This is a genomic window from Bradyrhizobium diazoefficiens, from assembly GCF_016612535.1.
GTDB classification, from domain to species: domain Bacteria; phylum Pseudomonadota; class Alphaproteobacteria; order Rhizobiales; family Xanthobacteraceae; genus Bradyrhizobium; species Bradyrhizobium diazoefficiens_C.
Genome location: NZ_JAENXS010000002.1, coordinates 2,429,869 through 2,657,730, shown reverse-complemented (window position 1 = coordinate 2,657,730; position 227,862 = coordinate 2,429,869). Strand labels below are relative to the sequence as shown.

Below are 227,862 nucleotides of genomic sequence, written 5' to 3'. Positions count from 1 at the left end.
CCAACATGTCCTCCGACATCTTCCGGCCGATCGACCCTGTGACGACCAATCCGGACGAGTGGCGTTGCCTTTGATCAACCAAGACGCCAGAGCTTCAGTAGGAGCAGGGCCCGGAACCAATCGTAGAGGCAGAACGACCCAATAGAGTCGCTGAGGAGACGTTCTGAAAACGATCTAGGTCGCAAGATCGTATTGCATCCGCATTCGGTGTGCAATTTCCTCTACGCGCCGTTGATAGCCAATCGAATTTCCTGGCGCAGACAAAACGATCGGCTGCCAGCCGTAGGCGTGGTCCCTTCGCACGGTGACCTCGAGCCCAGGCACGGAGACAACCTCCTGGATGAGAACAGACAGCTCTCGCGCCGATTTGCTTTCCTTGGGCATTGCAGTAATCCCACGTGATAGATGCTTTAGTGAATCACGGAAGAGTAAAGCCAAGTCAAATCTGGTCGTGAAAATTCGGTGATTGTCCTCACATAACCAAGCCCCAATTGAGGTGAAGCTGATTGGAAGCGACCCGTGTGGTCCTGCATACCAACTTCAGGATTCTGCTCTGGATTGTTTGCCAGGAGAAGGACAGGAGTAGTTACAATATGAATGAATCTTTCTACCGTTTTTCAGAGAGTTTTCTCTAAAGTGAGCTGAGAGAGGCAGGGAGGCTAAGATGCAGTATCCGCTTGATCATGGTTTACCGCTTGTTCAGCTCAAGGAGCGTCGGCGTGAGATGGTGGTCGCGCTTCAAGCTCGTGTTGGGCCCATTGCAGATGACGAGCTGAGGCAAATCGCAGCCATCCAGCAAACTATTTCGGCGTTTGAGGACGTCATCTCTGATCTCGATTGCGAGCAGAGCGACGCGAGAGATGACGTAGTGGATCGGCGAGGATTGCCCTGGTTCGGGCGGCGGAGCGTTGTTCACTCTCCGGTGTGAGTCATTCGCTCGAATAACGTATCCCGCGAGCTCGGGGCCGCTCTTGGTCAACTGGGTTTGGAGGTCTGACTTTCAGGTTTCGTCTGCTTCGATCAAGCCTGGGTGCTTTCGCCCGAACAGTCTCCTTCGAATGGCGCAGGTTGCGCTATCTACCAACCGGCGCGAGCGAACCGAACCGGCTCCTGCCCTTGGTGTCCAGTTCGGGTGCGTGACGGCTGTAAGCTAGAACAGCCGCGGCTTGTTAGGTGCGGCATTCCGGGCGAGAAAACTGCAACCAGGCCGTGGCGCGGGTATCATCTCAGAAGAAGCATGGCATCCGCCCAGTCGAAGAAGTCGGATCGTAGCTGGAAGAATCTGACACAATGAGGCATGGTGAAGCGGCGAGAGCGCTCGTTCGTCTTCTGCCTCAAATAGGCGGAGGTGATCGGCCGTGATTTCGCAAGCGGGGGCTGGAGCAGGGGAAATGTCAACGTCCATCGAGTTGATCGTCGCAGGCTATGTGAAGGTGAAGAACCGAAAAGCACTCGAGCAATTGCGCGTGCATCGTCGCAAGCTGCTAAATGAGCTGAAGGAGGTTACAGGGATCAACCCCATCAACGCGGTCCAGACAGTTCAGGACGAGCTCCTAGTTATCGAAGCGGGGTTGGAAGAGTTGAAGCCGCCACCTGGTAGTCTGCCGGACAACAATTGGGATTAACCCTCCCGGGTCCGGCTTAGTGTAATCTCTGCAGTAAAGAATTCGTCTTCGTCATCCAGTACTACGACCCGACGATGAACAGACCCTCGATTGACCCGGCCAACGCCAGCCTAGCCTAGCCAATCGCATCGAAACACTGATGCTGACGCAGGTGTAGCGATAGCTCGACCCGTTTACACATTAGCCCCTGGCCCTGGAGCCTTTTCTTTTGATCGTGGCGTTGAGCCTTGTGGCCGCCGAGCAGAGAGACGACGCTGGCGTTCGGCATTGATTGCTAGCTTCTCAAGCAACTGAGCCTCGGCGAGCCAAAATAGTTCATTCTCATCGACCATCTTTGACTGCTGACGGCAAAATGCAGCCATTGAGGTGAAGTACTGTTTCGGTTCCATACAGCTTCTCCTGCTGCGCCTTTCCTAGCAAAGGATATGCCGTTCGTTTGTCAGCTACTTAACACTTTGACAGTCCAGAAGTGACCACAGGAACCGCGGGGCAGGAATTGTGAGCGGAGTTCATCAGCCTGGAGGCGGCCGTCACATCGCAACCAGGGACGCCCCGCGCACACCCGGCTGCCCAAAACCACTTGCGCGCAACGCTCGAACGTTGAAATGTGTGCTGAAATCAGTGCGCACTTTTGACGCCATCGCAGCCGGCACTGGTCCCGGACCGCTTAAAGCGCGCGTACACGGCGTATCTGTGGAATAGTTAGAATACAGCATATTGCCAAGTTTCTGGAAACGCTCGCGGTTTTTAGCGCAGACCGGGCGCGCTCGTAGATCGGAATCTTGCCGCGATGAAGAGGGCCGGCATCTGCCACCGGCTTGGACGGTTGGCGGCGAGGCGATCCGCGACTTCAAGCTCCCCGAGTGGACGAGCCAGTTCCGCGCGCTCGGTCTCGACCGGCTGAAGGCCCCCGGGATCGAAGGCCTCGACCTTCGCGGACGTTATGGGTCGGAAATCTCGAAGCTCGACCAGTTCTTGGATGATCGCCCGAGCAATACGACTGCGTCGCGGAGACGTCCCAAGTCATAGATGGTTTGATCGAGCTCCATCGACACTTGGGGGTTCGACGGCATTTCGGGTGCGTTCGGCCCAACGCAATTCAGTGGAAGATCAGCGTCGGGTTGTAGCGATCATGGTCGCCATCGAAGATGCGATCGCAGCCGCCGAGCGCGAGCGCACTGGCTTAAGTCGGCGAGTCGAGGAGGTCCTGGCGCGGGCGGCCGTGACTCTGGGAAATGACGACGACGAGTATCTGTGCCGCGAACCGTTGGATAGTCATCACCAGGATCTGTTCGATGCCGAAATCGTAAACGGCCAAAGGCGGCTGAAGGAACTGGGCTCCCGCAATCGCTCATTTCAGGTTCGTCAGGGCCGCGATGCAAAGCCGGTTCCCTGACTACAAGCCGCGCGCTGACGACGCGGGCTCATCGCATCCAGCTGCGGGTCAGCCGGCGTTGTGACCGGGAAATACACCCGCCTGCTGGCCAGCAATTCCTGTGGGAAAAGCCCTGAGTAGTGCGCCTCCCAAATAGCTAAGTTGCAGCAGGACGACGAATACCAATACGGACGACAGGAGGTGTGACGTCGTCACACTGATGGCGATCCCGCCTACGGGGATGACCGGGATGAGAATGAAAACCGGGTACCGAAGGCCCAAGGCAAGGCCTATCAGCACAGTACCGGCTACGAGTATCGTCACGGGAGCACTCCAAAATGGCTCCGTGAGGGTAGCTTCGTCGGGCTAATTTTACCTTACGTCAAATGGCTAAATTTTCTTTGTAAGTGGAGCCCGGCGGCATGGTCCCCGTGCTTCCGAGCTCCTTGTACGTGGCTTCATATCTCCTTGCGCCTGGCTGGCATATGACGAGAGATGGAGTTCAGTGCCGACACCTCATCCAGCAGCCTGGGACCGCGTTCTGCATACGAGACCTCGCGGCGGGATCACGCCGGTCTGCGCCAAGCAGGAGGGTCATTTCGAGTTCACGATGGCGTTGATGTTCGCCGCGTTGGTCGTGGCCGCATCCAGCGGCGCCATGATTTTGATGAACTCGGTTGAGGGCGACTCGGCGACCGAAATCACATCGTGATCGCGCATCCTGAACGAATCCGCCTGGAACCAGCCATCAGGCTTACTCATGTCGAACTTGTAGACGGCAGGCACCTGCACGGTTGGAAAGCCTTTCACGTCGAGACCGACGCCTTCCAACAATTGCTTCGGCTCGAACCGGTAGACAAGCACGGATTTCGAATTGGCACGGCTTCCGTCGAGCCCCCCCGCCTTCGCCAATGCTTCGGCGAGTGACATATCGAAGTTCTCAAACGTGAAGCGGCGGTTGTTCGTTCCGCCAATCGACCCGGGGCTAGGTGTCGATCCGAACGCCATGAACACACGCGGAATTCGCGTTAGGAAAATTACGTCGCCCGGCGCCAGCAAGATGTCTTCGGCTGGTCGTCGGACGATCGCGGCGAGGTATTGGCTGTATGTCTTCCCCGCTCGCTTGAGAGTGACGGTGACTTCATAGTCGGGATATTTCGGCCCTCCCGCTCGGGCGATCGCCGCCAGCAGCCGAAGTCCACCCGGGTCGATCGGGAAGCGCGATGGCGAATTGGCTTCACCGAGCACACTGACCTGGTTTCCGCGTTGCTCTGCGACGGACACGACGACCTGCGGCTCGATCGCACGCTCCTTGAGTCGATCGCGGATGATCGCGGAAACGGCGCGCGGCGTTAATCCGGCGACTTTGATCGAATCTGCGAAAGGAATGTTGATGCTGCCGGTTTGATCGACCTGCTGTCGCGGTATGTCGACGAAATTTCCTGACCTGACGCCTGCTTCGCCAGGAATGAACAACCCACCTGCTTGCGCCTCGAACACCGTAACAGTCAGAATATCACCGATACTGATCGGCGCGTCGCGACGGCCACCGGGCACCGATGCGAACGACATGCCGGTCGCATTGGTGATTGCGTTGGTCGCCTGCAGAATTGTGGCGTTGATCGGCATCAGGATATATGGAAGCGGCGCTGAGGGCTCCGTGACAATCGCGGCATGCTCGTGGACTGAAGCGGAATCCGGCGCGTCCATCGGGATGAAGCCGGCGCACCCGGTCATCGTCATTGAGACCAAGATCAGCACTGCATGGTGACGAACGACAGTCGGAATTGATCTTCCTAACTCGGTGGCCACAATAACCTCACGCCGTTTACGGGGACTGCGACAAACGTAGCAATCATCCTGTCGTCGAGTCACTCTCGTCCGGTTTCGCTCGTGCGAAACTGCTGCGCTTGTGGCCTCCATGCAACGCTCTGGCAAGGGTATCCGCCGCAGTGGTGACGAGCGATTGAGCAGTGTGGTCTCTTTTTGGCCTCGACGAACGATAACGACAGAGCGCGACACACAATCGACATGCTTAGGACATTGTTTGTAGGCGGAAAATTCGCGGCGTTTGATGCCGCGGTTCACACCGCCCGCATGCTGGTGCCCTGAATGCTCATCAGGGTAAGATTGCCTGTTGCATAGGCGCCCGTATCGATATTGGCTCGGTTCGCCAGCAACTCCGGGTTGCGAACCCGGATATGACCGTGCACGATATATTTGCTGAACCGTTCTTCACTCCGAAGGAATTCCTCGCGAATCCAAAGCAGATCGCGCACCGTCTGCTCGGCCAACGAAACGCCTGGGCGAACGCCGGCATGAACGAAGAAAAAATCTCCGGAACTGAAGCTCAGCCGCAGATTGTCCGGAATTCCAGATGTTCGGTGGGCATTGCCCGTATCAAATCGCGCAATATCGATACCGACTCGTCGCGCTTCAGGTCCGGCGGGGCGAGCCCGTAGGACATCAATCTCTGGTTCCCACCGACGGCAATCCAATCCTCGAACAGTAAAGGATTTTCGAATACTCTCACGAGAAATGCCTCGTGATTGCCCTTGAGAAAAACCGCGTTTCCTCGACGGCTCCGTTCGTCCAGGATGTCGAGAGTGGAGCGGGTATCCGGGCCGCGATCGATATAATCGCCCATGAAGACCTCGACCGCATAGCGCGGCCGGCTGCGGGCGGTCTTGAGAATCCGCTTTCGTCCGGCACATTCCTCGAGATGTTCGCCCCTGTTGGGGCTGCGCAAAACGCCTGCAGATGACCAATCTTTCGGCGTCGGGAATCATGATGTTGTCACATCTCTCGCGTGAAATCTGAAGCGGACTGACTTGGGACGGCCTTATGACTCCTGCTCTGATCTCCGCATCGCTCTTCCTCGCAGGCTTGCTTACCGGTTACGCATTGCGCGTCTGGCATTCGCAAAGGCGTGCTGCGAGCTCGGTACGCTGCAACTCCCACCATTCGGTGCGGCAGACTCCGACCACGACGTTCGGCCATGCTCGCCGGGCTTTCTGATTTCGGAATCCAGTTCCGTGCGGGACACGGCTCGGCGTTGGCCGTCGCGCGATATCGCTCTCCAACGATTGGGCCTTCTCAGTATGAGTGATCTCAACAAGGACGCTCCACGGCGGTACATGGTGGATGGCGTCGGGCAGCGTGTCCTCGTCGGGCTCACGGTCGAGGAAACGATCGAGTTCGAGCGGCTGGACAGTCCGGCGGCCTGCCGTCTGACCAATGGGCAGGTGCTTTGGGACGGACGGGACGTCATTCCAACTTGGGCCGATCAACGCTGGCTGGAGCTCTATGCCAAGCACGAACGGGCCTGGCGCGACTGGATGGACGGGAGCCGCCTCCGTCCAGATCGGAAGCCTCATATCCTCAACTAGGATGAAGTGGTTTCACTCTTTGCTCTGCCTGCTTAGCCGCCTGAGCTGCGAGTGTCATGGGTGCGACGGCGCCTTGCCCATGCCGTGCTACGCTCCGCCGCTCACACCGCAAGCATGCGGCTCCCCTGAATGCTCATCAGGGTGAGATTGCCTGTCGCATAGGCACCCGTATCGATGTTGACCCGGTTCTCCAGAAATTCGGCGTTCCGGACCGGCGTGTGACCATGGACGATATACTTTCCGAACCGCTCGTCGCTCCGCAGGAACTCGTCGCGAATCCAGAGCAAATCGCGTTCCCTCTGCTCGGCCAAAGGAACGCCTGGGCGGACGCCGGCGTGAACGAAAAAAAAGTCTCCGCAGGTGAAGCTCAACCGCAAATTGTCCAGGAATTGCAGATGCTCCATGGGCATCACGCGCATTAAGTTGCGCAATATCGTTTCTGGCTCGTCTCGGGTTAGATCCGGAGGCGCAAGCCCATAGGACATCAATGTCTGCGCGCCGCCGACGCGAAGCCAGTCCTCAAATAACGAAGGATCTTCGAAGACCTTTACTAGAAATGCTTCGTGGTTTCCCTTGAGGAAGACCGCGTTTCCCCTGCGGCTTCGCTCGATCAGGATGTCGAGGGTCGCGCGAGTGTCCGGGCCGCGATCGATGTAATCGCCCATGAAAATCTCGATTGCATAAGGCGGCCGACTGCGAGCGACGTCGGCGTCAATCACCCGCAACATGGGCTGAAGCAGATGAGCGCAGCCGTGAATATCCGAGATCGCGTAGATCCGAACACCTTCCGGCAATTGCGGCTTGTGCACTGGCAAACGCGGTCTGGTACGCGACATTATGGCGCGTTGTCGATCGCGAGGTCGAGAGACGCCGGCACCAGAGAATTCCAATTGAACGGGAGCATTGTCGGTGCCGTGCTTCTCAAGCTTGATCGTGCCAAAATGAAGGCGTGCATGTCTTGCCCACCAAGCCATGCGACGATGTCTGCATAAACGAGGCCAGCCCGCCTGAACGCATTGCTACTCCGCTTGGTCCGGCAAAGATGCATGTCTCGATGCAAATAGGCTATACGTCCACAGGTGGTATTTCGAAAAAATACCCGCATTTGATCCGGCCTGCATTCTCCGTGCGAAGTATTGTGCCTCAATGCTGAGCTGTTTCAGCTTGTGCAACTTTCGCGCATCCGTTTCGATGCGGAACTTGATTCAAAATGGGGCAGCGCGCCCGCAGAGATGTCAGCACTGTGACGACCCTCTCAGTGCACAAGATTTAGAGAGTGCTCTTCAATGAAACTGCGATTGCCTTGCATCGCAAAAGTTTTGCGTGCAGCGCCACAATGTCGCTGCGATCACTGAACACGTTCGGCGGGGGGAAGTGACGAATCTTCAGCATCACGATGAGCGTCAGACACTCTCTGGATACGTAGAGGTTCGAATGGCTGTTGCAACTTATGGTTCTGAGAAGGCTTACTCGCCGTCATCGTCGCGCGGCACTGCCCTTCAGCGACCATTTCAGATCGTCGTCATCGCTACTGATTTCCTGCTGATCTTGCTGAGTTACGTCGCCGGCTCCGCCCTTTACGGGTTTGCGACGGCGTCTACTTCCGATGGCGCTTCGGTTGGCGCCGGACTGATCGTTGGCCTTGTGTTCGTCGCGCTTGCCTATCTTCAGGATGTCTACGCAACGCATCGCCTGTTAAATCTCGTCTGGCAGATGCGCAAGGCCGTCTTTATCTGGTTGGTGTCGTTGACGGTCCTTGCGGTCGCGGCATTCCTCTTGAAGTCGACGGACAATCTGTCCCGCGGCACAGTGATTGTCTTCGCGGCGATGGGCGGCCTCGGGCTCATTAGTCTCCGCTTTGGTTGGCAGGTCGTACTCGGTACGAGTTTTGCCCGAAGCCGCCTGGTTGATCGCAAGGTGGTGCTTCTGAGCCTCAAGCCGCTTGACTTCACGTCGGGCCGGTTCAAGGATCTGCGCCGGAACGGCTTCGATGTCGTGCGTCATTTCGTGCTCGGAACCGACGAGAGCGACGATGGCCATTGGGAGCGGGAAGTTCGGGACGTCATCCGCCAATCGCGCCTTGCCGATGTCGATGAGTATCTTCTGGCGATCGACTGGGACGAATTGCCGATGCTTCGAAAGCTTGGCCATTGCCTGCGTGCTGTACCGCAGCCTGTGCGCCTTTTGCCGGACGATTCGATCGCCGATATCGTCTCGCGCCCGTTCCTGCCCGTCAGTGGGACCGTGGCGGTGGAGATTCAGCGGCCTCCGCTGAGCATCTTCGAGCGTTTGCAGAAGCGCTGTCTCGACGTCGGCGTCGCGATATTCGCGCTCGTCGTGTTGACGCCCCTGCTGTTGACCGTCGCCATGCTGATCAAGCTGGATTCACCTGGAACCGTCATCTTCCGGCAGTCGCGGCGCGGGTTCAACGGCAAGCCTTTCGATATCTGGAAATTCCGGTCGATGACCGTTTCCGAAAATGGTCAGACGATCGCTCAGGCGACCAGGCAAGATGCGCGCGTAACCAAGATCGGGCGTTTCCTTCGCATGACGAGCATCGACGAATTGCCGCAGCTCTGGAACGTCTTGCGAGGCGATATGTCTCTGGTCGGGCCGCGGCCGCACGCCCTGGCTCACGACAATTACTATGACGAGCTCATCAGCAAATATGTCTACCGCCACCACATGAAGCCTGGCCTGACCGGCTGGGCTCAGGTGAACGGCCTTCGCGGCGAGACACCGACGATCGACCTGATGGAAAAGCGGGTCGAATACGACGTCTGGTACGTCAGCAATTGGAGCATCTGGCTTGATCTGAAGATCATGGCGCGGACGGCGTCAGCCGTGATGTTCCAGGAGGCGTACTAGGGTCTGTTGAGATTCATCTGGAATGGATTACAGCGGTGGCGAGGTAAATCATCGCCTCGAAGCTGCTGTCTGTCTTGTCGCAACGCATTGCTATGCGTTTGAATTCCTTGAGCTTGCCGAAGAAATTTTCGATCAAGTGACGCCATTTGTAAATGTCTTTGTCGATGTCGAGAGGCTGAGCGCGCCTTTGATGTTGCGAGATGACGATCTTGGCCTTGCGTTCGTTCAAGTCTTCGATGATCCAGTTGGAATCAAAAGCCTTGTCGGCGATCAAGCCACCGAACTCGATATCCTTGATCAGGGGCACGACGCCGACGGTGTCAAAGCGATGGCCGGGGAGCAGGATGAACCGCACCAGATTCCCGAGCGCGTCAGTCAGCGCGAGGATTTTGGTGGTCCAGCCGCCTTTTGACTTGCCGATGGCCTGATTTTTGGTCCCCCTTTTGCTCCCTGCCCGTGGCGGTGAACCTTGACGATGGTCGCGTCGACCATGGCGAACTCCATGTCCGGATCATCCGATACGGCATCGAAGATCCGCTTGAAAACACCGGCTTTCACCCAGTCGCGATAGCGTTTGAACACGGTATTCCAGTTGCCGAACGTCGGCGGCAGATCCCGCCATGGGCTGCCCGTGCGGGCGATCCACAGTACAGCTTCCAGAAACAGACGGTTATCGCTTCCACTGCGGCCGGGGTCCCTCGGCTTGCCCAAACAAACCGGCTCCATCTTCGCCCATTGAGCATCTGTCAGAACGAATCGGGGCATGCCAAACTCCTTTCGGAGCTTGAATCACGGACATTCCGTTCTGTGAATCCTGAATCTCAACAGACCCTAGGCCGCTGATACGACAAGCCAGGAGGTCGTCAGGATAGCCGTGGGGTGAGCTCCGGCTATCTGCCGTCTTGCGACTTCCCGAACAGCCGCATGATGGCGTCGCGCAGCGCGAGCAGGGGCGGCACCAGCACGAAGAACGCTCCCATCGCGACCGACGCGACGACGTGGCGGAGGGAGAACGGCTCGTCTTGCTCAAGTTCCCGCTGGCTCGGGTCGATGGGGGCCGGAGAAAGAGTGGTCGCGAGCGGCCTCGGCTGCTGCCGCGGCTTGCGGGGGGGAACCACGATCAACACGAAGAGGATGTTGAGCAGGATCCAAATTGACAAAACAGTGAGGACGATCAGCATCCGAACCGACCAAAAACGAGCAACGAGAATGAGTTCAACTTAGCCTCAGGGAACCCGAAAGAAAAGGTACCTAAGCCTGCGGCAGCCGATCATCACTAAAGCCAGGAAAGCTTGACGGCGACCAAATAGCGTCTCGGACAATGTCGCGACCGTCGGTTGCCAGTCAATCCCGGCTTTCAGCTAGGGCAACGGTGGTGGAATGTGGATTCCGGATGAATACGGAGCTCAGTTCGCGCTGGCCCCGGGCGTCACCCTGCGCTCGTCCTAATCGCAGCAGCTGGCAAATTCGCTGCGTGAAAGCGGGCGGATCCAATCCTTCCCGAAGGAGGCGAACGAAACAGTCGGCTCACGACGGAGCCGACCGGCGGACTGCGGCCTACCGAAGACGGCAAGCCCAATTGCTCGCGAGCTTCCACTGCGCCTGTCGGGTCGAGCGAGGCGAGGGGGCCGCTCAGGCGTGCTCCACATAGTAGCTGTTATGGTGCTTGCCCTTATATGCCTCGATGCGCTTGAGCATCTTCGGGTTAGCGCGATTGAGAACGGCACCCAGCAGCTTCTTCTGAAGGACTTCGGAGCCTGAAATGGACTCCTGAAGGGCGGATCGCGTCGTCTGTCCCCATTCGATCACGTAGACCATTGTATCGATGAGGGGGCTGAAGGCCTTGGAGTCAGCCACTGGCATCATTGGCGCAAGATCGATCACGATGTACTCGTAATGCTCTCTCAGCGCTTTGAGCAGCTCGGCCATGGCCTTTGAGCCAATCACGTCCGCCGAGTTGACCATGCGCGAAGCAACGACTGATGGCAGGAAATCCAGACCCGTCTCCTTGCTCCGCTGGACATGGTAGCCGAGGCTGGCTGGGTCGTTCAACGTCTCGACAAGGCCCGTCTTGGCATTGGGCGCGAGTTCGCGGGTCAATGAACGGGTATGAAGATCGCCGTCGATCAGGAGGGTGGGGTGCCCGGTGAGGGCGATCAACTGGGCGAAATTTGCCGCGACCGTCGTTTTTCCCTCCTTTGGGAGCGATGACACAATGCCAATGACCTTGATTTCCCGGGTCAGTCGCGCGACGTCGATCGACACCTTGATGTTGCGCAGCGTTTCGGCAAACCGTGAGAACGGATGGTCGACGACGTAGCGAGAGAGATCCGGGGCACTGCTAGTGACGGACTTGGACAATAATGTCCTTGCTTTGCTCGCGGGACGCACATCGGGAAGCACGCCGAGACACTTCACGCCGAGCTCCTCCTCGACCTCGCCAGGGGTCCGCAGCACGTCACTCAGGAATTCGCGGGCGAACGCGACGCCGAGTCCCAGACAGAGGCCACCGACCAGGCCGCCGATCAACGCCAGAACTGTGCGCGGCGAGCTCTTTCGATCGGGTTTGGTCGCGGTGCTGATCAGACGCGCCTCGCTCAGGGGAAAGCTCTGATTTTGGGTGGCGCTCTGCAGCTTTTCCAGGAAGTTGTTGTAGAGATTGCGATACGTATCGGCTGCACTTTCGAGGTCGCGCAGCCTGACTTCCGCCTGGCCGGTGGGCCCTGCTTGGGCGACGAGATCCTTCACGTTCTTGTCAAGAGATGCCTCGCGGCTCTTTGCGATCTCATAATCGCTGCGATAGGCATCTGCGATCCGGTGCATCTCGTCCGCGATATTCTTGCGCAGCTCCTCCATCTTGTTGGCGAGGTTAATCGTCGCAAGATGAGTTGTGCCGTAGCGTCGTGACAAATCAGCATATTGAGCCTGGAGGTCGAGATACTGGGCGCGTAGGCGCGTGATCACCGAGTTGTTGAGGGCGTCCGTCACCGTCGGCTGGACGAGGTCTTGTTCGGAAACAGCCTGGATTCGGTCGAGGCGGGCCTTCGCTTCCGCCGTTGCGGCCCGAGCTTGAACCAGCTGCGTATTCAGGTCGGACAGCTGTTGTTCGGACATCAATCCGCGGCTGGTCCCGACAATATTGTGCTCCGCCTTGAAGCTCTGCACCGCCCGGTCACTCGCCGTGGCCTGCTCGCTCAGCTCGACGCTTCGCTGCTGCAGCCATTCAGTCGCTCGCTTGGTGGACTGATATTTGGCCTCGAGCGCGCCCACGATGTAGGCATCAGCGATCGCATTGGCAATCTTGACGGCCTTGTCCGGTGATGGAGCCTTGTAGCTGAGAGAGAGCACGTAGGTCTGCAGGACGCGCTCGACCCTGAGATTCTTCTGGATCAGCTCGACCACGGCATGCTCGATGCGCTCCTGCGACGGTGGTTCACCGGATTCGAACAGCGACATGATCTTGCCAAGAACGACAGCGAGGGCGCCCGGATTGGAACCGTTGAACTCGGGGTCTTCGGTCAGATGCAGACGGCGAACGACCGATAGGACGAGATCGTCCGAATTGATGACCTCGACCTGGCTGTCGACAAAGCCAGTATCGATGAGAGCGCTGTTGGTTCCGCTATCCTTGTCCAGAACCTGGGTCTGGCGCGTGTCCATCATGATACGGGCATTTGCCGTATACATTGGCTGTGCCGTGACCAGATAAACGAGCACGAGGGCAAGCGCGGCTCCGACGGAGATCGCGATGATCGGCCATTGGCGGCGGAGCACGTCGGTCACTCGCTCGAAGCTCAGGACCGCTCCGCCAAACTCGATAGCAAACCTGTGACCCGACTGGAACTGTTCTCTGGGCTGATACATTTGCGGACAGCTGCCTTATGATCAATGAGGAATGGGAACGGGCTTGAACGGATCGGACAATTGCGTCTTCCATTCCCCTTCGAGGAGCGCCGTACCCCCTGAGGGTTGCGCCGAAGTCTTGTCACGCGGTTGCAGCGGGGCGCCGGAATCGTCGTCCCCCACCGCGGAATAGCCCGCCTGCACGGAAAGATCGCCGATCCGCTTGGTAAAATCCCTGATCTTACGCGCAGCATCCGGCTTGGTCGTGGTGCATCTGGCTTCGGCGAGCCGCAGCGCAGCGCCGATCGCCGTACGATCGTTGGGGGTCGATTCGGTAATGAGTGTCTGCACCGACGGCAATACGGAAGGATTGGTGGCGAGATAAGTGGAGAGCCGGTACTTCAGCTTCTCCTTGTCGTTGCGCAACCGCTCCAAGAGCGAGGACGGCGATTTGACGAATGCGTCGAGATCAATCTGCGAGGCGCGGTCCGAGAACTCGACGCACTGAGCCTGGCAGGGACCAAGACTCGTCGCGACCATTGCAGAGGACGCTAAGATGATTGGCAGCCACAGTGGCTTCGATCGGCAACGTTTAGATCCGCAGCCCATGCGAGTCCCTTCATTCTGCTAACGAGTGTGAGCGAAATCTGACAGGTAACTGTGTCAAATTTTGTGCGGCGCAAAAGTTGGTTTCAATCAATCGTATTGGACGCAAACGTGTCGCTCCATTGCTTGCGGTTGCAAAACGAGGAGTTGCGATGCCCGAGAGATTGGCAGTCTGCTGCTCACGAATGTTGCAGATCGGAAGATCCGTGAGGCGAACTCGTCATATCCACGACGTGCGATTGTGTTCCACGCTACAAAAGATGAATTCGCGCGGCGCGTTTCGCGGCGATCGCAACAACGCCGGATTCCGCGCAAACTTTGCTCGCAAATGTCCCGCAAGCATGAATGCGACGCGTCATGGTCATCGCGCGATCGAGAAAGTGGCGCAAGCTTGTCCTCCGCATGTCGGAATGAGTCGCGAGCGATGAATTTTTAATTGACCGTCATGCATCAGAAGCAAGTCGTCGATCGTGAGGATTGAAAGTGCGCGCGATGTCCTACAGACTGCTGCGGCGCAATAGCTACGGAATGTGGATGTGACGGGCTCGGTTCATCGTGAGAAAGCGCATATCCTGCCGCTCGACAGCATCAGGGGTATCGCGGCGACATCCGTGGTGATCCACCATCTCCTGCTGATGCCGACATTCCTCGCGGTGTTCCCCCACAATGCGTGGATCGACTGCTCGTTCTTCCGAAGTTCGTGGCTGCTTGTCGATCTGTTCTTCGTTCTCAGCGGAATGGTGATGTCGCTCAGCTCTGTCGAGGGTGAGTTCGGTTGCTTCTCGCTGCGTGACTTCATGGTGCGACGTCTGGCGCGCGTTTATCCGCTGCATCTTGTGATGCTGGTCGCGAATCTGCTGTTTCGCCTCCTGCGCATCAGTTTGGTCATGGCCGGAATCGTAGTTGCTGCGCCGGCCGCCTTCGAGGTGAACAACTCGTATTCGTTCCTGCTCAACGTTTTTCTTCTGCACTCGATGGGATTTGTCGACTATCTCAGCTGGAATGCGCCGAGCTGGAGCATCAGTGTCGAATTCTATACGTATCTGGTCTTTGGCCTGGTCGTCCTGCTGGCCCAGCGCATGCGCTCGCTGTCGCTGTTCTATGCGCTCTCGGGACTGATCGCGGCCGGAAGCCTGGCCTTCATCGTGTTCGTGTTGGACAAGAAAAGTCTGGGGCTGCAGACCGATTTCGGCATCCTGCGCTGCTTCGTGAGCTTCTTCCTGGGTGTGCTGACGGTGAGAGTGGTTCGCGGGTTGCCCGGCAAGCCAGGGCCACTCACGCAAGGCATTGTGCAACTGGTTGGCATGATCGCCAGCGTCGTTCTCGTGAGCGTTGTCGAGGCCTATCCGGCCGCCAGCTTCCTTGCGCCGTTGATTTTTTCGGTATTTCTCGGCAGCCTGCTGGCATTTCCTGATGCGCTGTTGGTCCCCAGGATGCTGGTGACCAAGCCGCTGGTGTGGCTCGGGCGCCGATCCTACTCAATCTATATGGTGCACGCGCTGGTGGTGCTGCTTGCCGAGTACTTCGTGCGAGCGCTCGGGGCATCGCGGATTGCGGCATTCGATGCGATCCGACCGGGATTGCCTGCGACGCTGAATCTCATCGTGTCACTCGCCGCCGTGTTCGCGGTGTCGCACTACACCTACCGCTATATCGAGATTCCCGGCGGCGAATTCCTTCGCAACCTTCTTGGACGCCGGCCCGATTTCTCGGCGACGCCCGCGCCGTCGGCGCGGCTGACGAACTGAGCTGCATATGACTGCGCTTGGCCTGCATCGCCCGCGGATAACGTTGATCAGCCTCAATATTGAGGCGATCGCGCTCGGCACCTATCTGATCCGGGACGCCTTCGGCGGCGTGATCCGTTACGCCACCAGTATTCTTCACCTGGATCCGCTCTGGTACCTACCGGACGGCATTGCGCTTCTGTGCCTCGTCCAGTTCATCGTCCATTGCACGCTGCGCAACCGCAGCACATTGGCGACGCTGACGTTCGTTCAGATCATGCTCTCGCTTGTGCTCGGCTATTTCATGCTTGGAACCGGCAACGCGGCGGTGTCATCATTCAAGATGATGCTGCCGGTGTTCGTTGGGTTTTTGTTCTGCGATTCGAGCCTGGGCTCCTACCGAAAGCTGCTCTCGGTCATTGCCGTGACTTTCTATCTTTCGGTGGTCGGCGTGATCCTGACTAAATACTACGTGATGCCCTGGGTCGGATACAAATATGAATCGTTCGGTGCCGTCCGTGAGGCGGGCCGATTGTGGTGGGCCTATGGTGGAGACGATCAGCGTCTGATGGGCTTTGCCGCCGACAACACCATGGCGGCCTTCTTCATCCTTGTTTCGTTCGCGATCACCTCGATTCGCAAAAGCACGGCATGGTGCCTTCTGTTTGGTTCCATTGCCGTGTACACGATCCGCCTGACCACCAGCAAGACGACCATGATCGTCCTCGTGCTGTACCTGGCGCTGCTGGTGCTCGTCCGCATGCTGCCGGAGAAGTCACGTTTCCCCGCCATCAGGAATATCGCGTTGTGGTCATTCGCTGCGATCTTTGTTCCGTTCTTTCTGATCGTGGCTGCGTCGGGAACTGCAGCCATACCGCACTCGAGCCTATTCAGCATTATCGACCGCATCAATAACAGCTGGCAGCTGCCGTTTGTCTACATGAGCCAGCTCATGCCGATTGGTCTGGTGACCGGCTGCGGCGCCGGCTGCTTCAATTATCCGCAGAAGCTGTTCTCGCCGCTCGCGTCGTTTTGGGTGCCGGTCGATAATTTCTACATCGGGACCTATTTGATGTTCGGGCTGCCGTTCGTCGCATTCATGGTTATGGTATTCCGGGCGACTTTTGGTGCGACCGACGTGTACAAGCTGACGCTGATCTTCGTCATCAACCTGTTTACGATCACGGTCCTGAACTATGGCCCGGCGTCCGGCCTACTGATCATCGCATTGAGCTTCAGCGAGGTGTTTTCCAAGCGGGCGACGTCCGCGCGGGCCGGTGACGTAACTCCGGTTCAGCTGCCGCGGCCGATCCGTTCACTGGATGGATTCGACGCTGATGTGCCTGGAACGGCGCTGGGTGCGGGCAGGTGAGATCAGATCATGCATAGAAGGCTCGCGTTCATTGATACGCTGCGCGGCATCGCGGTGCTGGCGGTGCTGCTCCAGCACGTGCTCGAAGTGATCGTGCAGAAGCACCCGACCGGCGCGTATTATTGGATGTTTCACGACACGATCGGCTACTACATGAACTTCGGACGATTTGGGGTCGTCCTGTTCTTCTTCGTCAGCGGCTTCGTGATTCCGTTCAGTTTTCCTGATAGCGCAACCCCCGTCCGGGATTTTGCAATCAGCCGCTTCTTCCGGCTCTATCCGGCCTATTGGACCTCGATGGTGATCGGGCTCGCCACGATGCTGGTGCTGGATTCCACAGTCTATCCCCTGTCGCAGGTCATCGCCAACGTGACGATGCTGCAAACCTTCGCAAACATCCCGAATCTCTGGGTCTTCTACTGGACGCTGGCCATCGAGCTGCTGTTTTATGTCAGCTGCACCATTCTCTTCGCCATGGGGCTGTTGAACCACCGCTTTACGGCTGTTGGTGTCGTCGTCGCGGCCGCGCTGGTTGGGACCGCTGCAGCGATCCTGATCGAGAGCAGAACGGTCTCCTCGCTCATGGAGGTCGGCCTGAATCTTTCAGCGATGTTCCTGGGCAAGATCGTGCGTGACACGGTCATTGGCGGAAGGCTGCGTTGGCCTCACGTGGCTGCCTGTACACTGCTCTACGCTGTCTTCGCCATCGCGCTGTCCGAGAGACGATTCGGAGGCGTCTATCAGGAAAACTTCTTCTACAGCTATTCGATTGGATCGGCCTATGTTTGCGCGGCTCTGGTCTTCATTGCCTTTGCCGCATTCGGCGAGAGAATGGCTTGGCGCCCGATGGCGTTCGTCGGTGTGATCAGTTACTCGGTGTATCTGATGTCGCCATTCGTGATCGTCTGGGTTCATCGCTTGGTGTGGTTTGGTGATGGTCCGCTGGGGTGGTCCATCTTCGCGGTCGTCATCGTGGCGTTATCGGTCCTGGTTAGCTGGGTCACATATTCTCTGGTCGAAAAGCCGTCGATTTCATTCGGGCACCGATTCCGTTCCGAACGCAGGCGGCGGGCTGCCCTTGAGCCGACCTTCAGCACGCAAGGAGCCGCGGAGTGACCAAAGCGGCGAGGCAACCGCACGTGGCGTATGACGGATCGTTCGTTCCGTCCGTCCAGGGCCTTCGCGCCATCGCGGCCTTGAGCGTGTTGATGGATCATTTCTACGACATGCCGAAGGGCGGCATGTATGACATCGCGAATCCCGGCTTTCTGCCGCCGCTCTGGCCCTGGTTCCAATCAGTGATTAACGTGGGCGGTCACGGCGTCGAGCTGTTCTTCATGATCAGCGGCTTCTTGATTCCGTCGAGCCTTGTGCGGCATGGGTCGCTGGCCCGTTTCTTCTTCGATCGGGTCCTTCGCATCATGCCGGTATTTCTCGTGCTGCATGTCGCACTGTTCGTGATTGGGCCAATCGTTGGCTACAAATTCTTCCGCGGAATCGATGTCGGCAGCTATCTCGGGATATTCCTTGCGAACCTGTTCTTTCTGCAGGATGCACTGGGTCTTCCCATCGCACAGCAGAACGCCTGGACGCTGACTTACGAGTGGGCTTTCTATATCTGGTTTGCCGTTACATTCGCCGCGCTGCGCCTCGGTGGCCGGATGATGGCGGCACCGTTGATCTTGCTTGGCGTCGCCTGTGTCCTGCATTGGCCGATCACGGCATTCTTCTGCATTGGCATGTTCTTCAGTGCCACCGGAGTTCGGTTCCCGGTCTCGGGCCGGATTGGATTTGCGGCCGGTGTAGTTTGTGGCGTCGCCATGTATGCGAGCCTGGTCTTGTTTCACCCCTTCGTTGCGCTGATCCCCGCGTTCCTGCTGTTCGGCATGGTTCTGGCCCCAGGCTCGGGCATCGGGAGCGCTCTGAGCGCGCCGGCGCTGCAATTTGTAGGCAAAATCAGCTACAGCCTTTATCTGGTGCATCCCTTCGTGCTGTTTCCGTTGCAAGTGACGGGGCTGAAGCTCGTCGCGATGGGTGCTGACCGCTGGCTGCTCTGGTTCGGATTCATCCTCCTGGGAATCATCGCATCGCTGATCGCGAGCGCAATCAGCTACCAGCTGATTGAAGTCAGGCTGAGGCGCGTCATGGGCGGCGCGCTACGGGGGCTGTTGTTCGGGCCGCTCGACAAGTTCGAGCAGCCGCTGCCACCAGCAAGCGGTGCCGTCAGACGGTGACGCCGGCGATACGACGATAGGTCGTAAACAGACGTTCGGCGATGTGATCCCAATTCAGCGATCCGGCCGCCGTTTGCCGTGCTCCCGCCGTCAGGCTTGCAGCCAGCGGCCTGGACGTAAGGACACGCTCCAGGGCATCGGCCAGCGCTACAGCGTCGGCAGGTGGCACAAGCAGGCCATTGACACCGTCTGTGACCACATCGGGAATGCCCCCGGTCGCACTTGCGACGACGGGGCGGTGATTGCCAAAGGCGGATGCCAGCACGCCGCTCTGCGTTGCATCTTTGTAAGGCAATGCGACGATTTCAGCCGATTGGAAGAGCGCGCTGGTGTCTTCGGCCGAGACATACGTGTCGATGGCGTTGACCGAAGCCATACTGGCCATCCGCGCACCAAATCGCGTCACCTCGGGGCCACGGCCGGCAATGACGGCCTGATGACGCACGCCGCGCTTCGAAAGCACATCGATTGCGTCAAGGAAGATATCGAGGCCCTTGTAGGCCCACATGCGCCCGAAAAAAAGGATGCGGCCCTCGACCGGTTGAATAGGCGTGCTGTTTGCGGATGGCACCATCAACACGCCATGCATGGAGGACGTTACTTCGCCGCGGTAGTCGGGCGATGCACGGGCGAAGTCCGCCACGCAGCTCTGTCCATGCACCGTCACATGTGTGGCACCGGCACGCATGCGGTCCCGCAACCGCTCTTCGCTTGTATTCGTTCCCGAGCCACCCTCAGAGTGCGGAATGGCGTCATGGACGGTGAGGACGCGCGGAAGGCTGGTGAGACGGAGGAGCTCCATCAGCCCGGCGGTGAAATATTCCGGGCATTCGTGACAATGAACCACATCCGGACGGAATGCGAGGATGTCAAGAAACGACCGCGGAAGTCCGATGGCGCCGGATCGGCGCAAGCTCAGATCCCGGATTCGCGTGTCGAATGATGCGGGAGCCGGAATCCATTCCAGATTCCATTGTTGATTGGCATCCTTCCGATTGAGCACCAGGCGGACGTCGCAGAGCTTGGCTAATGCGGCGGCCAGTCGATAGGAATATTCAGCGAAATGCGGGGCATAGATCGCCACCCTGAAACGCCTAGTCATGTCAGCGTGTCTCGCGCCAGAGATCGATCGGGAAGGCATCCATCAAGGATTGGTGGTTGAAGCTGAGAGGCGCGGCGCCTCCCATCTCCCGGCCTTCCTCGAGGCTGGAGGCGAATTCGACATCGAACCGGCCGGTGCCTTCATAATAGTCACGATACTTGAATTCGGCTTCGCCATCGCTGAGCCGCACATAGCGCGTGGGAACTCCGTAGGCTTCCGCGACGATCAAGCCATGCAGGGAGCTTGCTAGCACCAAGTCTGCCTCGAGAATGGCCTCAATGCGTCGATTCCATGATCCCAGCGGGCTGACCACATTGGCCGACTCGTGGTCGATCATGCTGAGATCGTGTAGGTTGGGCACGAATATCCAGTCGCGGACGCGACGGCGTTGAAAGCGATCAGGAAAGAGGCGCGGCAGAAGCAACGCAGGATCGCCAAATACGTCAGGCACGGAGAGACCGCGTCGCCGGAGAATCTCCTGGGTGCGAGGACCGCGTACCGCGCGAATATCCAGCGTCTGAACGCGACGATTGAGATCGTTCTGGCCTGGGCGCCCGTTGATGCCGCTGCCCCAGATCACGTCACCGTCGCGTGCGTAGTGCAGAACCGAACCGATCGCGAACATCCGCACGTGGCGTGAGATCTCGTCTGCAAGCGTATAGCCGCTGCGTCGAAGCTGCTGTTCCACGACGACGAGGGACAAATAGTCGCCAAAATTGATCGTTCCATCATCAGGTCGCCAGAAGAACAGCTCTACATGCGGATAAGGCAGTTGTTGAACAAAGTCGCAGCCGACCTCGTTGATCAATCTACGCAGATTGCCTCGAAAATTCATGCGCCCTCGGATGGCAGATGCTATCTTGCTGACAATGGCTTGCGAAAGAGGCGACTCTTGGACCGTTCTCGCAGCCTCAGCTTGGATGTATCGCTCGCGCACATGGCTAGCCCGAAACCATGACAAGTCTCCAATTGAGTGGCGGGCCGTCCGATACCCAGCGCTCGATCGTGTCGGGCGTCATATGGTCCGCGATCGATTCCGCGGTCGGACAAGCTCTCACGCTCGCCATCTACGTCATCATGGCGCGTCTGTTGTCGCCGCAGATTCTGGGCCTCGTGGCGACGGGCGCACTGGCGCTGGATTTCTGCCGCGCGGTGCTGATCGAGAGCATCGCGGTCGCCGTCCAGGCGCGCGCGCAGCCGAGAGACGAGGACTATAACGCATCGTTCTGGCTGATTGCCGGATTTTCGCTGCTTGCATCCGGACTGCTCTTTGGCGCCAGCAACGCAATCGAGCGTCTGTCCGGCTTGCAGGACCTGGCCATCGTCCTGAAGGGCTTTTCTGTCGTTGTTGCCGTGCAAGGTCTTTCTCGCACGCACGAGGCGTGGCTAACGCGGAACCAGTTGTTTCGCTCGCTGGCCATGCGTTCGTTGTTTTCGATCTCGCTCGGCGGTACGGTTGGCATTGCGCTCGCCAGCAGTGGTTACGGCGTGCTGGCCCTTGTGGGACAACTCGTGACCACTTCGATTGTGTCTCTGGTCAGTCTGTGGACGTTGACGCCGTGGCGTCCCGGCTTCCGATTCAGCCGTGGCGACGCCGCCGCGCTTGTCAGCTATGGCCGCTATGTCGCGCTCACGGGCATCACGAATTTCGCCAATGCCAATTCAGACCTGATCTTCGTGACCTGGTATACGGGTGCCGCGGGAGCAGGCTTCTACAGCCTGGCCAAGCGGCTCGTGAATGCGGTCAGTACGGTGATCGGAAATGCCTTGAACCGCGTGTTCTTCTCGACGATCGCGGGCCTTCAGCACGATCGCAAGGCATCCAGCGAGGCGCTTCTCGATTTCGTCATGTACACGTCACTCCTGACGGCGCCGATCTTCGCGGGGATAGCTGCCTTGTCGCCCGATCTCATCCTTGCCTTCTTCGGCGCGAAGTGGCTCGAGTCCGCGCCGCTCCTGTCGATCATCTCGGTGACAGGATTTTTAACGACCATCGGGCTCTACAATCATTCTGTCATCCTGGCATTCGGCAAGCCGCATTGGCAGACCTGGCTCACGCTGATCTATGCAGCTTCGAACATCGCGATCTTCATCGCGGCCGCTCCCTTCGGCTTGGTCGCCATTGCGGTCGGCTATGTGGTGCGGGCCGTGTTGCTGTATCCCTTATCGGCGGGCGCGTCGTTGCGCATCTTGTCGATCGCCGTGCGGCGCTACGCACGCACGCTGGTGCCAGCGTTCGGCGGTTCGGCACTCATGGCGGCGGCGGTTGTCGGAGCATCCCACACATTGCCTCCATTATCACCCTGGCTCCGCCTTGCGTCCCTGACAATGCTCGGCGCTGCAGTCTATCTGGCCGCGGTGCTGCTGACCGCGCGACCTGCGGCACTTCGGGTCTGGCACGAGGTCTCGATCCGGCTTCGACGGTCTTAGATGCGACCTTGCGGGCAGGAGAGGTAAGGAAGGTCAACCTGCGTTCGCAGCTTGTCCCGTTGGCCGCAGCTCCAGTGTTTCGGTCAGCGCGGGATCGGGAGTGGCGGGACGCCTGGTTTCGGCCGATGGTGCGAGGCGATTGATCAATTTTCGCGCTGGATTCTCGATAAGGACGTAGGTCACATCAGCTGCGATGGTGAGAATGAGGCAGCAGGCCAGCGCGAATATTGGAAAGGCGCTCGGTTGTAGTCCGAGTTGATGCCAGACGGGCTTGAACACCAGAATCAGCAAGAGTTCATGCAGCATGTAGATGGCGTAGGACGTGTTGCCGAGCCGTCCAAGCCAGCTCGCGCCGGGGAACCGGACAAAGGCGCTTTCGCCGACGGCGGTAAGCACGATGGCCAGCGAAAATAGAACGATCGCGAGATCCGGCTTGGCAAAAACGTTCAGGATCAGAATCGAGGCGAGGAATACGCCGATCCCCGCGAAGGCAACCGCCTTGCTGCGATGATTGCGGAATTGCTTGAACAGAAGCGCGAGCAGAATGCCGTTGAGGAAGCTCGGAAGCGCCCGCAGCATGCCGTAGTCGAAATTAGCGCCATACATTTCCGATCGTTCTTGCCAGATCGGCAGGTGTCCATGGGCCAGCACGGCGTAGAGGCTCGCCACGATGACCGCAAGCGTCAGGGCCGAGACACGCCCTGCCAGCAGCATCAGGAGCGGGAACAGCAGGTAGCAGAACAGCTCCGCGCTGATCGACCATGACGGTGAGTTGAAGCTGAGATGATCGGTGACCCCCCAAGCCTGGACGAGAAGAGCGTTGTGGACGAAGTCAAGTGCGCTCGCATGCGGTGTCGGGCCCCGGACACCGATCCAGGCGAGCACGACGAAGGCTAGCAAAGTCAGGAAGTGCAGGGGATAGATTCGCGCAATCCGCCGAACCAGAAAGCGGGCATAGCCGCGGACTCCGATGGAACCGACGGGATAGGAATACGAGATCACAAACCCCGAAAGGATAAAGAACATGTCGACGAACAGCCCATATGAGCCGTTCCACGCCGGCGAGATGCCCTTGTCGATGTTCTTCAGATGAAAAATAAAGACGCCGAGGGCTGCGACGAAGCGATAGAAATCGAGAACGACAAAGCGTGTTTGTTCACGGACTTCCATCTCGATGTCATATTCCCCTGCGAACCGTGATGTCTTCTAGAGCTGAATTGTGACGCAAGTTCGCAGCCAACGCGGGTTCTCGCAGCTAAGGCGGCGTCAATGATCATGGCGGAGATGCCGTTGGTGCATGGCACGACAGCCAGCCATGTGGCCTTCTGATGACGCCTTTCCAGAAGGCAGGATGCCTATCCCTTGGTCGCACGACTCCGGGCCGGCAGCGGACCGGGCCCGGAGTTTCCGCGCGATGTCTCAGACGAACTGGAAGTCATGACTCGTCAAGCTCGCGGCACTGATGTTCTTCAGCAGAATCGAATCGTTGGCTGACAGCGTCACGACGGTATCGGTGCCCGATTGTGCGATCTGGAGGTGGTTGTAGTCCGCCGCCAGCAGCTTCGAGATCTCGACGATGTCGTGATTGGTGGCGTCACCGGCATGGAAGTTGACGATCTGGTCGTGCCCGTGGGCGTAGTCGACGGTCGTCGAGCCGGGCGCCGTTGAAAACTGATCGTTGCCGTTTCCGCCTGCGACCGTAATCCCGGCGGCAACCGCGGTGACATTGTGGGTGCCATCGGCCGCCGTATCGTCGAAATATTGCAGCGCGTTGGCGGCATTGTAGTGCTCGTGCTGGGTCGTGCCGGCCTGCCCATTGAAGTTGAACAGGAAGACGTCCTTCGAACCGTCGGTGTTGTTGTCGACCTCCTGAGTCTTGTTGCCGGAGGCGTCATAGATATCCGTCAGCTTGCTGCCGTCATTGTTGACGACCTGGGTGTAGTCCAGCGTGCCGTCGGCGTGGGTCCGGGTGATCGCAACGATGTTCCCGGCGGCGTCGAGTTGCTGGTGCTGTGTGGTGTAGCTCCGCCCTGCGATATTGTAGCTCCAGTTGTCCGACGTCCCGTCGGCATTGTGGATATACGCCGCCGTCTTCACTCCGTTCGTGTAGACTGTCGTCGAGTTGTAGCCGTCGCTCTTGCTCGTCACCTCGCTGGTGACGGTCCCGGTCGAGTCGTACCAGTCCGACGTTTTGGTGCCGTCGCTGCTTTGCGCGAGAGTGAAGGCCAGGCTGTTGTCGGCGTGGGTCCGCACGATGTTGGTGAGGAAGCCCGTCGCATCATACGTATCGTGCTCGGTGGTGTAGGTCTGGCCGGCGACGTTGTAGAGGAAGGCGTCCTTTGAGCCGTCGGCGTGGGTGTCGGTCTCGGTCATTTTGACGCCGCTTGCATTGTAGGTGCTGACAATACTGCTGCCGTCGGCGTTGACGACCTGGCTGTAGTCCAGCGTGCCGTCGGAATGGGTTCGGTCCATCTCGGTGAGCTTGCCGGACGCGTCGAGATGCTGGTGCTGGGTGGTGTAGCTCTGGCCGGTGATGTTGTAGCTGTAGTTGTCGTGGCTCTGGTCGCCGTTGGTAATATAGGCGGCGGTCTTCACGCCATTGGTGTAGATGGTCGTTGAATCGAAGCCGTTGGCGTCTTGGATCGTCTCGTTGGTGAGAATGCCCGCAGAGTCAAACCAATCGGTCGTCTTGGTGCCGTCGCTGCTCTGCAGCAGCTTGAATGCGTAGCTACCGTCGGCGTGACGTCGCACCAGCGTGGTGAGGAATCCGGTCGCGTCATAGATATCGTGCTCGGTCGTGTAGGCCTGCCCGGTGATATTGTAGATCCAGATGTCCTGGCTGTTGTCGGCGTGCGCGTCGATCTCCTTGGTCCTGGTGCCCGTGGCGTCATACGTCGTGACGACGCTGCTGCCATCGGAATTGATGACCTTGGTATAGTCCAAGGTGCCATCCGCGTGCTTGCGGGTGATGGCCGTGACCTTGCCCGTGGGGTCAACGTGCTGGATCAGGGTTGTGTAGCTTTGCCCGGTGATGCCGTAGCTGTAATTGTCCTGGCTGCCATCCGGGTTCTTCACATAAGCCTGGGTCTTCACGCCGTTGCTGTAGAGCGTCGTCGAGTAGAAGCCGTCGGCCCTCTGAACCACCTCGCTGGTCAGATTTCCGGTCGCATCATAGAAGTCGGTGGTCTTGGTGCCGTCGCTGCTCTGGACCAGCTTCAATGCGTAGCTGCCGTCGGCGTGACGACGTACCAGAGTCGTGAGGAAACCGGTGGTGTCATAGATATCGTGTTCGGTGGTGTAGGCCTGCCCGGCGATGTTGTAGGTCCAGACGTCCTTGCTATGGTCGGCGTGATAGTCGGTCTCGACCAGCTTGACGCCGGTCGCGTTGTAGGTGGTGATCGCGCTGCTGCCGTCGCTGTTATAGACCTGCGTCGAATCCAGCGAACCGTCAGCATGCGTGCGGGTCACCGAGGTGACCTTGCCCGTCGTGTCCACATGCTGCACCTGGCTGGTGTAGCTCTGTCCCTTGATGTTGTAGGTGTAGTTGTCCTGGGTGTGGTCAGCGTTGAGGACATAGGTCGCGGTCTTGACGCCGTTGGTGTAAATAGTGGTCGAATAGTACCCGGTCGATTTCTGGACAACTTCGTTGAGAAGGGTCCCGGCCGTGTTGTAGGTATCGGTGGTCCTGGTGCCGTCGGTCGCGAGGTGAATGAAAGTCGTCTTCACGCCGCCAGTATAGCCGATCGCGTCCTTCGAGCCGTCGACATAGTTGATGGTGGTCGAGATCGGCTGGCTGCTGCTGTTCAGGCCGGTATTCGACGTCGAAACCAGGCTGCCGCTCGCGTTGTAGGTGAGAGTACTGGTCCAGGTCGGAGCCGAGTTCGTCACCGAGAACGAATATCCACCCTGGATCTTTGACAGCGCATTGCCGTAGTGCGCGATGATGTAGTCCAGCGTCGCTTTCGAGGCGACCGGCAGGACATGCGTATCCGTCAGAGTGATCGTCTTGAGGGAGGTCGATGCGCTGAAGTCGGAGAGTTGAGGAACGATCTCGGCCGCGGTGCCGGTTACGTCGGGCGGAACGCTCGGCGGAACTGAGGTGCCCGCAGGCGCATCGATCTCGATGACAAGGGGGTGATCGCTCACCGTGATCGTGATCGTCGAGACATCGGCATAGGTGGCTATTGCCGTGGTGCCGGTCAGTGTGTCGTACACCTTGACGGAATGATGCACCCCGCCGAGGTTCACGGTGACGGTTTGTATCGGGTTCGATATCTCGGTATCGGTCGCATCGTTCCAGAGCTTGGGCTCGGCCCAGACGACGAGCTCGTAGGCGCCATTACTCTTGCCCAGCACCATGCTGCTGCCGGAGCTCGGCATGTTGCTCAGCGTGTAGTTCAATGGATCAGTCGGCTGATGGCCGCCCGAGCCGTCATCGGCCAGGATATTCGTGAGATTGTGGATCGCAGTGGCAGCCAGTTTCGGGGTTCCGTCGGAATGGAACAGGCCGAATTTGTCTTCGGGATTCGTGTCGCTGCCCGCCGAATTGCGGTCGAACAGTTCGTAAAGATAAGTCGAGCTCACGCCATCCTTGTAGGCATCAACCAGCGTGTTCAGAATCGATTTTGCCTGCACCGTTTCGTCAACGCCGAGATATTGGGTGTTGGCTTGGGTCGTGTAGCCGGTCTCGGTGATGACCACCGGCTTGCCGGGGGCGGCGGTCTCCACGGCGCTCAGAGTCGCAGCAAGCGAACTGGCAGGGGTCGAGCCGGTGCTGACATAGGCGTGGGCGTTGGCGTAGTCGACCGAACCCGACATGTTGCCGAGCTGGTTGTAGCCTTGCGGGTCGTTGTATGCGAGCGACAGGTTGTAGACCGGAATGCTCGAAAGAGCGCCATCCGCCTTCACAGCTTGGTAGAGCGCGCTCTGAAACTGGGCCGCCGCGCTGAGGCTCGAGCTGCCATGATAGCTGAAGGGTTGGGCATTCGCCTCGTTCAGGCCCTCGACCGCGCTGATGCTGCCTGGATGACCTGCCAGGAATTTCTCGAGCGAGGTTACGTAATTCTGAAGTCCGGTCGAGCCCTGGCCGGGCAGGGCGGACGAAACGATGAAGTCGAACTTGTAGCCGGCCGCCGCCAGACCGTCGACGACGGGTTGCGCAGCCGGATTGGTCGCCATCGCATCGCGAAGATGGGTGACGCCCAGATATTTCAGGTCGTCAACCATCATTGCGAGATCGTTGTAGTCGGTCCATCCGAAGCCGGCGTGGGTGTTGACGCCGATGGAGTTGACGAAGCCGCTTGCGGAGAGAACGGTCTGATTGGTCGACATTGCACACTCGAGTTGGAGGCGAACGAAATTGCTCGCAGGATTAGCGCCGAACTGTCTACTTGGAGTGTGAATTTCCGATAAAAATGAAAGCAGACAAAATCAACGCGAGGAGTTCCTCGATGGAACATGTTCGCTGTCGCCGCTGCTGAATGTTATGCGTGATGATGCCAATTCAGAAAGGCGTGAGGAAGGCGCTTTCAAGATTCCACAGCGACATGCTGCTGAAACTTCGCGCTCTATGCTCAATCTTGCGTCGAGTTGCAGTCACTGCCATTGCGGAAGGCGGACCAGCGCGCGAAACATTTGAGTTTCGGCATCAAACAGCAAAATTCATCCCCGCAATTCTACTGGGTATCTCGATCGCATGGCGTTTGTGACAAATAGATATTTAAAGAATGCAACCAGAAGACGAATGATTTTGAATCGGTGCTTGGGATGTCATCGTTGAGAATTCATTGATGTCCGTCACTTCGGTTCCTTGTCGGGAATTCGTGCTGTCGGTGCAGCAGCGGAGTGTCCGCGTCGTTCGATCCCCGGGTGTCGATTCGCTAGTCAAAGGGTCTGATCGCCCGGGCGATTCGACGCCAGAAAGTTTCCCCGCCAGGCGATGACGCCGGTGAGCCCTGCTGCGAGCAGGAGCTTCCCGGCCAGCCAGATGACCGGCTGCATCGGCAGGTCGGCGAGTGATCCGATCAGAAGTGCGGCCAGCACAGCTTCAGTTGCCAATGATATGCGTGGAGTGGCGCTGAAGCGGATGGTCGGGCCAAGTGCAAGGAGAATCGCCGCGGCGGTCGCCAACGCGGCCCAAGCGATCGCGGCACGGGGCGACAGTCCTGCGGCCACCGCGATAGCACTCGATGCTGCAACCGCCGCCAGTTGCAGGGTTGCGACGAGGACGAGACGGCTCGCACGCTTTTCGAGATGTGGAACGACTGCGACCGTGGCCTGCAGATGCGTGTGCAGGAAGTAAAAGACAGCCACGAAAGGCGCAACCGCCATAAACCCACCCAGACTTTCGCGGGGGACCATGAGCTGCGCGGCTTCCGGGAGAAAGGCGATCAATCCACCGAGCAGAACGGTCGTCGCGCAGATCATGAATTCGAACATTCTGCGGGTCGACTGGACTGCTTTCGCGGCGCTTCCGGTCTCGAAATCGCTCACAACCTCGGGATAGCTGACGGTATGGATTGCGGCGTTGAGGACCCAGAACGGGCGTTGCAGGAGATCCAGTGCGATCGAGAAGCCGGCGCCGGCCCCGGTGGGGCCGAGACGTCCGATGACGATGAAGCGCAGGAGTACGGGAACGGACAGATGGATCACGGATGCGCCCGCGGCGAGCATCCCGTAACGGCAAAACGCGAACCAGTCCGCCCGCATCAAATGGAGCGACACCGGGCGCAGAGGCGTGCGGTGAACGATGATTGCCACGGTCAGGCCGGTCGCATGGCCGGCGGCGAGACCTACCAAAGTTGCCTCGGCGGTTCCTGCCCAAGTGGCCGCTGCGACCGCTCCCACGAGCAGCGCGGTTGCCCGAAATGCCAGCAAGGCGGATGCTGTGCCGAGCCGATCGGACAGACGGATAGTGAGAAAGTACAGATCCGTCACCCCCTGCAGAACCGCGACGGTCAATCCCAGTGAGATGACTCCAGGCGAGAGATTGCTCAGCAGAGAAGCGCATCCGCCGATGATGATGAGCGCGGCGGCACTCAAGATGGCTGCACCGAATAGCGACCATCGTAGTTGGGCTGCCTCGTTTGCTTTGGCTGCGGCAAGAAAGCGCAGGCCAGCAAGCTGCAACCACTCGAACATTAGGACACAAAGCAGCTGGCTCGACGCCAATGCCAGCGAGAAAGTCGTGTAGTCACTTGCGATCAGGATGTGGCTGATTGCAAAGATCAGGACGATGGCAGCGCCGCTCTGATAGACGTAGCCCCCGATCGCGAACAGGCGCGTCATCTTGGGATAAGGCCGCTCTTCGCGACGGCGGGGTGCTCGGGCGCCTCCTCCGCCGGCGTGCGCAAGCGCGACATGCGGCTCTGGCGTAGCTGCTCATAGAGGCTCTTGTACGAGGTTAGCACGTCGGAAAATAACCACTTGTTCGTGTCGGCGATGAGCCGACGGCTGATCTCCTCGATCTTGTGCGGATCAGCGGCGATCTCGCGCATGCTCTCGGCCAGTGACGCCGGGTCGGATTCGGTCAACCAGCCCGTCACCCCGTGCACGATGACCTCCGGCATGCCTCCAAAATGCGTGCCGAGAAGCGGCCTTCCGGCCGCCTTGGCATCCGCGACCACGAGCGGACCGGGATCGTGCCAAATGGAGGGAGCGACGACCACGTCGACCCGTTTGTAGAATTCATCGGGAGGCACAAATCCCATGAATTCGATCCGCGCATCTGGTGCGAGTTGCCTCAGTCGCTGTTGTTCTTGGTCGCTCACGCGACCTGCGATCATCATGCGGATGCGATCCGACGGCAGGGCGGCGAGAGCCTGCATCAAATTGTCGATGCCCTTCTCCTCAGTCAGCCGCCCGATGAACCCGAAGGTCACCTCGTCGGTACAGAGGGGGCGGGGGTAGGGCGCGCGCGGCGGCTCAGTCGACGCATTGCGGATGACGGTACGGATCGGCGTATCGGCAAAAATGCCCATGTCGGTATGAATGGACAGGACGCGCTCGCTGACACCGACGACGGCACTGAGCCAATGCGTGGCGCGTATGCGATGATAGGTCAGAATGCCGCAGCTCGTGCATGTCCCCTCGCATGATCGCCCCTTATCGAAGCGAGAGCACCGCGGGCACGTCAGATAATAGTCGTGAATCGTGTGAAGGACGGGAACGCCGAGCTGAGCGGCGACCCGCCAGATCGCGGTTGTCAGTCCGGACAGATTGTTGGAATGCAGCACGTCGGGCTTGAAGGCGCGAATACGCTCCGCGATCATCGGCGCCTGCATCTGCCAATCGTCGATCGCATGCCAGATGCTACGTAGCGCAACGTTCTTCTGTTCCGTGAACGGCAGGTAGATGTTCTGGACCGGAGCGGAATAGACATTGATCCCATTGCAGGTTTCGCGCGTCTGCTCGGGCGTTGACTGGGCCCGTATCACTTCCACCTCATCGCCGCGCTGTACCAGGCCTTCGGCGAACCGTCGCGCAAAAATCTCGGCGCCACCGACGATCTTGGTTGCTCCGGGTGTCGGATACAGTGTGGACGTCAAGAGGACTTTCATCGGGTCAACCTCATTTCGGCGATCAGAGCAGCGGCTGGGCGTCGGTCGATGCTCGGAAGGCGGTCAGTATTTTTGCCGGCTATCGTGCCGGGCGTATGTCAACTTCTGGAACGGCATTGCTGTTGGCAGTGATTAAGATCGGCGTGCTCGAAACAGGTATCCAGGCGCCAAAGGCGGGCTTCGCAGATGTGTCGCAGGGAGCCTCAAACGTCGCGCGTGGGAAATCGCTCTTTAACCGGACCTCAAAGTGCCGATTGGGATCTTCGGACCAGACCGCCAGCTTGCCGCCAGTGGGAGACGTCGAGCCAATTGAGCTGACGCCGCCCGCGAGGTTTTTTCGTTCCGCGCTCAGATTTGTGCGAATGAACGCCCAAGCGCCCCGCACTGCGCAGGCCACCGGCTTCGGGGAATTGTCAAATCGATAGAGCCCGAAATTGTCCTCCAGCTCCGACGGATTTTTTCCGCTGTCCTTGAGCTCGTAGATCCACATTCCCTTGAGCCATCGCGTGGCGGTCGATGCCCATAGGATGAGCTGCGCCGTATTGTCGGCTTGGGCTTGCTCACTGACGCCACACTTGTTCGTGGCCGTAGTCCAGCCCGTCTCCGTCACATAGATGGGGAAGTTCGGATTTCCGCTCGCCTGACCGACCAGCCGGTGAAAGGCCGTGAGCCGATCGATGATCTCCGTCGAGGTCCGTTTTGCCGGAGCCAGACAGAAATTGTAGAGATGGATCGAGGCACCGTCCGCATATTGAAGAATGCCGGTTTGCAGCATCTTCTCGGTCCACATCCAGCCTAGGTCGTCGCCGATTGCGCCGATGAGGAATGGCGCATTTGGCAAGGCCTGTTTGACAGCCGGCTTTGTCACCTGAGCGAGAGCCAGGTAATTCTCGGCTGAGAACGCGGCGTCCTTCTTCCCCGCCATGTTCCATTCGTTCCAGAGCTCGAGCACCGGACGTTGCGGCGCTACCGAACGCGTGGCAGCCGCCGCGTAGTCCGCAAAGCGCCGGCGGGCTTCATCAGTGGTTGGTGGCGACGAGTTCGGGACGAGGTGATGTCCAAACGCGAGGATGAGGAGGGGGCGGGCGATGCCTGATTTGATCTGGGTTTCGAGCCTGCCGAGCTGTGGCGTAAAGCCCATCCGCCGGCTGGGCTGCTCGAAATCCGACCAGGGGAAATCGTCGCGAAACGCGTTGAGTCCCAATTCCCTGATCTGAGCAATATTGGCCGACGGCACGTAGCCGCGTGAACTCACGGGGCCGCCGAGCCCTTGGTGGGTACCGACGCCCAGCAGGAATCGGCTTTCGAGCGGTTGTACTTGCTGGCCAAGCGCGGGACCTGTCAACAGAACCGCTGCGACGAGGCTCGCGAGAAAGGAAAACCTGCCGCTGATTGGGATGTACTGGTCTGCCATCGTTAGATCTAGCTCGCGATCAGTCCGCGCGCGTCGGTCACAACCGGCATTCTGGCGCGGGCACAAAACATTGAGATCTCCCCCATCCCGGCAGTCGATGTGGGGAGCGGTGTCGCATCAAAAATTCTTGGAGAGATCCAGTTCCGCCTTTTCCTTGAGGGGCGCACGATCGTGTTGCAAGAGTTCGGAATAGACCTCACGCAACTGTTGATGTGTCTTCTGGATGTCATACAGCTGCTTGAACCGATCGTAGCCACGCTGCCCCAAGACCTTGAGGTCCAGATCCAGCATTCGTCGAAAACCGTCGACAAGCGGTTGAACGGCAACCGGCTCGCAGAGCACGCCAGTTACGCCGTCGAGGACGATTTCGGGCAAGGCTCCGCTGCGGAAGGCCAGAATTGGCTTGGCTGCGCGCATCGCTTCCAGGGCGACGAGGCCGAATGCCTCCCATCGCGACGGAATCACAACGAGATCGGCAGCCTCAAGATAAGTCTCAATCTGTTGGCGGTCGAGCCAGCCAAGCAGAGAGACGTTCGCCGGGACCGCGGGACCTTCGGACTTACTGATCACGGACGCGCCGACAATGCGGACATCCAGAACGTCTTCGAGCGAACGTGCCGCTTCGATCAGAAGGTCGAAGCCCTTCTGCCGGTCCAGGCGGCCGATGAACAGAACCTTGACCTTCTTGGAATCCCAATTTGCCGCGACGACTTGCGGCAACGGGCGACTTTTCGAGATACCATTGTTGACGAGGGTCAGCCGATCAGCCGGAATGCCTGCACGGATGGCATCGTTGAATTCGTCGCCGGAGATGCAAATGATGCGGTCCGAGGTTCGCGCGAGGAAACCCTCCGCGGCCTTCGTCATCAAATGACTGAGGCGGCCGGTCTCGCGCGAGAACGCCCAGCCATGCGGGCAATAGACGACGCAGGGCCCGTCGGAACGTGCTGCCAGCGCCGGTCGGAGAACGAGGCCGGCGAACGAGGAGTGGAGATGGACGATATCGGGTTTGAAGGCGTCGAGCGCCTGCATGCTCGCGCGCAACATTTGGAAAAGTCCAGAAAGACTGCGGCCGGATCGCTCGAATGTCGTGATCTGGCTGTCCTCGATTCCGACGAGGTCGCGGCGATGATCCGACGGTATGACGTAGTGGACGTTCTCCGCCCCGAAGCTCGCTTGTTGCTGCGGATGCAGTTCATTCAGGTAGCTCGCAATCCCGCCTCGAATTGTTTCGGCGATGTGCAACACCTTGACCGATTGTACTGGGTTGCCTGACATCGTGAATCCTTGTCCCAAGCGTCATGCGAAGCAGATGTGTTCCAGTAGGGAATACGATTTTGGCAACGATGTGGTGTCGCTGCTGCTTCCCTATGAGTTCACTCGTGGGAGTAGAGTGGCCAAATGGGACGGCGCTGTGACGAGAGAGTTGCGAAAACGCGGCGCTTGCCGGCCTCGAACGCAGACGAGAATATGTATGGGTATTCAAGTAATACGGGTATGTCGTTCGTTGCGCGGCTGTGCAAGAAACCGGAGCAGCGCCTCCGCTGACGTCCGCCACGAGAATTGAGCAAGGCGCTGCTGTTGGATGCTGCGCTCTTCATCAGAGATGGGGCCCTTTGCCAATCTTTCGCGCATGCGTTCACTCAATGCTTTGGCATCGGTGGCGTCGAAATATGCAGCGGCGTCGCCGCAGGTCTCCTTGACGGCTTCGGCCGTCGACGCAATGACCGGGCAGGCGAAGAGCATGGCCTCGAGCGGTGGAACGCCGAACCCTTCGTAGAGTGATGGAAATATGAAGGCCGTGGCCCGCGCATAAAGGGCAGCGATCTCGCTGTCGGTCAGGCGACCGGCCAGAATCAATCCTGGCTGAGTTTCGCCGGAATTGTCGTGGAATACCTTGCTGTTATCGCCGCCGACGATGACCAAGGGAATGTCCGGTCGGTTGAGCAACCGGATCGCTTCGATTGCGACGGAGAGATTCTTGTTCTTGGTTCTGGAGCCGACGAAGAGAAAATAGCTTCTCGGAAGGACGCCAAGTCGATTGAGGATACCAGGATCGGGCTGGGTTGCCGCGAAGTGCTCGGCACTGTTGGGAAAAATCGGGATGTCAGAGGCGGCAAGGCCCAACACTGCAGCGAGTTCCCGGCGGGAGAAAGCCGACACGGTCGCGATCGTTGCACGTCGCGCAAGCAGTCGGTCCATCGTTCGGTGGACTGCCAAATAGCGCCAGCCAAAGAAATCCGGCCTGCGGAAGACCTGTGCGTCGTGGATGACGACAATTTGGTCACGATGGAATATCGGGCCGGCGTTCGCCAGACTGATCAGCCGGCCTCCCGTGGCTGCGTGTGCAAGATCGATCTGGTCCCAAGCGTGGCCCTTCAGCCGACCAATTCTGCGAATCTTGATTCGGTCGAGGCCAATGGTTTCGCTCGCGTCAGCAGGCACCAGAAGTTGCCATTCGGCTTCCCGCAGCAAGGCTGGAGATCGATCTGACACGAGCAATGAATCGACCGCTTTGACCATTTCGGCGGCATAACGCTGAACGCCGGTGAGCTTTTGCGACAGAAAGCGGCCGTTGATGAAGAGTTTCACGTCGTTACCGTAGCGATGGAGGCCGCCGAACGTCGCGTTGCGTGAATTACGCCAGCGGGTGGATCATACAGAAGCAATGGTTAGGTACGGAAATGTGACGGCAGCCGCTCGGGTTTGCGAGACGGTGCAAGCTTTTGCCTGCAAGCGATCGGGCAATGGTCTGATTTGATTCGTTGTGCGATCGCGGATGCTCGCATCCTCTCCCCTTCACGGCCAGGGGAATCGCATATGGGTTTTTGGGTGCTATTGCATTGAAGAGGAAGATGGATTCTGAGAACGACTTCTGGAAGATGGAGGGGGTCGGATGCAGAAATTCAAGAAGGCGTTCCGGCGATTGCTGGACCCGCGCGCGGCAAATGCAAAGCACCCGCTTTTGGAAGTTGTGCTCATCTCGCTGGCGGCCGTTGTTTGCGGAGCAGCCAGTTGCTCGGAGATTGCTGATTCGGGCGGTCGAAGAAGGAGCTGTTGCGGCTTTTTCTGCGTCTGGAGCACGGCATCCAGAGCTACGATACGTTCAGCCGGGTGTTCCGTCTGCTCGATCCTGCAGCCTTCGAACGCTCCTTCCGACAGTTCATGGCGGCTTTCGCCAAGGCCAACGGGCTCAAACTCAGCGGCGTGGTGGCGGTCGACGGAAAGGCGTTGCGCGGCGCCTATGAGCGCGGCGCCAAGGCAACGCCGCTGCATCTGGTCAACGTCTTTGCCGTGGAAGCGCGGATGGCCTTCGCAGCAGAAAGCGCCCGGCCGCAACGAGACGGCGGGTGCCCTGGAGGTGCTGGAGCTTCTGTGCCTGGAAGGCTGCATCGTCACCGCCGATGCGCTGCATTGCAACCGCCGCTTTGCTCAAGCGGTGCTCGAGCGCGGCGGCGATTATGCCTCGGTCATCAAGGGAAATCGCGGGCCCTTGTTCGAGACGGTTACGCAGCAGTTTGCGAGATCGGGCAAGCGCAGCACGACCCGACAGATCGACCGCGCCACGCACGACCGGAGCGAAACGCGCATGGCAACCGTCATGCGCAACAAGACCTCGGCCAAACGCTTCCCTGGTGTCGTCGCCGTTGGTCGAATTACATCGCACAGACGCCTGCGCGACCAACGCGCCGACCCGCCGGTCATTCGCTACTATCCTCTATCGAAATATCTTCGGCAGCTGATGCTTGGAGGTGAGTTTTGAACGATCCGTTCCGATGAAGCCGCTTCGCCATCGCGCGTGGCTTCAGCAGGCGATGCTGGATCTCAGCTGAAATCCTGAGCGTCCGGTGTTCGCTCCCGGAGTGCGCTGCCGAAAGCCAGGAATCAATGCCGGCAATTTGCGCGACACGCTAGATTCAGGTCTGAAGCTCGCGATGTTCGAGATACCTGACTTTTGGCTCGTTGCCGTTTCCTCGACGCCCTCGGTTAGAACCAGACGCAAGCACCACGCAGCCAAATATCCAGTCAGCATGCATCTCCTCCAGCAACAATGACGATCGGAGAAGCTACGCCCTCGCGGCCAAACGATTCAATCATGGCTTCCTCTTAGCCCCAACTCTCAGCCTTACTCGCGTCCGTTGTGAGCCCGCTGCCAAAGCGAAGTTCTGGTGCCGAAACAAAAAGACCGAGGGCGGCCTTTAAGTCGGAATTTGAGGCAGCAATTATACGGCGGTCAGAGCCAAATTCCTGCCGCGATATGCAAAGAAAGCCTACACCGGCGAAGCCCAGGACCATCATCGCGCAGGTGAAGGGTTCAGGCACCGCGGCGACCGTGAAGACAAATTGTTCACCAGTGTAATTGTTGTCGGTCCAGCCCGTCTGATGCAGGCTGAGATCTTCGAAGCCGACATAGGTTCCGGCCGAAGTTTTGCCGTCGCCTGCGAAGGCCGTCGAACAGACGTGGTTTACGCCGTCTTTGTTCATTCCGAAGTCGGAGTAGTAGGTATGGCCGGTCGTCTTGACGTGGATGTAGAAGATCAGGGAATCGCCGACGCTGACGTTGTCAAAGTTATACATCTCTCCGAAGGCGGTGTTGTGGTTGTCGACAGCGGTGCCTCTGTCCTTGCCATTGACGAGCAAACCTAGCGTCTCGCTGAACGAGGCTCCCGAGCTGTAAAAATGCGCAACCAGCGAACCATTCGTAGTTGCTGTGAATGTGTATGTGGTCGGATTTTCGGTACCCGCGTTCGGGTAGACGACATCTGCTTTCGCAGCTGTGGCTGCAACGAGCACGAGCAGGGCTGTGGCAAAGCAGGTCTTCATCATCGCAGGCTCACCGCGATGTTGGGCAAGGGCAGACGCGCCGCCCGCAAACTCAAGCGCGCCCAGATATTGCTGGCGGCCGGTGCTGGCTGCAGCGATGAAGAAATCGCCCGCACGGTAGCGGTGAGCGGTTCCACCGTGTACCGGACCAAGTGGCGCTTCGCGGAAGGCAATCTGGAGCGGGCGCTGAGCGAGGAGCCGCGTCCTGAGGCGGAGCAGCAAGGAGGAAACCCTGTTGGCAGTAACGGCTTGCGCCCATCCTCCCGAGGGATGCGCTCGCTTGACGCTGAAGCTTTTGGCCGGGGCGATGGTCAAGCTCACCGACCGCGAGAGCCTGTCGGGCGAAGACGGTGCGCCGGCGGCTGGCCGAAACGGCCTCAAGCCGTGGCGCAAGGACATGTGGTGCATTGCAAAGATCGACGGCGAATACTTCGCCCGCATGGAAGACGTACTTGACCTCTATGCCGAGACACCCGATCCCGACCGGCCGGTGGTCTGCTTCGACGAGAGCCCGGTCGAGCTCATGGCGAGGTTTGCCAGCCGATCCCACCCGAACCGGGCCAGCTCGAACGCTACGATTGCGAGTACCGCTGCAACAGCACCGTCAATCTCTTCGTCTGCATCGACGTGTATCGGCCCTGGCGCAAGGTCAAGGTCACCGAGCGGCGGACGGCAGTAGACTACGCCCACTGCATGCGCGAACTCGTCGATGTGCATTATCTCGACGCCACGTGCATTCGGGTAGTGCAGGATAATCTGTCGATCCACTCCGTAGACGCCCTCTGGCATTCGCACCCGCCGAAGCCCGGCGGATTCTGCGCCGCCTGGAGTTCCACCACACCCCCAAGCATGCCAGCTGGCTCAACATGGTCGCATCAATTGGATGTTCACAACCGACAAGGCTCGCGCCAAAAATGGGCCGCGCCTGTCCCGTCGCGGCCAAAGAGTCATAATCACTGTGACAAGGTACTAGACGAGCTTGCTCAAACACAAGGACGGCACCGAATTCGTCTGGCAGGGCGAGCCCGGCGTGGTTCTAATCGTGCCAATTTGTCCGTGGCTCCTCCACGTTGCTTATCCGCCAAACGCAGCAGTTCGAGTAATACTGTCATCACTGATCGGCGCCACTTCGCGGGGCTCTTGGTGTATGCAGTCCGAAAAGGAATTGCACTGCAGGCAGCACCGGGAGCGAAGGTACAGAATCACTCAAGTTGGAGGCTTCGCTGTGCAGCGTCGTCCGGTCTCCCGTGATCTGCTCGACATAATCGTCGATCGAATCAAGCAGCCAGCGCGTATAACCGGCGGTCCTGCTGTTGATTAGAAAGCGGCGAAGCCGATTTAGTTCCGCTAAATCAGCTTTGACGCGTTGGGTGTCGATCGCCTCGCTCAACTTCCGTGTCTTCACTTCGCGGCCGCTCTGTTTCCTGTTTTGGTCATGGTGAGAGGATAGTAGCAACTCGGTCAAGAACCCCGCGTTTGAGTTTGTGGGCGCAGTTCGCGTAAGGGGGCAATAGGACGATAGGGTTAAATCAGAAGTCGGTTAGGAGTGGATGGTGAGCTGCCGCTGCCCAAATGAAGCAACGGGGGCCCGGCCGGAAACCAAGGCGTGTCGCAAAGGTTTGGTCAGCCGAGTTTGACCACCTCTCAAACCGGGCGCGTCTTGCCTTTGGCGAGCACGAAATCGGCCGGCTTGTCTGCCTGGAGGATCATGTGCACGCCCTCTCCTGTATGGTCATGATGCTCGCGCCCCGCATGGATCAGGCCATAACAGATCACCCATGCAGAGATATTATCAGGCAGCGAAATATGACCAGGCGCCGTAGCGACTGTCGCGTAGATCTTTTGCGATCAAAATCGTGGGCGGCTGCCAGCCGCGCCTATTGACGAAGCCGCGCGCTAGTCGGGCGGAGCAACTGCGGCACCGAAGACTCCATCCTCAGGCAACTCGAGAACGGCTCCGGTTTTCAGAAGCTCGCGCTGCAACTGCGCAATCGGAATGTCCTGCACTGCTACACGGCCCTGCGCCGCGAGCGCCGCGGCAACGCCTGCGGCTTGTCCGAGGATCATGTATTGCGGCTCCATCCGAAGCGAGGAATAGGCGACGTGGGAAGCGGACAGGCAGACCGGGACCAGCAGGTTGTGCATCTCGTCCTTACGAGGCGTCATGACCCGATAGGGGATCTGGTATGGCTGAACGGGCACTTGCATATCTCCCTCGTTGCGGACCGATCCATCCGGCATCGCTACACGCTGTACGTTATGGGAGTCGCTGTTGTACGAGCCCATGCCGATCGAATCTGGCTTGGCGCGATTCGTCTGCAAGTCTGCCTGTTTCACGACATAGGCACCAATCATGCGTCGTCCCTCGCGGATGTACAATTCCCTCGGCCGGTGGTCGCTGTCCGAGAACTCATCCCTTGGCAGGCCCCATACATTGAGCTGGCTTTTGAGCGTCGCAGGCACGACGGGATCGTGGGTGAGAAAGTAAAGCAGTCCTTGTGTGTAGCGGAGATGTTCGGCGCGGATCCGTTGCTTGTCCTGGTAGGAGGCATCCGGATAGGCGCCGCTGTGGCCGATATAGTCGGTTGAGAACGGCCCGTTGTTGTTGAAGTCGGCCTTGTGGTTCGGGAGCCGGACCGGGTACAAAAAATCCTTGAGCAAGGGTTCGCGTCCCATGTGCGATTGAAAATCTTGCAGGTATCGCGCGAGCAACGCAAATTGTGCTGGATCGTAGCCGTCCGGTTTGGGAAGCGGCAAACGGTTTGCGGGATCATCAGTCAGGATAAGACGATAATTGTATGCCTGGACGTTCTTGTCGCCGCCTCCGGCTGCCGGCAGCGGGCTGGGCGAGATTTCCGGATAGAGCTGGTGGTCGTTGCGATGGGCCAGTATCGGCCAGCCAAACTGGTGCTGCGGCGTGATCGTGCGTACGCCGGCGAGCGTCTCGCCGTAGGTCTGCGCGCTTTCCCGGCCCCAGGTGTATGTTGCGCCTGATTGTGCCAGAAGATCTCCTTCGTAACTGCAGTCCACAAAGACTTTGGCGCGCCATTCGCGACCGTCCTCGCTCGTCATTGAAACGATTTTGCGATTTTCAACGGTCACGCCTTGATGTTCGTGCAACCGAGCGCCGAAAACGACCTCAACTCCGGCTTCACCGAGCATCGCGCCGAAGGTGTCCTCGGATACATGTGGCTCCGATAGCCAATCCGATGTGCGGTCGAGCCGAGATCGGCCGTAATGCTCGGCAACGCGGCGATAAAACAGCTTCGCATATCCGCCGATCACCTGCGGATTGCCGAGGTCGGTGGCAGAAAGCCCTCCCGTGACCATGCCTCCGAGATGATGGCTCGGCTCCAAAAGCACGACATGCAATCCCTGGCGCGCGGCCGAATAGGCGGTCATGACGCCGGCAGCTGTGCCGCCGTAAACGAGTATGTCCTTGTTGACAGGAGCTTGAGCCCTCGCCGGGCTAACAATAAGCGATAGTATCAAGGAGAGCAGGAGGCCAGATGTTCTGTAATAGGTCGACATCGATATCATGTTTCCGCAGGCTCGAGATGACCTTTCTTTTTATCTGCAACGTCCGCTGAAGGACGTAGCAAAAGAGTTTGATCGATTGGCGTCCGAATGGCGTCGAGAGAATGGCGTTTCGTACCTGCGAAGGTTCTTTCAGAATTGTCTAGTCTTGCTAATTGAGTGGATCGGGCTCGTATCCCACAGGTCCTTTGCGATCGGCAGAGGTGAGATCTGCATGTCGGCCCACCACGCTTTTTCGTTGCCATATCGATGCTTGCTGGTCCACATTGGCATCGATCTGTTACCAGGACAATTTGCACAACTTCGGTCGTAAAGTTGTTTTGCGGAGCTGGTCAGTGCCTGGCGAAAAAGAAAGAATCCGTATGATCATCGCGGTGAGATCAAATCCGCAAGAGCGTCGGGCATGAGAGAGGACGACACGCACACGATCCGCAGCGCCGGCCTCACAGCGACCATCAAGCCGCAAGGCGCCGAGATGTGCTCGCTCAAGCACAAGGACGGCACCGAATTCGTCTGGCAGGCCGGCCCGGCCTGGCCACGCCATGCGCCGCTGTTGTTTCCGATCGTCGGCCGTCTCGTCAACGACGAGATGCGACACCGGGGCAAGACCTACCGGATGACCCAGCACGGCTTTGCGCGCGACAGCCATTTTAAATGGTTGGAGCGCGGCGACAGCAGCTGCGCGCTGGTGCTCGAAGACAGCGAGGCGACGCGCGCGCTCTACCCGTTCGCGTTCCGGCTGGCTGTGACCTACGCGCTCGAAGTGGCCGGCATCGAGGTGACGTTGAAGGTCGTCAACACCGGCGAGGAGAAATTGCCGGTGTCGCTCGGTGGCCATCCCGCTTTCAACTGGCCGCTTCAGGCTGGCTTGCCGAAGGAGAGCTACGCGCTCACGTTCACGAACGAAGAGCCATCTCCAATTCGTCGTGTCGAGGACGGACTGCTGCTCGCGGCAACGGATCCCAGCCCCGTCCGGGGCACGGTACTTCCTTTGTCGGAATCCCTTTTCACCAATGACGCCGTCATCTTGGATCCCGTCAACAGCCACGCGGTCCGCTATGCGGCCGGGCAAAGCGCCGGGCCCTGGCTCAAGATGTCGTGGCGCGGCTTTCACGAGCTCGGCATCTGGTCAAAGCCGACGGGCGCGCCGTTCCTCTGCATCGAACCCTGGCGCGGCTATGCCAGTCCCAAAGACTTCGACGGCGAGTTCAGCGACAAGCCGGGCCTGATGCACATCGCACCTGGCGCCGAGGAAGAGCTGTCGTACCGGATCGAAGTCGGATCGTCCTGAGGCCGATCACGCGCCCGCGCTGCGGCTGGTCAGCGCCACGCCTGGTGGGGTGACGGGCACCGCGCGCATGCCCTTGGCGGTCGAATCCGTCAGGCGACGTGCCAGATCCTGCGCGTGCCGCTCGACCAGATGCCAGGTCGCGCGGGCGACGAGATAGCTCAGCGCGGCGGTGACGGCGTAAGCGAGCAGCAGCGACAGCGGTCCGTCCGCCAGCGGCCAGATCTGGCGCAGGCCGAAGATCACTGCGAAATGCGACAGGTACATCGAATAGGAGTTGCGGCCGAGCGCTTCGAGTGGTTGCAGGCGGGTCGCAAGGCGGATGCACCAGAACACCAGCGCGCCGAGCACGAGGTTGATTACGAGATAGTTGAACTCGTGCGATCCGGTCGCACGGTCGGCGGCAAAGGACAGCGCGATGAAGCCTGCGAGGATCGCGGCGTCCGACTTCGCGAAGCCGTCGCGCAGCGCGAAGAACAATGCGCAACCGACCAGGAAGACCGGCAATTGGTTCAGGAAACTGATGTGCAGTGCGTTCCAGACGAACGCCTCGTGGCCGGGCCCGTAATAGGCCGAGAACAGCGCGAAAGCCCACGGCTTGAACAGGCAGACATTGACGAGGTGCAGCACGATCGCCAGCGCAAGATAGAGATGGCGGCGCGATCCGAACGCCGTAATCACGAACGGGAAGACGAGATAGAACATCATCTCGGCCGCGATCGACCAGTCGCCTGGTACGACGCTGTTGATGCTGTCCGGCCAAAAGCCGTGCAGGAACGTCGCCGTCAGGATCACCTGGAGCGGGCCGATGCCGTTGGGGGCGTTGGTGCTCGGTCCCGTGCCGTTGATGACGAGGTAGAGCGGGATCGCGAGCCAGAACAGCGGCGCGATGCGCAGGAAGCGGCGGATGTAGAATTTACGCGTCGGGTTCGTTTCGGTGCGCTGCGTCCACATCAGGCACATCGTCATGGCGCTGACGAAGTAGAAAACGTTGACGCCGGTCCAGCCCCACATGAAGGCATAATCGACGGCGTGGATATTTGACGGAAATGATTGTGAAACGTGGATCGCCATCACGCCGACGATGGCGAGCCCGCGCAGGACGTCGAGGCTGTGCGAACGACCGAAGGGAGCCGCGCCTCCGTCGGTCCGACCGGCAGCCAACCGGGCCTGCCCCTGCATCACGCCTGCTCCGTGGTCTCGCGTTTCGCTCGCGCTTGCGATGTGGAAGCATAGAGGAGGTGCCGGCGAAACCGAAGCGGAAGCCTTTCTTTACGTTAACCAGCGGTTGAATCCGGATTCGGATGAGCGGGATTGGTGGTGTGCCAGACGATCGGTGCGCTCCGAGAGAAGTGTGGGGTAATTCATAGTTAATACTTCAATACCATGACCTATATTGTTCGGGCGCCACAAGAGGCCTAGGATTCCGACAGGCAATTTCGGGGGCTCGAATAGGCCGTGAATGTACGTTCACAGGACAGCGCATCGCGCGGCGATCTGAGTTTGCAGAGCGGGTCGCAGGCACACAGGACATCCAACATCGTGGCTGATTCCGCACTTCGGGAATTGCGTCCCATTGGGCGCGAGCGGCTGATCGTGGTCGAAGACGATCCGGTGACGCGGACGATGCTGGTCGGTTACTTCAGCGAGAACGGTTTCGACGTGGTCGGCGCCGGCACCTGCACGGAATGCCGCCAGGCGTTGCGCGCGCACCGACCTCGTCTTCCTCGACCTGCAGCTGCCCGACGGCGACGGCTTCGAGCTTGCCAAGGAGATCCAGGCGACCAGCAATGCGGGCATCATCTTCGTGACCCGCCGTGACACCGACGTCGACCGCATCCTCGGCCTCGAGATCGCCGGCGATCATTACGTCACCAAGCCGATCAACCTGCGCGATCTGCTGGCGCGTGCGCGCAGCGTGCTGCGGCGGCGCTCGCTCGACCGCAAGGCGGCGCGGAACCACAATTCGATCGTCTTCGGCGACTGGATCATCGACCTGACGCGGCGCGAGCTGCTCGGCAGCGACGGCAAGCCGGTGGCTCTGACGCGCGCCGAGTTCGACCTGCTCGCCGCCCTCGTCGGCGCGGATGGCAGGCCGCTCAGCCGCGACTATCTGATCGAGGTCGTCAGCAACCGCCAGGCCGAGGTCGACATCCGCACCGTCGATGCGCTGGTGGCGCGGCTGCGCCGCAAGCTCGTCGGCAGCGGCACGCCCGTCGTCGCCACCGTCACCGGCGTCGGCTACAAGCTCGCGCTCGGCGAACGGCTCTAGCTAGGCCAATCTGTCATCGGGTTTGTCTTGCGCCTAACGCGCCGTCGACGTCCTCCGGGCGCCGCCGGCAAGCCTGTCGTCGACGGCATAGAGCGTACATGTCGGCGACCATTTCATGCAGGCCGCGAGCGAATCGCGCTGGGCGTCGTCCACGGTGTTACGCCCCGAACGCCAGCCGTACCCGCCATTGGACGACACCGTAAAGGCCTTGTGCGGCATGGTGCTGGCGAGATAGCGCGCGAACTCGGCCTTCGCCGCGTCGTTGAACTGGCTCGGCGGCGGCAGGGAATCGGGCGGGCTCAGCATGTCGTGGCTCAGTCCGCGCTCGCGCAGGAAGGCGTCGACGTAAGGCGTCCATTGCGGGCGGGCCACCACGGAATAGAGATAGTGGCCGTCGTCGCCGTAAGGCGGCGCCGCGACGAACTTGGCGTTGCCGCCACCGGCGCGAAACCCCTCGTAGAACCGCCGTGCGAGATCGGGGCCGAAATAGGAATCGTTGGTCGCGTAGATCCACAGCATCGGCACCCGCGCGGTCTTGCCGAAGGTGGCGAAGGCTTGCACCAGCCCATCCGGATTGCAGACGTCGTCATCATCCCGCGAGCCGCGGCCGCCGGCAAAGCTGATCGCGGCGATGAGGCCGGGTGGCGCTTGCGCTGCCAGCGCGACCGTGGCGAGCCCACCGGCGGAATGGCCGGCCGCGATCATGCCTGATGTCGTCACATCGGCCCTGCGCCCCATCGCATCGATCGCCGCGCGCAGATCCGCGACCGCGACCGCCGCTGCGGGCAAATAGGCGGCATTGGCGCAGCCGCCGACGCTGTCGACGCGCCCGCCGGGCGAACTGCCATAGCCGCGCCGCATCACGATCAGCGCCGCAAAACCGCGCCGGGCGTATTCCAGCGCGATGCCGTAATATTTGTGCGCCGACATCGTCGCGCGGTCGTCGAAGCTGCGTGGGCTACCGTGGCTGAGCAGCGCGAGCGGATAGCGCTTCGTTCCCGCTGGGCGGACCAGGAAGGCCTCCAGCCCCTGCGGACCCGCCTCCAGCATCGGGATCCGCAGATCCTCGGTATAGAACTCAGCGGCGCGCGACGGTGCGCTGGCCAAGACCAGCCAGGCGGTGGCCAGCCAGGCGGTCAGCAGAGGCAGCAGCTTGCGCGAAAGGACCATGGGGCGCGATTCGAGGGGCCGGGACGCCTCAAAACCATAGCATAATCCAGCGCGTGCATGGGGCGGCCGGCCCGTCAGCGGTCACCGCGATGGGGCCGGTGCGGCACGTCAACGCGAAATGCCCGCAGGCACAGGCGCTCCGGGAGCATCGGCTGCACCTTCGTGCAGGGCCCGTTCGATCCGCCGTTTCACCCTCGCGAGGTCGTGGTCGACGGCCGCGTTGCGCAGCATCGGATTGGGTTCGAGGTCCGCGGCCCCGAAATGTCCCGGGGACGAGAACGCCAAGGAACTGGCCAAGGAACCGGCGAGCAGCAGCGCCGTTGCGAGAATGGTCATGCCCCTATTCATCAGCCCAAATGCGGCCGTTTGTTGCTGACCGCGACCGAAGGGCTTTTGGGTTGGCGGGTGTCAGCCCGGTGCTATGGTGTTGGCCGGACGATTTGATAATGACGAGGACATTTCAGTGGCTGATGTTCATCCCGCGGCGGGCAAACTGGTTTCGCCGGACGCGCTCGCCAACATTCCGCGGCTGGTGACGGCCTATTTCGCTGGCAAGCCGGATGCGGCGGACCCGGCGCAGCGGGTGGCGTTCGGCACCTCCGGGCACCGCGGCACCTCGTTCAAGAACAGTTTCAACGAGGGTCACATCCTCGCGACCACGCAGGCCATTTGTGACTACAGACAAGAGAAGGGGCTGACCGGTCCGCTCTTCATCGGCATCGACACCCATGCGCTGGCGGAGCCTGCGCTCGCCAGCGCGGTCGAGGTATTCGCGGCCAACGGCGTCGACATCATGATCGACAAGGACGGCGGCTACACCCCGACGCCGGTGATCTCGCATGCGATCCTGACCTACAACAAGGGTCGCACCTCGGGTCTCGCCGATGGCGTTGTCGTCACGCCCTCGCACAATCCCCCCGAGGACGGCGGCTACAAATACAATCCGCCGCATGGCGGGCCGGCCGACACGGATGCGACCTCTGTCGTCGAGAAGCGCGCCAACGCCTATCTCGCCGATGGCCTCAAGGGCGTGAAGCGCATCGACTATGCCAAGGCGCTGAAGTCAGCGAACGTCCACGCCTACGACTTCATCACGCCCTATGTTGCCGACCTCGGCAACGTCGTCGATCTCGATCTGGTCAAATCCGCCGGCATCAATATCGGCATCGATCCGCTCGGCGGCGCGGCTGTGCATTACTGGCATCCAATCATCGAGCGCTACGGCCTGAAGGCCACGGTCGTGAACGAGGCGATCGACCCGACCTTCCGCTTCATGACGGTGGACTGGGACGGCAAGATCCGCATGGACTGCTCCTCGCCTTACGCGATGGCGAGCCTGATCGCGATGCGCGACCGCTTCGACGTCGCTTTCGCCAACGACACCGACGCCGACCGCCACGGCATCGTCACCCGCACCGGCGGCCTGATGAACCCGAACCATTATCTGGCGACCGCGATTTTCTATCTGTTCGCGCACCGCCCGAACTGGGGCGGGAGTGCTGCGATCGGCAAGACCGTGGTGTCGAGTTCGATCATCGACCGTGTCGCGAAAAAGCTCGGCCGCAAGCTGGTCGAGACGCCGGTCGGCTTCAAATGGTTCGTCGATGGTCTCCTCACGGGCGGTTTCGGTTTTGGGGGCGAGGAGAGTGCAGGGGCCTCGTTCCTGCGCCGCGACGGCACGGTGTGGACGACCGACAAGGACGGCATCATCCTCGGCCTGCTCGCCGCCGAGATCATGGCGAAGACCGGCCGCGATCCGAGCCAGCTCTTTGGCGATCTCACCGCCGAGCTCGGCGTGCCCCACTATGCGCGCATCGACGTCGCCGCCACGACGCCGCAGAAGAACATCTTGAAGTCCATCACGCCCGAGCAACTCGGCCTCAGGGATCTCGCCGGCGATCCCGTCCGCGCCACCCTGAGCAAGGCGCCCGGCAACGGCCAGCCGTTCGGCGGCATCAAGGTCGAGACCGATTTCGGCTGGTTCGCCGCACGGCCCTCCGGCACCGAGGATGTCTACAAGATCTACGCGGAAAGTTTCCGCAGCACCGCGCACCTGAAGCGAATCCAGGAAGAAGCCCAGGCGGGACTGAAGAAGGTGTTTGGGGCGTAGGGCTCCCAACCGCAGAACAATCACGGCTGTGCATTCGCGAGAGGGTCGTCGTGCCCGGGCTTGTCCCGGGCATCCACGTTATTCGTGCCGCGTATCAACGCGTGGATGGCCGGGACAAGCCCGGGCATGACGGCGGGGTGCGCTGCTAATATCAACTATGTATACACTAATATCCATGTAGGTATTATAGTACGTAAATATTCGGCTTGAACCATTCCGTCCCTGCGCTATTGTATACATAACGCATACAACAGCTCTGGGAGATCGCCGGTGACAAAACTCTTCCCGATGAACGCCTGGTACGCCGCCGCCTGGGATGCTGACGTCAAGCCGGCGCTGTTGCCGCGGACGATCTGCGGCAAGCACGTCGTGATGTACCGCAAGGCCGACGGCTCCGTGACCGCACTCGAGGACGCCTGCTGGCATCGCCTGGTGCCGCTGTCCAAGGGCCGGCTCGAAGGCGACACCGTCGTCTGCGGCTATCATGGTCTGAAATATAATGCGCAGGGCCGCTGCACCTTCATGCCCTCGCAGGAGACCATCAACCCGTCGGCCTGCGTCCGCGCCTATCCCGTGGTCGAGCGTCACCGCTACATCTGGCTCTGGATGGGCGATCCCGCGCTCGCCGATCCCGCGCTGGTGCCGGACATGCACTGGAATCACGATCCCGCCTGGGCCGGCGACGGCAAGACCATCCGCGTTGCCTGCGACTACCGCCTCGTGCTCGACAACCTCATGGACCTCACCCACGAGACCTTCGTGCACGGCTCCTCCATCGGCAACGAGGCGGTGGCGGAAGCGCCGTTCGACGTCACCCATGGCGAGAAGACGGTGACCGTGACGCGCTGGATGCGCGGCATCGAGGCGCCGCCGTTCTGGGCCAAGCAACTCGGCAAGTCCGGCCTCGTCGACCGCTGGCAGATCATCCGCTTCGAAGCCCCGTGCACCATCGCGATCGATGTCGGCGTGGCTCCATCAGGCACCGGCGCGCCGGAAGGCGACCGCTCGCAGGGCGTCAACGGCTTCGTGCTCAACACCGTCACGCCGGAGACCGAGAAGACCTGCCATTACTTCTGGGCCTTTGTCCGCAATTACCAGATCGGTGAGCAGCGCATCACCACCGAGATCCGCGAGGGCGTCTCCGGCATCTTCCACGAGGACGAGCTGATCCTGGAAGCGCAGCAGCGCGCGATCGACGAGAACCCCGATCGCATCTTCTACAATCTCAACATCGATGCCGGCGCGATGTGGACGCGCAAGCTGATCGACAAGATGGTGGCGAAGGAGAACGCCCCGCAGCATCTCAAGGCCGCGGAGTAGAGCATGGCCGAGGTCGACCGCTCCGTCTCGCAGACGGTGAAGGCACAGCTCGCGCTGCGCGACCAGATCCTCGCGGGCTCGTTGCGCCCCGGCGAGCGCATCTCCGAGCTTCAGGCGGTGGAGACCACCGGCGCCTCGCGCACGCCGGTGCGCATGGCGCTGGTGCGGCTGGAGGAGGAGGGGCTGTTGGAAGCGATCCCTTCCGGCGGCTTCATGGTGAAGGCGTTTTCGGAGCGCGACATCTCCGATTCCATCGAGCTGCGCGGCACGCTGGAAGGCCTCGCTGCGCGCTTCGCCGCCGAGCGTGGCGTCTCCGCACGCGAGCTCGAGCCGCTGAAGGAATGTCTCGCCGCGATCGACGAATTGCTGCGCCAGGTGCCGATCTCGATCGAAGCCTTCTCCTCCTATGTCGCGCTGAACGCGCGCTTCCATGCGCTGCTCACCGAATTGTCGCGCAGCCCGCCCGTGATCCGGCAGATCGACCGCGCCTCGGCGCTGCCGTTCGCCTCGCCCAGCGGCTTCGTGATGGCGCAGTCGGCGCTGCCGGAGGCGCAGCAGATCCTGATCATCGGGCAGGAGCACCACCGCGTCGTGATCGACGCCATCGAGAACCGCGAAGGTGCGCGCGCCGAGGCCGTGATGCGCGAGCATGCGCGGCTTGCCGTCCGAAACTTGAGGCTCGCACTGCGCAACCGCACCCATCTCGACCTCTTGCCGGCGCTCGCGCTGATCAAGACCGCAACCGATTGAGGGACGCGTCATGCGCTTCATCGAAACCTGGATTCCGGCCACGCTCGTCTCGACTCGCGATCTCGCCCCCGGCATCCGCGAATTCCTGATCCGCCCCGATCAGTTCGACGGTGCCGCCTATCCCGTCGGCAGCCACATCAATGTCAGCGTGACCATCGACGGCTTGCCGGAGACGCGGTCCTATTCGCTGGTCGGCGAGGCCTCGCCAGTCGGATTCAAGATCGCGGTGCGCCGCACTGATGATTCCCGCGGCGGCTCGCGCTACATGTGGCAGCTCGTGCCCGGCGCGCGGCTCGATATCACGAAGCCCGCATCGCTGCTCGCAGTCGATTGGGCGCGCCAAAACTATTGCCTGATCGCCGGTGGCATCGGCATCACGCCGATCCTCGGTGCCGCGCAGGCACTGGTGCGGCGCGGCGCGGATGTCACCCTGCATTATGCCGTGCGCGGGCGTGCGGATGCCGCGTATCTCGATGATCTCTCGAGCCTGCTTGGTGACCGGCTGGTCGTCCATGCCAGCGACGAGGATCAGCGGCTCGATCTCGATGCCTTGTTCGCGTCATTGCCGAAGGGCGCTCTGACGCTGTTCTGCGGCCCGATGCGGATGCTCGATGCCGCGCGCCACGCCTGGATCGGCGCCGGCCATCCGCTTCCCGATCTCCGCTACGAGACCTTCGGCTCCAGCGGCACGCTGCCGACCGAGACCTTTCGGGTGCGCCTGAAGGGCTCCGATGTCGAGCTCGAAATCCCGCGCGAGCGCTCGATGCTTGATGTCCTCAACGCCAGCGGTTTTGAGGTGATATCCGATTGCAAGCGCGGCGAATGCGGCCTCTGCGCTATCGATGTCGTTGCCGTCGACGGCGAGATCGACCATCGCGACGTCTTCTTCAGCGACCATCAGAAGCAAAGTAACGAAAAGATCTGCGCCTGCGTATCGCGCGCGCGCGGCACCATCACCGTGGACACGCTGCTGCGGGCGGACGCGGTCTGAGGCGATATGCCTGCTGGCCGTTATCGTGGAGACGGGAGACTGCGATTGACTGTCCCGCCGCGAACAGGTTCGAGCGCGCCCGCTCGCAATACCGCCCGCCTCTCGACGACTGCGTGATCGAACAGCTCGAGCACCAGACCAAAGGCGGCAAGTTCCTCTTCTTCGATGGCGCCGTCATCGTAGCATTCGAGCGTTTGACCGATGATGACGTCGATCTCCCGTTGCATCTCGAAAAGCTTCTGGTCGGATTCCGCGCTGCGCACCTCGGAAACCATGGCCATGATTCTGTTGCGGTGGCCGGTGTTTTCGTCCCTTTCGTCCCGATTCAAATAGTGGCGCAACCAGGCGCCGGCCGAACCGATCCCGGAGAGCAGCAGGAGCACGAACCAGAAGTAATCGCCGTATTTGTCGAGGAAGGTGCGTTCCGTGCCGTCGATGACGGCTGCCGCTCCGCGATGCACCTGCAATTCGGCGTCCCGCTCGGTGTCCGGCTTGGCGATGTGGGCAACGCCCGGCGCGTCGCGGGCAATCACCTGACGAACGGCGAACAACTGCCGGAAAAATGCAGCGACAGTGGTTTCGGACAAGGACTTTTGCGCCATGATGAGGTGGTTGACGCTGATCGTCTCGACCTTGTCATCCGGCCAGGCCGGCTCCGCATTGAATACGCTGGGTGGAATTTCTTCGGACTCATAACGCGGGTGCTTCAGGGCGATCGCCTCTGACGTATCGATCGCGAGAAACTTCGGCTTGCCTCGTGCCCGGGCTGTCGCGGCGATGGCGCTGGAGGTGATCTTGCTGTCGAGCGGACCGACCGTCATGAATGCATCGAGCGTCGGGTCGCGCGCCAGCTCATCGATCTGATCCGTGCCAAACTGTGTCACCGCGATCTTGTCCGCCTCCACCCCGGAGGCGCTCAGGATTACCCGCAGCAACGCGGCGTTCGCCGGCGTCCGACCGATCACGCCGACCCTGTGCCCGGCGAGATCGGAAATTTCCTTGATTGCCGCCGGCCTTTTCCTGGAGGTCCTGCCCGCGCGTCCGGAAGGCGACCAGAGCACGACGAAGTTCTTGCGTAAGACCGCGACCACCTGAGCATCGGCAGGCATCTCCAGATCGCCACGACCGACCGCGAGCTGTGCCTTGCCGGCACCGAGCAGTGCGAGAGCTTCGGCCGCACCGCCGGTGGTGATCACAGACAGCCGCACTGTCCTGCTTTCGGCAGCGAAAGCCGCGGCGGCGGCCTGAATCACCTTATGATCGTCGCTTCCGTCCGGCCCGACGGCAATCTGGAGCGTCGCGGGCCGCAACAGATAAAACAGGGCGCCCGCTGCGGCGCAAAAAACAACAAAACCAACCGCCAGGATCAGCAGCAGGGTGCTGCCCTTCCTTCGCCGCCGGCGGGCTGCGTCAGGGGTTGTATTTGTATCATCGGGCGAGGACATTTCCGCTCCAGTCGGAGATCAAGAGCTTGCCGGGTTCCGCGTTCCACGACAAGCTTCAGAGCGGGACGTTGTACAGGACCGGAAAGCGCGAATGGGCTCGCCGGCTATTCTCTGTTGTGACTCAGCGGATTGTGAGGCAGCTAAATTACCGCCCCAGCTGCTTCGGATCGTAATAGAACCGCTCCTCGATCAGCTGGTCGTCCCGCCAGGTCTGCCACGCGATCTCGTCCAACGTTCGAATGACCCCCTCGGCATTGGTGAAGCTGAAGCTCCAGCGGGTGGCGACATGGTCGCCCTCGATCAGGCTCGGCCCGACGCGAACGGCCTTGACCTCTTTGAAGGCCGCCAGCACGCCGCGCTCCTTGGCAACGAGCTTGTTGCGGCCGACTATCGGCGCGGCGTTGTTCTCGTAGGTCGCGGCATCGGGCGTATAGTACTGCTCGATCGCTTCGACAAACTCCCCGTCCTCCAGGCGCTTCGCAAATGCTTCGACGATGTCACGGCTCGGCATGGCGTACCTCATGATGAATACCGACTGTTAGTCGGTAAATACCGACCAGCAGTCGAAAAGTCAACTGGCTGCGTCCGCCGAATTGGATTAGACGATGATGAGATAGGTAAGGTCGCGACCACAAAGGAAGTCGGCTCCCTCTCCCGCTTGCGGGGGAGGGCTGGGGTGGGGGTGTCTCCGCAATCGAGAACCCCAGTGTGGAGACAGCCCCCACCCGGCGCTCCGCGCCGACCTCCCCCGCAAGCGGGAGAGGTTGAGCGAGCCCGCGACCAGATCTGCGCTAGACAGGGACGCCATGGCAAAGCAGGCGGAGCGGCGGGCGGCGACGACAGAGGCGATCCTGACGGCGGCGCGCCGGCTGTTCGGGACGCAAGGCTTTGCCGCGACGACGATGGACGAGATCGCGGAAGGCGCCGGCATCGCCAAGGGGGCGGTCTATCATCACTTTAGGAACAAGGAGGCGGTGTTCGAGGCCGTGTTCGACCTGGTCTCGCGCGACCTCGTCGCCGAGATCGACAGCACCGCGCGGGCCGAGAAGGACGTGCTGGCCGCGACGGTCGCCGGCACCCAGCATTATTTTGCCGCAACCGCCAAAGGACCGACCGGTCAGATCATCCTGCGCGACGGCCCGGCCGTGCTCGGGTGGGAGCGCTGGCGCGAGATCGATGCCAAGCACTTTGGCGGCAAGCTGCCACGCGCGATTGCGGCTGCCATGGAGGCCGGCCTGATCGCAAAGCAGCCGGTCGAGCCGCTGGCACGGCTGCTGCTCGGCGCCGTGACGGAGGCCGCTGTCGCCTGCGCCGGGCGCGCGGATATCGCAAGGGCGGGCGCGGAATACGCCCGTGCGTTCAAGTCGCTGGTCGAGGCGCTGCGCGTGCGGGAATGATGGGTTAGGATGAGTTGTGCGGGCGGTGCTGACGCCAAACTCGACCACCTCTCCCGTAGGGAGAAGTCGGATCGCATCGGAGACGCGATCCGGGTGAGGGGTTATGGTCTCGCTCGCCGTTGCAGCCCCTCACCCGGATTGCTACTGGACGATGCTTCGCATCGCCAGGGGCAATCCGACCTCTCCCCGTCGGGGAGAGGTGAACCTCGCGCTGCGGATCGAATTTAGCACGCTCGAAGTGACTGGAAACGCCCACACCAACGAGAAGAACAGTAGCGCATGAACGCAAATTCCGCCCTCGCACCGACAGATCCCGCGTTCGACTACATCATCGTCGGCGCCGGCTCCGCCGGCTGCGTGCTCGCCAACCGGCTGTCGGCGAACGGCAGGCACAGCGTGCTGCTGTTAGAGGCGGGCCCCAAGGATTCCAACATCTGGATCCACGTGCCGCTCGGCTACGGAAAACTGTTCAAGGAAAAGACCGTCAACTGGATGTACCAGACCGAGCCGGAGCCCGAATTGAAGGGACGGCAAGTGTTCCAGCCGCGTGGAAAAACGCTGGGCGGATCGAGCTCGATCAACGGTCTGCTCTATGTTCGCGGCCAGCACGAGGATTACGACCGCTGGCGCCAGCACGGCAATGCCGGCTGGGGTTATGACGACGTGCTGCCCTATTTCAAGAAAGCCGAGAACCAGACCCGTGGTGCCGATCAATATCACGGCAGCGGCGGGCCGCTGCCGGTCTCCAACATGGTCGTGACCGATCCGTTGTCGAAAGCCTTTATCGACGCGGCGGTCGAGACCGGTCTGCCCTACAATCCCGATTTCAACGGTGCCACGCAGGAAGGCGTCGGCCTGTTCCAGACCACGACACGCAACGGCCGCCGCGCCTCCACGGCGGTGGCCTATCTCGGCCCCGCGAAGACGCGCAGCAATCTCAAGGTCGAAACCTCGGCGCTCGGCCAGCGCGTGCTGTTCGAGGGCCGGCGTGCGGTCGGCGTCGAATACCGGCAAGGCGCGAACGTGCGCCGCGCCCGCGCGCGCAGGGAGATCGTGCTGTCGAGCGGCGCCTACAACTCGCCGCAGCTGCTTCAGCTCTCCGGCGTCGGGCCTGCCGACCTCCTGCGCAAGCATGGCATCGAAATCGTGCTCGACGCGCAAGGGGTTGGCCACGATCTGCAGGACCACATGCAGGTCCGCATCGTGATGCGCTGCTCGCAGAAGATCACGCTGAACGACACCGTCAACCATCCCCTCCGCCGCACGATGGCCGGCGCGCGCTATGCGCTGTTCCGGAAAGGCTGGCTGACGATCGCGGCCGGGACCGCCGGCGCGTTCTTCAAGACCAATCCGCGGCTGGCCTCGCCGGACATCCAGGTGCATTTCCTGCCGTTCTCGACGGACAAGATGGGCGAGAAGCTGCATGATTTTTCCGGCTTCACCGCCTCGGTGTGCCAGCTCCGGCCCGAGAGCCGCGGCTCCCTGCGCATCAGGAGCGCGGACCCGACCGTGCCGCCGGAGATCCGTATCAATTACATGTCGACCGAGACCGACCGCACCACCAACGTCGAAGGCCTGAAGATTCTGCGCAAGATCCTGAACGCGCCGGCGATGAAGCCGTTCGTGGTCGACGAATACGATCCCGGGGCGAAGGTATCCACGGACGCCGAGCTGCTCGATTATTGCCGCGAGCGCGGCAGCACCATCTACCATCCGACCTCGACCTGTCGTATGGGCAATGACGCGCTTTCGGTGGTCGACCAGCGGCTGAAGGTGCGGGGGCTCGAAGGCCTTCGCGTCGTCGACGGTTCGATCATGCCGGATCTGGTCTCGGGCAACACCAACGCGCCGATCATCATGATCGCCGAGAAGGCCTCCGACATGATATTGGAGGATGCGCGCTAAATTCGCGTGTTTGAGAGGATTTGGACTTGGCTACACGGTTCAAGATCGGTACCCGCAAGAGCGCGATGGCGCTGGCCCAGACGGAAGAGATTGCACGCCGCCTGACCGCCGCCATGCCCGGTCTCGACGTCGAAATCGTCAAGTTCGACACCACGGGCGATCTCGACCAGACCAGCAAGCTCTTGCCGCATGGCGGCAAGGGCGGCGCCTTCGTCGCGCAGATCCGAGCCGCCGTGCTGGCGGGCGAGCTGCAGGCGGCGATGCATTCGCTCAAGGACATGCCGGGCAACGAGGACACGCCGGGTCTCGTCATCGGCGCCACGCTCTCGCGCGATCCGCCTGGTGATGCGCTGGTGTTGCGCGACGGCGTCACGCTGGAAGCACTGCGCCAGTCGCGCGGCAAGGGTTTCAAAATCGGCACCAACGCCGTGCGCCGCGCGGCCTATGCGCGGCGGCTGTTTCCGGACGTGGAGGTGATTCACTTCCGCGGTGCCGCCGACACGCGCGTGCGAAAACTCGACAATGGCGAGATGCAGCGTCTTCCGGACGGCGGCGCGGTCGGGCCCGCCGACGCGTTGATCATGGCGCGCTCGGGCCTCGATCGCGTTGGTCTGTCCAGCCGCATCGGCTATGAGTTCACCGCAGCCGAAATGCTGCCGGCAGCGGGGCAGGGCATCGTCGCGGTGGAATGCGCGGCGCAGGACTGGCAAACGCGAAAAATCCTGTCGTCGATCGACGATCCCTCAGCGCACGCCTGCGCCGATGCCGAGCGCGAAGTGCTCTGGGTGCTGAACGGCCATTGCAATTCGCCTGTGGCGGGTTTTTCGACCATCGCCGGCGATCAGATGTCGCTGACGGCGTCCGTCCTCGACCTCTCCGGCTACACCATCATCGAAGCCTCGCGCGAAGGCCCGGCCGATCACCCACGTGAGCTCGGTCGCAGCGTAGGGCTGGACCTGCTGGACAAAGGCGCCGCCGCAATCATCGAGCGCAGCCGGCCGCGCTAGGCGAGCTGCGAAGTTACGATCTTCGGGATGATGCCATCCTGCGCCTGTTTTGCCCGACGTGTCAAACGTCGCCGCAGCAGGGGCTAAACCCACATAGTACGAAATCCTTCAATGATTCCTACTGTGCATGGGGTTGTTTTCGCGGTTTCGTTTCCGCCCCCTGAGGGGACGGGATTTTTTCACCCGCGCACGCGCTTGAGCATCTGCTCGACATGGGCGATCGGCGTTTCCGGCTGAATGCCGTGGCCAAGATTGAAGATGAAGCGGCCTTGCGCAAAATTCGCCAGCACGTCGTCCACGGCGCGGTCGAGCGCAGCCCCGCCCGTGATCAGCACCAGCGGATCGAGATTGCCCTGCACGGCGACGCGAGTCTGCACGTGTTCGCGGATGAAGGCCGGCTCCGCGGTCCAGTCGATGCTGACGGCGTTGATGCGGGTCGCTTCGACATAGCCGGGCAGTTGCGCACCGGCGCCCCGTGGAAAGCCGATGATCTTCGCATTCGGCACTTTTGCACGCACGCCTTCGACGATGCGCCGGGTCGGCTCGACCGACCAGCGCGCGAATTCGGCCGGCGGCAGCACGCCGGCCCAGGTGTCGAAGATCTGCAACACGTCGGCGCCGGCCGCGAGCTGCGCCAGCAGGTAGCGAATCGAGTTCTCGACCAGCACGTCGATGATTTTCGCGAACGCCTCCGGATGCCGGTAGGCCATCATCCGCGCCGGCGCCTGATCGGGCGTGCTCTGGCCCGCGACCATGTAGGTCGCAACCGTCCACGGCGCGCCGCAGAAGCCGATCAGCGCGGTCTTGGGATCGAGTGCGCCGCGCACGATGCGCAGCGCCTCGAACACCGGCTCGAGCTTGCCGAAATCGGCATGCGCGGCGAGCGTCGCGACCTTGGCCGGATCATCCAGCGGCTCGAGCCGCGGGCCCTCGCCGACCTCGAAGCGCACCGAGCGGCCGAGCGCATAGGGGATCACCAGGATGTCAGAGAAGATGATCGCCGCATCGAAGCCGAACCTGCGGATCGGTTGTAGCGAGACTTCGGCGGCGAGCTCCGGATTGAAGCAGAGGTCGAGGAAGCCGCCGGCCTTGACGCGGATCTCGCGATATTCCGGCAGATAGCGGCCGGCCTGCCGCATCATCCACGTGGGCGGGACGGGCTGGCGCTGGCCGGAGAGAACGTCGATGAAGGGCTTTGTCGCAGACTGGGGCACGAGCGTTCCTGATGCAGATGGAGGTCCCTGATACACCGGGGCGGGGCGAAGCGGAACAGGGGAACCAGCGCAAATGCGCCGCGTTGACCAGCCAACGGAGGAGGAATTCCATGGCTCAGACATTCAACCCCGCGCCGCACGACAAGCATGCCGACAATCTGCACGAAGCGCTCACCGCCGATCGTCACGCCAAACTCGACACCGGGTTGGAAGATACCTTTCCAGCCTCCGATCCCGTGAGCGCCACGCAGCCGACGCCCTCGAAGGCCGACGCTGATGCGGACAACCCGTCGCTCTGGGCCAAGGTTAAGTCGATCTTCAGCTAGGGCGATCTTCGACTGAGATCCGGCTGCCGGTTTCCGATAGGCTCAATAAGACCTTGTTAGTGATCTGCGGAAACCCCGGTCCGTAGGAGTACGGGAAAACCCGTAGATGAATGCGAATCCCGGCACGCGTTTCAGGGTTCAATAAGAGAAGCGGCAGAGTTTCCAATCATTGGAGATTTCTGTCGGATGAACATCGCCTCACAGAGAGCCGGATGGAGTCGCTTGCCGTTGCGTGCGGCGGCTTTCGTCGTGCTCACCTGCATGGCGATCCTCGGCGTCAGCGGCTGGCGTGAATGGGCCGCGCGGGATGCGGTGCTCAAGGGCACCGAAACCGAAATGGCGAACGTCGCCCGCTCGCTGACGCAGCATGCCGAGGACAGCCTCGACCTGCTCGACTCCGGCGTCGTCGGCGTCGTCAGCCGGCTGGAGATGGACGGCGCCGGTCCGGCCACGATCGCAAAGCTGCGCAACCTGCTGGAGGCGCGCAAGAAGGCGATGGAGCGGGTCCACAGCCTCGCCATCATCGACGACCAGGGCAACTGGCTGACCTCGCCCGGAACGATCGCTTCGACGCTCAGCGATGACACTTTCTTCCGTCACCACCAGCTTTCGCCAGAGCGCAAGGCCTATGTCGGCCGCCCCGTGAAGAGCCTCGTCGACGGCGAATGGGTCATCACCCTGTCGCGCCGCTTCAACAAGCCGGACGGCAGCTTTGGCGGCGTCGTGCTCGCGGCCATCGGCTCCAGATATCTGTCGCATTTCTACGAGCAGTTCGAGATCGGCCGGAACAGCTCGGTGACGCTGATGTACGGCGACGGCATGATCATCGCGCGCAACCCGAACAATGAGAAGTTCGTCGGCCGCAGCGTCGCCGACACGCCTCTGTTTCGCGATGCCAGCCTGCAGCTGCCGAGCGGCGCCCATCATTTCAAGTCGCCGCTGGACGGCGCCGAGCGCGTCAGCTTCTTCAAGCGCAGCGGCCGCTATCCGCTCGTCCTGCTCGCGACGGTCGACAAGGAGGAACTGCTGGCGCCGTGGCGGGCTGCTGCGATCTCCCGCATGCTCTACGTGCTCGCGCTGGTGATGCTGATCGCGGTCATCGGCGCGGTGCTGGTGCGGCAGTTGCAGCGCGGCCAGCGCATGGCGGCAGCGCTGATCGAGAAGGAGGCGCATTTCCGGCTGCTCGCGGAAGGCTCCAGCGACATGGTCACCCGCATCGGGCTCGACGAGCGGCTGCGCTACGTCTCGCCGTCGTCCAACCGCGTCGTCGGCTGGCGCGCCAACCAGCTGATCGGCACGGACGCGCTCGCCGGAATTCATCCGGAGGACCGGCCGCAGGTGCAGGCCATCGTCGACGCGATGAAGCGCGGCGACATGGACGAAGCGCGCGTCACCTACCGCAACGGGCACCGGCAGAAATCCGAGGTCTGGCTTGAATCGACCATGCGCGTGACGCGCAAGGACAACGGCAATGTCGACGGGGTGGTCGCGATCTCGCGCGACATCACCGAGCAGAAGAAGCTCGAGAGCAGGCTGGAGACGCTCGCGATCGAGGACAGCCTCACCGGGCTTGCCAACCGACGCCGCTTCGACGAGCGGCTGGACGAGGAATGGGCGCGCGCCTATCGCGACCGCTCGAGCCTTGGCCTCCTGATGATCGACGTCGATCACTTCAAGGCTTACAACGACGAATACGGCCATCCCGCGGGGGACGCCTGCCTGCGTGTGGTCGGCAAGATCATCGCCGCCGAGATGCAGCGGGTCGGCGATCTCGCGGCCCGCTACGGCGGCGAGGAGTTCGCCATGCTGCTGCCGAACACCGATGCCGCCGGCTGCGCCCGGATCGGCGAGCGGATTCGCAGCGCCGTCCACGATGCAGGCCTCGTTCACGTCTCCAGTCCGGCGGGGAAATGCGTCACCGTCTCGGTTGGCGGCGCGGCCTGCCGGCCGTCCTTCGAGCGCACCGCGGGTGCGGGGTCGCTGGTGGAGGCCGCCGACCGAGCGCTCTATGCCGCCAAGGACGCCGGCCGCGACCGCCTGATGATGTCAGGCGAGGTCATGAACCTGCTGCTCAAGGCGTCCGGCCAGTAATCGCATTCAATAATGCGGCGGCCGCTCGTTGACGGGCCCCGGCGCGCTCGCTTCCGCCTCCTGAAGCCGTTCATTCAGCTGCGCGAACTGTCGCGTCAGCGCGTCGATCTGCTTCCATTGCGCGGTGATGGTCTGGTTCAGCGTCTCGATGGTGTCGTCCTGATAGGCGAGCCGCGTCTCCAGGACGTCGATGCGCTCGGCTAGCGTCTTGATCTCATTCGTCACGTGCCGCGTCCTTGTCCCGCTCGCGCAAACCAAGTTCTTGTAAGCCATGGCCGAGCGCTACGCGCTCGTCGAACACAAAACATTCGCCGCGCCAGCGGCTCTGCGCCTCCGGCACCTGTTCCAGATACTTCAAAATGCCGCCCTTGAGGTGGTAGACCTCGTCGAAGCCGCGCGCCAGCAGATGCGCGCTCGCCTTCTCGCAGCGGATGCCGCCGGTGCAGAACATGGCGATGCGCCGGTGTTTCGCGGGATCGAGCTGCCCGGCGGCAAAATCCTTGAACTGGCCGAAGCTCCTGAGGCCTGGATCGACCGCGCCCTCGAACGTGCCCATCGCCACCTCGAAGGCGTTGCGGGTATCGAGCACCAGCGTATCGGGGGACGAAATCAGCGCGTTCCAGTCGGCGGCATCGACATAGGTGCCGACCAGCCGGGTCGGATCGACGGCGGTATCGCCAAGCGTGACGATCTCCTTCTTCAGCCGCACCTTGAGTCGGCCGAACGGCATCGCCTCTGCGGTCGAGCACTTCAGTTCGAGATTGTTGAGCCGGCCGCCGAACAGGACGCCGTGCGCGAGCTCGTGGGCGAAGGCGTCGATCGCCTCAGGAGCGCCCGCGATCGTCCCGTTGATGCCCTCCTGAGCCAGCAGCACGCTGCCCTTCAGGGACAGGTCGGCACAGAACGCGCGCAACGGCTCGCGCAGCTCGCGGTAGTCGGGCAGGGCGGCGAATTGGTAGAAGGCGCAGACCTTGGCGTTCATGCTGGCTCGTTTAGCAGGCGGCCGGCGCCCAGAAAACCCGCATCGTGGCCGGGCGCAAAAGGCCTATACGCCCAGCGGATGGCAGCCATTTCCCTGGTATGCCAGCATTGCCCGGACCGGCCGGAATGTGTCATGAAGGCCCGGTTTTTCCGGGATGGCGTGCCATCCGCGCCGACGGTCCAAGAGAGCAAAACTTCGATGAGAAACTTCCACTTCCCCGGCAGGTCCACGGTCCACGCCACCAACGCGATGGTCGCGACCTCGCATCCGCAGGCGTCGCTCGCCGCGATCGAGGTGCTGCGCGAGGGCGGTACGGCGGTGGATGCGGCCGTGGCGGGGTCGGCGGTGCTCGGCGTGATCGAGCCGCAATCGACCGGCATCGGCGGTGATTGCTTTGCGCTGATCCAGCCGCGCGGCGAGGGCAAGATCGTCGCCTATAACGGCTCCGGCCGGGCGCCGAAGGCTGCCAATGCCGACTGGTATCTCGAGCGCAAGATGACGTCGGTGCCGCTGACCTCGGCGCATGCGGTCTCGATCCCCGGCGTGATCGACGCCTTCGCGACCGTGCTGCGCGATCACGGCAAGTTCGGTTTCGACCGGCTGCTGCAGCCCGCGATCAAGGCGGCCGAGGAAGGCTACGTCGTTGCGCCCCGCATCGCCTTCGACTGGAAGAACCAGTTCGAGAAGCTGAAGGGTGGCACCAACACGGTGCGTTACCTGCTGCCCGGCGGCAAGCCGCCGGTCGCCGGCGACGTCATCCGCCAGGCCGAGCTCGGCAAGACGCTGCGCGAGATCGCCAAGGACGGCCGCGACGCCTTCTACAAGGGCGCGATCGCCGACGACATCGTCGAGACCCTGCGTGGCATCGGTGGCCTGCACACGCTCGACGATTTCGCCGCGCACACCACCGAGACGACGACGCCGATCGGCACCATGTACAAGGGCTACGACGTCTGGCAATGCCCGCCGAACGGTCCGGGCGTCACCGCGCTGCTGATGCTGAACATCCTGTCGCGGTTCGACCTGACCAAGTACGCGCCGCTCAGCGTCGAACGCTTCCATCTCGAAGCCGAAGCCGCGCGCATCGCCTACATGAACCGCGAGATGCACGTCGCCTCTCCCGAGCATATGAAGATCAATGTTGCCGAGATGCTCGAGAAGGGCTTCGCCGACGCGTATATCAGCAAGATCCGCATGGACGGCATGCTCGATTTGCCGAACGTCGCGCCGCCCATGAATCCCTCGACCATCTACATCACGGTCGTGGACAAGGATCGCAACGTCTGCTCGTTCATCAACTCGGTCGCGCATTCCTTCGGCTCGGCGATCGTATCGAACAAGACCGGCGTGCTGCTCCAGAATCGCGCCGGCGGCTTCCGCATCCAGCCGGGCCATCCCAACTGCATCGAAGGCGGCAAGCGCCCGCTACACACGATCATGCCGGGCCTGCTCACGAAGGGCGGCCGTTCCACGATGTCGTTCGCGGTGATGGGCGGCCAGTACCAGCCGACCGGCCAGACCCATCTCTTGACCAACGTCATCGACTATGGCTGCGACGTGCAGGAGGCGATCGACATGCCGCGCGGCCTGCACTACGAGGGCCAGTATCAGCTCGAGGACAGCGTGCCGGCCGAGATCGTCGAGGGCCTCAAGAAGCTCGGCCACAAAGCCACCAGCGTGGTCGGCCCGCTCGGCGGCGCCCAGACGATCTGGATCGACTGGGACAAGGGCACACTCACCGGCGGTTCCGATCCGCGCAAGGACGGCTGCGCGTTGGGTTATTGATCGGGGCCCGCGAGGCAAAGTTCCTCGCGCACATCAGGAAAAGTTGACGGATGGCGGTGCGGCATTCGCTGCGTCGCTCATTCCCGCTCGGAACAGAGTCCATTGCCCCAAGTTGAGGGGCCGTGAGCGGTGCAGGCGTGCGCTGCTTTGTTTTGAAGCGGCGGAGGCCATCCATGTCCAGTAATTCAAGTTCCCGATCGTCGGGATTCGATCGGCGCGCTTTCATGGCGGGCGCCGCAGGCAGCGCGCTTGTTCCGATGACGGCGCGCGCGGCCGGGCAGGATGCGCGAGCGCCAGTTGCGCAGGATCCGACTCTTCCCGTGGACGTCACGTTGCGGGTGAATGGCCAGGACAAGCGCCTGAGCATCGACGCGCGCACCACGCTGCTGGATGCGCTGCGTGAACATCTCAAGCTCACCGGCAGCAAGAAGGGCTGCGACCACGGCCAGTGCGGCGCCTGTACGGTGTTGATTGGCGACCGCCGCGTCGTCTCCTGCCTGACGTTGACGCTCGCGGCCGAAGGTCAGGAGATCACGACCATCGAAGGACTCGCCACCAACGACCGCCTGCATCCGATGCAACAAGCCTTCGTCGATAACGATGCTTTCCAGTGCGGCTATTGTACGCCCGGCCAGATCATGTCGGCGATTGCCTGCGTCAAGGAGGGACATGCTGGCTCCGATGCCGACATTCGCGAATATATGAGCGGCAACATCTGCCGCTGCGCCGCCTATCCCAACATCGTCGCCGCCGTGAAGCAGGCCGCGCCCGAGATCATGAAAGGCTAGGCCCATGCGACCATTTTCGTATCAGAGGGCGACAGACCCCGGGATGGCCGTGCAGGCGCTTGGCGCCGCCGCGGCCGCCAACAATCCGCTGACCAGGGCCGCGGCACAGCCGCTCGCCGGTGGCACCACGCTGATCGATCTGATGAAGCTGGACGTGATGCGGCCTTCTGCGATCGTCGACATCAATCCGCTCGCGCGCAGCTGGTCGACGATCGATTCGGAAGGCGATAGTTTGCGGCTCGGCGCGCTCGCGAAGATGTCGAACGTCGCCGCTAATGACGAAGTCCAGCGCAATTATCCGGTCGTCGCCAGTTCCCTGAAGCTCGCCGCCAGCGCCCAGCTGCGCAACATGGCGACGCTCGGCGGCAACGTGCTGCAGCGGACGCGCTGCAGCTATTTCCGCGATGTTTCCTACGAGAATTGCAACAAGCGCAATCCAGGCTCCGGCTGCGCCGCAATGGGCGGCGTCAACCGCATGCACGCGGTGCTCGGCACCTCGGATCAGTGCATCGCGACCTATCCCGGCGATTTCGCCCAGGCATTGATCGCGTTGGATGCCGCCGTCGAGGTTACCGGCAAATCCGGAACGCGCAGCATGCCGTTCACAGAGCTGCACAAGGCTCCCGGCAATACGCCTGATATCGAGACCACGCTTCAACCGGGCGAGTTGATTTCGGCCTTCGTCATTCCCGGCCGCTGGCCGCGCTCCGCCTACTTGAAGGCGCGCGATCGACAGTCCTATGAATTCGCGCTCTCGTCGGCCGCCGTGGCGCTCGACGTGCAGGACGGCGCTATCAAGGATGCGCGTGTCGCACTCGGCGGTGTCGCAACAGTGCCCTGGCGTGCGCGCGAGGTGGAGGCGCTGCTCAAGGGCCAGAAGTTCGATGACGATCTGGCGCGGCGTGCCGCTGATGCCGCCTTCGCGGACGCCCGGGGTCGTCAGCACAACAGCTTCAAGATCGCGCTCGGCAAGCGCGTGGTGGCACGCGCACTCCAGCAAGCCGTAATGATGGAGATCTGACCATGACCGCTGCCGCTCTCGAGCCGAAGGCGAATATGGGCCAGCCCGTGCCGCGCTATGATGCGACTGCAAAGGTCACGGGGCGGGCGACTTACGCGTCCGACATGCCGTTGGACGACCCGGCCTATGCGTTCCTGGTCACCAGTGCGATCGCCAGGGGCCGCATCAACAGTTTTGATCTCGACGACGCCAAAGGCGTCCGCGGCGTGATCGACATCGTTACGCACGAGAACGCGCCGAAGCTGAAGGAGTCAAAACTCTTCAGCAATGGCGGCTATGCCGGCACCACGATCCAGCCGTTGAAGTCGGCGGACATCGCCCATGACGGCGAGATCATCGCGGTGGTCGTTGCAGAGAGCTACGAGGCCGCGCGCGAAGCCGCCAACCGCGTCAAGGTCAGCTATTCAGCTGTAACTCCGAGCGCAAGCTTCGACTCGCCGGGAACGACGAAAGCCGCGGCGAAAGGTCAGAATGCGCAATTCAAGGAAGATCCGCAGGTTGGCGATTTCGCGAGGGCGTTCGACGAGGCTGAGGTGAAGGTCGAGGCTTCCTACGACACGCCGACGCAACACCACAATCCGATGGAGCTGTTTTCGACGAGTTGCGTCTGGATGGGCGGCAATCTCGTCATCTATGAGCCCAGCCAATATGTCTACGGCCTGAAGAACGGCGTCGCCGAACAGCTCGGCATCGACGCCGACAAGGTAAGGGTGGTCAATCCCTATGTCGGTGGCGGTTTTGGTTCGCGCGGCTCGATGACGCCGCGCACCGCCATCATTGCCGGCATCGCGAGGCGCCTGAACCGGCCGATCAAGCTGGTCCCGACCCGCGACCAGGGCTTTACGATCGCAACATATCGCGCCGAGACCCGCCATGAGATCAAGCTGGGCGCCAGCCGAGATGGCAAGCTGGTTGCGCTCAGGCACGAGGGCGCCGAGGTGTCCTCGCGCGCCGACCCCTATTGCGTCGGTGGCACCAAGACCACGACGCGCCTCTATGCCTGCCCGAACGTCGATAGTCTTGTGTCGATCGTGCGTGCCGATCGCAACACGCCGGGCTTCATGCGTTCGCCGCCGGAGGTGCCATATCTGTTCGCGCTCGAGAGTGCGATGGATGAGCTGGCCGTGAAGCTGAGCATGGACCCGGTCGAGCTCCGCCGCATCAACGACACCACCAACGAGCCGATCGGCGGCAAGCCCTACACGTCGCGCTCGCTGATGGCCTGCTTCGACGAAGCCGCCAAAGCGTTCGGCTGGTCGCAGCGTTCGCCGGCGCCGAAATCGATGTCCGACGGGGACTGGCTGGTCGGCTATGGCTGCGCCGCCACCTGCTACCCGACGCAGATGGCGCCGTCGGCCGCACGCGTGCGCCTTCAGCGCGACGGTCGTACCCGCGTTGAGATCGCCGGCCACGAGATCGGCACGGGCGCCTACACCATCATCGCCCAGACCGCGGCGGAGCGGCTCGGCGTTCCCCTGGAGAAGGTCTCCGTCTTTATGGGCGACAGCGACCTGCCGCCGGCACCTGTTGCGGGCGGCTCCAATTCAACGGCCAGCACTTGCTCGGCGGTCATGATGGTGTGTGACCAGGTCCGCCAGCGTCTGTTCAAGGCGGTGATGCCGAACGAAAGTCTCACTAATAAGGCCAAGGAAACAGTGGGCCTCGGCCAGACGCCGGCGACGCAGGCAGCGAAGAGCGATCGTCCGCTCGATCTGGAGAAGGCGTTCGACGCACTCGGTGCCGCCGTCGTTGAGGAATATGGCGAGTGGAAGCCGGACGGGGCGCCGCTGGATGCCTTCAAGGCGATGCACAGCGGGCACGCGCGCCTCGTCGGTGGCGCCGCCATGAAGGACAACATCGCCTACGCCTTCGGTGCGGAGTTCGTGGAGGTCAGGGTTAATCGTTTCACCCACGAAATTCGGGCGCCGCGTCTGGTCGGTGCCTTCGCCGCCGGCCGCATCATGAATCCGCGCACGGCGCGCAGCCAGCTCATGGGCGGTCTGATCTGGGGCATGTCTTCGGCGCTACTGGAGGCAACCGAGATCGACGAACGCACTGCGCGCTACGTCAACGACAACTTCGCCGACTATCTCGTGCCCGTGAATGCCGATGTGCCGGGGGTCGAGGTGATCCTGCTCTCCGAACAGGATGATCACATCAACCCGGCGGGTGCAAAAGGACTTGGCGAGCTCGCTAATGTCGGTACCAACGCCGCGATCTGCAACGCGATCTATCACGCCACCGGCCAGCGCATCCGCAAGCTCCCCGTGCGGCTGGAAAATATCGAGGTCTGAAGGGGTGGAAACCATACCCTCGTTGCGCTAGACACCTCCCGCCTCGAACGGAAGGTGTCTAATGCAGCGTTTCCAGCGCGCGCTCCTCGCCATCATGTCGGCACTCGCGATCACATTGATCGGCGGCGCGTCCGGCTTTGTTTCCACCACGGCCTCGGCCCAGACCGCAGGAAAGACCATGACCACAGCTTCAGGCTTGCAGATCACCGATAGCGTCGTCGGCACCGGCGCGTCGCCGAAGCCCGGCCAGATCTGCGTGATGCACTACACCGGCTGGCTCTATGAGAACGGCCAAAAGGGCAAGAAATTTGACTCCTCGCTCGATCGTAACGAGCCGTTCGAGTTTCCGATCGGCAAGGGCCGTGTCATCGGCGGCTGGGACGAGGGCGTTGCCTCGATGAAGGTTGGCGGCAAGCGCACGCTGATCATCCCGCCGCAGCTCGGCTATGGCGCGCGCGGCGCCGGCGGCGTGATACCGCCGAACGCGACGCTGATGTTCGACGTGGAGTTGCTCGCGGTGAAATGAGCGGACAAACAAAAAGACCGGCCTCGCGGCCGGTCTTTTCACATTCATTTTGACCCGCGTCAGTCAGCAGCGCGACGTCCCGCCGCAGCGGCGCGATCAATCGCTTCCTTTGTGGCGTCCTTGGCATCGCCCATCGCCTTTTGGCCTTTGCCCTTGACTTCCTGGACCGCGCCTTCGCCCTGCAGGCGTTCGGAACCGGTGGCTTCGCCGATACCCTGCTTGGCCTTGCCCATTGCCTCGTTGGCGGTGCCCTTGATCTTGTCGCTTGTGCTACCCATGAAACTCTCCTTGCTGCTTGCTCGCGACGACAACGTCCGACGGTTATGAGGGTTCCGATTTTGGTGTGGCTTGAAGCGCCCGCTTTGGCTAGTTTCGCGCGCACGGAACCAACAGAAAGCAAGTCCCATGACCGGCCATGACCATTCGCATTCCCACCATGACCACGATCATCACGACGATCGCTGGAAACATGACGGCGTGCGTGTCATTCCCGGCAATCAGCTCGATACCAACGTTCCATCAACGGCAGGCATGGACCGCGCGGCCGCGATCAATTTCGCGCGCGTCGGCGCGCAGAAATTGTGGGCGGGCACCGTCAGCATCAAGCCCGACGCCAAGACCGGCGCCCATCACCACGGTCATCTCGAAAGCATCATCTATGTGGTGAAGGGCAAGGCGCGGATGCGCTGGGGCGAGAGCCTGCAATTTACTGCGGAAGCAGGTCCCGGCGACTTCATTTTCGTCCCGCCCTACGTGCCGCATCAGGAGATCAACGCTAGCCGCGACGAGGTGCTGGAGTGCGTGCTGGTGCGCAGCGACGGCGAGGCGGTCGCGATCAATCTCGACATCGAGCCGGTCGAGAAGCCCGAGACCGTGCTGTGGATTGACCCTGTACACCGGGACCCCAACGAGAAGAAGTAAGGCGGAAGATCATGCGGGGTTCGGTGAGGCAGAATCCCGCAGGTTAAGGGGACGAAAAAATATCCGGAAGCGGTGTCGGATGGCCGTCAGGCCACCCGTCCTTGGGCAGAACCCCGCCAAGGAGCTTCCGATGCCCAAGATGATCTTCGTCAACCTGCCGGTGACCGACCTCAAGCGCGCCACCGCCTTCTATGAAGCGGTCGGCGCGGTCAGGAACCCGCAATTCAGCGACGATACGGCGAGCTGCATGGTCTTCTCAGAGACCATTTTCGCCATGCTCCTGACACACGACAAGTTCCGCCAGTTCACGCCGAAGCCGATCGCGGATGCCAAGACCTCGAACCAGGTATTGCTCTGTCTGTCGGCCGACAGCCGCGGCGACGTCGACGACATCGTCGGCAGAGCCGAGGCCGCGGGCGGGGAGGCCGATCCCAGCCCAAAGGATGAGTACAGCTTCATGTACGGCCGCAGCTTTGAAGATCCGGATGGTCACATGTGGGGTGTGAACTGGATGGACCTCGCCGCGGCCCCTGCCCAGCCCGCCATGGCGAACGCCTGATCGAAGCCCCAGAAGTCAAAACTCGCAAATCGCTAAGAAGGAGCATTCGCAATGTCCAAGGTCGTGCCCTGCATGTGGTTCAATGGCGATGCCGAGGAAGCCGCAAAGTTCTACGTCTCGCTCGTTCCAAATTCAGAGATCACGCACGTTCAGCGCAACGTCTCGGATAACCCCTCCGGCAAGGAAGGATCGGTGCTCGTCGTCGAGTTCACGGTGGCCCGACAGCCCCTGGTCGCGCTCAACGGAGGCATGAAGGTGGACTATACCCACGCGCTGTCGCTGATGATCCATTGCGACGACCAGGCCCAGGTCGACAGCGTCTGGAACGCATTCCTGGCCCAGGGCGGCAAGGAGCAGCAGTGCGGCTGGATCTATGACCGTTATGGCGTATCCTGGCAGGTGGTGCCGAAGGTGATGTTCGAGTTCCTGTCGAGCCCCGACAAGGCTGCTGCCGCCCGCGCGATGCAGGCCATGATGAAGATGGTGAAGCTCGATGAGGAGGTGCTGCGCCGCGCGTTCGAAGGCAAGTCGGCGGCGTGACGTCAACACAGATGCAGTAGCAACCATTAAGTATGGCGTCCCGATAGCCTTGAGGCTGACGCCGCGCGCCGCGGCCGTCAAGGCGTGGCCTGGCGGCAGTTGATGTGAGGTGAGACGCGCGCGACGGCCATCCTTGACGGCCGCGGTGCGCGGCGTCGTCTTGACGGCAGGTCGGGACGAAGAAACGGTCGCCTGGTCGAACCAAGAAACGCGATCAGGTGACGGACACACTCACGGTTTTGGGCGGTTCAGCGACCCACGGTGTTCCGCGGGCGACGACGGCGTTGATGATGACGATCAGCTTTCTGGCACAGGCGACGAGCGCGCGCTTGTGGCCCTTGCCGGCGGCGATCAGCCGGCTGTACAGGGCCATGAGCTGCGGGTTCCAGCGGAAGGAGGCCGGAAGAGCTGCGGTGTAGAGTGCCTGACGCAAGCGCTGGCGTCCGCCGTCAATTCGACGGGCGCCGATATGCTTGCCGCTGTCGTCATCGTAAGGCGCAAGTCCGGTGAGGGCTGCGGCTTGCTCGCGGGTGATCCGACCGATCTCGGGCATCCTGATCAAGATGGCAACCGCGGTCGGCAAGCCGCTGCCGCCAACGCTGTAGATCAGATCGAGACGTGCGGCGAGATCGCGATGCTTGCGGATCGCTGCCACCAAGGCCTTGAACTCGGCTCGTCTGTGCTTGGCCAACAGAGCAATCTGCTCCTTCCAGAACTTCTGGATACGCTCGTCACGGCAGCTCTCCAGCCGATTTTTGAGCTTTGCGATGTCCTCCTTGATCTGGTCGATCATCGTCAGATGCACGGCAAAGGGCTGCAGCCGGGGGTCTGGAGCGGGATGGATGTTCTTGACCGCGGCGGTGCAGGCCGCAATCAACGCAGCATCGATCTTGTCGTTCTTGGCCCGTTGCAAATGGAACGTGGCATAGGCACGGACCTGGATCGGCTGAAATACGATGACGACAAACCGCTTGCGTCGCAGTTCGGCAACCGCCGCCTGCTCATAACCACCGCTCGCCTCGATCCCAACCCTCTTGACCTTGTGGCGCTTCAGCCACTCCACCAACTCCTGGTGACCTTCCGCCGTGTTCTTGACCTGCAGCTCCTCCGAACTGCCATCGAGCGCCACGTCGAGCTTGTCTTTGCTAGTATCGATTCCGGCACAGATCGTGTTACGTTTGGCCATCTTCCTCGACCCTCCCTTGTGATGCGAACCTGAAGTTCGTTCAACCATGCGGGTCCCGATGAAGTGCCGACCGCGATCTTGCTACGAAACGCAGCTCTCAGGGGCTTCGGTGGGCATCGATCCGATCGATCGGCGGCCCAGCCCGGGTGGCCACCCGGGCTGGGCCATTCCTCACGGAACCAGCCCATCATAGCCCGGCCCGCCAATACAAGGGTGGGCAAAGGCGCGATAGCGCAGTGCCCACCTACCTTGCGCCGTTTAGAGAAGTGGTGGGCACGCTTTCGCTTTGCCCACCCTAAGAGACGGTTTGTAAGCGTCTCAGTAATTGATCCTCAGCCCGACGCCGCCGTGGATCGTGTTGCCGACCGGCTGCGGGCCAAGCGTGCCGTTCGCGAAGAGGTCCACCACCCAGCCCTTCTGCACGCGGAAGCCGAGGCGACCGCCATATTCGAACCAGCCCTGGTTGCCCATTGTCGGCACCACCATGCCATCGCCGGTCACGGTGGCGACCACGCCGCTGTGCGCGGCGAACGACTGCACCCAGCCGCCATTGATGTTGGTCTCGATATTGCCGGCGAAGAGATGGGTCCACTGGCCGCCGATCTTGACCAGGCTGGTGCGGTCGGTGCCGGTCGCGATGCCGGCGTCGAACGGATTGAACGCGACCGTATTATCGGCGTAGCCCGATACGCGCTGCCAGAGTTGCCAGACCTCGATCGACGCTGCGACCTCATCGCGCGGCGACAGGCGACTCATCCAGCCGGCGCGGCCATAGACCGCATAGTTTGCGGCGTTGGTCGAACTCGTTACGCTCACCGGACCGAGGCTGGTGTCGTAGCTGCGGGTATAGCGCGCTTTCTCCCATGGCGTCAGGATGGTGCCGACGTCGAAGAACGGTCGTGACGAGCCCCAATCGGTGAAATCATAGCGCAGCGCGAAGGCGCCGATCGGTGCGCTGGTGATGTTGTAGCCGCCCTCGCCGTATTGCGTGTAGGCGAGGCCGGCAAGCAGCGACAGATTGTTGGTGAGCTCCTTGCGGCCATGGACGCCGGCTGAGAACGAGCCGGCTGAGCCGAACGCGCTGACGCAGTCGCTGCAATTGACCTGCTCGTTGACGCCAAGCAGAACCGTACCGAGCACCCGGTTGGTGATCATCTGGTTGAAGCGCTGATGGGCGAGCCCGCCGATCGAGTTACCGCTGGAGTCGGAGCCGGTCGGCGTCGGGCTTGGCGACGGGTACGGGCTTGGCGACGGGGACGGCGTAGGCGTGGGTGTTTGAGCTGCCGCAATCTGCAACTGAGCTGCCAGCAGCATCAGCGTCGCGGCGGCCGTGACCGCCGGGAGGACGAAGCTGCGCATCGCGAACTTCACCATCATCAGCGCCCGCACAGCATGCCGTCGTCATGGACGGAGGGCGTGATGGTCGGTGAGGCGTCGGCATATTGATTGACGGCGCACAGCCCGGCATTTGCCGCGCAGTTGGCGGCAAAGGTCCAGGGCGGCGTGTTGGTCTTGGTGATGGAGGCCTTGCCACCTGTCGAGGTAATGACCGCGGTATCGCCCGGCTGGGTGAGCTGGATGCACTGAAAGCTCAGCGTACAGACGCTGGCCGCGCCTTCCTGGAGCACGATGACGGAGCGGCCGCGCTGCGACAGGATGTCGAGTGTGGTGCCACGCACGCCGATGGTCGCGAGCGGCGTCGTGATCTTGTAGGCGGTCTTCGCCGAATGTCCGGTGACGAAGCGGAATGCGCCGGTCGTCATGCGGATCGCGACGTCGCGATAGCTGTGCTCGTCATTGAAGACGGTGCGGTCGAGCTTCAGCGTCGCGCTCGGCCCGAGCGACAGATTGGTGCTGTCGGCCATGACAAAGCGCGCTGCGCTGTCGGCGCCGGTGCGCACGGTCTCGTCGCGTAGCATGCCGTCGCCGACATTGATCGGCGTCGTGCTTGCGGCGACGCGCACCACTTCGTTCTGGACGAGGACGGCTTCGCCAACGCGCGTCTGGGCTTGCGCGCATGGCGCCGCACAGAAGGTGGCCGACAGCAGTGTGGGGAAAAACAGAAACCGTAGTTTCATTTCGTAACCGATCGAGGTCCCTGATCGTACCGGATTGCACACTTTTGTGTTATGGCAGAATGACGACTAGCGGCGCGGGATGAGCGTTAGCTTAGTGACGTTTGCGGCAGGATGCGTTCAATGGATCGGCTGAGTTGTTTTTTATTCGCGGTGACGCAGATTTGCCACGCAAAATAGCCCCACAGCAGTCGCTCGAAGCACATGCGGTTCCGAAGTTGTCGCGAAGCGCAGTGATTGCTGTCGCGATCTTCCTAGCGGCGCATCTCGCGCTGCTGATCGGGCTGGTGACGCCGGAAAAATTCGTCTTCGACGAGGTGCACTACGTGCCGGCCGCGCGACAGATGCTGGGCTCCACGCCATCGCAGCCGATGCTCAATCCGATGCATCCGCCGCTGGCGAAAGAGCTGATCGCCGTATCGATCGCGGCATTCGGCGATAATGCGTTCGGCTGGCGCTACCCGGCGACGCTGTTCGGCGCGCTTGCAATCGTCGCGATCTATCTTTGCGGTCTCGCGCTGTTCGCAGCCCAAGGGCCTGCGATCGCGGCTGCGCTGATCGCGGCGTTCAACCAGATGCTCTACGTGCAGGCGCGCATCGCGATGCTCGACATCTTTGCGCTCGGCCTCGATCTGCTCGCAATCGCCGCTTTCATGCACGGCTTTCGAAGGGATCGGCCACAAGCGCTGTTCGCGCTCGCGGGCTCACTGTTCGGTGTCGCCGCCGCCTGCAAATGGAGCGGCCTGTTTCCACTGGGCGTGTGCATCGTCATCGTTGCGGTGATCCGCCTGATGCAGGGCTGGCACACGCTGTTCGCCGATGCGAAGCCGGACGATTGGTATCGACCCGATCGCTGGCCCGGGTTCAGGGCGCATCATGCCGCGCTCTGCTTCGCGCTGCTGCCGGCCGTGACCTATTTCGCCACCTTCGTTCCGCTCTATGGCCTGTCGTTGCCGGATCTGATAGAGGCGCAACGCCGGATATTTGCCGACAACACCACCACCGCGATCGCCGGCCACACCTATATGAGCTCGTGGCCGTCGTGGCCGTTGCTTGCGCGTCCCGTGTGGTTCCTGTTCGACAAGACCACGGACGACAACGTCGCGGCGATCGTCTTCCTCGGCAATCCGCTGGTCGCGTGGCCGGCGCTGCTCGCACTCGTCGCGGTGTTGCGCGACTTCATCGTCGTGCGTCGCTGGGATGCGTTCCTGATCGCGGCGTTCTATTTCGGCCTCTGGCTCGCCTGGGCGCTGCTGCCGCGCACGCTGGGCTTCATCTACTATTATCTGCCGGCCGCAACGGCGGCCTCGCTCGCGCTCGTCTACGTGCTGCGAAGAGACGGTCTGCCGCGCTGGGTGTTGTGGGCCTATGTCGGCGTCGCCGCGATCGGCTTTGCGGTGATGCTGCCGATTTCAGCCGCCTTCATCGGTACCTCAATGCAGATGTTCAACCGGCTGATGCTGTTCCAGAGCTGGATCTGACAACAGAAAACCGCCTGCCACTCTCGCGGCAGGCGGTTGGTCCGATCGCTACAATTACGTCTCAGATCATTTGGACGCTGTCTTGGTGTCCATGTTGACGACCTGAACGCGGCGATTGATCGGGTCGGCGCCATTGGCGGTGTCCTTCAGCTTGGTCTTGCCATAGCCGACAGTGACGAGGTCGGTGCCGTTGAGGCCGTAATTCTGCACCAGGTACTTCTTGATGGTGTCGGCGCGCCGTTCGGAGAGCCCCTGATTGTACTCTTCGGTTCCGATCGCATCGGTATGACCGGCGACCACGAAGGTCGAGCCTTTCAGCGACGGATCGGACAGCGCCTTGCCGAGCGCCTGCACCGACGGCACCGAGGTCTTGGCGATGTCGGCCGAGTTGTAGTCGAACTGGATCTCCAGATCGATGTTCGGCTTGGTCGACGCGAGCTCGGCGATCTGGTCGCGCTCGCCCATCGACAGCGAACGGGTCTGCCGGTTGCGCACGGTGTTCAGGAAGGTCGCTTCCTTGGCCTGCGCCGTCGGGTCGGCCTGCGGACCGACTGACAGGCCGCGGGTGATCGGCTTCGGCTTCAGCGCATCCAGGATCTGGCCGGACGAGACGTTGTTGTCGCCGGCGAAAGCCAGGCCCGCCGTCAGCGACAGCGCGGCCGTCAGAGTGATCGCCTTCAGTCCAAAAAATTTGTTGAAATGGGTCATTGTCGTATCCTCGCTGTGACGCCTGATGGCAATTTGATGCTGCGAGCATAGGGGAGGTTCAAAGGCTCAGATGTGATCTTTGTCACGTTGCTGGTCGAGGCTTCCAGGGCCATTCTAGCGTATTTTCACAGGGTTTCGGGTGGGGCCTTGCTTTCACGGCTGAGCGCCCACGACCGGCTATCTCAACAGCTCCAGGATAGGGCGATGCGAGAGCGGCCCAATCCGGGCCACGCTTGCTTTGGAAACCCGCGGACACCGATCGTCGCAAAGCGGTCGCCGCTTGGCCTGCTCGCGAACAAGAAATCGGCCAGATGCGCGCCTAGCAAAATCGTCATCCGATAACCGCAGACGAGGGGAGCCGAGTTCCATCCAGTGCCGAGGCCAAGTGACTACCAATTCTATCGCAGCGGCCCGCCGGATCGGACTGTGTCTCTGAACTCCATGCCCATTTATATCGGGGCGGCGATGATCGCGGTCGCGATCCTGCTCTCGACGCTGATCACGGGGTTGACCTCCCGCTATGTCGGCCTCGAAGGCCCGACCGAAGACAATATGTGGCTGGTCGACCGTCTCACCGGGAGCGTCTATCGCTGCCAGGCGGAGGGGCTCGGCAGGGCCTCCTGCGAGCCCGACATCGCCACCGGCAGCCTCAGTGACCGGCCCAGGGTGCCGAAGGACGGCCGCTGATCCCTTTCGTTTCGCATTGCAGCAAGAAAATTTTCTTCTCCGCGAAACATTGTCGCGGGAGAATACGTAGTTGCGAAGGCCGGCATGACGCCGGTTTCATTTTACTTTAGGAGACTTTTCGATGAAGACCTTGCTCACCGCCGCAGCCTTTGTCGCGTTCGCTCTTTCAGTTTCCCCCGCATCCGCCGCGATGATGGCGTGCACCGGCGATAACATGATGAAATCGACCGCCATGATGACCGGGCCGGCCGATACGCCTGCCAAGACGGCCGCGAACAAGGAAATGGCCATGGCCAACACGGACATGAGCATGGGCAAGATGAAGAGCGCCTGCATGCACTACATGAAGTCGCAGAAGGCCATGATGACGAAGTAGGCCTCGGCCGTACCATGCAGTCGCGCTGTCAGCAGATGGCAGCGCGGCTTTTCTTTGGCTCTTCGTAGCCCACTTCTTTCTCCCGACGCGAATCCCGCTACATTGCCCTTGCAATGTCCCGCGCACCAAACCCCCTTCCGCTCTCGACGACACAAGCCCGGCAGATCTGGCTGCGCGCCCAGCGGCTCGACACGCGCGCGCCGTTCGGGGAGGGCGCGCGGGCGGTCGCGGAGGCGATCGCCCATCTCGGCTATGTGCAGATCGATACCATCAACGTGATCGAGCGCTGCCACCACCACATCCTGTTCAGCCGCATCCCGTCCTACCGCCGCGCCGATCTACGTCAGGCCCAGAGCGTCGACAGAAGCGTGTTCGAATACTGGACCCATGCGCTGTCCTACGTTCCGTCGAACGATTTTCGCTTCTTCCTGCCGGCCATGCGCGAGCACCGTCGCGAGGGCCACAGATGGTACGCCTCGGTGACTCCTGCCGACACGCGCAAGGTGATGCGGCTCCTGCGCGCAGGTCCGTTGACGATTCGCGACATCGAGGACGACGTGCTCACCGAGAAGGAGCATCTGTGGCAGAGCCGCAAGCCGTCGAAGCGGGCCTTGCAGCTCGCCTTCTACACCGGCGTCGCGACGGTCAGCGAGCGCCAGGGCATGCTCAAGACCTATGATCTGATGACGCGGCATTTCGGCTGGGACAAGCTGCCGAAGCCGGCGTCGGCAAAGGAGATCACGGCCTATCTGCTCGACCGCGCGCTGCGCTCGCAGGGCGCGGTGAGCCTGGATTCGATTTGCCATCTCGATGCGCCGAGCAAGAAGGCGGTGGCACACCTGATCGCCTCGCGCGTCCGCCGCGGCGAACTCGTGCCTGTCGGAATCGACGGCGCCGGCAAGCAGGAGCATTGGGCGCAGCCTGCGGCGCTCGAGCCTGCCGAGGTGTCGCCGGATCTCGTCCACATCCTGTCGCCGTTCGATCCGCTGATCATCCAGCGCAAGCGCACCAATCTCATCTTCGGCTACAACCATCTGTTCGAGGCCTATGTGCCGAAGGCCAAGCGCAAGCTCGGCTATTTCGCGCTCCCCGTGCTGGTCGGCGACGAGATCGTCGCCGCGCTCGATCTCAAGACCGACCGGCAGGCGAAGAAGCTGTTGATGCAGAAATGGACCTGGCTCGGCGTCGGCAAGAAGACAGCGGGACGCAAGGAGCTGAAGCAGAAGATCGAGGACGAGCTCGATCGCTTCGAGCGGTTTCAATTGGCTGAGTGAGATGCATCTTCGTAGGGTGGTTTAGCGCAGCGTAACCCACCACTTCTGTTCCTGCAGAGGCGAACGGTGGTGGGTTACGCCAGCGGACTGCGCTTCGCGCCGCCGCTGCGCTAACCCACCCTACGCAGCCGAACGAGACGATCGATCCAAACGCCGAACGCAATCCCGACGGCATAGGCCACCAGATTCCATAGCGAAAAGATCCGCCCCAGCAGCAGCGCGCCCGCCGTCGTGAGCCGGAACGCGTCGAGCCACGGCGCATGCACCAGCCGCGAGGAATCGACCGCAAGCGCGATCAGCGCCGCGACGGCCGCGATCTGCGTCCGCGTCAGGCGCGGCAGCAAAACCCCGACGAGTAAAAACACCATCGTCGCCCATAACAGCGAGCCGCCATACTTCACGACGAAGGCTGGAAGCCCGAGCGGAAAGCCGTACCAGCGCAACGACAGCCCGCAGACGATCACGACCAGCACCAGGGCGGCGCGAATCAGCGATGTCCACAGCAGTGCAACAGGTTTATCCGGCTGCGTCCCGTGCATTGCTCGCTCCATTGACTCTTTGCCTGCGATGCTCAACGCGGCGCTTCAACAGAGGCGGCGAGGCTAGGGTGGGCAAAGGTGCGCTCTTCGCGCGCCGTGCCCACCATCTGTTCGAGGTGATGGATCTGGTGGGCACACCACGCTTTGCGCACTCTACAATAACACCTTCTTGGTCTCGATCATCGCAACCGTTACCATCCCTTAACGATCACGCTTTCCTGATGATTGACGATTATTGACTTTCATCAGTGATTAGTCGACATTCCTCTCATTGCAGACGCAGGAGTGTCCTCCGATGTTCGTTCGGTCCGTTTTGTCCAGCTATTCCAGGCTCTTGGCGGGTGTGTCGCTGGCCTTGATGGCTGTCGCTCTGGCGGGGTGCAATGATACCGTGGCGCAGAAGGCCGAGCCGCCGCGACCGGTTCTGGTCGCGACCGCCCATTATGATGCCGAGACGCCGGAGCGTAGCTTCGTCGGCACCATCAAGCCCCGGATCGAGAGTGATCTCGGTTTCCGCGTTGCCGGTAAGGTCGACAAGCGCCTGGTCGAGGTCGGCCAGACCGTCGAAATCGGCCAGCCGCTCGCCACCCTCGATGAGATCGACCTGAAGCTGCAGGCTGAGCAGGCCGTCGCCGAGCAGAGCGCTGCCACCGGCGTGCTGGCGCAGGCCGCCGCTGCCGAACAGCGCGCCAAGGAACTGAAGGCCAAGGGCTGGACCACGGATGCGGCGATGGATTCGAGTCGCGCTGCCGCCGACGAGGCCCGCGCGCGCCTCGACCGCGCCGTCCGCTCGGTCGAACTGACCAGGAATTCCCTGTCTTACGCGACGCTCAACGCCGACGCCCGTGGCGTCGTCACCGCAACGCTGATCGAGCCCGGCCAGGTGGTTGCCGCAGGCCAGACCTCGATCCGCGTCGCCCGCTTTGCTGAAAAGGAAGCGGTCGTCGCGATCCCCGAGACGCTGGTCGGACGTGCCAAGTCGGGCGCCGCCAGCGTCACTCTTTGGTCGGAGCCGGGCAAGAAATACGCGGCCAAGCTGCGCGAGATCGCGCCCACCGCGGATTCCGCCACGCGCACCTATCTCGCGAAATTCTCGCTACCCGAGGCCGACGACAAGGTCTCGCTCGGCATGACCGCTACGCTGACGCTGTCGGACGCCGCCACCGAGCGTGTGGCGCGGCTGCCGCTGTCGGCGCTGTTCAATGAAGGCGGCAAACCGTCCTTCTACGTCGTCGACGACAATGGCGCGGTCACGCTGAAGCCGGTCGTGGTGAAGTCCTACAACAGCAACGACGTCGTCATCACCAGCGGCGTGGAAGAGGGCGCCAAGATCGTCGCCCTCGGCGTGCAGAAGCTCGATCCCGGCCAGAAGGTGCGGGTCGTGTCGTCGCTGTCTTTCTAGAGCCTACGAGTTACGTCGTGTGAGGTGAGTTTCGGCCCTCGCGCAAATGCGAAGGCTGAAGCGGCGAAGCGATCCAGAACCTGCCCAGCCCCCTGGATTGCTTCGCTGCCTCGCGACGACGCCTTGAACAGAGCGGCTGTCGTTTCGGACAACTGGATCGTCTTTTCGGAGAGAGCGATGAAGCGCTTCAACCTTTCGGCCTGGGCCGTCAGCCACCCGACGCTGGTCCTGTTCCTGATGCTCGTGCTCGGCGTCGCCGGCTTCTTCTCCTATCAGAAGCTCGGCCGCGCCGAGGATCCGTTCTTCACGGTGAAGGTGGTCAACGTCTCCGTGATCTGGCCGGGCGCGACTGCACAGGAGATGCAGACCCAGGTCGCAGATCCCATCGAGAAGAAGATCCAGGAGCTGCCGTACTTCGAGAAGGTGCAGACCTACTCCAAGCCCGCCTTCACCGCGCTCCAGGTGACCTTCCGCGACTCCACACCGCCGAAGGACGTTCCGTATCTCTTTTATCTGCTGCGCAAGAAGCTCGCCGATGTGCAGGGCCAGTTGCCCTCGGGCATTCTGGGTCCCGTCGTCAACGACGAGTTCTCCGACGTCGATTCCATCCTCTACATGATGACCGGCGACGGCGCCGACTATGCCCAGCTCAAGAAGGTCTCGGAAGGATTCCGTCAGCGCCTTCTGAAAGTGCCCGGCGTGACCAAGGTCGACGTCTACGGCAACCAGGATGAGCGCATCTTCGTCGAGTTCAGCCACGCCAAGCTCGCCACCCTCGGCATCACGCCGCAGGCGCTGTTCGATTCGCTCGCCAAGCAGAACAATGTGACCCCTGCCGGCACGGTCGAGACCTCGTCGCAGCGCGTGCCGCTGCGCGTCACCGGCGCACTCGACGGCGTCAAGGCTGTCGCCGAGACCCCGGTCGAGAGCAACGGCCGCGTCTTCAGGCTCGGTGATATTGCCACCGTCATTCACGGCTATGTCGACCCGCCGAGCTTCGTCGTCCGCCAGGAAGGCAAACCCGCCATCGGCATCGGCGTCGTCACCGCCAAGGGCGCCAACATCCTCGACCTCGGCAAGGAAGTCGAGAAGGCCACGGCTGAATTCATGAAGGCGGTACCGCAAGGCGTCGATGTCAAAATGATCGCCGACCAGCCCAAGGTGGTGGAGCACGCCATCGGCGAGTTCGTGCATTCCTTCATGGAAGCGCTCGTCATCGTGCTGTTCGTGTCGTTCCTAGCGCTCGGCTGGCGCACCGGCATCGTGGTCGCGCTGTCGGTGCCCCTGGTGCTCGGCATCGTCTTCATCGTCATGAACACGATGTCGCTCGACCTGCATCGTATTACGCTCGGCGCGCTGATCATTGCGCTCGGCCTGCTCGTCGATGACGCCATCATCGCCGTCGAGATGATGGTGGTGAAGATGGAGCAGGGCTGGGACCGGTTTCGCGCGGCGTCCTTTGCCTGGGAATCCACCGCGTTTCCGATGCTCACGGGAACGCTGGTCACGGCCGCTGGCTTCCTCCCCATCGGCTTTGCCAATTCCGCGGTCGGCGAATATGCCGGCAGCATCTTCTGGATCGTGGCGATCTCGCTGGTCGCGTCCTGGTTCGTGGCGGTGATCTTCACGCCCTATATCGGCGTCATGCTGCTGCCCAACATCAAGGTGCACCACAATCACGATCCGCACGCGGTCTACGAGACCCGCATGTACCGCGGCCTGCGCGCCATCGTGCAATGGTGCGTCAATCACCGCATCACCGTGGTGGCCGCGACCGTCGGCGTCTTCATCGCCTCGATTGTCGGCTTCGGCCATGTGCAGCAGCAGTTCTTCCCGCTGTCGGAGCGGCCCGAGCTGTTCCTCCAGCTTCGCCTGCCGGAAGGCACCGCCTTCAACGTCACCGAGAAGGCGGTGAAGGAGGCCGAGACGCTGCTCAAGGACGACAAGGACATCGAGACCTATACCGCCTATGTCGGCCAGGGTTCACCGCGTTTCTGGCTCGGCCTCAACCCGCAGTTGCCGAACGAGGCGTTCGCCGAAATCGTCATCGTTGCCAAGGGCGTCGAGGCGCGCGAGCGCGTCAAGGCCAAGATCGAGGGTGCGGTTGCCGACGGGATGCTGACGGAGGCGCGCGTCCGCGTCGATCGCTTCAATTTCGGTCCGCCGGTCGGTTTCCCCGTGCAGTTCCGTGTGATCGGTCCCGACGCCAACAAGGTGCGCGAGATCGCCTACCAGGTTCGCGACGTCATGCGCGAGAACAAGAACGTCAAGGACGTCCAGCTCGACTGGAACGAGCAGTCGCCCTTCCTCAAGCTCGTCGTCGACCAGGACCGCGCCCGCGCCATGGGTCTGACCCCGCAAGACGTCTCGCAGGCGCTCGCCATGCTGATCTCGGGCGTGCCGGTCACGACGATCCGTGATGGCATCGAGAAGGTCGGCGTGGTCGCCCGTGCGATCCCGTCCGAACGTCTCGACCTCGGCGGAGTCGGCGATCTGACCATCATCTCGCGCAACGGCGTTGCCGTGCCGCTGCAGCAGATCGCCAAGATCGAGTATTCCCACGAGGAGCCGATCTTGTGGCGGCGCAACCGCGACATGGCGATCACCGTGCGCTCCGACGTCGTCGACGGCGTGCAGGCGCCCGACGTCACCGGCCAGATCGCGCCGAAGCTGAAGCAGATTCAGGACAACCTCGAGCCGGCCTACCGCATCGAGCCGGGTGGGGCGTTCGAGGAATCCGCCAAGGGCAATGCCTCGATCTTCGTCCTCTTCCCGCTGATGGTCATGGTGATGCTGACGCTGCTGATGATCCAGCTTCAGAGCTTCTCGCGCCTGATCCTGGTGTTCCTGACCGCCCCGCTCGGCATCGTCGGCGCCTCCTTCGGCCTCAACGTCGCCAACGCGCCGTTCGGCTTCGTGGCGCTGCTCGGCCTGATCGCGCTCGCCGGTATGATCATGCGCAACGCGGTCATCCTAGTCGATCAGATCGAGACTGACGTCTCGCACGGCCTGACCCGGCGCGAGGCGATCGTGGAGGCGACCGTCCGCCGCGCCCGCCCGGTGGTGCTGACGGCGCTCGCCGCGATCCTCGCCATGATCCCGCTGTCGCGCTCAGCCTTCTGGGGCCCGATGGCAATCACCATCATGGGCGGCTTGTTCGTCGCAACCTTCCTGACGCTGCTGTACCTGCCGGGGCTCTATGCCCTCTGGTTCCGCAAGAGCCTTGACGAGGCCGGTACACCCGAGCAACCCGCTGCGTCGCAGCATGGCAGCGATGACCATCCAGCAATTCCGCTTGCTGAAGCGGCTGAATAAATGAGAAGACTGCTGACGAACGAGTCCTGACTGATGGCCCTTATTTCGGAACATATCGAAGGCGACACCCGGGATCGTATTCTCGAGGTGGCCGAGCGGCTGTTCCGCGTGATCGGCTACCAGAAGACCACGGTCGGCGACATCGCCAAGGAGCTCAGGATGAGCCCCGCCAACGTCTATCGCTTCTTCGAATCGAAGAAGGCGATCCACCAGTCGGTGGCGCGGGCGTTGATGGGCGAGGTCGAGCTCGAGGCGCAGCGCATCGTGGCGCGGCCTGGTCCGGTGCGTGAGCGCTTCCGCGAGCTGCTCACCACCATCCATCGCATGAACACGGAGCGCTATGTCGGCGATTCCAAGCTGCACGAGATGGTCGAGATCGCGATGCAGGAGGACTGGGACGTCTGCGTCACCCATATGGAATGCATTGCCGGGGTGGTCGGCCAGGTGATCGCGCAAGGCGCCGCTTCCGGTGAGTTCGAGGCGCCGGACCTGCAACTGGCCTCGCTCTGCGCCTGCACCGCGATGATGCGGTTTTTCCACCCCCAGATGATCGCCCAGTGCGCCACCAAGCCGGGCCCGAGCATCGACCAGATGATTGATTTCGTCATTGCGGGCTTGTCGCCGCGCCACTGACGGGCGCTGGAGTTTCCTCCTATAAGCGAGCTGACGTGGCCCGGATGGAGCGAAGCGCAATCCGGGACGATGCGGCGTTGCGCTGGCGGACCCGGATTACGCTTCGCTCCATCCGGGCTACCAGGACCAGGAAAGATCTCGCGCGTGACCGACAAAGACCTCTACTTCTACGAGCCCTCGAAGGGCCACGGCCTCAAGCACGATCCGTTCAACGCCATCATCGCGCCGCGGCCGATCGGCTGGATCTCCTCACGCGACACCAAGGGCCATGTCAACCTCGCGCCCTACAGCTTCTTCAACGCGTTCGCTTACGTGCCGCCGATCATCGGCTTTTCCTCCACGAACTGGAAGGATTCGGTCGAGAACATCCAGCAGACCGGCGAGTTCGTCTGGAATCTCGCCACCATGGATCTCGCGAGGCACATGAACGCGACCGCCGCGCATGTTGCGCCCGAGGTCGACGAGTTCGAGATCGCAGGCCTCACCGCCGTGCCGGGCAAGCTCGTCAACGTGCCGCGCGTCGGTGAGAGCCCCGTCGCCTTCGAGTGCAAGGTCTCTGACATCGTCCGCCTCAAGGGCGCGAACGGCAAGGAGGCCGACGCCTGGCTGACGCTGGGCGAGGTCGTCGCTGTCCACATTGATAACGCCATGATCAAGGACGGCGTCTACCAGACCGCCGCCGCCCGCCCGATTGTCCGCGCGGGCCGCCGTGGCGACTATTTCGAGATCAAGCCGGAGAACATGTTCGAGATGGTCCGGCCGGATTAGGCCGGCCGAATTCGAAGTCCCGCAGCCCGGATGGAGCGCAGCGAAATCCGAGATTCTTACCTCGCCGATAGACTTCCCGGGATTGCGCTGCGCTCCATCCGGGCTACCCACATCCCGCGACAACCCACCTCGGAACTGCCAGCACGCCCCGGCCGTTATCGTCCCCGGGGCGGCCGCCCGGCCGCGTCAATTCGCTTCTTTTTGTGCGCGAAGTGTTCACTTCCGCCGGCCACTTTCCGCTAAAATGCCTGATATCCGCGCCGATGCATGAGGTCCGCCATGAGCTTCCGCCGCGACACCCTGACAAAACCGATCTTTTCCTGGGCGCGCGGCGTGCTGCCGGCGATGTCCGACACCGAGCGCGAGGCGCTGGAGGCCGGTGACGTCTGGTGGGACGCCGACCTGTTCACTGGCAACCCCGACTGGTCGAAGCTGCTGAAGGTCCCGCAGGCGAAATTGACCGACGAGGAGCAGGCCTTCCTCGACGGCCCCGTCGATGAGCTTTGCGCCATGCTCGACGAGTGGAAGATCTTTTGGGAGTGGCGCGACCTGCCGCCGGACGCGTGGTCCTTCATCAAGCGCGAAAGATTCTTCGGCATGATCATCCCGAAGGAATTCGGTGGCTTGGGCTTCTCGCCCTACGCGCATTCGGAAGTCGTGCGCAAGATCTCGACCCGCTCGATCGCGGCCGCCGTCACGGTGATGGTGCCGAACTCGCTCGGCCCCGGCGAGCTTCTGATGCGCTTCGGCACCAAAGAGCAGCAGGAGCGCTGGCTGCCGCGGCTGGCCGACGGCCGCGACATTCCCTGCTTCGGCCTCACCAGCCCGGAGGCCGGCTCCGACGCCGCCTCGATGGTGGACACCGGCATCATCTGCAAGGGCGTATTCGAGGGTCGCGAGGTTGTCGGCCTCCGCCTCAATTGGCACAAGCGCTACATCACACTTGGCCCGGTCGCGACGCTCTTGGGCCTTGCCTTCAAGGCCTACGATCCCGATCACCTCGTGGGCCAACAGGAGGATCTCGGCATTACGGTCGCGCTGATCCCGACCAATTTGCCCGGAGTCGAGATCGGCCAGCGCCATCTGCCGTCGATGCAAGTCTTCCAGAACGGCCCGAACTGGGGCCGCGACGTCTTCATCCCGCTCGACTATGTTATCGGCGGCCAAGAGCGGCTCGGGCAGGGCTGGAAAATGCTGATGACGGCGCTCGCGGCTGGGCGCGGCATCTCGCTGCCGTCGCTGTCGGCGGCGGGAGCCGCCTACGCCGCCCGCACCACGGGCGCCTATGCCCGCATCCGCGAGCAGTTCGGCATCTCCATTTCCAAGTTCGAAGGCGTCGAAGAGCCGCTCGCGCGCATCGTCGCCACGGCCTATCAGCTCGACGCGGCGCGGCGTCTGACCTGCGCTGCGCTCAACGCCGGCGTCCATCCCGCCGTCATCTCCGGCATCATGAAGCTGCACGCGACCGAACGGATGCGGGTCGCGGTCGACGACGCCATGGACGTTCATGGCGGCAAGGCCGTGATCGACGGTCCGCAAAACTATCTCGGCAATCTGCACCGCGCCGTGCCGGTCGGTATCACCGTCGAGGGCGCCAATATCCTCACCCGCAATCTCATCGTGTTCGGGCAGGGCGCGATCCGCGCGCATCCCTATCTGCTCGACGAGATGAACGCGCTTGCCGACGCCGACCGTGAGCGCGGGCTCGCCGCGTTCGACAAGGCGTTCTGGAAACATGTCGGCCACAGCTTCCAGACGCTGTTCCGTGCCTTCGGTCGGAGCTGGACCTTCGGCGCGTTTGCCCTGGCGCCAGATGCGGGCGATGCCACGCCATTCTATCGCCAGCTCTCGCGTTACTCCGCAGCGTTCGCGCTCTGCGCCGACATGGCGCTGCTGACGCTCGGCGGCGCGCTGAAGCGCAAGGAGATGCTGTCGGCGCGCTTCGGTGACATCCTCTCCGAACTCTACCTCCTGTCCGCCGCGCTAAAGCGCTGGCAGGACGAGGGCCGCCAGAAAGAAGACTTTGCGGCGCTGGAATGGTGCATGGCGACGGGCTTCAAAACGATCGAGAACCGGCTCGCCGAAATCCTTGCCAATCTGCCGAATCGTTTTGTCGCTGTGATCCTCAAGCTCGTGGTTCAGCCCTTCGGCGCCCGCGTGCTCGGCCCGTCCGACCGCGTCGTGCACCAATGCGCAAGCCTCGTGCTGGAACCGTCGGTGGCGCGCGATCGGCTCACGCCGGATCTCGCTTATGTCGATGACGACGGCGGCTTCGCCCGGCTGGAGCGCGCGTTCAAGCTGGTGGCGGGGACCGACGCTATTGCCAAGGGCATGCGCGCCGCGCATGTCCGCGATTGGAAGGAGGCGGTGGCCAAGGGCGTGATCACGCAGGCCGAAGGCGAGCAGTTGGCGGCCGCCCATGACGCCGTCACAAAAGTCATTGAAGTCGACGATTTTGCGCCGGAGGCGCTGTCGCCGATTTACAAGAAAACCGGCGACGTGCATCAGTTCTTCCAGGAACTCGGTGAACAGAGGGCGGCGAGCTGATGGCACGACCGGTTTTCATCGTCGACGGCAGCCGGACGCCGTTTTTGAAAGCGCACTCCGGGCCGGGGCCGTTCACGCCGGTCGACCTCGCCGTGCAATGTGGACGGCCGCTCTTGGCCCGTCAGCCGTTTTCGCCTGAGACTTTCGACCAGGTCATCCTCGGCTGTGTCAACGTCATCGCCGACGAGATGAACCCGGCGCGCGTCGCCGCGCTCCGGCTCGGCATGGGCGAGGACATGGTCGCTTTCACCGTGCAGATCAATTGCGGCTCCGGCATGCAGTCGATTGATACCGCCTATCGCTACATCCGCGAGGGCCACGCCGAGATGATTTTGGCCGGCGGCACCGAGGCTTTGAGCCATGCCCCGCTGGTCTGGCCGAACTCCGGCGTGCGCTGGTTCGCCGGTCTCGCCACCGCCAAGGGCGTGGCTGCGAAGCTCGCCGCAGCGTTTAAACTCCGGCCGCGCTATCTCAAGCCGATCATTGGGCTTGAGCGCGGGCTCACCGATCCCATCACCGAGCTGAACATGGGCCAGACGGCCGAAGTGGTCGGCCATCTCTTCGGCATTACGCGCGCACAGTCCGATGCTTATGCCGCAGAAAGCCATCGCCGGCTTGCGCACGCGCAAGGCGCGGGTTTTCTCAAGGGCGAGGTCGAGACCGCCTTCTCCCGTGACGGAAAATTCTTCGACCATGATGATGGTGTGCGACCGGACTCGACGGCTGAGACGCTCGCAAAGCTAAGGCCGGTGTTCGAGCGCCCCTGGGGCCAGGTCACCGCCGGCAATTCCTCGCAGATCACCGACGGAGCGTCCTGGGTGATCCTGGCCTCCGACGCGGCGGTCGCAAAACACAAGCTGACGCCTAAGGCGGCCATCGTCGACAGCAATTGGGCCGCGCTCGATCCGAGCATCATGGGACTCGGTCCCGTGATGTCGGCGACGCCGCTGCTCCAGCGCAACAATCTCACCATCAAGGACGTCGAGACCTGGGAGCTGAACGAGGCCTTCGCGACGCAAGTGCTCGGCTGTCTTGCCGCCTGGAATGACGACAAGTTTTGCCGCGAGATTTTGGGACTCGACGGCGCGGCCGGCGAGATCGACCGTGAAAAGCTCAATATCGATGGCGGCGCGATCTCGCTCGGCCATCCCGTCGGCACCTCCGGCAACCGCATCGTGCTGCATCTCGTCAATGCGATGAAGCGGCTCGGTACAAGGCGTGGCGTTGCCACCGAATGCATCGGCGGTGGGCTCGGCGGCGCCATGCTGATTGAGGCGGTGTGACCATGGATTCGAAGATCATGACCGCGCTTGGCGACCGCATGCTGGCGCTCGGACCTCAGCCCGCGACCGATGGTCCGTATAAGCACTTCAAGCTGACGCGCGACGCCGACGGCGTCGCCTGGCTGTTATTCGATCGCGCCGATGCCAGCGCCAACACGCTCTCCTCCGACGTGATGGAGGAGTTCGACGCCGTGCTCGCGGTGATCGAGACCGAGCGGCCCGCCGGGCTCGTGATCCGCTCCGCAAAGCCGTCCGGCTTCATCGCCGGCGCCGACGTCAACGAATTCCGCGGCGTTAGCGATCCCGGGATGGTGGAGACGCGCATCCGCGCCGCGCATGCCGTGGTGGATCATCTGGAAGTGCTGAAGCTGCCGACGGTCGCGGTCATCCACGGCTTCTGCCTCGGCGGCGGCCTCGAGGTCGCGTTGGCCTGCCAGTCGCGCATCGCCATCGAGGGCGCGCGCTTCGGCTTTCCGGAGGTGATGCTGGGCCTGCATCCCGGCCTCGGCGGCACGGCGCGCTTTACCGCGCTGGTCAATCCGACCCAGTCGATGGCGTTGATGCTGACTGGCCGCACCATCGATGCGCGCCGCGCCAAGGCGCTCGGCCTCGTCGATACCGTCACGCAGGAGCGCCACGTCCGCAACGCCGTGAAGGACGCGTTGTTCGGCCGCCTGAAGCGGGCCAAGCCCGGCCTTCTCACCCGTGCGGCCAATCTCGGCCCCGTGCGCGGGCTGCTCGCCAAGCGCATGCGCTCGGAAGCTGCCAAAGCCGCGCCTCGTGAGCATTATCCGGCGCCTTACGCGTTGATCGATCTCTGGGAGACGCATGGCGGCAGCAAGGCCGCGATGCTGCAGGCGGAGCAGATCTCCTTCGCCAAACTGATGGTGATACCGACCGCGCAGAATCTGATCCGCGTGTTCTTCCTGCGCGAGCAGATGAAGAAGGCCGCCGGCTCCGGCAACAGCATCAAGCACGTCCACGTCATCGGCGCTGGCGCCATGGGCGGTGATATCGCGGCCTGGTGTGCGGGGCAGGGGGTGCGCGTCTCGCTCGCCGACATGACGGCTGAGCCGATCGCCGGCGCAGTGAAGCGCGCGGCCGAGCTCTACGGCAAGATCATCCGCAAGCCGACCGAGGTGCGAGATGCGCTCGATCGGCTGATCCCCGACATGGACGGCGAGGGCGCCCGCAACGCGGATCTGGTCATCGAGGCGGTGCCGGAAAAGCTCGAGCTCAAGCAGAAAGTCTATGCCGGCCTCGAGCCGCAGATGAAGCCGGGCGCGATCCTTGCGACCAACACCTCGAGCATTCCGCTGCAGGATCTGCGCAACGGCCTGGCGCGGCCGGAGCGTCTCGTCGGCCTGCACTTCTTCAATCCGGTGTCGCGGCTGCAGCTGGTCGAGGTCGTCAGCCACGATGGCAACGATGCGCAGGTGCTGAAGGAGGCACTCGCTTTCGTCGGCGCCATCGACCGCCTGCCGCTGTCCGTGAAGAGCTCGCCCGGCTTCCTCGTCAATCGCGCGCTGACGCCCTACATGCTGGAAGCGATGGTGATGCTGGACGAGAAGACCGACCAGCGCCTGATCGACGCGGCCGCCGAGCAGTTCGGCATGCCGATGGGACCGATCGAACTGGCCGATCAGGTCGGGCTCGACATCTGTCTCGACGTCGGCGACATGCTGCGCACCAGGTTCGGCGATCTCCTGCCGCCGACGCCGGCCTGGCTGCGCGAGAAAGTTGCCAAGGGTGAGCTCGGCCGCAAGACCGGCAAGGGCTTTTACACCTGGAGGGACGGTAAGGCGGAGAAGGCGCCATTGCCCGAGACCGGTCCGCGCGGCACCGACCAGATGATCGACAGGCTGGTACTGCCGATGTCCAATGTCTGCGTCGCCGCCTTGCGCGAAGGCATCGTCGACGATCCCGATGCAGTCGACGGCGCCATGATCTTCGGCACCGGCTACGCGCCGTTCCGAGGTGGTCCGCTCAATTACGCGCGGACGCGCGGCGTGGAAAATATCGTATCCACCTTGCGCGCGCTGGCCGAGCGATTCGGTGGGCGCTTCGCACCCGATCCGGGCTGGGACAATTTCAAGTGAGAGGCGCATGAGCGAGCAAGCGAGTACCGAGCCCAGCGGCGATCTCTGCATCCGCACGCTGGCGATGCCCGCCGACACCAACGCCAATGGCGACATCTTCGGCGGCTGGCTGCTCAGCCAGATGGACGTCGGCGGCGGCGTGTTTGCTTCGAAAGCCGCGAAGTCGCGCACGGTGACGGTCGCGATCGAGGCGATGAATTTTCGCAAAGCCGTCTATGTCGGCGATCTCGTCTCGGTCTATGCCAATCTCGTGCGCGTCGGCCGCACCTCGCTCACCGTGCATCTCGAGGCCTGGGCGCTGCGACGACGAGAGCTGCGGCCGATCCTCGTGACCGACGGAAATTTCACCTACGTCTCGATCGACGACAACGGCCATCCGCAGCCGATCCAGCGCGACGATCCGCCGATGGCGACGTAAACGCGCGCGGCGTTCCGTCCCATCTCACGAAATCTTGCAGCGCCGCAAAACGCGGCGCTGATAAGTCAACGCGCCGCGGCTTTGCCAACAACCAGTCATAAAACGGATGAGGTCCCGGCGTACTCAATAGCGCGTCGATTCGGGGTGGAAACGGCCGATTTGCCCGCAGGAACCTTTGGGCAGAGTCGTCGTTATTTGCCCGCACTGAGGAATCTACGGGCCATGCCGGACAGCTACATCATCGAAGTGAATTCAGAGACCGCGGGCATCGTGGTTCGCGGTCAGGGAGGCTACTGCTTCTTCGCCTCATCCCACCAGTTCAATCGTCTCGAAGGCCAGGTCTTCCGCAACGCGCGCGAAGCCGAACGCGCTGCGCGCAAGCTGGTTAACGGCGATGTGAAGGAAGCGGCGTAGTCTCTGTCATTCCGGGGCGCGCGCAGCGCGAGCCTGGAATCCATTTTGCCGCAGAAAAATGTCGATGAATGGATTCCGGGCCCGCGCCTTTCGGCGCGTCCCGGAATGACGTTTCAATCACAACTTCGTCGCCGAACGCGACAACAGCTTCCACTCATCGCCTTGCTTCTGCCAGTTCATCAGGATGTGAAGGTTGGTCGGCACTTTTTTCCCATCGGCCGCCATTTCCTGTTCCGCGATCCAATGGAAGCGCACGATCGCGGCGGGGCCGACGACCTTGATGGTCGGGTCCTTGTATTCGATCGACAGGAATTTTGATTTGCCGTCGGTGGCGTTGGTGATGAAGGTCGCCTTGTCCTCGACCTTGCCGCTGGAATGGCTGTAGCTCAGGTCGTCCCAGCACAGCGCGCCGAGCGCCTTGGGATCGGCCGCGATCTGGGCGAGGCGGAAGGCCTCGACCTTCTTCGCCACGGCTTCTTCGTCTGCCGAGGCCGCCAGCGCTGGTGTCGAGAGAGCGAGCGCAGAGACGGCAAGACTCGAGAGAGCCAGATCGCGTCGGTTGATCGTCATCGTTTCCTCCTTTTTGATCTTGCATGGAGTGTTGCAGCCATGGGCGGCTTTGTCGAGTGTCGCGTGGTCGTCATGCGCGTGCGTCATTGCGTGCGCGATGCCGTATTGATACGTCTTCGGCATTGATGCGTCGTGCATTCGGGAAAGTACGGACATGATCGAGACTCTCGGCAGGGCATTGCTGTTCGACATCGACGGCACGCTTGCCAACACCGACCCGCTTCACCTGAAGGCGTTCAACCAGGTCCTCGGTCCCCGCGGGCATGTCTTCGACCACGCGCGCTTCTCAAGGGAGTTGCAGGGCTTCGCCAATTTGTCGATTGGTGAGCGCTTTCTGCCTGACGAGACATTGGCGCGGCGCGCTGCGATCCTCAGCGAGAAGGAAGAAGTGTTCCGGACACTGGTCGCAGGGCAGATCGAACCGCTCCCGGGCCTGATGGCGCTGCTCGACCGTGCGGATGACGCCGGCATTCCCATGGTTGCCGTCACCAACGCGCCGCGTCTCAATGCCGAGCTGCTGTTGTCCGGTCTCGGCATCACGCGCCGCTTCAAGGCGCTGGTGATCGGTGACGAGCTGCCGCACGGCAAGCCGCATCCGCTGCCCTATCAGGAGGGGTTGCGTTTCGTCGGCGCCAGCGCGGCCGCCTCGATCGCGTTCGAGGATTCCCGTACCGGCGTGCAGTCGGCCACCGCTGCGGGTATTCCAACCATCGGCATCCGAACCAGCCTCAGCGAGGCTGACCTTGTTGGCGCCGGTGCGGTCGCCTCGGCGAGCGCGTTCGATGATCCAGAGCTTCTCGCGCGGCTCGCGACCGTCATGGCGTGGTGAGGGTTTCATCCGTTAAGCGTGATCGACGCGCGCATTGACCGCGCGTGCGAACCGCCGCACCATGCATCATTCTGATTTGAGGCCATTGCCGTGACCGGATTGACCCATCGCCAAGCTGAAATCCTCAACATCGCCCGCGCCTCCGGCCGCGTCATGGTCGAGGAGTTGGCGCGCCGGTTCGAAGTCTCGGCGCAGACGATCCGCAAGGACCTCAACGATCTCTGCGAGCGCCGCTCGCTGACCCGCGTCCATGGCGGCGCCATCATCGCCTCCGGCGTCGAGAATCTCGCCTACGAGGCCCGCCGCTTCGTCGCCGCCGACGAGAAGAAGGCAATCGGCGCTGCCGCCGCCTCGCTGATCCCGAACGGCTGCTCGCTGTTCATCAACATCGGCACCACGACCGAGGAGGTCGCGAGCGCGCTGACCTCGCACGAAGACCTGCTCGTCATCACCAACAACCTCAACGTCGCCATGCTGCTCTACCGCCATCCCCGCATCGAGGTGGTGGTCGCCGGCGGCACGGTGCGGCGCGCCGACGGCGCCGTGGTCGGCTCGACCGCGACGCAGCTGATCGGCCAGTTCAAGGTCGACTACGCCATCATCGGCGCGTCCGCGATCGACGAGGAGGGCGCGCTGCTCGACTTCGACTATCGTGAGGTGCAGGTCGCCCAGGCCATCATCGCCAATGCCCGCAGCGTCATGCTGGTGGCTGATTCCACCAAGCTTCGCCGCAGTGCGCCGGTGCGCATCGCCCATATCAGCCAGATCCAGACCTTCGTCACCGATCAGGATCTGCCCGAGCGCCTCGCCACCATCTGCCATGGCAAGGGCATCGAGGTGGTGGCGGCGATGCCGAAGGGGGCGGATCTCGACGATGCCCAGGCCGAGGCGCAGGACGCCGCGCCAGAGGCGGCGCCGGTGGTCAGGCTGCGCCAGTCACCTTAGACGTCGCTCCACGGGTTGAGCAACGGCACGCCGAATGCCGCAAAGTCCTTCACATTGCGCGTGACGAGCGTGAGAGTGTTGACCAGCGCGGTTGCCGCGAAGAACCCATCCATCACAGACAACGCAACGCCGCTGCGACGGCTCTGTGCCATCAGATCGCCCCAGCGCTCTGCGACCGTATGGTCGATCGGCAGGATGCGCTCTGCAAACCGAGTCGGCAAATCGTGGGCGAGCCAGGCGGTCAGCGCTACGCGCCGACGGCCGTCATCCAGCAGTGCGATGCCACGGCGAAGCTCGGCGATCGAGGCAACGCTGATGAACGCTCGATCCTCGTCGACCCTATCAAGCCACGCCAGAACCTTCGGAGATGGCGCTGGCCGCTGAACCTCCGACAGCACGTTGGTGTCGAGGAGTAGGTTCACGGCATTTCGTCGCGTGGTTGGTCCCGCACACGCTCAAGTTCAAGATCGGCGCCGCGCAGCGGCGAAGCCAGCAGGAATTCGGCGAGTGTGCCTTTGCGCGCAGTCTTTCGCGCCCATTCTTCGGCTGAAACGATCACGGCATTCGGCTTGCCGTGACGGGTGATGATCTGCGGACCAGTTTGGGCGCGGTCGACCACCTCGGAGAGGCGTGCCTTGGCATTGGCAAGCGTCCAGGTGTCAGCTGGTCGTGAATCGGGAGCGGTGCTGTTGTCTGTCATGCCAAATAACCAATTGGACTATTATGACTATATAGGCGCGGAATGACTATTCAAGCGGAGCCCTGCGCATTGGTCCGCCATCCAAGGTGCCTAATTCGACCGAACTGCCCACCAGAAAGTTCCACTTTCGCTTCCTTTCGCTTCTCTTTCATCTTGCTTTCGGTTTCCGGTATGATCTAATCAAAAGCGAAAGTAGCCGCTCGACGGAACGAGCGGTCGCCGGGGGAAGCGTCTGTTGGAGCGTATTTTCGACCTCGCCATCATTGGAGGCGGTGTTAACGGCTGCGGCATCGCGCGCGATGCCGTGGGCCGGGGAAACACGGTTTTCCTGTGCGAAATGAACGATCTGGCAAGCGGGACGTCGTCCTGGTCGACCAAGCTGGTCCATGGCGGCCTGCGCTATCTCGAATATTACGAGTTTCGGCTGGTCCGCGAGGCGCTGATCGAGCGCGAGATTCTCTGGGGCATCGCGCCCCACATCATCCGGCCCCTTCGTTTCGTTTTGCCGCATCACGCCGGCCTGCGCCCGGCCTGGCTGCTGCGTCTCGGCCTCTTCCTCTATGACCACATCGGCGGTCGTCATCTGTTGCCCGCCACCCGCTCGATCGATCTCAGGCGCGACGAGGTCGGCCGCCCGCTGATTCCGAATCGCTACACCCGTGCGTTCGAATATTCCGACTGCTTCGTCGATGACGCCCGCCTGGTCGTGCTCAACGCCCGCGACGCCGCCGACAAGGGCGCCGAGATTCGCACCCGTACCCGCGCCACCGACATCCGCCAGTCCGATGGGATCTGGACCGTCAGCCTGGTCGACACGCTGACCGGCGCGCGTTCGCAGGTCCAGGCCCGCGCGCTGGTCAATGCCGGCGGCCCGTGGGTCGAGGACGTGCTCGGGCGCGGGGCCGGGGTCAACGCCAAAGCAAAAGTGCGCCTGGTGCAGGGCTCGCACGTCGTGGTGAAGAAGCTCTACGACCACGACCGCGCCTACATGTTCCAGAACGCCGACGGCCGCATCATCTTCGTCATCCCCTACCAGGACGATTTTACGCTGATCGGCACCACCGATCGCGACTATGAAGGCGATCCGTCCAAGGTGAAGGCGACGGCCGAGGAGATCCAATATCTCTGCGCGGCGGCCAGCGAATATCTCGCCAGGCCGGTGACGCCGGAGGACGTGGTCTGGACCTATTCCGGCGTGCGGCCGCTTTATGACGACGGCGCCAGCGAAGCCAAGGCCGCGACCCGCGACTACGTGTTCGAGCTCGACACGCCCGGCGGCTCGCCGCTGCTGTCGATCTATGGCGGCAAGATCACGACCTATCGCCGCCTCGCCGAAGAGGCACTTGAGCGGCTCGCGCCCTATCTTCGCAGTGCGAAAGCGCGCGAAGGCTGGACCGGCAAATGGCCGCTGCCCGGCGGCGACATGGACGTCTCCGCCGTCGACGGGCTGATTGGCGAGCTCCAGCGCGGCTATCCCTTCCTCAGCCATGAGCATGCGCGCCGCCTTGCGCGCGCCTATGGCACCCGCACCATCAAGCTCTTGGGCGACGCAAGATCAGCCGCCGATCTCGGCCAGGCCTTTGGCGCGACACTGACCGAACGCGAGGTGCGCTACCTCATGGCCAATGAATGGGCGGTGACCGCCGAGGACATCATCTGGCGCCGCTCCAAGCTTGGTCTTCGACTATCTGCCGACGAAATTGCCGCTTTGGACGACTGGATCAGAACCCACGCTGTGCCGCAAAGTCCGCTGCTGGAAGCAGGAGGACGCTCATGAGTGTGACACTCGATCACGTGACCCGGACCGTCGACGGGGTTCCGCACATCCGCGACGTCTCGCTGACGCTGGAAAGCGGCACGCTGAACGTGCTGCTCGGGCCGACGCTGTCGGGCAAGACCTCGATCATGCGGCTGCTCGCCGGCCTCGACAAGCCGACCAATGGCAAGGTGCTGGTCAACGGCAAGGACGTTACCGGTGTGGACGTGCGCCAGCGTTCGGTTGCGATGGTCTATCAGCAGTTCATCAACTACCCCTCGCTCACGGTCTACGAGAACATAGCCTCGCCCTTGCGTGTGCAGGGCAAGCCGCGCGCGGAGATCGAGGCGCGCGTGGCGGAAGCCGCGCGCCTGCTGCGGCTCGAGCCGTTCCTGAAGCGCACGCCGCTCCAGCTCTCCGGCGGCCAGCAGCAGCGCACCGCGATGGCGCGCGCGCTGGTAAAGGGGGCCGATCTCGTGCTGCTCGACGAGCCGCTCGCCAATCTCGACTACAAGCTGCGCGAGGAGCTGCGCGCCGAATTGCCGCGCATCTTCGAGGCCTCCGGCGCGATCTTCGTCTATGCCACGACTGAGCCGACCGAGGCGCTGCTGCTCGGCGGCAACACGGTCTGCATGTGGGAAGGGCAGGCGCTCCAGATCGGCGGGACACCCAAGGTCTATCGCCAGCCGCAGACGCTGCGGGTCGCGCAGGTGTTTTCCGATCCGCCGCTCAATCTCGTCGGCATCGAGAAGAAGAACGGCTCGGTGCAATATGCGGGAGGCATCGCCGCGCCGGCTTCCGGCCTCTATTCCACACTCGCCGATGGCGCCTATCGCGTCGGTTTTCGCGCGCATCAGCTCGCACTCGCCAATGGCCAGACAGACCGCCATGCCTTCCATGCCACGGTCACGGTGACCGAGATCACCGGATCGGAGAGTTTCGTGCATTTGACTCGCGACGGATCGAACTGGGTTGCGGTGCTGCATGGCGTGCACGAATTCGAGCCCGGCCAGACCATCGATGCCGTGCTCGATCCCAACGACATCTTCGTGTTCGATGCGGCTGACCGTCTGGTCGCCGCACCGGCATCTTGAGGGAGATGCGATATGGCCCGCATTGACCTCGTCGATCTCGCGCACTCCTACGGCGGCAATGATGCGCCGGAGGAAACCTTTGCGCTGAAGCCGGTCACCATGACCTGGCGGCAGGGCGGCGCCTATGCGCTGCTCGGCCCAAGCGGCTGCGGCAAGACCACGCTGCTCAACGTCATCTCCGGCATCATCACGCCCTCGCGCGGAGAGATTCTGTTCGACGGCCAGGACATCACACCGCTGTCAACCCAGAAGCGCAACATCGCCCAGGTGTTCCAGTTTCCGGTGATCTACGACACCATGACGGTGGGGCAGAACCTGGCGTTTCCGTTGAAGAACCGCGGCGTGCCGAAGGCCGAGATCGACAAGCGCGTCGCCGAGATCGGCCGCCTGCTCGACCTCGAGCCCTATCTGAACCGAAAGGCGACGCGGCTCACCGCCGACGCCAAACAGAAGATATCGCTCGGCCGCGGCCTCGTCCGCTCCGACGTCGCCGCCGTGCTGTTCGACGAGCCGCTGACGGTGATCGATCCCGAGCTGAAATGGCAGCTCCGCTCCAAGCTGAAGGCGCTGCATCGCGAGCTCGACCTCACGATGATCTACGTCACCCACGACCAGACCGAGGCGCTGACCTTCGCCGACACCGTCGTCGTCATGCATGACGGCCGGGTGGTGCAGAGCGGCACGCCGGCCGAACTGTTCGACAAGCCGGCGCACACCTTCGTCGGCTATTTCATCGGCTCACCTGGCATGAACATCATTCCGGCCGAGGTGAAGGGGCGCGAGGCACGGATCGACGGCCACGTCATTGGGCTCAACCGCAGCTACGACAATCTGCCTGCTGGCGCCAAGATCGAGATCGGCGTGCGTCCGGAATTCGTCGAGGTCGTCGCGTCCGCGCCCGGCCTGCTCACGGCAAAGATAGAGCGCATCGACGATCTCGGCCGCATCCGCTTCGCGCGTGCCCGTCTCGGCGATGCCAAGCTCGCGGCGCGCGCGCCGGCGGGCTTCACCAGTCCGGACGGCAACGCCGGGCTGAAAATCGATCCGGCACATATCCACGTCTATGCCGACAGCCTTCTGGTGGAGGGGGCCACCTGATGGACAAGACCGTCAACCAAAAAGCCTGGTTCCTGGTGCTGCCGGTGTTCCTGGTCGTCGCTTTCTCTGCGGTGCTGCCGCTGATGACGGTGGTGAATTATTCGATGCAGGACACCTTCGGCAACAACCAGTTCTTCTGGAATGGTGTCGGCTGGTTCAAGGAATTGCTCGATCCCTCGACCGATCTCGGCGGCCGCTTCCTGGCCTCGCTCGGCCGCAATCTGTTCTTCTCGATGGTGATCCTCGCGATCGAGGTGCCGCTCGGCATCGTCGTCGCGCTGTCGATGCCGCGCCAGGGCTGGACCGTCGCGGCTTGTCTCGTCACCCTCGCGCTGCCGCTGCTGATTCCCTGGAACGTGGTCGGCACGATCTGGCAGATTTTTGGTCGGCCCGACATCGGGCTGCTCGGCTACGTGCTGAATGCCGTCGGCATCGACTACAATTACGTCTCGAACGAGATCGACGCCTGGGTCACGGTCATCGTGATGGACGTCTGGCATTGGACCAGCCTGGTTGCACTGCTCTGCTATGCGGGCCTGAAGTCGATTCCCGAGGCCTATTACCAGGCTGCTCAAATCGACGGCGCCTCGCGCTGGGCCGTATTCAAGGCGATCCAGTTGCCGAAGATGAACCGCGTGCTGCTCATCGCCGTGCTGCTGCGCTTCATGGACAGCTTCATGATCTACACCGAGCCGTTCGTCGTGACTGGCGGCGGGCCCGGCAACTCGACGACCTTCGTGTCGATCGAGTTGGTCAAGATCGCGCTTGGCCAGTTCGACCTCGGCAAGGCCGCCGCGCTCTCGCTGGTCTACAATCTGATCATCCTGATCGTCTGCTGGATCTTCTACACCGTCATGACCAATGCCGGTGCCGAACGCAAAGTTCGAGCGGAGAGCGAGCCGGCGGCGGAGCCCAAGCCTTTGGCTGGGCTCAAGCCCGTGACCGTGCTCAAGCCAAAGGAAGGAGTGGCCTGATGCATTCGATCCCCGGCCGCCGCCTCATCATGGGGTTGTTCCTGATCTTCCTGCTGTTGCCGATCTACTGGCTCGTCAACATGAGCTTCAAGACCAACGCCGAGATCGTCTCGACGATGACGCTCTGGCCGCACGCGCCGACGCTCCAGCACTACAGGCGCATCTTCACCGACGAGAGCTGGTATTCCGGCTACATCAATTCGCTGGAATACGTGGTTATCAATACCATCATCTCGATTTCCGTGGCTTTGCCCGCGGCCTATGCGTTTTCGCGCTATCGCTTCCTCGGCGACAAGCATCTGTTCTTCTGGCTGCTGTCGAACCGGATGGCGCCGGCGGCCGTCTACGCGCTGCCGTTCTTCAACCTCTATTCGGCGATCGGGCTGTTCGATACGCCGTGGGCGGTCGCGCTCGCGCATTGCATTTTCAACGTGCCGCTGGCGGTGTGGATCCTCGAGGGCTTCGTCTCCGGCGTGCCGCGCGAGATCGACGAGACGGCTTTCCTCGACGGCTATTCCTTCCCTCGCTTCTTCATCAGGATCCTGGTGCCTCTGATCGCGAGCGGCATCGGCGTCGCGGCCTTCTTTTGCTTCATGTTCTCCTGGGTCGAGCTGCTGCTGGCGCGCACGCTGACCTCGGTCAACGCCAAGCCGATCGCGGCCGTCATGACGCGAACGGTGTCGGCGGCCGGCATGGATTGGGGCCTGTTGGCTGCCGCCGGCGTGCTCACCATCATTCCGGGCGCGCTCGTGATCTGGTTTGTCCGCAACTACATCGCGCGCGGCTTCGCGCTCGGCCGGGTCTAGGGAGGCAACAATGGAATCCATCGCGTGGATGGCCTGGACGCTGCCGACCGCGATCTTCTTCGTCGCGCTCGCCTGCACGCTTGCCGTGATGACCTGGCTTGGGGCTGTCTATCCCGAGGCCGAGCGCGTCGGCGTGCTGCGCATTCCGACGACGCGCGGCGATCGCCTGTTCATCTCGCTGATCGTGGCCGCCGTCATTCACCTGTTGTGGATCGGGCTTGTTGGCACTGACCCGATCGCGACTCTGCCCATCGGGGAAGAGGGAGTTGAGATTACGAGCCTGTGGCTCGCAACCGTGATTTCGTTTGTCTCAGGCGCGGTGATCTTTCGCACCGTCTGAGGCAAGCGAGAAAGAGCAGATCCGGGGTCTACCCGGGCCTGGATTTAGTTTTGTCGCTTCAACCGGAGGAAACACTATATGCGACACTTGAGGACGACCAAGGACAGTCTTCTGACCATGACCAGCGCGCTCGCGCTGATCGCGGCTTCGATGACGATTGCCGCGCCGGCGCGCGCGGACGAAGCCGCCGCCAAGAAGTGGATCGACAGCGAATTCCAGCCATCGACCCTGTCGAAAGACGATGCGATGAAGGAAATGCAGTGGTTCATGAAGGCCGCTGAACCCTTCAAGGGCATGGAGATCAACGTCGTCTCCGAAACGCTGACGACCCACGAATATGAATCCCGCACGCTTGCCAAGGCGTTCGAGGAAATCACCGGCATCAAGGTCAAGCACGACATCATCCAGGAAGGTGACGTCGTCGAAAAGATCCAGACCCAGATGCAATCCGGCAAGAACGTCTATGACGGCTGGATCAACGATTCCGACTTCATCGGAACGCACTTCCGCTACGGCCAGGCCGTCGACCTGACGGACTGGATGGCGAAGGACGGCAAGGACGTCACCGACCCGATGCTCGACGTCAACGACTTCATCGGCAAGTCGTTCACGACCGCGCCGAACGGTCATCTCTATCAATTGCCCGACCAGCAGTTCGCCAACCTCTATTGGTTCCGGTACGACTGGTTCACCAACCCCGACTACAAGGCCAAGTTCAAGGCCAAGTATGGCTACGACCTTGGCGTTCCCGTGAACTGGTCGGCTTACGAGGATATCGCTGATTTCTTCACTAACGACATCAAGGAAATCAACGGGACCCGGATCTATGGCCACATGGATTACGGCAAGAAGGATCCTTCGCTCGGATGGCGTTTCACCGACGCCTGGCTGTCGATGGCCGGCAATGGTGACAAGGGCATTCCGAACGGCCTTCCGGTCGACGAGTGGGGCATCCGCATGGAAGGCTGCCGCCCGGTCGGCTCGAGCGTCGAGCGCGGCGGTGACGTCAACGGCCCGGCGGCGGTCTACTCGATCGTGAAGTATCTCGACTGGATGAAGAAATATGCCCCGCCCCAGGCGCAAGGCATGACCTTCTCCGAATCGGGACCGGTGCCGTCGCAGGGCAATATTGCCCAGCAGGTGTTCTGGTACACCGCCTTCACTGCCGACATGGTGAAGCCCGGCCTGCCGGTGATGAACGCGGACGGTACGCCGAAGTGGCGTATGGCTCCTTCGCCTCATGGCGCCTACTGGAAGGAAGGCATGAAGCTCGGCTACCAGGACGTGGGATCGGCGACCCTGCTCAAGTCGACCCCGGTCGATCGCCGCAAGGCGGCCTGGCTCTATCTGCAGTTCATCGTCTCCAAGACCGTGAGCCTGAAGAAGAGCCATGTCGGTCTCACCTTCATTCGTGAATCCGACATCTGGGACAAGTCGTTCACGGAGCGTGCGCCGAAGCTCGGCGGCCTGATCGAGTTCTACCGCTCGCCGGCGCGCGTGCAGTGGACCCCGACCGGCAACAACGTGCCTGACTATCCGAAGCTTGCGCAATTGTGGTGGCAGAACATCGGCGACGCGTCGTCCGGTGCGAAGACGCCGCAGGCCGCGATGGATGCGCTCGCAGCCGCCCAGGATTCGGTGATGGAGCGTCTGGAGAAGTCCGGTGTGCAGGGTGCCTGCGGACCGAAGCTCAATCCAAAGAAGACGGCCGAGTACTGGTATGACAAGTCGGCGAAGGACGGCAACATCGCTCCGCAGCGCAAGCTCGCGAACGAGAAGCCGAAGGGCGAGACCATCGACTACGACACGCTGATCAAGTCGTGGCCGGCCTCGCCGCCGAAGCGCGCTGACGCGAAGTAATTCGCTGATATCGTGATGGCAGGGCTTCGTCCCGGCCATCCGACAACAGGAGGCCGGGAGCGATCCCGGCCTTTTGTCGTATTGCCCTATTGCCTTGTCGACCTCTGTCATCTGAATTAGCGACTTCAGATCCGGAAACGAGACTTCGCCATGCGCATGATTTTCCGTTGCGATCCCAGGCTGGCCGATCATCTGGTCCGGCCCTACCCGGCGCGCACCGCCTTGCCCGACTGGCTGCGCGCGATGCCCGCGAAGGCGCACTCGGACATCCACGGCCGGGACATCCGCACGGTCAAGCAATGTCCGCCCTTTGTCGACGCGATGGCCTATGGGGTCATGATTCCGCTGCCGTGTGACGTCACGGTTGAGTCGGGAAGGTTCACCTGGAACTGGGACATTCCCGAGCCGGCGACATCTGGGCATCCACGTGCGCCTTTGAGTTTCCATCCGGCTGCACAATTGGCTGCTGCGCCTTTCGCGAACGGACAATCTGCGATCAAGTTCAACAGTTTCTGGACCATCGAGCTCGAGCCCGGCTGGTCGCTGTTCGCGACGCATCCCGTCAACCGCGATGATCTGCCGTTCCGCCTGGTTTCGGGTCTGGTCGACGCCGACCGATTTCACGACGGCGGTATCAACTTTCCGGCCGTATGGACCGAGCCCGATTTTTCCGGCGTCATCGAGAAGGGCACGCCGGTCGCGCAGTGTTTTGCCGTACCGCGCGACGCGCCTGAGCTGGTGTTCGAGGCCTTCGATGAGGCCCACCAGCAAGCCTACGCGAAGGTCGTCGCCGACGTGCTGGCTGCGCCCAACGTCTACCGCAAGCATTTTCGTGCGAAACGCGGACGCCTAACGCCCTAAAGCACGGCGCAATTCGTCTTCGTCGAGCCACAGGCGGCCATGCGAGGCCGAGGTCAGCGCCATCGCGATCGAGCCGAAGAGTTGCGGGCGTAGGCGGTAGGCCTGGGCGAAGGCGCGCATGGCGTTGTCGAGGTCGCCACCCTCCTGCAATGAGATGCCGAGGTTGAGAGCAGCTTCGGCATGGTCGGGCTTGAGCTCGAACGCCTTGCGATAGGCGTCTGCTGCGCCATCGTGGTCACGCAGGTCTTGTCGCGCGAGGCCAAGGTTGAACCACACGGACGCCGGCGCGTCCGTCGCGGTCGCTTGCGCGAGCATTTTTGCGGCGGTGTCAAGGTCGCCGTCCTCCCACGAGAGCCGGCCAAGTCGCGCCGTTGCTTCCTGATGACCAGGGATGACCCTGAGGATCGCCTGCCAGGCTCCGCGTGCCTGATCTCGCAGCCCAGCCATATCGAGCGTTCGTGCCTTCTCGATAAACATCTCGCGCTGCGGGCTGGTGGCGATCGCGGCATCGAGATGTACGAGCGCGGCGTCGAATTGGCCTTCGCTGCGCGCGATGCGGGCGGCCAGCAGCCGGGCCGGCGTGTTGTTCGGCTGCTTGGCAAGACTCACGTCGATATGCGCGTGAGCCGGGGCGATGACACCCCTGGAGAACAATACGGCGGCCAGCAAATGATGCAGCACGGGATCGCCGGGATCACGTGCAAGGCCCTGTTCGCACAGACGTTGCGCCTCGTCCGGCTTGCCCGAATTGACCGCTGTCGTCGCGCGGCGAACGAGTGTCTGGGTGTCGTCCATGGCCGTATTAGAGCAAGGATGCTGGGACACGGCAATATGGCGGGCTTGTAGACGCCCAACGAGAAAAGGCCGGGAGCGATCCCGGCCTTTTCTTTGTTGCGTTGTCATTGCGAGCGAAGCAATCCAGAATCTTTCCAGGGAGGTAGTCTGGATTGCTTCGTCGCAACAGCTCCTCGCAATGACGGAGGATGGAGCGACAGTGTCGCCTTACTCTGCCGGCTCCGCTGCGAGCAGCGGATAATCCGTATACCCCTTCGCCCCGCCGCCGTAGAACGTGTTCTTGTCCCAATCGTTCAGCGCCGCGCCCGCCTTCAACCGCTCGACCAGATCGGGGTTGGAGATGAACGGCTTGCCGAAGGCGATCAGGTCGGCGGCGTTCGCGTCCAGCACCTTGGTCGCGAGATCGAAATCGTAGCCGTTGTTGGCGATGTAGGCGCCCGAGAAGCGCTTGCGCAGGCTCGCATAGTCGAACGGCGCGAAGTCGCGCGGGCCGCCGGTGGCGCCCTCGACGACGTGGAGATAGACGAGCTTCAGTGCGCTGAGGCCGTCGGTGATGTGATCGAACAGGGCTTGCGGATTGGAATCCACGATGTCGTTGGCAGGCGTCACCGGCGAGATGCGGATGCCGGTGCGGTCGGCCCCGGCCTCAGCCGCGACCGCCTGGGAGACTTCCAGCATCAGTCGCGCGCGGTTCTCAATGGAGCCGCCATAGGCGTCGGTGCGCTTGTTGGCGCCGTCCTTGGCGAATTGATCGAGGAGATAGCCGTTGGCGCCGTGGATCTCGACGCCGTCAAATCCGGCTTCCAGCGCATTCTTCGAGGCGCGCTTGAAGTCGTCGATGATGCCTGGAATTTCGGAGAGCTCGAGCGCGCGGGGCTCGGAGACGTCGGCGAAGCCGCCGTTGACGAAGGTTTTGCCCTTGGCGCGGATTGCGCTCGGCGCCACCGGAGCGGCGCCACCCGCCTGGAGGTCCACATGCGAAATGCGGCCGACATGCCAGAGTTGGATGAAGATCTTGCCGCCGCGCTCATGCACCTTGTCGGTGACTTTGCGCCAGCCCGCGACCTGGTCCTTCGAATAGATGCCGGGGGTGTCCTGATAGCCCTGGCCCTGCTGCGAAACCTGGCTCGCTTCGGTGATCAGGAGGCCCGCAGAAGCGCGCTGGCCGTAATAGTCGGCGGCGAGCGCACCCGGTACGAACGTGCCGGCAACGGCGCGGTTGCGCGTCAGCGGCGCCATCACGAAACGGTTGGCCAGCGTGATCGGGCCAAGCTTGTAGGTCTCAAACAATTTGGTCGGACGGCTCATTGGGGGCTTCCAGAGGTTAAGAGGTCCGGAACATTTGTGCATCGCGGCAATCAGCGCAAGGGATGAGCCATACGGAAAGTGCAAGCGAGTTGCGCGGCAACGCCCGCGCAGCATAATTCATGTGCAATTTGAGCCGCGGCAGCGGATTTCAGCTGCCGCGGCCCCGCAAGCTCAGTTCACCCCGAGGAAATCGCGCTTGCCGATCTCGACGCCGTTGTGACGCAAAATGCCGTGGGCGGTCGTGGCATGGAAATAGAAGTTCGGCAGCGAGACGGCGCTGAAGAACTGCTGGCCTTTGAGCGTCATGGACCGGTCCGGGCCCGCCGGGAAGGTCACATCCTTGGCATCGGCGCCGTCGAACTGCTCCGGCTTGAACGATTTGACGTAGTCGATCGTCTTGGCGAGCCGCTGCTTCAGCTCCTCAAACGTCTTTTCTGTGTCGGGCGTCGAAGGCACCTCGCTATGCGTCAGCCGTGCGCAGCCCTTGGCGGCGAAATCGCTGACGAGCTGGATCTGCTTCGACAGCGGCAGCATGTCCGGAAAGAGGCGCGAGCCGAGCAGGACGCCGGGGTCGATCTTTTTGGCCGCGCAATGCGCCTCGGCTTTGGTGAGCAGGCCGGTCAGGCTGTTCAGCATCTGCAGATAGGCGGGGACGACGGCGTCATGGAAGGACATGTGATGCTCGCTCGAATGAGGGGAAACTCAGGAGAAAACCTGAGCCACTCACATGGGAGCCTCATGGAAAAATACAATCGCAGAAGCGGCTTGTGCGGTGCGAAAATCCTACCGCACCATCGCCGGAGGCTGCGCCTGCGCCGTGCCGCCGCGCATGCGGGCCAATAGCTCCGCGGTCGGCCAGGAATCGGCCGGCAGGCCGTATTTGATCTGCATCGCCTTCACGGCGGCGCGGCTCTGCTGGCCCAGCACGCCGTCGACCTTGCCGACATTGAAGCCGGCTTGGACCAGAAGCTGCTGCAATTGCTTGAGTTCGTTGAACGGCAGTTGCGCCACGTGCCCGGCAGGCTTGCGCATTGGGGCGGCGCCCGCAATGCGCGAAGCGAGATAGCCCGCTGTGGTCGAATAGATCAGCGAATTATTCCATTCGGTATAGGCTGCGAAATTCGCGTACGCCATGAAGGCCGGCCCGTTGTGCCCCATCGGCAGCAGCACGGACGCCGCGAGGTTGTCGTTCGGCAGTGGACGGCCGTCGGGATAGGTGACCCCGAACTGCGCCCATTTCGCGCGCGGCAGCTGCACACTGAGATCGGTCTGATCCCATGGCAGGTTTTGCGGCACCTTGATCTCTTCCAGCCATGGCTCGCCGCGGCGCCACTTCAATCCGTTGGCGATGTAATTCGCGGTCGAGCCGATCACGTCGTCCTCGCTGCGCAAGAGGTCGCGCCGCCCGTCGCCATCATAATCGACGGCGTAGTTGACGTAATGCGTCGGCAGAAATTGCGTCTGGCCGAGCTCGCCGGCCCAGGAGCCGATCATCTCGTCGGGCGTGAGATCGCCGCGGTCGATGACCTTCAGCGCGGCGATGGTCTCGTTCACGAACATCTCCGAACGCCGGCAGTCATAAGCGAGCGACACCAGCGATTTCAACGTCGGCAGATTGCCCATGTTGACGCCGAAATCGCTCTCCAGCCCCCAGAATGCGGCGATCACCGCCGGCGGCACGCCGTATTCCTTCTCGGCGCGCGCGAACGCCGCTGCGTGTTGCTTGATGTGCTGCTGGCCGTTCTGCATGCGATAGGGCGCGGCCATACGGCCAGCAAATTCGGTGAAGAGCTGGCCGAACACGCGCTGGCCGCGGTCGCGGTTGACGATGCCCTGGTCGTAGACGAGATAGGGCGAGGCCTCCGCGATCGTGTGCTGCGCCACGCCGGCAGCAACCGCCTGGCTCTTCACGTCTGCGAGGAAGCGATCGAAGCTCGCCCCGTTGTGGCACGATGCCGCGCGCGGCGAGGGCGAGGTGGCCCTTGGGGCGGCCGGCTTTGCCGGGGGCGGCGCGAATTGGGCGGAGGCGGGAAGTGCGAGGGCGAACGAGACCGCAATCGTTGCGACCGCAAGGCGAGAACCAAGGCAGTTCATCGGCATCGATATCTCTGGTGCTGTCGGGGAGCTGCTAGGCCGCCAATACGGCGCGTTTCACTGCGAGGGGAAGGGCGATCTCGCGAAAGAAGGACTTCGGATAGAGGTAGTCCTCGCCGGACTCATCGACGATCCGCAGCATGTCGAGTTTCTCGGCCGCCGGATCGCGTAGCGTCACATAGATCTTGCGCTTCTCAAGCGACGCCGCGTAGCCCTCATTGTCCACGCAGATCACCAGTTGCTTGCCTCGCGATTTCGTCATGTTGGTCAGAGCAGGCTCTTGATCTTGAATTCCTTGCGGCCGATGCCGGCAGCCTCATACCAGTGTATCTCAGCGAGATGGGTAGAGCCATTGGATAATCGCACCTCCGCGATGCCCTTGCGTTTGCGCCATCGTCCACGTCCATAGATCCGTCGCAGGCGGGCGATCTCGCGGATGCCCGAGCCGCTGGCGAAGGTTTCGACCGCGGTGATCTCTCCGACAACCTCGAATAGCATGATGCCGATCGTGCCCGGGTGTCCCGGGCTGGGTCAAGTGCCGCGTCTCCCAGCCGCACCCTGAAAACCTTGCGGGCCAGCGGGGGGCATTCCTACCTGATGTTTGCCGGCCACTGCGCCTCTAGCGGCCACGGCCGGCTTCGGGAGACGGCCATGAACTATTTTCGTACCGCAATGCTTCTCGCAGGCCTCACCGCCCTGTTCATGGGGGTGGGCTATCTGATTGGCGGCGCCGCCGGCGCCATGATCGCGCTCGTCATTGCGGCGGCGACCAATCTCTTCACCTACTGGAACTCGGACCGCATGGTGCTTTCGATGTACGGCGCCCATGAGGTCGACCGTTCGACGGCGCCGGAGCTGGTCGGCCTCGTCGCAGAGCTTGCGGGCCGCGCAGGCTTACCGATGCCACGCGTGTTCCTGATGGACGAGCCGCAGCCCAATGCGTTTGCGACCGGCCGTAATCCCGAGAACGCCGCAGTTGCCGTCACCACCGGGCTGATGCGACAGCTCAGCCGCGAGGAGCTTGCCGGCGTCATCGCGCACGAGCTCGCGCACATCAAGAACCACGACACGCTGCTGATGACTGTTACCGCGACCATTGCGGGCGCGATCTCCATGCTGGCGCAGTTCGGCATGTTCTTCGGCGGCAATCGCAACAACAACGGCCTCGGCATCGTCGGCTCGATCCTGATGATGATCCTGGCGCCGCTGGGCGCCATGCTGGTGCAGATGGCGATCAGCCGTACCCGCGAATATGCCGCCGACAATCTCGGTGCGCGCATCGCCGGCCAGCCGATGTGGCTGGCGTCCGCGCTGGTCAAGATCGAGAACGCGGCGCATCAGGTGCCGAATGTCGAGGCCGAGCGAAACCCCGCGACCGCGCACATGTTCATCGTCAATCCGCTGTCGGGCCACGGCGTCGACAATCTCTTCGCCACACATCCGTCGACGCAGAATCGCATTGCGGCGCTCCGGCAGCTCGCGACCGAGCTCGGCACGCAGGCCGCGCCGTCGGTCGGTGCCAACGAAAACTATCCGCCGCAGGGCCCGTGGGGCCGCTCGTCCTCGCGCGGTCCGTCAAATGGTCCGGCACGCGGCCCTTGGGGCTGACATGGAACCGGCCGGATTTTGCCGGCTTGTGATCTGGCGCACAGAGGGCCGGTTCGGCCGGTGCTAACACCTCTGCGAGAGTGTTCCTTCGAAAGGGGATGCGTGGCCGGCCTCCCGCCGGTCACCGCCGAAGATGACCAGAACTGCCGTGCCATTGTTGATCGTCCTGGGCGTGGCCATCGGCCTGTCCACGCATACGGCCGTGAATTGCGGCGACGAGGACGAGCCCGACATCTGCTCGGCCGTGATCAGCTTCTCGCCGTTTCGCGGCTCTCTGATCGCCTTCGCCTATGAGGGACGCGGGCGGATCGCGCTGCGCCACGGCGACCACGGCCGGGCGATCGCCGATTTCAATGAGGCCATCCGCCTCAATCCCAACCGCGCCTCGCTCTATCGCGACCGCGCGCAGGCGTACCGGCAGAACGGCGAGCCGGGCCTTGCGATTGCCGATTACGACGAGGCGATCGCGCTCGATCCCAAGCCCGCGGTGCCCTATTACGAGCGGGGTCTCGCGCTCGCTGCCAAGGGCGATCTCGACCGCGCGATTTTGAGCTTCAGCACAGCGGTCCGCCTTGATCCGACGGACCCGCAGTCTCGCCTCGACCGCGGCCTTGCGCTTCTGGCCCGCGGCCAGGCCGATGATGCCCGTGCAGATCTCGAAGCCGCCGCTACGTTGCCGCCCATCAAGGACGGCCGCACGCGCGACGCCGCGCGCGCCAAACTCGCTGAGCTTGCCCGCGCCGAGCCGACTCAGGTCTCCACACCGCGGCGGTGAGATCTTGCCGCCAGCGGATAGAGCGGCGGGCTTACTTCGCCTTCTTCGCTTTTGCCTTCTTGGCCTTCGCAGCCTTCTTCGCCGGCTTGGCCTTGGCCGGCTTCTCCGCCTTCACCTCGACGGGCGTGCTGGCGGCCAGCCGCATCGCGCGGGCGTAGCTGTCGGCGACGTTGTCTGCGGACATCTGGAGGCGCCTGGCGGCGGCGGTGGCCTGCTCCATGGTGGCCTTGGCCATCATCTTGAAGCGGACGCTGGTCTCCTTGCCCTTGGCCTTGGCCGCAAGGCCGGTGAAACGATCCCGCCGCTCCTTGGCGCGGGACATCAGGCCCGTATGCAGCTGTCTGGCCAGTTGCCGGATCACGACATCCAGGTCGGCGTCCGCCATATCTTCTATCCTCTTCGAAACAATCCCAATCGATGCGGCGGGACTATGCAGATCGGCTACCTGCTTGGCAATTGCCGCCCGCGCGTCATCCGCAGCTTCCGGTTACCAAAACAGAAAAGCCGCGCATGTCGCGCGGCTTGTGGCTTTGGTTCGGCGCGAGCTGCACCAAGTCTAGCTCACTTCAAGGTCTGCCTTACTTCAACGAGGCGACCGGTCCGCTCGAGCTTGCTGCCGGATCGGGATCGAAGCCGAACACGCCGACCAGATATTTGTAATAGTCGGGCATCTTCTCCTTGAGCGCTTCACGGGTCTTGGGATCCTGGACATCGCTCTTGCCGGCCAGGAAGATGCTGGCGGTCACGGCAAAGAATTCCATGTGATTCTTCATCGCATAGGCTTCCTTGGGCAGCAGGTCCTTGGACTTGGCGTAGGCATAATAGGCGATCACGCCCTTGTTGGCGTAGCCGTCGGGCAGCAGCCGAGCGTGATAGGCATGCAGCATCTCGTGGAGCAGCACGGCCTCTTTCTCGTAACGCATCATGTCCGGACGGATCATGATCACGCCGAGCCCGGAATCGACCGCGAGGTCGACGGCATTCGGATTGGTCCAGCGCTGCTTGTCGTGGTCCCAAACCGTCAGCGTGCGCGGCGCGGTGCGCTGGATGTCCGGCGTGACCCGGCCGTAGCACGCGGTTGCGGCGCCTTCGTCGAGGCAGGCCAGCTCGCTTGCGATGATCGGGACGGTATGGAAGAAGCGCAGCACGCGCGGGGAGAGCCCGGCGTTCTCGACGACGTCGATCTGCTGCTTCAGATTGTTGGTGAGCTTGTCGACGTCCTTGCGGTCGGAGGCCTCCGACAGGTCGAACATGTAGCCGCGGTAGCTCTGGAAACCGGGCGGCAGCGCCTGCGCGGTGTCGGCGGACGCAGCGTCGAGCGAGCCGGCCTTGGATGGATTGGCGAAGAGCGCGCCGACAATGGTCGCGGTCAGCAGCAACGCAATGCGCATGATGAACCCCCTGATGTCACTTCACGCGGCAGGATAGGCTGCCGTTGTTTGCGAAAAATGAGTGGGGCGAGACTAAGGCAGCGATGTTGAGGCGTGCTTAATCGTTGGTTACAGATCGCACGGGCGGATTAGGGCGGGGTTAACCAAGCGTGGATTGGCCGCGCGCTTCGGCGTAAGATCGGAGCCGGGCACCATGCCCCCACATCGATAGCCGGAAGGAGGATGCCATGTATGCCGCCATCCGTCAGGCCAAGGCGAAGAGCGGGAGCGCCGAAGAGTTGGCGCGCCGCATCAAGGACGGCGCCGTTCCGATCATCAGCGACGTCGAGGGCTTTAGGGCCTATTACGTGGTCTATGCCGGTGACGACACGGTGACCGCGATCTCGATCTTCGACAAGTTCGAGCAGGCCGAGGAGGCGAACAAGCGCGCCATCGCCTGGATCGAGAAGGATCTAGGGTCTCTGCTGGCAGGGCACGCGAGTGCCGCGGCGGGGCCGGTGATCGTGCATACGCTGGCGTAGTTGCTGCCTTCGCCTCTCCCCGCTTGCGGGGAGAGGCCGAAATGCGCGCGTAGCGCGGATTTCGGGTGAGGGGGACTCTCCGCGAGTCTAACTCTTACCGTACCCTCGGAGACTCCCCCTCACCCCGACCCTCTCCCCGCAAGCGGGGCTAGCTTGGGCACAGATCTCTTGCACAGAATGAATCGCCTGTGATTCTGTGTAGGCCGTCGTGATTCTGGCAGCGGAGCGATGGCGGAGATGGATATCGGCTATTTCGGCGACGAGCGTCTTAAAAAAATGGCGCTCTGTTGCTTGCGCGTGTCTGCGAGCGACAGACGGTTTGTCTGCGCAAACTTGGCGAGGATCGCGCCGAGAAGGTCAAATTTCGGCGCTTTTTGATGAATGAGCGGGTCACGGTCGACAAGATGGTGATCCGCGCGCGAGCGCGTCTGCGTGAGATTGCGGCCGGCCGGCACGTCCTGGCGATCCAGGATACCAGCGAGATCAACTATGAGGCCAAGCGAGGGCGCAAGCGCGATCTCGGCCGGGTGGGCAATGGCCGTGACGTCGGCCTGTTCGTGCATCCCGTTCTGACGGTTGATGCAGAAACAGGTCACTGTCTGGGCCTGGCCGACGTGCAGGTCTGGCGCCGCTTTAAAACCAAGGCCGCCGACTATCGCAAGCAGCCGATTGAGGAAAAGGAATCCTATCGATGGGTGAAGGGCCCGCGGCGGGCCAAATGGGGCCTGACCAAGGCGAGCATGATCACAGTGATCGACGATCGCGAAGGAGACATTTATGAGAAGTGGGCTCGCCTGCCGGATCGTCGCACGCATCTGTTGAGCCGCGCGTGCCGGGATCGTGCAACAACAGGCGACCGCGCTCTGTTTGCGACCATGGCGGCACTGCCCGAGCAACATCGCTTGGCGATCGATCTGCCGGCGCGGGCAGGCAAGCGCCAGGCTCGTCAAGCGCAGTTGGCGGTGCGGTTCGGAACGGTCGTCGTCTGTCGGCCAGCATCCTGCTCCGATCCCCACGCGCCGCGCCAACGGTGATCGGCTGGTACCGCCAGCGCTGGCATGTCGAACAATTGTTCAGGACCGTGAAGCGCCAAGGCCTTGATCTCGAGGCGAGCGTTCTTGCCGAAGGCGCGGCGCTGGAAAAGCTCGCCGTTATCGCTCTCATCGCCGCGTGCCAAACCATGCAACTCGTGCTCGCGCGCGCCTCGCTCGACGATAGCCAACCTGCCTCGCACGTCTTTGACGATCGCGAAATGCAGGTTCTATCGGCCTTGCAGGAACGTTTGCGGGGCCGCACCGCCAAACAGCAAAATCCCCATATACCAAGCAGCCTTGCTTGGGCCGGCTGGACCATCGCCCGCCTCGGTGGCTGGACCGGTTACGAGAGCGACAAATCCAACGGCCCAATCACAATGCGCGACGGGCTCGAACGCTTCCGAGCCATCGCCCAAGGCTTCTTCCTCGCCAAAAATGTGTGCCCAAGCTAGCCCCGCAAGCGGGGAGAGGGAGAGTGCCCCCTCACAACTCCCTTGCATTCGAGAACGCGAAACTCGACACCCGCCGCGTCGTCTCGTCCAAAATCAGCGTGCGCGTGATCGGCGGCTCGGCGCGCTGGGCGCAATTTTCGCGCTCGCAGAGCCGGCAGTTGACGCCGATCGGCGTGCCTTCCGTTTTCTCCAGGTCCATGCCGGCGGCGTAGGTCAGGCGTGCGGCGTGGCGGATCTCGCAGCCGAGGCCGATGGCGAAGCGCGGCTGCGGCAGCGGGTGCGGCGCGACGGGGCGGCGCACCATCTGCGCGATCGAGAAATAGCGGTTGCCGTCGGGCAGCTCGATCACCTGCTTGAGCAGGCGATCCGGCGTGTCGAAGGTCGAGTGCACGTTCCACAGCGGACATGTGCCGCCGAATTTCGAGAACGGAAACGTGCCGGACGAGAAGCGCTTCGACACGTTGCCGGCATTGTCGACACGCAGCAGGAAGAACGGAATGCCGCGGGCGTTCGGCCGCTGCAACGTGGTGAGGCGATGGCAGACCTGCTCGAAGCCGGAATTGAAACGCTGCGCCAGCAAATGTATGTCGTAATTGAGCGCTTCGGCAGCCGCGAGGAAGGCCGGGTAGGGCATCATCACGGCCGCCGCAAAATAATTGCCGAGCGTGATGCGGAACAGCCGGCGCGGCGTGTCGTCGAGCGGGCCGGCGCGGCCGATGATGGTCTCCAGATGCGGCGTGCATTCGCCAAGCCCGAGCTGAAAGGCGAGCTGGAAGGCGCGGCCGGCCGGATCGACCAACTCGGAGATCAGGAGCTGGCGGCGATGGCGGTCGAAACGCCGCAAGGTTTCACGCATCACGTCCACCGGCATGATGCGGGTCTGGATCGAGTGTTTTTCGCGCAGGCGCGCGGCGAGCGCGGCATAAAGCCCTTCGGGCGGGACGTTCAGCTCATCGCGAACGGTCTCCGCGGCCTGCTCGAGCTCCGGAAAATAGTTGCGGTTGGCCTCGATCAGCTCGCGGACGCGCTCGACCGGATTGGCCTCGTAGCGCGTGCCGACGTCGCGGTCGGCCATTTGCGCTGCCGCCAGCGTCTCGCCCTGGCGCGCCTCGGTATAGGCGGCATAGAGCCGTTGCAGCGCATGGGTGACGCCGGGGCAGAGCTCGGCGAGGTCGCGCAGTTCCTGCTTGGGCACGTCGATCTGGCGGAACAGCGGATCGGAGAAGATCTCGTTGAGCTCGGCGAAGAAGCGGTCCTCGTCGGCGGTGGCGAGATCGCGCAAATCGAGGTCGTAGGTTTCGGCCAGCCGCAGCAGGATCTGCGCCGTCACCGGGCGCTGGTTCCGCTCGATCAGATTGACATAGCTCGGCGAGATTCCGAGCCCCTCGGCGATCTGGGTCTGCGACAGCCCCAATTGCTGGCGGATGCGCCGAAAGCGCGGACCGACGAACAGCTTTTTCCCGGACTCGGCGGCCATTAGCGGGTCTCCAGACATGTTAAGGGCAGGCGCGCTGCCCCATCTTTTTACAAAAATTACAAAATTACAACTATTACAAGTATTCATGTTACATGACATCACCATTCAAATACAAGGCCTCTATACGAACTTCTCTTTCTCGCGTTTAGCTCATGTCACGCCTTTCGCAATGCACTGTCAAAAATGTCGAGAAGAGAGAGCAGGCACATGAACTATCAGCCCCGCGGCATCAACACCCTCCAGGGCCCGGCCTCGTATCAGAGCGAAGTCGATGCGGCTCAGGCACTCCTCGAGACCCAGCCGACCTGGAACGGCGTGTCGGCCGAGGCCGTCGCGCGCATGCGCCTGCAGAACCGCTTCAAGACCGGTCTGGACATCGCCCGCTACACCGCAGCGCTGATGCGGGCCGACATGGCGGCCTATGATGCCGATCCGACCAAGTACACCCAGTCGCTGGGCTGCTGGCACGGCTTCATCGCCCAGCAGAAGCTGATCTCGATCAAGAAGCACTTTGGCGGCAAGACCGAGCGCCGCTACCTCTACCTCTCCGGCTGGATGATCGCGGCGCTGCGCTCCGAGTTCGGACCGCTGCCCGACCAGTCGATGCACGAGAAGACCTCGGTGCCGGCGCTGATCGAAGAGCTCTACACCTTCCTGCGTCAGGCCGACTCGCGTGAGATGAACGACATCTTCCGCAGCCTCGATATGGCGCGCAAGGAAGGCGACAAGACCCGCGAGAAGGAGCTGATCGCGAAGATCGACAACTTCCAGACCCATGTCGTGCCCGTCATTGCGGACATCGACGCCGGCTTCGGCAACGCCGAGGCGACCTATCTGCTCGCCAAGAAGATGATCGAGGCGGGTGCCTGCGCGCTCCAGATCGAGAACCAGGTCTCCGACGAGAAGCAGTGCGGCCACCAGGACGGCAAGGTCACGGTGCCGCACGAGGTCTTCCTGGCCAAGATCCGCGCCTGCCGCCACGCCTTCCTCGAACTCGGCATCGAAGACGGCATCGTCGTCACCCGCACGGACTCGCTCGGCGCCGGCCTGACGCAGCAGATCGCCGTCAGCCACAAGCCGGGCGACCTCGGTGACCTCTACAACAGCTTCCTGGATTGCGAGGAGATCACGGCGGAGAATGCCCGCAACGGCGACGTCATCATCAACCGCAACGGCAAGATGATGCGTCCGAAGCGGCTGCCCTCGAACCTCTATCAGTTCCGTCCCGGCACGGGCGAAGACCGCTGCGTGCTCGACAGCATCACCTCGCTGCAAAACGGTGCCGACCTGCTCTGGATCGAGACCGAGAAGCCGCATATCGAGCAGATCGCCAAGATGGTCGACCGCATCCGCAAGGTCGTTCCGAACGCGAAGCTCGCCTACAACAACTCGCCCTCGTTCAACTGGACGCTCAACTTCCGTTGGCAGGTCTACGACGCGATGAAGGAAGCGGGCAAGGATGTCAGCAGGTACAACCGCGCCGAGCTGATGAAGCCGGAATACGACGAGACGCCGCTGGCGATCGAAGCCGACGAGCGCATCCGCACCTTCCAGGCGGATTCGGCCAAGCGTGCCGGCATCTTCCACCACCTGATCACGTTGCCGACCTATCATACGGCAGCGCTGTCGACCGACAACCTCGCACGCGAGTATTTCGGCGAGCAGGGCATGCTCGGCTACGTGAAGAATGTTCAGCGACAGGAGATCCGTCAGGGCATCGCCTGCGCCAAGCACCAGAACATGGCCGGCTCCGACATTGGCGACGACCACAAGGAATACTTCGCCGGCGAAGCCGCTCTGAAGGCGGGCGGTGCCCACAACACAATGAACCAGTTCGGCTAACGCCACGCGACAGGAGACTGACAATGACCAAAGGCAGCAATTTCTGGGTGATCGGCGGCGAGTTCGGCTCGATGAACTTCCATAAGCTCGTGGAAGGCTCGGCCCAGGTGCAGGGTCCGTTCAAGACCCGCAAGGAAGCCGAGGATGCCTGGCGCTCAGTTTCGGAAGAGAACCGCCACAAGGCCGGCGTCCGCTTCTCGATCGTGGAAGAGCCGTCGCGGGTCTCGGCCTGACGGCTGCCTGACTTACTTATAAGAAGACGTCCAAGGACGGAGGGTCCCATCCGGCGCAAGCCGGGTGGGATCGTCTGTTTTTGGCACACATTTACGGCCTGTGGGTACCGTAAGTATCTGGAATGATGGGCCCTTTGCGGACGCAATGGTTGCTGGTAGGTTAATGGAGGAAAGTCGAGGACGAGGCCGACAATGTCAGAGCCCGAGACCAGCGGGACCCATCCCGGCCAGCCGCGCCCGGTGCGGCTGCGCGACGCGCTGTTGCGCGCGCGGATCGAGGCCGCTGACCGGACTGGCGTGGTGGTCGATTTGCGCGACGCCGAGGTGGCGCGGCTCGAGATCCTCAACGACGCGCTCGATCCGCTGTTCGCGCAAGTGCCTGATCAGATCGATCTGTTCGACCGCGGCATCAGCCAGGGCGATACGCCGAGGCTCTGGATCGACGTTGTCGCCCATATCATGATGGGGCGCGACAAGAGGATGTACCGCTTCGTCCAGGACACCCGCTTCGGTCGCATCGTGCTCGCCGAATCGCACGACACCGCTGTCATCGTGGAGGCCGTGACCGACTACGTCGCCCGCCGCATGATCGAGCGCGAGCATGCGATGGTGATCCCGCCAGAGCCGAAGCCGGAGGTCGCCGAGCCGCCCCGCCGCTCGCGGGTGTGGCCGTTCGTGTTCGGCTTCATCCTGGGTGCGGTCGCGCTGTTCGGTGTTGCCGTGGTTGCGGCGTTGCGGAGCTGGTGAAAAACCCTCCGTCCGTTCGCAATGATGAGGAATTACATCAGCCGCGTGCGCTTGATCTCCCGGATCTGCAAACCATGATCGATGCTCCGCACGATCTGCTCGCAGCGCCAGCCGGCATTGTCCTTCTCGATCGCGAACAGATTATACGCCGCCGCAGGATAGCGCCCGTGTGCAAGCGCCGAGGCCGACGGCACGCCGATCGCGGGGATGTTGCCATTGGGGCCTTCGACCCACATCGTCGAGTGAATGTGGTCGTGCCCGTGCAGGATCAATTCGACGCCATGGCGCTTCAACAACGCCTGCAGGGCTATGGAATCCGTCAGCCGCTTCTGGCGCGCCTCGGATTTCAGGGGATGATGCACCAGCAGCACGCGGAAGACATTCTCGGCTGCGAGCTGGTCGAGCACTTGTTCGAGCGCATCGAGTTGATCGCGCCCAAGCGTGCCCGTCGCCATCAGAGGCGGCGTCGGTACTGCGCTGGAGAGACTGATCAGTGCGGCCGGCCCGCGGCGGCGCACGGAAGGAAAGCCGATGCTGCCATCGTCGCTCGCGATATAGGGCGCAAAGGTCTCGCCGAAGCGATGAAAGGTGGCGCGGACATAGGCGTCGTGATTGCCGGGAATCGTGGTTACGCGGTCGGGCGGGCCGACGCCGTCGAGCCAGGCGCGCGCCGGCGCGAACTCCGCCTCCATCGCCAGATTGACGAGATCGCCTGTCACCGCGATCTGGTCGGGCGCCTGCGCCTGCATGTCCGTGACCAGCGCGTCGAGCACATCGCGGCGCTGGTATCTGTGGCGGTTGCGCGTCCAGTTGACGTAGCCGAGCGCGCGCTTGCCCGCGAGCTCGATCAGCCGCGGCTTCGGCAGCGGCGGCAGATGCGGGTCGGACAGATGGGCGAGTGTGAAAGGTGCCATGAAAGATGTCATCGCGCGCGCGATTGCCTCGCTATTCCCATGCTGTAATGGCAAGGTCGCGCGCATCACGCAAGGGAAGCCTGAGAGACTGATGGGAGAGCGTCTGAACCGGATCCGTCGGAAGTTCGAGCCGCTGCTCCGGCGATTCTTCCACGTCTATTTCCTGCTGGTTCGCGGCATGACGCTCGGCGTCCGTGCGGTGGTGCTCGATGCCGACAACAGAGTGTTCCTGGTCAAGCACAGCTACGTCAGCGGATGGTATCTGCCCGGCGGCGGCGTCGACCATGGCGAGACCATGGAACAGGCGATGCGCCGCGAGCTCAAGGAGGAGGGCGACATCGACCTGACCGGGGAGGCCGTGCTGCACGGCATCTTTCTCAACAGCCACGTCTCCCGCCGCGACCATGTCGCGGTCTACGTGGTCAGGCATTTCCGGCAGGACGGGCTGCCGGCACCCAACCGCGAGATCATCGACTGCGGCTTCTTCAACAGGGCCGCGCTCCCCGAGGGGACCACGCCCGGCACGCGGCTGCGGCTCGCGGAGGTGCTCGACGGCAAGCCCGTAACGGCGACGTGGCGCTGAGGGCGGGCTATGCTAGTAACCCGTCCGTATGAGCGCCACGGAAACCGGATGAAAATCGTAAAACTTGCCTTCGGCCTGATCTGCCTCGCGATCCTCGCCAGCAACATTGCGACAATGTCGCGCTGGAGCGAGGCGCGCGGGGTCTATGACGACATCTGCTACCTCCGGCAGGCGCATCTGTTCCAGCGCTTCGGCGTCGGCGGGCTCGACACCAACGCGGTCAGGGACGACGATCGCTATTTCGAAGGCAAGATGAAGGAGATCGGATTCGCCGAGTGGAAGGATCCGGTCCGCTGGCCCTGTCACAACCCGATGCCGAGCGGCAAGGTCGTGATGCAATATCCGCCCGGCACTGGCTTTCTGCTGGCGCTGTTTCCGGAAGGGCACCAGGTCGTGCCGCTCTACATTGCGGCGAGCCTGATCGTGTGCGGCCTGGCGCTCTCAGGCATTGCCATGGCGCGGACGTTACCCTCGATATCAGGTGCAGGCGTGTTCGGCGCGCTGGCCGTGTATCTCATGATCAATCCGGCCAAGGCGAGCTATTCGGTCGCGCCGACCATGGCGCTGTGCGCCGTCTCGGGCTTCCTGACCGCGCTGTGGCTGGTCAGGGACAAACGCAGCGTGCTGTTGATCGCGCTGATCGGTCTCCTGCTCGGCGCATCCGTCAATTTCAGATTGCCGAACGCGCTGCTCGCGGCCGGCTATTTCCTGTTCCTCGGCATTCCCTTCCTGTGGACGCGCTCGCTCGCGACGTTCGTGCAGGGCCTCGCCTTCGGGGCCGGTGTGCTCGTCGGCATGGCGCCGACATTGGCCGCACAAGCCATCAACGCCGGCAGTGCGCTGGCGACGACCTACGGCAGCGCCGACGTGGTCGCACCGGGCTTGGACTTCGCCGTGCTCGGCCAGTATCTGCGCGACATGCAGTTCGTGCTGATCGTGCTTGCGATCGGCGCGACGCTCTCACTGCTGCGGACTGGCGAAGAGCATGTGCGGCAGGCAGCGCTCGTCGTCGCCGGCAACCTCGTCGTTAATCTCGGCTTCTTCCTGAGCCACCCGATCTTCACGCCGTACTACGTCGTGCCGATCGCGATGCTGTCGCTGTGGACGCTGTCGTTCGCCCGGCTGTTGCAGCCCGCCGAGGCGCGTGAGGCTGCGTCGGCTGGCTGCGAGCCGGCCAGCGTGAGAGCGCTGCCGCGATGACGTCAGTGCACCCCCGCATCGCCGTGCTGGTGCCCTGCTACAACGAGGAGGCGGCGGTCGCGACCGTCGTCGCCGATTTCCGCAATGCGCTGCCCGCGGCGGAGATCTATGTCTACGATAACAATTCGCGCGACCGCACCGCTTCCGTCGCGCGCGACGCCGGCGCGATCGTGCGCAGCGAGCGGCGGCAGGGCAAGGGCCACGTCGTGCGCCGCATGTTCGCCGACGTCGAGGCCGACATCTACGTGCTGGTCGACGGCGACGCCACCTACGATGCGCCGAGCGCCCCGCTCATGATCGACAAGCTGGTCGACGAGCATCTCGACATGGTGGTCGGGCTGCGCATCGACCAGTCGCAAGCCGCCTACCGCCTCGGCCACCGCACCGGCAACCGCATGCTGACCGGATTTCTGGCCTGGACCTTCGGTCGCGACTTCCAGGACATCCTGTCCGGCTACCGCGTGTTCTCGCGCCGCTTCGTCAAATCATTCCCGGTGCTGTCGGATGGTTTCGAGATCGAAACCGAGTTCGCGGTCTACGCACTGGAATTGTCGCTGCCGGTCGCCGAACTCGAGACGCCCTATTACGCGCGGCCCGAGGGTTCTTTCTCGAAACTCAACACCTGGCGCGACGGTTTTCGCATTTTCGGCACCATGCTGAAGCTCTATCGCGCGGAAAAGCCGCTGCGCTTCTTCGGGGCCATCGGCATCCTGCTGGCGGCGGCGTCGGTGCTGCTGTCGATCCCGATCGTCATCACCTTCATCGAGACCGGACTCGTGCCGCGTTTCCCGACCGCCATCCTGTCGACGGGCCTGATGATCGTGGCAATGCTGTCGGTCTCGTCGGGCCTCGTGCTCGACACCGTGACGCGGGGGCGGCGCGAGATGAAGATGCTGGCCTATCTGTCCCAGCCGGCGCCGAAAAGGAACTGACGCCGGGCACTGCCATGGACGTCCTGACCTCCAGATGCTAATCGCGAAACAATTATGACCGATCTCTCAGTCACCATCAGTCCCGAAGCTCCAGGCGACGCCCAGGCGATCGAGCGGCTGCACGAGCGTACCTTCGGCCCTGGCCGTTTCGTGCTCAGCGCCTATCGCATCCGCGAGCACGTCGACCATCTGCGCGACGTCTCCTTCACTGCCCGCATCGGCACATTGCTGGTGGGGTCGGTCAGGCAATTGCCGATCCTGATCGGCGAGACGCCGGCGCTGCTGCTCGGGCCGCTGACCGTCGAGCCGCCGTTCCGCAGCCGCGGCATCGGCCGGCTGCTGATGGAGCGCGCGCTGAAGGACGCGGGGGACAAGGGTCACCGCCTCGTGCTGCTGGTCGGCGACGAACCCTATTACAGCCGCGTCGGCTTCAAGCAGGTCGCCAAGGGCCGCATCACCATGCCGGGCCCGGTCGATGCCGCGCGCGTCCTGGTGTTCGAACTCGTCGACGGCGCGTTTGAGGGCGTGTCGGGCGTGGTCGCGCCTGACTGGAGCAAGGCGCGGCGCGCCTAGTCGCGCAGCGCTAGCGGGCGAAACTCACCGGCGCAAGGTAGCTGTCCCGCGCCTGCGGCTTGGCGGCCGGAAACGCCGGGAACGGGCTGGCGCGCTGGAGGAGATCGAGCGCCTCGTGGTCGAGCACCGCATTCCCGGACGTCTTTGCCACCTCGCTGTCAATGACGTCGCCGGCACGATTCAGTTCAAACCGCACCGTGACGGTGCCGGAGGCGCCGCGCGCGGCCGCGGGATAGCGCTTGAACCGTTGCAAATGACCGAACACCAGTGCGTTGTAGGCGTTGGCGCTGGCCTGACTGAATTGTCCGATGTGCTGGGTTTTCGGCGGCGCGCGGGTTTCGGGCGCCGGCGGCTCGGGCTCCGGCTTCGGCTGCTCGACCTGCTTGGGCGCTTCCTGCGGCAAGGTGACCTCGGCCTGCTGCTGCGGCGGTGGTGGCTGCTCCACCTGTTCGACGGGTTTCTCCTGCTTGGGCGGCTCTTGCGGCACCTCTTCGGCCTGCTGCATGGCCGGCCCGATCGCGATGTCCTGGTCCTGGATTTCAGGCGAGCTGGCCTCGACCGGCGCGAGCGTCACGGTGATGGCGGGGATCATATTGGGCTCGGCCGGCGGCCGGCGGGTGGACCAGAACACGACGCCGGCGATAAGCACCGCATGCGCGAACAGGACCGTCAGGCCGGCAATACTCCAGCGCGAGACGCCCCGTCCCTCGGGCAGATGCAGCGTGTGCGCGTTCATGGCTTGGTTGCCGGCGTTTCCAGTCCGACCAAAGCGAGCTTCAGATAGCCGGTGTCACGCATGATGTTCATGACCTCCATCAGCTCGCCATAGCTCAGCGTCTTGTCGGCACGGATGAAGATCGTTTCATCCCTGTGACTGTTGGTCGCCGCATCGAGCGCTCCGGGAAGCGCCAGATGATCGATGATGGTGTCACCGACTGCAACGGTCTGGTCCGGCTTGATGGTGACGAAAACCGGTTTGTCCGGCCGCGGCTGTTCCGGCGCGGTGCTGGCCGGCAAATTGACGCCGATATCGACGGTCGCAAGTGGCGCCGCCACCATGAAGATGATCAGCAGCACCAGGATGACATCGATGAAGGGCGTGACGTTGATCTCGTGCTGGATTTCGAGATCGTCGCCGCCGGAGCGTGAGCCGAGACGCATCGCCATGGCCGTCACTCCGCCGCGTGCGGCAGCGACATGGTCCGTCCGCGCTGGCCCCGGCTGATCATGAGCAGCAATTGCGCCGAGGCGTCGCCCAGCAAGACGCGATATCCCGCGATCACGCGGGCGAGGTGGTTGTAGATCACGACCGCCGGAATTGCGGCAACGAGTCCGAGCGCAGTCGCCAGCAGCGCCTCGGCGATGCCGGGCGCCACCACCGCGAGGTTGGTGGTGTGAGATTCGGAAATCCCGATAAAAGAGTTCATGATGCCCCAGACCGTGCCGAACAGCCCGACAAAGGGCGCGGTGGCGCCGATGGTGGCGAGGATGCCGACGCCCCGCGAGGTCTGCCGCGTCACCGCCGCTTCCACACGCTCGAGCCGCAACGCGACGCGCTCCTTGAAGCCATCATCGACGATGCCGCCGGACAGTTCCGCCTCGCGCGCGGTCGAGAGGATCAGCTGCGCGATGGCGTCGCGGTCGCCGTCGCATGCGTCCACCGCTTCACGCAGACTGCCGCCTTGTTCCAGCATGTCGATCCGGCGTTTCGCACGATTGCGCGCAAGGCGCAGCTCGATGCTCTTGGCGAGCCAGACCGTCCACGTCACCAGCGAAGCGAAGGCGAGCCCGATCAACACCCCTTTCACGACGATGTCGGCATTGAGGAACATTCCCCATGGCGACAGATTGTGCGGCAGCAGGGGATTTGGGGTCTGTGCCAGCGCGGGCTGCGCAAGCAGGGGAGCCGTCGCGAACAGGCTGAAGCCACCCGCGACGGATCGGGAGCAAAGGCTGCGCCCGCGTTTGTTTCCGCAATTGTTCATATCACTCTTTCTTGTCTCGATCGGCCCCCCAATCGTTCCCCCGCCCCTCTATGTTCCGCGAAAAGCTGTCAAAGTAGCCCTTCAAGGTGATAGTTCACACCCGCTTTGACTTGGTCGACCGCGGTCTCGACGCTCACGCTGTTGCCGAACGGGGTGGCGAAGCTCAAGGTTTTGCTGCCGAAGTCGAGGTGATTATACTCCAGCTTGGCCGACCAGCGAGAGCCCAGCATATATTCCACGCCGCCACCGGCGATCCAGCCAGGCCTGGTCGTGCTGACCAGGGTGGTGCCATCGAGGCCGCTGTTCACGTCCATACGGTAATCGGCATTCATCCATGCGGCGCCGCCCTTTGCATATAGCATCAGCGGTCCCATGACATAGCCGATCCGGCCACTCAAGGTGTCATACCAATTGTGATCGCTGGTCATCGACAGTGCGGACGTTCCGGCGGGATCGACGAAATTGGCTTTGCCCTGTGCCGAGGTCCATTCGAGTTCGCCCTCGATGCCGACCAGCCAGTTCGGCGCAAGCAGATGATTGTACCCGAACTGCAAACCACCCAGCGCGCCGGCGGGATTTGTCGCACCCCAGCCGATCGGCGTCAGCACATGCTCGCCCGCACTCAGTGCGCCGCCGAAATTGGCACCGACATAGGCGCCGGCCCAATGATAGGCGATCGGGGCGTGAGCCTTGGTGTAGAAGGCGCCCAGGACGCCGGTAGTCTTCTCCGGTCCGCCGATCTTTTGCGAGATGCCGAAATAGTATCCGCGGCGCGGTCCGTATTGCGGTGCAAATACGCCGATGCCGCTGCCGTTGCGAATTTGATAAATGGTGTCGGCCACGTTGACCACATCGAACCGGACCGTCACCGGCAGTCCGTTCCAGCCATTGACGAACTCGTGCGACACGCCGGTGTTGACCTGCCAGTAGGACGGCAGGTGAGCGCAGTTGGGGCAGGTCGAGCCATCTGCGGGGTCGGTCCGCAGGCCGCTGCCGTAGATGAAGCTTGCGCTCACAGTGGTGCCGTCCAACCAGCTGCTGGAGTCATACCACCGGTATGCGACCCGTCCCGAACCCGTGTAGGTCTGATCGTGGTCGGTGTGGATCCAATGGCTCTGGATGTAGACCAGGTCGTCCGGACTAAACAGCGTCTGGTTTGAGACGACCGTGTGTGCGTGCTGGATCCCCCATGCCCAGCTGGTGGCAGCAGAGAAGCCACCCCACCTGAACCCGAGTTTCAGCTCGGCGCCGTAATTTTCCGCTCTATCGTAGTTGAACGCGGTGAGCGTGTAGGCTTGGCCGAACTGCCCGTCGTCAAGCAGATCCCTGGCCTTTTTGTAGTAGATGCTGCCGCCAAGTTCCAGGCTCGGACAATTTGCTGCGACGGGCGCTTTGGTCGGCATCCCGCCCGGGCTCGTCGGACATTGCGGCAGCAGTTGCTGCGTGAAGCCGGCGTCGTACACATCGGCCCGCTCGGGTTGGATCGCGCCGATATTCTGGAGAGGCTGGCCGGCCACCTGGCCCGGCAGAACCGCCGCCTGATCGGGCGTGACGGTCGGAACGGCGGAAGTCGTGCCGTTGAAGATATCCGCTGCAGCCAGCCGGCCAAGCACCTGCGGCGGCGGCTGGAACGTGCGCATGTAACCGGCATGCAGCACGGTCGACCACCATGGCTTGTAGGTCAGACTGGCGCGCGGACTGAACTGGTTGGCATCGGTGTATTGGTAGATCTGATCGAACCGCAAGCCGTAATTGAGCGTGAGCTCCCGGGTGAGCCGCCACTCGTCCTGGGCATAGGCGCCGAGCTGCCAGCCGAACAATTTGCTCTGGTCGAGAATGTTGAACGGCGAATCGATCGCCGTCACGCCGCTCGGATCGGCCGGGTCGAGCGGCTGAACCGTGCTGACGTTCGCGATCCGGGTTTGCTCGCCGTGGGTGTAAAAGCCGGCGCGAACGGTGTGCGCCTCGTTCAGGCGGTACGAGAAATCGCCGGACACACCGTTGAGGAACGAGCTGCGGTAAACATCGGATGCGACGTTGTTGATGAAGAGATCGCCAACGGGATCCGGAACGAAGTGAAGATCGCTGTAGCGCGAATAATAAGAGAGCTGCGCATCGAAATTGCCTTCGGATTTCTGCCAGGCAATGACGTTGTAGGCGTTCTTCTCGTATTGGTTTTCATTGAGGGTCGCCGAATCAAAGGCGCTTTTGCCAAAAGCGGTATAGGTGCTGCAGGCCGGGTCGGTGCAAAAGCCGCCGGCGTTGCCGGGCTGCCCAGGATTGTTGGGGATCTGGTAACGGGTCAGGCCGAAGCCCGAAATGGTGACGACCCGCGTCATCGGATCAAGTGCCGTCGACGTATAGGCGAAGAATCGGCCCTGTTCGGAATGGTCGTGAATGGCGTTGAGGGACGGCAGCGGATTCTCGAGACCGAGGCCGTTGTTGAGGTAGCGGCCGGCGACATAATAGTCGGTGTTTCCAGCGACCCCGCCATATTCGAAGCTGGGCGTGATGGTCTGGCGGCTGCCGCCATAGATGCTGACGCTGCCGCCGGCCAGCGCGGCTCCGCTCTTGGAGGTGATGTCGAGCACGCCCGCCGTGTGCAAGCCGTATTGCGCCGGCAGCGCGCCGGTGAGCAACTGGATGTTGCTGATGAACGAGGTCTCCAGAAGCTGCGAGAATCCGGAAACGCCATCGGGCAGCAGGATTCCGTTGATCCGGTACTGAACGTTGGCGTGCTCGTTGCGGATGTGGAAGTCGCCGGCGCTCGTCGAATCCTGGTAGACGCCGGGAAATTGCAGCACGATGTCGCTGAGCTGAGCCGCGCTTCCCTGCGGGAGCGTCTCGATGTCCTTTTGGTTGAGTTCGTAGTTCGTCGTGCCGGTCTTCGGCAGGATGACGCTGTCACGCCGCTGGTCGAAATTCTGGGTCTGCTGGACGACCTGACGATTGGCTGCGGCCTCGACCTGCGCCTGCGTCGGCACAGTCGCGGGCTGACTGGTCGTGACCTGCCTCGTCACCTGCCTCGTCGGCTGCGGTGGCGTGCGCGGCCGCCGTCGCTCGACCGGCGCGGCTACGCGGGTTTCCGGCAGCACGGTTGTGCCCGGTTGGGCAGCGGGAGCCGCCTGCTGCGGCGCTTGCGCCGTGGGCTGCGTCGGGGCAGGTGTCTCCGTTGCCTGCGGCGTCGGCGAAGGTGCCGCGGTCGGCGAAGCGGTGGGCTGCGGCGTCGCGGTGCCGGGCGTTGCGTTGCTGTTCTGCGCCATCGCGCCCGCGCTCCAGAGGGTCGCAAGAGTCAGCGACGATGCCGACATCAGCAGGATGCGAAACGCACGCAACGAGGGGAGGCTGTTCATTTGAGAAGTCCTGACGAGACACTTTTCCGCAAGGCGACGGCGCGCCGGCGAAAGGAGCTTCGCTCCATGGCCCGCGGCGCGCCTGACTACGCGGCGCTAGCTGTGGATCGAAGCTTTGACGTCAGGAGATCGGAGGCGCGCGCGATTGAAAGCTGGCGCGTGGGGAACACGGTGCCGCGCGCAATCGATCGACCGGGCGATCGATCCTTGCTTCAGCCAGTTCGATCGGCAGCGCCGCCGGAGGCGTTGAGGCGAGCGCGTTGCCCATGGCGGCGACGGCCATGCAGATCGGGCAAAGATCGTCGTCGGGATGGTTCGCAGGATGGTTCTGGCTTTGGCCGGCGTCACCCGCCCCGAGAGACAGCAGCAACGGATGTCCGGACTCGCGCCCGTCCATGAGATGGACGTGACCGAAGGCGAGCGTGAAGTTGATGGCCAGCGCGAGAAGCGCGAACCACGAACCTTGCGCGATATGTTTCCGAAACCAGCGCATCCCAAACCGCTATCCTCAATCCGTAATGTTATCTGACCGGGCTCTCCGGTCAATTGGCGGTGGTCGGATCGACAACTCGAATGTTTCGCGTTGTGGCCGATTGGTGACGGAGATCTGCATTTCCGGCTCGTCGGATGAAGTCGAGGGTGGGCTTGCTGCTTCGCCATCAACGTCGCGGAGGAGCGGCTTTAGATCTCGGTGTAGTCCAGCACCGTGTGCTCCCCGGACCAGATCTTGTCCGCGTCGTAAACCCGCTCGCGGCATTTCGAACGGAAGTCGATGCCGAGAACGACGACGCCGGTGGTCATGTCGCAAAGTGCGGTTTCGCGACTGGCGGGGAGGCTGGGGTCTCTGGCGATCTGACGCCTGCTCATGGACACTCCATATGTAATGTTATAACATTACAGCTATCCTGTTGCGGGTGATGTCGTCAAGGCAGATGTGCAGCTGTGAAGGCGCGTCATCGTCCCGATAGAACGCGTGTGCGCGACTGCGCGGCAGAAGCTGCGCGCTTCGCCGGCGCGCGCTCATGGCCGCTCGTTTGCCATATTTTGCTCGTCCAAAGGGGGAATCGGCCGTCACTGCGCGATGGCGGCAGAACTACGGAAGGGACGGCTCCGTTGGCAGGGGCGAAAATGAAGCTGCTGCGGCTCTTCGCCCGGCGATGCGGCGCGTATCTCGCGTTGATGGCGCTGACGCTGCAGCTCGCGCTGTCTTTTGCGCACGTCCACGAGCATGGTCTCGTAGCTTCCGGGATCGACAGCGCCGATATCGCAAGCGTCGGGCACGACCGCTCGAAACTGCAAGCCGTCGAGAAGATCCCGTCACGGCTGGCCGATGACGAGGACCGCTGCCAAATCTGCTTCTCGAGCTTCCTGCTCTCGAACTCTTCGCTGCCGGCTGCGTCGGCACATCCGCATTCGTTGCAGTTCGCCGAGACCGATCGCGCGTTCAATCCGGTTTCCGATCAAATATTTCGACAGCGGCGTGCTGCATTCCTGTCGCGCGCGCCGCCGGCCATCTGATTATCGACGACGCTCTCCGTGCTTGCCGGGATATCCCCTGAGTAGCACGCGTGCGCATGCATGCGTCAGCTCGTGCGCTATCAAGACAAGAGGGCTTCAAGACACCGTCCCCGCTTGCGGGTGCTCAATTTCTCGATTCGGCGAACACATCATGATAAAACTGATGTCCTGCTGCTGCGCGGTCTTCCTGCTTTGGTCGCTTGTGGACCGTGCGGAGGCGCATCCTCATGTCTGGGTCACTTTCCACAGCGACGTGCTGTACGCGGCCGACGGCAAGATGACGGGCGTCCGTCATGAATGGACCTTCGACGACATGTTTTCGGCCTATGCGCTGCAGGGCATCTCCCACGCCAAGAAAGGACATTACACGCGCGAGGAACTGGCCTCGCTTGCCCAGACCAACATGAATTCCCTGAAGGAGTACGCTTATTTCACCTACGCGCGCGCCGACGGCAAGAAGCTGAAGTTCGGCGACCCCGTCGACTATTGGCTCGACTACAAGAACGCCGCGCTGACCCTGCACTTCACCTTGCCCCTGAGAGCGGCGGCCTCCGCCAACGCCATGCAGATCGAGGTCTACGACCCCAGCATCTTCGTGGATTTCGAGTTCGCCAAGGACAAGCCGGTGTCCTTGAACGGCGCGCCGCAATGCGCCGTGACCTACGATCTTCCGCATCAGCCGACGCCGGCCGAGCAGGCGCGGCTCAGCCAACTCGATGCCGTACCGCTCGATGCTTCCAGCACCTATGGCGAAATCTTCGCCAACAAGATTCAGGTGAAATGCCCGTGACCGGATCCCGCAAATTCTTCTGGACAATCTGGACCGTGATCCTCGTGACCTGCGCGACCGGTATCGCGTCGGCGTGGGCCGCACCGTTCGGCGTGCCGCATCCTGCAACAGCCATATCCTCGTCAGGCATTACGGGCTGGATCTTCGCCGAGCAGGCCACCTTCTACCGCTCGCTGTCGGGCTACATCCGGGCAAGCAGGGAGAATGGGGCCGCGATGTGGGAATTGTTCGGCATTTCCTTTGTCTACGGCATCTTCCACGCCGTTGGCCCCGGACATGGCAAGGCCGTGATCTCCTCGTATCTCGTCGCCAATGAGGAGACCTGGCGCCGCGGCGTCGTCCTGTCGTTTGCATCCGCGGGTATCCAGGCGGTCGTTGCCATCATCGTCGTGGCCATCGCAGCCGTGCTGCTGGGCGCAACTGCCAAGGCGATCGGACTGACCGTCCATCTGGTCGAGATCGTCAGTTATGGTCTCGTTATCCTGATTGGCCTGCGGCTTCTCTATGTCAAAGGCCGCGCCTTCCTGATTGCCAGCCGCGAACTGACCTGGCGTCAAGCGCCCGAGCTCGCCTTTGCCTCGGTTCCCGCGGCCAAGGCCGTCGACGCCACGACCTTTCAATTATCCACCAGGAAGCCAGGTGCGATGGCTATGCGCGCAGGGCAATGCGAGTTTGACGGATGTGTCGCTCACGGCTTCCAATGTGAAGGCGATCACGATCACCATGCTTCGGCTTGGGGCCATGCCCATGGGCCCGAGCCCGCCGCTCTCGCCGGCGCCGGCGGATGGCGACGAGGGATGGCCGCGGTGCTCGCGGTGGGACTGCGCCCCTGCTCCGGCGCCATCATCGTGCTGATCTTCGCGCTGGCGCAGGACTTGTTCTGGACCGGCGTGGGTGCAACGCTGATCATGGGATTGGGAACGGCGATCACCGTGGCCGCGATCGCTACCCTTGCGGTTGGCGCGCGGCGCGCAGCGAGCCGTATTGCCGCGTCACGCTCCGGAATGGGCATGCTCGCCATGCGAGCGATCGAAGTTAGCGCCTCGGCGCTCATCGTCGCGTTCGGCGGATTATTGCTCGTCGGCTATATGGCAAGCGAGCGGCTCTGGATGTTTACCGGATAGACTTCGCTGGCGAGCCCGCCGTGATCGCGCGGGTTTGGCTCGGCAGTATTTCGGGTCTTAACAACGAGCGCGATCAGCGCCCCTCCCGCAGCCACGTCGCGGCAAAGGCGCCGAGCAGCAGCAACAGCCCGATCAGGCCGGCGAAGATCGGCAGCACGCCGACGCCCTTGACGACGCTTGCGTCGCGCATCCGCACGCCCATCCAGCCGTCGCCTGCAAAGACGCCCGCCGAGCGGACCGGGACGATGCGCGGTAGCTCGACGCTCCCGCCATCCGCGATCCGTACGGAATTGCCGCCGGTGGCCTGCGTCAGCGGCTTCAGGGTCTCGGTGGTGGAGGTGACTTCCGAAAACTCCTTCGGATTGGTCGGGCCGACATTGATCAGCGCCTTCAGCGTGCCGTCCGTCGCCTGCCACAGGCCGAGCTCGCTGGCCGGCAGGCTGGCGCGCCACTCGCCGGGATCGCCGGGGCTGAGCGTCAGATCATGCGAGACACCGGAGGGCGAGGTCACGCTCACCGGCTGGACGCTGTCCGCCATGGTCTGGCGCACGACGACGAGATCCTTACCCTGTACCTGGAGGCGCAGCGCTTCCTCGTCGAGGTCCGGCTGCTTCATCAGCCAGTGCGACATCCGTCGCAACAGGTCGAGATGCGGACCGCCGCCTTCGTAGCCGCGCGCCCACAGCCAGATGTGGTCGGACAGCAGCAGCGCGACGCGGCCTTCGCCGAAGCGCGACAGGAACAGCAGCGGCTTGCCGTCCGCGCCTGTCATCACCGGCGGATTGACGAAGTTGCGGGTGTCGACGGCGCGGAAGAACCGGCTCCAATGCGGTGGCTCGCTCGCCGAGCCCTCCAGCCCACGCGTGACGGGGTGGCGCTTGCCGACATCGGACAGGTGCGCATAGAACGGCTTCTCGGTGACGCCGACGGGCTCGGCCGGCAGCACCGAATCCAGCGGCGTGCGCCAGATGCTGGTGTTGGAAGCATAATCAGGACCGGCCGAGACCAGCACGGCGCCGCCCGAGCGCACATAGCGCGCGATGTTGTCGAAATAGGCGATCGGCAGCACGCCCTGGCGGGCGTAGCGATCGAAGATGATCAGCTGGAATTCGTTGATCTTCTGCTGGAACAGCTCGCGGGTCGGAAACGCGATCAGCGACAATTCGTTGATCGGCGTGCCGTCCTGCTTCTCCGGCGGACGCAGAATGGTGAAGTGCACGAGATCGACGCTGGCGTCGGATTTCAGCAGGTTGCGCCAGGTGCGTTCGCCTGCATGCGGTTCGCCGGAGACGAGCAGCACGCGCAGCTTGTCGCGCACGCCGTCGATGGCGACGACCGCACGGTTGTTCACCGGCGTCAGCTCCCGCTCGAGCGGCGAGGCCTCGATCTCGACGATGTTCTGCCCGGCGTGCTTGATCTCGACGTCGACGCTCGCGGTCTGGCCGCTCGACAGCGTGCGCTCGTTGATGACCTCGCCGTCGCGGCGGACCGTGACCTTGGCGCGCTCGCCAGAGACGCCCTGGTCGTCGAGCCGGTAGGTGATGGTCTGGTTCTGCCCGACGATGCCGAAGCGCGGCGCCGCCGTGATCGCGATGCGGCGGTCGCGCTCATCTTTCTGTCCCGTGATCAGCGCCTGCACCGGCGCCTGGAAGCCGAGCGCGGCGGCATTGGCCGGGATGTCGTGAACACGGCCGTCGGTGATCAGGAACGCGCCGGCGACGCGGTCGACTGGCACATCCGACAGCGCGGAGGCCAGCGCGCCGAACAATCGCGTGCCGTCGGTCTCGCCGTCGGCCTGTCCGGCATCGACGACGCGCACCTCCAGCCCCTTGATCTTCTTCAGGCTGTCGACCAGCGCCTCCTGCGCTTTCGCTGCCTCCTGGTTGCGCTTGCCGAAATTCTGGCTCGGGCTCTTGTCGACGACGACGGCGGCGATCGAGGTGAGGGGATCGCGGTCCTCGCGCGTGAACGAGGGATTGGCGAGCGCCAGCAAAAACAGCGCAAGTGCTGCCACGCGCACAGCCGCACCGCGCGCCCGCGCAAGCAGCAGCACGGCTGCGATGACCACGATCGCAGCGAGCGCGACCCACAGGACGATCGCGGGAACCAGCGGCGTGAAGGCGATGCCGTAATTCATGTCGATCCTATTGCCCGAGCCGTTCGATCAGGGCCGGTGCGTGCACCTGGTCGGCCTTGTAGTTGCCGGTCAGCGTGTACATCACGATGTTGACGCCGGCGCGGTAGGCGAATTCGCGCTGGCGCGGCTCGCCCGGGGTCAGCGGCAGCATCGGCTGGCCGTCGGGACGGAGCGCCCAGGCGCCCGCGAGGTCGTTGGAGGTGATGATGATTGGCGAGACGCCGTCGCCGCCGCGCGCGGGCTTCTGCGCGCTCTCGTCGTCGTCCTCGCGCGGCAGCGCCTCGACCCAGGTCTGGCCCGAGTTGAAGCGGCCGGGGAAGTCGCGCAGCAGATAGAAGGTCTTGGTCAGCACGTGCTCGCGCGGCACCGGCTCGAGCTCGGGCACGTCGAGCGAGGACAGGATCTCGCGCAGGGCCTGCATGCCCGGCGTCTGCGAGGCGCCGTTCTCGCCGGGTGGCGCTTCGACGGCGTCGCGGGTGTCGAAGATGACGGTGCCGCCCTGCTTCATATAGACGTCGATCTTGTTGATGGCGTCTTGCGGCGGCTTCGGTGCGCCCGGCACGATCGGCCAGTAGATCAGCGGGAAGAAGGCGAGTTCGTCGTGCGCGAGATCGATGCCGACGGGATCGCCGGCCTCGAGCGCGGTGCGCTGCGCCAGGAACAGCGTCAGGCCGGACATACCGGCCTTGACGATGGAATCGACGTCGGCATTGCCGGTGACGACATAAGCGAGGCGGGTCTGCGACGTCGCCTTCATCGCGAATTCGTCGGCCGCGCTGTCGGCGCGCGATGGCGTCGGAGCAAGCACCGCGATGCCTGCGAGCACGAGCCCCAGCAGGATGATGGCGGGCGCGGCGCGGCGGCGCAGCAGCGCGGCGAGACCGCCGCCGAGCAACGCGACGATGACGGCGTCCACCAGGAACAGCGCGAGCGACGTCGACAGCAGCCAGCCGCGCAAATCGCGGGGCTCGGCATTGGTGTAGGTGGCGTGCCGCGCGCGCAGGCCGGTGGTGTCGAGGGCTGCGATGCGGTCGGCGGCTGCGAGCGTGTTCACGGCGAGCGGTCCTTCTGCCGGACCGTAGAAGCCGGGCGGATGGTCCGGCGTGGCGCGGTCGCGATAATCAGCCGTTAGCGGCTTGGCGCTGGCCGGCGGCGGCCCGAAGGCACCGAAGCCGTCGAGCAAGTGCAGCGGCGCCAGCGTCTCGGCGCTCGCCTCCGTGGCAACGCCGGCGCCGGGCTTCGACGTGTAGCCGGACATGTCGACGACACGCCTGAGCATTTCGACGAAGGTGCCCGACATCGGCAGATCCGACCAGCGCATGTCGGCGCTGACATGGAACAGGCTGACCAGCCCCTTGCCGCGATGCTCGCCGGTCACCAGCGGCGTGCCGTCTTCGAGCGAGGCCCAGCTCTTGGTGGCGAGCACCGCATCGGGCTCGGCCAGCACCTGCCGGCTCACGGTGACGTCCTTCGGCACCACGATTCCGGCAAAGGGACCATCGGCCGCGAAGGAGGCGAGATGCTGCGGCTTCTCCCAGGTCAGGCTGCCGCCGAGCGTGCGGCCGCCCTTGCGCAGCTTGACCGGAACGAGATCGTCTTCGGCCTGCGCGAGCCTTGGCCCTGCGAACCGCACCAGCACACCGCCTTGGTCGATCCAGGCGTTGAGGCGCTCGCGCAATTCGGGTGCGATGGTGCCGACATCGGCCAGGATGATCATCGGCAGCTTCTGGTCCAGAAATTGTGTGATGCCCTGCTGCGGCGAGCCCTTGTCGGCGAGCCGCACGTCGGCGAACGGCGCCAGCGCGCGCGTCAGGTAGAAGGTCGGCGCCAGCAGCGGCTGCGCGGTCTCGCTCGTCGAGCCCGAGACGATGCCGATGGCGCGTCGCCGCCAGCGCTTGTCGAGCAGCTGCACCGCGCCTGCCGAACGCTCGCCGGAGATCTCGAGCCTGGAGATGTCGTTGCGCAGCTCGACCGGCAGATCGAACGCTGCCTCGGTCTCCTTGTCCTGCGGTCCGAACGTGTAACGCGCCTCGCCGATCGGCGAGCCCTTCTGGTCCAGCGCGCGCACGGTGCCGGTGGCGATGCCGCTGTCGGCACGCAGCACCTTCACCGTCATCTTCGCCGCCGCGTTTTCCGCCGCCGCCAGCGCCATCGGGGAGGAGGTGCCGCCTTCGAACACCGTCAAGCTGCGATCCCCTAAGGTCTTGCCGAGCCCTTGCACGAACTCTTCGCCGCGGCCGGTATCGACGCCGTCCGATAGCCACGCGATCTCGCAATCGCCGGTCGCCTTCAGGAAACGATCGATCGCGGCAAGGGTTTCAACGCGATCGATCGAATAGGGCTTTGGCGTGAGCTGCCGCAGCGCGACGCGTGCGGCGCCCGCCGGCATCAGCGTGATGTCGCGGTTCGGCTCGGACAGCGGCACCAGCGCGATGGCGCGGCGGTCGTTCTCGGCGTTGGCGATCAGCTCGTCGGCGGCCCTGATCCGCGTGTCCCAGTTCGATGCGGCGCTCCAGCCGTCATCGAACATGATCATCAGCGGCGCCTTGCTGGCGGCAAGGCCGGTCTGCGGATTCCAGATCGGGCCGGCGGCGGCGAAAATGACGAGCGCCGCAGCCAGGAGGCGCAGCGCGGTCAGCCACCACGGCGTCCGCGACGGCGTCTCTTCCCTGGGCGCGATGTCGAACAACAGGCGCGTCGGCGGAAACTCGATGCGGCGCGGTCGCGGCGGCATCACGCGCAAGAGCCACCACAGCACCGGCAGACTGACGAGGCCGATCAGGAGCAGCGGTTCGGTGAAGGCGAGCGGCAATCCCATCATGCGGCCGGCCCCGCCTTGATCGTGGTGGTGCGGGCGCCCGACTTGCTCACCTGCATGCCGGCATGCAGGAACAGCAGCATCTCGGCTGCCGAGCGGTCGGTCGCATGCGTCGTGAACAGCCAGTCGAGCTTGCTGGTCTCGGCGCGGATCTGATCGCGGTGCAGCGCGAGCCGCGCGGTGTAGTCCTGCGCCCAGCTCTCGGCACGGCCGGCGGTGATCACGCCGAAGCCTTCCGGCTCGACGAACTCGACGCGGCCGGAATAGGGGAACGATTCCTCGGCGGGATCGACGACCTGCACCAGCGTGCCATGCGCGCCGGAGCCGGAGAGCCCTGCGAGCGTGGCCTTGATCTCCGCGATCGGCGACCAGAAATCCGACAGCACGATGATCTCGGCCAGCGCCGCAGGCACGAAGGACGGCGGCAGGCTCAGCCGGTCGGCATCGTCATGCAGCATCGCCTGCGCCATCTTGTCGATGACGCTGCGGCTCGCGGTCGGCGCCATCAGCCCGGGAATGCCGACGCGCTCACCGCCCGCGACCAGCAGCTCGGCCAGCGCGAACGCAACTATCAGCGTGCGCTCGAGCTTGGATTCACGCGCGGTCTTCGAGGCGAAGGCCATCGACGGCGATCGGTCGGGCCAGATCCAGACCGTGTGCGAGGCTTCCCATTCGAGCTCGCGGACATAGAGATGGTCGTCACGGGCCGAGCGGCGCCAGTCGACGTTCTGCGAGGGTTCACCGGAGACGAAGCGGCGGTACTGCCAGAAATTTTCGCCGGAGCCGGCGCGGCGCCGGCCGTGCAGGCCGTGGATGACGTTGGCGGCGATACGGCGGGCCTCGAGCACCAGGCGCGGCAGCGACGCGGCGAGCGTACGGCTTTCGCCATCGGCACGTCGGATCGCAATAATCTCCTTCGCTGTGTGCCCGGTGTCTGCGGCCATCAACCGATCCGTGTCTTCAATTGTTTGATCACGTCCGGAATCGTGCGGCCTTCGGCACGTGCCTGGAACGTCAAGGCCATGCGGTGCTTCAAGATCGGCTCGGCGAGGTCGAGCACGTCGTCGATCGAGGGTGCGAGACGTCCGTCGATCAGCGCGCGTGCACGCACCGCAAGCATCAGCGATTGGCTGGCGCGCGGGCCCGGACCCCAGGCGATGAACTTGCCGGTCTCGCCGCTCCCTTCGCCCGGACGGGCCGAACGCACCAGCGACAGGATGGCTTCGACCACGGAATCGCCGACCGGCAGGCGGCGCACCAGCCGCTGCGCGGTGATGAGCGCGTCCGCAGTCATCGATCCCTTGGCCAGCGTCTCGTCGGCGCCGGTGGTTTCGAACAGGATGCGCCGTTCGGCGTCGCGATCGGGATAGTCGACGTCGATCTCCATCAGGAAACGGTCGAGCTGCGCTTCGGGCAGCGGATAGGTGCCTTCCTGCTCCAGCGGGTTCTGGGTCGCGAGCACATGAAACGGCTTCGGCAGATCGTGGCGCGCGCCGGCGACGGTAATGTGCTGCTCCTGCATCGCCTGCAGCAGCGCCGATTGCGTGCGCGGGCTGGCGCGGTTGATTTCGTCGGCCATCAGCAATTGCGCGAACACGGGGCCGGAGATGAAGCGGAAGGAGCGCTTGCCACCCGCGCTCTCGTCGAGCACTTCGGCGCCGAGAATGTCCGACGGCATCAAATCAGGCGTGAACTGGATGCGCTTGGCATCAAGACCGAGCGTGACGCCGAGCGTCTCAACCAGCTTGGTCTTGGCGAGGCCGGGCACACCGATCAGCAGCGCATGGCCGCCGGCGAGGATGGTGACCAGCGTGTTCTCGATCACGCGATCCTGCCCGAAGATCACCGACGCAATCGCATCCTTCGCTGCGCGAATCTGGCTCGACACCTGCTCGGCCGATCGGACGATGCCGTCTTCGAGCTTCTCGACACTTTCCGCCATCCGTTAGCTCCTTAAGCCTGCCACGCGGCTATTTTGCGTCGTCAAATTGTCTCGTCACCCGAGATCATGGGCCCTATGCTAGACTTGCAGGAAGGCCATGTATTCGTTGAATTAACCTATCCCCACCTTATCGGCTTAGGCATATGTAGGGCATCACGAAGTGGCGACCTCCACACCGGATTAATCCGGGGTGGAACCGTACACTCACGTACAACGTCAACGTACAAATCAGACTTGCACCAATTGTGCCAAATCTTGCACCAATCGTGCCAAATGACAGAGTCAGGGCAAACCATGGCGAACCAAGGGCAGAGCGCCGATCACGGTCTTGAGGGGCTGACTGCCGCCGCCAAAAGTGCTGCCAATGCCGAAGGCGCCAAAAAGGGTCTGCCTCCGGTGCATCTGTGGAATCCGCCGTTTTGCGGCGATCTCGACATTCGAATCGCCTCCGATGGTACATGGTTCTACATGGGCACGCCAATCGGCCGGCCCGCTCTGGTCCGCTTGTTCTCGACGGTGCTGAAGCGCGAAGGCGACAAGCATTTTCTCGTGACGCCCGTGGAGAAAGTCGGCATCCGCGTCGACGATGCGCCGTTCATGGCGGTCGAGATGCGCGAGGACGGCGAGGACAACCATCGCGTGCTGCATTTCCGCACCAATGTCGACGACTGGGTCATTTGCGACGCCGCGCACCGGCTGCGCTTCGCGCAGTCGGCAGACGGCGGGCTGACACCCTATCTGCATGTGCGTGCCGATCTCTGGGCCAAGGTCACCCGCGCGCTCTATTACGATCTGGTTGACATGGGCGAGGAGCGGATGGTCGATGGCCAGCCGATGTTCGGCGTCGAATCGGCCGGCGAGTTCTTCGCCATGGCCGATGCGGAGCAGGTGAGGGCCGCGCTTTGAACAAGCCTATCCCCAAGAGCGAGAAGAGCGAGCCCGTCGTGATCGGCGCGGTGGATTTCTTCGCCCGCTCCAGAGCGAAGCTCGACTTCGACGTTCCGCCCGGCCTGTTCGATCCGAACATCGTTCCCGCGTCGGGCGATCCAGGCACCGACAAGATGCTCGAGATCGTCGCGCGCGAGCAGCCGGTGCGGCCGGCGGCGGTCCTGATCGCGGTGGTCGACCATCCCGAGCCGACCATCCTGCTGACGCAGCGCTCGGCCCATCTCAACGACCACGCCGGCCAGATCGCCTTTCCCGGCGGCAAGATCGACGCGACCGATTCCTCTCCGCTCGATGCGGCGCTGCGCGAGGCCGAGGAGGAGGTCGGGTTGTCCAGAGATTTCGTCGAGCCGATCGGCTATCTCGATCTCTACGGCACGGCGTTCGGCTTCCGCATCCTGCCCACGGTGGCCAGGGTGCGGCCGGGGTTTCAGCTCACGATCAACCATTCCGAGGTTGATGACGCATTCGAAGTGCCGCTATCCTTCCTGATGGATCCGGTGAATCACCAGGTGCACAGCAAGGAATTCCGCGGCATGGAGCGGTTTTACTATGCGATGCCGTTTGCAGAACGCTACATCTGGGGTGCGACGGCCGGAATGCTGCGTGTGCTGTATGAGCGGATCTACTCGTCATGATCCGGCCGGTACTGACCGAGATCGGAATTTTCCTCATCCCCTTTGCCGTCTATGCGCTGTTCCTGGCCGCCACAAGGTCCGGCCTGTTCGTGCAATCGTCATGGCCGACCACCATCGTCGCGCGCCTGATGCTGGCGGCGCTGGTGCTCGTCATCGCGGCGCTGATTGGATTTGCGCATTTCTCCGGCGCCGCGCCGAACTCGACCTACATCCCCGCCCATGTCGTCAACGGCAAGCTGGTGCCAGGCAAAGAAAAATAGGGCATGGAAAAATAAGGGCTGGATGATGAGCGCAGAGCCCATACTCGCTGGTGCGCCCTGGCTGACCGCAGGCGGGACGGCGCGCGTCCTGCAACTGCTCAACGCCAATGGCGAGGAAGCGCGCGTGGTCGGCGGCACCGTCCGGAACGCGCTGCTCGGCCTGCCGCCGGGCGATATGGATATCGCGACTACGGCGCTGCCGGACGAGGTGGTGCGTCGTGCCAAAGCCGCGCACATCAAGAGCGTGCCGACCGGCATCGACCACGGCACCGTCACGCTGGTCATCGACAGCCAGCCTTACGAGGTGACGACGCTGCGCGAGGACACCGAGACCTTCGGCCGCAAGGCCAAGGTCGCGTTCGGCCGCGACTGGGTGAAAGATGCCGAACGGCGCGACTTCACCATGAACGGCTTGTCGGTCGACGCGAACGGCATCGTCTACGATTATGTCGGCGGCATCGCGGATGCCAGGGCGCGGCGCGTGCGCTTCATCGGCAATCCCGACCAGCGCATCGCCGAGGATTTTCTGCGCATCCTGCGCTTCTTCCGCATCCATGCCGCCTTTGGCGCCGGCGATCCCGACCGCGACGGCTATCTCGCCTGCATCCGCGGACGGGCGGGCCTTGCGACCCTCTCGGCCGAACGCGTGCGCATGGAGATGCTGAAATTGCTGGTGGCCGGCGGCGCGTCCGGCGCTGCGCTGGCGATGGCCGAGAGCGGATTGCTGCAAACGCTGACCGGCGGCGTCGTCTATACGGGGCCGATGTCGGCGATGATTGCAATCGAGGGCGAATTGGGCTTGCCGGCAAGCGCGACGCGCCGTCTCGCCGCGCTGACCGTGGCCGTGACCGAAGACGCCAAGCGCGTGGCCGCGCGCTTGCGGCTCTCCAATGCCGAGGCCAAGGCGCTGGATTCGATGGGCCATCGCTGGTGGCGCTTTGCCGCCAAGGACGAGGCCAATGCGCGGCGGCTGCTCTACCGTCTCGGTGCCGAGCGGTATCACGATCGTGTGTTGCTGGGCTGGGCGCGGGCCGGCGGCGAGGTGACCTCGTCGCGCTGGCGCGAGCTCGCCGAGCTGCCGCAGCGCTGGACCGCGCCGAAATTCCCGCTTCGCGCCGCCGATTTCATCGCGCGCGGAATGGCCGAGGGGCCGGCGCTCGGGCACGTGTTGACGCTCGCCGAGGACGCCTGGCTCGCGGCGGATTTTCCGCTCGAGGAGGCGGCGCTCGCGGCAATTGCCGATCAGGCCGCGGCGCGCGTCAACCGCGACCAGAAGACGTGATCCTCATCTCGGGCCATCCCGCCGATCGATACGCAGCACTTGTCGCTCATCGAGATCCAAACCGCTGCTTGGCGGCGTCGGTAGCGGGAGTATACAAGCTAACCAGCGTGCCCTCGGGGTCACGGAATTGAGCTGCGCGATTGCCCCACGGCATATTTTTCGGTTCGTGAACGACTTCGACCTGGTCCTTCAATCGCGCAAACTCGGCATCGACGTCCGTCACTTGAAATTCGATGATTGCCGTGCGGTTGGCGGCGGGTTCGGCGCTTCCTTCCTTGAAGAGAGCTACAGTCTCCGCGCTTCCGACAGCGATTGTGGCTGTCGGGACCACGATCTCGGCGAAGACCGGTGCGAGCCAATCGGCCCTCTTGCCTGTTACCTCTTCGTAGAAGCCGACCACGGCTTTGATGTCGCGGGCGATCAGACGTATCGAGGCGAATTTCACGAACACAGCTCCTTCTGAATGTCTCAGCTCTTCCGGGGAGCAGTATCGCGCCACTGCTGACAACGTCCTGTCAGCAGCTCGCAGGATGGGTTGAGCTCTTGCGGCTTCGTCAACGCCTGGCGGATACCCGCCGATGAGTGCAGTCCAGCACTGTCCCCGTAATTTCGACATGCCGCCTCTGACAGGCACAGCAACGGCGAACAACTCCAGATCGATGCGACGTTCGCGGCTAAGCGCCGCTCTGTGAAGATGCACGAGTCCAGAATGTTGCTTCGGCTGATCGGCTGTCAGAATTGATTATATTCCGCGATGAGTGCGCCGATCTCTGGATGCGTGGTCATCAGGCTCGAGACGACCAGCAATATGGTCAGCGTGACCGCTACGACGGCCAGAACCAGAAATTCCGTCTCCGCTGATATCGCCGAACGTTGCATATGTGATGGAATCGTTGCCAGATCACAGGTGGCGGCAAGGGCGAAGGGGATAAGAAAGTAGAAGGAACTATGCATTGGGTTCTCCGCAACGCTTCAGAACCAACTTGTTGCTCCGGGAAGATATCGCCGTTTGCGGACCGGCGACGTGAGGTAGTTCACATTCATTGCCCGCCGCGCTTCCAAGGCAGCAGTCGAGCATGGTCCGCAAACATCATCGGGATTACGGTGACAGTGCTGGACTGCACTGGACTGCACCCCGTAAGTGAGACACGCTAACTGGAGTGACAGGGCCGGGCTGCATTTTGGCCCACTGAGTTGGTTGCCAGGATCGCTGCCCAACGCATCAGGACAGTAGTTTCATGCCGCAATCTCGGAGAGCTTCTTCAAGAAGCCCTCAAACGTATCAGCTACTGGACGAATCTCATTAAGGTCCATTCCGACAAACGGAACAGATACGACAGGCTTAGCCGCAACTCGCATATCGAAAGCATACGCTTCGTCACCGCCATCCGAACCGAATAGCAGTAATCCTGGCGCAAGGTTGGCGGTCTCGTAAGCGCGGTTCATTTCGTCTAAATGCTCTACGGGCCATAAACTCGCGTAGGAATGGGTGCCAATGGTGCCTTGGCCGCCATTGGCCGTGCCAAGGAACTGCTTGTAATCGTCCGGTAACAGCCAGCCGGAACCACTCTCGTAATTTGCAATCGAGGCAGATGACGTTGGAGGTCGGCAATCAAACTTTGCCAGCACTTTTGACGCTTCTTCCTCGGGCGAACCGGTATCCACTTCGCTCGAAAACGCTTTAGCGTGGATGTCTTGCCCGCTTGAGATCGGCGACCTTAAACTGGTTGCCGGCGGACAGGCTGCTGCAAAACCAGTGGGCTCTGTTTCGAAACTCGCCCAGGAACACCTTGGTCTCGACGCATTCCTCGTAGTTCTTGTGGGTGATGGTATCTCGGCACGTTGGCGCGAGAGGTCCATAGTTCAGACCGCCGCCGGACTCGCTACATCCAATCCAGGGATCCTTGCCGCTGCGGAAGCTTGTTGCACAGCCACCGTTGCAACTGCTGGCGACTTTCTCCAGCCTGGCAATCCGCCCCAGGGGCGAATTTGGCGCTGGCGACGGCGTTCGCGTGGTTGCCCGTTGCGCGGACGCCGATCGGGTGCGACCGGTTGACGATGTCCGGTGAGACGTCTCCGTGCTGACCACCGGCTTCGGCCTCGCCGCCGGCTTCGGCGCTTCGACCGTGATAGAGGGAAGCGGGGCGGGGGAGTTTGGTGTGGTCTGCGACGCGGCCGGGCCGCACAGCAGGACAGCTGATAAAAAAGCGAAGGCTGAAGGCGCGACAAACTTTGACGACAGTCTCATGACATGTCCTTTCAAGGACGGACATTCCGTCCCAATGCTCACACGCCACCAAATGCTAGCCGAAGTTTCCGCGCCTGACTACCGAGGGTTGAAAGGATACCTGCCGATGACGCCGTGGGCATGGCTGCCACACGGCGCAAGCAACGCTGGCCGATGCTGCCTTTTGCTCCAAGCGAGAGGCCGTGCAACGCCTCTCGCCGATGAACCATTCGAACTGCGACCCTGACCAAGAGGACGCCTGCGGCTGCTGCTGCAGACGACGCGGACACCTGACGGGGCGCCGCTGACGGCTCGATGTCTGGAAGTGGCCTTGCCAAGTTGCAAGCAAGCGGTCGGCACAATATCGTCGATGGTCCAATGCTCTCTCTGATGACCCATCTTCTCAGGAGCCAACCATATGAACGTGGTCTCAGTGCCCAGCGGGATCAATCGCCCTCCCGGGAAGATCGACATCCCATCTGCCTGGCAAGGCGCCGAGATGAAGGTCAATCCGGATCGATGGTTGGTATCGCTCGCTGCCAGCGAGATCACCGAGCTCGAGACCGCGGCTGAATCCTATCTTGGTCGGACCAAGAAAATCGCCGACATCACCAAGGACAGCTTTCCGCTTCCCCATTTCGGCGCGCATCTGCAAGAGCTCAAAAGAACGCTTCTGGTTGGCCTGGGCTTCGAAGTCATCCGCGGCCTCCCGGTGGCAAATTACAGCCAGGAGTTTGCCGCAACGATATTTTGCGGGGTGGGCGCGCATCTCGGATCGGCGCGGTCCCAAAATGCCGCGGGTCACATTCTCGGTCACGTCCGTGACGTCGGCGCCGATGCGAAGGATCCGAACACGCGAATTTATCAAACGTCGGAACGGCAGACATTCCACACGGATTCGTCCGACGTGGTCGGACTGTTATGCATTCGCGAGGCGATGGAGGGAGGGGATTCTCTGCTGGTCAGCACGACGACGATCTACAGCGAGATGTTTGACAGACGTCCCGACCTTGCCGCTCTCTTGTTTGATCCCATCGCGACCGACCGGCGAGGCGAGGTGCCGGAGAACGAAAAGCCATATCTCGAAATCCCGGTGCTGAATTGGCATGCGGGATTCCTGACCGGGTTCTATCAGCGCCAGTATATCGATAGCGCGCAGCGCTTTCCCGATGCGCCAAGGCTGACGCCGGCTCACGTCGAGGCGCTCGATCTGTTTGACGCGCTCGCAAATGACCCCACTCTGCATTTTGGCATGCGGCTTCAACCGGGTGACATGCAGTTCGTTTACAATCATGCCTTGTTGCACGATCGGACCGGATTCCGCGATTGGCCCATTGCAGGCCAAAAGCGTCATCTGTTGCGCCTTTGGCTCAGCATGGAAGGTGACCGGCCGCTGCCCGATTGTTTCAGGCAGCGCTATGGCTCGATTGAGATTGGCAACCGTGGCGGCATCATCACCAAAGGGAGCAGTCTGAACGTTCCGCTGGATTGATGGTCGAAGCATCCGGTGATGTCCGCTAGTGCGCTGTTGTTGGCCGTGAGCGGACATCAGACGTGCCGGAGCCGAGCGCTCCGATCTAAACCAGGATGCGCTCCTAGGCGTGCCTATTCGTCGTCCTCGTCGTCTTCTTCCTCGTCTTCGTCGTCTTCATCGAGCTCTTCGATTTCCAGGCCTTCGAGCGTGGCCAGCGGCAGGGTCTCGCGGAACAGATCGCCTTCCGAGCCCATCCAGAGGCAGAGGATGTCGTCGCCTTTGACCTCCGCGACGGTCAGCGGCTGGCCGCCGGATTTCAGCATCACGACGTCGCCGCGATTACGACGACAGTGCACTTCATTTGTGAAACCGCCCTGTAACGCGGCAATTGAGTCACGTCACCGCAATTACCGGCTTGAGATGAACTTTGAATCAGCTTGCTGCCTCTGAAGAGCGTGTGGCCACGAATCGCAGCATCATCGAGAGATAGAGAAGGATGGAGCGGGTCTGCGCTACCTAAACGTTGTCACAGACGTTGTAGCGGTTGGAAAGCTAAAACAAGTTCAACGCGATCGCACAGTGTCTTACAGGTATGATACCGGTAGGATACAGCAGCGATCGCTGCGACCGCGGTACGCGCGACCTTCCTACGTGGTCGCCAAAGTTCATGACGCGTGTTGCGGCCGGTTCATCATGCGCAACATCGCTGGACCGCCGGTCCTCAGGAAGCGCCAAACCAAAAGGGCGCCTAAGCCGAGGAATGCGATGTTGAGCCAAGTCGTGTAATTCCAGCTGATCGACGCCTCGACCACTCGCGCGTTGCGCTGCGCCGGCACCAGAGCGAGTGCGCCGAAGATCGCTTCCACCATGAGCGCTGCCCCCGCCATTGCCGCGTAAAAGGTGGCGAAAAGGAAGCCCGCCATCTTTAGCCCGTAATACTTGCGGTAAATGTTCAGGACCGGGATCACGATCAGATCGGCCAGGATGAACGCGATGACCCCGCCGAAGCTGATGCCTCCGTTCCAAAGAACGGCAGCCAGTGGGATGTTGCCGACCGAGCAGACGAAGGAGAGCACGGCGACCAGCGGACCGATGATCGGGCCCCACGCTTTCGCGAGCGTCGGATGATCGACAAGGAAGAACGACTGCCAGAACGCTTGGGGCACCCACGCGGCAAGTGCGCCGGCGATGAGAAGGCCGCCGACGATGTCCAGCCAGACCGAGCCCCAGTCCATGACGAAGTAGTGGCTGACCGCGGTCAGGCCCTTGTCGGACGTGAGCCTTTGCCAGAGCGAGCCGCCTTCGGTAACCGACATGTCCATTTCGGCGTGGCCCTCCATTCGGCCGGCGACCCCCCGGTCCGCCTGCCGCCTGGCGCTCTCCAGCAGGCTCGGAGAAAGGAACGCCCGGAACTGCAGCACGAGCAGCAGCACCATGATCGGAGCGCCGATGAATTCGGCCAACATGAATTGCCAGCCGAGAAACACCAGCATGATGATGCTCAGTTCAAGCACCAAGTTGGTAGAAGCCATCTCGAAAGCCATGGCCGCGGTGAAATTCGCGCCCTTGCGGAAGAGCGAGCGAGCCAGGGCCACGGCCGCATATGAGCAGGAGGATGAGGCTGCCCCGAGACCGAGAGCGGTTGCGATCGAACGCGGCCGATCGTCCGGCAAAAGACGGCTCATTTCGCGATGAGATACCGCGGCCTGCACCGCCGCGGACAGCGCGAAGCCGAGTATCAGCGGCCAGAGGATGTCCCATCCCATGGCTAGTGACATCGACAGCGCTCGAAGGAACGAGTCGGCTGTCATCTCGAACAAGTCCTTTCCGGCATCTGGCAACAACGTCGGACCCCTCCTATGGTTCGAACGATCAGCAGCGTGCCTCGATCGCCTTGCTGATCTCCTCGGGCGCGGCGAAAATCACGTCCGCACGATCTCCCAGCATTCCAGCGGGCACGACCGCGGGCGCACCGCGCTGCGGTCCGCGTTCGCTGGAATCCGTCATCAGGCGCAGGTTGCGGTCCCAGAAGTGACGGATTTTGCCGTCGGCCGTGGTGACGCGATAGGTCTCCCGGCAGTGGGTGATGCCGGTCACGTGCCGCGCGGGATCGAGGTTCTTCAGATCGGGGTCGGCGCCCCCGCCAATCATTCCCCCCATCATGCCGCCCATCCCGTTCATGCGATTTTCGGCGGTTCGCTCCGGCGTGGCCCCAGGTTTCGTGGCCTCCTTGAGGAAAGCCAACAGATCCGCGCGGACACGTGAATCCTGGATGCCTTTGAAGGGCATCTCGTTGTCCGGTACCATGCGCTCCGGATCGGTCAACCAGGCGTCGAGCGCGCCATCGTCCCAGATGATCCCGGACGATTTGAGCGCGTCGGAGTAGCGATCGAAGCTCGGCAGACTTCCTGCTTTCCGTCCCCAGAGATTCGCCAAGCTCGGCCCAGTCATATTGCGATCGGGCTTGAGCGAGTGACAGGGCGCGCAGGCCCGAAAATCCCGTTCCCCGCGGGCTGCGCTGTCCTGCTGCGCGAAAGCCTGCGCGGAGACAATGGCAACAGCGAGTGCGACAAAGAGAAGGCGACCCATGTTCAATCTCCTCTGTTCGAAAAGAACAGGTACTTGATCAGCGCGGCCGCCCCCAGCGCGACCACGATGACCACCAGGACCGCGATCAGTCCCATGCCGCCCATCATTCCTGGCATCATGTCGTGCATCATGGTTCACCTCATTCGGCTGGCTCCGGGATCCGTATTTTCCTTGTGGTGGCCTTCGGCTTGGGCCGCGGCTGCGGTTTGCCGGCGGGAGGCAACCGGAAGCCATTCACCAGCCCGAAGATCGCCGGGATTACGATCAGCGTGAGCAGGGTCGACGAGATCATGCCGCCGATCATCGGAACGGCGATACGCTGCATGATCTCGGACCCGGTGCCGGTGCTCCACATGATCGGCAGCAATCCGGCCATGATTGCCACCACAGTCATCATCTTCGGCCGGACGCGCTCGACGGCGCCTTCCATGATCGCTTCGTGGAGATCACCCCGGCTCAATGTCCGTCCCGCGGCGGCGCGGCGCTCCCTGATCTCCGAAAGCGCCTGGTTGAGGTAGATCAGCATCACCACGCCGGTCTCGGCGGCGACGCCGGCGAGCGCGATGAAACCGACGGCGACCGCGACCGAGAGGTTGAACCCGAGCCACCACATCAGCCACAGCCCGCCGACCAGCGCGAACGGCAGCGAGAGCATGACGATCATCGTCTCCGCGACCGACCTGAAATTGAGGTAGAGCAGCAGGAAGATGATGAGCAGCGTCGCAGGCACCACGATCTTCAGGCGGGCCATGGCGCGCTCCAGATATTCGTACTGGCCGCTCCAGACCACGTAGTACCCCGGCGGAAATTGGATGCTCGCCTGGACCGCGCGCTGCGCGTCCGCGACGTAGCCGCCGAGGTCGCGGTCGCGGATGTCGACGTAGATGTAGCTCGCGAGCTGCGCGTTCTCCGTCCGGATCGACGTGGGGCCCCGCGCGATCTGGACGGTGGCGACTTCCGCGAGCGGGACGGCCCCTCCGGCCGGCATGGGAACGAGGATGTCGCTTGCGATCTTCTTCGGATCGTCCCGAAGATCGCGCGGGTAGCGCATGTTCACCGTGAAGCGCTGCCGGCCCTCGACGGTGGTCGTGACCGCCTGCCCTCCAAGGGCCGTCGCGATGGTATCCTGGACGTCCTGGACCATGATGCCGTAGCGCGCGAGCGCGGAGCGGTCGGGCGTGATTTCCAGGTAATAGCCGCCGATCCCGCGCTCAGCATAGGCGGACGAAGTCCCGGGCACCGCCCGCAGCACCGGCTCGATCTGCTTGGCGAGCCTGTCGATCTCGGCGAGGTCGGTGCCGATCACCTTGACGCCGACCGGCGTCCGGATGCCGGTCGAGAGCATGTCGATGCGCGCCTTGATCGGCATCGTCCAGGCGTTGGACACGCCGGGGAATTGCAGCGCCTTGTCCATCTCGGCGATCAGGCCGTCGATGGTGAGGCCTGGCCGCCACTGCTCCTTGGGCTTGAGATTGACCACGGTCTCGAACATCTCGGTCGGCGCCGGATCGGTCGACGTCTCGGCCCGCCCGGCCTTGCCGTAGACCGACGCGACTTCCGGAAAGGAGCGGATGATGCGATCTTGCGTCTGCATCAGTTCGGCGGCCTTGGTCACCGAAATGCCGGGCAGCGTGGTCGGCATGTAGAGCAGCGTTCCCTCGTTGAGGTTCGGCATGAACTCGGTACCGAGCTGGCGGGCGGGCCAGATGGTGACGGCGAGCGCGCCGATCGCGAGCAGGATGACGAGGGTCTTCGCCCGCAGCACGCCCTTGATGACGGGGCGGTAGATCCAGATCAGAAACCGGTTGATCGGATTCCGGTGCTCCGGAACGATGCGCCCGCGGACGAAGATCACCATCAGCGCCGGCACCAGCGTGACCGACAGCAGCGCGGCGGCTGCCATCGAGAACGTCTTGGTGAAGGCGAGCGGGCTGAACAGCCGCCCCTCCTGCGATTCCAGCGTGAAGATCGGCACGAACGAGACGGTGATGATCAGCAGGCTGAAGAACAGTGCCGGCCCGACCTCCGAGGCGGCCCCGATCAGGATCGTGAGCCGCGACTTGCCCGGCTCGGCCCGCTCTAGGTGCTTGTGGGCGTTCTCGATCATGACGATGGCGGCGTCGATCATGGCGCCGACGGCGATGGCGATGCCGCCGAGGCTCATGATGTTTGACCCGATCCCAAGTACCTTCATCGCCCCGAACGCCATCAGGACGCCGACCGGCAGCATCAGGATGGCGACGAGGGCGCTCCGGACGTGCAGCAGGAAGACGACGCAGACCAGCGCGACGACGAGGCTCTCTTCGAAAAGCGTGTGCTTGAGCGTGTCGACCGCGGCGTAGATCAGGCCCGACCGGTCGTAGACCGGGACGATCTCGACGGATTTCGGCAGGCTGGTCGCGATCTCCTTGAACCGTTTCTTGACGTTCTCGATGACGTCGAGCGCGTTCATGCCGAAGCGTTGCAGGACGATGCCGCCGGCGACTTCTCCCTCGCCGTTGAGCTCGGTGATGCCGCGCCGCTCGTCGGGACCCAGTTCGACCCGGGACACGTCCCGCAGCAGCACGGGCGTGCCCTTGTCGGTCTTCAGGACGACGTTGCCGAGATCGTCGATGCCTTTCAGGTAGCCCCGGCCCCGGATCACGTACTCGAACTCCGACAGCTCGACGGTCCGCCCGCCGACGTCGGCATTGCTGGCGCGGATCGCGTCCCGGATCTTTTGCACGGTGATGCCGAGGTCGCGCATGCGCTGCGGATCGAGAACCACGTTGTACTGCTTCACGAACCCGCCGACGCTGGCGACTTCGGCCACGCCCTCCGCCTTGGCGAGCGCGAACTTGAGATTCCAGTCCTGGATGGTCCGCGTGTCGGCGAGATTGAGTTCCTTGGACATCACCGCGTACTGGTACACCCAGCCGACGCCGGTCGCGTCCGGGCCGATGGTCGGCGTCACGCCCGTCGGCAGCCGCGACGCCGCGCCGTTGAGGAATTCGAGAACCCGCGAGCGCGCCCAGTAGATGTCGGTGCCGTCCTCGAAGATCACGTAGACGAACGACACGCCGAAGAAGGAGAAGCCGCGCACGACCTTCGATTTCGGCACCGTGAGCATCGCGGTGGCGAGCGGATAGGTGACCTGGTCCTCGATCACCTGCGGCGCCTGACCCGAATATTCGGTGTAGACGATGACCTGGGTGTCCGAGAGATCGGGAATCGCATCCAGCGGTAGATGGATCAGCGCGTAGATTCCGGCGGCGGCGGCGAAGCCGGTACCGAACAGCACCAGCAGCAGGTTGCGGGCCGACCAGGCGATGAGGCGGGCGATCATGGTCGCGCCCCCGCCGGTTGGGCCGATGGCGCGCCGCTCGCCTCGGTAAAGCCGTTCAATGCGGCCTTCAGGTTGCTCTCGGCGTCGATCAGGAAGTTGGCCGAGGTCACGACGGCTTCGCCTTCCTTGACGCCCTCGGCGACTTCCACGTAGCCGTTGCCGCGTAAGCCGAGCTTGACCTCGCGCGGTTCGAACCGGCCTTCACCCTTGTCGATCAGGACGGCTTGGCGGGCGCCGCTGTCGAGGATCGCGCTTTCGGGGACCGCGAGCACGGGGTTCGGTGTGCCGGTCTCGATCTCTGCATCAACATACATTTCCGGCCGCAGCAACTCATCGGGGTTTGGCAGTTCGACCCGGATTCGAGCGGTGCGGGTCTGGGCCATCAGGTGCGGATAGATCAACGACACTTCGCCCGTGAAACTCTGGCCACGTAACCCGCGCGGCTTGATGGTCACCTTCGTGCCGATGGCGACTTGCGGCAGATCGCGCTCCGCGACATCGATGAGCACCCAGACGAGCCGATGGTCGGCGACCCTGAACAGCACGTCGCCCGGGCCCGCCCGCATGCCGTTCACGGCGTTACGTTCGAGGATTTCGCCGTCCTGCGGGGCGAGCCAGGGAATCGACAGCGATATCTCGCGGGTGCGCTCCAGCTCCTTGATGGCCGGCTCGGGAGTGGCGAGGTTCTCCAACCTGCGCCGGGCACCTTTCAGCTCCTTGCCGGTGGCGCCCGCGTTGATCGCCGAGAGATATTCGGCGGCCGCGCTGGAGAGTGCCGGACTGTACACGTTCATCAACGTTTGCCCCTTGTGGACGTGATCGCCCGTCGTGACGTTGGCCACGCTCTCGACGAAGCCTTCGAAGCGCAGCGCGACCACCGAGACGCGCCGCTCGTCCTCCTGCACGACGCCCGGCGCCCGGATCATCGACCTGATCGCCTGTCGCACGATCCGTTCGGATTTCGCCCCGGTGCGCTGGAGCTTGCCGGGCGAGAGCTTCACCGAACCGTCGTCGCTGTCCTCGCCCTCGTACACGGGAATGTAGTCCATCCCCATCGAGTCCTTCTTCGGCGTCGGGGACGTGTCGGGTAGGCCCATAGGATTGCGGTAATATTTGATCCGGCGCTCTCCGGAGCCGCTTGCCGCCGCCGACGACGGTGCCTCCGCCGCGGCGTCTTCGTCGAAGCCGACGTCGGAGCCGGCGGGGACCGCGCGATAGTCGCGGCCGTCCGGAGTCTTGCGAGAAGTCAGCGAGTACGTCGGCTTGCCGTCCGGATCCTGGAAATAGATGGGAGGGCGCGCCTCTTCCGCCTCGGCGGAAGTGGTCAACTCGGCGATACGCGCCGGTGGCCGCTGCACGCCGGCCAGGACGAGCGCGGTGCCCGCCGCCGCGATCGACGCGGCGGCGACGCTTGCCAGCAGGGCGTGGTTCATTTCTGCGCCGTGATGACGAGCTTGTTCTCGACCGTGCCGGCCTCGCCTTGGACCTTGGCGCCCAGCGATAGCTGCCAGCGGCCCGCCATGCTGAAGTTGGCCTTGAACTTGTAGGTCCCCGGCTCCGTGCCCGGCATGGCGGTGACCTTGGTCACCATCTCCTGCATGCCGTCGGGGGCCATGTCGAGACGGGTGGCGAAGATCACCGCGTCCGGCACCTGTTTGCCAGTCTTCTTGTTCATGAGCCGGACCGTGACGACCTTGTCCGCACCGGCCTGAACGCTCGGATCGACGAGCTGGAATTCGTAGTCCTTGATGGCGGCGAAGGCCATCTTCGGCGCTCCCGCCAGCGAGAGTCCGATCAGCGCGGCCGCGACGGCGCGCGCACGTGTGGCAGTCTTCATGATGTCTTTTCCTCGAAACGTCTGATCTCGCCGCAAAACGGCATGCGAAAGGACGCCCGCCGCTGTTCGGCGCGCGTCAACTTTCCGGCGCCAGCGCGCCGGTCAGACGATCGTTCGAGGTGGGTGGTCCGGCGGGTACTCGCCCTGTCCATCGATCAGCAGATCGTCGGGCATCGCGAAGGCATTCAGCGAGATAATGCGATCGACGAGCGCGCCGCTTCCATCGGGTGCCGGCATGATGATAGTCAACATGCATAAGGCGAAGGGACAGGATCCGCAGTCCTTGGCTTTCTGGTCCTGCTGAGGACAGCACGGCATGTCGTCCGCCATCGTCTGCATCTCGTCGGCGGCAGCCGCCAATTGCGAAGCGGCCATCGCCGGCGCCGACAAAGGCGTCGCGACGAGTGCCGCCGCCACGGCAACAGCGATCAGCCAGTTGAAGGCCTTCCTCGGATCCATGGTTCCTTGTCCCACGACAAGAGCGAGGGTGCAAATCGTTTGATTATCACGATTGCGCCAGATCTCGGCTGTGACTGGGTGAGTCATTCCACGATCGGCTTGCCACGCCTCGTCAGCACGCCGTTCAAACCAACGGCCCAGATGTCCACTTTGCTCTCGAGCCGACAAACTCGATATATCGGTTTTGGCTCTTCTGCGATATCCAGCGTCCGCTATTGGCCGAGAAGCGGACATCAGGAGCGCGGAGCCGAGCGCTCCGATCTAAACCAGGATGCGGTCCTAGGCGTGCCTACTCGTCGTCCTCGTCGTCTTCTTCCTCGTCTTCGTCATCCTCATCGAGGTCTTCGATTTCCAGGCGTTCGAGCGTGGCCAGCGGCAGGGTCTCGCGGAACAGATCGCCTTCCGAACCCATCCAGAGGCAGAGGATGTCGTCGCCTTTGACCTCCGCGACGGTCAGCGGCTGGCCGCCGGATTTCAGCATCACGACGTCGCCGGTTTTCAGTTCCATGGATGGTCCTTTCGGGTTGATCGACGAGAGCGGAGGCTAGCAAGCCGTCATGACACGCCGATCACGGGCTGCGGAGCCCGTGAATTTGCGCCGGCTTGCTTAGACTGCGCGAAACGTCGATGGCAGAGGTTCGAGTGGGAGATCGCTCGATGGTCACCTAACGACTATTCCGTCCCAGGCGCGGCGATGGTGGCATCATGCGCCTGTTTTGCCCGACGCGTCAAATGATTTCGTAAAATCGGTAGCCGCGTTGTGTTTGCGGCAAGCCGTCGAAATTGCGGGGCCCGGCTACTGTGCATGGGGTTGTTTTCGCGATTCTGCGTCAGACCGGTCGGGCACCAGTTCGCTCAGCGAGCGGATGATGCGGTCGGGCCTGACCGTCGAGCCTTCGGGCAGGCCCTCGCCATGCACGTCGATCCAGATCGCGTAGATGCCGAGACGCTGCGGCGTCACGACTTCCCACTCCAGATTGTCGCCGATCATCCAGGTATCGTTCGCGCTGACGCCGAGCGCTTCCATTGCGTGCAGATAGGCGCGCTCCTCGGGCTTGCCGAAACCGTGCTCGCCCTCGATCTGGATATGGTCGAAGCGATGAGCCAGCTCGAAGCGCTCGACCTTGGCGCGCTGCATCTCGGCAGCGCCGTTGGTGACCAGCGCGAGCTTGACGTCGTGCGCCTTGAATGCGTCGATGGCATCATGCGCGCCGGGGAAGACGAAGATCGCTTCTTCGCGGTAAGTGGTGAAGCGGTCGGCGAGGCGATCGGCGAGATCGTCGGAGAGGGCGCGATGGCCGTTTGCGGCGAGCGCGGCGAAGCCGCCGCGCACCGTGAGCCGCCGCGCCTCGCCAAGCTTCATCCGCCACGCGGCTTCCGCGTTGGCCCAGAAGTTTCGCGCATAGGCCAGCACGGCTGTTGCAACCTCTCGCGGCGGCAGCGGCGCGAGCTCGTCGGCGAATTCTTCTGCGATCGTGTTCCAGGCGATCTCGGGCCGGCCATAGGCCGACAGGATGGTGTCGTCCATGTCGATCAGCATCGCGCGGGGGAGCTGCTTGATTGCGGGCTTCATCGTCGTCATGGCCATTTCACCTCCGGCGGCAGCGACGACAGGATCGAATCCACGTTGCCGCCGGTCTTGAGCCCGAAGATGGTGCCGCGGTCGTAGAGCAGGTTGAACTCGACATAGCGGCCGCGGCGGATCAATTGCTCCTCGCGATCCGCGGCGGTCCAGGCGGTCGCGAAATTGCGCCTGACGATGTCAGGGTAGATCTTTTGGAAGGCGCGGCCGACGTCCTGGGTGAAGGCGAGGTCGGCGTCCCAGTCGCCGCTGTCATGCCAGTCATAGAAGATGCCGCCGACGCCGCGCGCCTCTTTCCGGTGTGGCAGATAAAAATACTCGTCGCACCAATTTTTGTACTTGTCGTAATCGGCAACGCCGTTCGGTCCGGTGCAGGCTTCCTTCATCGCAGCGTGGAAGGCGACGGTGTCGGAATCCTCCTGCGTGCGCCGACGGTCGAGCACCGGCGTCAGATCGGCGCCGCCGCCGAACCACGCCTTGGTGGTGACCACGAAGCGCGTGTTCATGTGCACGGCCGGCACGTGCGGATTGCGCAAGTGCGCGATCAGCGAGATGCCCGAGGCCCAGAAGCGCGGGTCCTCCGCCGCGCCCGGAATCTGCGCGCGAAACTCGGGCGCGAATTCGCCGTGCACGGTCGAGCAGTGCACGCCGACCTTCTCGAACAGGCGGCCGACCATCGTCGACATCACGCCGCCGCCACCGGCAGCGCCGGTGTGGTCGGTGCGCTGCCAGGGCGTGCGCGCGAAGCGGCCGGCCTCGCCGGGATAGAGGCTTTGTGGCGCGTCATCCTCGAGCCGCTCGAAGGTTTCGCAGATGTCGTCGCGCAAGCGCTCGAACCAGGCGCGGGCGCGGGCCTTACGATCATCGATCAGGTGTGGGTCGATTGCAGATGTCATCGCGTCAACCTTGGCGTCAACCTTGCGGACCGTAATAAGTGCAGCTCTCGTTGCAGCTGTCGCGGTGGATGCTGACGCGGGTGAGCTTGCCGATAGGGGCGAGCCGCTCCCAGACGAAGCGCGACAGGTTCTCCAGCGTCGGGGTGCCGAGCGCCTCGATCTTGTTGAGGAACTTGTGGTCCAGCATCACGCGCACCTCCTCGATGGCGCGCTGGAGCAGGCCGAGATCGACCACCATGCCGGTCATGGGGTCCGGCGTGCCGCGGACCGTCACCTCGGCGCGGAAGGAGTGGCCGTGGATCTCTTCGCTCGCCGCACCAAAGGTCGTTCCCGACAGCGAATGCGCCGCCTCGAAGCGGAACGATTTCGTCAATTCCCACATCTGTCCGTCGACCCGTCCTATCTGATGCCGAGCGATTTATGCGTCTGCACGCTCAGCCGCCATTGCGGATGACGCAGGCAATAATCGATCGCGCGCGCGGTGTTCTCTGCGACCTCAGGTCCGTCCATCGGCTGCAGCGAGAAGCGCTCGAAGGGAAGACCTTCGAACGTCTCGGGTGCTGCGAGGGCCTGCGGATAGACCAGCTTGAGCTCGTGGCCGCGCTTCAGCACCAGTTCGCTGCCGGCCTTGGGGCTGACGCAGACCCAGTCGAGGCCATCAGGCGGAACAACCGTGCCATTGGTCTCGACGCCAATCTCGAAGCCACGGGCATGGAGCGCCTCGACCAGGGCGGCATCGACCTGCAGCAGCGGCTCGCCGCCGGTCAACACCACGTAGCGGTTGGAGGCCGATCCAGTCCATTGCGCGGCGATGGTGTCGGCGAGTTCCACGGCCGAGGCGTAGCGGCCGCCGAGCGTGCCGTCGGTGCCGACGAAATCGGTGTCGCAGAATTGACATGTCGCATCGAGGCGGTCGGCCTCGCGCCCGCTCCACAGGTTGCAGCCGGCAAAACGGCAGAACACCGATGCGCGCCCGGCATGGGCGCCTTCGCCTTGCAGGGTCAGGAAGATTTCCTTGACCGCGTAACTCACTCGTCTCTCCTCAACATATCAATCTTGCGGGTCCCGGACCTGCCGCAGCGCTTCGCCTGCGGCCATCGCCGCGGTCATGGCGACATTGAGCGACCGCAACCCTTCGGTGATCGGGATCACCAGCCGCGCATCCGCGGCCTCGACCACCGCCTCGGTGACGCCGGCGCTCTCGCGCCCGAATAGCAGGATGTCCGACGTCTGGTAACGAAAATCGCGGTAGTCGGTGGCGGCTTTGGTCGTGAACAGCAGCAGGCGGGTGCCTTGTGCCGCCCGCCACTCCTCGAATTTCGACCAGGAATCGTGGCGGGTAATGCTGACGTGATCCAGGTAATCCATTCCCGCCCGGCGGAAATGCCGGTCGGAGACCGGGAAGCCGGCCGGTTCGATGATATGGGCGGCGATGCCCAGGCAGGCGCACAGGCGGAGAATCGTGCCGGTGTTCTGGGGGATGTCGGGTTGGAAAAGTGCGATTTGCATGGGCGTTGGCGGTTTGGGTGAGGGCCGGAAATGTCTCAATAAAACATCGCCGACCGCGGAATTCGTGCATTGCACGCTCCCGCGCGGTTAGCGGGCTTGCGCTCGCCCGGCAAGGGTGCCAATAGAACGATTCTGGACTGCTGTTTTCGCCTTGTTTTGGTGGGGACACGCGAAGTTCTGCCGCCGCGGGGGCCGCGGGCGCCGGCAGACTGTTCCGGGGACCTTGGGGGCTCCTGGAACGGTTCCACCGGCAGCATAAGAAGAAAGGGTTGGAATCGTGACGACAGCGTCTTCGGCGGACCATCCGACACGCCGTGATTTCTTATTCGTTGCAACGGGGGCAGCTGCAGCAGTAGGGGGCGCAGCTGCGCTCTGGCCTTTCGTTTCCCAGATGAATCCGGACGCCTCGACCATCGCCGCCGGTGCGCCGATCGAAGTCGATCTGAGCCCGGTCGCCGAGGGGCAGGACATCAAGGTGTTCTGGCGCGGCAAGCCGATCTACATCAGCCATCGCACCAAGAAGCAGATCGACGAGGCGCGCGCCGTTCCGGTGGCGAGCCTGCCCGATCCGCAGTCTGACGAGGCCCGGGTCAAGGCCGGCCATGACCAGTGGCTGGTCGTGATCGGCATCTGTACCCATCTCGGCTGCATCCCGATCGCTCATGAAGGCAATTACGACGGGTTCTTCTGCCCCTGCCATGGTTCGCAGTACGATTCGTCCGGCCGCATCCGCCAGGGACCCGCGCCCCTGAATCTGGCAGTGCCGCCGTACCAGTTCGTTTCCGACACCAAAATCCAGATCGGCTGAGCTTCGGACCTGCGTCCGAAGCCTCGAACCGTCGCGTCGTATTATTTCCTCAGGATCGCATCATGAGCGGACCATCCGACTTCCAGCCGAGCAACCCGGCCCTGCAATGGATCGAGCGACGTCTGCCGATCCTGGGTCTCATGCACTCTTCGTTCGTCGTCTATCCCACGCCGCGCAACCTGAACTATTGGTGGACCTTCGGCGCCATCCTCTCCTTCATGCTGGGGATGCAGATCCTGACCGGCGTGATCCTGGCGATGCACTACACGCCGCATGCCGATCTCGCCTTCAAGTCGGTCGAGCTGCTCGTCCGTGACGTCAACTACGGCTGGCTGTTGCGCAACATGCACGCGTCCGGCGCGTCGATGTTCTTTTTCGCAGTCTACGTTCACATGCTACGCGGCGTCTATTACGGCTCCTACAAGGAGCCGCGCGAGGTGCTGTGGATCCTCGGCGTCATCATCTACCTCCTGATGATGGCGACGGGCTTCATGGGCTACGTGCTGCCGTGGGGCCAGATGAGCTTCTGGGGCGCCACCGTCATCACCAATCTGTTCTCCGCCATTCCGTATGTCGGCGAGAGCATCGTGACGCTGTTGTGGGGCGGCTATTCGGTCGGCAACCCGACGCTGAACCGCTTCTTCTCGCTGCACTATCTGCTGCCGTTCCTGATCGCGGGCGTCGTCGTGCTCCACGTCTGGGCGCTGCACGTCGCCGGCCAGAACAATCCGGACGGCGTCGAGCCGAAGACGGAAAAGGACACGGTGCCGTTCACGCCGCACGCGACTATCAAGGATGGCTTCGGCGTCGCCTGCTTCCTGCTGCTCTACGCCTGGTTCATCTTTTACATGCCGAACTATCTCGGCGACGCCGACAACTACATTCCGGCGAACCCGGGCGTGACGCCGCCGCACATCGTGCCGGAATGGTATTACCTGCCGTTCTACGCGATCCTGCGCTCGATCCCGAACAAGCTCGCGGGCGTGATCGGAATGTTCTCGGCGATCATCATCCTGTGCTTCCTGCCCTGGCTCGATGCCGCCAAGACCAGATCGTCGAAGTACCGTCCGCTGGCCAAGCAGTTCTTCTGGATCTTCGTCGTGGTCTGCATCCTGCTCGGCTATCTCGGTGCGCAGCCGCCGGAAGGCATCTACGTGTATGCTGGCCGGGTCCTGACGGTCTGCTACTTCGCCTATTTCCTGATCGTGCTGCCGCTGCTCTCGCGCATCGAGAAGCCGCGGCCGGTGCCGAATTCGATCTCGGAGGCGATCCTCGCCAAGAGCGGCAAGGCCGTGGCTTCGATTGCGGTCGCGCTCGTTGCAGCCGGTGCGCTGTTCGTCGGCACCTTGCAGGACGCCCGCGCTGAGGAAGGCGGCACCAAGCCGCCGGGCAACAGCTGGTCCTTCGCCGGCCCTTTCGGCAAGTATGACCGCGGTGCGCTCCAGCGCGGCCTGAAGGTCTACAAGGAAGTCTGCTCCAACTGCCACGCTCTGTCCTACATCGCCTTCCGCAACCTCGGCGATCCCGGCGGCCCCGGCTATTCAGCGGCGCAGGTGGCCGCGTTTGCTTCCGACTACAAGATCAAGGACGGTCCGAACGACCAGGGCGAGATGTTCGAGCGCCCGGGCCGGGCGGCTGACTACTTCCCCTCGCCATTCCCGAACGAGCAGGCGGCTCGCGCGGCGAACGGCGGCGCGGCGCCGCCCGATTTGTCGCTGATCACCAAGGCGCGCTCCTACGGTCGCGGCTTCCCGATGTTCATCGTCGACTTCTTCAGCCAGTACCAGGAGCAGGGCCCGGACTACGTCGCGGCCGTGCTCCAGGGCTTCGAGGACAAGGTGCCGGAGGGTGTGACCATCCCAGAGGGCTCCTACTACAACAAGTACTTCCCGGGCCACGCCATCAAGATGCCGAAGCCGCTCAGCGACGGCCAGGTGACCTATGACGACGGCTCGCCGGCGACCGTCGCGCAATACGCCAAGGACGTCACCACGTTCCTGATGTGGGCCGCCGAGCCCCACATGGAAGCGCGCAAGCGCATCGGCTTCCAGGTCTTCATCTTCCTGATCATCTTCGCCGGCCTGATGTACTTCACCAAGAAGAAGGTCTGGGCCGACTCGCACTGAACGGCTTGAGCCGAAACGAGAATGAAAAGCTCCCGAAAGGGGGCTTTTTTGTTGGACACGCGCGTGTGTTGTTCGGCGCGATTGCCTATCGCGCTCGCAGCGGCCAAAATGCCGCCAGCCGCTCCCCAAAAACCCCGTCGGAGGACACCATGGGAACCACCATCACCTTCAAGCGCCCGGACGGCAAGGACGCCTCGGGCTATCTCGCCAACGCCGCGCGCGGCAACGCGCCTTGCGTGGTCGTGATCCAGGAATGGTGGGGTCTGTCCGACCAAATCAAGGGTCTGTGCGACCGCTTTGCGCTCGCCGGCTTCGATGCGCTGGCGCCCGATCTCTACAAGGGCAAGGTGGTGCCGTATCACGACACGGATGCGGCCGGCAAAGAGATGAACTCGCTCGATTTCATGGACGCCACCACGCAGACCGTGCGCGGCGCCACGCAATATTTGTCGCGCAACGGCGCTAAGGTGGGCCTGACCGGCTTCTGCCTCGGCGGCGCCGTAACCATCATCGGATCGGTGCATGTGCCGGAGCTTGCGGCCGGCGTCGTCTTCTACGGCATTCCCCCGGAGCAGGCGGCCAAGCCCGCCGACGTCAAGATCCCGCTCCAGGCGCATTTTGCCAACAAGGACGATTGGTGCACGCCGGAGCTGGTCAGCGGCTTCGAGAAGGCCATGAAGGCTGCCGGCAAGTCGCTCGAGCTGTTCCGCTATGACGCCGAACACGCCTTCGTCAACGAGCAGCGCCAGGCCGTGCACGACCGCGAAGCCGCAGAGCTCGCCTGGGGAAGGGCGACGGAGTTTTTCAGGAAGCATCTGGGGTAAGTGCGGCACGCTACCGACTAGCGAATCTTCACGTCTTGATTTTTGCATTCCCTCTTGCAATCCTAAGGTGTTTTCGTGAAATATTCGCCATAGATGCGAGTGCGGAGCTGGGCGATGATCGTGGATGGCCGCTTGTCGACAGTTGTGGTGTCTCGCGACGCGGTGGAGGCAGCTCACAAGCCTGAGGAGGCTCACTATCTGGTCGATGCTGTGGTCGACTACGTCAACGCAATTCTACATGTCGGTGTTTACACGCGACGTGAATTGCCGATCGCGGCCATACAGGCTTATCACGCCGACCTTTATCTCGCTCAGATTAACAATGGCGGTCACAGCCAGTTCATCAGCAACATCGGCGCCGAGATGCTTCCGACGACATCTGAAGATGCGCTCGCGGGACTGAAGGCTATGGGGGCGGTCGCGCAGCACCAGATTCTGCAAGAGATGATGGCCTGGGTGGAAGCCAATCCTGGCGAGGCTGCGGCGCAAAGCGGTTTCTACAACTGCGCCGCAACGCTCGATGCGCTTGACACGCGCTTCTACCAGGCGGAGCGACAGCAGCCTATGACACCACTCGCGGCCCGGTGGATCACGGGCTGGCCGGAACTGCGCCCTGTCGCGCGCGAGCAATACACTTCTGAAATCGAGCGGCTTGCGCAACTCTACCCACATCTGTTGGCGCGCCGCATTTGGCAAAACGTGGACCGGATACGTTTCCAGATGACTGATCCGCTGCAAATCACAATCGCCGCGGCGTGCGGGGCCGTAGTGCCGGATCCGGAACTCAAACTCGCCGTACGCGCGGGATTTCATTTGGATGTGGAGGGGCAGAAATGCATGGCTTTCGGCGTTGGCACCGACAAGGGATCGCGGATATGCGTCGTTGAAGACGTGGGTGGACGGCTTTATGAATACGAGATGCGCAGCCCAATCCCAAAACCGGAGCAACTGACGCTGGAGAGTTTGAAGAATTTCCAACCGCCTGTCGTGGGAGCGCGGCTGTCTGTCGTAGACGCGGATACGATCCGGAACTTCTCAAGAATTGCGGAGAAAAACCTGGCGGCCGAAGCTATCGATTTGCTCCTCCGAAAGTCCGATCTAGATCCAGCCGCGACCATCACGGCGATTAGAGCGACCGATGAATCGGCGACATGGTATGCCGTCACCGGAGGGACCCGCACTACGGTTGCGACCTTAGGCGATCGCGCCGAAATTGCCGGATCTGGCGGCAACGCCTCTCTCACAGTAACGCGAGACGAGATCGAGCGTCATGCGGCAGACGCAGCGGTTGGTCGCGATACCATGCAGACCGAAATGTGATACTTGACTTGTCCCTGTACCATTTTGGTCGTCAAGGATGGTCTGGCCGCTTGACGCCGTCCCCGCGCCATGGTGAGTATCCCGCCCATGAGCATCGCCGTCCGCCCAGCCCGTCTTTGGTGGCGCACCTCCTAAGAGGTGGCCGGTGCGATTTCTATTCCCAAAATCGTCGAAGGTCGCCAGCACAGCGCGGCGGCCTGATCGTTTGTCCTGTGTGGCGTTCCCTCGGCAAGTTTCGTAAGAGGACCACATGAACAGGACAGTCTTTGCCCTCCCGGCCAGAAGCGATTACGTCACACGCGGCGGTCTCGCGATCACGCGCGTGGCGGAGCAGTTTACCGGCGGCGCCAACCGGCTCGACGATCTCGTCAATCTGCTCGATCGCCGCCGCGGCGTGGTGCTGTCCTCGGGCACGACCGTACCCGGCCGTTACGAGAGCTTCGACCTCGGCTTCTCCGATCCGCCGCTCAAGCTCGAGACAACAGGCATCAATTTCAAGCTGGAAGCGCTCAACGAGCGCGGGCAGGTGCTGATCGCCTTCCTCACTGACGTCCTGCGCGAGCCCTGCGTCGTGATCTCCGAGAAAACCGCTTCGCGTCTTGCCGGTCACATCATCCGCGGCGATGCGCCGATCGAGGAAGACCAGCGCACGCGCCGCGCCAGCGTAATGTCATTGGTGCGCGATCTCGTCGCCGCGTTCTCCGCCAATGACGACGGGCTGCTCGGCCTGTTCGGCGCTTTCGCCTACGACCTCGTGTTCCAGATCGAGGACCTCGTGCAGAAGCGTCCGCGCGAAAATGACCAGCGCGACATCGTGCTTTACATCCCCGATCGCCTGTTGGCCTATGACCGCGCCACCGCCCGCGGTGTGGTGCTCACATACGATTTCGCGTGGAAGGGCAAGACGACCTTAGGCTTGCCGCATGAGACGGCCGAGAGCCCGTATCTGAAGACATCGCGCCAGGGTTTTGCCGATCACGCGCCGGGCGAATATCAGGCCACCGTCGAGACCGCACGCGCAGCCTTCGCGCGCGGCGACCTGTTCGAGGCGGTGCCGGGGCAGCTCTTCGCCGAGCCCTGCGAACGTTCACCGGCGGAAGTGTTTCAGCGGCTCTGCGTCATCAACCCGTCGCCTTATGGCGCGCTGATGAATCTCGGTGACGGCGAATTCCTCGTCTCGGCCTCGCCGGAAATGTTCGTGCGCTCAGATGGCCGCCGCGTCGAGACCTGCCCGATATCAGGCACCATCGCGCGCGGCACCGATGCGATCGGCGATGCCGAGCAGATCCGCCAGCTCCTGAACTCTGAGAAGGACGAGTTCGAGCTGAACATGTGCACCGACGTCGATCGCAACGACAAGGCCCGCGTCTGCGTCCCCGGCACGATCAAGGTGCTGGCAAGACGGCAGATCGAGACCTACTCGAAGCTGTTTCACACCGTCGACCATGTCGAGGGCATGCTGCGTCCCGGCTTCGACGCGCTCGACGCCTTCCTCACTCATGCGTGGGCCGTCACCGTGACCGGTGCGCCAAAGCTCTGGGCGATGCAGTTCGTCGAGGACCACGAGCGCTCGCCGCGGCGCTGGTATGCCGGCGCGATCGGCGCGGTGAACTTTGATGGCAGCATTAACACCGGTCTCACCATCCGCACCATCCGCATGAAAGACGGCCTCGCCGAGGTTCGCGTCGGCGCCACCTGTCTTTTTGATTCAGATCCCGCCGCGGAAGACCGCGAATGCCAGGTCAAAGCCGCAGCCCTGTTCCAGGCCCTGCGCGGCGATCCACCGAAGCCGCTGTCGGCGTTTGCGCCCGACGCCACCGGGTCGGGCAAGCGCGTGCTGCTGATCGACCACGACGACAGCTTCGTCCATATGCTCGCCGACTATTTCCGCCAGGTCGGCGCCAGCGTCACCGTGGTTCGCTATGTGCATGCCCTCGACATGCTCAAGCAGAAGAGGTGGGATTTACTCGTGCTGTCGCCCGGTCCCGGTAGGCCCGAAGACTTCGGAATCAAGAAGACCATCGACGCGGCGCTGGAGAACAAGCTGCCGGTGTTCGGCGTCTGCCTCGGCCTGCAGGCGATCGGCGAATATTTCGGCGGCGAGCTCGGCCAGCTCACCCATCCCGCCCACGGCCGGCCCTCGCGGGTGCAGGTGCGCGGCGGGCGGTTGATGGGCAATCTGCCGAACGAAATCGTCATCGGCCGATATCATTCGCTCTATGTCGAGCGCGACAGCATGCCGGAGGTGCTCAATGTCACCGCCAGTACCGAAGACGGCGTCGCCATGGCGCTGGAGCACAAGACCCTCCCGGTTGCCGGCGTGCAATTCCATCCGGAATCGCTGATGTCACTCGGCAACGAGGTGGGATTACGTATTGTCGAGAATGCGTTCCGGCTGGATCCGCCGGTCAATTGAGAGGCACTGATGACTTTTGACCACGATCTGAAGGCGAGCGTGCGCACCATTTCCGACTATCCCAAGCCGGGGATCATGTTCCGCGACATCACGACGTTGCTCGCGGACGCGCGCGCGTTCCGTCGCGCGGTCGACGAGCTCGTCAATCCCTGGGCCGGCAACAAGATCGACAAGGTCGCCGGCATGGAAGCACGCGGGTTCATCATCGGCGGTGCGGTGGCGCATCAGCTCTCGGCCGGCTTCGTGCCGATCCGCAAGAAAGGCAAACTGCCGCACACCACCGTGCGCATCGCTTACTCTCTCGAATACGGCATCGACGAGATGGAGATGCATGTCGACGCCATCTCGCCCGGCGAGCGCGTCATCCTGGTCGACGATCTCATCGCTACCGGCGGCACTGCTGAAGGCGCGGTAAAACTGCTGCGCCAGATCGGCGCCAATGTTGTCGCCGCCTGCTTCATCATCGATCTGCCCGAACTCGGCGGCGCCGCCAAGCTGCGCGCCATGGACGTGCCGGTGCGCACGCTGATGACCTTCGAGGGGCACTGAGAGGTCGCTGCGGCGATCGTCAGATCGCCTCGGCTTTCAACTCCGCCTGCCAGTGCAGCATGCGCTCTTTGAGCAGCGCATTCCGGACGTAGTCTGTCTCTTCCTCCTCCAGACGCTCGCATTCGCCAAATGTCAGGCCGGCCTCGCCATGCGCGTTCCAGGCGGCCTGAAGGCTGCGGCAGGGATGGCTGCCCTGACGCAGGGTGAACCACGTGCGATTCTGGATCGTCGCGAGGTTCGGGGCCTGGCCGACCCAGACCTCGCCCGACGCCGCGCAGCGGACGACGTAGATCCCTGCAATGGACTTCCGCTCCTTGTAGGCGGCGACGGCTGCTTTCCGGTCGATGTTCACGGGTGGGGCCTTGCCGAGGACGTTGATGGTTGCCCCCCATAAGCCCAATCCGGATCACAGTCAATATTATCCGGGTAAAATTATTGCCTAGGACCGCTGCAGGATCAGGCTTAGCTCCAGCTCGCGGAAGGCGAGGTAATTCCGCCGGGTCCACTGGTGCAGCTCGGTCGAGGAGTCCTTCTCCTGGCGCAGATAGCCTGTGAAGGAGAAGTTCAGCCGGTCGATATAGGTCTTGAGGAAGCCGGGGAGCGCCGGCAGGCGGAGCAGCCGGCCGCCGGCCATCGCGGGCGGCAGCTCGCCGCGGATAATGAACTCATTGTCGACGGTGATCAGGTTCATTCGCGGGATCTGCTGACGCAGCATCTCATGGGCGCGGGCCGAGACGCGGTCGCTATCGGCAACGAACAGGATCTGTGGTGCGACATGCCGGCGCGCCGCTTCCTTGAGCAGGCCGATCTCGTCGGTCATCTTGAAGAATTCGTCGAAGGCGTGGAAGCCGAGGTCGATCACCTTGGCAAGCCCGTCATCGACGATGACGCGGTCCATCAGCTGCATCTTGCCGTAGGTGTCGATCACGTCGGCCGTTTCCGTGATCTTCGGCAGATAATCGAGCAGCGACGGCTCCTTCAGATTGACGTCGAACGCCGTCACGTTGCCGTTCTTGAGCAGCAGAAATTCGCTCAATAGTCGCGCCAGCAGCGTCTTGCCGACCTGCGGGCGGGGCGAGCAGATGATGTAGAGGGGCGTTGCGGGCATCACGGGCTATTATCTGAGCGAACTCACCGCCCAATCCAGCCGTATCCGCCCATACTCTGCAACTATTTTTCGCTGCTGCGGCCGCTGGGCTTGGAGCCGACGATGTCGGTCAGGTGGATGCGGTCGAACTCGCTCCAGACGTTTGCCAGCCAGTGCCGGACATAACCGCGCAGCACGAACGAATAGTTCGCGGCTTCGTCGTTGATGCCCTTGTTGGCGACGAATTTCAGGAACGGAACGGAGGACACCTCGACCTGCTCATAAGCCATTTCGTTGAGCTTGGGGATGGTCAGCTCGGTCGCATCCTTGATGCGGTGGAAGTAGGAATTATAGGTCGCCTGGTCCCACTGGAAGAACTGGGTGTCGTTGATGAAGTTCTTCACCAGGAAATATTTTGCGCCGGTCATGAAACCCGCCGTCTCGGCGATCTCGTCCAGCGAGGCGATCGAGGGTCCGAGGATGTGGAACACCGCGAAGGTGATCTGGCCGGCTTTGGCGGCGTCGAGGAAACCAATGTCGCGCAGCGAGGCCAGAGCCGGCGAGAGCAGGCCGGCGCGGACATCGATCACGGTGACCGACGGGCTTGTCGCATTGAGCGTATCGAAGATCTTCATCTGATCAGAGGTCGTCGTCATGTCGACGATCTCGGTGATGTCAGGGTGGAAGCGCTTCAGCGTTCCGCGCGGCGACTCCGTATCGAAGGCGCGCGTCGGCACATTGTTGGCGGAAAAATAATCGAGCAGGGTGCGCGATACCGTGGTCTTGCCGACCCCGCCCTTGTCCGCGCCCACCACAACCACTGCCGGCTTTGCCATTGCTGTCCCCTAACGCGCCCTCCGATTGCAGGCTGCAATCGGCCGGGCCCCAAATCGATATCCCAAGGATGTCCCAAGGATTGTCCCAAGTCTGCTGTTGGGCGCGAACATGGCAGAAACAAGGGAGAATTCAATTCCTTGGACCACGGTTGCGGCAATTCCCGGAGTTTTTCCCAATCGCTACGAAGCCAGCCACAGGGCGCGGCGGAATCGCACGCTTAGCGGCGGCCCCAGGGTCCGATAGGATTTCCCAGCGGGTTGCCCGCCGCAGTTCCGGTAGGGCTCGGCGCTGGCACGGGTGGTGGGCTTGCCCGGCTGCCAGCATCGTTCCACGGGCCCTTCGGCAGTGGAGGCGGGGCGTTCTGCTGGTCGGCCTGTGCCTCGGGCCCTTCCGTCTCGGGCTGCTCTGTTTCGTCGGCGGGCGGTGGCAGCGGACCGGGATCACGACCGCCGGCGAACTTGACCAGCGCGTCGACGCGGGACTGCACCGAGGGGTGGGTCGCGAACAGATCTGAAAAGCCTTCGCGCGGATTGTCGAGACAAAGCTCCATCACCGCGGAGGTCGCGCCCGGCAATTCGCCGCGGCCTTCGATCTTGCGCAACGCCGAGATCATGGCATCAGGGTTTTTCGTCAGCTCGACCGAGCCCGCATCCGCCAGGTATTCGCGCGAGCGCGACAGTGCGAGCTTGACCACCTGCGACACCAGCCAGGCCACCACGATCAGCACGACGGCGATGATGATGACGACGATTGCGCCGCCGCCGGAACTCTTGCTGTCGCTCGACGACGAGGACGACCGCGACGAGGAGGAAGAGCCCGACGGCCACGAGCCGCCGGAGCTCCAGCTCAAATTGGTGAACAGGCGGAAGAACAGTTCGCCGAAGAAGCCGACCACGCCGGCGATGATCACGGCGACGACCATCAGCTGCACGTCGCCGTTCTTGATGTGGGTGAGCTCGTGGCCCAGCACCGCCTCGATTTCCTGGTCGTTCAGCGCCTTCAGGAGGCCCGTGGTGACGGTGACCGCATACTGCCGCGGGTTCAGACCGGTCGCGAACGCGTTCAGCGCCGGAGAGTCCATGATCTTCAGCTTCGGCATGGTGATGCCGCGCGAGATGCAGAGATTTTCCAGCAGATTGTAGAGCCGCGGCTCCTCCTGCCGGCTGACGTCGTGGCCGCCCGTCACCGCGTCGATCATCGACTGGTGGAAGAAATAGGCGATGACGATCCAGGCGACCGCGGCAAGCGTCGCGACCGGCGCGGCCTTGAGCAGGTCGGCGAAGGCACGGCTCAAATAGTAAGCGACGGTCCCGTCGCCGTTGGTGACGACCTCGGCGACCAGCGCGCCGGCAAAGACCAGCACGTAGACCAGCGCGAACAGGCCGGCGAGCAGCAGCATCGAACGAAACTTGTTCGAGGCGATGTGCGTGTAGAGACCATACGCGGCCATGACGCGTTGCCCTGCCGGCCTATCGGCTCAGATCAGAATTTCACCTGGGGCGCCGCCTCGACCTCGGTGCGGCTCGCGCCGAGATCGAAGAAGTCCTTCTTGGTGAAGCCGAACATGCCGGCGAACAGCGCGGCGGGCATCTGCTGGATGCCGGTGTTGTATTCCTGGACCGCGCTGTTGAAGAAGCGGCGGCTGGCCGCAATCTTGTTCTCGAGGTCGGAGAGCTCGCTCGCAAGCTGCTGGAAATTGGCGTTGGCCTTGAGGTCGGGATAGGCCTCCGACAGCGCGATCAGCCGGCCGAGCGCGCCGGAGAGCTGATTCTCGGCGGCGGACACCTGCGCCGGCCCTTGCGCCGATATCGCCGAGTTGCGCGCCTTGACGACGTCGTCGAGCGTGCCGCGCTCGTGCGAGGCATAGCCCTTCACGGTCTCGACCAGGTTCGGGACCAGGTCGTGGCGTTGCTTGAGCTGCACGTCGATGTCGGCAAAGGCCTGGCCGACGCGTTGGCCCAACGCCACCAGCCGGTTGTAGGCGCTGAAGGCCAAGAACACGAGGACGACGATGACGCCGAGAACGATCCAGCCGGTCGACATGGAGAACTCCTGAAGGGAGAAGAAGGCGGGCGCAGCCTAGACCAAATTGGCGCGGAGCGAGAGCCCCGGCGCAGGAGAAGGTAAGGCTTGGTCGGATCAGGAACCATCCGAGTTCAAGGCAAACGCAGGTAATCAGGTTAACTTTCGGACATGACGGCATCGCCCCAGCGCCAGCGCCGGGCGTCTGCATAGGCGGCCTTATCTCGGCGCGGCACCTTCGTGATGGCAACACCGTCCTCGGTGCAAAGCTTCGCCGTGATCTCGGCCTTGCCGACATCGGGCGACGCCAGCACGCGTGCGGCGCGGACTGCGGGCGGCGTGCGGGTCAGGGCAACGTAGATGAAGCGCTCGTCCTCGAACGGCACGTCGGCACCCTTGATCTGGCGGTGCGCTTGCGAGCGCGGCAGGCGCTGGTTGAAATGGCACCAATCGGGAGCCGCGAGCGGACAGGGCTTTTCGTGCGGGCAGGGCGCGGCGACGAAAGCGCCGGCCGCGATCAGCTGTTGGCGCAGCGCGAGGATGCGCGCGTAGCCGGCGGGCGTGCCGGGCTCGATCACGACCAGCGCGTGGCGCGCTTTCGCCCACATCGTCTCCGCGAGCTTGCGCTGATCGCTCTCACTGAGCTCACCGATGATGTAGCTGGCGACGACGAGATCGGCTTGCGAGGCCTCGGCGAGGTTGCTGCCGGCATCGCCCGGAAGATAGCGGCACTCTGCCAGCCGCGAGCTGTCCTGCGCGAGCTCGAGCGCCAGCCGGCTGAGCGTGGCGTTGGAATCGAGCAGGGTGAAATCCTGCAGCGACGGAAAGGCCTCCGCGGCGGCCCAGCTCGCAGTGCCCGGGCCGGCGCCGACGTCGAGCAGCGTTTCCGGGGCAAAATCCGGCGCCATCTCGGTCAGCGCGTTCAGGCTTGCGGCGACGGCGGCGTAGGTGGCCGGCATGCGCGCCAGCGCATAGGCGAGCGCATCGGCTTCGGACTTGATCGTGCCGGAGCCGCCGCCGGAGCGATAATTGGTCGAGATTTTCTGCGAGCGCTGCGCAGCGTCGGTGCGGGAGAAGCCCTGCAGCCTGGCGTCGAGCGCAGCTTTGAGTTCGGCGGGGAGGGTGGGTGAGATCATGTTTGCCTGCCGTCATTCCGGCTTCTCGCGCCGCGAGCCCGGAATGACGGCAGAGATATCACGCCACATTCTGGTCGAGAATGTCCACCGCCTCTTGCAGGTTCACCGAGACCAGCTGCGAGACGCCGCGCTCGGCCATGGTGACGCCGAACAGGCGGTTCATCCGTGCCATCGTGATCGGGTTGTGCGTGATGATGATGAAGCGCGTGTCGGTCGAGCCGGTCATTTCATGCAGCAGGTTGCAGTAGCGCTCGACGTTGTGGTCGTCGAGCGGTGCGTCGACTTCGTCCAGCACGCAGATCGGCGAGGGGTTCGTCAAGAACACCGCGAAGATCAGCGCCATCGCGGTCAGTGCCTGCTCGCCGCCCGAGAGCAGCGACAGCGTCTGCGGCTTCTTGCCAGGCGGCTTGGCGATGATTTCGAGGCCGGCTTCCAGCGGGTCGTCGCTCTCGATCAGATGCAGCGCGGCCTCGCCGCCGCCGAACAGCTCGACGAACAGGCGCTTGAAGTGGTTGTTGACGACCTCGAACGAGGTCAAGAGCCGCTCGCGGGCCTCCTTGTTGAGGCTCTGGATGCCCTGGCGCAGCCGCTTGATGGCTTCGACGAGGTCGTCGCGCTCGGTGACGAGACTCGTGTGCTGGGTCTCGACCTCGCGCAGCTCTTCCTCGGCGCGCAGGTTGACCGCGCCCAGGCGCTCGCGGTCGCGGCGCATCTTTTCAAGGTCTTCCTCGATGTCGTGCAGTGGCGGCAGCTCGGCGCCGGGCTCGATCTCGGCGAGGCCGGCAACGGCCTGCGGCTCGACTTCGAGCATGTCGCGGATCTCGCGCTCGATGTCCTCGAGCCGGCGCCGCGAACCTTCCATGCGCTCCTCGGCGCGAGCGGTTGCCTCGCGGGAGCTGGAGAGCGCCTCTAACGTCAGCTTGGCGACGCGATCGGTCTCGGCCATCGCGGTCTCCGCGCTTGCGAGCGCGTCGGCGGCCATGCGGCGGTCGTTCTCGGCGTATTCGATCTCGGTGATCAGCGCGCTGCGCTTCTCGGCGAAGACAGCAGGTGCGTTTTCAAGTTCGCTGCGCTCGATCGAGACTTCGGCGATACGAGCCTGGATAGTGTCGATGTGGGAGGCCGCGCTCTCCTTGCGGTTCTGCCATTCGGTGCGCTCGGCGAGGATCGCCTGCACGCGGCGATCGGCGAGCTCGGCCTCGCGCGCCAGCGCCTGCGCCTCGGCGCGAACCTGGGCGGCCATGCGGCGATGGCCTTCGATGTCGCTGCGGACGGCGGCCAGACGGGTCTCGGTGTCCTCGCTCGACGGCAACTCGTTGATGCCGGCCTCGGCGTATTCGTAAGCAGCCTCGGCCTCGGCGCGGTCGGCGGCGAGACGGCTATGCGCTTCCGACAGCGTCGCCTTGCGCGCCGCGTGGCGGCTGATCTCGCGCTCGGCGGTGGCATGGCGTTCACGTGCGACGTTCAGCTCGCGCTGTGCGGCGCGCCAGGCTTCACGGCTGGCACCTTCGGTGCTCGCAGCCATCTGCAACTCGGACTCGGCGTTCTCCAGCGCCTGACGGTTGATCTGCGCGTCGATGCGGGCCTGCTCCAGCTCGTTCTCGATGTCGACGAGGCGGGCGCGCTCGGCCAGGCGGCGCGCGGCACCGGTCGGAGCGTGAGCGGCGGCGACGAAACCGTCCCAGCGCCAGACATCGCCTTCGGGCGAGACCAGCCGCTGGCCGGTCTTGAGCTGCGAGACGAGCTCAGCGCCGCGCTCGCGCGGCACCACGCCGATCTGCGCCAGTCGGCGCGTCAGCTCGGCCGGCGCCTGCACGTGGCTGGCGAGCGGCACGACGCCCTCGGGCAGTTCCGGATCGCCGTCGGTGACGCCGGCATTGGTCCAGCGCATCGGCGCCGACGGATCGACCGGCGCGTCGAGGTCGTCGCCGAGCGCGGCACCGATCGCCTTTTCAAAACCCTTGTCGACAGTGATGCCGTCGATGATCGGCGGCCACAGATTCTTGGTCTCGCCGTTGACGATCTTGGAGATCGTGCGCGCTTCGGTATCGAGCCGCTGCACGCGCTTGTCGGCTTCGACCAGCGGCGTGCGCGAGGATTCCAGCGTCTGGCGGGCGGCGACATGGGCAGCTTCGCTCGCCTGCGCGGCGGCTTCCGACGCGGCAAGCGTCTGCTCGGCGGTCTCGACCGTTGCGGTCAGCTCGTCGAGATCGCCGAAGCCGCCGGTCTCGGCGGCGAGCTTCTGCTCTTCCGCCGTGACATTTGCGATTTCCTGCTCGAGCCGGGCGAGCTTGTCACGATGGGTGCGGACGTTGGCCTCTAACTGGTTGCGCTTGGCGGTGAGATCGGCGAGCGCGGTGGTGAGCTCGGCGAATTGCTGCTCGGTTTCGGTCAGCACCGCCTCGGCCTCGGCGACGCGCTCATCGACGCCGGAGCGCTTCTCGACGCGCGACTTGATCTCTTCCTTCAGCTCGGCATCTTCGCTGTCGAGCCGCTGCAGCGCGACGTCGGCATCCATGGTCTGCTGCTGGGCACGCGAGATGTCGCCCTCGAACTGGGCGAGACGGCGCTCGAGCTCGGCGACGCGCTCCTTGGCGCGCTCTTCCTCGCGGTCGAGCAGCTCGCGGGCATTGGTGAGGCGCTGCAGCCCGGCGGCCGCACGCGCTTCGGCATCGCGCAGCGCCGGCATTTCGGCGGCGCGGATGGCCTGGATGCGGGCGGCTTCGGCCTGGTGCTGGGTGCGCTCGGCCATCTCGCGGACGGCGAGATCATGGGTGTGACCGGATTCGTTGACGTCGGCATGCGCGCCGATCCAGCGCAGATGGAACAGCGTGGCTTCGGCCTTGCGGACCTTGGCGGCGACTTCCCGATAGCGCACGGCCTGCCGGGCTTGTTTCTTGAGGCCCTCCATTTGGCCTGCGAGCTGGCCGATCACGTCCTCGACGCGGGTGAGGTTGGTCTCAGCCGCCTTCAGCCGCAACTCGGCCTCGTGGCGGCGGGCGTGCAGGCCGGCGACGCCGGCGGCGTCTTCCAGCACGCGGCGGCGCTGCTCGGGCTTGGCCTGGATGATCTCGCCGATCTTGCCCTGGTGGACGAGCGCGGGCGAGCGCGCGCCGGTGGCGGCATCGGCAAACAGAATCTGCACGTCGCGGGCGCGCACGTCGCGGCCGTTGATGCGATAGACCGAGCCGGCCTCGCGCTCGATGCGGCGGGAGATTTCGAGCAGCTGGCTGTCGTTCATCGCCGCCGGCGCGGTGCGATCGGAATTGTCGATGGTCATCGTCACTTCGGCGTGGTTGCGCGCGGGACGGTTGCCGGAGCCGGCGAAGATCACCGCGTCCATGTCGGCGGCGCGCAACGATTTGTACGAGGTCTCGCCCATCGCCCAGCGCAGCGCCTCGACCAGATTCGACTTGCCGCAGCCGTTGGGTCCGACGACGCCGGTCAGGCCGGGCTCGATGACGAAGTCGGTGGCCTCAACGAAGGATTTGAAGCCGTGAAGGCGCAGGCGGGTGATTTTCATAAGCACGCATCTCTGTTGGCAGGCGCGAATCCCCCTGCCGGGACAATACCATGGAAGGCATTGTCGGTATCCGGGCGAGTCGCGCGAGGCGCCTCATGCGGCGGACAATGGCCGCGGTGCGCCGCGAGGGCAACCTGCGAAAGCCGCTTTTCCCAAGGGATTTATGCGGGGAAAAATACGGCTTTTGAGATGCGAATCAGGATCTTGACGAGCGAATCAGCTCTTCAGCAGCGGATTGATCTTCTTGGCGAACTCCTCGAACGAGGTCTCGCCCTTGATCTTCTCGCCGTTGATGAAGAACGTCGGTGTCGAGTCGACCTTCAAAACGTCGCTGGCATATTTCTGGTCGGCGGCGATCTTGTCGAGCAGCGCCTGATCCTTCAGGCAGGCCTCGACCTGCTGCTGGGTGAGGCCGGCTTGCTTGCCGATCCGCGTCAGCGTCTCCGTGGTGTTCTTCACCACCCAGTCATTCTGCTGGCGGAACAGCATGTCGGTGACCGCAAAATATTTCGCCGCGTCGCCATTGGCGATGCAGCGCGACAGCATCGAGCCGGCCGCCGCTTTGATGTCGAGCGGGAACTCACGGAAGATGTAACGCACCTTGCCGGTGTCGATGTATTCCGATTTGATCTTGGGGAACACCTGCTCGTTGAAAGCCGCGCAGTGCGGGCAGGTCATCGAAGCGTATTCGGTGATGGTGACGGGGGCGTCCTTGGAGCCCAGCGCCATGTCGGGCAGCGACACCGGCTTGGCGACGTCGGCGGCAGCCTGCGCCATTGCCTTGGGGATCATGGCGTCAGAGATGAACCGCAGCGGCGAGAGCCCGGCAACCGCGGCAAGACCGGTCAGCGACAGCATCGTGGTGAAGGCGCGGCGGGTGATGATCAAGGTCGGCTCCCGAATTGGCTTGGTCTCGCCCCGAGGCTCATATCGAGGTTCCCGGGCGGCCTGTCGCTAGCTTGAAACGTGGTTTGAGGCAATGGCGACCGGCAGGGACGGGTCCGGATTCACGCCGGAATGGGGCTCAATTTCGCTTGATGGCGGCCCCGAGCCGCGCCAGCGCCGTCTTCAATTCTTCATCTTCGATGGCGCCCAGGCTCTCCGCCACCTCGGCAACGGCCTTGGAGTCCGGTGGGCCGGGCCTCACGGGACGCCTTGACCGCGACAAGGGGGCCTGGCGGAAGGCGAGCTTGCCGACCGCGCTCCAGCCGAAGAAGCGGTTGACCCGTTCCAGAATTACGTCGGCGGAGTGCTGGATCTCCAGCGCCATCGGCCCCTCAACCCGGAGCACCAGCGTCGCCGGCTCCTGCGGCTGGCCCTCGACCGGCCGCGGCCATTGCATCTTCAGCGGCTCGGCATGGGCGGCGATCTCAGGTCCCGCGATCTGCGCCCACCGCGTCACCAGCTCGCGCGCCGCAAAACCCTGCTTGGCATAGGCCTCGGCAAAGACGTCGTTGAGCAGGATGCCGAGCGGCTTGGCGCTGATGGGGCCGGGTTTGGGAGGGAATTTGGACATTGCCCCTTATAGCATGCCGGAGTGCGAGCCGCAGAGGCTCTCTGGCGTCATGGCCGGGCTTTGTCCCGGCCATCCACGTTCTCCTCCTGAAGAAAGACGTGGATGCCCGCGACGAGCGTGGGCATGACGTGGAGAGATTGTCGTGACGTCGCTACAGTAAGAGCATGAGCCCCAAATCCGCGCTGAAGGCGAAATCGGAACCCCGTCAGGCAGAGACCTCGTCGCGCCCGATCGCACTTCTGCGATGGTACGACCGCCACCGCCGCAGGCTGCCGTGGCGTGCCGCGCCCGGTGAGGCATCGGATCCTTATCGCGTCTGGCTGTCGGAGATCATGCTTCAGCAGACCACGGTGAAGGCAGTCGGGCCCTATTTCGAAAAATTCGTCGCGCGCTGGCCTGACGTCACGGCGCTGGGGCGGGCTTCGCTGGACGACGTGCTGCGGATGTGGGCCGGGCTCGGCTATTACTCGCGTGCGCGCAATCTCTATGCCTGCGCGGTCGCGGTGACGCGCGAGCATGGTGGCGCTTTTCCCGAGACTGAGGAAGGCCTGCGCGCTCTGCCGGGCATCGGGCCGTACACGGCGGCAGCGATCGCGGCGATCGCCTTCGATCGCCATACCATGCCGGTCGACGGCAATATCGAGCGCGTGGTGTCGCGCCTGTTCGCGGTCGAGGAGGAGTTGCCGCAGGCCAAGCCGCGGATCCAGCAGCTGGCAGCGACCCTGCTTGCCAATTCCCGCGCTGGCGATAGTGCCCAAGCCTTGATGGATTTGGGCTCTTCGATCTGCACGCCGAAGAATCCGGCCTGCGCGCTGTGTCCGCTGAACGAGGATTGCACGGCGCGCGTGCAGGGATCGCAGGAGACGTTTCCGCGCAAGGCGCCGAAGAAGAGCGGCACTTTGCGGCGCGGTGCCGCCTTCGTCGTCACGCGCGGCGACGAGCTGCTGGTCCGAAGTCGCCCTGAAAAGGGTCTGCTTGGCGGCATGACAGAAGTGCCGGGTTCAGACTGGCTCGCCGCTCAGGACGATGCGGTCGCGAAGCGGCAGGCGCCGAAGTTGAACGGGCTGTCGCGCTGGCAGCGCAAGGTGGGCGTGGTCACGCACGTCTTCACGCATTTTCCGCTGGAGCTCGTGGTCTACACGGCGAGGGCAGAAGCCCGCACCCGCGCACCCGCAGGCATGCGCTGGGTTCCGATCGCGACCCTGGCCGACGAGGCGCTGCCCAACGTCATGCGCAAGGTGATCGCGCACGCGCTGAATCTCTAGGCGATGCGCACTCTGCTGACAGCAAGGTGGCAGCAGGGTTACGCTACGAGGGTCGAAATGGAGGCTCTCGATGGTCAAGACCGCGCTCGACAACTTCAAGAGGCCGCCCTGCGCCGAGCTGCTGGGATGGCGCCTGCTCGAGGCCCGTCCCGAGGACGGCTGGCTCAAGCTCGGCTTCGAGGGCAAGCCGGAGTTCTGCAACCCGGCGGGCTTCATCCAGGGCGGTATGCTCTCGGCCATGCTCGACGACACCATGGGCCCCGCCGTGCTGGTGATGACCGAGGGCCGGCTCTACACCACCACCATCAGTATGACCGTGAATTTTCTCAGCCCCGCAAAGCCCGGTCCGATCATCGCCGAGGCCAAGGTGACGCAGCTCGGCAAGACCATTGCGTTCGTCGAGGCCAAGCTGATGGCCGGAGACGGTACGGTGCTGGCAACGGCCACGGCGAGCGAGCGGCTACTGGAAGCGGCGAGGGTGGTTGGCAGATAGTGTAACGGCGCGCTCCTTCTTCCCTTCCCCCCTTGTGGGGGAAGGTGGCGCGAAGCGCCGGATGAGGGGTATCTGTCGGCGAATTCAATTGTGAGAGGTGAGCGCGGAGAGATACCCCTCACCCGAGCGAGTCTGCGTTTACTGTCGTCGCTGCCCTCTCCCACAAGGGGCGAGGGCACATCAACGTGCATCTCGCTTCGTGCGAGTCACGGATCTTGGACCGAACTCACGCTCCCGCGCGCGCGTCCTTGCTCACAATCGCCGGCTTCGCATTCAGCGCCTCCACCTGAAATCCCGCGACGCGCTTGTAATTCGCGGCGATGTCCTCCAGCTCTTTCTGCGACAGCACGTCGGTCACAACGCCGTAACCATCCGGCGCGCGCTCTTCGACGAGCTGCATCACCTGCTCGGGGCCATTCTTGCGATTGAGCAGCACGAGGTCGGTGGTCGCAGGCCGCCGCTCGGCCTCATAGGCGAGCAGCGCCGCCTGCGTCGGGCCGTGCGCCAAAATCTCGCGGGTGATGGTGCGGGCATCGAGGATCGCCTGTGACGCGCCGTTCGAGCCGATCGGGTACATCGGATGCGCGGCATCGCCCATCAGCGTCACCTTGCCAAAGGTCCATTGCGAGACCGGATCGCGGTCGACCAGCGGATATTCATAGGCGTGCGGGCAGTTCCGGATCAGCCCGGGCACGTCGAGCCAGTCGAACTGCCAGCTCTCGAACCAGGGCAGAAACTCTTCCAGCCGCGCGGTGCGGTTGTAGTCCTCGCGACGCCACTGATAGGTCGGCGGCATGTGGCGCTCGGCGACCCAGTTGATCAAATGGTTGCCCGCGGCGTCCGGCGCCTTGCTGATCGGATAGCAGACGAATTTCAGGATTTCGTGCCCGGCCATGATCATGGTGCGGCCGGTGAGGAAGGCCTTTGCAGGCGTCACGCCGCGCCAGAGGATGCGGCCGTTCCAGATCGGCGGGCCTTCGTCGGGGTAAAGCTTCTCTCGCGCGGCGGAATGGATGCCGTCGGCGGCGATCATGATCGCACCGTCGTAAGTCCCCGCGGCCTTGCCGGTCGCCCTGTCGACGAAATCGGCGCGCACGCCGCTGGTCGCTTCGGTCCACCCGGTCAGATGATGGCTGGTCAAGATGTTGTCGCGGCCGAGCCGCTCGATCGCGATGTCGAGCAGGAGCTGCTGCAGCGTGCCGCGATGGATCGAGAATTGCGGCCATTTGTAACCGGCTTCCAGCCCGCGCGGCTCGCTCCAGATCGGCCTGCCGTGCTTGGAGAAATAGGCAAGCTCGCGGGTGCGTACGCCGCTGGCGTCGAGCTTGTCCATCAGCCCGAGCTCGATCAGCTCGCGTACCGCATGCGGCAGCACGTTGATGCCGACGCCGAGCGGCTTCAGCTCCGCGACGCTCTCGAAGACTTTTACGGACACGCCGATTCCGTGCAAGCTGAGCGCAAGCGTCAGCCCGCCGATGCCGCCGCCGGCGATGAGTACCGTCATGACAAACCCCCTCCAATTGAGGCGTCTTGGCACAGGCGGGCGGATGTGGGCAACTGCGAAGAGCAAAGCAGTAGAACAGCGTGCTATAGACCCCAGGGACGGCAGCCGTTATTTTCCAGCTTTCCCATGAGGTCAGACATGCTCAAGCTCTACTACGCCACCGGCACCTGCGCACTCGCCACCTACATGACCCTGGAGGAGGCCGGCGCCGACTACGCGGCTGAACGCCTGAGCTTCAAGGACAACCAGCAGAACAGCCCGGACTATCTCGCCATCAACCCGAAGGGCCGCGTGCCGGCGCTGGTGACCGATCGCGGCGTCCTCACCGAGACGCCGGCGATGCTGGCCTACATCGCGCAAACCTTCCCCAAGGCGAAGCTCGCGCCGCTCGACGATCCCTTCGACTTCGCCCAGGTGCAGTCGTTCAACTCCTATCTCTGCTCCACCGTGCATGTGGCGCATGCGCACAAGGGGCGCGGTCCGCGCTGGGCCACGGAGGAGAGTTCGTTCGCCGACATGAAGCGGATGGTTCCGAAGACAATGGGTGCCTGCTTCGCCCTGATCGAGCAGAAGATGTTGAGAGGACCGTGGGTGATGGGCGATCAGTTCACGATCTGCGATCCCTATCTCCACACGCTCTCGCACTGGCTCGAAGGCGACAGCGTCGACATCAACGCGACCCCAAAGATCGCCGACCATTTCAAGCGCATGTCGGATCGGCCCGCGGTGCGCAAGGTGATGGACGCACAGAAGGCGTAAGGCCTCTTGTAGGGTGGGTTAGCGTAGCATAACCCACCTCTTTAATTTCCGCGGAGACAGTAGTAGTGGGTTACGCTGAGCGGTTTGCGCTTCGCGCAATCCGCGGGGCTAACCCACCCTACGAAACCTTCTTCTCCAACCCCCGTCCCGTCTCCAGCATCAACCGTCGCAGCCAGATCGAGCCCGGATCCATCTGCGCCCGCGTCGGGTGGAACATGAACTGCTCGTCGATCCCGGGATCGAGCGGCGGCGTCACCGTGACAAGACCGAACTGCTTCGAAAGCGCCGCGATCAGCCGGCGCGGCACGAAGGCGACGAGGTCGGTGCGGGCGGCGACGTGCAACGCCTCCAGATAGCCTGACACGACCAGCGAGATGTGCCGCTCGATGTCCTTAGGTCGCAGCCAGGTGTCGATCAGATCCTCGCTGTTGCCGCGGATGATCACGCCGACATGGCGTGCGGCGAGGAAGACCTCCCGCCGCTTGAGCTTGACGCCCATGGGATGGCCGCGCCGCACCGCCAGCGCGTCACTGTCGGTGTAGAGCAGCTGGCGGTGAAAGCCTTTGAACGCATTGCCAATCGAGATCACGAGATCGATGGTGCGGGCGAACTCGGCGTGGAAGATCGCAGGGCCCCGCCACGGCACGACGTCGATGCGGACGTTCGGCGCGGCCTTCGTCACCTTCTCCATCAAAGGCGGCATCAGCAGCTCGACCGCGAGATCCGGCATCATCAATCGGAATTGCCGCTCGCTGCGCGCGGCATCGAACTCGTCGGGCACGAACAGAGAGCGCATCTGGTCGAGCGCCTGTGCCAGCGGCGCGCGCAGGGCTTGCGCCCGCGGCGTCAACTCCATCCGCGCGCCGGTACGCACCAGCAGCGGGTCGCCGAAGATGTCGCGCAGGCGTTGCAGCGCGTGGCTCGCGGCCGGCTGCGACAGCCCGATGCGCAGGGCGGCGCGGCTGACATTGGCCTCGCGCAGCAGCGCGTCGAGCGCGGTCAATAGGTTGAGGTCGAGCGAATTCAAATTCATGAGGCGAATAGATACCATATTCTCTATCGATTTGAAGAATTGTCGCTACACCGCGATGATCTCCGTGTTGTCACTGAACGGAGATGCCGCCATGAGCGCGAGCGCCAACAAGAAGCTGATGCAGGATATTTTCGCCGCCGCCGCCAACCCCGATCCGACGGTGCGCGATCGCGCCCTGTTCACCGCAAGCCTTGCCGACGACGCAAGATGGATCGTCACCGGCCAGTACTCCTGGTCGCGCACCTTCACGGGGAGGGACGCGATCCTCAACGATCTGCACGGCTATGTGCGGACCCGCCTGCGCGACCGGACGCGCACGGTCGCCGAGCGCTTCATCGCCGATGGCGACATCGTCGTGGTGGAGGCCAAGGGCGACAACATCACGCCCGAGGGCGTGCGCTACGACAACGACTATTGCCTGGTGTTTCGGCTCGAGGACGGCAAGATCAAGGAGATCCGGGAGTATTGCGACTCGGTTTTGACCGAGAAGGCGCTGGGTCCGTTTCCGGAGCAGGATCGGCGTGCGGCTGCCGGTTGATCCGGACCGGACATAGGGAGTTCTCAACCGGCGGGCGCCTTCGGCCCGCCGGTGTTTTTGGTTGTCAGGCGACCTTGGTCGTCATGTGCTTGAACATGTTGGCTCTCGCCTCGTCGTCCATCTCGGCCTTAAAGGTGAACTTGTCCTTCAGTGCGATCGCCCGCGCCGCTGCCGGCCGCGCCGAGATCTCGTCGACCAGCCGCTTCACGTTCGGGTAGCGCGCAAAGGCGTCGTCGCCGAGCTTGAACGGCACCATCCGCGCCCAGCCCCACAGCGCCATGTCGACGATCGAATAGCTGTCGCCGACCATGTAGCGGCGGCCTTCGAGGTGCGCGTCGAGAATCTTGTAGTGGCGATCGGTCTCGTACTGGTAGCGGTTATGGGCGTAGTCGTGGTTCTGATCCTTCGGCGCGAAATGCTTGAAGTGCACGGCTTGGCCCGAAAAGGGGCCGAGGCCGGTGGCGATGAACATCAGCCAGGACAGCGTCTCGCCGCGGACGTTGGCGGCGGGCAGGAACTTGCCGGTTGTCTCGGCGAGATAGAGCAGGATGGCGTTGCTGTCGAACACGATCGTGCCGTTGTCGTCGATCGCCGGCACCTTGCCGTTCGGATTGATCTTCAGATAGTCTGGCGTGAACTGCTCGCCCTTGCGGGTGTCGATCTTCACCGGCTCGAACGGCAGACCGGCCTCTTCCAGATAGAGTGCCACCTTGGTCGGGTTCGGCGATCCGTTGAAATAGAATTTGAGCATCGGGCGTCTCCCAAATGTTGGTGCAAGCATCATTGCCGCGGGGCGGCCTTCTCTTGCCTGAACCTTGTTATGGGATGCAACCGGCGAGATCGCCGGGCGGTATCTGCGCGCCGCGCAGATCAGCCGGCGTAACAAAGGCCGATCGCCTTCGTATCCGCGGCGTCCAGTGCCGTAGGGTGGGCAAAGCGATAGCGTGCCCATCAATTCCATCAATCTGTTGGAGAGATGATGGGCACGGCGCTTTGCGCCTTTGCCCACCCTACAAGTGGGCGGCTACTCCGCCGCCATGCCGGCACGGATCTCCGCACGGAACTCGTCGATCAGCTTGAGACCTTTCTTGGTCTCGACATGCCAGAAGGTCCAGCCGTTGCACGCCTGCGCGCCTTGCGCCACCGCGCCCATGCGATGGATCGAGCCGACCTTGTCGCCGAACATGATGGCGCCGTCGGCACGGACCAGCGCGCCAAGCTTCTTCTTGGCGTCGAACAGTTTTGCGCCAGGCATGATCATGCCGCGCTCGATCAGCTCGGAGAACGCGACTCGCGGCGCTTCGCGCGCGGTCATGAACGGGGCAAGGCTCGCGTCCGGCAGCGGCTCGACCGCGGCGATGCGGGCTTGCGCCGCCTTGGCATAGGTCTTGTCGCGCTCGAAGCCGATATAGGAGCGGCCGAGACGCTTGGCGACGGCGCCGGTGGTGCCGGTGCCGTTGAAGGGATCGATCACGAGATCGCCGGGCTTCGACGACGACAGCAGCACGCGTGCGAGCAGGCCTTCCGGCTTTTGCGTCGGATGCACCTTCTTGCCGTCGGCGCCCTTGAGGCGTTCCTCGCCGGTGCAGAGCGGGATCAGCCAGTCGGAGCGTGCCTGAACGTCCTCGTTGGCCGCCTTCAGCGCCTCGTAGTTGAACGTGTAGCCCTTGGCCTTCTCGTCACGCGCGGCCCAGATCATGGTCTCGTGCGCGTTGGTGAAGCGGCGGCCGCGGAAATTCGGCATCGGGTTGGTCTTGCGCCAGACGATGTCGTTCAGGAGCCAGAAGCCGAGGTCCTGCATGATCGCGCCGACGCGGAAGATGTTGTGGTAGGAGCCGATCACCCAGATCGTCGCCGACGGCTTCATCGCGCGGCGCGCGGCGAGCAGCCAGGCGCGGGTGAAATCGTCATAGGCGGAGAACGAGTCGAACTTGTCCCAGTCGTCGTTGACGGCATCGACATGGGATTCGTCGGGGCGCTTGAGATCGCCCTTGAGCTGGAGATTGTAGGGCGGATCTGCGAACACCAGATCGACGCTACCAGCCTGAAGCTTCGACATCTCGGCAACGCAATCGCCGAGGATGATGCTGTGCGAAGCGGACTCAAAGTTTGTGCGGGGCGCCCTTGCAGACGCCCCGCGACGCGACACTACCATGACTCAAGAACTCTGACTCAGGCGACGCTGTCGGCGACGCGGGACCAAACAACCGACTGACCGTTACAATGAAGCGGCAAAGTAAAAATCGACTTAACCCGCTGCTTTTGTGAGCAAGCCCCGCATCGCGCGCTGCGCGCGTTTCGTTGCGCGCAATCGCCGCGTTTTACAGTGTATTTCGCGTTTCTTCGCGTTGCGGGAGCATCCGGGTCGCCAAAGTGACTGCAAATTTCTCTCGGAAAAATTTGCACGGCCCTCGGAAAAAATTGCTGGCGTCGCACGCTGTCGCACTAGGCAATAATTGCCGGGCGGGATATTGATTAACGCAATGGAAATTTTACGTCTGTGCGCGTTGAGCTTTTCGCGTTCCTGCGTGCCCGCACGATGCAATCGACGACCTGAGGGAAGCCCACTATGCGCTACGATGATTTCCGCCGCAGCGACGACGTCGAAGATCGTCGCGGCGATGATGGTGGCGGCGGTGGAGGTGGCGGCGGGTTCGGCCTGCCGATGGGCGGCGGTGGCCTCGGCATCGGCACCATCATCGTGCTCGGCCTGGTTGGCTACGCCTTCGGCATCGATCCGCGCGTCCTGATCGGCGGTGCCGAGATCCTCACCGGCGGCGGCCAGGCGCCGAGCTACCAGAGCGATCGCCAATCGTCCTCAACCGCCAAGCGCGGCGCGCCGACCGACGAGATGGGCAGCATGATCTCCGGCATCCTCGGCGAGATCGACGATCGCTGGAGCGAGATTTTCCAGGCGAGCGGCCAGTCCTACACCGGTCCGAAGGTCGTGCTGTTCCGCAACGCCACCAATGGCGGCCGCTGCGGCCGTGCAGAATCGGCGATGGGCCCGTTCTACTGTCCGCCGGACAAGACCATCTTCCTCGACACCGGCTTCTTCCGCGAGGTCGAGACGCGCTTCCACGGCTGCTCCGGCAAGTCCGCCTGTAACTTCACCACCGCCTACATCATCGCCCATGAGGCCGGCCATCACATCCAGAACCTGCTCGGCATCCTTCCGAAGGTGACGCGGCTGCAACAGCAGGCCGGCAGCAAGGCGGAGGCCAATGCGCTCCAGGTCAAGGTCGAATTGCAGGCTGATTGCCTGTCGGGCGTCTGGGTCAATCGCGAGGCGAAGAAGCGTCCGAACTTCCTCGAGACGGGCGACATCGACGCCGCGCTGACCACCGCGAGCGCGATCGGCGACGATACGCTGCAGCGTCAGGCCACGGGGCGCGTGGTGCCTGATTCCTTCACCCACGGCTCCGCTGCGCAGCGCAAGCAATGGTTCATGACCGGCTATCAACAGGGCAAGGTGCAGGCCTGCAACACGTTCGGCGGCGGGGGGTAGTAAGGAAGGCTTCGTGCCCCGGACGCAGCGCGGCATGCAATGCTGCGCTGCTGAGCCGGGGCCCACAATGCCGGTCCTTGCGTCTCTCACAATGGTCCCGGCTCTGCGGCGCACCGCTTCGCGCTGCGCGGCGTCCGGGACACGAGAGGAATGAGCAATGTCTTCCATCGACGAATCCAAGCAATTCATCCCGCTCGATATCGCGGTGCTCACCGTCTCCGACACCCGTGCGCTCGCCGACGACAAGTCCGGCCAGACGCTCGTCGATCGTCTCACCGCGGCGGGCCATCGTCTCGCTGCGCGCGAGATCGTCACCGATGATGTCGAGGCGATCCGCGCCGTCATCCGCCGCTGGATTGCGGACGCCGGCATCGACGTCGTCATCACCACAGGCGGCACCGGCTTCACCGGGCGCGACGTCACCCCGGAGGCGATCGAGCCGCTGTTCGAGAAGCGCATGGATGGTTTCTCGATCGCCTTCCACATGCTGAGCCACGCCAAGATCGGGACCTCGACGATCCAGAGCCGCGCCACCGCCGGCGTTGCGGGGGCGACCTACATCTTCTGTCTCCCCGGTTCGCCCGGCGCCTGCCGCGATGGCTGGGACGGCATCCTTGCGGCCCAGCTCGATTACCGTACGCGCCCCTGCAATTTCGTCGAGATCATGCCGCGGCTGGACGAGCATCTGCGCAGGCCGAAAGCGCAGGGCGCAACGGTGTAGTTGCCTTCTTCCTTCCCCCCTTGTGGGGGAAGGTGGCGCGAAGCGCCGGATGAGGGGTATCTATCCGCCAATGCGATGCGAGAAAGCTACGCTCGTGGAGACAGACCCCTCACCCAAATGAGCCCGCGTCCACCAGCGTCGCTGCCCTCTCCCACAAGGGGCGAGGGCACAGCAATGCGCGCATCTCGCTCGTAGTCAAATAATTAGAGATCCCGCTCCCAGGTCTCGCCCACCAGATCGGCACCGAAACTGTGGTGCTTCTCCTCCTTCACGAGCTTGAAGCCGGCGCTCTGGTAGATGCCGCGCGCGGCGACCAGAATGCTCTGCGTCCATAGCGTCATGCGGCGATAGCCTCTCTCGCGAGCGCCCTGCATGCATTGTTCGACCAGCGCGCGGCCGACACCGAGCCCGCGTGCCTTCTTCTCCACCTGCAACAGGCGGAGTTTTGCGATCTCGTCCGTGGCCTTGACCAGAAAGATCGAGCCGACCGGCTCGCCACCGACTTCCGCGATCCAGCAATGCTCGCGCGTGGCGTCGTAGGTCTTGATGAACTGTGCGCAGATCTCGGCGACCAGCGCCTCGTAGCTGATATCCCAGTTGTAATCCGCGGCGTAGGCAGCCGCCTGCTTGGAGATGACCCAGCCCATGTCACCGACGCGATGGCTGCGCAGCACGATAGAAGCGGGCTGGCTTCGACGTTGCTCCAGCACAGCCTCAATGGTCGCCATGGCCTGCGTCAGCCGCGTTGCATCGCCGGCCGGAAGCCGAGCCAGCATAGCGGCGACCTCGTTTTGCGAGCTCAGGTTCAGCTTGGCGAAGGTCTGGCGTCCCTTGGCCGTGAGGCTGAGCTGGTATTGCCTGCGATCTGTAGGCAGGGGCCGTCGCGAGATCAGCCCCTTCTCGTCGAAGCTCTGGACGATGCGGCTGAGATAGCCGGGATCGAGACCAAGCTCGCTTCCGATCTCTTTGGCCGAAAGCTCGTCGCGATGCGCGAGCTCATAGAGCACGCGGGCCTCGCTGAGCGAGAACGGGCTCTGCCCAACATGCTGGTCGAGCACACCGAGCTTGCGGGTGTAGAAGCGGTTGAAGGCGCGAACCGCGGCGATCTGGTCGTCGGTACCGTCGATTGGCATGGGACACCTCGATATTTGCCATTGTCAAACAATTATTTGACTTTGGCAAGTATCAGGTGAGATCACCCGACCATGACGATCCGGCTGCGCAGCAGTGTCCGGGAGGAGCGGCCGAGCCGCCGTAACAGGCGCGCCTCGGAACGGCGGGCCTGGGGCGGGTAGCCGCCGATCCGGTCGTAATGATCACGCGCGATCAAAAGTCCCTGATCGCCGAGGGGACCGACGAGCTTGCGGGCCACCGAGCGCAGGAAGTCGCGGAAGCCGGTATCGGCGTAAGGCGAGCGGGCGTAGCGGAACACGGCCGCACGATCCCGGCCGCTGGCCGAGACGGCCTGGACGAACTGGGTGGTCTCGTCGATCCAGCCGGTTTCCAGCACCGCGCCGGCAGGGAGGAACATCAGCCAGGGAGAGCGGGCCTGGAGCGCGCCGGCAGCCAGTGCTGCGCCTTGCGAGGATCCCTCGTAGCCGATGAAACGGCAGCCGGCGACGTCGGCAACGCGCTCGATGACGCCGTTGCGGGTGCCGTCGACCAGCAGAACTTCCTTGATGATGCCCGCAGCGGCGCCGGGTACCAGCGCGGCCAGAGTTGCGACCGCCGTCTGCTCGACGCCTTCGGTCGGAATGATGACGCTCAGCATGGTTGAGGCTTCGATGTCCGCAATTCGGGAGAAGCGTAGCTCGTTATGATGTTGTCATAAACACGCGGCGTTGCCGAGTGCAACTTTCCGGCGGCGTTTCGGCGTGCGATGGTAAACCGCCGCCAGTCCATCGCAGCCGAATATGTCGCGCGCGGGGTGGTCATGTTGCCGAATGTTTCGGCGAATTTGGGTTTCGCGAGCTTCAAACGAGGTTTTTCTCTTCCGATGTGTCCAATGAATGCCGATCAACTTCCCATTGGCGCGACGCCGACGTCGCCGAAGCCGGACGCCGCGCCGACCTTGCGGATCCGCGCCGTGATGCTGGGCGAACGCATCAATCCATCGGGGCTCGAGATCGGCGCGCTGGTGTCCTCGACGCCGGCGGCCTTCCGCGTCCATGGCGGCCTTGCGGTGATCTTCCGCTACGGCGTCGTGGTGCTGATTGGGCTGTTGCCGTCGGAAGAGAAGGTCCTCCTCGACGGTCTCAAGTCGCGCGTGATCGGCGAGCTCAGCCCCTATGAGGAGGAGACTGCGCAGGCGCAGCTCTGCCACGACGAAAACGCCGAGGCGATCCAGCCCGGCGGGCCGATCAACCTCTCGAAATTTTCCGACGAGCGGCTGCTGCTGATCGCGGACGCACTCGCCAAAAGCACGTCGCTGGCGCGCGACGAGCGGCGCGTCGCTGCGGTCTTCGATGTCATCGAGCCTTTTGCGCGGGAACTCGCCGAGAAGGGCCGTACATCGCGGAAGCGCAAGGGCATTCTGCAACTGATCGGCAATGCGCTGCTGGTCCAGCAGCGCGTCGCCGGCCGCGTCGCGGTTGCCGAAAAGCCCGATGCCCTCTGGGAGAAGCCGCAGCTCGACCGGCTCTATGCGCGTCTTGAAGACGAGTACGAGCTGAAGGAACGGCTCGACACGCTTGAGCGCAAGCTCACGGTCGTCGCGGAGACGGCCGATGCGCTGACCGACATCATCGATACCCAGCGTTCGCTGCGCCTCGAAATCGCGGTGGTGGTGCTGATCGTGATCGAGGTCGTGATCGGGTGCATCCAGATCTTTGCCGGCGTTCACTGAGCGCGGATATTTTTCGTAGATGCAAGCCCAGGACGCGGTTCACCTCTCCCATAGGGAGAGGTGTCACAGCACCGCAGCGCAATGCCGCGCGATCGTGAGTTCTTCGTTGGTCGGGATGACGAAGACGTCGACGGCGCTGTCGCCGCCGTTGATGCGCTCATGCGCTGCGTCATTGGCCGCAGCATTGATGCGCACGCCGAGCCAGGCGAGCCGCTCGCCGATCCGGCTGCGGATTTCCCCGGCATTCTCGCCGATGCCGCCGGTGAAGACGAGGCCGTCCAGTCCGCCCAGCGTGCTCGCCATCACCGCGATGTCCTGCGCCGCACGAAAAGTGAAGAGATCGACCGCTTCCCGCGCCGCGGCCTCGCTGCTAGCGAGCAGCGCCCGCATGTCCGAGGAAATACCGGAGACTCCGAGCAGGCCGGACTCGTGATAGAGCAGGTGCTGGACCGCTTCGACCGACATCTTCTCGTGCTGTTGCAGATAGAGCAGCACGCCGGGATCGATGGTGCCGCAGCGGGTGCCCATCACCAGTCCGTCGAGCGGCGTCAGCCCCATCGTGGTGTCGACGCTCTCGCCCTTGCGGAGCGCGCACAGGCTCGCGCCATTGCCGAGATGCGCGATGACGGTGCGCTTCTCCACGAGCTCCGGCGCGATCTCCGCGAGACGGCCAGCAACGTATTCGAACGAGAGCCCATGGAAACCGTAGCGCCGGATGCCGCGTGTTTCATAACGCCGCGGGATGGCGAAACGGCTCGCGGGCGCGGCAATGCCGTGGTGGAACGCGGTGTCGAAGCAGGCGATCTGCGTCAGGTCGGGTCTGATCGTCCTCACGGAGTGGACCGGCGCGAGACAGCGCGGCTGGTGCAGCGGTGCCAGCGGTGTCAGCGCCTCCAGCTTGGCGTAGACCTCGTCAGTCAGTTCGACCGGACCCGAATAGTCCGGGCCGCCGTGAACGATGCGGTGGCCGACGGCGCGCAGGCGGCTTTCGCCAAAATGGTCAGCGATGAAGCCGAGCACATCGGCGAGCAGATGACCGCCGCCGGTATCCGACGCCTCCTTCTGCGTCTCGAACAGGATCTCGCCCGACGGGCTCTTTGCCACAAGGCGAGGCCTGGCCTCGTGCTCGTCGAGCAGGCCCCTGCAGAGCAGGGCAGGCTCGCTCGCCGAGATCTTGAACAGGCCGAACTTGATGCTCGACGAGCCGGCATTGAGGACGAGGACCGTGTCGGACATGGGCGCCTTCAGTCCCCGGCTTCGCCGGGCGTGTGACCACCGGCACTGTTCTGCCAGACCCATTCCTGGATTTCCGGCATGTCCTCGCCATGCTCGCGCACATAACGCGAATGCTCGATCAGCTTGTCGCGGAATTGCTGCTTCACATGCGCGGCCTTGATCGCGAGCCCCGGCACGCGGTCGATCGCCTCGATCGCGAGATGATAGCGGTCGAGCTCGTTGAGCACGACCATGTCGAACGGCGTCGTCGTGGTGCCTTCTTCGATGAAGCCGCGCACGTGCAGTCCGGCGTGATTGCTCCGGTTGTAGGTCAGCCGGTGGATCAGGTGAGGATAACCATGATAGGCGAAGATCACCGGCTTGTCTGATGTAAACAGGCTGTCGAAGTCGCGATCGCTGAGACCATGCGGATGCTGTTCCTTCGGTTGCAGCGTCATGAGATCGACGACATTGACGACGCGGATCTTCAAATCCGGCAGCGCTTCGTGCAGGAGATCGACGGCGGCGAGCGTTTCCAGGGTCGGGACGTCGCCGGCGCAGGCCATCACAACGTCGGGCTCGCGGCCTGCGTCCTCGTTTCCGGCCCAGGTCCATGTGCCGATACCGGCATCGCAATGCGTGGCAGCTTCCTGCATCGACAGCCATTGCGGCGCCGGCTGTTTGCCGGCGACGATGACGTTGATGCGGTTGTAGGTGCGCAGGCAGTGATCGGCGATCCACAGCAGCGTGTTGGTATCCGGCGGGAAGTAGATGCGGACGATATCGGCCTTCTTGTTGGCGACGAGATCGACGAAGCCGGGGTCCTGATGGCTGAAGCCGTTATGGTCCTGGCGCCAGACATGCGAGGTCAGGAGATAGTTCAGCGAGGCGATCGGGCGCCGCCACGGCAAATGCCGCGTCACCTTGAGCCATTTGGCGTGCTGGTTGAACATGGAGTCCACGATGTGGATGAAGGCCTCGTAGCAGGAGAAGAAGCCGTGCCGCCCCGTGAGCAGGTACCCTTCGAGCCAGCCCTGGCAGAGATGCTCGCTCAAGACCTCCATCACGCGACCGTCCTGCGCGAGATGCACGTCGTAGGATTCAATCGGCTCCATCCAGACCCGTTCGGTCGCCTCGAACACGGCATCGAGCCGGTTCGACGCGGTCTCGTCCGGACCCATGATGCGGAAATTGCGCTCGTTCGCGTTGAGACGAACGACGTCGCGCAGGAATTTGCCGAACTCGCGCGTGGCTTCTGCGGTGGCGCCGCCGGGCTGCGGCACATCCACCGCGAAGCTGCGGAAGTCCGGTAGTTTCAGCTCCTTCTTCAACAGCCCGCCATTGGCGTGCGGATTGGCGCCCATGCGGCGATTGCCTTCGGGTGCCAGCGCCTGAAGCTCCGGAATGAGTGTGCCGTTGGCGTCGAACAGTTTTTCCGGCTCGTAGCTGCGCATCCAGTCTTCGAGAATTTTCAAATGCGCCGGGTTTTCGCGGCAGCTCGCAACGGGCACCTGATGCGCCCGCCAAAAGCCTTCGACCTTCTTGCCGTCGACCTCCTTCGGGCCGGTCCAGCCCTTCGGGCTGCGCAGCACGATCATCGGCCAGCGCGGCCGCTCGCTGCTTGTACGTCCGTCGCGGGCGTGCTGCTGGATCGAGTGGATGCTGGCGATCGCGACGTCGAACGCATCCGCCATCGCCCGGTGCATCAGTTGGGGATCGTCGCCCTCGACGAACAACGGCTCGTGGCCGAACCCGCGGAAGAGATCGCGGATCTCGTCATCACGCATCCGGCCGAGCACGGTCGGGTTGGCGATCTTGTAGCCGTTGAGATGCAGGATCGGCAGCACCGCGCCGTCATGCGCCGGATTCAGGAACTTGTTCGAGTGCCAGGAGGCCGCGAGCGGGCCGGTTTCGGCCTCGCCGTCGCCGACCACGCAGGCGACGATCAGGTCGGGATTGTCAAATGCCGCGCCATAGGCATGTACCAGCGCGTAGCCGAGTTCGCCGCCTTCGTGGATCGAGCCCGGCGTTTCCGGCGCGGCGTGGCTCGGAATGCCGCCGGGGAATGAGAACTGCCTGAACAGCTTGTGCAATCCGTCCGTATCGCGCGCGATGTTCGGATAGATCTCGCTGTAGCTGCCCTCCAGATAGGTGTTGGCGACCATGCCCGGGCCGCCATGGCCGGGACCGCAGACATAGAGCACGTCGAGATCCAGCGCGCGGATGACGCGGTTGAGGTGCGCATAGATGAAATTCAGCCCAGGCGTCGTGCCCCAATGGCCGAGCAAACGCGGCTTGATGTGCGCTGGCCGCAGGGGCTCGCGCAGCAGCGGGTTATCGAGGAGATAGATCTGCCCGACGGAGAGGTAGTTCGCCGCGCGCCAATAGCGATCGAGCAGATCGAGATCAGTGCTCGCGACACGCGATTGTTGTTGATTTGTCATATTCATGGAGACCTCCACCCGGCGATCGCTATCAACCGTGTTCCCACGTGATTGATCCCTGACGGGCATCAAACGAGATCGCGATGACGATGGTGTTGCGTGAGGTCAAAGGCGCGCGCTCCGACTTTGGGCAGCTACTGTGCATGGGGTTGTTTTCGCGTTTTTCGTTTGTGTTCTTGATTTGTTCTTATGACATGCTATCTTGGCTTCATGAGTCCAGCATCTTCTTCTGCTCTCAAGCACCCGCCGGTCACGGCGCCCTCCGAGCCGGCGGGTGCGCCTTCTGACTTTCCTGAGCTGGCGGTCGCCATCGACCGCCAGCGCAGGCGAGGGCGGGGCGCGCGATCGAATGCAAGCGGCCGCTTTGAGGCCGAGGCGCGCGTCGCCTTCGACGACGGCTGGCAGAGCCTGGAAGAGCTGCCGCCATTCAAGACCACGGTCGGCATCGACACCTCGCGCAAGGTGATCACCCGCAACGAGTCCCCCGACATCGGTTTCGACCGTTCGATCAATCCCTATCGCGGCTGCGAGCATGGCTGCGTCTATTGCTTCGCGCGGCCGACGCATGCCTATCTCGGCCTGTCGCCGGGGCTCGATTTCGAGTCGAAGCTGTTTGCCAAGCCCGAGGCGCCGGCGCTGCTCGAAAAAGAGCTCGCCGCAGCCGGCTACGAGCCGCGGATGATTGCGATCGGCACCAACACCGATCCCTACCAGCCGATCGAGCGCGAGCGCAAAATCATGCGCGGCATTCTCGAAGTGCTGGAGCGCGCCGGCCACCCCGTCGGCATCGTCACCAAGTCCGCGCTGGTCGTGCGCGACATCGACATTCTCGCGCGCATGGCCAAGCGCAACCTCGCCAAGGTCGCGATCTCCGTGACCTCGCTCGATCCGAAGCTCGCGCGCACCATGGAGCCGCGGGCCGCGACGCCGCCGAAGCGGCTGGAGGCGCTGAAGCAGCTCTCGGAGGCCGGCATTCCGACCACCGTGATGGTCGCGCCCGTGATCCCCGCGCTGAACGATTCCGAGATCGAGCGCATTCTCGATGCCGCCGCCCATGCCGGCGTCAAGGAAGCCTCCTACGTGCTGCTGCGGCTGCCGCTGGAGGTGCGCGATCTCTTCCGCGAATGGCTGATGGCGAACTATCCGGATCGCTACCGCCACGTCTTCACGCTGATCCGCGACATGCGCGGCGGCCGCGATTACGACGCGAAATGGGGCGAGCGGATGAAGGGCACGGGCCCGATGGCTTGGACCATCGGCCGCCGCTTCGAGATCGCCTGCGACAGGCTCGGGCTCAACAAGCGCCGCTCGAAGCTGACGACGGATCATTTTGCCCGGCCGAAGAAGAACGGAGATCAGCTCAGCCTGTTCTAGGATGCCCGCTCTCTTGGTCCGCACCAGCCTAAGATTGACAGCACTGAATAACGGGAATTGTCCCGGGTTCCCGGTTGCGCAACCGAGTCCGCTTGCGCACGATCCCGGCCATGATTCGGGACAAGTCCGCCAAGACGCCAGTCAAAGAGGCACCAACGAAGGACGTTGCCAACAAGGCCACGCCGGCGAAGGCGAGCTTCCGCCGCGAGCGCGCGCTGATCAAGCGCGGCGTCTGGCCGGTCGCAGGCTGCGACGAGGCCGGCCGCGGCCCGCTGGCCGGCCCCGTGGTGGCGGCCGCGGTGATTCTCGATCCCGCCCGCATCCCGCGCGGCATCGACGATTCCAAGCGGCTGACGCCGGAAGAGCGTGAAAGACTGTTCGACAAGATCTGCGCCACCGCCCAGGTCTCGGTCGTCGTTGCCTCACGCGCCCGGATCGACCGCGACAACATTCTGCGTGCCTCGCTATGGGCACTGAAGCGCGCGGTGGTGGCGCTGCCCGAATCGCCCAAGCACGTCTTCGTCGACGGCCGCGACCGCCTCGATACGGCCTGCGACTGCGAGGCCGTGATCGGCGGCGACGGCATCGTGCTGTCGATTGCGGCCGCCTCGATCGTTGCCAAGGTGACGCGCGACCGGCTGATGTGCGCGCTGGCGCAGGACTGCCCGGGCTACGGCTTCGAGCAGCACAAGGGCTATGGCGTTCCCGAGCATCTCGATGCGCTCAACCGCCTCGGCCCCACCGTCCACCACCGCAGCTTCTTTGCTCCCGTCGCCGCTGCCCGCGCCAAGCACATGCCTTGGACCGTTCAGCCGGTGCAGGACCTGTTCTCTGTGACCGAGGTCGAGGTGCAGATGGACGCGACCGTGGACATCGATACGTCAGCGAGCCTCCAGAGCAGACTGTCGTTGCCACAACGCGCAGCGCCCTTTATCAAAACAGATGTGAGCGAATAGGGCCGGCTGGACGGGTTGGCTGCATCTTGCGGGCGTTGCATGCGGTTTACCTCCCTGGTCATCGAGCTCATTCGCGCCCGGCCGCGGCTGATCGTCTGGATTGCCGTGCTCTCGCAGGCCGCGATGTGGCTGCTGGTGGCGCTGCTGTTCTACCGCAGTCCGCCCGGCAACCTCGCGACGCTCCTGGCCTTCGGCCGCGAATACCAGGTCGGCACTGATCTCGGCCCGCCGCTGTCGATTTGGCTTGCCGATATCGCCTATCGCGCCGCGGGCGGCCACATGTTCGGCGTCTACGTCCTGGCCGAGCTCTGCGAGATCGCGACCTTCATCACGCTTTATCATTTGTCCCGCGCCGTGGTCGGCACCCAGCAGGCGGTGCTCGCCGTGCTTCTGACCATGACGGTGCTGGCCTTCTCCTCCTCCGCGCTCGATTTCGGTCCCCTGGTGCTGGCGCGGCCGCTGTGGATGCTATTGCTGCTGCATTCCTGGCAGATCATCGGCCAACGCCGCGGCAATGCCTGGTTCGCCTGGTCGATCGAGGCCGGCCTGCTGTTACTGACCACGCCGGCGGCGATCTTCCTGCTCGCGTTGCTCGTCATTTTCGCGCTCTCGACCGCCGGCGGGCGGCGGACCTTACGCGCGCTCGACCCGTTGTTCGCGCTCGTCGTCGTTGCCGTGCTGGCGCTGCCCTATGCCGTCTGGCAGATGCGCGCCGAGACACTGGTGCTGCCGGCGTTGCCGCAAGTTGCTGAACTCGGCGCCCGCGCGCTGCACGCCGCCTGGCTGCTCGGCGGGCTCGTGCTCGGCGCCGTGGCGGTTCCGGTGCTGACATTCCTCAACACCGGCCTGTTCGCCGGCAAGAGCGAGGAAGCGCCGATCATCTACCGGCCGACGGTCGAGCCGCTGGGACGCAACTTCGTCTATTTCTTCGCGTTGGCGCCGGCGCTCGGTGCGGTTCTGATCTCCGGCTTGTTCGGGCTAGACGCCGTCGTCGGCGGCGCCGGAATTGTGCTGGTCATGTCGGGCCTTGCCGTGGTCGTGGTCGCCGGCGATCTCATTGCGATGCGCCGCGCACGGATGCTGCGCACGGTGTGGGTCGCCGCCATCGTGGCGCCGGCCGCCGGCGTCGTGCTGGCCGTGCTGTTTCTGCCGTGGAGTGGCACCGGCGAGATCGCGACCTCGATGCCGGCGCGGGCGATCTCCGATTTCTTCGACGACAGCTTTGCCCGCCGCACCAACCATCGTCTGCGCGCTGTCGCGGGTGAAACCCAGCTTGCAAGCCTGATTGCGCTGCATTCCGGCCGCCCACATCTCTTCATCGATGCCGCGCCCGCGCGTACGCCGTGGGTGACGCCGGCCAAATTCACCGAGACCGGCGGCGTCGTGGTCTGGCGCGCCTCCGACACCGCCGGGACTCCGCCGCCCGAAATCCTCGCGCGCTTCCCCGGCATCGTGCCGGAAGTGCCGCGCGCCTTCGAATGGCTGGTGACCGGGCGTCAGCAATTATTGCGCATCGGCTGGGCGATCGTGCGGCCGAAGGGGACGTAGGGCTGCTCGCGTGCTCTATCCGTCGCAATGACGAGCAGGGTGCGTTCCGCCCTTACCCGCCCGCCAGCACCTTCGCGATTGCCCGCAGATCCTGCCAGGCCAGGCGCTTGTAGGATGGCGAGCGCAGGAGATAGGCCGGGTGGAAGGTCGGCAGCGCGCGGATGGTGCGCCCGCCCGTGTCGTAGTCGAACCAACGCCCGCGCGTCCGCATGATGCCCTCGCGGGTCGAGAGCAGTGTTTGCGTCGAGGGATTACCGAGCGTCACCAGCACGTCGGGGTTCACGAGCTCGATATGGCGCTGGATGAAGGGCAGGCAGATCTGCGTCTCCTGCGGTGTCGGGGTGCGGTTACCGGGCGGTCGCCAGGGAATCACGTTGGTGATGTAGGCCGTGGTGCGGTTCAGGCCGATGGCGCCTATCATCAAATCGAGCAGCTTGCCGCTGCGCCCGACGAAGGGCAGCCCCTCGATGTCCTCGTCGCGGCCCGGCGCCTCGCCGACGAACATGATGCGCGCTTGCGGATTGCCGTCGGCGAACACCAGCCGCGTCGCGGTGTGTTTGAGCGCGCAGCCCTCGAAGCTCTGCATCAGCTCGCGCAAGGCCTCCAACGTCGGCGCAGTGCGCGCGGCCTCGCGCGCCGAGACGATGGCGACGTCAGGCGCGGGGGTGGCCTCGCCGCGCATCACCGCAGGTGCTGCGACAGGCCGCGGTGTTTCCACCGGCGGCGCCGCGCGCGGGGCGGGCTGCGGGGCGTCCAATTCCGCCAGGCGGTCGACTGGTTCCTCGGCGAGCGCACAATCGATACCGGCCTCCAGATAGAAGGCGAGCAGCTCTCGGACGGTGGGGGCGGGTTCGGGGATCATTTGGAAAGTCAGGCTTTTATATCAGTTTCGGGCGCCTTGCATCCCAGCGGAACGCATTTCCGTGGTTGTCCTACCCGGAAAAATCGGAAACAAGGGGGCGCAAATGACAAGGAACCGTCTCAAGGGCTGAGATCAGATGAGCACCGAAGAACTTCCCCCGCGCGAATCCATGGAATTCGACGTCGTCGTCGTTGGCGCCGGTCCCTCGGGCCTGGCGGCGGCGATCCGGCTGAAGCAGATCAATGCCGATCTCAACGTCGTTGTGGTGGAGAAGGGCTCCGAGGTTGGTGCGCACATTCTCTCTGGCGCCGTGATCGACCCGGCTGGGCTCGACAAGCTGATCCCGGATTGGCGTGAGGATTCGGACTGCCCGCTGAAGACGCAGGTCAAGGACGATCGCTTCTACTGGATGACGTCCGGGGGTGCGATCAAACTGCCGAATTTCATCACGCCGCCGCTGATGCACAACCATCATTGCTACATCGGTTCGCTCGGCAATGTCTGCCGCTGGCTGGGTCGCAAGGCAGAGGCGCTCGGCGTCGAGATCTATCCGGGCTTTGCTGCAGCCGAAGTGCTCTATGACGAGCGGGGCGCGGTGAAAGGCATCGCCACCGGCGACATGGGCATCGGCCGGGACGGCAAGCCGAAGGACTCCTTTACCCGCGGCATGGAATTGCTCGGCAAGTACACGCTGTTCGCCGAAGGCGCACGCGGCAGCCTGACCAAGCAGCTGATCGCGAAGTTTGCCCTCGATGCCAACAGCGAGCCGGCGAAGTTCGGCATCGGCCTGAAGGAAGTCTGGCAGATCGATCCCGCCAAGCACCAGAGGGGCATGATCCAGCATTCCTTCGGCTGGCCACTCGATCTGAAGACCGGCGGCGGCTCGTTCCTCTATCACTATGACGACAACCTGGTCGCCGTGGGCTTCGTCGTGCACCTCAACTATGACGACCCGTACCTGTCACCGTTCGATGAATTCCAGCGCTTCAAGACCCATGCCTCGATCCGCGGCACCTTCGAAGGCGCCAAGCGGCTCGCCTATGGCGCGCGTGCCATCACCGAGGGCGGCTATCAGTCGGTGCCGAAGCTGACCTTCCCTGGCGGTGCGCTGGTCGGCTGCGCGGCCGGCTTCGTCAACGTGCCCCGCATCAAGGGCGTGCACAATGCGATGGGTACCGGCATGTTAGCTGCCGAGCATGTCGCAGCCGCGCTTGCTGCCGGTCGCGCCAATGACGAGATCATCGACTACGAGGACGCCTGGCGTTCCTCGTCGGTCGGCAAGGATCTGTTCCTGGTCCGCAACGTCAAGCCGCTGTGGTCGAAGTTCGGCACCGTGCTCGGCGTCGCGCTCGGCGGCTTTGACATGTGGTGCAACACCCTGTTTGGCACCTCGCTGTTCGGCACGCAGGCGCATGCCAAGCCCGATCGCGCCACGCTCGATCCGGCCAAGCAGCACGCGCCGAGGAACTATCCCAAACCGGACGGCAAGATCACCTTTGACAAGCTGTCCTCGGTGTTCCTGTCCAACACCAACCATGAGGAAGATCAGCCGGTTCATCTCAGGGTCGCTGACATGAACCTGCAGAAGACCTCCGAGCACGATGTCTTCGCCGGTCCCTCGAACCGCTACTGCCCGGCCGGCGTCTATGAGTGGGTCGACGAGGGCGCGAGCCCGCGCTACCAGATCAACGCCCAGAACTGCGTCCACTGCAAAACCTGCGACGTGAAGGATCCCAACGGCAACATCACCTGGGTTCCCCCGGAAGGCGGCGGCGGACCGAACTACGAGGCGATGTAAGGGTGCGCCAGGCGACCAAATGGGTCCGAAGGTGATGTAGCGCACGTTCGCGTGAGAACGGGAGCACGACGGGTGCCCCCGGGAGCACCACGGGTGGCTGCGGCCACGATAAGGCCATAGTAGCGGCGTCTTGGGGCGCTCTTGACCGGTCACTTGGCCGATTTGGGGCGTGCGGAGGGGATCGCTCGGCCCGAATCCTTGCGGTGAAGCGCCAAAAGCGGCATTGTCCGGACCGACGGTTCCGGGTCCCGATGTCGCCGGCCGCGTTCGCGTGCGAGACGGCCTTTTGGTCCAAACCCAGGCACTACCAACTCAAGGCGAGCCCTGATGTTTTCAAATCGTTTCAACCGCTGGACTGCTGCTGCCATCGCCCTTGCCGGCTCTGCGATCGTGGCGGTCCCCGGCGCGGTGCTGGCGCAGACGCCGGATCATCCGGCCGACACGGCGGCGCAATTTCCGAGCCGAAACGATCTGAAGTCGCTCACCACCGCCGGCAGCTATCTCGCCGCCCGTCACGCCAGCGTCGAGCGCGACGCGACCTCCGCCGCCGCCTTCTACCGCTCCGCGCTGCGGACCGATCCCAAGAACAACGAGCTACTCGACCGCGCCTTCATCTCCTCGGTCGACGATGGCGACATCGAGGAAGCGGTCAAGCTTGCCGAGCGCATCCTCACCATCGACAAGACCAATCGTGTCGCGCGCCTCGTGGTCGGCGTGCATGATTTGAAGCTGAAGAAATATCCGAGCGCGCAGAGCAACATCAGCCAGTCGGTTCGCGGGCCGATCACCGATCTCGTCGCGACGCTGCTGTCCGGCTGGGCCGCCTATGGTGCCGGCGATGCCAAGGGTGCGGTTGCCACCATCGACAAGCTGGCCGGCCCGGAATGGTATCCGCTGTTCAAGGACCTGCACGCCGGCATGATCCTCGAGAACGCCGGCAAGGAAAAGGACGCGGGCGTCCGCTTCGAGCGCGCCTACAAGCTCGACGATTCCATGCTGCGCGTCACCGAGGCCTATGCGCGCTGGCTGTCGCGCAACAAGGACGCCGCCTCGGCGACCGCGATCTATGAAGCCTTCGACAAGAAGCTCGCCCGTCATCCGCTGATCGTGGAAGGCCTGCGTGAAACCAAGGCCGGCAAGAAGCTGCCGCCGCTGGTCGATTCTGCGCAGGCCGGCGCGGCCGAGGCGCTCTACGGCATCGGCGCCACGCTGACCCGCCGCGGCGGCGAGGATCTGGCGCTGGTCTATCTCCAGCTCGCGCTCTATCTTCAGCCCAGTCATCCGCTGGCCTTGCTCTCGCTCGCCGACCTCTACGAATCGGTGAAGCGGCCGCAGATGGCGATCAAGATCTACGAGCGCGTGCCGTCGAGCTCGCCCTTGAAACGCAACGCGCAGATCCAGCTCGCCATTGACCTTGATTCCGCCGACCGCACCGACGAGGCGATCAAGATCCTCAAGGGCGTGACATCGGAGGATTCCAAGGATCTCGAAGCCATCATGGCGCTCGGCAATCTCGAGCGCGGCCGCAAGAAGTTCGGCGACTGCGGCGCGACCTATTCGCGGGGCATCGACGTATTGCCGGCCGGCAACGACAAGGCCAACAGCGTCTGGTACTACTACCGCGGCATCTGCGAGGAGCGCTCCAAGGAATGGGGCAGGGCTGAAGCCGACATGAAGAAGGCGCTCGAGCTCCAGCCCGACCAGCCGCATGTCCTGAACTATCTCGGCTATTCCTGGATCGACCAGGGCGTGAATCTCGACGAAGGCATGAAGATGATCAAGCGCGCCGTCGAGCAGCGTCCCGACGACGGCTACATCGTCGATTCCCTCGGGTGGGCCTATTACCGCATCGGCAACTACGAAGAGGCGGTGAAGAACCTCGAGCGCGCGATCGACCTCAAGCCCGAGGATCCCACCATCAACGACCATCTGGGCGACGCCTATTGGCGCGTTGGACGCACGCTGGAGGCCAAATTCCAGTGGGCGCACGCCCGCGATCTCAAGCCCGAGCCGGAAGAGCTGCCGAAGATCGAGGCCAAGATCGCCAACGGCATGACCGACGACAATTCCAACTCCTCGGCGGCACAGGTCGAGAAGAAGAAGGACGACGACAAGGGCGGTTGAACCGGCGCATGATCCGGAAAAGTGTCTAGCGGTTTTCCGACAAGATCATGCGCGAGAACGAAAGTGCGTGTGGGGGTCGATCGCCAATGTCGGCGTTAGTTGAAGAGGGGCGCGCGAAGGTCAATCTGAGCCTTCGCGTGATCGGCCGTCGCGCCGACGGCTATCATGATCTGGAAAGCGTGGTCGCATTCGCCGATTGTGCCGACCGGCTCGCGCTGGAGCCGGGTGACGAGCTGAAGCTGACCACCACGGGGCCGCTCGCGGCCGCCTGCGGCGACACATCAGACAATCTCGTGTTCAAGGCGGCCGAGCTCTTGGCCGAAGCCGTGCCGAATTTGAAGCTCGGCGCTTTCGCGCTCGACAAGATCTTGCCGGTCGCAGCCGGTATCGGCGGCGGCTCGGCCGATGCGGCGGCGGGGTTACGGCTGCTTGCCCGTCTCAACAATCTGTCGCTCGATGATCCGCGCCTGCAGAAGGTCGCGCTTGCGACCGGCGCCGACGTGCCGGTGTGCCTGCACTCGCGCGCCTGCGACATGACCGGGGTCGGCGAGCAGTTGCTGCCGCTGGCGTTGCCGAGCATGCCCTGCGTGATGGTCAATCCGCGCGTGCCGGTCGCGACCAAGGACGTGTTCCAGGCGCTCGGCTTGCGCAACGGCGAGCTGCTGGTCGGCGCGACTGACGTCCTTGAAGCCGCGGCTTGGCCGGAGGAGGGTGGATCGATCGCCGACTGGGTCGAGGTTCTCGAAACCGTGCCCAACGATCTCGAAGCCCCCGCGATGCGCATCGAGCCTGTGATCGGTGACGTGCTGGAAGCCTTGCGCGATTCCGCCGGCGTCAAGCTGGCACGGATGTCCGGCTCGGGCGCGACCTGCTTTGCGATCTATGGTGCGTCCGCGCAGGCGCACGGCGCCGCGGAGAAGATCCGCAGGGATCACCCCGGCTGGTGGGTGCATGCGGGGGCGTTGAGCTAGATATTTCCTCGACGATGTTGCCGTAGCCCGGATGGAGTGTAGCGCAATCCGGGATGGTTCGGCGCCAGCGGTCTCCCGGATTACGCTACACTCCATCCAGGCTACGGTTCTCAACTAGCCCGCACCGTCCTCAGCAAGCCCCAGAAACTTCCGGATCTTGCCCAACACCTCCTCCGGCTTGTCGTGCTGCAGCCAGTGTCCGGCACCGGCAATGGTCTCGATCTGCGCCTGCTGGAAATAGCGCTCCAGGCCGGCTGCCCTGGCGCCGGCGAGAAAACTTTCGCCGGCGTTGAGCAGCAGCGTCGGGCATGCGATACGCGACCACAGCGCGACGTGATCGTCCGGCCAGAGCCGGTGCGGCGCGGAGGCGCGCTGGTAGGGATCGAACTTCCAGCTATAGGTGCCATCCTCATTCCGGCGCGCACCGTGCGCTGCGAGGTGCAGCGCGAGCTCGCGGGAGAGCCGCTTGTTGTGAAGCACCATCTGGGCGGCCGCGTCCTCGAGGGTCGAATAGCGGCGCGGTGTGCGGTCATGCAGTCTGTCGAGCTGTCCGACCCATTTGCTGATGCGTTCATGCGCCGGCGCTTTCGGCGCATCCGGCAACATCGTCACACCGTCGAGGACGACGAGCTTGGTGACCTGCTCGGGGAATGCCCCCGAGAAGATCAGGCTCACCATACCGCCCATCGAATGACCGATGAGAGTCACTTGAGGTGCTGCGATAATTCGGATGAGCTGGGCGAGATCGTAGACATACTCCGTCAGTGCGTAACTGCCGCCCTTGGTCCAGTCGGAATCGCCGTGGCCGCGCAAGTCGGGCGCGATCACATGGAAGTGCGGCTGCAACGCGCGGGCAATGGCGTCCCAGCTCCGGCAATGATCGCGGCCGCCGTGAACCAAAATGATGGGCGGCGCGCCTGCATTGCCCCAATCGGCATAATGCAGCCGCAGGCCGTGGGACTCGTAATGGCGACTTTGCGGGGCGAGCATCGCTGCGCTACCCGTTCACCGGCCGCCGCGCCAGTGCGAGCGAGAGGCCGAGGCCGGCGATGAAGACGCCGGAGGTTTGGGTGAGACGCTGCATCAGATGCGGCCGTCCGATCAGCTGCGTGCGCGTCGCGGACGCCATCAGCACCACCACGACATCGGCGAGCGTGTTCAGCGTCACCGACATGGCGCCGAGCAGGATGAATTGCAGCGTGGGGCTCGCGCCCGCGGGATCGAGGAATTGCGGAATGAAGGCGAGGAAGAACGCCGCGGTCTTCGGGTTCAGCGCCTCGACCAGCACGCCGTCACAGAAGGCGCGCTTGTCGCCGACGGGCTCGCTCTCGAGTGACAGCGTTCGGCCGGCGCTGCGAAAGGTCTTGACGCCGAGCCAGACCAGATAAAGCGCGCCGATGAACTTCATGACGGCAAACAGCTCGGCGCTCGCCAGAATGATCGCGGAGATGCCGAGACTGCCCGCGACCACGTGGACCAGGCCGCCCAGTGCCGTGCCCGCGGTCGAGGCAAAGCCGCTCGCGCGGCCCTCCGACAGGGTCCGCGCCGCGACGTAGAAGATGCCGGGACCGGGAATGGCGGCAATGGCGAGAGCGGCGGCGAGGAACAGCCAGAAATTCCTATCAATCATCCTGCTTTCGTAACGCAGTGCGACGCGATTGCAAGACTTCTCGTTTGGAGGCTTCTCGTTTGGAGACTTTCTCGTTTAGAGGCCTGTCGTTCAGCCCATCCGGCGGAAGATCGCGCTGGCGTTCACCCCGCCGAAGCCGAAGCCGTTGGAGATCGCGTTGAGCATCGGCATCGGCCGCGCGCTGCCTGCGACGATGTCGATGCCTTCCGCGCCCGGATCGGGGTTTTCGAAATTGAGCGTCGGCGGCGCGATCTGGTCGCGCAGGGCGAGCAGGGTGAAGATCGCCTCCAGGCCACCGGCAGCGCCGAGCAGATGGCCGGTGGCCGATTTGGTCGCGCTCACTGCGACAGCCTTGTTGCGGCCGAACAGCGCACCGATGGCGCCGAGCTCGCTCTCGTCGCCGGCCGGCGTCGATGTCGCATGCGCGTTGAGGTGCTGCAGATCCGCAGGCGCAAGGTCCGCCTGCCGCAGCGCGATCTCCATGGCGCGGCGAGCGCCATCGCCGTCGGGCGGGCCGGACGTCATGTGATAGGCGTCCGCAGTGGTGCCATATCCCACAATCTCCGCGATCGGCGCGACGCCGCGCGCCAGCGCATGCTCCAGCTCCTCGATGACGAGAATGCCGGCGCCTTCGCCCATGACAAAACCGTCGCGGTCGCGATCGAATGGGCGCGAGGCGCGCGCGGGCTCGTCGTTGAATCCGCTCGACAACGCGCGTGCGGCTGCGAAGCCGCCGAGGCTGACGATGTCGATGCAGGCCTCCGCGCCGCCGCAGATCGCGACATCGGCCTCGCCCGCACGGATCATGCGCGCAGCATCGCCGATCGCCTGCACGCCGGCAGCGCACGCCGTGACCGGGGTGCCGAGCGCGCCCTTGTAACCGTATTTGATCGAGACGTGGCCGGCAGCGAGGTTGGCGAGGAACGAGGGGATCGTAAACGGTGAGAGCCGGCGCGGGCCGCGCTGCTCGGTGATGCGCACCGCTTCCGCCATCGCCGGGAAGCCGCCCACCCCGGAGCCGATGATGGTTGCGGTCCGCTGCAGCAATGCCGCATCCTGCGGTGCCCATCTGGCCTGCGCGACCGCCTCTGCGGTGGCGAGCAGCGCAAACAGGATGAAGCGGTCCATCTTGCGCTGATCTTTTGGTGCGGCTGCCTCGGAGGGATCGAAGCCGCCGTCCGCGTCGTCGGCCTTGTCGGGTACGAGACCGGCAATGCGCGCCGGCAGCGCCTGCGCCCATTCCGGCAGCCGGCGCAGCCCGCTTTGACCGGCGAGCAGCCGGCGCCAGGACAATTCGACACCACAGCCGAGCGGCGACACCGCGCCCATTCCCGTCACGACGATACGACGCATGTCAGTCTCCAGCCGGCGCGACGGCCGGGCTCATGGCTTTCAGCGAATTGAGCCGCCGGCGCATCAGGCGGCTGGCGCCGGGGCCCGCGATCACCACCGAATTGGCGAGCGTGATCGGGTGCATATCGGCGGCATCGACCACGACCGGATCGAGCGGCCGACAATCGTCCCGCTTCGCCAGCAGGACGGCTTCGCCTTTCGGCGCGAGATGCTTGTTGCCCCAGGCGAGCAGCGTGGCGATCACGGGGAAGAAATCCCGCGCCTTGTCCGTCAGCATATATTCGTAACGCGGCGGCCGCTCATGATAGCGGCGGCGGACGAACATGCCGGTCTTGGTGAGATGGGCGAGGCGCCGCGACAGGATGTTCGGCGCAATCCCGAGATTGCGCTCGAACTCGTCGAACCGCGTCGAGCCCTGAAACGCATCCCGCAGAATCAAAATGCTCCACCATTCGCCGACCGTCTCCACGGCACGGCCGACCGGGCATTCCAGGATGGAGGGCGATTTGGGCTGCATGGCGGGAAAGTAGGCGCGTGACTTGCAAAATGCAAGTCATTGGGTGGCAGGTGCGGATGTCTTGAGCCGCGGACAGCGAAGCTGCAGCCGCAATTGAGCGGTCGCTATGAGTTGAAAGCGAGTTGGTAGCCGATGGCCGTGCGCCATACTCCGTCATTGCGAGCGCAGCGAAGCAATCCAGGCTGTCTCCGCGGAGGGATTCTGGATTGCTTCGCTGCGCTCGCAATGACGATGTTGATGCTGCGGTGAGCTATCTCACCATTGTCGTGGGCGAGCACGGCGCTGATGCGGCGAGCTTAATGCGACCGTGCCAAACAGAACGCCACCACCTGCTCCAGCGCGCTCTTCATCGGTGACGCCGGGAACAGCGCCAGCGCATCGACCGCCATGGCACCGTAGTGCTGGGCGCGGCTCAGCGTGTCCTCGAGCGCGCGGTGCTTGTTCATCAGGCCGATGGCGTGGTCGAGATCGCTGTCGCCGATCTCGCCGCGCTCCAGCGCCTTGATCCAGAAGGCGCGCTCGGTGTCGTTGCCGCGGCGGAAGGCCAGCACCACCGGCAGCGTGATCTTGCCCTCGCGGAAATCGTCGCCGGTGTTCTTGCCGAGTTTGGCGCTCTTGCCGCCATAGTCGAGCACGTCGTCGACGAGCTGGAAGGCGATGCCGAGATTCATGCCGACCGAGCGGCAGGCGGTCTGCTCGGCTTTCGGGCGGTTGGCGATCACAGGACCGACCTCGCAGGCGGCGGCGAACAGCTCGGCGGTCTTGCCGCGGATCACGGCGAGATATTCGTCCTCGGTGGTCGCGGTGTTCTTGGCGGCGGCGAGCTGCATCACCTCGCCCTCGGCGATGGTGGCGGCGGCAGCAGAAAGGATGTCGAGCGCGCGCAGCGAGCCGACCTCGACCATCATGCGGAAGGCTTGTCCCAGCAGGAAGTCGCCGACCAGCACGCTCGCCTCGTTGCCCCAGAGCATGCGCGCCGACAGCTTGCCGCGGCGCATCTCGCTCTCGTCGACGACGTCGTCGTGGAGGAGCGTGGCGGTATGCATGAACTCGACGGAGGCAGCCAACTTGATGTGGCCGTCGCCGGTGTAGCCGGCCAAATTGGCCATGGCGAGCGTCAGCATCGGCCGCAGCCGCTTGCCGCCAGAGGAAATCAGATGGTTGGCGACCTCCGGGATCATGGTCACGTCGGAGCCGGTCCGCGATAAGATCGTGGCGTTGACGCGCTCCATGTCACCGGCGACAAGGGCAACCAGCTCTTCGATCGACGCGCCGGGAGTTTCGAAAGGTACGATGACGGCCACGCCGGTCTCCAATATTTGCCCCGGAAGGGCTATTCTGATGGGAAAGACAATAGAAACTGGACGGGGATGCGGCAAGGCCTGTGGAACCATTGACATTTGTCGCTTTGACCCTTTCAGGCGGGAGGCTTGTTTTGCGTGAACTGGTTCGGACCAACGACATCGTGCTGGTGTCGGCGATCGGCGCACTGCTTGACGGCGCCAACATCCATCATCTGGTGCTGGACCAGAACATGAGCATCATCGAGGGCTCGCTCGGCGTCCTGCCCCGACGGATCCTGGTCCATGAGGACGACGCCATCGAGGCCCGGCAACTCCTGACCGAGGCCGGGCTCAGCCACGAACTGCGCGGCGATGATTGAGGTTGTCACAGATATCACCGAGGATGCCTTTCTCGGCGGGCAGCTGCTCCTCAAGCAGAAGCGATCCGGCCACCGCGCCGGCCACGACGCCATTCTGCTCGCGGCGGCGACGGAGGCCCGGGCCGGCGATCGTGTGGCCGATCTCGGCGCCGGCGTCGGCACGGCCGGGCTGGCGCTGGCCCGGCGCGTGGCGGGACTCGATCTTTGCCTCGTCGAGATCGATCCGGACCTGGCCGAACTCGCGCGCGTCAATGCGGCCGCGAATGCGATCGCAGCGGAAACGATCGTGCTCGACGTCACAGCCGATGCGCAGGCTTTCGCGGCACATGGGCTCATGCCCGACAGCGTCGATCATGTGTTGATGAACCCACCCTTCAACGATTCCACGCGGCACCGCGGCTCGCCGGACCAGGCGCGCCACACCGCGCATGTCGCGACGGAGGAGACCCTGCATGCCTGGGTGCATGCAGCGCGGCGTATCCTCCGATCGAATGGTGTGCTGACACTGATCTGGCGCGCGGATGGGATCGCGGAGGTTCTGGCAGCGCTGTCACGCGGCTTCGGCAGCCTGTCGATCCTGCCGGTTCATGGCGAAGAGAGCCGGCCGGCGATCCGCGTGCTGGTGCGTGCGGTCAAAGGCGGGCGGGCGCCGACGCGATTACTGCCGGGCCTCATGCTCAACAACGAGTCACGCGTGCCTAAAAAAGAGGTGAGGAATATTCTGGAAGGGAGGGCGGTCTTGCCGTTGGCGGAGCCGTGACGGCTTACTGCGGAAGCGATTCCGACTGCTGTTCTTGCGGGGACGTCAAGCGAATAGCCGTGAACAGCGCGGCAATCAGCAGCATCAGCAGATAGATCTTCATGGCATTTCCTCCGCTGCTTCATTGCAGCTTCCCAGCGAGGAATCTGCAAAACACGTTCCAGGCACTTCCAATGACAGTCGCGTGATAAAAAATGGTTAATCAGAGGTAACGGCATGGCCGAACAATTGAACGATCGGGTGGGTTCCGGCCTGGCCGACAAGCTCATGCAATATCTGCCGGCGCGCATCCGTCCCGGCACGGCTGTGGTGCCGGTGGTGCGGCTGTCCGGCGTGATCGGTGCGGTGACGCCGCTGCGCCCGGGCATGTCGCTCGCGGGCGTCGCGCGGGTGCTGGAGCGGGCGTTTTCGGTCCGCAACGCCAAGGCGGTGGCGCTGGTGATCAACTCGCCCGGCGGCTCGCCGGTGCAGTCGCGCCAGATCTACCTGCGCATCAAGCAGCTCGCGGCGGAGAAGAAGCTCCCCGTGCTGGTGTTCGTCGAGGACGTCGCCGCCTCCGGCGGCTACATGATCGCCTGCGCCGGCGACGAGATCTTCTGCGATCCGTCCTCGATCCTCGGCTCGATCGGTGTGGTCGGCGGCAGCTTCGGCTTCCAGGAGGCGATCAAGCGTCTCGGCATCGAGCGGCGCCTCTACACGGCCGGCGCGCACAAGGCGATGCTCGATCCGTTCCTGCCCGAAAACCCCGACGACGTCGCCAAGCTGAAGGCGCTCCAGCGCGAGATCCATCAGATCTTCATCGCGCTGGTGAAGGAGAGCCGCGGCGCCCGGCTGAAGGGCGCCGACGACGTCTTGTTCACCGGCGAGTACTGGGCCGGCGAGAGTTCGATCGCGCTCGGGCTCGCCGACGGCATTGGCGATCTCCGCTCAACTCTTCGTGCCCGCTATGGCGAGAAGGTTCTCACCCCCGTGATTGCGCAACCGAGCGGACTGCTGTCCGGCCTGCTGGGGCGGAAATCGCCCGGCGCGGGCCAGCTTTCGGCCATGGAATCAATGGCCGGCCTGCCGGACGAGCTGATCTCGGCGGTCGAGACCCGAGCGATTTGGGCGAAATTCGGGTTCTAGGCCGAGCCCTCCCGCGCCATTTGGTCCGGACTGAGCCAATTGCGGCGCTGCCCGGAGTGCGCGAATATGCGCGTGGGGGCTGAGCATTAGACGAGGATCGACCGATGCCGCCGTTCGTCGCATTCGCGGGCGTCCTGGGTGGGCTTGCCGTAGTCCGCTGGGCGTACAAGACTGCACTCCGGATCAACCAAGAGCTGGAGGAGATGCGCCTCTCGCGCGTCGCCGAGGCCGCCCATGCCGGGCATATTCAGACGCTGAAGCGTGACCCGATTACGGGGGCGTATCGGCCGGGTTAGTTAGCCGAGCTGCCGTAGGTGGGCAAAGGCGCTCTTGCGCCGTGCCCACCATCCTCTCGGCGTTGCTGGTGACGATGGTGGGCACGCTTCGCTTTGCCCACCCTACGGCAGTCGTAAGCCCGAATCCGGGCCCTTCGCCTTGATTCCCACCCCCGCCGTCGATACGGTCCCGCGCGATTCAAAACCCCCCGCGAGAGCCTGATCTGACGATGGACGCCTCATTGCCCGCCCATATGCGCCCCGAACGCTCGTTCCAGGGCTTCATCCTCGCGCTCCAGCGGTTCTGGGCTGAACAGGGCTGCGTAATCCTGCAGCCCTACGACATGGAGATGGGCGCGGGGACCTTCCATCCGGCGACCACGCTGCGCGCGCTTGGGCCGAAGCCCTGGAACGCGGCCTATGTGCAGCCCTCGCGCCGCCCCAAGGACGGCCGCTACGGCGAGAATCCGAACCGGATGCAGCACTACTACCAGTTCCAGGTTATCATGAAGCCGTCGCCGCCGAACCTTCAGGAATTGTACCTGAAGTCGCTCGCCGCGATCGGCATCGATTCCGCCGTGCACGACATCCGCTTCGTCGAGGACGATTGGGAGAGCCCGACGCTGGGCGCCTGGGGCCTCGGCTGGGAGTGCTGGTGCGACGGCATGGAAGTCAGCCAGTTCACCTATTTCCAGCAGGTCGCGGGCTTCGAATGCGCGCCGGTCGCGGGCGAGCTCACCTATGGGCTCGAGCGCCTCGCGATGTATGTGCAGGGCGTCGATCGCGTCTATGACCTCAACTTCAACGGCCGCGAGGGCGATGCCAAGGTCACCTATGGCGACGTCTTCCTGCAGGCCGAGCGCGAATATTCGAAGCATAATTTCGAAGTCGCCGACACCGCGATGCTGTTCGAGCAGTTCAAGATGGCGGAAGCCGCTTGCAAGAAATATCTCGACGCAGGTTGGCAAAATAACTCAGAGTCTGGCAAGCGCGAGGCGCATCTGATGGCGCTGCCGGCCTATGACCAGTGCATCAAGGCGAGTCACGTTTTCAACCTGCTCGACGCCCGCGGCGTGATCTCCGTGACCGAGCGGCAGAGCTACATCCTGCGTGTACGCGAATTGGCAAAAGCCTGCGGCGAGGCCTGGATCCATACTGAAGCGGGCGGAGCGGCCTGATGCCCGAATTGTTGCTTGAACTGTTCTCGGAAGAAATCCCCGCGCGCATGCAGGCCAAGGCGGCCGACGATCTGCGTCGCCTGGTCACCGAGAAGCTCGTCGCCGAAGGCCTCGTCTATGAGGGCGCGAAAGCCTTCGCGACGCCGCGCCGTCTTGCGCTGACCGTGCACGGAATTCCTGGGCGCCAGCCGGATTTGAAAACCGAACGCCGCGGGCCGAAAGTCGGTGGCCCTGACGCAGCGGTGCAGGGCTTCCTGAAAGCGACGGGCCTGAAGTCGCTGGATGAGGCCAAGATCCAGCGCGACCCGAAGGGCGACTTCTACATCGCGCTGATCGAGAAGGCCGGGCGCGACGCGATCGACGTGCTCGCCGAAATCCTCCCCGTGATCATCCGCACCTTCCCCTGGCCGAAATCGATGCGCTGGGGCGCGCGCTCCGGAAAACCGGGGTCGCTGAGCTGGGTGCGACCGCTGCACGCGATCACTGCGACGTTCGGTCTTGAGACCGAAGAGCCTGACGTCGTGAAGTTCTCGGTAGACGGCATCGAGACGGGGCAGACCACCCACGGCCACCGTTTCATGGCGCCGGCCGCGATTTCCATACGCCGGTTCGAGGACTACGAAGCGAAGCTGAAGGCTGCAAAAGTCATCCTCGATCCGCAGGCGCGCAAGAACATCATCTTCGCCGACGCCAAGGAATTGACGTTTGCGCAAGGCTTCGAGCTGGTCGAGGATCAGGCGCTGCTCGACGAGGTTTCGGGCCTCGTCGAATGGCCCGTGGTCATGATGGGTTCGTTCGAAGAAGAATATCTCGCGATCCCGGACGAGGTGATCCGCGCCACCATCCGCAACAACCAGAAGTGTTTTGTGGTCAAGGATCCCAAGACCGGGAAGCTGACCAACAAGTTCGTCCTCACCGCGAATATCGAGGCGTCCGACGGCGGCAAGGTTATCGTATCAGGCAACGAACGCGTGATCCGTCCGCGCTTGTCGGACGCGAAATTCTTCTACGAAACGGATTTGAAGACGAAGCTCGAGGACCGCCTGCCGAAGTTCGAGCAGATCGTGTTCCACGAGAAGCTTGGAACGCAAGCCGCGCGGATCAAACGCATCGAGCGTTTGGCCGCCGAGATCGCGCCGCTAGTCGGCGCCGATGTCGCGAAGGCGACCCGCGCTGCGCATCTGGCCAAAGCGGATTTGCTGACCGAAGTCGTCGGTGAATTCCCTGAGGTGCAGGGCCTGATGGGCAAGTACTACGCGCTGGCGCAGGGCGAGGATGCGTCCGTCGCGGCGGCCTGCGAAGAGCATTACAAGCCGCAAGGGCCTGCTGATCGCGTGCCGACCGATCCTGTCAGCATCGCGGTGGCGCTCGCTGACAAGATTGACACCTTTGCTGGATTCTGGGGCAGTAATGAGAAGCCTTCGGGGAGCAGGGACCCGCTTGGCTTGCGAAGGGCGGCGCTGGGCGTCATTCGGATTATTTTGGAGAACGAACTTCGCATTCGGCTAGAGCCGCTCTTCTATTCCGCGCTTCAGAAGCATTCGGTCGTGACGATTACGCCAGCTGCTGAGAAGCCGCTGACGAATCCAGATGTATCCAAGATTCACAAGCAGATGCGGGAGACAGTCGCGAAGGAACTAGTAGAGTTTTTCGCTGAACGTCTCAAACTTCAGCTCCGCGAGCAGGGCGCGCGTCATGATCTCGTCGACGCGGTGTTCGCGCTCGGCGGCCAGGACGATCTTCTGATGATCGTCCGTCGCGTTGAGGCGCTCGGGAAATTCCTCGAGAGTGATGACGGCAAGAACTTGCTCGCCGGCATCAAGCGTGCGAGCAACATCCTTGGCATCGAGGAGAAGAAGGATAAGCGCAGCTTTGACGGCGCCCCCGATCCTGCGCTGTACAGCCTCGCTGAGGAAAAGGTGCTGGCGAAGGCGATTGGCGAGGTGAAGACGGAAGCCAGCGCCGCCATCGCCAAGGAAGACTTTGCCGCCGCCATGAGCGCGATGGCGAAGTTGCGTCCACCGGTCGATGCGTTCTTCGAAAAAGTTCGCGTCAACGACGACGATGTGAAGGTGCGCGAGAACCGTCTGAAGCTGCTCAACGAAATCCGCAGGGCCACGCGTGCGGTCGCGGACTTCTCGAAGATCCAGGATTGATCGCACAAAAAAGCCCCGTCCGGCGGGGGGACGACCGGACGGGGCCTGATGTCCGACTACGCGATGCGCGCCAGCCTGATGTGACGCGCCGGACATCGAGTTGTGCAGAGCGTTTTCAAGCGAAGTAGATCCGGTTCGCGCGAAGAAAACGCGTCCAAACGAGAATCTATTAGTCCATCACCTCGACGATGCGCCGCGAGCGTGGCTCAACCAGCACGGTCTCGCCGTTGACGACGGTGTAGCGATAGGTCGTTGCGCCGAAACGTTGCGGCACGTCATAATAGGTGACGCCGGTTTCGGGTAGGATGGCGCCAACCGCTACGCGATCCGGAATAGTGAAGGCCGGGACACGTTGTTCGACGACATAGTCGCGGAAGGCCGGCCGCTGCTCGACTGCGATGGTCGGGCCGCTATCGACCACGGCGGGCGCGCGTCCAACCGTGATCCCGGTTTGCGCCTGCGCCGCGACGGGCGAGCCGATCGCGGCCGCGAGCGCTGCAAGAGCAAGAATCCTGTTCCGCATGCAAAACTCCTTCGACAGGTTTTTTCGGAAGCGCCAGTGGCGCAACCGGTTGCCAATGCATGCGTCCTGCCAATGTTCCGGGAAATGGGCCGCCACATTCGCGGCAATTTCGGGCAGTTTTCGCGAAGCCCGGAACTGGCGTTGCCCGTTGCGCGTCTCTACCCGCCGAACCCGGTCCGCTATGATCCGCCCGCGATTCGCCTCACGCTACCCGAGCCTGGAAAGATAGTTCATGCACCTCACCATCGCCCACATCTCGCCGATCCTGTCGCTGATTGCGGGTGTGCTCATCCTGATCATGCCGCGCCTTCTCAACCTGATCGTTGCGATCTTTCTCATCGTCAATGGTGCGATCGGGCTCGGTTTGTTGAGATGGCTCCATCTCTAGGCCTTCATTTTCCGGAACTGTTCGACTTGCGCGGACCTGCCCAAAGTGGTGTAAGGCGCGCGATTTCCCATTCCTCTCGCAGGTTGTGTGCAAGCTATGGCCAAAGCCGCCTCGAAGCCGTCTAAAACTGCAGCGAAATCAAAGCCCTCCGCCAAGGCGAAGGCCGCGCCGGCGGCCCGAAAGGCGCTCGCCAAGAGCGCTCCGAAGGCAGTGGTGAAGCCGGCTGGGAAGGCTGCGACCAAGCCGGTGGTTCCGAAGGCTGCCGCCAAGGTCGCTGTGAAGCCTGCACCGGGCAAGGCCGCGCCCGCCAAGGCTGCGCCTGCCAAGGTTGCACCTGCCAAGGCAGCCCCCGCCAAGGCGGCCCCGGCCGCAATCAAGGCCGGCAAGTGGGTCTACACCTTCGGTGATGGCAAGGCCGAGGGCCGCTCGGAGATGCGCGACCTGCTCGGCGGCAAGGGCGCCAACCTCGCCGAGATGGCCAATCTCGGCCTGCCGGTGCCTCCGGGCTTCACCATCCCGACCTCGGTCTGCACGTATTTCTACGCCCATGACAAGTCCTATCCGAAAGAGCTGCAGTCGCAGGTTGACAAGGCGCTGGACTATGTCGGCAAGTTGACCGGCAAGGTGTTCGGCGACACCAAGAACCCGCTGCTGGTCTCGGTGCGCTCGGGTGCGCGCGCCTCGATGCCGGGCATGATGGACACCGTGCTCAATCTCGGCCTCAACGACGAGACGGTGGAAGCGCTGTCGGAATTGTCGGGTGATCGTCGTTTCGCCTATGACAGCTATCGCCGCTTCATCACCATGTATTCCGACGTGGTGCTCGGCTTCGAGCATCATCACTTCGAAGAGATCCTCGACACCTTCAAGGACAGCCAGGGCTACACGCTCGACACCGACCTCACCGCCGAGGACTGGGTCGACCTGGTCGGCAAGTACAAGGACGCGGTCGCGCGCGAGACCGGCAAAGACTTTCCGCAGGATCCGCATGACCAGCTCTGGGGCGCGGTTGGCGCGGTGTTTTCATCCTGGATGAACGCGCGCGCGGTGACCTATCGCAAGCTGCACGACATTCCGGAATCCTGGGGCACCGCGGTCAACGTGCAAGCCATGGTGTTCGGCAACATGGGCGAGACCTCGGCCACCGGCGTTGCGTTCACGCGCAACCCCTCGACCGGCGAGAGCAAGCTCTACGGCGAGTTCCTGATCAACGCGCAGGGTGAGGACGTGGTGGCGGGCATCCGCACGCCGCAGGATATCACCGAGGAGGCGCGCAACGAGTCGGGCTCCGACAAGGCGTCGATGGAAGCGGCGATGCCGGAGGCCTTCAAGGAGCTGACGCGGATCTATACGCTGCTCGAGAAGCACTACCGCGACATGCAGGACATGGAGTTCACGGTCGAGCAGGGCAAGCTGTGGATGCTGCAGACCCGCGGCGGCAAGCGCACCGCCAAGGCGGCGCTGCGCATCGCGGTCGAGCTCGCCAATGAAGGCCTGATCACCAAGAAGGAAGCGGTGATGCGGATCGATCCCGCCTCGCTCGATCAGCTCTTGCATCCGACCATCGATCCCAATGCCAAGCGTGACGTGATCGCGACCGGCCTGCCGGCTTCGCCCGGTGCTGCCTCCGGCGAGATCGTGTTCTCCTCGGACGAAGCGGCCAAGCTCCAGGGCGACGGACGTAAAGTGATTTTGGTCCGCATCGAGACCAGCCCCGAAGACATCCACGGCATGCACGCCGCCGAAGGCATCTTGACCACCCGCGGCGGCATGACCTCGCACGCCGCCGTGGTCGCGCGCGGCATGGGCAAGCCCTGCGTCTCCGGCTGTGGCACCATCCGCGTCGATTACGGCCGCGGCACCATGAGCATCGGTTCGCGCACCTTCAAGGCCGGCGACGTCATCACCATCGACGGCTCGCTCGGCCAAGTGCTGTCTGGCCGCATGCCGATGATCGAGCCGGAGCTCTCCGGCGAGTTCGGCACGCTGATGAACTGGGCCGACCAGGTCCGCAAGATCGGCGTTCGCGTCAACGGCGACACGCCGGACGACGCGCGTACCGCGATCAAGTTCGGCGCCGAGGGCATCGGCCTCTGCCGAACCGAGCACATGTTCTTCGAGGAGACCCGCATCCGCACGGTGCGCGAGATGATCCTCTCCGAGGACGAGCAGTCGCGCCGTGCGGCGCTTGCCAAGCTGCTGCCGATGCAGCGGGCCGACTTCGTCGAGCTGTTCGAGATCATGAAGGGCCGGCCGGTCACGATCCGGCTTTTGGATCCTCCTCTCCATGAATTCCTGCCGCACACCCATGCCGAGGTCGAGGAAGTGGCGCGCGCCATGAACACCGATCCGCGGCGTCTCGCCGACCGCGCGCGCGAGCTCTCGGAGTTCAATCCGATGCTCGGCTTCCGCGGCTGCCGCATCGCGATCGCCTATCCGGAGATCGCCGAGATGCAGGCGCGTGCGATCTTCGAGGCTGCGGTCGAAGCCGAGAAGCGCACCGGCAAGGCCGTCGGCCTTGAGGTGATGGTGCCGCTGATCGCCACCAAGATGGAGCTCGACCTCGTCAAGGCGCGGATCGACGCCACCGCGAAGGCGGTGATGCGCGATACGAACACAAAACTCGCCTACCAGGTCGGCACCATGATCGAGCTGCCGCGCGCCTGTCTCCTTGCTGCGGAAATCGCCGAGAGCGCCGAGTTCTTCTCGTTCGGCACCAACGACCTGACGCAGACCACCTACGGCATAAGCCGCGACGACGCGGCGAGCTTCCTCGGTCCCTACGTGTCGAAGGGCATCCTCGCGATCGACCCCTTCGTCTCGCTCGACCAGGAAGGTGTCGGCGAGCTCGTCAAGATCGGCGTCACGCGCGGCCGCAAGACCCGTCCCGCGCTCAAGATGGGCATCTGCGGCGAGCACGGCGGCGATCCTGCATCGGTCGCCTTCTGCCATGCGATCGGCCTCGACTACGTCTCCTGCTCGCCCTACCGCGTGCCGATCGCGCGGCTTGCTGCGGCCCAGGCTGCGCTCGGCAAGACGGTTGCGAGCCAGGCGTAAGGCGACGAGTTCAAGTGTTGAATGCGAAGAGGCGGGGCCAAACCCCGCCTCTTCATTTTGCGCAACGCTCTCTCCACGTCGTCATTGCGAGGAGCCCTTGCGACGAAGCAATCCAGGCTGTCTCCGCGGAAAGACTCTGGATTGCTTCGCTGCGCTCGCAATGACGAGCTTGTCGGAGCAGTTCGCGCAACACCAGGAACTCGACGCGCGTCCCGTAATGATACGCGTGTGCAAGAGTTCCTTCACCATTCGCGTTGACCAGACGTTTACCGCTTCAAGTGGGCCCGCATTTACCAACATGCGCAATCACTCCGTGAAAACACCTGACATCGCTTGAGTGTGTCGGTTGCGCAACGTCGATTAACGCCTCGGCAACCTAAATTAGATACTCACGATAAAGATCGAATTGCACGGATGTACTGCGGATCGATCCTTCTGGTGTAAGCGTAGCGTGAGCGTATCGATGTCTGTGTTGCGTAACCATCCGAAGGGCGCGCGGTTCGCGTCCTTCGGACTCGGTCTCTGCATCTTCGCATTGATGCCGAGAGAGATCGGCTATCAGGACATTGGCTCGCTGCTGGCGCGCCAGCCCGGCGTCGCCGAGCGCTGGCAGAAGCAGGTGTTCTCTGCGGCCTCGTCCATTCAGCTTGCGACCTACAGTTTTTCACGGCCGATCGGCACATCGATTCCGCAGAGCGCGATGGTTCGCCTCGCGAGCCTCGATGGCCGCGACGTCACCGGCAGCATCAGTCGCGGCAATCCGGCGCTCCAGGCGCCGACACGTTACCAGGCCTCCGATTTTCCCAAGGTCGATCGCGCGCTGAAGGGTGACCGTCTCGCCACCGTGACGCCTGCACCGCCGCCCGAGATGGCCGCGCCGTCCGCCGCACGCCCACGGCAAGATCCCGCGACCTCCAACAGTTCCGTGTTCGGTGCCAAAACGGCTCAGCTGCCGGTCGCGCAGCCGCAAGCGATGTCGCCGGAGTCCGCGGCGGCGCTCGATCCCGAACTCCAGGAGGCGATGCGCGCGCCGCCTTTGCCGCAATATGCCAATCCGCCGAAGGCCGTCGCTGATGCGCTGTCCTTCGCCGCCCAACCGCTCAACGCGCTGAAGCAGGCGACGATCGCCGCCCCGCCGCGCGATCCCTTCAGCGTGAAGACCTCGAACCTGTTCTTCGGCAGTTCCTCCCTCGGCGGCAATGTCGAGAGCATCGAAAGCTGGCAGCCCGGTGCCGAGCCGCTGATCGTGATGCCCGACCCCGACATGAAGCTGGCTTCGCTATCGCCGCCGAACGAGGACGTCGGAAACGCGCCCGAGAGCGGCGAGAGCGTCGCCCCGAAGGGCGAGGTCAACGCCGACAACCAGCGCGCCAAATCGCCGGCCGAGCGGCTGGCGCTGGACGACAAGTCACGCGCGAAATCGGAAAAGTGCCTTGCGGAAGCTGTCTATTTCGAATCCCGCGGCGAGGCCGTGCGCGGCCAGATCGCGGTCGCGCAAGTCGTGATGAACCGCGTGTTCTCCGGCAAATATCCGGAAACCGTGTGCGGTGTGGTCTATCAGAACAAGTACCGCCATCTCGCCTGCCAGTTCACCTTTGCCTGCGACAACAATCCCGACGTGATCCGCGAGCCCGAGATGTGGGAGCGCGCCAGGAAGATTTCGAAGGCGATGCTCGACGGCCAGATCTGGCTCCCGGAGGTCGGCAAGTCGACGCACTATCACGCCTATTGGGTGCGTCCGTCCTGGGTCTCCGAGATGAAGAAGATGTACAAGTTCGGCGTGCATACGTTCTACCGGCCGCGCGCCTGGGGCGACGGCGACGAGGAACCGAGCTGGGGCACCCCGGCACAGACCGCCGCGCTCTCAGCCGAGCTCACCCAGGAAGCCAAGAGCTCCGCCGAGATGGGCGTGACCGAGCGAAGGTAGTCTTCTTACCTCGCCCCGCTTGCGGGGAGAGGTCGAATTCGAGCGAAGCTCGAATTCGGGTGAGGGGGACTCTCCACGAGTCTAGCTGCCACCGTCCCCGCGGAGACTCCCCCTCACCCCGGCCCTCTCCCCGCAAGCGGGGCGAGGGAGAAGACCACCTCACATCTCGATATCCAGCGCGCAGTCGAAGTTCGGCGCCGAATGCGTCAGCGCGCCGGATGAGGCGTAGTCGACGCCGGTGGCCGCGATCGCCGCGATCGAATCCAGCGTGACGCCGCCGGAGGCTTCCAGTGTGAGACGGCCTTCCGTCATCCGCACCGCCTCGCGCAGCGTGGTGATGTCCATGTTGTCGAGCAGCACGGCTTCGGCAAGGCCGGTGTCGAGTACCTCGCGCAGCTGCGCGAGCGTATCGACCTCGATCTCAATCTTGACGAGATGGCCGGCGTGGGCGCGCGCGCGTTCCAGCACGGGGCGGATGCCGCCGGCGACGGCGATGTGGTTGTCCTTGATCAGGATCGCATCGTCGAGACCAAAACGGTGGTTGAAGCCGCCGCCGCAGCGCACCGCGTATTTCTCCAGCGCACGCAACCCCGGCGTGGTTTTTCGCGTGCAGCAGATACGCATTTTGGTGCCTTCGGTCCGCGCGGCGTAGTCGGCCGTGAGCGTGGCGACGCCGGACAGCCGGCCGACAAAGTTCAGCGCGGTCCGTTCCGCGGTGAGGATGGCGCGCGCCGGCCCCGAGATCGTCAGCACAAATTGCCCGCGCGTGACGCGCGCGGCGTCGCGGACATGGGCGCGCACCTCGATGTCGGATGAGAGTTTTTGCAGCGTTGCCAGCGCCAACGGCAGGCCTGCGATCACGCCGGACTGGCGCGCGACCAGGATCGCCTGCGCTTTTGTGGCTGCCGGGATCGTCGCCAGCGAGGTGATGTCGCCGGCGCGGCCGAGATCCTCGTCGAGCGCGCGTTGCACGGCCTCGTCGATCGCGAGCGGCGAGAGAAAGGCATCAGGATAGAGCAGTGAGGTCGGGGTGATCATGAGAAACTCCGTCAGGCGATCATGAATTGCGCGATGCGCAGCGTGGGATCTTCGGTGAGGCTGTCTGCGATCTCGTGCACCGCGGCGAGCGTGGTCATCGTTCTCTGCGCCAGCGCGGGGACGGCGTCGGGATGGTCGGAGCGGAAATGCGCGCCGCGGCTCTCGCGCCGGCTCCACGCCGCGGCGGCGACGAGCAGGGCTGCTGTCGCCATGTTGCGGACGGTGATGCTGGCGGCCGTGCATTCGAGCGCGGCAAAGCCGCGAACGGCCTCCGCGAGCCCGTCGGCGTCGCGGATCACGCCGACGTTCGCGCTCATCATTGCCCGCAGACGCTTCACGCTACCTGCATCCGGCGCGCCACCGCGCGGCGTCACCAGCGCCTCCGGGAGGCGGGCGGGTGAAGGGACCGCGTGGCCGGCGATGTCGTCGGCGATGCGGGGGGCATAGACCACGGCTTCCAGCAGCGAATTCGAGGCGAGCCGGTTGGCGCCGTGCGCGCCGGTGGACGACACTTCGCCGCCGGCCCAGAGCCCGTCGATCGAGCTGCGGCCGCGTGCATCGACCGCGATGCCGCCCATGTAATAATGCGCGGCCGGCGCAATCGGGATCGGTTGCGTCGCCGGATCGATGCCGGCGGCGATGCAGCTCGCGTGCACGGTCGGGAATCGTTTGGCAAAGCGCGTGCCCAGCGTCTGCCGCGCGTCGAGGAAGGCGCCGCGTCCCGCCGCGATCTCGGCGAACACGCCGCGAGCCACGATGTCGCGCGGCGCAAGCTCGGCGAGCGGGTGACACGCCGCCATGAAGCGCTCGCCATTTTTGTTGATCAGCGTTGCGCCTTCACCGCGCAGCGCCTCGGTCGCGAGCGGCGCCGGGTCGCGGCCGACCATGATCGCGGTCGGGTGGAACTGCACGAATTCGGGATCGGCGACGACGGCGCCGGCGCGCGCCGCGATCGCAAGTCCCGATCCGCTGGCCTCGAGGGGATTGGTGGTGACGTCATAGAGATGGCCGATGCCGCCGGTCGCGAGCACCACCGCGCGCGCGGCGATCATCATGGGCCTTGCCGCGAAATTTACGGCCTCGCGCAGTTGAAGTCCGGTAACGGCGCCGTCCTCGGTCAACAGCGCTTCGGCGACAAAGCCTTCGATCAGGCGGATCGACGGCGTGCGGCGGACAGCTTCGCTCAGCGCCGCGATGATTGCGGCACCCGCGCCGTCGCCGCGGACGTGCACGATCCGCCGCGCCGAATGTGCGGCCTCGCGCCCCACGGCAAGCCGGCCTTCGAGGTCGCGGTCGAACGGCACGCCATAGGCGAGCAAATCGTGAATCCGCGGCGCCGCCTCGCGCGCGATGCCGAGCGCAACGGTCTCATCGACGATGCCGCCACCGACCGCGATGGTGTCCGCGGCGTGCGCCTCCGCAGTATCGCCCTCGGCGACTGCCGCGGCGATGCCGCCTTGCGCCCATGCGGATGACGCGCCCTGTCCGAGCGGCGCCGCCGAGATCAACGTCACCGGCCGCGGCGCGAGTTTCAGCGCGCAAAAGAGACCGGCGAGCCCGCCACCGACGATGACGACGTCGTCGGTGGTGCGGGTGAGGTTGTGGATGTTTGTCATGGCTTTCTCCTCGTCGTCCCGGCGAAGGCCGGGACCCATACGCCGAAGCACTTGTTGGTTTGCGCAGCTGTGTGACGTCGTTCTTCGCAACACATCTGCCTGTGGTTATGGGTCCCGGCCTTCGCCGGGACGACACTGTGGGTGTTGCTATTGCTCGTCCTTAGTTCTTCAAATTGATCATCCGCTCGACCGACCGCCGCGCGCGCTCCGCAAGCGCCGGATCGATCGTCACCTCCTCGCCAAGCGTCAGCAGGCTCTCCAGAATATTGGCGAGCGTGATGCGCTTCATGTGCGGGCAGATATTGCAGGGACGCAGCATTTCCACATCGGGCAGCTCGGCCCGCACATTGTCGGCCATCGAGCATTCCGTGATCATCACCAGCCGCCGCGGTCGCCGTTCACGCACCCAGTTGATCATGTGCGCGGTCGAGCCGGTGAAGTCGGCTTCCGCCAGCACGTCCGGCGGGCATTCGGGATGCGCGATGATCTGCACGGACGGATCCGCGTCGCGATACGCGCGCAGCTCGTCGCCGGTGAAGCGCTCATGCACCTCACACGCACCCTTCCAGGCGATGATCTTCACGTCGGTCTTCGAGGCGACGTAAGTCGCGAGATAGCGGTCGGGCAGGAAGATCACGCTTGGTGCGTTCAGGCTCTCCACCACTTGCACCGCATTCGACGAGGTGCAGCAGATGTCGACCTCGGCCTTCACCTCCGCGGATGTGTTGACATAGGCAACGACAGGCACGCCGGGAAATTTTTCGCGCAGCAGGCGCACGTCCGCGCCGGTGATGCTGGCGGCGAGCGAGCAGCCGGCGCGCGAATCCGGGATCAGCACCGTCTTGTCCGGGTTGAGCAGTTTTGACGTCTCCGCCATGAAGTGCACGCCGCATTGCACGATGATGTCGGCCTTCACCTTGGTGGCTTCCACGGCGAGCTGGAGCGAATCGCCGCCGATGTCGGCGACGCCATGAAAGATCTCCGGCGCCTGGTAGTTGTGCGCGAGGATCACCGCGTTGCGCGCGCGCTTGAGCGCGTTGATCGCGTGAATCGTCGGCGCCATCAGCGGCCACTCGATCGGCGGGATCACGTGCTTGACACGTTCATAGAGCGGCGCGGTGGCCCGTTCGACCTCGCTTGTCCATTCCAGAGAGGGCCTGGGCAGCACGGGGCCCGTGTGCGCCGGTGCGGGCGGGGTGGAGGTCGTTTGGCTCTGCGGCCGATTGGCAAAATCGTCAGGGCCGTAAATTCCAGTGATCGGCATCGAAGCCTCCCGTGCGAGTGTATTATACTCAATATGAGTATATTTGAGCTCTGAGAAATCCGGCCGAGACGGCCGGTGGGTTTCGTCAAGCTCATATATGCTCAATATGAGTAAATCGAACATAACACGCCGATTGGCGCGCTGCTAGGTCTCGTTGCACACATTCTCGTCAAGTGGTGCCTCGTCGCGTCAGGCCAACGACGGATGAGGAACTCCATGGCGATGCAAGTGGGCGAGCTCGGTCGGGACTCGCGTTCCTCCCATTGGCGCACGCCGGCCGTCATCATCCTCTGCGGCTGTACGATCGGCACGAAGCGCTACATCCTTTCGACCATCTATTTCACGCGTGCGCTGGCGACGCTCGCCTTCATCTCGTTTCCGATCACGCCGTTCTCGGCCATCGCGTTCGGCGCGATCTTGGGCCTAACCGATCGTGGAGAAGCCGGTCGCACGAGTGGTTGCGCAGCCGGCCTGATCGGCTAAACATCCCGTCAAACAAGTCAGGGAGTTCAGCTGTGGCCACATTCAAGGCGATCCGGATCGACAAGGCGGACAAGGGCACCACCGCGCAACTGGTGCAGTTCGACGAAGCCGAGCTGATGGAGGGCGATGTCACCGTCCGCGTCGAGTGGTCGACGCTGAATTACAAGGACGGCCTCGCGCTCACCGGCAAGGCGCCGGTCGTGCGCCGCTTCCCGATGATCGCCGGCATCGATTTCGCCGGCACGGTCGAGCAATCCTCACATCCAGCGTGGAAGGCGGGCGACAAGGTCGTCTGCACCGGCTGGGGCATGGGCGAGAGCCATCTTGGCGCCTATGCGGAGAAGGCGCGGGTCAAGGGCGACTGGCTGGTCGGCTTGCCGCAGGGGCTGTCGGCGCGCGATGCCATGGCGATCGGCACCGCCGGCTTCACCGCGATGCTCTCCGTGCTGGCGCTGGAGAAGCACGGCCTCTCGCCGAAGAGCGGCCCCGTGGTGGTCACCGGCGCAGCCGGGGGCGTCGGCTCGGTCGCCACCGCCGTGCTGTCGCGGCTCGGCTACCATGTCATCGCTTCGACCGGGCGCGCGTCCGAGGCTGACTACCTGAAGAGCCTCGGTGCCGCCGAGGTGATCGACCGCAACGAATTGTCGGCGGCGGGGAAGCCACTGGCCAAGGAGCGCTGGGCGGGCGGCGTCGACAGTGTCGGCTCGACCACGCTCGCCAATTTGCTGTCGATGACGAAGTATGGTGGGGCGATCGCCGCCTGCGGTCTCGCGGCCGGCATGGATCTGCCGTCTTCTGTCGCACCCTTCATTTTGCGTGGGGTGTGCCTTCTCGGCATCGATTCCGTGATGTGCCCGATCGACCCACGGAAAGCTGCCTGGCAGCGCCTGGCATCAGATCTGGATCGTTCAAAACTATCTGAAATTACTACAGAAATTCTACTCGACGAAGCTCCGGAATGGGGCGCGAAAATCCTCGTGGGCCAGGTCCGCGGTCGAATCGTGGTAAAAATTGTCTAACGACGTTCAGACTTTACCAACCAAGCTGCTTCAATGTCGCCATGGTTAGTATGGTAATCAGCGGGTAAAGAGATAAGGCATCGCCCGCTGCGGGGGTTAGTTCGGAGTAGAGCATGCTTGCGCGTATTGTGTTGGGGGCTGTCACGGCGGCCGTGACGTTTGCGCCGGCCATCGCCGGAAGCATGAATGCCGATGAGGCGCGCCGCTTCGTCGCCGGCAAGGTGTTCGCCTTCACCTGTTTCGACGGGACCCGTGGCGCAGGCCGCATTCTCGACGACCTCGGCGCGGCCGGCGCGGTGCAGTTCTCGGGCGCAGGCCCGGTTCGCCATCTCCGTCTCCCCGGCAACACGCTCCAGATCCGCGGCCAGAACGTCTGTGCCTCGATCAAGGGCATTCCGTTCGAGCCCTGTTTCAACCTTGAAAAGACCGACGATCGCAGCTTCCGCGGCTCCGTTTCGGGTATGGGCTTCGCCTATTGCGACTTCCACCACCAGGGCGGCAACCAGATGCTGATGGCGCGGGCCGTCGCGCGGCCGCGCTCGCTGCGCAGCTCCGAGCACACCGGTTCGGTCAACGCATCGAGCACCGAGGTCGCCACGCGAGTCGAGACGCCGCGGATCGAGAGCAGCCGGATCGAGCCGGTGAGATCGGAAGTGAGGGCCGAGCCTAAATCCGATTCGAAGAGCGAAGGTCCGCTGGAGCTGCGTCGCTCGACCGAGTGACGCATCGCGGGCGAAACGGCGCGCGTAATTTACCCGCCTTTGACGAATGCATCGCACCCGAAGCCGCGGCGCCGTAATCATACGGCCCGTGGTTTTTATGCCTTGGTAGCGACTGGCGCCCCAGCCTTGCGTAACGGCCGGGGGGCGGCCCTCCAACAAGGGTTCAACGATGTCGCTGTACTTCTTCCGCATCAGCACCGGCCGCTATTCCGGCGCCGCCGATCAGCCGTACGAATTCGAGGATCGCGCTGCGGCCTGGAGTGAGATGACGGAGGTATGCGCCAACCTGCTCGGCAGCATCGCGCGCAATCTGAAACCGAACGCGAAGTGGAGCATGGAGCTGCTCGACGAGAACAAGCAGCCGGTGTTTCGCATCAGCCTGGTTGGCGAGGCCGTCGGATGCAAAGTGACCCAATGCTGACTTCAGGCTGCAGTTTACAACTATGACGAGATCAAACTCCTTCGATTTCAATCATGTAGCGCAAAAGATCAGTATTTCTGCGAAGGCCCCTGTTAACCAGAAGATGGAACTTTGATCGATAGCTTTCCCGGTAAGGGCGATCAACGTCCGAGCGGCCGGCAATGACTTGGCTGCGCGCGTTTCGGAGGAAACGCCATGGTCAGCATTGTTAGATTTCGTATCGGCACGGTCTTGCCAGCCATCATCACCGCGCTGGCGCTGCTGGGGGTCGCATCGGCGGGCTTGGTCGCCTTCCAGGCGACCAGCAAACGCCAGGAGGCCGATGCTTTCGTGAAGGTCAATCGCGTCGCTCAGCTCTTGCTGTACAGCGCAGGTCAGTGGGCGATCGAGCGCGGGCTGACCAACGCGGCGCTAAAGTCTCCCGATTCTTCCGCCTCGGAGCGGCGCGCCGAGATTGAGAAAGCCCGTGCAGCCGCAGATACGGCGTTCCACAGCGCTGTCATCGAGATTCGATTGATCCCGGAAATGTCCGCAGGACAGACGCAGATCGGGCAAGCCGAAGCGAAATTCGAATCGCTGCGCCGGCTGCGCGAGTCGGTCGACGCCAACCTGTCACGCCTGCGTCAGGAGCGAGTTCCTGAACTGGTCGACGGCTTTGTGCCTGCGATCACCGAGGTGATCGAAATTGCGAGCAACCGGTTGCGGTTGACCCTGGAAACGCTGACCAGCCCGCCCGCGGCGCGGCTCGCGCAGTTGATAGGATTGCGGCATTTGACCGCGCAGATGGCCGAGAATGCCGGAAGAGAGCGCGCATTCTTGGCAGGCGCGGTCGGAGCCCACGCGAAGCTTGGCGCTGATGGGCTTCAGCACCTCGCGGGCTTGCGGGGGAAAGTCGAACTGGCGTGGGACGCGGTCGTGCCAGTGCGGCTGCGCACGGATATGCCGGCCGGCATCGGAGAGGCAATGGCGGACGTCGAGAAGATTTATTTCGGCGTGTACGGGGAAATGCGAGCTGTGATCCTTTCCACCGGTGAGACCGGTGAATACAAGATCTCCGGAGCTGAGTATTTCGCCCGGGCGACCGCCGGCGTGAACACCTTGCTCAAGCTCGGTGCTGCTATCGGCACGGCTGCCGATCAAGAAGCCGGTCTGCAAGCAAGCTCGAGCCTGCGCAATCTCCTGCTGACCGCGACGCTGCTGTGCGTCTCGCTTGTGCTTGCGGCGCTCAGTTTCTGGATCACGTTCGCGCGAATTCTCAACCCGCTGTCGGCGATGAGAGCCGCGATGAGCCGGCTGGCCGACCGCGATTTCAGTGTGGAGGTGCCGGGTGCGGACCGCCACGACGAGATCGGAGAGATGGCCCGCACCGTAGAGATATTCAAACAGAACGGCCTTGACGTCGAACGGATGCGCGTCGAGAAGGCTGCAGCCGACCGGCGTGCGGCCGAGCAGCGCAAGACCGAGCTTGTGCACATGGCAGACACCTTCGAAGCAGCCGTCGGCGAGATCGTCGAGACGGTATCGTCGGCCTCGACCGAGCTCGAGGCTTCCGCTTCGACGCTGACCTCCACAGCGGAGCGGGCGCAGGAGCTTACCACTGTAGTCGCCGCGGCCTCCGAGGAAGCCTCGACCAACGTGCAGTCGGTGGCATCGGCAACCGAAGAACTGTCGTCGTCGATCACCGAGATCAGCCGGCAGGTGCAGGAATCCGCGCGCGTGGCAAGTGAGGCCGTCGGCCAGGCCCGCACCACGACGGAGCGTGTCAGCGAACTGTCGAGGGCAGCGGCGCGGATCGGCGACGTGGTCGAGCTTATCAACACCATCGCCGGACAAACCAATCTCCTGGCGCTCAACGCCACCATAGAGGCCGCCCGCGCCGGCGAGGCGGGCCGCGGCTTTGCCGTCGTCGCCGCCGAAGTGAAGGCGCTCGCCGAGCAGACCGCGAAGGCGACCGGCGAGATCGGCCAGCAGATCGCAAGCATCCAGAGCGCCACCGAACATTCCGTCGGCGCCATCAAGGATATCAGCGGCACCATCGAGAAGCTGTCCGAGATCTCCTCGACCATCGCGGCTGCCGTGGAAGAGCAGGGCGCGGCCACGCAGGAAATTTCGCGCAACGTGCAGCAGGCGGCCGCCGGCACGCACCAGGTCTCGTCCAACATCACCGACGTGCAGCGCGGTGCAAGCGAGACCGGATCGGCGTCCTCGCAGGTGCTGTCGGCCGCGCAGATGCTGTCCGGCGACAGCAACCGCCTGAAGCTGGAAGTGGGCAAGTTCCTGGAGACGGTGCGCGCGGCCTGACCGCGGCCGCGCACTTTCTGGATTGGGTGCGGGCGGCCTGACGGCGTCCACCGCCTTACGCGAACGAGGAATTGCGTTTGATGCGGCACCTCGGTGTGGTGCTACGCGATACCTCCGAGGCTGCAACGAACGGTTGCAGGCGGGTTAAGTATCGAGAATCGGCAAATCAGTAATTTCCCTAGGGTCTTGTTAACGGCTGTTTGCAATTATCGGCGCAATCTTACCGGATAAGAACCAGCCAGCATTGTTGGAATGACCACGCCCTGTCGTCCGTTTTGACGATTGGTGCGCAGGCAAGTTGTGCGTCGTCAGGAATCATCGGGATTTGTCGTGATGTCGAAATTGTCGATCGTCTTCAAGCTTCTGGCCGTGTTGTCGGTCCTCGTGCTCTCGCTCGCCGGCGTCGGCGTGACGGCGATCGGCACCATGCAGAACATCAACTCTCACACCGTCGAGATTGCAGAGAGCTGGCTGCCGAGCGTGCGTGCGCTCGGCTCACTTCGCGCCGATATCAACGAGCTTCGCGTCGCGCTCCGTCTGCACCTGATGCAGGACAGTGCGGAGGGCAAGGCGGCGGCCGAGAAACGCCTCGCCTCGCTGCGTGAGCGCATCGAACAGACGCGCAAAGTTTACGAACCGCTGATCAGCTCTGCCCAGGAGCGTTCGCTCCATGAGCAATGGGCCAAGGCGTGGGTCGAGTATCTGAACGGCGTGCAGGACGTGATGGCGCTGTCGCGCAAGAGCGTTGGCCGTTTCCCGACCGAGGCCAACGAGCTGTTGCAGACCAAGGTCGCGAAGATGGCCCAGGCCGCTGATCCGTTGCTCCAGAAAGGCATCGAGATCAACAACGGGGGCGCCGAGCTCGAGACCAGGCAGGCGGCCGACAGCTACGCCACGATCTTCCGCGTCCTGGTTGGCATCATCATAGCCTCGGTCGCGATCGCGATCGGCGCCGCCTATTATTTGGTGCGCGACGTTTCGCGTGGCATCGCCTCGATCATCAGCCCGATGCAGGCGCTCGGCGAGGGCGACCTCTCGGCCGAGGTGCCGCATCGTGGCGAGAAGACCGAGATCGGCTCGATGGCGGATGCGCTGCAGATCTTCAAGGAGGCGCTGATCGCCAAGAAGGCCGCCGACGAGGCGGCGGCGCGCGACGCCGAGGCCAAGATCGAACGCGGCCGCCGCGTCGACGCCATCACCCGCAAATTCGAGGCGATGATCGGCGAAGTCGTTGGCACCGTCTCCTCAGCCTCGATCGAGCTCGAGGCGTCTGCAACGACGTTGACCAACACCGCGCGCCGCGGCCAGGAGCTCTCAACGGCAGTTGCGGCTGCCTCCGAGGAAGCATCCACCAACGTGCAGTCGGTTGCCTCCGCTTCGGAAGAGCTGTCGTCCTCCGTCACCGAGATCAGCCGTCGCGTGCAGGATTCGGCGCGCATGGCCGCGGAAGCTGTCGACCAGGCGGCGCGGACCAATGCGCGCGTCAACGAGCTGTCGCAGGCCGCCTCCCGCATCGGCGACGTCGTCGAGCTGATCAACACCATCGCGGGCCAGACCAATCTGCTGGCGCTGAATGCCACCATCGAAGCGGCGCGTGCCGGTGAGGCCGGCCGCGGCTTCGCCGTCGTCGCCTCCGAGGTCAAGGCGCTTGCCGAGCAGACCGCGAAGGCCACCGGCGAGATCGGTGCGCAGGTCGCGGGCATCCAGTCGGCGACCCAGGAATCGGTCAGCGCGATCCAGGAGATCGGCGGCACCATCGAGCGGTTGTCGGAAGTGTCTTCCGCGATCGCCGCCGCCGTCGAGGAGCAGGGCGCGGCCACGCAGGAGATCTCGCGCAACGTACAGCAGGCGTCGCTCGGCACGCAGCAGGTCTCGTCCAACATCACCGACGTGCAGCGCGGTGCGATCGAGACCGGCGAGGCTTCGACCGAAGTGCTGTCGGCGGCGAAGTCGCTGGCGACCGACAGCACCCGCCTCAAGGTCGAGGTCGCGCAGTTTCTGGAGTCGGTCCGAGCCGCCTGATGCTTACATGCTCGTCTGCTGAACCGGCGGCGGAACCTGCCGCCGGAACAGGATGCGCTGGTAGAGCCAGCCGATCGCGACCAGCACGATACCGAGACACATGAACGACAACGCGCGGTAGACACCGGTCAGCGTCGACATGTCGATCACGAAGGCCTTCAGGATCGTCAGCGCGATGACGACGGCGGACGCCAGCCGCGCCCGCTCGGAGTTGACGAGAATGCCGATGCCGAGCAGCACGACGCCGAAGGCGAGCCAGCCGATCGAATAGGTGTATTGCTCGGCGCCCGTGGTCTCGCCGCTGGTGAGGAACGGTCCGTGATAGAAGCGGCGGATCTCCAGCGTCAGGTACGAGAGCGCAAACAGGAGTGCGGCGCCTGCGATCGTATTAGCATAGACCTTGCCGCGCTCTCCGACCACGGCATGGGCGAGCAGCAGCATCAGTACAGCCGGCAGCGCGTAGCAGAGCAGCAGCAGGTTGAAGACGGC

The 227,862-nt window shown here is 63.3% G+C and carries 204 protein-coding genes and 7 pseudogenes (1 of these 211 only partly in view); 108 read left to right on the top strand and 103 right to left on the bottom strand.

Features of this window, described 5'->3' with window-relative positions; translation table 11 throughout:
• Positions 1-664 precede the first annotated feature (664 nt).
• Together JJE66_RS29300 and JJE66_RS29295 are read left to right on the top strand one after the other, a co-directional pair.
• Positions 665-928 (top strand): hypothetical protein, encoded by a 264-nt coding sequence (locus JJE66_RS29300; protein ID WP_246756582.1) that lies wholly within the window; start codon positions 665-667, stop codon positions 926-928.
• Positions 929-1,391: 463 nt separating this feature from the next.
• Positions 1,392-1,625 carry a hypothetical protein gene (locus JJE66_RS29295; protein WP_200517907.1) on the top strand — a complete coding sequence of 78 codons (234 nt, stop codon included), beginning with the start codon at positions 1,392-1,394 and terminating at the stop codon, positions 1,623-1,625.
• 173 nt (positions 1,626-1,798) lie between these two features.
• On the opposite strand, the gene JJE66_RS29290 is transcribed toward JJE66_RS29295, so the two are convergent.
• Positions 1,799-2,014 (bottom strand): hypothetical protein, encoded by a 216-nt coding sequence (locus JJE66_RS29290; RefSeq protein WP_200517906.1) that lies wholly within the window; start codon positions 2,012-2,014, stop codon positions 1,799-1,801.
• Positions 2,015-2,604: 590 nt separating this feature from the next.
• Between JJE66_RS29290 and JJE66_RS39000 the strand changes: the two are divergent.
• A pseudogene (locus JJE66_RS39000) lies at positions 2,605-3,085 on the top strand (hypothetical protein).
• Between the two features lie 509 nt (positions 3,086-3,594).
• On the opposite strand, the gene JJE66_RS29280 reads toward JJE66_RS39000, so the two are convergent.
• The 3 genes from JJE66_RS29280 to JJE66_RS38715 form a co-directional block, all read right to left on the bottom strand.
• Positions 3,595-4,743: a polysaccharide biosynthesis/export family protein gene (locus tag JJE66_RS29280; RefSeq protein ID WP_246756581.1), complete on the bottom strand. Its 1,149-nt coding sequence runs from the start codon at positions 4,741-4,743 to the stop codon at positions 3,595-3,597.
• A gap of 341 nt (positions 4,744-5,084) precedes the next feature.
• Positions 5,085-5,294: a hypothetical protein gene (locus JJE66_RS38720; RefSeq protein WP_311979970.1), complete on the bottom strand. Its 210-nt coding sequence runs from the start codon at positions 5,292-5,294 to the stop codon at positions 5,085-5,087.
• Between the two features lie 56 nt (positions 5,295-5,350).
• A complete protein-coding gene (locus tag JJE66_RS38715) occupies positions 5,351-5,647 on the bottom strand; it encodes a metallophosphoesterase (protein ID WP_311979969.1) in 297 nt (98 codons plus the stop codon).
• A gap of 454 nt (positions 5,648-6,101) precedes the next feature.
• On the opposite strand from JJE66_RS38715, the gene JJE66_RS29270 reads away from it, so the two are divergent.
• Positions 6,102-6,389 (top strand): hypothetical protein, encoded by a 288-nt coding sequence (locus JJE66_RS29270; RefSeq protein ID WP_200517905.1) that lies wholly within the window; start codon positions 6,102-6,104, stop codon positions 6,387-6,389.
• 101 nt (positions 6,390-6,490) lie between these two features.
• On the opposite strand, the gene JJE66_RS29265 is transcribed toward JJE66_RS29270, so the two are convergent.
• A complete protein-coding gene (locus JJE66_RS29265; protein WP_200518910.1) occupies positions 6,491-7,225 on the bottom strand; it encodes a metallophosphoesterase family protein in 735 nt (244 codons plus the stop codon).
• Positions 7,226-7,823: 598 nt separating this feature from the next.
• Here JJE66_RS29265 and JJE66_RS29260 point away from each other — a divergent pair.
• Entirely contained in the window at positions 7,824-9,257 is a 1,434-nt protein-coding gene (locus JJE66_RS29260) for an undecaprenyl-phosphate glucose phosphotransferase (RefSeq protein WP_200518908.1), read from the top strand.
• An 82-nt stretch (positions 9,258-9,339) separates the two neighbouring features.
• Here JJE66_RS29260 and JJE66_RS29255 read toward each other — a convergent pair.
• The 4 genes and pseudogenes from JJE66_RS29255 to JJE66_RS29240 form a co-directional block, all read right to left on the bottom strand.
• A pseudogene (locus tag JJE66_RS29255) lies at positions 9,340-9,983 on the bottom strand (IS5 family transposase); the annotation flags it as partial.
• Between the two features lie 164 nt (positions 9,984-10,147).
• Positions 10,148-10,438, bottom strand: coding sequence for a hypothetical protein (locus tag JJE66_RS29250; RefSeq protein WP_200517904.1), 291 nt, complete (start codon positions 10,436-10,438; stop codon positions 10,148-10,150).
• Between the two features lie 451 nt (positions 10,439-10,889).
• Positions 10,890-13,121 (bottom strand): AAA family ATPase, encoded by a 2,232-nt coding sequence (locus JJE66_RS29245; RefSeq protein ID WP_200517903.1) that lies wholly within the window; start codon positions 13,119-13,121, stop codon positions 10,890-10,892.
• A 21-nt stretch (positions 13,122-13,142) separates the two neighbouring features.
• On the bottom strand, positions 13,143-13,640 hold the full coding sequence (locus JJE66_RS29240; RefSeq protein WP_200517902.1) for a hypothetical protein: 498 nt from the start codon (positions 13,638-13,640) through the stop codon (positions 13,143-13,145).
• A gap of 602 nt (positions 13,641-14,242) precedes the next feature.
• On the opposite strand from JJE66_RS29240, the gene JJE66_RS29235 reads away from it, so the two are divergent.
• From JJE66_RS29235 to JJE66_RS29220, 4 genes are read left to right on the top strand one after another with little or no spacing between them, the layout of a single operon-like run.
• Entirely contained in the window at positions 14,243-15,454 is a 1,212-nt protein-coding gene (locus JJE66_RS29235) for an acyltransferase (RefSeq protein WP_200517901.1), read from the top strand.
• Positions 15,455-15,461: 7 nt separating this feature from the next.
• Positions 15,462-16,805 (top strand): hypothetical protein, encoded by a 1,344-nt coding sequence (locus JJE66_RS29230; RefSeq protein WP_200517900.1) that lies wholly within the window; start codon positions 15,462-15,464, stop codon positions 16,803-16,805.
• A 9-nt stretch (positions 16,806-16,814) separates the two neighbouring features.
• Positions 16,815-17,921, top strand: a complete 1,107-nt coding sequence (locus JJE66_RS29225; RefSeq protein ID WP_200517899.1) for an acyltransferase — start codon at positions 16,815-16,817, stop codon at positions 17,919-17,921.
• Positions 17,918-19,039 carry an acyltransferase gene (locus JJE66_RS29220; protein WP_200517898.1) on the top strand — a complete coding sequence of 374 codons (1,122 nt, stop codon included), beginning with the start codon at positions 17,918-17,920 and terminating at the stop codon, positions 19,037-19,039. Before JJE66_RS29225 ends, JJE66_RS29220 begins: the two co-directional genes overlap by 4 nt.
• Here JJE66_RS29220 and JJE66_RS29215 read toward each other — a convergent pair.
• Both JJE66_RS29215 and JJE66_RS29210 read right to left on the bottom strand, forming a co-directional pair.
• Complete coding sequence (locus JJE66_RS29215; protein ID WP_311979968.1) at positions 19,029-20,123, bottom strand: glycosyltransferase family 4 protein; 1,095 nt, start codon at positions 20,121-20,123, stop codon at positions 19,029-19,031. The two genes, JJE66_RS29220 and JJE66_RS29215, sit on opposite strands and share 11 nt — an antisense overlap.
• Before the next feature lie 19 nt (positions 20,124-20,142).
• On the bottom strand, positions 20,143-20,976 hold the full coding sequence (locus JJE66_RS29210; protein ID WP_200517896.1) for a polysaccharide pyruvyl transferase family protein: 834 nt from the start codon (positions 20,974-20,976) through the stop codon (positions 20,143-20,145).
• Between the two features lie 119 nt (positions 20,977-21,095).
• On the opposite strand from JJE66_RS29210, the gene JJE66_RS29205 reads away from it, so the two are divergent.
• Complete coding sequence (locus JJE66_RS29205) at positions 21,096-22,571, top strand: lipopolysaccharide biosynthesis protein (protein ID WP_200517895.1); 1,476 nt, start codon at positions 21,096-21,098, stop codon at positions 22,569-22,571.
• A gap of 33 nt (positions 22,572-22,604) precedes the next feature.
• Here the strand turns inward: JJE66_RS29205 and JJE66_RS29200 are convergent, their stop codons facing one another.
• From JJE66_RS29200 to JJE66_RS29170, 7 genes are all read right to left on the bottom strand, one after another.
• On the bottom strand, positions 22,605-23,741 hold the full coding sequence (locus tag JJE66_RS29200) for an acyltransferase (protein ID WP_200517894.1): 1,137 nt from the start codon (positions 23,739-23,741) through the stop codon (positions 22,605-22,607).
• Between the two features lie 249 nt (positions 23,742-23,990).
• Positions 23,991-27,902 carry an RHS repeat protein gene (locus JJE66_RS29195; protein WP_200517893.1) on the bottom strand — a complete coding sequence of 1,304 codons (3,912 nt, stop codon included), beginning with the start codon at positions 27,900-27,902 and terminating at the stop codon, positions 23,991-23,993.
• 552 nt (positions 27,903-28,454) lie between these two features.
• On the bottom strand, positions 28,455-29,858 hold the full coding sequence (locus JJE66_RS29190) for a hypothetical protein (protein WP_200517892.1): 1,404 nt from the start codon (positions 29,856-29,858) through the stop codon (positions 28,455-28,457).
• Positions 29,855-31,129 (bottom strand): glycosyltransferase family 4 protein, encoded by a 1,275-nt coding sequence (locus JJE66_RS29185; RefSeq protein WP_200517891.1) that lies wholly within the window; start codon positions 31,127-31,129, stop codon positions 29,855-29,857. Before JJE66_RS29185 ends, JJE66_RS29190 begins: the two co-directional genes overlap by 4 nt.
• Positions 31,130-31,208: 79 nt before the next feature.
• Entirely contained in the window at positions 31,209-32,543 is a 1,335-nt protein-coding gene (locus JJE66_RS29180) for a hypothetical protein (protein ID WP_246756577.1), read from the bottom strand.
• 117 nt (positions 32,544-32,660) lie between these two features.
• A complete protein-coding gene (locus tag JJE66_RS29175) occupies positions 32,661-33,791 on the bottom strand; it encodes a glycosyltransferase (protein ID WP_311979967.1) in 1,131 nt (376 codons plus the stop codon).
• A 234-nt stretch (positions 33,792-34,025) separates the two neighbouring features.
• On the bottom strand, positions 34,026-35,135 hold the full coding sequence (locus JJE66_RS29170; protein WP_200517890.1) for a glycosyltransferase family 1 protein: 1,110 nt from the start codon (positions 35,133-35,135) through the stop codon (positions 34,026-34,028).
• A gap of 465 nt (positions 35,136-35,600) precedes the next feature.
• Between JJE66_RS29170 and JJE66_RS29165 the strand changes: the two are divergent.
• A pseudogene (locus tag JJE66_RS29165) lies at positions 35,601-36,306 on the top strand (ISAs1 family transposase).
• A gap of 473 nt (positions 36,307-36,779) precedes the next feature.
• Here JJE66_RS29165 and JJE66_RS29160 read toward each other — a convergent pair.
• A pseudogene (locus tag JJE66_RS29160) lies at positions 36,780-37,433 on the bottom strand (hypothetical protein); the annotation flags it as partial.
• Here JJE66_RS29160 and JJE66_RS29155 point away from each other — a divergent pair.
• A pseudogene (locus JJE66_RS29155) lies at positions 37,386-38,239 on the top strand (IS630 family transposase); the annotation flags it as partial. The pseudogenes JJE66_RS29160 and JJE66_RS29155 sit on opposite strands and share 48 nt — an antisense overlap.
• Positions 38,240-38,478: 239 nt before the next feature.
• Here JJE66_RS29155 and JJE66_RS29150 read toward each other — a convergent pair.
• Complete coding sequence (locus JJE66_RS29150) at positions 38,479-38,757, bottom strand: hypothetical protein (protein ID WP_200517887.1); 279 nt, start codon at positions 38,755-38,757, stop codon at positions 38,479-38,481.
• Between the two features lie 506 nt (positions 38,758-39,263).
• Positions 39,264-40,898, bottom strand: a complete 1,635-nt coding sequence (locus JJE66_RS29145) for an FAD-dependent oxidoreductase (protein ID WP_200517886.1) — start codon at positions 40,896-40,898, stop codon at positions 39,264-39,266.
• A 409-nt stretch (positions 40,899-41,307) separates the two neighbouring features.
• Between JJE66_RS29145 and JJE66_RS29140 the strand changes: the two genes are divergently transcribed.
• Positions 41,308-42,195, top strand: a complete 888-nt coding sequence (locus JJE66_RS29140) for an aldose 1-epimerase family protein (protein WP_200517885.1) — start codon at positions 41,308-41,310, stop codon at positions 42,193-42,195.
• A 6-nt stretch (positions 42,196-42,201) separates the two neighbouring features.
• Here the strand turns inward: JJE66_RS29140 and JJE66_RS29135 are convergent, their stop codons facing one another.
• On the bottom strand, positions 42,202-43,374 hold the full coding sequence (locus JJE66_RS29135) for an acyltransferase (RefSeq protein ID WP_200517884.1): 1,173 nt from the start codon (positions 43,372-43,374) through the stop codon (positions 42,202-42,204).
• A 276-nt stretch (positions 43,375-43,650) separates the two neighbouring features.
• Between JJE66_RS29135 and JJE66_RS29130 the strand changes: the two are divergent.
• Positions 43,651-44,464: pseudogene (locus JJE66_RS29130) on the top strand (response regulator).
• A 33-nt stretch (positions 44,465-44,497) separates the two neighbouring features.
• Here the strand turns inward: JJE66_RS29130 and JJE66_RS29125 are convergent.
• Together JJE66_RS29125 and JJE66_RS29120 are read right to left on the bottom strand one after the other, a co-directional pair.
• Entirely contained in the window at positions 44,498-45,634 is a 1,137-nt protein-coding gene (locus JJE66_RS29125) for a S9 family peptidase (RefSeq protein WP_200517883.1), read from the bottom strand.
• A 108-nt stretch (positions 45,635-45,742) separates the two neighbouring features.
• Positions 45,743-45,970, bottom strand: coding sequence for a hypothetical protein (locus JJE66_RS29120; RefSeq protein ID WP_200517882.1), 228 nt, complete (start codon positions 45,968-45,970; stop codon positions 45,743-45,745).
• A 127-nt stretch (positions 45,971-46,097) separates the two neighbouring features.
• Here JJE66_RS29120 and pgm point away from each other — a divergent pair, with 127 nt between their 5' ends.
• From pgm to JJE66_RS29100, 4 genes are all read left to right on the top strand, one after another.
• Positions 46,098-47,744: a phosphoglucomutase (alpha-D-glucose-1,6-bisphosphate-dependent) gene (pgm, locus tag JJE66_RS29115; RefSeq protein WP_200517881.1), complete on the top strand. Its 1,647-nt coding sequence runs from the start codon at positions 46,098-46,100 to the stop codon at positions 47,742-47,744.
• Positions 47,745-48,032: 288 nt separating this feature from the next.
• Positions 48,033-49,064, top strand: a complete 1,032-nt coding sequence (locus tag JJE66_RS29110) for an aromatic ring-hydroxylating dioxygenase subunit alpha (RefSeq protein ID WP_210349989.1) — start codon at positions 48,033-48,035, stop codon at positions 49,062-49,064.
• Between the two features lie 3 nt (positions 49,065-49,067).
• Positions 49,068-49,814, top strand: a complete 747-nt coding sequence (locus tag JJE66_RS29105; protein WP_200517879.1) for a GntR family transcriptional regulator — start codon at positions 49,068-49,070, stop codon at positions 49,812-49,814.
• Between the two features lie 10 nt (positions 49,815-49,824).
• On the top strand, positions 49,825-50,805 hold the full coding sequence (locus tag JJE66_RS29100; RefSeq protein WP_200517878.1) for a PDR/VanB family oxidoreductase: 981 nt from the start codon (positions 49,825-49,827) through the stop codon (positions 50,803-50,805).
• 20 nt (positions 50,806-50,825) lie between these two features.
• Here JJE66_RS29100 and JJE66_RS29095 read toward each other — a convergent pair whose 3' ends face one another.
• Positions 50,826-52,250, bottom strand: a complete 1,425-nt coding sequence (locus tag JJE66_RS29095) for a TAXI family TRAP transporter solute-binding subunit (protein WP_200517877.1) — start codon at positions 52,248-52,250, stop codon at positions 50,826-50,828.
• A gap of 145 nt (positions 52,251-52,395) precedes the next feature.
• Positions 52,396-52,761: a nuclear transport factor 2 family protein gene (locus JJE66_RS29090; RefSeq protein ID WP_200517876.1), complete on the bottom strand. Its 366-nt coding sequence runs from the start codon at positions 52,759-52,761 to the stop codon at positions 52,396-52,398.
• A 295-nt stretch (positions 52,762-53,056) separates the two neighbouring features.
• Here JJE66_RS29090 and JJE66_RS29085 point away from each other — a divergent pair, with 295 nt between their 5' ends.
• The 3 genes from JJE66_RS29085 to hemC all read left to right on the top strand — a co-directional run bounded on the left by JJE66_RS29085 (position 53,057) and on the right by hemC (position 56,559).
• The gene (locus tag JJE66_RS29085; protein WP_200517875.1) at positions 53,057-53,647 is read left to right on the top strand and encodes a TetR/AcrR family transcriptional regulator; all 591 of its coding nucleotides are present in this window, start codon (positions 53,057-53,059) and stop codon (positions 53,645-53,647) included.
• Positions 53,648-53,926: 279 nt separating this feature from the next.
• The gene (locus JJE66_RS29080; RefSeq protein ID WP_200517874.1) at positions 53,927-55,552 is read left to right on the top strand and encodes a GMC family oxidoreductase; all 1,626 of its coding nucleotides are present in this window, start codon (positions 53,927-53,929) and stop codon (positions 55,550-55,552) included.
• 26 nt (positions 55,553-55,578) lie between these two features.
• A complete protein-coding gene (gene hemC / locus JJE66_RS29075; protein WP_200517873.1) occupies positions 55,579-56,559 on the top strand; it encodes a hydroxymethylbilane synthase in 981 nt (326 codons plus the stop codon).
• A gap of 179 nt (positions 56,560-56,738) precedes the next feature.
• On the opposite strand, the gene hemE is transcribed toward hemC, so the two are convergent.
• On the bottom strand, positions 56,739-57,773 hold the full coding sequence (gene hemE, locus JJE66_RS29070) for a uroporphyrinogen decarboxylase (RefSeq protein ID WP_200517872.1): 1,035 nt from the start codon (positions 57,771-57,773) through the stop codon (positions 56,739-56,741).
• Positions 57,774-57,883: 110 nt separating this feature from the next.
• Here hemE and JJE66_RS29065 point away from each other — a divergent pair, with 110 nt between their 5' ends.
• Together JJE66_RS29065 and JJE66_RS29060 are read left to right on the top strand one after the other, a co-directional pair.
• Positions 57,884-58,099 (top strand): hypothetical protein, encoded by a 216-nt coding sequence (locus JJE66_RS29065; protein WP_200517871.1) that lies wholly within the window; start codon positions 57,884-57,886, stop codon positions 58,097-58,099.
• A 186-nt stretch (positions 58,100-58,285) separates the two neighbouring features.
• Complete coding sequence (locus JJE66_RS29060; protein WP_200517870.1) at positions 58,286-60,190, top strand: diguanylate cyclase; 1,905 nt, start codon at positions 58,286-58,288, stop codon at positions 60,188-60,190.
• A gap of 6 nt (positions 60,191-60,196) precedes the next feature.
• On the opposite strand, the gene JJE66_RS29055 is transcribed toward JJE66_RS29060, so the two are convergent.
• Together JJE66_RS29055 and JJE66_RS29050 are read right to left on the bottom strand one after the other, a co-directional pair.
• Entirely contained in the window at positions 60,197-60,415 is a 219-nt protein-coding gene (locus JJE66_RS29055) for a SlyX family protein (protein WP_311979966.1), read from the bottom strand.
• Complete coding sequence (locus tag JJE66_RS29050; protein WP_200517868.1) at positions 60,405-61,172, bottom strand: rhodanese-related sulfurtransferase; 768 nt, start codon at positions 61,170-61,172, stop codon at positions 60,405-60,407. The genes JJE66_RS29055 and JJE66_RS29050 overlap by 11 nt, the downstream gene beginning before the upstream one ends.
• Before the next feature lie 198 nt (positions 61,173-61,370).
• Here JJE66_RS29050 and ggt point away from each other — a divergent pair, with 198 nt between their 5' ends.
• The 5 genes from ggt to JJE66_RS29025 all read left to right on the top strand — a co-directional run bounded on the left by ggt (position 61,371) and on the right by JJE66_RS29025 (position 67,586).
• Entirely contained in the window at positions 61,371-62,957 is a 1,587-nt protein-coding gene (ggt, locus tag JJE66_RS29045; RefSeq protein WP_200517867.1) for a gamma-glutamyltransferase, read from the top strand.
• A gap of 224 nt (positions 62,958-63,181) precedes the next feature.
• Complete coding sequence (locus JJE66_RS29040) at positions 63,182-63,745, top strand: (2Fe-2S)-binding protein (RefSeq protein ID WP_200517866.1); 564 nt, start codon at positions 63,182-63,184, stop codon at positions 63,743-63,745.
• A gap of 4 nt (positions 63,746-63,749) precedes the next feature.
• A complete protein-coding gene (locus tag JJE66_RS29035; RefSeq protein WP_200517865.1) occupies positions 63,750-64,766 on the top strand; it encodes a xanthine dehydrogenase family protein subunit M in 1,017 nt (338 codons plus the stop codon).
• 2 nt (positions 64,767-64,768) lie between these two features.
• Positions 64,769-67,060: a xanthine dehydrogenase family protein molybdopterin-binding subunit gene (locus JJE66_RS29030; protein ID WP_200517864.1), complete on the top strand. Its 2,292-nt coding sequence runs from the start codon at positions 64,769-64,771 to the stop codon at positions 67,058-67,060.
• A 61-nt stretch (positions 67,061-67,121) separates the two neighbouring features.
• Positions 67,122-67,586 (top strand): FKBP-type peptidyl-prolyl cis-trans isomerase, encoded by a 465-nt coding sequence (locus tag JJE66_RS29025; RefSeq protein ID WP_200517863.1) that lies wholly within the window; start codon positions 67,122-67,124, stop codon positions 67,584-67,586.
• Positions 67,587-67,645: 59 nt separating this feature from the next.
• Here JJE66_RS29025 and JJE66_RS29020 read toward each other — a convergent pair whose 3' ends face one another.
• Entirely contained in the window at positions 67,646-67,864 is a 219-nt protein-coding gene (locus tag JJE66_RS29020) for a CsbD family protein (protein ID WP_200517862.1), read from the bottom strand.
• 127 nt (positions 67,865-67,991) lie between these two features.
• Here JJE66_RS29020 and JJE66_RS29015 point away from each other — a divergent pair, with 127 nt between their 5' ends.
• The 3 genes from JJE66_RS29015 (at position 67,992) to JJE66_RS29005 (ending at position 69,606) form a co-directional block, all read left to right on the top strand.
• Entirely contained in the window at positions 67,992-68,507 is a 516-nt protein-coding gene (locus JJE66_RS29015) for a cupin domain-containing protein (protein WP_200517861.1), read from the top strand.
• Positions 68,508-68,637: 130 nt separating this feature from the next.
• A complete protein-coding gene (locus JJE66_RS29010; protein WP_200517860.1) occupies positions 68,638-69,066 on the top strand; it encodes a VOC family protein in 429 nt (142 codons plus the stop codon).
• Between the two features lie 51 nt (positions 69,067-69,117).
• Positions 69,118-69,606: a VOC family protein gene (locus tag JJE66_RS29005; RefSeq protein WP_200517859.1), complete on the top strand. Its 489-nt coding sequence runs from the start codon at positions 69,118-69,120 to the stop codon at positions 69,604-69,606.
• Positions 69,607-69,820: 214 nt separating this feature from the next.
• Here the strand turns inward: JJE66_RS29005 and JJE66_RS29000 are convergent, their stop codons facing one another.
• The 3 genes from JJE66_RS29000 to JJE66_RS28990 all read right to left on the bottom strand — a co-directional run bounded on the left by JJE66_RS29000 (position 69,821) and on the right by JJE66_RS28990 (position 72,870).
• Entirely contained in the window at positions 69,821-70,792 is a 972-nt protein-coding gene (locus JJE66_RS29000; protein ID WP_200513218.1) for an IS110 family transposase, read from the bottom strand.
• Between the two features lie 318 nt (positions 70,793-71,110).
• On the bottom strand, positions 71,111-72,166 hold the full coding sequence (locus JJE66_RS28995; RefSeq protein ID WP_200518894.1) for a hypothetical protein: 1,056 nt from the start codon (positions 72,164-72,166) through the stop codon (positions 71,111-71,113).
• A gap of 2 nt (positions 72,167-72,168) precedes the next feature.
• The gene (locus JJE66_RS28990) at positions 72,169-72,870 is read right to left on the bottom strand and encodes a FecR domain-containing protein (RefSeq protein WP_200517858.1); all 702 of its coding nucleotides are present in this window, start codon (positions 72,868-72,870) and stop codon (positions 72,169-72,171) included.
• 173 nt (positions 72,871-73,043) lie between these two features.
• On the opposite strand from JJE66_RS28990, the gene JJE66_RS28985 reads away from it, so the two are divergent.
• Positions 73,044-74,348: a phospholipid carrier-dependent glycosyltransferase gene (locus JJE66_RS28985; protein ID WP_200518892.1), complete on the top strand. Its 1,305-nt coding sequence runs from the start codon at positions 73,044-73,046 to the stop codon at positions 74,346-74,348.
• A gap of 66 nt (positions 74,349-74,414) precedes the next feature.
• On the opposite strand, the gene JJE66_RS28980 is transcribed toward JJE66_RS28985, so the two are convergent.
• Positions 74,415-75,056, bottom strand: a complete 642-nt coding sequence (locus JJE66_RS28980; RefSeq protein ID WP_200517857.1) for an OmpA family protein — start codon at positions 75,054-75,056, stop codon at positions 74,415-74,417.
• 441 nt (positions 75,057-75,497) lie between these two features.
• On the opposite strand from JJE66_RS28980, the gene JJE66_RS28975 reads away from it, so the two are divergent.
• From JJE66_RS28975 to JJE66_RS28965, 3 genes are all read left to right on the top strand, one after another.
• Positions 75,498-75,743: a hypothetical protein gene (locus JJE66_RS28975; protein ID WP_200517856.1), complete on the top strand. Its 246-nt coding sequence runs from the start codon at positions 75,498-75,500 to the stop codon at positions 75,741-75,743.
• Positions 75,744-75,864: 121 nt separating this feature from the next.
• Positions 75,865-76,119 carry a hypothetical protein gene (locus JJE66_RS28970; RefSeq protein ID WP_200517855.1) on the top strand — a complete coding sequence of 85 codons (255 nt, stop codon included), beginning with the start codon at positions 75,865-75,867 and terminating at the stop codon, positions 76,117-76,119.
• A gap of 113 nt (positions 76,120-76,232) precedes the next feature.
• Complete coding sequence (locus JJE66_RS28965; protein WP_200517854.1) at positions 76,233-77,393, top strand: winged helix-turn-helix domain-containing protein; 1,161 nt, start codon at positions 76,233-76,235, stop codon at positions 77,391-77,393.
• 110 nt (positions 77,394-77,503) lie between these two features.
• Here the strand turns inward: JJE66_RS28965 and JJE66_RS28960 are convergent, their stop codons facing one another.
• Positions 77,504-77,932 (bottom strand): DUF2809 domain-containing protein, encoded by a 429-nt coding sequence (locus JJE66_RS28960; protein ID WP_200518883.1) that lies wholly within the window; start codon positions 77,930-77,932, stop codon positions 77,504-77,506.
• A gap of 295 nt (positions 77,933-78,227) precedes the next feature.
• Here JJE66_RS28960 and JJE66_RS28955 point away from each other — a divergent pair, with 295 nt between their 5' ends.
• From JJE66_RS28955 to JJE66_RS28915, 9 genes are all read left to right on the top strand, one after another.
• Complete coding sequence (locus JJE66_RS28955) at positions 78,228-79,334, top strand: efflux RND transporter periplasmic adaptor subunit (protein ID WP_200517853.1); 1,107 nt, start codon at positions 78,228-78,230, stop codon at positions 79,332-79,334.
• 177 nt (positions 79,335-79,511) lie between these two features.
• Positions 79,512-82,649, top strand: a complete 3,138-nt coding sequence (locus tag JJE66_RS28950) for an efflux RND transporter permease subunit (protein WP_200517852.1) — start codon at positions 79,512-79,514, stop codon at positions 82,647-82,649.
• A gap of 33 nt (positions 82,650-82,682) precedes the next feature.
• Positions 82,683-83,282 carry a TetR/AcrR family transcriptional regulator gene (locus JJE66_RS28945; protein ID WP_200517851.1) on the top strand — a complete coding sequence of 200 codons (600 nt, stop codon included), beginning with the start codon at positions 82,683-82,685 and terminating at the stop codon, positions 83,280-83,282.
• Between the two features lie 144 nt (positions 83,283-83,426).
• The gene (locus JJE66_RS28940) at positions 83,427-84,050 is read left to right on the top strand and encodes a flavin reductase family protein (protein ID WP_200517850.1); all 624 of its coding nucleotides are present in this window, start codon (positions 83,427-83,429) and stop codon (positions 84,048-84,050) included.
• Between the two features lie 279 nt (positions 84,051-84,329).
• Positions 84,330-86,597, top strand: coding sequence for an acyl-CoA dehydrogenase (locus JJE66_RS28935; protein ID WP_200517849.1), 2,268 nt, complete (start codon positions 84,330-84,332; stop codon positions 86,595-86,597).
• The gene (locus JJE66_RS28930) at positions 86,597-87,880 is read left to right on the top strand and encodes an acetyl-CoA C-acetyltransferase (protein WP_200517848.1); all 1,284 of its coding nucleotides are present in this window, start codon (positions 86,597-86,599) and stop codon (positions 87,878-87,880) included. Before JJE66_RS28935 ends, JJE66_RS28930 begins: the two co-directional genes overlap by 1 nt.
• A 2-nt stretch (positions 87,881-87,882) precedes the next feature.
• The gene (locus JJE66_RS28925; RefSeq protein ID WP_200517847.1) at positions 87,883-89,979 is read left to right on the top strand and encodes a 3-hydroxyacyl-CoA dehydrogenase NAD-binding domain-containing protein; all 2,097 of its coding nucleotides are present in this window, start codon (positions 87,883-87,885) and stop codon (positions 89,977-89,979) included.
• Between the two features lie 7 nt (positions 89,980-89,986).
• Positions 89,987-90,397, top strand: coding sequence for an acyl-CoA thioesterase (locus JJE66_RS28920; RefSeq protein WP_200517846.1), 411 nt, complete (start codon positions 89,987-89,989; stop codon positions 90,395-90,397).
• A gap of 222 nt (positions 90,398-90,619) precedes the next feature.
• Entirely contained in the window at positions 90,620-90,811 is a 192-nt protein-coding gene (locus JJE66_RS28915; protein ID WP_200517845.1) for a hypothetical protein, read from the top strand.
• A 117-nt stretch (positions 90,812-90,928) separates the two neighbouring features.
• On the opposite strand, the gene JJE66_RS28910 is transcribed toward JJE66_RS28915, so the two are convergent.
• Positions 90,929-91,381 carry a nuclear transport factor 2 family protein gene (locus JJE66_RS28910; protein ID WP_200517844.1) on the bottom strand — a complete coding sequence of 151 codons (453 nt, stop codon included), beginning with the start codon at positions 91,379-91,381 and terminating at the stop codon, positions 90,929-90,931.
• A gap of 154 nt (positions 91,382-91,535) precedes the next feature.
• On the opposite strand from JJE66_RS28910, the gene JJE66_RS28905 reads away from it, so the two are divergent.
• Positions 91,536-92,210 carry an HAD family phosphatase gene (locus JJE66_RS28905; protein ID WP_200517843.1) on the top strand — a complete coding sequence of 225 codons (675 nt, stop codon included), beginning with the start codon at positions 91,536-91,538 and terminating at the stop codon, positions 92,208-92,210.
• Positions 92,211-92,300: 90 nt separating this feature from the next.
• Complete coding sequence (locus JJE66_RS28900) at positions 92,301-93,155, top strand: DeoR/GlpR family DNA-binding transcription regulator (protein ID WP_200517842.1); 855 nt, start codon at positions 92,301-92,303, stop codon at positions 93,153-93,155.
• Here the strand turns inward: JJE66_RS28900 and JJE66_RS28895 are convergent.
• Positions 93,152-93,577 carry a type II toxin-antitoxin system VapC family toxin gene (locus tag JJE66_RS28895; protein ID WP_200517841.1) on the bottom strand — a complete coding sequence of 142 codons (426 nt, stop codon included), beginning with the start codon at positions 93,575-93,577 and terminating at the stop codon, positions 93,152-93,154. The genes JJE66_RS28900 and JJE66_RS28895 overlap by 4 nt on opposite strands.
• Positions 93,574-93,855, bottom strand: a complete 282-nt coding sequence (locus tag JJE66_RS28890) for a type II toxin-antitoxin system Phd/YefM family antitoxin (RefSeq protein WP_200517840.1) — start codon at positions 93,853-93,855, stop codon at positions 93,574-93,576. Before JJE66_RS28890 ends, JJE66_RS28895 begins: the two co-directional genes overlap by 4 nt.
• A gap of 235 nt (positions 93,856-94,090) precedes the next feature.
• Here JJE66_RS28890 and glpD point away from each other — a divergent pair, with 235 nt between their 5' ends.
• From glpD to JJE66_RS28850, 8 genes are all read left to right on the top strand, one after another.
• Positions 94,091-95,632 carry a glycerol-3-phosphate dehydrogenase gene (gene glpD / locus JJE66_RS28885; RefSeq protein WP_200517839.1) on the top strand — a complete coding sequence of 514 codons (1,542 nt, stop codon included), beginning with the start codon at positions 94,091-94,093 and terminating at the stop codon, positions 95,630-95,632.
• The gene (locus JJE66_RS28880; protein WP_200517838.1) at positions 95,629-96,705 is read left to right on the top strand and encodes an ABC transporter ATP-binding protein; all 1,077 of its coding nucleotides are present in this window, start codon (positions 95,629-95,631) and stop codon (positions 96,703-96,705) included. The genes glpD and JJE66_RS28880 overlap by 4 nt, the downstream gene beginning before the upstream one ends.
• A gap of 12 nt (positions 96,706-96,717) precedes the next feature.
• Positions 96,718-97,803 carry an ABC transporter ATP-binding protein gene (locus JJE66_RS28875; protein WP_200517837.1) on the top strand — a complete coding sequence of 362 codons (1,086 nt, stop codon included), beginning with the start codon at positions 96,718-96,720 and terminating at the stop codon, positions 97,801-97,803.
• Positions 97,803-98,777, top strand: coding sequence for a carbohydrate ABC transporter permease (locus JJE66_RS28870; RefSeq protein ID WP_200517836.1), 975 nt, complete (start codon positions 97,803-97,805; stop codon positions 98,775-98,777). The genes JJE66_RS28875 and JJE66_RS28870 overlap by 1 nt, the downstream gene beginning before the upstream one ends.
• Positions 98,777-99,583 (top strand): carbohydrate ABC transporter permease, encoded by an 807-nt coding sequence (locus JJE66_RS28865; RefSeq protein ID WP_200517835.1) that lies wholly within the window; start codon positions 98,777-98,779, stop codon positions 99,581-99,583. The genes JJE66_RS28870 and JJE66_RS28865 overlap by 1 nt, the downstream gene beginning before the upstream one ends.
• A 10-nt stretch (positions 99,584-99,593) precedes the next feature.
• Entirely contained in the window at positions 99,594-99,923 is a 330-nt protein-coding gene (locus tag JJE66_RS28860; RefSeq protein WP_200517834.1) for a DUF2160 domain-containing protein, read from the top strand.
• A gap of 78 nt (positions 99,924-100,001) precedes the next feature.
• Positions 100,002-101,783: an ABC transporter substrate-binding protein gene (locus JJE66_RS28855; protein WP_200517833.1), complete on the top strand. Its 1,782-nt coding sequence runs from the start codon at positions 100,002-100,004 to the stop codon at positions 101,781-101,783.
• Between the two features lie 150 nt (positions 101,784-101,933).
• Complete coding sequence (locus JJE66_RS28850) at positions 101,934-102,644, top strand: hypothetical protein (RefSeq protein WP_200517832.1); 711 nt, start codon at positions 101,934-101,936, stop codon at positions 102,642-102,644.
• On the opposite strand, the gene JJE66_RS28845 is transcribed toward JJE66_RS28850, so the two are convergent.
• The 6 genes from JJE66_RS28845 to JJE66_RS28820 all read right to left on the bottom strand — a co-directional run bounded on the left by JJE66_RS28845 (position 102,633) and on the right by JJE66_RS28820 (position 107,339).
• Positions 102,633-103,547, bottom strand: a complete 915-nt coding sequence (locus tag JJE66_RS28845) for a lipopolysaccharide assembly protein LapB (RefSeq protein ID WP_246756573.1) — start codon at positions 103,545-103,547, stop codon at positions 102,633-102,635. The genes JJE66_RS28850 and JJE66_RS28845 overlap by 12 nt on opposite strands.
• Positions 103,548-103,646: 99 nt before the next feature.
• Positions 103,647-104,747 (bottom strand): alkene reductase, encoded by a 1,101-nt coding sequence (locus JJE66_RS28840; RefSeq protein ID WP_200517831.1) that lies wholly within the window; start codon positions 104,745-104,747, stop codon positions 103,647-103,649.
• 171 nt (positions 104,748-104,918) lie between these two features.
• Positions 104,919-105,422 carry a DUF1993 family protein gene (locus tag JJE66_RS28835; protein ID WP_200517830.1) on the bottom strand — a complete coding sequence of 168 codons (504 nt, stop codon included), beginning with the start codon at positions 105,420-105,422 and terminating at the stop codon, positions 104,919-104,921.
• A gap of 108 nt (positions 105,423-105,530) precedes the next feature.
• On the bottom strand, positions 105,531-106,841 hold the full coding sequence (locus JJE66_RS28830) for a lytic murein transglycosylase (protein WP_409362852.1): 1,311 nt from the start codon (positions 106,839-106,841) through the stop codon (positions 105,531-105,533).
• A gap of 34 nt (positions 106,842-106,875) precedes the next feature.
• Positions 106,876-107,103, bottom strand: a complete 228-nt coding sequence (locus JJE66_RS28825) for a hypothetical protein (protein WP_200517828.1) — start codon at positions 107,101-107,103, stop codon at positions 106,876-106,878.
• A 5-nt stretch (positions 107,104-107,108) separates the two neighbouring features.
• The gene (locus tag JJE66_RS28820; RefSeq protein ID WP_200517827.1) at positions 107,109-107,339 is read right to left on the bottom strand and encodes a hypothetical protein; all 231 of its coding nucleotides are present in this window, start codon (positions 107,337-107,339) and stop codon (positions 107,109-107,111) included.
• Positions 107,340-107,492: 153 nt separating this feature from the next.
• Between JJE66_RS28820 and htpX the strand changes: the two genes are divergently transcribed.
• The gene (htpX, locus tag JJE66_RS28815) at positions 107,493-108,449 is read left to right on the top strand and encodes a zinc metalloprotease HtpX (RefSeq protein ID WP_200517826.1); all 957 of its coding nucleotides are present in this window, start codon (positions 107,493-107,495) and stop codon (positions 108,447-108,449) included.
• Positions 108,450-108,582: 133 nt separating this feature from the next.
• On the top strand, positions 108,583-109,224 hold the full coding sequence (locus JJE66_RS28810) for a tetratricopeptide repeat protein (protein WP_200517825.1): 642 nt from the start codon (positions 108,583-108,585) through the stop codon (positions 109,222-109,224).
• 31 nt (positions 109,225-109,255) lie between these two features.
• On the opposite strand, the gene JJE66_RS28805 is transcribed toward JJE66_RS28810, so the two are convergent.
• On the bottom strand, positions 109,256-109,609 hold the full coding sequence (locus tag JJE66_RS28805) for a hypothetical protein (RefSeq protein WP_200517824.1): 354 nt from the start codon (positions 109,607-109,609) through the stop codon (positions 109,256-109,258).
• 193 nt (positions 109,610-109,802) lie between these two features.
• Entirely contained in the window at positions 109,803-110,615 is an 813-nt protein-coding gene (locus tag JJE66_RS28800) for a hypothetical protein (RefSeq protein WP_200517823.1), read from the bottom strand.
• A 227-nt stretch (positions 110,616-110,842) separates the two neighbouring features.
• Between JJE66_RS28800 and JJE66_RS28795 the strand changes: the two genes are divergently transcribed.
• The 3 genes from JJE66_RS28795 to JJE66_RS28785 all read left to right on the top strand — a co-directional run bounded on the left by JJE66_RS28795 (position 110,843) and on the right by JJE66_RS28785 (position 112,622).
• The gene (locus JJE66_RS28795; protein ID WP_200517822.1) at positions 110,843-111,136 is read left to right on the top strand and encodes an antibiotic biosynthesis monooxygenase; all 294 of its coding nucleotides are present in this window, start codon (positions 110,843-110,845) and stop codon (positions 111,134-111,136) included.
• A gap of 377 nt (positions 111,137-111,513) precedes the next feature.
• Entirely contained in the window at positions 111,514-112,170 is a 657-nt protein-coding gene (locus tag JJE66_RS28790; protein ID WP_200514979.1) for a hypothetical protein, read from the top strand.
• A complete protein-coding gene (locus JJE66_RS28785) occupies positions 112,167-112,622 on the top strand; it encodes a hypothetical protein (protein ID WP_200514980.1) in 456 nt (151 codons plus the stop codon). The genes JJE66_RS28790 and JJE66_RS28785 overlap by 4 nt, the downstream gene beginning before the upstream one ends.
• A gap of 31 nt (positions 112,623-112,653) precedes the next feature.
• Here the strand turns inward: JJE66_RS28785 and JJE66_RS28780 are convergent, their stop codons facing one another.
• Positions 112,654-114,099, bottom strand: coding sequence for a short-chain fatty acyl-CoA regulator family protein (locus JJE66_RS28780; RefSeq protein WP_200517821.1), 1,446 nt, complete (start codon positions 114,097-114,099; stop codon positions 112,654-112,656).
• A gap of 207 nt (positions 114,100-114,306) precedes the next feature.
• Between JJE66_RS28780 and JJE66_RS28775 the strand changes: the two genes are divergently transcribed.
• From JJE66_RS28775 to JJE66_RS28765, 3 genes are all read left to right on the top strand, one after another.
• Positions 114,307-115,941, top strand: coding sequence for an isocitrate lyase (locus tag JJE66_RS28775; protein ID WP_200517820.1), 1,635 nt, complete (start codon positions 114,307-114,309; stop codon positions 115,939-115,941).
• Between the two features lie 23 nt (positions 115,942-115,964).
• A complete protein-coding gene (locus JJE66_RS28770) occupies positions 115,965-116,174 on the top strand; it encodes a hypothetical protein (protein WP_008137787.1) in 210 nt (69 codons plus the stop codon).
• A 192-nt stretch (positions 116,175-116,366) separates the two neighbouring features.
• Positions 116,367-116,921, top strand: coding sequence for a hypothetical protein (locus tag JJE66_RS28765; protein WP_200517819.1), 555 nt, complete (start codon positions 116,367-116,369; stop codon positions 116,919-116,921).
• Positions 116,922-116,953: 32 nt separating this feature from the next.
• On the opposite strand, the gene JJE66_RS28760 is transcribed toward JJE66_RS28765, so the two are convergent.
• The gene (locus JJE66_RS28760; RefSeq protein WP_200517818.1) at positions 116,954-117,835 is read right to left on the bottom strand and encodes a metallophosphoesterase; all 882 of its coding nucleotides are present in this window, start codon (positions 117,833-117,835) and stop codon (positions 116,954-116,956) included.
• 91 nt (positions 117,836-117,926) lie between these two features.
• Here JJE66_RS28760 and JJE66_RS28755 point away from each other — a divergent pair, with 91 nt between their 5' ends.
• Genes JJE66_RS28755 through JJE66_RS28740 form a run of 4 tightly spaced genes read left to right on the top strand, consistent with a single transcriptional unit; the run spans position 117,927 to position 121,123 of the window.
• Positions 117,927-118,418: an NUDIX domain-containing protein gene (locus tag JJE66_RS28755; RefSeq protein WP_200518870.1), complete on the top strand. Its 492-nt coding sequence runs from the start codon at positions 117,927-117,929 to the stop codon at positions 118,416-118,418.
• Positions 118,419-118,466: 48 nt separating this feature from the next.
• Positions 118,467-119,618, top strand: a complete 1,152-nt coding sequence (locus tag JJE66_RS28750; protein ID WP_200517817.1) for a hypothetical protein — start codon at positions 118,467-118,469, stop codon at positions 119,616-119,618.
• Positions 119,615-120,550 (top strand): glycosyltransferase family 2 protein, encoded by a 936-nt coding sequence (locus tag JJE66_RS28745; RefSeq protein WP_200517816.1) that lies wholly within the window; start codon positions 119,615-119,617, stop codon positions 120,548-120,550. The genes JJE66_RS28750 and JJE66_RS28745 overlap by 4 nt, the downstream gene beginning before the upstream one ends.
• 54 nt (positions 120,551-120,604) lie before the next feature.
• A complete protein-coding gene (locus JJE66_RS28740; protein WP_200517815.1) occupies positions 120,605-121,123 on the top strand; it encodes a GNAT family N-acetyltransferase in 519 nt (172 codons plus the stop codon).
• 10 nt (positions 121,124-121,133) lie between these two features.
• Here the strand turns inward: JJE66_RS28740 and JJE66_RS28735 are convergent, their stop codons facing one another.
• From JJE66_RS28735 to JJE66_RS28710, 6 genes are all read right to left on the bottom strand, one after another.
• On the bottom strand, positions 121,134-121,859 hold the full coding sequence (locus tag JJE66_RS28735; protein WP_200517814.1) for an energy transducer TonB: 726 nt from the start codon (positions 121,857-121,859) through the stop codon (positions 121,134-121,136).
• Positions 121,856-122,290: a TonB system transport protein ExbD gene (gene exbD, locus JJE66_RS28730; protein WP_200517813.1), complete on the bottom strand. Its 435-nt coding sequence runs from the start codon at positions 122,288-122,290 to the stop codon at positions 121,856-121,858. Before exbD ends, JJE66_RS28735 begins: the two co-directional genes overlap by 4 nt.
• A 5-nt stretch (positions 122,291-122,295) precedes the next feature.
• On the bottom strand, positions 122,296-123,108 hold the full coding sequence (gene exbB / locus JJE66_RS28725; protein WP_200517812.1) for a tonB-system energizer ExbB: 813 nt from the start codon (positions 123,106-123,108) through the stop codon (positions 122,296-122,298).
• Between the two features lie 68 nt (positions 123,109-123,176).
• Positions 123,177-126,461: a TonB-dependent receptor domain-containing protein gene (locus JJE66_RS28720; protein WP_200517811.1), complete on the bottom strand. Its 3,285-nt coding sequence runs from the start codon at positions 126,459-126,461 to the stop codon at positions 123,177-123,179.
• A gap of 121 nt (positions 126,462-126,582) precedes the next feature.
• A complete protein-coding gene (locus tag JJE66_RS28715; protein WP_200517810.1) occupies positions 126,583-126,954 on the bottom strand; it encodes a DUF2946 family protein in 372 nt (123 codons plus the stop codon).
• Between the two features lie 188 nt (positions 126,955-127,142).
• On the bottom strand, positions 127,143-127,328 hold the full coding sequence (locus JJE66_RS28710) for a hypothetical protein (RefSeq protein WP_200517809.1): 186 nt from the start codon (positions 127,326-127,328) through the stop codon (positions 127,143-127,145).
• Between the two features lie 261 nt (positions 127,329-127,589).
• On the opposite strand from JJE66_RS28710, the gene JJE66_RS28705 reads away from it, so the two are divergent.
• The 3 genes from JJE66_RS28705 to JJE66_RS28695 all read left to right on the top strand — a co-directional run bounded on the left by JJE66_RS28705 (position 127,590) and on the right by JJE66_RS28695 (position 129,893).
• Positions 127,590-127,979: a hypothetical protein gene (locus tag JJE66_RS28705; protein ID WP_200517808.1), complete on the top strand. Its 390-nt coding sequence runs from the start codon at positions 127,590-127,592 to the stop codon at positions 127,977-127,979.
• Between the two features lie 151 nt (positions 127,980-128,130).
• The gene (locus JJE66_RS28700) at positions 128,131-128,769 is read left to right on the top strand and encodes a DUF1007 family protein (protein WP_200517807.1); all 639 of its coding nucleotides are present in this window, start codon (positions 128,131-128,133) and stop codon (positions 128,767-128,769) included.
• Positions 128,766-129,893: a nickel transporter gene (locus tag JJE66_RS28695; protein ID WP_311979964.1), complete on the top strand. Its 1,128-nt coding sequence runs from the start codon at positions 128,766-128,768 to the stop codon at positions 129,891-129,893. The genes JJE66_RS28700 and JJE66_RS28695 overlap by 4 nt, the downstream gene beginning before the upstream one ends.
• A gap of 73 nt (positions 129,894-129,966) precedes the next feature.
• Here the strand turns inward: JJE66_RS28695 and JJE66_RS28690 are convergent, their stop codons facing one another.
• Genes JJE66_RS28690 through JJE66_RS28675 form a run of 4 tightly spaced genes read right to left on the bottom strand, consistent with a single transcriptional unit; the run spans position 129,967 to position 136,790 of the window.
• Entirely contained in the window at positions 129,967-132,030 is a 2,064-nt protein-coding gene (locus JJE66_RS28690; protein ID WP_200517805.1) for a hypothetical protein, read from the bottom strand.
• Between the two features lie 7 nt (positions 132,031-132,037).
• On the bottom strand, positions 132,038-134,851 hold the full coding sequence (locus JJE66_RS28685; protein ID WP_200517804.1) for a DUF4159 domain-containing protein: 2,814 nt from the start codon (positions 134,849-134,851) through the stop codon (positions 132,038-132,040).
• A complete protein-coding gene (locus JJE66_RS28680) occupies positions 134,848-135,792 on the bottom strand; it encodes a DUF58 domain-containing protein (RefSeq protein WP_200517803.1) in 945 nt (314 codons plus the stop codon). The genes JJE66_RS28685 and JJE66_RS28680 overlap by 4 nt, the downstream gene beginning before the upstream one ends.
• Positions 135,792-136,790 carry a MoxR family ATPase gene (locus JJE66_RS28675; protein WP_200517802.1) on the bottom strand — a complete coding sequence of 333 codons (999 nt, stop codon included), beginning with the start codon at positions 136,788-136,790 and terminating at the stop codon, positions 135,792-135,794. The genes JJE66_RS28680 and JJE66_RS28675 overlap by 1 nt, the downstream gene beginning before the upstream one ends.
• 294 nt (positions 136,791-137,084) lie before the next feature.
• Here JJE66_RS28675 and JJE66_RS28670 point away from each other — a divergent pair, with 294 nt between their 5' ends.
• Genes JJE66_RS28670 through JJE66_RS28655 form a run of 4 tightly spaced genes read left to right on the top strand, consistent with a single transcriptional unit; the run spans position 137,085 to position 139,915 of the window.
• Entirely contained in the window at positions 137,085-137,696 is a 612-nt protein-coding gene (locus tag JJE66_RS28670; RefSeq protein ID WP_200517801.1) for a DUF1285 domain-containing protein, read from the top strand.
• Complete coding sequence (locus tag JJE66_RS28665; protein WP_200517800.1) at positions 137,693-138,373, top strand: CoA pyrophosphatase; 681 nt, start codon at positions 137,693-137,695, stop codon at positions 138,371-138,373. Before JJE66_RS28670 ends, JJE66_RS28665 begins: the two co-directional genes overlap by 4 nt.
• Complete coding sequence (locus tag JJE66_RS28660; RefSeq protein WP_200517799.1) at positions 138,370-138,633, top strand: DUF6111 family protein; 264 nt, start codon at positions 138,370-138,372, stop codon at positions 138,631-138,633. The genes JJE66_RS28665 and JJE66_RS28660 overlap by 4 nt, the downstream gene beginning before the upstream one ends.
• Before the next feature lie 25 nt (positions 138,634-138,658).
• The gene (locus JJE66_RS28655; RefSeq protein ID WP_200517798.1) at positions 138,659-139,915 is read left to right on the top strand and encodes a CCA tRNA nucleotidyltransferase; all 1,257 of its coding nucleotides are present in this window, start codon (positions 138,659-138,661) and stop codon (positions 139,913-139,915) included.
• Between the two features lie 46 nt (positions 139,916-139,961).
• Here the strand turns inward: JJE66_RS28655 and JJE66_RS28650 are convergent, their stop codons facing one another.
• From JJE66_RS28650 to JJE66_RS28640, 3 genes are all read right to left on the bottom strand, one after another.
• The gene (locus JJE66_RS28650) at positions 139,962-140,360 is read right to left on the bottom strand and encodes a VOC family protein (RefSeq protein ID WP_200517797.1); all 399 of its coding nucleotides are present in this window, start codon (positions 140,358-140,360) and stop codon (positions 139,962-139,964) included.
• A gap of 287 nt (positions 140,361-140,647) precedes the next feature.
• Positions 140,648-140,869, bottom strand: coding sequence for a hypothetical protein (locus JJE66_RS28645; protein WP_200517796.1), 222 nt, complete (start codon positions 140,867-140,869; stop codon positions 140,648-140,650).
• A 282-nt stretch (positions 140,870-141,151) separates the two neighbouring features.
• On the bottom strand, positions 141,152-141,580 hold the full coding sequence (locus tag JJE66_RS28640) for an SMI1/KNR4 family protein (RefSeq protein ID WP_200517795.1): 429 nt from the start codon (positions 141,578-141,580) through the stop codon (positions 141,152-141,154).
• Positions 141,581-142,560: 980 nt separating this feature from the next.
• Between JJE66_RS28640 and JJE66_RS28635 the strand changes: the two genes are divergently transcribed.
• Positions 142,561-143,634 carry a TauD/TfdA family dioxygenase gene (locus JJE66_RS28635; RefSeq protein ID WP_200517794.1) on the top strand — a complete coding sequence of 358 codons (1,074 nt, stop codon included), beginning with the start codon at positions 142,561-142,563 and terminating at the stop codon, positions 143,632-143,634.
• Between the two features lie 113 nt (positions 143,635-143,747).
• Here the strand turns inward: JJE66_RS28635 and JJE66_RS28630 are convergent, their stop codons facing one another.
• The 14 genes from JJE66_RS28630 to JJE66_RS28570 all read right to left on the bottom strand — a co-directional run bounded on the left by JJE66_RS28630 (position 143,748) and on the right by JJE66_RS28570 (position 155,813).
• The gene (locus JJE66_RS28630) at positions 143,748-143,939 is read right to left on the bottom strand and encodes a DUF2158 domain-containing protein (protein WP_200517793.1); all 192 of its coding nucleotides are present in this window, start codon (positions 143,937-143,939) and stop codon (positions 143,748-143,750) included.
• A gap of 342 nt (positions 143,940-144,281) precedes the next feature.
• Positions 144,282-145,427 carry a permease gene (locus tag JJE66_RS28625; RefSeq protein WP_246756686.1) on the bottom strand — a complete coding sequence of 382 codons (1,146 nt, stop codon included), beginning with the start codon at positions 145,425-145,427 and terminating at the stop codon, positions 144,282-144,284.
• A 61-nt stretch (positions 145,428-145,488) separates the two neighbouring features.
• Complete coding sequence (locus JJE66_RS28620; RefSeq protein ID WP_200517791.1) at positions 145,489-146,205, bottom strand: cytochrome c family protein; 717 nt, start codon at positions 146,203-146,205, stop codon at positions 145,489-145,491.
• A 2-nt stretch (positions 146,206-146,207) separates the two neighbouring features.
• Positions 146,208-146,336, bottom strand: a complete 129-nt coding sequence (locus JJE66_RS38525; RefSeq protein ID WP_283818524.1) for a hypothetical protein — start codon at positions 146,334-146,336, stop codon at positions 146,208-146,210.
• 8 nt (positions 146,337-146,344) lie between these two features.
• Entirely contained in the window at positions 146,345-149,530 is a 3,186-nt protein-coding gene (locus tag JJE66_RS28615; protein WP_200517790.1) for an efflux RND transporter permease subunit, read from the bottom strand.
• Positions 149,527-150,963, bottom strand: a complete 1,437-nt coding sequence (locus JJE66_RS28610) for an efflux RND transporter periplasmic adaptor subunit (protein ID WP_200517789.1) — start codon at positions 150,961-150,963, stop codon at positions 149,527-149,529. Before JJE66_RS28610 ends, JJE66_RS28615 begins: the two co-directional genes overlap by 4 nt.
• The gene (locus tag JJE66_RS28605) at positions 150,960-151,367 is read right to left on the bottom strand and encodes a FixH family protein (RefSeq protein WP_200517788.1); all 408 of its coding nucleotides are present in this window, start codon (positions 151,365-151,367) and stop codon (positions 150,960-150,962) included. The genes JJE66_RS28610 and JJE66_RS28605 overlap by 4 nt, the downstream gene beginning before the upstream one ends.
• A 102-nt stretch (positions 151,368-151,469) precedes the next feature.
• Positions 151,470-151,913, bottom strand: a complete 444-nt coding sequence (locus JJE66_RS28600; protein ID WP_200517787.1) for a hypothetical protein — start codon at positions 151,911-151,913, stop codon at positions 151,470-151,472.
• A 202-nt stretch (positions 151,914-152,115) separates the two neighbouring features.
• Entirely contained in the window at positions 152,116-152,334 is a 219-nt protein-coding gene (locus JJE66_RS28595) for a YodC family protein (RefSeq protein ID WP_200517786.1), read from the bottom strand.
• 288 nt (positions 152,335-152,622) lie between these two features.
• On the bottom strand, positions 152,623-153,414 hold the full coding sequence (locus JJE66_RS28590) for an HAD family hydrolase (protein ID WP_200517785.1): 792 nt from the start codon (positions 153,412-153,414) through the stop codon (positions 152,623-152,625).
• Positions 153,405-154,304, bottom strand: coding sequence for an oxygen-dependent coproporphyrinogen oxidase (gene hemF / locus JJE66_RS28585; protein ID WP_200517784.1), 900 nt, complete (start codon positions 154,302-154,304; stop codon positions 153,405-153,407). Before hemF ends, JJE66_RS28590 begins: the two co-directional genes overlap by 10 nt.
• 16 nt (positions 154,305-154,320) lie before the next feature.
• Positions 154,321-154,686 carry a 6-carboxytetrahydropterin synthase gene (locus tag JJE66_RS28580; RefSeq protein WP_200517783.1) on the bottom strand — a complete coding sequence of 122 codons (366 nt, stop codon included), beginning with the start codon at positions 154,684-154,686 and terminating at the stop codon, positions 154,321-154,323.
• Between the two features lie 17 nt (positions 154,687-154,703).
• Positions 154,704-155,336 (bottom strand): 7-carboxy-7-deazaguanine synthase, encoded by a 633-nt coding sequence (gene queE / locus JJE66_RS28575; RefSeq protein WP_200517782.1) that lies wholly within the window; start codon positions 155,334-155,336, stop codon positions 154,704-154,706.
• An 18-nt stretch (positions 155,337-155,354) separates the two neighbouring features.
• On the bottom strand, positions 155,355-155,813 hold the full coding sequence (locus JJE66_RS28570; protein ID WP_200517781.1) for a tRNA (cytidine(34)-2'-O)-methyltransferase: 459 nt from the start codon (positions 155,811-155,813) through the stop codon (positions 155,355-155,357).
• 277 nt (positions 155,814-156,090) lie between these two features.
• On the opposite strand from JJE66_RS28570, the gene petA reads away from it, so the two are divergent.
• The 6 genes from petA to JJE66_RS28540 all read left to right on the top strand — a co-directional run bounded on the left by petA (position 156,091) and on the right by JJE66_RS28540 (position 163,856).
• Positions 156,091-156,621, top strand: a complete 531-nt coding sequence (gene petA, locus JJE66_RS28565) for a ubiquinol-cytochrome c reductase iron-sulfur subunit (protein WP_200517780.1) — start codon at positions 156,091-156,093, stop codon at positions 156,619-156,621.
• 62 nt (positions 156,622-156,683) lie between these two features.
• Positions 156,684-158,747, top strand: coding sequence for a cytochrome b/c1 (gene fbcH, locus JJE66_RS28560; protein WP_200517779.1), 2,064 nt, complete (start codon positions 156,684-156,686; stop codon positions 158,745-158,747).
• A gap of 149 nt (positions 158,748-158,896) precedes the next feature.
• Positions 158,897-159,571, top strand: a complete 675-nt coding sequence (locus JJE66_RS28555) for a dienelactone hydrolase family protein (protein ID WP_200517778.1) — start codon at positions 158,897-158,899, stop codon at positions 159,569-159,571.
• Positions 159,572-159,685: 114 nt separating this feature from the next.
• Positions 159,686-160,891: a DUF4375 domain-containing protein gene (locus JJE66_RS28550; RefSeq protein WP_246756567.1), complete on the top strand. Its 1,206-nt coding sequence runs from the start codon at positions 159,686-159,688 to the stop codon at positions 160,889-160,891.
• Positions 160,892-161,141: 250 nt separating this feature from the next.
• On the top strand, positions 161,142-163,307 hold the full coding sequence (locus tag JJE66_RS28545) for an anthranilate synthase component I (protein ID WP_200517776.1): 2,166 nt from the start codon (positions 161,142-161,144) through the stop codon (positions 163,305-163,307).
• A gap of 9 nt (positions 163,308-163,316) precedes the next feature.
• The gene (locus tag JJE66_RS28540) at positions 163,317-163,856 is read left to right on the top strand and encodes an adenine phosphoribosyltransferase (protein WP_200517775.1); all 540 of its coding nucleotides are present in this window, start codon (positions 163,317-163,319) and stop codon (positions 163,854-163,856) included.
• A 19-nt stretch (positions 163,857-163,875) separates the two neighbouring features.
• On the opposite strand, the gene JJE66_RS28535 is transcribed toward JJE66_RS28540, so the two are convergent.
• From JJE66_RS28535 to JJE66_RS28495, 9 genes are all read right to left on the bottom strand, one after another.
• Positions 163,876-164,208 (bottom strand): GIY-YIG nuclease family protein, encoded by a 333-nt coding sequence (locus JJE66_RS28535; protein ID WP_200517774.1) that lies wholly within the window; start codon positions 164,206-164,208, stop codon positions 163,876-163,878.
• Between the two features lie 87 nt (positions 164,209-164,295).
• Positions 164,296-164,964 carry a hypothetical protein gene (locus tag JJE66_RS28530; protein WP_200517773.1) on the bottom strand — a complete coding sequence of 223 codons (669 nt, stop codon included), beginning with the start codon at positions 164,962-164,964 and terminating at the stop codon, positions 164,296-164,298.
• 62 nt (positions 164,965-165,026) lie between these two features.
• Complete coding sequence (locus JJE66_RS28525; protein WP_200517772.1) at positions 165,027-165,779, bottom strand: hypothetical protein; 753 nt, start codon at positions 165,777-165,779, stop codon at positions 165,027-165,029.
• Positions 165,780-165,997: 218 nt separating this feature from the next.
• On the bottom strand, positions 165,998-167,230 hold the full coding sequence (locus JJE66_RS28520) for a M48 family metallopeptidase (RefSeq protein WP_200517771.1): 1,233 nt from the start codon (positions 167,228-167,230) through the stop codon (positions 165,998-166,000).
• Between the two features lie 32 nt (positions 167,231-167,262).
• Positions 167,263-167,823, bottom strand: a complete 561-nt coding sequence (locus JJE66_RS28515; RefSeq protein ID WP_200517770.1) for a LemA family protein — start codon at positions 167,821-167,823, stop codon at positions 167,263-167,265.
• Between the two features lie 137 nt (positions 167,824-167,960).
• Complete coding sequence (locus tag JJE66_RS28510) at positions 167,961-168,938, bottom strand: small ribosomal subunit Rsm22 family protein (protein ID WP_200517769.1); 978 nt, start codon at positions 168,936-168,938, stop codon at positions 167,961-167,963.
• A gap of 58 nt (positions 168,939-168,996) precedes the next feature.
• Positions 168,997-172,461, bottom strand: coding sequence for a chromosome segregation protein SMC (gene smc / locus JJE66_RS28505; RefSeq protein ID WP_200517768.1), 3,465 nt, complete (start codon positions 172,459-172,461; stop codon positions 168,997-168,999).
• A gap of 216 nt (positions 172,462-172,677) precedes the next feature.
• The gene (locus JJE66_RS28500) at positions 172,678-173,349 is read right to left on the bottom strand and encodes a DsbA family protein (RefSeq protein ID WP_200517767.1); all 672 of its coding nucleotides are present in this window, start codon (positions 173,347-173,349) and stop codon (positions 172,678-172,680) included.
• 136 nt (positions 173,350-173,485) lie between these two features.
• Positions 173,486-173,977, bottom strand: coding sequence for a DUF721 domain-containing protein (locus JJE66_RS28495; protein WP_200517766.1), 492 nt, complete (start codon positions 173,975-173,977; stop codon positions 173,486-173,488).
• 164 nt (positions 173,978-174,141) lie between these two features.
• Here JJE66_RS28495 and mutY point away from each other — a divergent pair, with 164 nt between their 5' ends.
• A complete protein-coding gene (gene mutY, locus JJE66_RS28490; protein WP_200517765.1) occupies positions 174,142-175,242 on the top strand; it encodes an A/G-specific adenine glycosylase in 1,101 nt (366 codons plus the stop codon).
• Between the two features lie 70 nt (positions 175,243-175,312).
• On the top strand, positions 175,313-175,735 hold the full coding sequence (locus tag JJE66_RS28485; RefSeq protein WP_200517764.1) for a PaaI family thioesterase: 423 nt from the start codon (positions 175,313-175,315) through the stop codon (positions 175,733-175,735).
• 226 nt (positions 175,736-175,961) lie between these two features.
• On the opposite strand, the gene JJE66_RS28480 is transcribed toward JJE66_RS28485, so the two are convergent.
• A complete protein-coding gene (locus JJE66_RS28480; RefSeq protein WP_200517763.1) occupies positions 175,962-177,239 on the bottom strand; it encodes a flavin-dependent oxidoreductase in 1,278 nt (425 codons plus the stop codon).
• 138 nt (positions 177,240-177,377) lie between these two features.
• On the opposite strand from JJE66_RS28480, the gene JJE66_RS28475 reads away from it, so the two are divergent.
• On the top strand, positions 177,378-177,998 hold the full coding sequence (locus JJE66_RS28475) for a glutathione S-transferase family protein (protein WP_200517762.1): 621 nt from the start codon (positions 177,378-177,380) through the stop codon (positions 177,996-177,998).
• A 118-nt stretch (positions 177,999-178,116) separates the two neighbouring features.
• Here the strand turns inward: JJE66_RS28475 and JJE66_RS28470 are convergent, their stop codons facing one another.
• Entirely contained in the window at positions 178,117-179,031 is a 915-nt protein-coding gene (locus JJE66_RS28470; RefSeq protein ID WP_200518868.1) for a LysR family transcriptional regulator, read from the bottom strand.
• A gap of 91 nt (positions 179,032-179,122) precedes the next feature.
• Between JJE66_RS28470 and JJE66_RS28465 the strand changes: the two genes are divergently transcribed.
• Entirely contained in the window at positions 179,123-179,569 is a 447-nt protein-coding gene (locus JJE66_RS28465; RefSeq protein WP_200517761.1) for a nuclear transport factor 2 family protein, read from the top strand.
• A gap of 64 nt (positions 179,570-179,633) precedes the next feature.
• Here JJE66_RS28465 and JJE66_RS28460 read toward each other — a convergent pair whose 3' ends face one another.
• Positions 179,634-180,320, bottom strand: a complete 687-nt coding sequence (locus JJE66_RS28460; RefSeq protein WP_200517760.1) for a glutathione S-transferase family protein — start codon at positions 180,318-180,320, stop codon at positions 179,634-179,636.
• A 273-nt stretch (positions 180,321-180,593) separates the two neighbouring features.
• Complete coding sequence (locus tag JJE66_RS28455) at positions 180,594-181,724, bottom strand: site-specific DNA-methyltransferase (RefSeq protein WP_283818523.1); 1,131 nt, start codon at positions 181,722-181,724, stop codon at positions 180,594-180,596.
• Positions 181,725-182,138: 414 nt separating this feature from the next.
• Here JJE66_RS28455 and JJE66_RS28450 point away from each other — a divergent pair, with 414 nt between their 5' ends.
• Complete coding sequence (locus JJE66_RS28450) at positions 182,139-183,077, top strand: neutral zinc metallopeptidase (RefSeq protein WP_200517758.1); 939 nt, start codon at positions 182,139-182,141, stop codon at positions 183,075-183,077.
• A 157-nt stretch (positions 183,078-183,234) separates the two neighbouring features.
• A complete protein-coding gene (moaB, locus tag JJE66_RS28445; RefSeq protein WP_200517757.1) occupies positions 183,235-183,798 on the top strand; it encodes a molybdenum cofactor biosynthesis protein B in 564 nt (187 codons plus the stop codon).
• 203 nt (positions 183,799-184,001) lie between these two features.
• Here the strand turns inward: moaB and JJE66_RS28440 are convergent, their stop codons facing one another.
• Positions 184,002-184,931: a helix-turn-helix domain-containing GNAT family N-acetyltransferase gene (locus tag JJE66_RS28440; RefSeq protein WP_200517756.1), complete on the bottom strand. Its 930-nt coding sequence runs from the start codon at positions 184,929-184,931 to the stop codon at positions 184,002-184,004.
• A gap of 62 nt (positions 184,932-184,993) precedes the next feature.
• Positions 184,994-185,569, bottom strand: coding sequence for a glycosyl transferase (locus tag JJE66_RS28435; protein ID WP_200517755.1), 576 nt, complete (start codon positions 185,567-185,569; stop codon positions 184,994-184,996).
• Between the two features lie 234 nt (positions 185,570-185,803).
• Between JJE66_RS28435 and JJE66_RS28430 the strand changes: the two genes are divergently transcribed.
• On the top strand, positions 185,804-186,643 hold the full coding sequence (locus JJE66_RS28430) for an RMD1 family protein (protein ID WP_200517754.1): 840 nt from the start codon (positions 185,804-185,806) through the stop codon (positions 186,641-186,643).
• Positions 186,644-186,706: 63 nt separating this feature from the next.
• Here JJE66_RS28430 and JJE66_RS28425 read toward each other — a convergent pair whose 3' ends face one another.
• Together JJE66_RS28425 and JJE66_RS28420 are read right to left on the bottom strand one after the other, a co-directional pair.
• The gene (locus tag JJE66_RS28425; protein WP_200517753.1) at positions 186,707-187,879 is read right to left on the bottom strand and encodes an acetate/propionate family kinase; all 1,173 of its coding nucleotides are present in this window, start codon (positions 187,877-187,879) and stop codon (positions 186,707-186,709) included.
• A gap of 8 nt (positions 187,880-187,887) precedes the next feature.
• Complete coding sequence (locus tag JJE66_RS28420; RefSeq protein ID WP_200518866.1) at positions 187,888-190,302, bottom strand: phosphoketolase; 2,415 nt, start codon at positions 190,300-190,302, stop codon at positions 187,888-187,890.
• 210 nt (positions 190,303-190,512) lie between these two features.
• Here JJE66_RS28420 and JJE66_RS28415 point away from each other — a divergent pair, with 210 nt between their 5' ends.
• The 3 genes from JJE66_RS28415 (at position 190,513) to JJE66_RS28405 (ending at position 194,180) form a co-directional block, all read left to right on the top strand.
• Complete coding sequence (locus JJE66_RS28415; RefSeq protein WP_200518864.1) at positions 190,513-191,676, top strand: PA0069 family radical SAM protein; 1,164 nt, start codon at positions 190,513-190,515, stop codon at positions 191,674-191,676.
• Positions 191,677-191,786: 110 nt separating this feature from the next.
• Positions 191,787-192,632: a ribonuclease HII gene (locus JJE66_RS28410; protein WP_246756565.1), complete on the top strand. Its 846-nt coding sequence runs from the start codon at positions 191,787-191,789 to the stop codon at positions 192,630-192,632.
• 39 nt (positions 192,633-192,671) lie between these two features.
• Positions 192,672-194,180 (top strand): glycosyltransferase family 39 protein, encoded by a 1,509-nt coding sequence (locus JJE66_RS28405; protein ID WP_200517752.1) that lies wholly within the window; start codon positions 192,672-192,674, stop codon positions 194,178-194,180.
• Positions 194,181-194,232: 52 nt separating this feature from the next.
• Here JJE66_RS28405 and JJE66_RS28400 read toward each other — a convergent pair whose 3' ends face one another.
• Complete coding sequence (locus tag JJE66_RS28400) at positions 194,233-195,042, bottom strand: uracil-DNA glycosylase family protein (RefSeq protein WP_200517751.1); 810 nt, start codon at positions 195,040-195,042, stop codon at positions 194,233-194,235.
• Between the two features lie 136 nt (positions 195,043-195,178).
• On the opposite strand from JJE66_RS28400, the gene JJE66_RS28395 reads away from it, so the two are divergent.
• From JJE66_RS28395 to JJE66_RS28385, 3 genes are all read left to right on the top strand, one after another.
• Positions 195,179-196,840, top strand: a complete 1,662-nt coding sequence (locus JJE66_RS28395) for an electron transfer flavoprotein-ubiquinone oxidoreductase (protein WP_200517750.1) — start codon at positions 195,179-195,181, stop codon at positions 196,838-196,840.
• A gap of 327 nt (positions 196,841-197,167) precedes the next feature.
• Positions 197,168-198,964 carry a tetratricopeptide repeat protein gene (locus JJE66_RS28390; protein ID WP_200517749.1) on the top strand — a complete coding sequence of 599 codons (1,797 nt, stop codon included), beginning with the start codon at positions 197,168-197,170 and terminating at the stop codon, positions 198,962-198,964.
• 86 nt (positions 198,965-199,050) lie between these two features.
• Complete coding sequence (locus JJE66_RS28385; RefSeq protein ID WP_200517748.1) at positions 199,051-199,935, top strand: 4-(cytidine 5'-diphospho)-2-C-methyl-D-erythritol kinase; 885 nt, start codon at positions 199,051-199,053, stop codon at positions 199,933-199,935.
• 114 nt (positions 199,936-200,049) lie between these two features.
• Here JJE66_RS28385 and JJE66_RS28380 read toward each other — a convergent pair whose 3' ends face one another.
• From JJE66_RS28380 to JJE66_RS28360, 5 genes are all read right to left on the bottom strand, one after another.
• Positions 200,050-200,925, bottom strand: coding sequence for an alpha/beta fold hydrolase (locus tag JJE66_RS28380; protein WP_200517747.1), 876 nt, complete (start codon positions 200,923-200,925; stop codon positions 200,050-200,052).
• 7 nt (positions 200,926-200,932) lie between these two features.
• The gene (locus JJE66_RS28375) at positions 200,933-201,565 is read right to left on the bottom strand and encodes a LysE family translocator (RefSeq protein ID WP_200517746.1); all 633 of its coding nucleotides are present in this window, start codon (positions 201,563-201,565) and stop codon (positions 200,933-200,935) included.
• A gap of 90 nt (positions 201,566-201,655) precedes the next feature.
• Entirely contained in the window at positions 201,656-202,918 is a 1,263-nt protein-coding gene (fabF, locus tag JJE66_RS28370) for a beta-ketoacyl-ACP synthase II (RefSeq protein ID WP_200517745.1), read from the bottom strand.
• Between the two features lies 1 nt (position 202,919).
• Entirely contained in the window at positions 202,920-203,435 is a 516-nt protein-coding gene (locus JJE66_RS28365; RefSeq protein WP_200517744.1) for a helix-turn-helix domain-containing protein, read from the bottom strand.
• 296 nt (positions 203,436-203,731) lie between these two features.
• On the bottom strand, positions 203,732-204,739 hold the full coding sequence (locus tag JJE66_RS28360) for a polyprenyl synthetase family protein (RefSeq protein ID WP_200517743.1): 1,008 nt from the start codon (positions 204,737-204,739) through the stop codon (positions 203,732-203,734).
• 131 nt (positions 204,740-204,870) lie between these two features.
• On the opposite strand from JJE66_RS28360, the gene JJE66_RS28355 reads away from it, so the two are divergent.
• The 6 genes from JJE66_RS28355 to glyS all read left to right on the top strand — a co-directional run bounded on the left by JJE66_RS28355 (position 204,871) and on the right by glyS (position 210,592).
• Positions 204,871-205,098: a DUF2007 domain-containing protein gene (locus tag JJE66_RS28355; protein ID WP_027529147.1), complete on the top strand. Its 228-nt coding sequence runs from the start codon at positions 204,871-204,873 to the stop codon at positions 205,096-205,098.
• Complete coding sequence (locus JJE66_RS28350) at positions 205,091-205,858, top strand: tRNA1(Val) (adenine(37)-N6)-methyltransferase (RefSeq protein ID WP_200517742.1); 768 nt, start codon at positions 205,091-205,093, stop codon at positions 205,856-205,858. Before JJE66_RS28355 ends, JJE66_RS28350 begins: the two co-directional genes overlap by 8 nt.
• A 216-nt stretch (positions 205,859-206,074) precedes the next feature.
• Positions 206,075-206,983 (top strand): S49 family peptidase, encoded by a 909-nt coding sequence (locus JJE66_RS28345; protein ID WP_200517741.1) that lies wholly within the window; start codon positions 206,075-206,077, stop codon positions 206,981-206,983.
• A gap of 104 nt (positions 206,984-207,087) precedes the next feature.
• Entirely contained in the window at positions 207,088-207,279 is a 192-nt protein-coding gene (locus JJE66_RS28340; protein WP_200517740.1) for a hypothetical protein, read from the top strand.
• 209 nt (positions 207,280-207,488) lie between these two features.
• Positions 207,489-208,436 (top strand): glycine--tRNA ligase subunit alpha, encoded by a 948-nt coding sequence (locus JJE66_RS28335; protein WP_200517739.1) that lies wholly within the window; start codon positions 207,489-207,491, stop codon positions 208,434-208,436.
• Entirely contained in the window at positions 208,436-210,592 is a 2,157-nt protein-coding gene (gene glyS, locus JJE66_RS28330) for a glycine--tRNA ligase subunit beta (RefSeq protein ID WP_200517738.1), read from the top strand. The genes JJE66_RS28335 and glyS overlap by 1 nt, the downstream gene beginning before the upstream one ends.
• 169 nt (positions 210,593-210,761) lie before the next feature.
• On the opposite strand, the gene JJE66_RS28325 is transcribed toward glyS, so the two are convergent.
• Entirely contained in the window at positions 210,762-211,115 is a 354-nt protein-coding gene (locus tag JJE66_RS28325) for a DUF1236 domain-containing protein (RefSeq protein ID WP_200517737.1), read from the bottom strand.
• Positions 211,116-211,347: 232 nt separating this feature from the next.
• On the opposite strand from JJE66_RS28325, the gene JJE66_RS28320 reads away from it, so the two are divergent.
• The 3 genes from JJE66_RS28320 (at position 211,348) to JJE66_RS28310 (ending at position 216,487) form a co-directional block, all read left to right on the top strand.
• Entirely contained in the window at positions 211,348-211,503 is a 156-nt protein-coding gene (locus JJE66_RS28320) for a DUF3096 domain-containing protein (RefSeq protein ID WP_200517736.1), read from the top strand.
• Between the two features lie 96 nt (positions 211,504-211,599).
• Positions 211,600-214,560, top strand: a complete 2,961-nt coding sequence (gene ppdK, locus JJE66_RS28315) for a pyruvate, phosphate dikinase (protein ID WP_200517735.1) — start codon at positions 211,600-211,602, stop codon at positions 214,558-214,560.
• Positions 214,561-215,023: 463 nt separating this feature from the next.
• On the top strand, positions 215,024-216,487 hold the full coding sequence (locus JJE66_RS28310) for a cell wall hydrolase (protein WP_200517734.1): 1,464 nt from the start codon (positions 215,024-215,026) through the stop codon (positions 216,485-216,487).
• Positions 216,488-216,646: 159 nt separating this feature from the next.
• Here the strand turns inward: JJE66_RS28310 and nadC are convergent, their stop codons facing one another.
• From nadC to nadA, 3 genes are all read right to left on the bottom strand, one after another.
• Positions 216,647-217,525: a carboxylating nicotinate-nucleotide diphosphorylase gene (nadC, locus tag JJE66_RS28305; protein WP_200517733.1), complete on the bottom strand. Its 879-nt coding sequence runs from the start codon at positions 217,523-217,525 to the stop codon at positions 216,647-216,649.
• 11 nt (positions 217,526-217,536) lie between these two features.
• Complete coding sequence (locus tag JJE66_RS28300; protein WP_200517732.1) at positions 217,537-219,141, bottom strand: L-aspartate oxidase; 1,605 nt, start codon at positions 219,139-219,141, stop codon at positions 217,537-217,539.
• Positions 219,142-219,301: 160 nt separating this feature from the next.
• Positions 219,302-220,405 (bottom strand): quinolinate synthase NadA, encoded by a 1,104-nt coding sequence (nadA, locus tag JJE66_RS28295; RefSeq protein ID WP_200517731.1) that lies wholly within the window; start codon positions 220,403-220,405, stop codon positions 219,302-219,304.
• A 312-nt stretch (positions 220,406-220,717) separates the two neighbouring features.
• Between nadA and JJE66_RS38995 the strand changes: the two are divergent.
• The 6 genes and pseudogenes from JJE66_RS38995 to JJE66_RS28265 form a co-directional block, all read left to right on the top strand.
• Positions 220,718-220,885: pseudogene (locus JJE66_RS38995) on the top strand (MFS transporter); the annotation flags it as partial.
• A 35-nt stretch (positions 220,886-220,920) separates the two neighbouring features.
• Entirely contained in the window at positions 220,921-221,907 is a 987-nt protein-coding gene (locus JJE66_RS28285) for an MDR family oxidoreductase (protein WP_200517730.1), read from the top strand.
• A gap of 113 nt (positions 221,908-222,020) precedes the next feature.
• Positions 222,021-222,629 carry a hypothetical protein gene (locus tag JJE66_RS28280; RefSeq protein WP_200517729.1) on the top strand — a complete coding sequence of 203 codons (609 nt, stop codon included), beginning with the start codon at positions 222,021-222,023 and terminating at the stop codon, positions 222,627-222,629.
• Positions 222,630-222,798: 169 nt separating this feature from the next.
• Positions 222,799-223,050 carry a DUF6894 family protein gene (locus JJE66_RS28275; protein WP_200517728.1) on the top strand — a complete coding sequence of 84 codons (252 nt, stop codon included), beginning with the start codon at positions 222,799-222,801 and terminating at the stop codon, positions 223,048-223,050.
• Between the two features lie 195 nt (positions 223,051-223,245).
• Positions 223,246-225,351, top strand: a complete 2,106-nt coding sequence (locus tag JJE66_RS28270; RefSeq protein WP_200517727.1) for a methyl-accepting chemotaxis protein — start codon at positions 223,246-223,248, stop codon at positions 225,349-225,351.
• A gap of 333 nt (positions 225,352-225,684) precedes the next feature.
• Positions 225,685-227,373 (top strand): methyl-accepting chemotaxis protein, encoded by a 1,689-nt coding sequence (locus tag JJE66_RS28265; RefSeq protein WP_200517726.1) that lies wholly within the window; start codon positions 225,685-225,687, stop codon positions 227,371-227,373.
• Between the two features lie 3 nt (positions 227,374-227,376).
• Here the strand turns inward: JJE66_RS28265 and JJE66_RS28260 are convergent, their stop codons facing one another.
• Positions 227,377-227,862: the end of a DUF2339 domain-containing protein gene (locus JJE66_RS28260; RefSeq protein ID WP_200517725.1), read on the bottom strand. The gene runs 2,202 nt beyond the window's last position; the window shows 486 of its 2,688 coding nt (coding positions 2,203-2,688); the start codon falls outside the window, past its right edge — the gene reads right to left on this strand; the stop codon is at positions 227,377-227,379.

Coding starts and splice junctions, on each gene's coding strand:
- JJE66_RS29300 (WP_246756582.1), top strand. CDS start 665: ATGCAGTATCCGCTTGATCATGGTTTACCGCTTGTTCAGCTCAAGGAG.
- JJE66_RS29295 (WP_200517907.1), top strand. CDS start 1,392: ATGTCAACGTCCATCGAGTTGATCGTCGCAGGCTATGTGAAGGTGAAG.
- JJE66_RS29290 (WP_200517906.1), bottom strand. CDS start 2,014: ATGGAACCGAAACAGTACTTCACCTCAATGGCTGCATTTTGCCGTCAG.
- JJE66_RS29280 (WP_246756581.1), bottom strand. CDS start 4,743: ATGACGATGACCGGGTGCGCCGGCTTCATCCCGATGGACGCGCCGGAT.
- JJE66_RS38715 (WP_311979969.1), bottom strand. CDS start 5,647: ATGGGCGATTATATCGATCGCGGCCCGGATACCCGCTCCACTCTCGAC.
- JJE66_RS29270 (WP_200517905.1), top strand. CDS start 6,102: ATGAGTGATCTCAACAAGGACGCTCCACGGCGGTACATGGTGGATGGC.
- JJE66_RS29265 (WP_200518910.1), bottom strand. CDS start 7,225: ATGTCGCGTACCAGACCGCGTTTGCCAGTGCACAAGCCGCAATTGCCG.
- JJE66_RS29260 (WP_200518908.1), top strand. CDS start 7,824: ATGGCTGTTGCAACTTATGGTTCTGAGAAGGCTTACTCGCCGTCATCG.
- JJE66_RS29250 (WP_200517904.1), bottom strand. CDS start 10,438: ATGCTGATCGTCCTCACTGTTTTGTCAATTTGGATCCTGCTCAACATC.
- JJE66_RS29245 (WP_200517903.1), bottom strand. CDS start 13,121: ATGTATCAGCCCAGAGAACAGTTCCAGTCGGGTCACAGGTTTGCTATC.
- JJE66_RS29240 (WP_200517902.1), bottom strand. CDS start 13,640: ATGGTCGCGACGAGTCTTGGTCCCTGCCAGGCTCAGTGCGTCGAGTTC.
- JJE66_RS29230 (WP_200517900.1), top strand. CDS start 15,462: ATGACTGCGCTTGGCCTGCATCGCCCGCGGATAACGTTGATCAGCCTC.
- JJE66_RS29225 (WP_200517899.1), top strand. CDS start 16,815: ATGCATAGAAGGCTCGCGTTCATTGATACGCTGCGCGGCATCGCGGTG.
- JJE66_RS29210 (WP_200517896.1), bottom strand. CDS start 20,976: ATGAATTTTCGAGGCAATCTGCGTAGATTGATCAACGAGGTCGGCTGC.
- JJE66_RS29205 (WP_200517895.1), top strand. CDS start 21,096: ATGACAAGTCTCCAATTGAGTGGCGGGCCGTCCGATACCCAGCGCTCG.
- JJE66_RS29200 (WP_200517894.1), bottom strand. CDS start 23,741: ATGGAAGTCCGTGAACAAACACGCTTTGTCGTTCTCGATTTCTATCGC.
- JJE66_RS29195 (WP_200517893.1), bottom strand. CDS start 27,902: ATGTCGACCAATCAGACCGTTCTCTCCGCAAGCGGCTTCGTCAACTCC.
- JJE66_RS29190 (WP_200517892.1), bottom strand. CDS start 29,858: ATGACGCGCCTGTTCGCGATCGGGGGCTACGTCTATCAGAGCGGCGCT.
- JJE66_RS29185 (WP_200517891.1), bottom strand. CDS start 31,129: ATGAAAGTCCTCTTGACGTCCACACTGTATCCGACACCCGGAGCAACC.
- JJE66_RS29180 (WP_246756577.1), bottom strand. CDS start 32,543: ATGGCAGACCAGTACATCCCAATCAGCGGCAGGTTTTCCTTTCTCGCG.
- JJE66_RS29145 (WP_200517886.1), bottom strand. CDS start 40,898: ATGTCGACCTATTACAGAACATCTGGCCTCCTGCTCTCCTTGATACTA.
- JJE66_RS29140 (WP_200517885.1), top strand. CDS start 41,308: ATGAGAGAGGACGACACGCACACGATCCGCAGCGCCGGCCTCACAGCG.
- JJE66_RS29135 (WP_200517884.1), bottom strand. CDS start 43,374: ATGCAGGGGCAGGCCCGGTTGGCTGCCGGTCGGACCGACGGAGGCGCG.
- JJE66_RS29125 (WP_200517883.1), bottom strand. CDS start 45,634: ATGGTCCTTTCGCGCAAGCTGCTGCCTCTGCTGACCGCCTGGCTGGCC.
- JJE66_RS29120 (WP_200517882.1), bottom strand. CDS start 45,970: ATGACCATTCTCGCAACGGCGCTGCTGCTCGCCGGTTCCTTGGCCAGT.
- JJE66_RS29110 (WP_210349989.1), top strand. CDS start 48,033: ATGAACGCCTGGTACGCCGCCGCCTGGGATGCTGACGTCAAGCCGGCG.
- JJE66_RS29105 (WP_200517879.1), top strand. CDS start 49,068: ATGGCCGAGGTCGACCGCTCCGTCTCGCAGACGGTGAAGGCACAGCTC.
- JJE66_RS29100 (WP_200517878.1), top strand. CDS start 49,825: ATGCGCTTCATCGAAACCTGGATTCCGGCCACGCTCGTCTCGACTCGC.
- JJE66_RS29095 (WP_200517877.1), bottom strand. CDS start 52,250: ATGTCCTCGCCCGATGATACAAATACAACCCCTGACGCAGCCCGCCGG.
- JJE66_RS29090 (WP_200517876.1), bottom strand. CDS start 52,761: ATGCCGAGCCGTGACATCGTCGAAGCATTTGCGAAGCGCCTGGAGGAC.
- JJE66_RS29085 (WP_200517875.1), top strand. CDS start 53,057: ATGGCAAAGCAGGCGGAGCGGCGGGCGGCGACGACAGAGGCGATCCTG.
- JJE66_RS29080 (WP_200517874.1), top strand. CDS start 53,927: ATGAACGCAAATTCCGCCCTCGCACCGACAGATCCCGCGTTCGACTAC.
- JJE66_RS29065 (WP_200517871.1), top strand. CDS start 57,884: ATGGCTCAGACATTCAACCCCGCGCCGCACGACAAGCATGCCGACAAT.
- JJE66_RS29060 (WP_200517870.1), top strand. CDS start 58,286: ATGAACATCGCCTCACAGAGAGCCGGATGGAGTCGCTTGCCGTTGCGT.
- JJE66_RS29050 (WP_200517868.1), bottom strand. CDS start 61,172: ATGAACGCCAAGGTCTGCGCCTTCTACCAATTCGCCGCCCTGCCCGAC.
- ggt (WP_200517867.1), top strand. CDS start 61,371: ATGAGAAACTTCCACTTCCCCGGCAGGTCCACGGTCCACGCCACCAAC.
- JJE66_RS29040 (WP_200517866.1), top strand. CDS start 63,182: ATGGCGGGCGCCGCAGGCAGCGCGCTTGTTCCGATGACGGCGCGCGCG.
- JJE66_RS29035 (WP_200517865.1), top strand. CDS start 63,750: ATGCGACCATTTTCGTATCAGAGGGCGACAGACCCCGGGATGGCCGTG.
- JJE66_RS29030 (WP_200517864.1), top strand. CDS start 64,769: ATGACCGCTGCCGCTCTCGAGCCGAAGGCGAATATGGGCCAGCCCGTG.
- JJE66_RS29025 (WP_200517863.1), top strand. CDS start 67,122: ATGCAGCGTTTCCAGCGCGCGCTCCTCGCCATCATGTCGGCACTCGCG.
- JJE66_RS29020 (WP_200517862.1), bottom strand. CDS start 67,864: ATGGGTAGCACAAGCGACAAGATCAAGGGCACCGCCAACGAGGCAATG.
- JJE66_RS29015 (WP_200517861.1), top strand. CDS start 67,992: ATGACCGGCCATGACCATTCGCATTCCCACCATGACCACGATCATCAC.
- JJE66_RS29010 (WP_200517860.1), top strand. CDS start 68,638: ATGCCCAAGATGATCTTCGTCAACCTGCCGGTGACCGACCTCAAGCGC.
- JJE66_RS29005 (WP_200517859.1), top strand. CDS start 69,118: ATGTCCAAGGTCGTGCCCTGCATGTGGTTCAATGGCGATGCCGAGGAA.
- JJE66_RS29000 (WP_200513218.1), bottom strand. CDS start 70,792: ATGGCCAAACGTAACACGATCTGTGCCGGAATCGATACTAGCAAAGAC.
- JJE66_RS28995 (WP_200518894.1), bottom strand. CDS start 72,166: ATGGTGAAGTTCGCGATGCGCAGCTTCGTCCTCCCGGCGGTCACGGCC.
- JJE66_RS28990 (WP_200517858.1), bottom strand. CDS start 72,870: ATGAAACTACGGTTTCTGTTTTTCCCCACACTGCTGTCGGCCACCTTC.
- JJE66_RS28980 (WP_200517857.1), bottom strand. CDS start 75,056: ATGACCCATTTCAACAAATTTTTTGGACTGAAGGCGATCACTCTGACG.
- JJE66_RS28975 (WP_200517856.1), top strand. CDS start 75,498: ATGCCCATTTATATCGGGGCGGCGATGATCGCGGTCGCGATCCTGCTC.
- JJE66_RS28970 (WP_200517855.1), top strand. CDS start 75,865: ATGAAGACCTTGCTCACCGCCGCAGCCTTTGTCGCGTTCGCTCTTTCA.
- JJE66_RS28965 (WP_200517854.1), top strand. CDS start 76,233: ATGTCCCGCGCACCAAACCCCCTTCCGCTCTCGACGACACAAGCCCGG.
- JJE66_RS28960 (WP_200518883.1), bottom strand. CDS start 77,932: ATGCACGGGACGCAGCCGGATAAACCTGTTGCACTGCTGTGGACATCG.
- JJE66_RS28955 (WP_200517853.1), top strand. CDS start 78,228: ATGTTCGTTCGGTCCGTTTTGTCCAGCTATTCCAGGCTCTTGGCGGGT.
- JJE66_RS28950 (WP_200517852.1), top strand. CDS start 79,512: ATGAAGCGCTTCAACCTTTCGGCCTGGGCCGTCAGCCACCCGACGCTG.
- JJE66_RS28945 (WP_200517851.1), top strand. CDS start 82,683: ATGGCCCTTATTTCGGAACATATCGAAGGCGACACCCGGGATCGTATT.
- JJE66_RS28935 (WP_200517849.1), top strand. CDS start 84,330: ATGAGCTTCCGCCGCGACACCCTGACAAAACCGATCTTTTCCTGGGCG.
- JJE66_RS28930 (WP_200517848.1), top strand. CDS start 86,597: ATGGCACGACCGGTTTTCATCGTCGACGGCAGCCGGACGCCGTTTTTG.
- JJE66_RS28925 (WP_200517847.1), top strand. CDS start 87,883: ATGGATTCGAAGATCATGACCGCGCTTGGCGACCGCATGCTGGCGCTC.
- JJE66_RS28920 (WP_200517846.1), top strand. CDS start 89,987: ATGAGCGAGCAAGCGAGTACCGAGCCCAGCGGCGATCTCTGCATCCGC.
- JJE66_RS28915 (WP_200517845.1), top strand. CDS start 90,620: ATGCCGGACAGCTACATCATCGAAGTGAATTCAGAGACCGCGGGCATC.
- JJE66_RS28910 (WP_200517844.1), bottom strand. CDS start 91,381: ATGACGATCAACCGACGCGATCTGGCTCTCTCGAGTCTTGCCGTCTCT.
- JJE66_RS28905 (WP_200517843.1), top strand. CDS start 91,536: ATGATCGAGACTCTCGGCAGGGCATTGCTGTTCGACATCGACGGCACG.
- JJE66_RS28890 (WP_200517840.1), bottom strand. CDS start 93,855: ATGACAGACAACAGCACCGCTCCCGATTCACGACCAGCTGACACCTGG.
- JJE66_RS28880 (WP_200517838.1), top strand. CDS start 95,629: ATGAGTGTGACACTCGATCACGTGACCCGGACCGTCGACGGGGTTCCG.
- JJE66_RS28875 (WP_200517837.1), top strand. CDS start 96,718: ATGGCCCGCATTGACCTCGTCGATCTCGCGCACTCCTACGGCGGCAAT.
- JJE66_RS28870 (WP_200517836.1), top strand. CDS start 97,803: ATGGACAAGACCGTCAACCAAAAAGCCTGGTTCCTGGTGCTGCCGGTG.
- JJE66_RS28865 (WP_200517835.1), top strand. CDS start 98,777: ATGCATTCGATCCCCGGCCGCCGCCTCATCATGGGGTTGTTCCTGATC.
- JJE66_RS28860 (WP_200517834.1), top strand. CDS start 99,594: ATGGAATCCATCGCGTGGATGGCCTGGACGCTGCCGACCGCGATCTTC.
- JJE66_RS28855 (WP_200517833.1), top strand. CDS start 100,002: ATGCGACACTTGAGGACGACCAAGGACAGTCTTCTGACCATGACCAGC.
- JJE66_RS28850 (WP_200517832.1), top strand. CDS start 101,934: ATGCGCATGATTTTCCGTTGCGATCCCAGGCTGGCCGATCATCTGGTC.
- JJE66_RS28845 (WP_246756573.1), bottom strand. CDS start 103,547: ATGACAACGCAACAAAGAAAAGGCCGGGATCGCTCCCGGCCTTTTCTC.
- JJE66_RS28840 (WP_200517831.1), bottom strand. CDS start 104,747: ATGAGCCGTCCGACCAAATTGTTTGAGACCTACAAGCTTGGCCCGATC.
- JJE66_RS28835 (WP_200517830.1), bottom strand. CDS start 105,422: ATGTCCTTCCATGACGCCGTCGTCCCCGCCTATCTGCAGATGCTGAAC.
- JJE66_RS28830 (WP_409362852.1), bottom strand. CDS start 106,841: ATGAACTGCCTTGGTTCTCGCCTTGCGGTCGCAACGATTGCGGTCTCG.
- JJE66_RS28825 (WP_200517828.1), bottom strand. CDS start 107,103: ATGACGAAATCGCGAGGCAAGCAACTGGTGATCTGCGTGGACAATGAG.
- JJE66_RS28820 (WP_200517827.1), bottom strand. CDS start 107,339: ATGCTATTCGAGGTTGTCGGAGAGATCACCGCGGTCGAAACCTTCGCC.
- htpX (WP_200517826.1), top strand. CDS start 107,493: ATGAACTATTTTCGTACCGCAATGCTTCTCGCAGGCCTCACCGCCCTG.
- JJE66_RS28810 (WP_200517825.1), top strand. CDS start 108,583: ATGACCAGAACTGCCGTGCCATTGTTGATCGTCCTGGGCGTGGCCATC.
- JJE66_RS28805 (WP_200517824.1), bottom strand. CDS start 109,609: ATGGCGGACGCCGACCTGGATGTCGTGATCCGGCAACTGGCCAGACAG.
- JJE66_RS28800 (WP_200517823.1), bottom strand. CDS start 110,615: ATGCGCATTGCGTTGCTGCTGACCGCGACCATTGTCGGCGCGCTCTTC.
- JJE66_RS28795 (WP_200517822.1), top strand. CDS start 110,843: ATGTATGCCGCCATCCGTCAGGCCAAGGCGAAGAGCGGGAGCGCCGAA.
- JJE66_RS28790 (WP_200514979.1), top strand. CDS start 111,514: ATGAATGAGCGGGTCACGGTCGACAAGATGGTGATCCGCGCGCGAGCG.
- JJE66_RS28780 (WP_200517821.1), bottom strand. CDS start 114,099: ATGGCCGCCGAGTCCGGGAAAAAGCTGTTCGTCGGTCCGCGCTTTCGG.
- JJE66_RS28775 (WP_200517820.1), top strand. CDS start 114,307: ATGAACTATCAGCCCCGCGGCATCAACACCCTCCAGGGCCCGGCCTCG.
- JJE66_RS28770 (WP_008137787.1), top strand. CDS start 115,965: ATGACCAAAGGCAGCAATTTCTGGGTGATCGGCGGCGAGTTCGGCTCG.
- JJE66_RS28765 (WP_200517819.1), top strand. CDS start 116,367: ATGTCAGAGCCCGAGACCAGCGGGACCCATCCCGGCCAGCCGCGCCCG.
- JJE66_RS28760 (WP_200517818.1), bottom strand. CDS start 117,835: ATGGCACCTTTCACACTCGCCCATCTGTCCGACCCGCATCTGCCGCCG.
- JJE66_RS28755 (WP_200518870.1), top strand. CDS start 117,927: ATGGGAGAGCGTCTGAACCGGATCCGTCGGAAGTTCGAGCCGCTGCTC.
- JJE66_RS28750 (WP_200517817.1), top strand. CDS start 118,467: ATGAAAATCGTAAAACTTGCCTTCGGCCTGATCTGCCTCGCGATCCTC.
- JJE66_RS28745 (WP_200517816.1), top strand. CDS start 119,615: ATGACGTCAGTGCACCCCCGCATCGCCGTGCTGGTGCCCTGCTACAAC.
- JJE66_RS28740 (WP_200517815.1), top strand. CDS start 120,605: ATGACCGATCTCTCAGTCACCATCAGTCCCGAAGCTCCAGGCGACGCC.
- JJE66_RS28735 (WP_200517814.1), bottom strand. CDS start 121,859: ATGAACGCGCACACGCTGCATCTGCCCGAGGGACGGGGCGTCTCGCGC.
- exbD (WP_200517813.1), bottom strand. CDS start 122,290: ATGGCGATGCGTCTCGGCTCACGCTCCGGCGGCGACGATCTCGAAATC.
- exbB (WP_200517812.1), bottom strand. CDS start 123,108: ATGAACAATTGCGGAAACAAACGCGGGCGCAGCCTTTGCTCCCGATCC.
- JJE66_RS28720 (WP_200517811.1), bottom strand. CDS start 126,461: ATGAACAGCCTCCCCTCGTTGCGTGCGTTTCGCATCCTGCTGATGTCG.
- JJE66_RS28715 (WP_200517810.1), bottom strand. CDS start 126,954: ATGCGCTGGTTTCGGAAACATATCGCGCAAGGTTCGTGGTTCGCGCTT.
- JJE66_RS28710 (WP_200517809.1), bottom strand. CDS start 127,328: ATGAGCAGGCGTCAGATCGCCAGAGACCCCAGCCTCCCCGCCAGTCGC.
- JJE66_RS28705 (WP_200517808.1), top strand. CDS start 127,590: ATGAAGCTGCTGCGGCTCTTCGCCCGGCGATGCGGCGCGTATCTCGCG.
- JJE66_RS28700 (WP_200517807.1), top strand. CDS start 128,131: ATGATAAAACTGATGTCCTGCTGCTGCGCGGTCTTCCTGCTTTGGTCG.
- JJE66_RS28690 (WP_200517805.1), bottom strand. CDS start 132,030: ATGAATTACGGCATCGCCTTCACGCCGCTGGTTCCCGCGATCGTCCTG.
- JJE66_RS28685 (WP_200517804.1), bottom strand. CDS start 134,851: ATGATGGGATTGCCGCTCGCCTTCACCGAACCGCTGCTCCTGATCGGC.
- JJE66_RS28680 (WP_200517803.1), bottom strand. CDS start 135,792: ATGGCCGCAGACACCGGGCACACAGCGAAGGAGATTATTGCGATCCGA.
- JJE66_RS28675 (WP_200517802.1), bottom strand. CDS start 136,790: ATGGCGGAAAGTGTCGAGAAGCTCGAAGACGGCATCGTCCGATCGGCC.
- JJE66_RS28670 (WP_200517801.1), top strand. CDS start 137,085: ATGGCGAACCAAGGGCAGAGCGCCGATCACGGTCTTGAGGGGCTGACT.
- JJE66_RS28660 (WP_200517799.1), top strand. CDS start 138,370: ATGATCCGGCCGGTACTGACCGAGATCGGAATTTTCCTCATCCCCTTT.
- JJE66_RS28655 (WP_200517798.1), top strand. CDS start 138,659: ATGAGCGCAGAGCCCATACTCGCTGGTGCGCCCTGGCTGACCGCAGGC.
- JJE66_RS28645 (WP_200517796.1), bottom strand. CDS start 140,869: ATGCATAGTTCCTTCTACTTTCTTATCCCCTTCGCCCTTGCCGCCACC.
- JJE66_RS28635 (WP_200517794.1), top strand. CDS start 142,561: ATGAACGTGGTCTCAGTGCCCAGCGGGATCAATCGCCCTCCCGGGAAG.
- JJE66_RS28630 (WP_200517793.1), bottom strand. CDS start 143,939: ATGCTGAAATCCGGCGGCCAGCCGCTGACCGTCGCGGAGGTCAAAGGC.
- JJE66_RS28625 (WP_246756686.1), bottom strand. CDS start 145,427: ATGACAGCCGACTCGTTCCTTCGAGCGCTGTCGATGTCACTAGCCATG.
- JJE66_RS28620 (WP_200517791.1), bottom strand. CDS start 146,205: ATGGGTCGCCTTCTCTTTGTCGCACTCGCTGTTGCCATTGTCTCCGCG.
- JJE66_RS38525 (WP_283818524.1), bottom strand. CDS start 146,336: ATGATGCACGACATGATGCCAGGAATGATGGGCGGCATGGGACTGATC.
- JJE66_RS28615 (WP_200517790.1), bottom strand. CDS start 149,530: ATGATCGCCCGCCTCATCGCCTGGTCGGCCCGCAACCTGCTGCTGGTG.
- JJE66_RS28610 (WP_200517789.1), bottom strand. CDS start 150,963: ATGAACCACGCCCTGCTGGCAAGCGTCGCCGCCGCGTCGATCGCGGCG.
- JJE66_RS28605 (WP_200517788.1), bottom strand. CDS start 151,367: ATGAAGACTGCCACACGTGCGCGCGCCGTCGCGGCCGCGCTGATCGGA.
- JJE66_RS28600 (WP_200517787.1), bottom strand. CDS start 151,913: ATGACTCACCCAGTCACAGCCGAGATCTGGCGCAATCGTGATAATCAA.
- JJE66_RS28595 (WP_200517786.1), bottom strand. CDS start 152,334: ATGGAACTGAAAACCGGCGACGTCGTGATGCTGAAATCCGGCGGCCAG.
- JJE66_RS28590 (WP_200517785.1), bottom strand. CDS start 153,414: ATGGCCATGACGACGATGAAGCCCGCAATCAAGCAGCTCCCCCGCGCG.
- hemF (WP_200517784.1), bottom strand. CDS start 154,304: ATGACATCTGCAATCGACCCACACCTGATCGATGATCGTAAGGCCCGC.
- JJE66_RS28580 (WP_200517783.1), bottom strand. CDS start 154,686: ATGTGGGAATTGACGAAATCGTTCCGCTTCGAGGCGGCGCATTCGCTG.
- JJE66_RS28570 (WP_200517781.1), bottom strand. CDS start 155,813: ATGCAAATCGCACTTTTCCAACCCGACATCCCCCAGAACACCGGCACG.
- fbcH (WP_200517779.1), top strand. CDS start 156,684: ATGAGCGGACCATCCGACTTCCAGCCGAGCAACCCGGCCCTGCAATGG.
- JJE66_RS28555 (WP_200517778.1), top strand. CDS start 158,897: ATGGGAACCACCATCACCTTCAAGCGCCCGGACGGCAAGGACGCCTCG.
- JJE66_RS28550 (WP_246756567.1), top strand. CDS start 159,686: ATGATCGTGGATGGCCGCTTGTCGACAGTTGTGGTGTCTCGCGACGCG.
- JJE66_RS28545 (WP_200517776.1), top strand. CDS start 161,142: ATGAACAGGACAGTCTTTGCCCTCCCGGCCAGAAGCGATTACGTCACA.
- JJE66_RS28540 (WP_200517775.1), top strand. CDS start 163,317: ATGACTTTTGACCACGATCTGAAGGCGAGCGTGCGCACCATTTCCGAC.
- JJE66_RS28530 (WP_200517773.1), bottom strand. CDS start 164,964: ATGCCCGCAACGCCCCTCTACATCATCTGCTCGCCCCGCCCGCAGGTC.
- JJE66_RS28525 (WP_200517772.1), bottom strand. CDS start 165,779: ATGGCAAAGCCGGCAGTGGTTGTGGTGGGCGCGGACAAGGGCGGGGTC.
- JJE66_RS28520 (WP_200517771.1), bottom strand. CDS start 167,230: ATGGCCGCGTATGGTCTCTACACGCACATCGCCTCGAACAAGTTTCGT.
- JJE66_RS28515 (WP_200517770.1), bottom strand. CDS start 167,823: ATGTCGACCGGCTGGATCGTTCTCGGCGTCATCGTCGTCCTCGTGTTC.
- JJE66_RS28510 (WP_200517769.1), bottom strand. CDS start 168,938: ATGATCTCACCCACCCTCCCCGCCGAACTCAAAGCTGCGCTCGACGCC.
- smc (WP_200517768.1), bottom strand. CDS start 172,461: ATGAAAATCACCCGCCTGCGCCTTCACGGCTTCAAATCCTTCGTTGAG.
- JJE66_RS28495 (WP_200517766.1), bottom strand. CDS start 173,977: ATGTCCAAATTCCCTCCCAAACCCGGCCCCATCAGCGCCAAGCCGCTC.
- mutY (WP_200517765.1), top strand. CDS start 174,142: ATGAGCCCCAAATCCGCGCTGAAGGCGAAATCGGAACCCCGTCAGGCA.
- JJE66_RS28485 (WP_200517764.1), top strand. CDS start 175,313: ATGGTCAAGACCGCGCTCGACAACTTCAAGAGGCCGCCCTGCGCCGAG.
- JJE66_RS28480 (WP_200517763.1), bottom strand. CDS start 177,239: ATGACGGTACTCATCGCCGGCGGCGGCATCGGCGGGCTGACGCTTGCG.
- JJE66_RS28475 (WP_200517762.1), top strand. CDS start 177,378: ATGCTCAAGCTCTACTACGCCACCGGCACCTGCGCACTCGCCACCTAC.
- JJE66_RS28470 (WP_200518868.1), bottom strand. CDS start 179,031: ATGAATTTGAATTCGCTCGACCTCAACCTATTGACCGCGCTCGACGCG.
- JJE66_RS28465 (WP_200517761.1), top strand. CDS start 179,123: ATGAGCGCGAGCGCCAACAAGAAGCTGATGCAGGATATTTTCGCCGCC.
- JJE66_RS28460 (WP_200517760.1), bottom strand. CDS start 180,320: ATGCTCAAATTCTATTTCAACGGATCGCCGAACCCGACCAAGGTGGCA.
- JJE66_RS28455 (WP_283818523.1), bottom strand. CDS start 181,724: ATGGTAGTGTCGCGTCGCGGGGCGTCTGCAAGGGCGCCCCGCACAAAC.
- JJE66_RS28450 (WP_200517758.1), top strand. CDS start 182,139: ATGCGCTACGATGATTTCCGCCGCAGCGACGACGTCGAAGATCGTCGC.
- moaB (WP_200517757.1), top strand. CDS start 183,235: ATGTCTTCCATCGACGAATCCAAGCAATTCATCCCGCTCGATATCGCG.
- JJE66_RS28440 (WP_200517756.1), bottom strand. CDS start 184,931: ATGCCAATCGACGGTACCGACGACCAGATCGCCGCGGTTCGCGCCTTC.
- JJE66_RS28435 (WP_200517755.1), bottom strand. CDS start 185,569: ATGCTGAGCGTCATCATTCCGACCGAAGGCGTCGAGCAGACGGCGGTC.
- JJE66_RS28430 (WP_200517754.1), top strand. CDS start 185,804: ATGAATGCCGATCAACTTCCCATTGGCGCGACGCCGACGTCGCCGAAG.
- JJE66_RS28425 (WP_200517753.1), bottom strand. CDS start 187,879: ATGTCCGACACGGTCCTCGTCCTCAATGCCGGCTCGTCGAGCATCAAG.
- JJE66_RS28420 (WP_200518866.1), bottom strand. CDS start 190,302: ATGACAAATCAACAACAATCGCGTGTCGCGAGCACTGATCTCGATCTG.
- JJE66_RS28415 (WP_200518864.1), top strand. CDS start 190,513: ATGAGTCCAGCATCTTCTTCTGCTCTCAAGCACCCGCCGGTCACGGCG.
- JJE66_RS28410 (WP_246756565.1), top strand. CDS start 191,787: ATGATTCGGGACAAGTCCGCCAAGACGCCAGTCAAAGAGGCACCAACG.
- JJE66_RS28405 (WP_200517752.1), top strand. CDS start 192,672: ATGCGGTTTACCTCCCTGGTCATCGAGCTCATTCGCGCCCGGCCGCGG.
- JJE66_RS28400 (WP_200517751.1), bottom strand. CDS start 195,042: ATGATCCCCGAACCCGCCCCCACCGTCCGAGAGCTGCTCGCCTTCTAT.
- JJE66_RS28395 (WP_200517750.1), top strand. CDS start 195,179: ATGAGCACCGAAGAACTTCCCCCGCGCGAATCCATGGAATTCGACGTC.
- JJE66_RS28390 (WP_200517749.1), top strand. CDS start 197,168: ATGTTTTCAAATCGTTTCAACCGCTGGACTGCTGCTGCCATCGCCCTT.
- JJE66_RS28385 (WP_200517748.1), top strand. CDS start 199,051: ATGTCGGCGTTAGTTGAAGAGGGGCGCGCGAAGGTCAATCTGAGCCTT.
- JJE66_RS28380 (WP_200517747.1), bottom strand. CDS start 200,925: ATGCTCGCCCCGCAAAGTCGCCATTACGAGTCCCACGGCCTGCGGCTG.
- JJE66_RS28375 (WP_200517746.1), bottom strand. CDS start 201,565: ATGATTGATAGGAATTTCTGGCTGTTCCTCGCCGCCGCTCTCGCCATT.
- fabF (WP_200517745.1), bottom strand. CDS start 202,918: ATGCGTCGTATCGTCGTGACGGGAATGGGCGCGGTGTCGCCGCTCGGC.
- JJE66_RS28365 (WP_200517744.1), bottom strand. CDS start 203,435: ATGCAGCCCAAATCGCCCTCCATCCTGGAATGCCCGGTCGGCCGTGCC.
- JJE66_RS28350 (WP_200517742.1), top strand. CDS start 205,091: ATGATTGAGGTTGTCACAGATATCACCGAGGATGCCTTTCTCGGCGGG.
- JJE66_RS28345 (WP_200517741.1), top strand. CDS start 206,075: ATGGCCGAACAATTGAACGATCGGGTGGGTTCCGGCCTGGCCGACAAG.
- JJE66_RS28340 (WP_200517740.1), top strand. CDS start 207,088: ATGCCGCCGTTCGTCGCATTCGCGGGCGTCCTGGGTGGGCTTGCCGTA.
- JJE66_RS28335 (WP_200517739.1), top strand. CDS start 207,489: ATGGACGCCTCATTGCCCGCCCATATGCGCCCCGAACGCTCGTTCCAG.
- glyS (WP_200517738.1), top strand. CDS start 208,436: ATGCCCGAATTGTTGCTTGAACTGTTCTCGGAAGAAATCCCCGCGCGC.
- JJE66_RS28325 (WP_200517737.1), bottom strand. CDS start 211,115: ATGCGGAACAGGATTCTTGCTCTTGCAGCGCTCGCGGCCGCGATCGGC.
- JJE66_RS28320 (WP_200517736.1), top strand. CDS start 211,348: ATGCACCTCACCATCGCCCACATCTCGCCGATCCTGTCGCTGATTGCG.
- ppdK (WP_200517735.1), top strand. CDS start 211,600: ATGGCCAAAGCCGCCTCGAAGCCGTCTAAAACTGCAGCGAAATCAAAG.
- JJE66_RS28310 (WP_200517734.1), top strand. CDS start 215,024: ATGTCTGTGTTGCGTAACCATCCGAAGGGCGCGCGGTTCGCGTCCTTC.
- nadC (WP_200517733.1), bottom strand. CDS start 217,525: ATGATCACCCCGACCTCACTGCTCTATCCTGATGCCTTTCTCTCGCCG.
- JJE66_RS28300 (WP_200517732.1), bottom strand. CDS start 219,141: ATGACAAACATCCACAACCTCACCCGCACCACCGACGACGTCGTCATC.
- nadA (WP_200517731.1), bottom strand. CDS start 220,405: ATGCCGATCACTGGAATTTACGGCCCTGACGATTTTGCCAATCGGCCG.
- JJE66_RS28280 (WP_200517729.1), top strand. CDS start 222,021: ATGCTTGCGCGTATTGTGTTGGGGGCTGTCACGGCGGCCGTGACGTTT.
- JJE66_RS28275 (WP_200517728.1), top strand. CDS start 222,799: ATGTCGCTGTACTTCTTCCGCATCAGCACCGGCCGCTATTCCGGCGCC.
- JJE66_RS28270 (WP_200517727.1), top strand. CDS start 223,246: ATGGTCAGCATTGTTAGATTTCGTATCGGCACGGTCTTGCCAGCCATC.
- JJE66_RS28265 (WP_200517726.1), top strand. CDS start 225,685: ATGTCGAAATTGTCGATCGTCTTCAAGCTTCTGGCCGTGTTGTCGGTC.